We start from the raw sequence: 230,686 nt of genomic DNA on the forward strand, positions 1-230,686 counted from the left end.
GCCTAAGGTGGCCATTGCGGTGGGGCCCACCCCTTTCCATACCGAACAGGGAAGTTAAGCCCACCAGCGCCGATGGTACTGCTACACCAAGTGGAAGAGTAGGTCGCCGCCTTTCTTTGAAACCCCCGACTAACGTTGGGGGTTTTTTTATGGGCCAATATTACAAAAGGTCTTTCCCTCAGAAATATTCCAAACAAAGGTGTAAGTCTAAACACGCTTTATCGTCTTATCGCAGATAGAACAAGATGATTTATGAAGTTTGCTTTTTTTCTGACCCCTTTACTAATGTTGTTTTCTTATAGCAATAATCTATAATTTATGACACCTTAAAAAGGCTAGTGGGTTGAGTTAAATCCGTAATTATTACGCGGAACAATTTTTAATGCCTGTCATTGTAGCAAAACACAACATACTTTAGTCGAGCCCAATAACTTACAAGTATATAATAAATGGTAGTAATAAGCCATAAAAAAACCTTCCCGAGGGAAGGCTTTTAAATACAACGCCATTATTTTTTTTAGTACAAACCGATATTATCCCTTAAAATGGCCTGTTTTACATCGGCAACATAACTTCGGCCTATGGGGTACCGAATGGCACCTATTTCCACACTATTCCCTTCTACCGTTTCCACTTTATCCATAGCAATGGTAAATGATCTATGAATTCGTATAAATTTATCGGAAGGCAAACTATCGGTAAAGCTACCTAGGGTTTGGTGTATGATATGTTTGTCGTTTTCGGTGTTGATCTTGATATAATCCTTTAAACTCTCCACAACAAGAATTTCATCTAAATACACCTTCTTAAGTTTCTTTTTGTCAACTTTCACAAAAATATAGGCCCTTTCATTGTGTTCATGGGTATTCTGAAACTGAAGATTCTTTAATTTAAAAACCCGATTGGTGGCCATTATAAAACGGGGTAACGAAATGGGTTTAACCAAATAATCCAGTACTTCCAGCTCATAACTTTCTACCGCAAATTCTTCATGGGCCGTAGTTATTACAACTAAGGGTTTGTTATCTAAACTTCGCAGTAGGCTAAGGCCGTCCAACACCGCCATATTAATATCCAAAAACAACAAATCGGGTTGATTTTGTCGCAAATAATCAAGGGCTTTTAGGGCATTATTAAAGGTTTCGACAACCTCTAGGCCCTCTATTTGCTCAGAATAATTCTTAAGCACATTAACCGCTAAGGGTTCGTCATCTACGATTACACATTTAATCCGGTTCATCTTATACTTTTAATTTAAGCTCAACCACATATAGCTGACCTTCATCCTTTATGGATAATTCGTACTCATCTTCTTCGTAGCCCAAAGCCAATCTTTTCTTTGCATTTGGGATCCCAATACCACCGATTTCCTTTTTGATTTTCTTCTTACTTGTATCGGAAGGAATAGGGTTGGAAACCCTAAAGTAAAGAAAATCTTCAATAATCTTAAACTCTATATTAATTTCTATATCCTCAACGTTTTTGTCGGCTCCGTGCTTAAATGCATTTTCTATAAAGGATAACAATAACATAGGTGCAATCGATTTATTTCGTATATCTCCAGATATATCCATATTTACAACCAAAGAATCGCCATAACGAATCCGTTCCAAGTCAAGATAATTCTGTATACAAACAACTTCATTCACCAACGACTGTCGTTTTTCTTTGGTTTGATACAACAAATACCGCATTAACTCGGACAATTTTAAAATGGTTTTCGGTGCCTTGGGCGATTTTTCAAGCGCCAAAGAATAAATGTTGTTTAACGTATTGAAGAAAAAATGTGGTGAAACTTGGGTACGTAAGAACCTTAATTCTGTTTCTAGTTGTAATTTTTCTAAATCCGCCAAACGTTTGTTCTCTTTAATCCAGTCGAAGGTAAGTTTTATGGCTGTTGCAAAGGTTATCACATACAATTCCCCAATCATCATATCCATGGCATAATTGAAAGTGATAGATTCGATTACCTCTGGCCCTTCTGGCCATACGTTGGTGTTTACCAAATAATAATACAAGAAATACTTAACATAGAGCATTACAATTAAACTGGTAATCACCAAAAATGTATACGTCCAATATTTGCGCTTATACACAAAAAGTGGCATTAACACATAAATATTCAGGTAACATAACGTCATATGAATAGGAAATCCAATCAAATTACTTTTAAAAGAATACACGTAATCATGGAAATAACTACCCCATCTCAAGGTGTTAAAAAGGAAATAGATGCTCCAGAATATGATATGATGTTTTAATGTAATACCACTTTGATATTCTGAAGTTAGTGATAATCTATTTTTTGTGTCGTTCATAGGCTATTCTCGACCCACATTCATTTAGCATTCAAAAGCAGCTGTTGGTCTAATTTTGTTAGCAAAGACTCCAAAAATATAAATATTCATTCTTCCAAACCATATTTAACCGACCAACACTACTAAATCCGATTAATGTCAGAACGCTTTAATTATATCTTATTTGGGCTGTTTTTAGTCTTACTAGGCTGTTCTCCAAATAAAAATGACCAAAACACTACCAAAGGTTCTTTGCAAACCGATGTTATGTCTTGGGTAGATCCGTTTATCGGTACCGGAGGGCATGGTCATACCTACCCAGGGGCCACAGTTCCGTTTGGTATGATCCAATTAAGTCCGGATAATGGAACGGCGGCATGGGATTGGTGTTCTGGTTATCATTTTACAGACTCAATAATTGCAGGTTTTAGTCATTTGCATTTAAGCGGAACCGGTATTGGTGATTTATACGATATTCGAATATCTCCGGTAAACCGAAATGTAGATTTATCGAATCTGGCAAACAATCGGGATAGTTTGGATTACGTGTCTAGGTTTTCCCATGAGACCGAGCAGGCAAGTCCGGGCTATTACAAGGTACGTTTGGAAGATTTCGGTATAGACGTTGAACTTACCGCAGGTAAACGAACCGGTCTACATAAATACACCTTTACCGAAGATCAAATGCAGTCCGTTGTAATGGATCTTGGTTTCTCCATCAATTGGGATAGCCCGACCTCGACAAAAATCAGATTAAAGGATAAGTATACCGTAGTAGGCCATAGACATTCTACAGGTTGGGCCAAAAACCAAAAATTGTTCTATGCCATTAAGTTTTCCAAATCCATTGCGGGATATGACTTATGGAACGAGGGCAAAATGCTCGAAGGGGTTTCTGAAACGATGGGGAACCATACCGCGGTACAATTGTTTTTCAACAGTTTAAAGAAAAGACAATTGAAGGTTAGGGTAGCGGTATCTTCGGTTAGTGAGGCCAATGCCTTGGCCAATTTGGCCAGCGAATCCAATAATTTCAATTTCAAGGCCACTAAAAATGCGGCTATTGGGAATTGGAACGATCATTTGGAACAGATACAATTGGAAAGCGAATCGGAAGATGATAAAACCATCTTTTATTCGGCACTTTACCATTCACATTTGGCTCCCACTTTATTTTCCGATGTAAATTCAGAATTCCGCTTAGAAAACGACACCATTACCAAGGCCCATTGGGGAAATGCGTATTCGACACTTTCTTTATGGGATACCTTTAGGGCTGAAAAACCGTTATTGGGTCTTTTGCACCCAAAAAGGTTAGCCGACATTGCCAACTCTATGTTGGCCTATTACCAAGTGAATAAGACTTTACCGGTTTGGACCCTATATGGTAACGAGACCAATACGATGACCGGTTATCACGGGGTTCCTGTAATAGCGGAGGCCATTTTAAAGGATGTCGAAGGCATTGATGCCGAATTAGCCTATGAGGCCATGAAAAATACCATGACAGGAACCGCCAGGGGTTTAGGACCTTATGACGAGTACGGCTACATTCCATTCGAGTCTATGGACGAGTCGGTTACCATTACTTTGGAATTGGCCTATGACGATTGGTGTTTTGCCCAGGTCGCTAAAAAATTAGGAAAAACTGAAGACGCCGCATATTTTGGCAACCGGGCACAAGCCTACCAAAAATTGTTCGATACGAAAACTGGTTTTATGCGGGCCAAATCTCTAGATGGAAAAACTTGGCGTATTCCATTCGACCCAAAATTTTCGGCCCATAGGGTACATGCCGATTATACCGAAGGTAATGCCTGGCAGCATAGTTGGTTCGTACCACATGATGTGGAAAACTTAATTTCACTACATGGTGGTCCGGAGATGTTTACGAATAAACTGGAACAACTATTTACCGAAGACTCCGAAATAACTGGTGATAATGTATCCGTTGATATTTCGGGACTGATTGGGCAATATGCCCATGGAAACGAACCCAGTCACCATATTGCTTATATGTTCAATAAAGCGGGAAAACCTTGGCGAACGCAATACTGGGTAAATCAAATCTTAAGAAGCCAATACCAAAATACCCCCGATGGGCTAAGCGGTAATGAAGACTGTGGTCAAATGTCGGCTTGGTATATTTTTAGTGCCCTAGGCATATATCCGCTTAACCCTTCCTCTACGACTTATGAAATCGGAAGTCCCTTGTTCCCAGTAGCCAAGGTCAAGGTAGGCGATAAAAACTATTTTGAAATAAGGGCCAATGATGTAAATAATGACAATATTTACATTCAATCGGCAAAACTAAATGGAAAACCATTAAATCGTACCTATATTACCCACCAAGAAGTTGTGAATGGAGGGGAATTGGTTTTTCAAATGGGCCCCAAACCTAATAGAGATTGGGGCAATAACGCTTTATAACAAATACTACAAATGCACAGTATAGATATAGCCATAATTGCCATTTATGTTATTTTAACCCTCGCCGTAGGGATTTGGGTTTCCAAAAAAGCTTCAAAAGGATTAAAATCTTATTTCTTGGGAGGGAATGACATCAAATGGTATTTCTTGGGATTGAGCAACGGTTCCGGAATGTTCGATGTATCTGGTACGGCATGGATGGTGGCCCTGTTGTTTTTGTATGGTGTAAAGAGTTTTATGTGGATGTGGATGTGGCCGATATGGAACCAGATTTTCATCATGATCTTTTTGGCTGTTTGGATAAGAAGGTCAAACATTATGACCGGTTCCGAATGGATAACCACCCGTTTTGGCGACGATAGGGCAGGAAGGGCCTCCCATTTGATCGTAGCCATTTTTGCGGTGGTTTCAGTAATTGGGTTCATTGCGTATTTCTTTGAAGGCGTAGGAAAGTTTATGACCATAATCTTACCATGGGATTTTACTTTCGCAATTGGGGAGGCTACCATATTTACCTCCGAGCAATCCTATGCCCTCTTATTGATTCTTTTGACCACCATCTATACCATTAAAGGAGGTATGTTCTCTGTGGTGGCCACTGAAGTTTTACAATACGGTATCATGGTTATTGCAGGGATTTTGGTCGCCGGGTATACCTTTATCCATATTTCCGATATCCAAATAGAGCAAGTGATTTCCGATGAGTGGAAAAACCTCTTTTTTAGTTGGGAGCTCAACACCCATTGGGAAGGGAAATATGACGCCTTCAACAAACTAATAGACGAACAGGGTTACAAAATGTTCGGGGCCTTGATCGGTATGTCTTTGTTCAAAGGTTTTTTCGCCAGTGTGGCCGGTCCTACACCTAGTTATGACCTGCAACGGATCCTTTCCACCAAATCGGTTAAGGAAGCGGCCTATATGAGTGGCTTTACGAATTTGATATTGTTCATACCGCGTTATTTATTGATAGGCGGAATCGTGGTACTTGGTTTGGTGTATTTGGCCCCTCAATTAAATTCCTATGAAGGCCTAGATTTCAGTTACCTCGAAACCTTATTGGCCCAAGTAATCAATTTTCATGTTCCTGTAGGTGTCAAAGGTTTGTTGCTTGCTGGATTATTGGCTGCATTCATGTCCACCTTTTCTGCTTTTGTTAACTCAGGACCCGCCTATATCGTTAACGATATCTATAAAAAATATTATAAACCGAAAGCCGAACCTAAACATTATATTAAAGCTAGCCATATCGCTTCGTTTGCGGTAGTGTTCCTCGGGGTGGTCATGGGCTTTTTTACCGATTCGATCAACACCATTACCCTTTGGATAACAAGTTCCTTAATGGGAGGCTATGTAGCGGCCAATTTCTTAAAATGGGTATGGTGGCGCTTTAATGGATGGGGCTATTTCTGGGGTATGTTAGCCGGATTGATTGTGGCAACATTGCAATTTATTATGGACAGTAATAAGTCTAGTTTTGAGCCCGATACTTGGTTGTATGAGCTATCGCACATCCATGCGATTTATCTTTTCCCTATCATTTTTGGGGTTTCCATGTTGGGCTCTATTTTGGGCACCTATTTGAGTAAACCCACTGACATGGGGGTATTAAAGGAGTTTTACGGGAGCGTAAGGCCTTGGGGCTTCTGGAAACCCGTGGCCCAGGCCCTTAGGGCGGAAAACCCTGATTTTACCGAAAACAAAGGGTTCTGGAACGATATGATGAATTGTGGTATTGGTATGATCTGGCAATCTAGTATGATCGTACTACCTATTTACTTACTTATCCGGGATTACCCCAAAATGTGGATATCGTTAACGGTATTCCTGATAACCACCATTATTTTAAAATATACATGGTTGGATAAGACCAGAAAGATTACGGATTAAAATTTAAGTTCCAAATACGAAGATGAAGCAAGATTCCATGAAAACCGACATTCCATGGCAAGATAGGCCAGAAGGAAACCATGATATAATGTGGCGATTCGATCAAAACCCCATAATCGGTCGTTACGACATTCCCACGTCCAACAGCATTTTCAATAGTGCTGTTGTTCCTTTTAAAGACGGATATGCGGGAGTATTCCGCTGCGATAATAAAGCGGTGCAAATGAATATTTTTGCCGGCTTTAGTAAAGATGCCGTGCATTGGGATATTGAACACAATCCCATTGCCATGCAAGCCGGTAACACCCAAATGATCCACTCGGATTATAAATACGACCCCAGGGTGGTTTTTATAGAGGACCGATACTGGATTACCTGGTGTAATGGCTATCATGGCCCATCGATTGGAATCGGATACACCTACGATTTCCAAGAGTTTTTTCAATGTGAAAATGCGTTCTTACCATTCAACAGGAATGGGGTATTGTTCCCTCGAAAAATTAACGGCAAATATGCCATGCTAAGCCGTCCCAGTGATAATGGGCACACCCCTTTCGGGGATATTTGGGTAAGCTATAGCCCAGATATGAAATATTGGGGCGAACACCGTTGTGTGATGAAACCTTCACCCTTCGAAGATAGTGCCTGGCAATGTACCAAAATAGGTGCAGGCCCAATCCCTATAGAGACCGAAGAAGGCTGGTTAATGATCTATCATGGCGTAATAAACACTTGTAATGGCTTCCGCTATGCCATGGGATCCGCTTTATTGGATTTAGTAAATCCGGATAAAGTGTTATTTAGGACCCAACCTTATTTATTAGGTCCTGCGGTAGATTACGAGATGATTGGCGATGTACCTAATGTGGTATTCCCATGTGCAGCCTTACACGATTTTGAAAAAGATCGTATTGCCGTGTATTACGGGGCCGCAGACACCTCGGTAGCTTTGGCATTTGGCCATATCTCAGAGATTATCGCATTCACCAAACAAAACAGCCTTTAAGATGAAATGGACTTGGATCCTCTTCTTTGCCGTTCTAATAGGTGCCCAGGCACAAGAACCCCCGCGTACCCATATTGCCTATTATACCAAAACCCCGATTGTTGTTGATGGTATGGACAACGACCGGGCTTGGGGCAAGGTAGATTGGTCGGACTCTTTTATCGATATTGAAGGCGTTAAAACCCCTACCTACGACACCAAGGTTAAAATGCTGTGGGACGATAACTACTATTACATTTTTGCCAAGATTGAAGAACCTCATGTTTGGGCTACATTAAAAGATCATGACGCCATCATGTTCCATAACAACGACTTTGAGGTGTTTATTGACCCTAATGGAAATACCCATGGCTACTATGAGCTTGAGTTCAATGCTTTGAACACCCTTTGGGACCTTTTTGTGGTTAAACCCTATAGGGACCAAGGCAACGAAACACTCAACGAATGGGAAGCATTAGGCATAAAATCTGCCGTGAATGTTGAAGGTACACTGAATAACCCAAAAGATAAAGATACCGGTTGGACCATCGAAATCGCTATCCCCTTTAAGTCATTACGCACCAACTATTTCCATCTCGACCCACCTAAAGACCGCTTTTGGCGCGTAAACTTTTCTAGGGTCAATTGGGATTTTGATTTAGATGATAATAGATATGCTCGCAAGAAGGGTGACGATGGAAACCTATTACATGAATACAACTGGGTTTGGTCTCCCCAAGGGGTAATCAGTATGCATCAGCCTGAAACGTGGGGCTATGTATATTTCTCCTCCAAAAAAGCGGGGCAGAAAGCCAGTTTTGTGATTCCGCAAGACGATTGGATCAAATGGAAAATGTATGCCGTTTACCGTGCCCAGCGCGATCATTTCAAAAAGAACAGGGAGTGGCTAACTAAAGAGGTAGCCTTGCCTGAAAGCGAAATGGAAATAAACGGGAACAAGGTTAAATTTTCAATAGAATACCACCAAACCGGTTGGAATCTTTCGACGATAAGCCCATTTACAAATAGGGCACTGATATTAACCCATACCGGTAAGTTTATAAAAAGGTAATTCAGTTCAAAATAGCATGCGCCTATGTGGCATAGAAGTAAAAAAATATGGCTTCATTCCTTTTTTACCCTAGTAAAGGGTGGTGCGTTGCTCATATACCTTTTCCTGTTCTCATGTAACGAAAAAACATCAAAACCGCAAGGGCATAGGGAAAAGCGAACTTCCTATGTAAACACCTTTATCGGTACCGATGGGCCAGGTAATACCTATCCCGGGGCTACCGTGCCTTTTGGTATGGTGCAATTAAGCCCAGATATTGGTATTCCGGGCTGGGATCGCATTGCCGGCTATTATTATCCCGATAGCATCATCAGTGGTTTTTCACATACCCATTTAACAGGTACCGGAGCAGGAGATTTATATGATATCTTGGTAATGCCACTGAATTCAAAATCGAATAAAAGGATTACCGAAAATAATGGTTTACCGTATTCGCGTTATTTACATGAGCAAGAAAGTGCCTCCCCGGGCTATTACCAAGTAAAGCTACTCGATTTCGACATCAATGCCGAAATGACTGCTACGGATAGGGTAGGCGTACATCGTTACACTTTTCCAAAAGATAGCTTATCACAGATTCGGATTGACTTGGGTTATGCCTTAAACTGGGACAAGGCTACCGATACCCATATCAAAGTGGTAGATAACCAAACCTTGGAAGGCTATCGAATGTCTACAGGTTGGGCCAAAGACCAACGTGTCTATTTCGTAATGCGTTTTTCAGAACCCTTCAGCTCCTATACCCTTATGGAAAATGGAGACCAAGTTACGGAATCAGCCAAGGGTACTGCAACAAACATGGTCTTAAACTATCCGAATTACGAAGGGGAATTGGTCATAAAGACCGCCTTGGCCACTTCGAACATTGCTGGGGCCCGTAAGGCTATGGAAAATGAAGCCCCACATTTTAATTTTGACGATTATCGCACCCAAGCCGACTCAAAATGGGAAATGGAATTGGATAAAATCCATATCGTAGATAGTAACCTGACCAACAAACGTATTTTCTATAGCATGCTATACCAAAGTATGCTGGCACCTACCTTATTGAGTGATACGGAGGGCCATTACAAGGGCGCCAATGGAAAGGTCGAAAAAGCGGAAGGTTTTGATCGATACGATACTTTTTCATTATGGGATACCTATCGTGCGGCCCATCCACTTTATACTTTAACCCAAACGGACCGTGTACCTGATTTTATCAACTCATTGCTTGCCCATTACAAAGAAACCGGTTTACTGCCTGTATGGTCCATGCAGGGCAACGAGACCAATATGATGATTGGTTACCATAGTGTACCTGTTATTATCGACGCTTATTTTAAAGGAATACAAGGGGTTGATTATAACCTAGCTTTTGAAGCTTGCAAAGCTTCCGCCATGGTACAAGAACGGCAAATAGACAGCTACATGGAATTGGGTTTTATTCCGGTTGATGAACACCACGAAAACTGGTCGGTTTCCAAAACCTTGGAATATTCCTATGACGATTGGTGTATCGCCCAATTGGCCCAGGCCTTGGGAAAAAACGAAGATTATAACTATTTCATCTCCCGGTCTGAAAATTGGAGAAATCTATACGACCCAGAGACGGGATTTTTTAGACCGAAAGACCCTAAGGGTGTATTCATTGAAGCTTTCGACCCTTTCGAATACACTCCCTATTTCTGTGAAAGTAATGCGTGGCAATATTTCTTTTCGGTTCAGCACGATATTGAAGGCTTACGGAAACAAATGGGCGGACCTAAAGAGCTGGAACGTCAACTGGATGCCATGTTCACTACCGAACCCAGACCGGGCGATAAACTACCCATTTTTAGCACGGGTATGTATGGCCAATACGCCCACGGTAATGAACCCAGTCATCACGTAGCCTATTTGTATAATTTTACCGATGCGCCCTGGAAGACCCAAAAATGGGTGCGTACTATTTTGAAAGATCAATACAAAGATGCACCCAATGGCCATTGTGGTAACGAAGATTGTGGTCAAATGTCTTCTTGGTATATTTTTAGTGCTTTAGGGTTTTATCCGGTTAATCCGGCCCAAGGTGTCTATGCCATTGGAAGCCCATTGTTTAAAGAAGCATCCTTGAAATTGTCCAACGGTAAAATATTTAAGATAACCGTCTTGAACAATAGTGATAAAGCCCCCTACATCCAATCGATACGATTAAACGGCCAGCCTTTGAAAAGGCTGTATTTAACCCATAATGAAATCGTTAAAGGTGGCGAACTTGAGTTTATTATGGGTGAAAAACCCAATACCACTGTTAAATGGGAAACCATGTATAGTACCAACCAACCTGTTAAAAAACCCTAACCAATGAAAAAAGTTTTTATTCTTATATCCCTTATAGTCTCCGGCATTCTGATTATTTCCTGTGCCGGTGATAACAACAAGACTTTTACTACAGCTGACATCAACATAATTCCCATGCCCAATCAAATCGATATGGGGCAAGGAAGTTTTTCCTTATCCAAGGGCAATATTATAGCCGTTTCCGATGCCTCATTGAATCAGTTGGCCCAAAATATGGCGCAAAAACTTAAAGAACTTACAGCGCTTGAATTTAAATCTGGAAGTAACCAAAACGATGTCGGTATTCAGTTGGTTTTAGACGAAACCTTAAATTCGGAAGAAGGATACGATCTTCAAGTCAGTCAACAAGGGATTAGTATAAAGGCCAAGAGCACGGCAGGAATCCAACATGCTGCCCAGACCCTATACCAATTATTACATCCGATAAAAGATGGGAATCAGATAAAATGGGTCGTACCCTCGGTAACCATATCAGATGCCCCACGCTTTGAATATCGGGGCCTAATGCTTGACGTTTCAAGGCATTTTTTCGACAAGGCCTTCGTATTGAAAACCTTGGACGCCATGGCCATGCACAAATTGAACACCTTGCATTTACACCTGATCGATGATCAAGGGTGGCGTATCGAGATTAAAAAATACCCAAAACTCACTGAAGTAGGCGCTTGGCGAAACAATCGGGAAGACCGGCATTGGAATGATAGGAAAGAAGCCACCACCGATAACGAAAAAAAATATGGCGGATATTATACCCAGGAAGATTTAAAAGAAATAGTAGCCCATGCCCGATCATTGAATATTGAGGTTATTCCCGAAATTGAGATGCCGGCACATGTTATGAGCGCCATTGCCTCATATCCCGAACTGTCCTGTAAAGGCAATGCCATTGTTGTACCTTCGGGTGGGGTTTGGCCCATTACCGATATCTATTGTGCAGGAAAAGAAAACACCTTTGAGTTTTTGGAAGACGTTTTGGATGAAGTCGTCGCCATTTTCCCTTCCAAATATATCCATATCGGTGGTGACGAGGCTACCAAGACCAACTGGGAAAGCTGTCCACATTGTAAAAAACGTATGCGGGACGAAAATCTACATGATGTAGAAGAACTCCAAAGTTATTTTGTAAAACGCATGGAGCGTTATATCAATGCAAAAGGTAAAAAACTGATCGGCTGGGACGAAATCCTTGAAGGGGGCCTGGCCCCGGACGCTACGGTTATGAGCTGGCGAGGTACCAAGGGTGGGGTAGAGGCGGCCAAACAAGGCCACGATGTGATCATGACCCCGACCGGGCATTGTTATTTCGATTATTACCAAGGTCCACAAGAATTGGAACCCCTGGCCATTGGGGGTTATTTACCATTGAGTAAAGTATATACCTTTAATCCGGTCGTCGAGGGAATGAGCGAAGAAGAAGCGGCCCACGTATTAGGGGGGCAAGCGAATTTATGGACTGAATATATCCCAACACCTTCGCATGCCGAGTATATGTTGTTTCCCAGGTTGGCCGCTTTATCGGAAGCCGTATGGACTCAACCTTCCCGAAAAGACTGGGCTAGTTTTTCCAATCGTTTACCGAATATGTTTACCCGTTACGAATCGGCCGGGCTTAACTATGCCAAGAGCAGTCAATTGGTTCGAATGGGAAGTACGATAGATTTGGACTCCAAAGCACTCCAAATTACTCTGGAAACCGAATTCCCAAATTCCAATATCCGCTATGCCTTGAATAATGGGGATATCGAAAATGAGGGTAAACCTTATAACGGACCTTTGAACATTACCGAAAGCGCGAAAATTAAGGCCGCTGTATTCCAAGATGGTAAACCTGTTTACAAAGTCACTGAAAAGGACGTGGTTTTCCATAAGGCCGTGGGAAAAACGGTAAACTATATCATCCCTAATCACGAAAAATATGGCGGAAGTGGGGAAACGACCCTAACCGATGTAATTCGTGGTAGCGCTAATTTTGGCGATGGCAAGTGGCAGGCGTGGCTAGACCAAGATATGGAAGTGGTCATTGATTTAGGTGAGGTAACGGAACTCAAAAGTATTAGTGTGGGCTGTCTAGAAAACCAGGGTCCGGACATCTATTTTCCGATTAAAGTCGAAGCCCAGCTGTCTTCTGATGGAAAACATTACGATAGGGTAGGTACTATAAGTAGGCCATTCGAAAGAAATGCGGAAATCAATAGGCGAGATTTCAACATAGATTTTACCCCAACGCAAGGAAGATACATTAAGGTTAAGGCCTTTAATATGAAACAAAATCCACGTCCTGGTCGTGGGGTATGGTTGTTTGTTGATGAAATACAAGTAAATTAATCGGTTATGAAGTATTTGTGGCTAGTAGTGGCAATAATGTTGGTGGGTTGTCAAAATCAATCCGGCACATCCGTAATGCCAGTTGAAAATGAGGTGGTGCAAAATCCAGTGGCCCTGGTAAATACCTTAATGGGTACCGACTCCGAATTCAGCCTTTCCAATGGTAACACCTATCCGGCCATTGCCATGCCCTGGGGAATGAATTTCTGGACCCCTATGACTTCGAAAATGGGCGACGGTTGGACCTATAAATATGATGAAAATAAGATTCGTGGTATTAAGCAGACCCATCAACCTAGTCCATGGCTGAACGATTATGCCGCATTTTCGCTTATGGCAACGACCGGAACCGACAAGTTTCAAGAAGACGAAAGAGCCTCATGGTTCTCGCATAAAGCCGAAGTGGCCAAACCGCATTATTACAGGGTCTATCTGGCCGATTACGATGTGACCGCCGAAGTAACCCCTACCGAAAGGGCTGCCCAGTTTCGTTTTACTTTTCCGCAATCCGAAGATGCCCAAATTCTTATCGACGGATTCAATAAGGGCTCCATGGTAAAAGTACTCCCTGAAAAACGTCAGGTAATCGGATATAACAGGAACAACCATGGTGGGGTACCGGAAAATTTCCACAACTATTTCGTCATTCAATTCGATACCGATTTTGACCAAATCGACACCTGGGGCGACAATTGGAAACTTTTACCGGGCCAAAAGGAAAGTAAAGGTGACCATGTGGGAGCCATTCTTGGATTTAAGACCAAGGAAAATCAGCAAATTACGGCCAAAGTGGCTTCGTCTTTCATCAGTATGGAACAGGCCCAACGTAATTTGGACAATGAAATTGGAACCGACAGTTTTGATCAAACCAAAACAAAAGCCCAAGAAGCTTGGAACAAAGAATTGGGTCGTATTGAGGTATTTGGTAAAAACCAAGACGATATCAAAACCTTTTATTCCTGCCTATATCGTGTTTTATTGTTTCCCCGAATGTTCTATGAATTCGATGCCGAAGGGAAACCTATCCACTATAGCCCCTACAATGGCGAAGTACTGCCGGGTTATATGTTCACCGATAACGGTTTTTGGGACACTTTTAGGGCTGTTTTTCCATTTTTCAATATGATGTATCCCGAATTGAACGAAAAGATTATGGAAGGCTTGGCAAACACTTATCTCGAATCGGGTTGGTTGCCAGAATGGGCCAGTCCAGGGCATAGGAATGTTATGGTAGGCTCCAATTCAGCTATTAACATAGCGGATGCTTATCTGAAAGGAAATGCCGATACCCACGCCGAGGTGCTCTGGGAAGCCGTTATGAAAAATGCGGATGTGGAAGCGGGCAGACCCGAAGCTTCCGTTGGCAGGGAAGGTTTAGATTACTACAACAAACTGGGTTATGTGCCCTATGATGTAAAAATCAACGAAAATGCCGCCCGTTCTTTGGAATATGCCTTCGCCGATTTCAACTTGGCCAAAATGGCTAAAAAAATGGGTAAACCAGAGGCCGCTAAGCGTTTCTACGAACAATCGTTGAATTATAAAAAGCTGTTTGACCCCGAAACCGGCTGGATGCGGGGTAAAAATGAAGATGGTACTTTTCAATCACCCTTTAATCCTCTAAAATGGGGCGATGCCTTTACCGAAGGGAATAGTATGCACTACACTTGGTCTGTTTTCCACGATATCCAAGGGCTTATCAATTTAATGGGAGGGAAAGAAAACTTTGTGTCCAAACTGGACGAAGTCTTCGAAATGCCGCCCAAATTCGACGATTCATATTATGGTTTTACCATTCATGAAATACGTGAAATGCAGATTGTGGATATGGGGAACTATGCCCACGGAAACCAACCCATTCAGCATATGCTCTATCTCTATAACTATGCAGGGGCATCGCATAAAACCCAAAAGCGGGTAAGGGAGGTTTTACGGAAGTTATATCAACCCACTCCCGATGGGTATTGCGGCGACGAAGATAATGGCCAAACCTCGGCTTGGTATGTCTTTAGCGCCCTTGGATTCTATCCGGTTACCCCTGGCGTTGATCAGTATGTAATAGGCAGCCCTTTGTTCGATAAGGCCAAGATTCACCTGTCCAATGGTAATCTATTTGAAATAAATGCTGCCAGTAACAGCGATGAAAATCCCTATATACTACAAGCCCAATTGAACGGAGCTGATTACGGCAAAACTTATTTGGAATTCGAGACCCTCCAAAACGGTGGTAAACTAGAATTTACCATGGGCAACGAACCCAATACGGCATTCGGGACAAATGAGACCGATGTACCGTATTCCTTAACAAACGAAAAAAGAGACTGATGCGAAAAACTATTGTCATCACCCTAATATTCCTTCAGACCATCTTCCTTTTGGCCCAGGAAAAATCGCTGACCGAGTATGTGAATCCGTTTATTGGTACATCTAATTTCGGGACTACCAATCCGGGGGCCATTGCACCTAGGGGCATGGTCAGTGTAACTCCTTTTAACACGGCGGGTAAGGTAAATGGCGAATTGGAAAAAGACAGTCGGTGGTTGTCTACCCCATATGTAGCGGAGAACACTTTTTTAACCGGTTTCTCACAAGTTAACCTAAGTGGTGTGGGCTGTCCGGAACTGGGGGTTATTTTGGCCATGCCTACCACGGGAGAGCTAGAAACCGACTATTTGAAATACGGCAGTACCTATTCGGACGAAAAGGCGCATCCGAGTTATTATAGTGTAGAACTCGATAAACACAACGTTAGGGTAGAGGCCACGGCTACCACACGTACCGGTGTAAGTAAATACCATTTTCCGGCAGGTCAAGCTAATGTATTGATCAATCTAGGTCTTGGTTTGACCAACGAAGAAGGTGCTTTAGTAAAAATCGTTTCCGACACCGAAATCGAAGGGATTAGAAACGTAGGTACCTTTTGTTACTACAAACCCGAAGAATCGTATCCGGTATATTTTGTGGCCCGTTTCAACAAACCCGCCAAACGAACCGGAATTTGGAAACGCCCAAGGAAATACGAAGGGGTAGAAGCCCAATGGATGGGCTATAACGGCAAGGAAAGACGCTACGAAGGGTATCGCAAGGAAATAATCGGGGACTCAATAGGTACGTATTTTTCCTATGATTTTGATGAACCCACCACGGTAGAAATGAAAATCGGGGTTTCATATGTCAGTATTGAAAACGCCCGGGAAAATTTAGAGCGGGAGACCAGTACGGCGAGTTTTGACCAAATCCGTAAGACGAATGACCAAGAGTGGAACCGACTTTTAGGTAAAATACAAGTTGAAGGCGGAAGCGAAGAAGACAAAACCATATTCTACACTGCACTTTACCATACCCTGATCCATCCGAATACCTTGAATGATGGTAATGGCGAATATCCGTCCATGGCCCAACGGAAAACCATGAAGACCGATGGTACCCGCTATACCACCTTTTCGTTTTGGGACACCTATCGGAATCTACATTCCCTGATGTCTTTGGTCTATCCGGAACAGCAATCGAATATGGTCAAAAGCATGCTGGACATATACAAGGAAAGTGGATGGTTACCTAAATGGGAACTCAATGCCACCGAAACTACGACCATGGTGGGCGATCCGGCCGGAATCGTTCTGACCGATACCTACCTAAGGGGCATTACCGATTTCGATGCTGAATTGGCATATAAGGCCATGCTTAAAAGTGCCGAGACCATAGAAAACAATCCGTTACGGCCGGGTATCGAAGATTATTTATCCAAAGGCTATTTAACCACTAAAACTACTAATAGCGGCTCTGTTTCCACCACTCAAGAATACAATATAACCGACTATGCGATTGCCCAAATGGCTAAAGAGTTAGGTAAAAAGGACGATTTTAAACGATACAGCAAACGATCCGTTTCCTATAGAAAATTGTTCGATCCGAAATTGAATTTATTACGACCCAAAAATGACGATGGAAGCTGGAACGAACCTTTTGACCCTGGCTTCGGTAATGACTTTGTTAAAAACCTGGGTTTTATAGAGGGTAACTCCTGGCAGTATACCTTTATGGTAAGCCACGATGCTAAACAGTTCATAAAAATGATGGGGGGCGGAAAAGCCTATGTCAATCAATTGAACAAAGTCTTTGAACAAGACCAGTTCGATATGGCCAATGAACCCGACATCGCTTACCCATACCTCTACAATTTTGTTAAGGGTAACGAATGGCGTACCCAGGATAAGGTCAAGGAATTGGTGCGAAAATATTTTACGAATGCCCCGGCAGGACTACCCGGAAACGATGATACGGGAACCATGTCGGCCTGGCTCATTTACTCCATGATGGGCATTTATCCTGTGGTACCGGCCGACCCAAGTTATACCTTAAGCACACCATTTTTCGATAAAATCACCATTCAATTAAACCCTAAATATTATCAAGCCAAAACTTTGGTCATTGAAAAAAATGGGGAAGGGAAGCATATTAAAAACATAAAAGTAGGAGGGAAACCCCATAAAGGTTATTTCGTAGATCATTCGGAATTAACCGAAACCGGTCATCTCGAAATTATAATGGATTAGTCATGGAAATCAAGGTATTTAAGAACATGGTTTTAGCTTTAGTCGCAGTAGTTTTTTTAACCAGCTGTGATTCCAAGACCATGGTGTTGGCCGATAACGGGAAAACGGATTACAAAATCGTTTATTCAGACGATACCTTGAAACCTACCGCAGCTATTCTGGCCCAATACTTAAATACCACTACCAAGGCAGATTTTGCATTAGCCGACAAAACTTCTGGGAAAGATATCCAGCTGAGTATAGATGCTTCCTTGCCGGAACAGGCTTTTGAAATTAAGGCAGATGGTCAATCTCTACAGATTAGGGCTGCTTCTACAAAAGCCATAGATCAGGCCCTGTTTAGTTTTTTGGAAAAAGAATTGGGTTGTAGATGGTATGCTCCTGATGCGGATTTGATACCGATCCATGAGAAATTAACCTTGCCAAAAGACTACGCATATGTCTACAAACCAGAAATAAAAGTAAGGACAGTCCATTCAAAACTATTCTATGACAACCCTGATTTTGCTCAAAAACAAAAGGTGACCACAGAAGCTTTTCCGTCTTATGTGCCATCGGCCCGTGTGCATACTTTTCATAAATTCTTGCCTGAAGAGGCCTTCTATGTGCCCCATCCGGAATACTACGCACTTCGAAATGGAAAACGATTGCCAACTCAATTATGCCTTACCAATACTGATGTCCTAAAAAAAGTAATTGATTCAGTAGGCGCTTATTTTAAAAGGCATCCGGAAGCTACCGTACTTTCGGTAAGCCAAGACGACAACCAACAGTATTGCACATGTGATAACTGCTCAAAAATTGATATGGAAGAAGGCAGCCAATCGGGTACCATGATCCGTTTTGTAAATCAAGTGGCCCAAGCCTTCCCGGACAAAACCATATCTACGTTAGCTTATCAACACACCCGAAAGCCCTGTAAAACCAAGCCAGCCGACAATGTTTTAATTACCCTTTGCTCCATAGAATGCGACCGTAGTGGACCCATTGAAGAAAAATGTGAAGATTTTGCTTCCGATTTAAAGGGTTGGGGAAAATTGACCAAGAACATTCGGATTTGGGATTACACCACCCAGTTTACCAATTTTTTGGCCCCATTCCCAAACATCCATACCCTTCAACCCAATATCAAATTCTTTAGGGACCAAGGTGCCAAATGGGTTTTTGAACAACACAGTGGTAATCCGTCAGAGCTATTTGAATTACGCTCTTACTTAACGGCCAAATTACTTTGGAATCCAGACTTGGACCAAGAAGCATTGATTACAGATTTCACCGATGGCTATTATGGCCTGGCCGGAAGGCATATACGTCAATATATCGATTTAATTCACCAACGGATAAAAAACGACCCGGAATTCTTTTTGTTCCTCTATGGTGATCCCTCCGAAGCCTTTACATCTTATCTGTCTCCTAAGTATTTGATGGAGTATGTTAATGTTTTTGATACGGCTGAAACTATGGTCGAATCGGACCCTGTACTACTAAATCGGGTTAGAAAGGCACGCTTAAGTACAGATTATGCTGTTTTGGAAGCAGCCAAAAAAGGGCTATCAGATACCCTTAGGCTCACCCAGACAACTTCAGGTGAAATTCAACCGAATCCGTTTATTGAAAAGGTGCTCAAAAGGTTTTCTAAAACCATTAGCGACAATGCGATTCCCTTAATGAACGAAATGGGTTATAAACCAGAAGCCTATATTTCTAATTATCAGAAACTATTCCAGGTCGCGGCTAAACCGAATAAAGCCAAAGGTGCTAAAGTAACCCTGCTGACAAAGCCCAAAAAATATGCCAACAAAGACCCACAAACCCTAACCGATGGCGCATTAGGCGGTAATGGATTTTATGCAAATTGGCTCGGTTTTGAAGGTAACGACCTTGAAGCTATAATCGATTTAGGCCAGGTTCAGGAAATCTCTGAAATTTCTACGGCCTTTTTAAAGGTGACCAACCATGTTGTCTTCTATCCGGAATCAGTAACCGTTTGGTTATCTACAGATGGTAACGCTTACGAAAAAGTGGTTTTTCAAAAAAACCCGGAACCCTTGACCAAAAAGACAAAAAAGAATGAAATACAATATTTCGATTGGCAATTCCCAACTACTTCGGCCCGCTTTATAAAAGTTAAAGCTAACAATATGGGCACCCCGCCATACTGGCATCATGCTGCTGGTCAACCCGCCTGGATCTTTATGGATGAGTTGATGGCCAATTAGTAGCATTTTTAACTTATTTGCGATTTTTTCAACTTTTTAACGCATTTGTGTTACAAATAACAATTTGTGTGCGATACCGCTGTTTTTTATTGCCTAAAATATTGTTAAAAACTTCCGTTGTTTAGCCCGTGGTGATCGTTATTGGTCGAAAAACGTTTAGAAACCTTAACCATATTATAACATTTATAATCTGGAAATTCCCTGTGGGACTTCCAGGAAAATTTACTTAAACCAAATAATTGATTAACCTAAAAGAGACATTATGATTAAAAAACTGCTGTCATTTTTGGTTTTTGTTTCTATGCTTTCCGTAAGTACGGGATATGCACAGAGCAAAAATGTGTCGGGAACCGTTTCCGACGAATCCGGGGTGCCTCTTCCCGGGGTAAGTGTTGTCGTTAAAGGACAAGCTAGGGGTGCTTCTACAGATTTCGATGGAAACTTTTCTATTGATAATGTAGCCTCAACAGATGTATTGGTGTTTTCCTTTATTGGATTCGCCGATCAAGAAGTAACCGTGGGATCACAATCCTCCTTCACCATCACCTTGGCCGAAAGTGCCGAAGCTTTGGATGAAGTTGTGCTAACGGCCTTAGGTATCGAAAAGCAAGCCAAATCTATTGGTTACGCCCAAGAGACCGTAAAGGGTGAAGAATTGGCTGGTCGCCAAGAAAACAATGTTATCGATGCTTTAAAAGGTAGGGTAGCAGGTGTTCAAATTACAAATAATGATGCCGGTGGTGGTGGATCGGTAAACATCGTTATTCGTGGTGGTACGAACATTCTTCCTGGTCGTTCAGATCAGCCTTTGATCGTTGTTGATGGGGTTCCGATTCAGAATGACGATACCGATCAGGATCGTGGAAGTCGTCGTGACTGGGGTTCTGGTATCAATGCTGTAAACCCAGCTGATATCGAAAGCATGGAAGTACTTAAGGGTGCTAACGCAGCTGCACTTTATGGTTCTCGTGGTGCGAACGGTGTAATTTTGATTACAACCAAAAAAGGTCGTGACAATGGTGGTATTGGTATCACCTACGACTTTAATGCAAGATTTGAGGATATCGCTACAACCAGAGACGTGCAGAACGTATACGGTATTGGTTACAATGGCTGGGACAAAGCCAATCCATTCCCAACAAACGACAACGGAAACTTGGCTATGCCAGGTGTAAGTTACTGGGGTTCTGGTGCTTCATGGGGTCCAGAAATGGATGGAACTCCTGTTGAGTACTATGACGGCGTGGTTCGTCCATTTAGCCCTCAGCCCAATAACCTAAAAGAACCTTATGGTATAGGTGAAACCTATGTACACTCGGTTTCTATGCAAGGTGCTAATGAAAAAGGTAGTTTCCGTGCTTCTTTTACAGATAACAAATCTGAAAGAATGGAGCCTAACAACCATTACGACAGGTTTAACGCCAGTTTTAACGCTGATTATAACCTATCGAGTAAGGTTACTGCCGGTCTTACTTTCAACTATGCGAATATCGACAACCTAAACCCAAGGGTTTTAGGTGATAACGATCAAGGTTGGGGTAAAGCCTTATTATACAACTGGGCCCGTTCTGAAAGAGTTCAGTTACGTATGGATAATTACTTGACTCCTGAAGGAACTTTAGATCCAGATTATCGTTATGGACGTAGTGGCGGTATCGTTTGGAACCTTCTTCAGCGAAAGGAAATGAGGGAAATTGACCGTTATTTTGGTGCATTTACCCTGAACTGGCAATTTACCGATTGGTTGAACTTAATGGTACGTACTGGTATTGATAATGCCAACGAACAAAGAACCATGAAGCAGCCGCCTCAGAATCCTGATGGGTTGGATTTAAAGTATTCTACAGGTCTTAGTAAAGACAACTCAAGAAACTCTGAATTCCTATTAACCGGTAATCATCAGTTAACTGATGACTTAGGTCTGACCGCCAACTTTGGTGGGTCGCAGTATTACCGTAAAAAATACGGTCTGTACTCAAGAGACGATAGATACTGGAATAATCCAAATCTATATGCTTTAGATAATGCCCAACAATTTGTAAATGGCGACCGAAACAGAGCTATTAACAGAATTCCGAATGAAGAATTTTGGGAAAAGAAAATCAATTCCTTATACGGAACCTTAGATTTCAATTTCAAGGATTATTTATTCCTTCAGGTAACCGGACGTAATGACTGGTCTTCAACCTTACCGGACGATGCAAATAGTTATTTCTATCCATCTTTTAACTCATCATTTGTATTTACCGATGCTTTCCAAGATGCTTTCGCTGGAATGGAATGGTTAAATTATGGTAAAGTACGTGGTACTTGGGCCCAAGGTGCGGTAGATGATTCTCCATACCAAACTGTACCTACCTATAACATTGGGTCAAGGTTTGGAGAGCCTGCTTCTTTTGTACCTGGCGAAATACCAGCAACTAACCTTAAACCACAGAAGACCGATACTTGGGAAGCTGGTTTGGATTTAGGAATGTTCAACAACCGTGTAAACTTTAATTTTACTTACTATAATAAGTTATCTGAAAACCAAATTATGAGCGGTCCTTTGGCTTGGTCAACTGGTTTTAATAGTAGAAGGTTTAACACGGGTAGTATGCGAAACAGTGGAGTAGAAATCACTGTAGATGCTACTCCAATTTCAACCAATGATTTTAACTGGAACGTGTTGTTCAGTTTCTCCAAAAACAAGAATGAAGTAGTTAACCTAGATGATTCTGGTGCTATCGAAACCCTACGTATCACTGGTTTATGGGGATCTAACGGACCATCAATTGAAGCCCAGCCAGGCCAACCTTATGGTCAAATAATGGGTTGGGACTTTATCTATGACGATGCCACTGGTAAACCATTGGTAGATGAAGATGGATATTTGTATACCACTAATACTCGTGTTGCTTTGGGTAACGTAACCCCAGATTTCTTAAGTGGTCTTATTAATACTTTCACTTACAAAGATTTCACCTTTAATATGATTATGGATGCCAAAATTGGTGGTGACACATATTTCTCTTCTAAAGGTGTTGCCGATGGATTTGGACAATCTGCAGAATCACTACGTGGTAGGGATACCCAGTACGGTGGTTTAAGCTGGACAGATGGTAATGGGAATGCTCGTACCGATGGTATGATCGAAGATGCCATCGTTTCTCCAGATGCTCCTGTATACAACCCAGAGACAGACTCTTATGATTTCTCTACTTCTGGAGAGAACACATCAATCATTCCTGCTCGTCATTATTGGGCTGTAAGATCTTCAGGTTGGGGTGCAGGTGCACCAACGACCCATTCCGTTCATGAGAATTCTTGGATTCGTCTTACGGAATTGAGCTTAGGATACAATGTGCCAAGAAAATTCTTGGAATCATTCTTTATCCAGAACCTTTCGTTCAATGTATTTGCTAGAAATGTGGGCTATCTTTACAAGACTGCGCCTGACAACTTAAATCCGCATAGTACTATTAACGGAGGTAAACTTTCAGGTATTGAATTTGGTGGTTCACCAATTACCAGAACCATTGGTTTCGGAGCAAAAGTATCTTTCTAATCGAAAAAGTGTATAGACTATGAAAAAATCATATATAAGAATTTTTCTTTCTGCCTGTGTTTTAGGAGCTACTTTGGTTTCCTGTGAAGAAGGGTTTGAAGAAATGAACCAACATCCGGAAAAACCGACGCAAACGGTTCCAGACCATTTGTATACAGGTATCTTGGATAAATTGAACTATAGAGGTAACGCTTGTTTGTATACCTACTTACCTCAAACAAGTATTGCGGTTAGGCACTCAACCTCTACACCATTACAAAATCTAGATCTTCTTGAAAACCGAAGTGGTATAGATGATCTTTGGAAATTGTATTATGAGAAACTAAGGGACATGAATCGCCTTAAGGAAGAAATGGACAAATCCGCCTACCTTCCTGAGCAACATCGTAACCAAAAAGCTATGTTGGAAATTCTTGAGGCACAATTTGCCTTAATGGTAGCCGATGCTTTTGGTGACATGCCGTATACAGAAGCTGGACAAGGTTTAAGCGATGACGTTTATCGTCCTGTATATGACAGCCAAGCTGATGTGTATAAAATGGCTTTAGACAAAGTAAAGGCCGCTGTAGCCAGTCTTGCCCTTACTACTGAAACACCTGATGGCGACGCTTATTTGGATTTCAATAGCAACAAACTATTGACAGGTTCTTCAGACGCATTAACCAATTTTACTTTCTTCAAAAAGTTCGGTAATGCCATGTTGATCAAGCACGGTCTACGTCTTTCTAAATTGGATGCCACTGCTGCGCAAGATTACATTTCTACAGGTATGGCCGGCCCATTGATGGAGGCAAGTACTGAGAATGCAGGTTTCACTAACGAGCGTGCAAGAGGAAGCGGAGATTGGTCTTGGGCCCGTTATTATGGACCTACTTATCAGCCATCCGAATTCCTAGCCGATCAAATGGTTGATGATGCTGCCGATATGTCGAACATTATGGACGCCGAAGTTTATGACCCTCGTTTTTATGCGGTTTTCTATCCGAATAAAGATGGAGAATTCAGGATTTTACCAAACTCCCCAGATGCCGTAGCTGCTGAATCGCCTTATTTAGCACAGGCCGGATTATACCCTGGAGGAAGCAATGGTAATTTACCTGAAGCTCCGGGTTATGCCGAATACGAGGCTACCCACAGTATCTGGAACCGTTTCTATATTAGCAGTAACGAGATGCCCTATATCATGATTTCATATGCAGAGCAGCAATTGATTATCGCTGAGGCCATTGCCAGTGGTTATGCTACAGGAGATGCGCAAATGTATTATGAATCGGGAGTTCGTGCTTCTGTAGAAGAGTTTCTGAATTTGGAACACGCCCAAAACCCAGATGCCAATCCAGACCGTATTATTACTTTAGAAGCTGCTGATATCGATGCCATGTTGGCTCACCCAGAAGTAGCTTATAATGCTGCTAGTGCATTGGATTTGATTCGTACCCAGCGTTGGATCGACTACATTAATAGACCTAACGAAGCTTGGGCAATGATGCGTAGAACCAATCATTTTAATGTAGATAATGATGTGCCTATCACCAATAACGGCGATGCTTTCTCTATGGTTTATCGTTTAATGTACCCTGCGAATGAAGCAGATTACAACACCGATAACTATGTACAGCAATTGTCAAAAATGGGTGGTACAGATAACGTTCGTTACGTACCGGATATTTTCAAATAATAGTATTTGATATTACTGAAAACCACCGTATTTTACGGTGGTTTTCTTGTTTAAAACCGAAATTAACTTTACATAAAATCAATGAAATATTTTCTAAGTATAATAGCTCTAATTGCCTTTGGTGTTCAGACCAATGCGCAATGTAAAGTACTCAAACAAGAAATTTCAGAATCCTATGAAGGAGACTGTAAAAAAGGGAAGGCCCATGGTCAAGGGGTGGCCAAAGGAACCGACTCATATGAAGGAGAGTTTTCCAAAGGTCAACCCAACGGACAAGGCACCTATACCTTTGCCAATGGTGATGTATATATTGGCCAATTTAAAAAAGGAAAAAAACATGGAGAAGGAACAATGACCAAGGCCGACAAACTTACCGTAAAAGGATATTGGGATAATGACGCATATATCGGTACTGAAAAAACACCATATAAGATTATCCGAAAAAGTAGATTTGTTGGTAATGTCAATTTTTCTAGGAAAGAGGGTGCCGACCAAATAATCGTTACCGTACAAATTGGTGGAAGAATACAAAACGCTAATTTAAATATTACTCCATTGGAAGGTAGTCATGGCGTTGTCATGAACAATTCACAACGCACTACAATTCAGTCGGTAATATTTCCGTACCGGGCTAAAGTAAGCTTTAATCTTAATGGTGAAAACCACGATGTAGAGTTCCGTATTTCCCATGGGGGAACCTGGAACCTTAAGATTCCTGTAAATCCGTAAATCCTAGCCCCTTGCCCTCTTCCACACAGGGCAAGGGATTTATATTTTAATAAAAACAAGCCCAAATCTACTTTCAAAGAAGCATCGCGATTATGATAAAAAATATTTCACGCAAATCTTTATTGATCCTTTTTACCATTATTATAATCAGTTGCAATTCTAATGTAAAATCGCCCCTAAGTGGTCCGGTCTTTACTTCCTTGGATGCGACTCAGACCAACATAGATTTCGTCAATTCGATTAAAGACGAACGTAATGCAAACATTCTTATTTATGAGAGTTTTTATAATGGAGGCGGTGTTGCCATAGGTGATATAAATAATGACGGCCTACAAGACCTCTATTTTGCCGGAAACCAGGTTGGGGACAAATTATACCTAAACCAAGGCGATTTTGTTTTTAAGGATATTACTGATTCGGCGGGAATTCTAAACAAAGGTGGGTGGTCTAGTGGTGTTACCATGGTAGACATAAACAATGACGGTCATTTGGATATTTATGTATGTAAGACCCTTTACGACGAATCTCCTGATTTACGAAAAAACGAACTGTATATAAATAACGGCAATGGCACTTTTACCGAAAATGCCGCAAAATGGGGTTTAGATGACGTATGGCGTACTATGGATTCCGTTTTCCTTGACTATGACAACGACGGGCTTCAAGATGTTTTTATTGTAAATCAACCCCCAAACCCAGGTTTTTTATCACCATTACGAGGTCAAAATTGGCTACAACCACAATTTAGTTGTCGCTTATTAAAAAATAAGGGAAATGTTTTTGAAGATGTATCCGAACAAGCTGGCGTACTACAAAAGGGATATGGTTTAAGTGCCACCGCATCCGATTTTAACAACGACGGCCACATAGATATTTATGTTGCCAATGACTACGACACCCCTGATTTTCTATACATTAACCAAGGTGACGGTACCTTTACCAATGAAATTAATGAGAGTATGGGCCATATCTCTTATTTCAGTATGGGAACCGATGCAGGAGATATCAACAACGATGGATTGAGTGACTTGGTAACCCTTGATATGGTTGCCTCAGACAACTACCGGCTCAAGGCTAACATGAGTGGTATGAATCCTGACAAGTTTTGGTCTATTGTAAACGCGGGAGGACATTACCAATATATGTTCAATACCCTGCAACTCAATCATGGCCTAGATTCCGATGGTCAGTTAAAGTTTGGCGATATCGCCCAAATGTCAGACATTTCACGTACCGATTGGAGTTGGTCTCCACTTATAGCCGATTTTGACAATGACGGACACAAAGACATTTTTATTACCAATGGTATCAAAAAAGATCTACGTAATAACGATGCGGTAAAAAAGTCCGAAAAATTCTTCCACAAAAAAATCCAGGAATTCGCTCAGAAAAATCCGGATACAAGAATAAGGGATTACCTCGAAGTAGTAGACTACAACGAATTAATAGATATACTGCCTTCCAAAAAATTGAGCAACTTTCTTTTTCATAATACCGCTGATTTAACCTTCACGCAAAAACAAGAAGAATGGGGCTTGGCCACACCTTCCTTTTCAAGTGGCGCAGCCTATGGTGATTTGGATAACGACGGCGATTTAGATTTAATAGTTAGCAATGTAGACGCACCACCTTTTATATACAAAAACAATAGTTCAGGACATGAGGGTGGAAATTTTATAAAAATCAAAACTGAAAATGAAAAAGGTCTTAATCTTAATGGTGTAAAAGTAACCCTAGAATACAACGGGAAAAAGCAATTTGCAGAATCTCGTTCTAGTCGAGGGTTCTATTCTTCAAGTGACAATACCGTTCATTTCGGCACCAACGATGTTACTAATATTGAGAAGATTCTTGTAGATTGGCCCAATGGCAAACAAACCATTTTAAACAATGTAAAAGTCAACCAAACCCTTGTCGTAAATATTAAAGAAGGTATTGAGCCTGTACCGAATTCCAGTTCCGAACCAATTTTCGTTGCAGATAATAACAATGGTATAGATTTTAGCCATCAAGAGAATTCCTATGACGATTACGCCAAAGAACTATTGTTACCCCACAAAATGTCAACCCAAGGTGGGGGCAGTGCAGTAGGGGATATTAATAATGATGGTATAGATGATATCTACTTTAGCGGGGCCAAAGACCAGGCAGGTGCCTTATATGTCTCCGGCCCATCAGGTAAATATACCCGCTTCAATCAAAATGATTTTGAAAGAGATAAATCATACGAAGATATGGGTGCCCTGTTTTTTGATGCTGATAACGATAAAGACCTTGATTTATATGTAGCTTCTGGAGGTAATGAGTCGGAAGACCTTAAATATTACCAAGATCGCCTGTATATAAACGATGGTAACGGCAATTTTTCTAATAAAACTCAAAAGCATTTACCACAAATAACCATCTCCGGGTCTAAGGTTAGGCAAAATGACATTGATGGTGATGGGGATCTAGACCTTTTGATTTGTGGCAGACAGAATCCTGGGAATTATCCCTTGCCTACCTCAAGCCTTATATTGATAAACGAAGGCGGGCAATTTGTTGACAAAACTTCTGAAATAGCCCCGGAATTATTAGATCTAGGAATGGTAACAGATGCCATTTGGAGCGATTTTGATAAGGATGGTATTAAGGACCTAATTGTAGTAGGAGAGTGGATGCCACTAACCTTTTTAGCAAACGAAAACGGAAAATTGGTTGATAAAACATCCGGTTTAGGCATGCAAGATAAAACCGGTTGGTGGTTTGCCATTGAAGAAGGTGATTTTGATAATGATGGCGATATGGACTATTTGATCGGAAACTTAGGTCTTAATTATAAATATAAAGCCAGTCCAGAGGAACCATTTGAGGTATATGCCAAAGATTTTGATGAAAATGGCTCGTTGGACATTGTATTGAGTTATTATGAGAACGGAATATCGTATCCGGTTCGGGGTAGACAATGTTCTTCTGAACAAATGCCATTTATAAAAGACAAGTTTAAAGATTATGACGCCTTTGCCAGTTCTAGTTTAACTGAAGTATACCAATCAACCGGTCTAAATGATGCCTTCAATCTAAAGGCCAATAGTTTTGCATCAGTTCTTATTGAAAATGTTGAGGGCAAATCATTTGTTCCCCATACACTGCCCAACTACACACAAATATCCTCGATTAACGATTTCTTGGTCCAAGATTTTAACAACGATGGCTTCCTCGATTTTCTTTATGGTGGCAACCTATTTAATGCAGAAGTGGAAACAGCCAAAAACGATGCCGGAGTAGGTGGTTTAATGCTTGGAAACGGTAAACTACAATTTAATATCTATCCAAAGGAAAAAAGCGGATTTTTATCTGATAAGGAGATTAAAGAAATTTTAAATCTTAATAACAAGGAAGGGCAAAAAATTATTCTGAACGCCAATAATGCACCAGTTCAAACTTTTATTTTCTAGTTAAAGGTTAAAACCCTGCAATTTTATTGCAGTTACTTTCAGTTTCTATAAATGTTATAGTTTTATGGGATGTCAGACTATCGTAAGAATTCACATTCCATAACTGGTTTAAGTTGTCACTTGGTTTGGGCGACGAAATATCGTTACTCGGTATTAAAGGGTGATGTTCAGACTCGATGTCGTGATGTATTGGTTCAAGTATGCGATTCAGAGGATGTTCGGATATTAAAAGGTGTTGTGAGCAAAGATCATGTGCATATGCATATTGAGTATCCTCCCTCGCTAAGTATAAGTGTACTTGTGAAGAAATTGAAAGGTCGTTCGTCCCGGCTTTTGCAACGAGAGTTTCCTGTTCTTGCCAAGAAATATTGGGGTCGTCACTTTTGGGCAGTCGGATATGGTGCATGGAGCACGGGAAAGATAACCGATGAGATGGTACAGGAATATCTTGAACACCATAAAGGAAAGCCCAATTCAAAGAAGGGAAATTGGATACTGGAATAAGGCAAAGAAAGAATTTCATTCTTTAGTTCAAAAACTATGGATTTTGTAATCCATAGTGGTTTATTTATTAATTTATAGTAAATATCAATAAGCCCTGTCTTTACATTATATTAACCTACAAAATTTGGGTTACCCCTTGAATTTCATACATCGCAAGAATTTAAGAATCAAACAACTAAGCTTTCTACTGAAGTTTTCATAAAAGCATGTTTTAAGATTTACATGCGATTCAAACCTCTGATATTAAGCGATTTAAATTCATAAGAAATTAATTTTATTCCAATTTTTGTTGTTATATTTTAATGGTATTGTTTTAAAATAAGTTAACTTTTGTAAAAATGTTAAATTTGGTTGTTGAGCATCGCCCATGATACATTGGTCGAAATTCGTTTCAAAACCTTTACGTAATTTTAACTTTTATAACTTGATTTTACTCAGATCAAGTATGTCAAAATTTACTAACACAATTAATTGATTCACAAAAAAAGACATTATGATTAAAAAATTGTTGTCGTTTTTAGTGTTTGTGTCAATGCTTTCCTCCGGAACAGCATTTGCACAAAACAAAACCGTATCGGGAACCGTTTCCGATGAATCCGGGATGCCCCTTCCCGGTGTAAGTATTGTCGTTAAAGGACAAACCAAGGGAACTTCTACTGATTTTGATGGTAACTTTACCTTAGAAGATGTGGCCAGTTCCGATGTTTTAGTATTCTCTTTTATCGGTTTTGCTGATAAAGAAGTCGCCGTAGGTGGCCAGAGTAACATTAATGTTACCTTAAGTGAGGATGCCGAAGCACTGGATGAAGTTGTAGTAACCGCTTTAGGTGTTCGTAAGGAAACCAAAGCCTTGGGTTACTCATTAACTGAAGTGGGAGGAGAGGAAATCGCCACAGTTAAACAAACCAATGCCATCAACTCCCTTCAAGGTAAGATTGCCGGTGTTAATATCACCCAAAACTCTACGGGTGCCGCTGGTTCTAGTAGGGTGATTATTCGTGGTGCTAGTTCGTTTGGTAACAACCAACCTCTTTACGTTATCGATGGTATTCCTATGGGTAACGATACCAATGGATCTGCCGGAATGTGGGGTGGTTCTGATGGAGGTGATGGTATTTCCAGTTTAAACCCAGATGACATTGAATCTATCAGTGTTCTAAAAGGTGGTGCTGCAACCGCCCTTTATGGTTCTCGTGGAGGTAATGGTGTAATCGTAGTTACTACTAAAAGTGGTAAGGACAAACAAGGTTTCGGTGTAGAATTCAGTAGTTCGGTTACCTTCGATATGATTGACAATTCTATTCAAGATTTCCAAACTGAATATGGTCAAGGTAGAAGGGGAGCTGTTCCAGCAAACCAAGAAGATGCCTTAGATATCGGAACTTCTGCCTGGGGACCTCGTTTAGATGGGTCTAATGTTATTCAATATGATGGACAATCACGTCCTTATTCATATACAGGTAACAATTTGGATAAATTCTATCGTACGGGTACTACTTTCATTAACTCTTTGGCTTTTTCAAACGCAGGAGAGAATTCTACTTTAAGGTTTTCTGCCTCTGATTTGACCAATGAAGATATTGTGCCGAACGCCGGTTTAAATAGAAAATCCTTCTCTTTGAATTCATCCCACAAAATGATGGACAAACTTACCTTGGACATCAATGCCAAATATATCAGGGAAGATGTAAAAAACCGTCCAAGACTTTCGGATTCACCTGGTAATGCGAATTTCTCTGTGGCCCTTTTACCTCCAAACGTAGATGTTAGGGACCTTCAACCTGGTGCTGATGAAGATGGTATGGAAAGAGGATTCTCAAACAACATCTATTCTACCAATCCTTACTTTGCGGCTTATAATTTTAGAAACCAAGATTATACTAATAGAATTATTACATCCGCTGCACTACGTTATGACATCAATGATTGGCTTTATTTGTTTGGTAGGGCCGGTATCGATCATTCCACTCGAAAGTCTACAAGCGTAACTCCATATGGTACCGCTTATCAACGCGAAGGTAGTATGAACGAGAACGAAAGACGTTATACCCAAGTAGATGCTGATATTATGTTCGGAGTTACCCGAGATTTGACCGATAAATTGGCTGTAGATGCTTTCTTCGGTGCCAACAAGAACAGCATTGAATCTGAAAACCTAAATTTAAGTGGTGGTCGTTTTATCGTTCCTGGGTTAGAGGACATTTCAAACACAAGAGATCAAGGACGTTCTAGAAGCTATAGTAAACGTAAAATTGGATCACTTTATGGTTCTGTTGAACTTTCTTGGGACCGTTGGGCTTATTTGACCATTACTGGTCGTAATGACTGGTTCTCTACGCTTTCTTACCCTGGTAAGGAAACTCCGAACGATGATTTTTATCCTTCTGTGAGTGGTAGTGTGGTTCTTTCTGAAGTAGTAGATTTACCTGAAACTATTAATTTCTTGAAATTACGTGGAGGTTATTCCCAAGTGGCAGGTGGTGCTGACCAAGCCTACCAATTAGCCTTGAATTATACTATTTTTGGTCAAGGACATTTAGGTCAATCTTTGGGTAGGATCGATAACGGTTCTATACCAAATGCCAACCTTGTCGCTTGGAACAAAGATGAATTTGAAATTGGTTTGGATCTACGTATGCTGAATAATCGCTTATCTTTTGATTTGGCCTACTACAACAACGAAAGTTCTAACCAGATTGTAAATGTAGCGGCTTCCCCAACTTCAGGTTACGGCGGAGCTACAGCCAACATAGGTGTAATTGCCAATAATGGTTTCGAATGGTTGATTTCCGCAACACCTATCCGAAACGAAAACTTCAGTTGGACCACCAGCATTAATGGGTCATATAACAATAGTGAGATTAAGTCTACGAATGATGTGGATGGCGAGATTGGTTTAGGCCAGGCTCGTACCAGAAACGTAGAAATCAAGCAAATCGTTGGTGAGTCGTTTGGTGTCATTAAAGGTCGTGCTTTCCAAAGGGATGGTCAAGGAAGAATCGTTTACGAAATTGATGGCGATGGGGTTCCATTGGCCCAAGAAGCAGATGAATGGCAAATTTTAGGTGAAGGAGTACCTCCATTGAATATGGGATGGACCAACACTTTTAATTACAAAGATTTCAGCCTGAGCTTTTTGATTGACGGAAAATTTGGAGGCCAGATTTTTGCTGGTACCAATGCCATTACTTACGGAAACGGTCTGCATAAAGAAACCTTGAATGGTCGTGAAGGTGGATTACAAGTAACGGGTGTTACTGCCGATGGTGCTGAATTCACTACTACTGTTGCCCCTGAAGATCTTCAAACGTACTATGGCCGAATCAATGATTTTGCCGAGCCTTTCGTAGAAGATGCCGATTTTATCAAGTTCCGTCAATTTACTTTAGGGTATAACGTACCTTCTCGTTACTTAGAGAATATTTTCTTGAAGAGCGTAAATGTTTCCGTTATAGGTCAGAATCTTTTCTATCTAATGAGAAAAGTAGATAACATTAATCCAGAAGCCGCTTATAACAACGGTAATGCTCAAGGATTGGAGTACTTTGGTGTACCACCAACAAGGAATTTCGGTTTTGCACTTAACGTTAAATTCTAGTCGATAGTCTTATGAAAAAGTATATAAGTTTAATTTTAGTAGCGCTACTATTTGTAGCCTGTGATGAGGGATTCGAGGAATTGAACGTAAATCCTACGAAACCAAGTCAAGTTTCACCCCAAAGTAAATTAACAGCTATTCAGCTGTTCACCTCTGGAGGTCGATACGAAAACTGGAGAGCCAATTTAATTTATAGCTCTACCATGATGCAACATTTATCGGCTACCGCCGGTTATTGGACTGGAGACAAGTACACCCGTAATGAAGGTTATGCCTCTTCTTTATTCGATAGGTACTATAGCGACCCTGTAAAGAACATTGTTGATCTACAACAACAGTTGGAAACAGAGGAAGCTCCGGAAGAAATGAAGGCTATTACCCGTATCATGAAGGTGTTCATCTTCCATAGGTTAACTGACCTTTATGGTGATATTCCTTATTCTGAAGCTGGTAAAGGATATATTGAGGGGGTTTTAAAACCCAAGTACGATCGCCAAAGCGAGATTTATGCCGACATGTTAAAGGAATTGGAAGAATCCGTGGCAGCCTTGGGTAGTGGCACATCAGATTATGGTGATGCCGATATTATGTTCAAAGGAGACATGGAAAAATGGAAGAAATTCGGAAATTCCTTGATGCTTCGTTTAGGACTTCGTTTAATCAAAGTCGATGCGGCTGGCGCTCAAGCTTGGGCAACAAAGGCGATTAATGGTGGGGTAATGACCTCTAACGACGACATCGCTTATATTGAGCATACAAACGGCCCTGATGGCATAAACAAAAACGGTAATGGTGAAGTGTTTACCGCCGATGGAAACCCACGTATGAGCAAAACTTTCATAGATATTCTTGCTGGCGATCCCCGTTTACCTATTTTGGCTCAACGTCGAGGTGACCAAAGTACTAATCCGGCTGATTTGGTAGGTTTACCTAATGGTCTTGATGCAAGTACTTATGAAGATGCCACCGGTATGACTTCATTAGATGATTTTGCCGAACCAAACCGTAATATTATTACTGGTGAGGATGCTCCGATGTTCTTTCAAACCTATGCTGAAGTCGCATTCATGTTGGCAGAAGCAAATGTTAGATGGGGTATAGGTGGCGATGCAGCTACCAATTACAATAATGGGGTTGAAGCCGCCATGCAAATGTTATCTCTTTACGGAGATGCCGCTGTTATCGACCAAGCCGATATCGATGCATATTTGGCAGCTAACCCGTACAATGCCGGTACTGCAATGGAGCAAATTGCCACTCAATATTGGATTGCGACCTTCTTGAATGAATATGAAACATTCGCTAACTGGAGAAGGATTGAAATGCCTGTATTGACCCCGGTTAACTACCCTGGAAACGTAACCAATGGTACTATTCCAAGAAGACTAATCTACAACCAAGGTGAAAAAACCAATAATGCCGATAACTATAATGAGGCAGTTTCAAACCAAGGCGCAGATGAATTTACCACTAGGGTTTGGTGGGACAACTAATGTCCAGAAACGCCAAATTTTAGGCAAAATTTATAATAAAGGGGGAATCAGTAAGGTTCCCCTTTTTTTTATTTTTACACTATGCAAAAGAAATTAAAAAATGGTCTTTGGGCCATCGGATTTTTGGCAATTACCGGTTGTGGTCAAAACCAAAATGATAATGAAATCCAGCCCTCGATTAAACCGCTTTTCACCAAAGTAAACCAAGTGGATAGTGGTATTGATTTTCAAAATAAAATAGATGACACCAAAGAACATAACATATTGTTATATTCTAATTATTATGGTGGCGGGGGTGTAGGCATAGGTGATTTTAATGGCGATGGACTAAAAGATGTCTATTTTGCCGGGAATTTGGTACCGGACAGATTATATATAAATAAAGGTAATATGCAATTTGAAGATGCTACCGAAGCATCTGGTATTACTTATCATAATGGCTGGTCCACCGGTGTTTCTATTGCCGATGTAAATAATGATGGTGCAATAGATATATACGTAACCCGGGAACTTTATGACCATGAACCGGAAAGACGTAAAAACCTTCTATATGTTAACAATGGCGATGGTACTTTTACCGAAAAAGCCACTGAATATGGAATCGCTGACCCTGCCCGATCCCGACACGCTACTTTTTTTGACTATGACAACGATGGTTTCCTAGATCTATTTGTCCTTAACCAACCCCCAAACCCAGGAAGTTATTCCGAATTTTTTGGCACTCCATTATTACAAAACAAATACAGTTCAAAGTTATATCGCAATATAAAAGGGGCTTATTTTGAAGATGTAACCGAAAAAGCTGGTTTATTAAGACCAGGCTTTCCCAACGCAGCAAGTACCAGCGATTTTAATGGGGACGGTTGGGCCGATATTTACGTAGCAAACGATTTCTATGCTCCAGATGCCTTATATATTAATAATCAAGATGGAACATTTACCAATACTATACACGAATCCTTCAACCATATATCTTATTTCAGTATGGGAGTAGATGCGGCTGACCTAAACAACGATGGTCTTCTTGATCTGCATGTACTTGATATGGCCGCGGAAGATAACTATCGTTCTAAATCGAATATGAGCGGCATGGATATTTCCCAATTCTGGAGAATTGTAAACCGAGGTGGGCATTATCAATATATGTTTAATAATGTACATTTAAACAACGGCAATAACACCTTTAGTGAGATTGCCCAACTCACTAATATGGCGACTACAGACTGGAGCTGGGCCAACCTAATTGCCGATTTTGACAACGATGGTTATAAAGATGTTTTTATTACCAATGGCCTATTAAGGGACATACGTAACACAGATTCGGACAAGGCTGTCGCAAATCATGTAAATCAAGTGGCCGATACCTGGGTGAAAAATAATCCAAACGGTGGTGAAATTTCCATTTGGGAAATATTAGACCTACAAGAAACCTTGTCTTTGGTACCCTCTGAAAAACTGGTGAACTATATGTACCAAAACCAGGGTGATTACCAATTTGAAAATGTTATTGAAAAATGGGGGCTTAACGACCCCTCATTCTCAAACGGAGCAGCCTATGCCGACCTGGATAACGATGGCGATCTTGACCTAATCGTTAATAACATCAACGAACCGGCTTTTGTTTATCGTAATAACAGCACCAACAATTTCGTAAGATTTTCTTTGAAAAGTAAATCCAACCAGCCTGTACTGAACTCCAAAATAACACTCTACCTAAAAGAACAACAACAATTCGTAGAATTAACCAATACAAGAGGTATATATTCAACAAGTGAACAACATTCGGCCCATTTCGGTTTAGGGGAAAACTCAAGAATAGACAGTGTTCGTATACAATGGCCAAACGGAAAAAGCACAATTTTTGCGCAACCCAAGTCTAATAAAGAACATGTACTGTACCTTGAAGATGCCATAGAAGTTTCTAGGATCAATCAACATAAGGCTAAATCACTTATGAAGGAATCGAATTTTCTACTAACAGATTCCGAACATAAAGAGAACGTATTTGACGACTTTTCAAAACAAATCCTATTACCACATAAAATGTCACAATTTGGACCAGCCATGGCCATTGGAGATGTTAATGGTGATGGTCTTGACGATGTATTTCTTGGCGCCTCGGTCGGTGAAACATCCCAGTTGTGGATCCAGGGAAAAAACACCAAGTTCAAAACTAAATTCAACCAAAGTTTTTCACGTTCCAAATTCCAAGAAGATATCGATGCAGCCTTCGTAGATATTGACAATGATAATGACCTTGATCTTTATGTGGTCAGTGGCGGAAATGAATTTATCGCTGGAAATGCCAATTATACCGACAGACTCTATCTCAATGATGGTAAAGGTAATTTTAAAGCTACGGGAGTAGCTCCAGAATCCAAGCAAATCAGTGGTAGTGTCGTCCGTTTTGAAGATTTCGATGGTAATGGTTTTTTAGATGCTTTTGTAGGAGGAAGACATACTCCTCAACAATATCCTGTTCCAACTGACTCTAAAATATATAGGAACAATGGCGGTAAGCTTAGTGATGTAACTGCGGAGGTTGCGCCAGAATTAGTTAATCTCGGTATGGTTACAGACGCGCTGTGGACAGACTACGACAATGACGGAGATAAAGACCTTATGGTAGTAGGGGAGTGGATGCCCATAACCATACTGGAAAATACGAACGGGAAATTCAAAAAAGTAGCCCTATCAAACTTAAAAGATACTGCCGGATGGTGGTTTAGTATAGAACAAGGCGATTTTGACAAAGATGGCGACATGGATTACGTTGTCGGTAACCTCGGATTAAACTATAAGTACAAAACATCGCCCGAAGAGCCTTTTGATGTACATTACTACGACTTTGATAATAGCGGACAAAAGGATATCGTTTTAGGCTATTACAATTACGGGGAACATTATCCGTTACGAGGTTTTTCTTGTTCATCGGAACAGGTTCCGGAATTAAAATCAAAATTCAAGAAATACGATGTTTTCGCCTCTCTTAACCTAGAGGAAGTTTATGGTCAAGACAAACTTTCAAATGCCCTTCATTATCAAGCCCACACCTTTGCCTCATTATTTGTGGAGAATTTAGGTAATGGCAATTTTAGGGTGCATGAACTTCCTAGACTGGCTCAGCTTTCAAATATCAACGATTTTATTGTTGATGATTTTGATAATGACGGTAATTTAGATGTTCTAGCCGCAGGAAACCTGTATGTATCGGAAATCGAAACAACTAGAAATGATGCGGGTAGGGGAGTACTTCTATTTGGCGATGGTAAAAACAACTTTAGTCCAGTATCACATCTAACTAGTGGTTTTTTCGCTAACAAGGATGTTCGAAAGCTAAAACCCATCCAACTCGCTAACGGCAAAAAGGCTGTTGTAGTAGCCAACAACAATGGACCACTACAGTTTTTTGAATTTAATGCCCCGGAGAAATAAAACTATTTTGATGAGGGTCCAAAAAGGGCCCTCATAATGGTTTTTACACTGTAAAACCCCATACCAATCGCGATTATAGCTATTAGGACACCAATAATACAAACGGGCCAAAACCATTCATGACCTTGGTTTTTAAAGGCTTGGTTCAAAATTATAGGAGCTAAAAACATACAAAAGGCAGTTATCCCAAAATACTTTAGGCTTTTTACTAATAAGGGCTTATCTGTCGCCATATTACAGGGTTTAATTTACTACCTCTTGAGACAAAGTTATCGATTTACTATACGCCTCCGATACGGCAAAATAACCTAAAGGATAATGTGTAGGGTTGGTGGTATTGATAATGTTTCCCCTTAAAGTTGCCGGAGGGGCATCAAAAGGTGGTCCGCCACCTTCTTGACCACTTTGTTCAATTAGCTGTCGCATATAGTCATAAAATTGTTTATCAATACCTATAATAGACACATTCGCCGTTCTACCTTCTTCAATATTCTCATAGAAATACGAAAAAGTAAACTGTTGTCCTTGATAATAAGTGTCTTCGGAGGTTAGAAAGAGATTAAAATCCAAATCGAAAAGATAATAATCTTCCCGTGAACCATCGTCGGTAAAACTGATGATTATTTCCGTTTCATCGCCAAACAATTCCCCATCGCCTTGCTCAATGGTATCTATAGGTACCGACGGTACAAAAGTTGTACTGGCCCAATAAGTCTCACCTTCTGCGATTACAGTCAATTCCAAGACGTCATTTGGCAAGGGTTGTTCCGTAACCAAATCGAAATCTATGGGGAGGTAGACTCCAGAGTCGTTAAATTCCGTAAATCGTATTACATCGCCATTTCGGGTATTGGTTATTTGAACTTCCGCTCCATTAACTGGAAAGGGATCCTTCTCAAAAAAATTGCGTGTTTTAGACAAGATTACCGCACCTTCGGCCCTAGGCTCATCTGCATTAACATATAAAGAGAAACTAGCATCGATAACCAGTCGTTCTGGGCCGGTTTGGGTTTCTATGTCGACCACCTCCTCACAACTAATAAAACCAGCCATCAAAAGAAAAACGAAAAGATTATACTTGGCTTTCATTAGAAACTGAAATTATAGGTTATCGCTGGAACTATTCCAAAAATAGAAGTTTTTACAGCTTCGTTAACACCGTTATCGGTGTTTTTACTGAAGCTGATCGTAAAAGCATTATCCCTATTGTATACATTATATAGTCCAAATACCCATTGAGATTGGTAATGCCTGTCGGCATTCTTTTTGGGCCGCAAGGTTGCAGAAAGATCTAACCGATGATAAGCCGGTAATCGGTCTACATTTCTATCGCCATATATAGGAACCGTCAGATTTTTGAATTCGAACTGTCCGATCGGAAAATTGGAAGGTTGTCCGGTCTGGTATAAAAAATTACAGGCAAACCGCCATTTTTCATTCCAGTTATAACCCGCACTTACAGAAACATCGTGGGTTTTGTCAAAAGGGGTGTTATACCATTTCCCGGAATTTATCCCCGGTTCATTGGAATTCCTCCCTGGCGTTCGCTGTTCCGATTTGGACAATGTATACCCCAACCAGCCATTAAAGGCGCCTATTTCCTTTTTTATTAGCACTTCCCAACCGTAAGCCCGTGCCCTACCAGGCAACACTACTTGTTCAATGGCATCGTTAGCAACAAGATTGGCGCCGTCTATATAATCTAACCGGTTCTTTATATTCTTATAAAACACTTCAGTTTCCAAGGAAAAACCGACTTTATTAAAATATTTAGCATATCCAGCACTCCATATATCGGCCCGTTGTGGATCTATATAGGGCCCACTTGGCGCCCATATATCCAAAGGGGTAGGGGAGTTTGTATTGGAAATTAGGTGCAGGTATTGGGTCATACGGGCATAACTGGCCTTAATAGCTTCTTGTTCATTTAGGTTGTAGGACAAGGCGGCGCGTGGTTCCCAAGCATTGAAAGTGGCTATATTATCATTCTTGTTTGGGGAAATACTTCCGGTAGGTTCGGCTTTTTGATAAATTTGGAACTGTTGATTAAAGTGAACTGGCCCATTTGAATCATAAGTAAACAACTCATCTTGTCCTTTTCTGTTGAAATGACTGTAGCGCAAACCCAATCGAAAATCCCATTTCGGCCCTGGTTTAAAAGAAGCATCTATATAGCTGGCCCATTCCCAAGCAAATTTTTCGGTCAATTGATCTGGGTTAATCCCGGAATCGGGTCCTGTAGGAGCAATGGTCCCTGGATTAAAGGCATAATATATCGAATTAAGACCATATTCCAAGGTTAAGGCATTCGATAGATAATGTTTAAAGTCGTATTTCAGATTGATGTTGTTTATACCCGATTTCCAATCCAGACCCACAAAATCCAAATCCAACCCATAAAAATAATCGGAATAGATCAAAGAGAGGTTGCCGAATAACTTATCGGTATATAAATGATTCCACCGCAAATTCACCAACATATTCCCATAGGTGTTTACAAAGCGTTCGGAAATCTTAAAGACATCACGCCCAAAATAACCCGACAGAAAGAGTTTATCACGTTTTCCCAAACGATGGCTTACTTTGGCATTAACATCATAAAAATAGGCCGAGTTATCGTTATCGGTCAGTTTTAAGAATAAATGCGCATAGGAAGACCGAGCCCCGACCAAGAATGACCCCTTGTCTTTTACCAAAGGCCCTTCAGCCAATAGTCTGCTTGAGACCACCCCAATACCTCCACTCATAGAAAATCGGTTATTATTACCTTCTTTTTGATAGATATCAAGTACGGAAGAAAGTCTACCACCATATTTGGCCGGTATGTCGCCCTTATAAAGACTAAGGTCTTTTATGGCATCCGGATTAAAAACCGAAAAGAATCCGAATAAATGCGATGAATTGAAGAGTGTAGCCTCATCGAGTAAAATCAGATTCTGATCAGCGGCACCACCTCGAACATTAAAACCCGAGGAACCTTCCCCCGCATTGGACACCCCAGGTAACATGACCAGGGCGTTCAACACATCGGGCTCGCCCAGTACTACAGGAATATTCTTAATACCCTTAGCACTAAGTTCATGAACACCCAAACGGGCCTCAGTAACCGGTTTTGTGGCGGTGGTTTCTGTTAAAACGACTTCTTCTAAGCGTTGGGCTTGTGGTTTTAATTTAAAATCGAATTGGGTATTTTGCTGTAATTCCAGGGTTTCCTGCAAGGTGGCATAACCCAATAGATTAATAATTATACGGTGCGCACCTTTTTCCAATTCTACCGAGAAAAAACCATAAGCATTGGTAGTCGTCCATATTTCCGAATCAGGGAAAAACAAAGTGACCCCTACCAAAGTTTCCCCACTATCGGCATCGGTAATAGTCCCGCTCAAGGTAGAATTCTGGCAAAGTACGGCAAGAGGAAAAACAAACAGGAATAAAAAGACCGAAGCACGGCGAAAGGACATGGTCACGATTTTCTCAAATTTAAATAGAAATTATGTGATTTTATCCAGCTAATCAAAAAGTTAAGATGACTATAACACCAGCTAGGTTAAGGTTAAAAAAAAGGGGAACACAAAAGCGTTCCCCAGTATATTTTACCAAAAAGCAGTTTAGATGCTTTCCAATATCGAATTAAAAGCTTCGCAAGGCCTCATCGCCTGGGATGCCTTAGCCTCATTAGGTTTGTAATATCCGCCGATATCCTGCGAATTCCCTTGAACCTGATTCAATTCGGCAATAATGTCTTCGGCTTTATTCTCCATGGCTTGGGCCACCGGAGCAAATTGTGCCTTAAGTTCGGCATCGGTATCTTGGGCGGCCAATGCTTGAGCCCAATACATACTCAAATAGAAATGACTACCTCGGTTATCCATTTCACCCACCTTACGTGAAGGGGAGCGGTCATTGTCCAAGAATTTCTCGGTGGCATCGTCTAAAGTTGCCCCAAGGACCCTTGCTTTGGCATTATCGTTCTTTTCACCAAAGAAATCCAAGGAAACGGCCAAGGCCAAGAATTCACCCAAAGAATCCCAACGTAGGTGATTCTCTTCCATAAATTGTTCTACGTGCTTAGGGGCCGATCCACCAGCACCGGTCTCAAAAAGACCACCACCATTCATTAGCGGCACTATGGAAAGCATTTTAGCACTGGTCCCCACTTCCAAAATAGGGAAGAGGTCAGTTAAATAATCCCTTAAAACGTTTCCGGTAACCGAAATGGTATCCTCTCCATTCTTTATACGAGCTAAAGTAAATAGGGTAGCCTCGTATGGCGAAAGGATCTTGATTTCCAAGCCTTCGGTATTATGATTCGGTAAATAGGCATTCACTTTCTTGATCAATTCGGCATCATGCGGCCTATTCGCGTCCAACCAGAAAACAATAGGGGTTTGGGTAGCGCGAGCACGCCCCACGGCCAATTTCACCCAATCTTGGATCGGGGCATCTTTTACCTGGCACATTCTCCAGATATCGCCCTGCTCCACTTTATGGCTTATCAATACCTCACCAGAAGCATCAACGACCTGTACGGTACCCGCAGCAGGAATCTCAAAGGTTTTGTCGTGAGAACCATATTCTTCGGCTTTTTGGGCCATAAGTCCTACATTAGGCACGGTACCCATGGTTTGCGGGTCAAAGGCACCATGTTCCTTACAGAAATCAATAGTAGCTTGGTAAATCCCAGCATAGCTACTATCGGGTATAACAGCTTTAGTATCTTGTGACTTACCATCTTTGTTCCACATTTGACCCGAATTACGAATCATAGCAGGCATAGAGGCATCTATAATCACATCGCTGGGTACATGTAAGTTGGTAATGCCTTTATCGGAATTAACCATGGCTAGATCTGGACCGTTGGCAATGGCCTGGGCTATATCTTGTTCAATGGCATCCCTTTCTGCTCCTTCCAAAGTAGCCACCTTATCCAAAATCGTTTCCAGCCCATTATTCGGGTTGGCACCAATCTTACTCAAGGCATTGGCATGTTTTTCGAAAACATCTGAAAAATAGGCTTTGACAACATGTCCGAAAATAATGGGGTCAGACACCTTCATCATGGTAGCTTTCATATGTACCGAGAATAAAACACCCTGTTCTTTGGCGTCTTTAACCTGTTCGGTCAAAAAGTCGACCAAGGCATTCTTTGACATTGCCGTGGCATCGATTACCTCGCCGGCCAAAAGGCTTACTTTATCTTTAAGTACTTGTAGGCTACCGTCAGTCTTTTCCAATTGAATCTTCACCTCAGTGGCCTTAGCAAGGGTCAAGGAAACTTCATTTGATTTGAAATCGCCTGAACCCATTGTAGCTACATGCGACTTGGACTCCGAAGACCAAGCCCCCATGCTATGTGGGTTCTTTTTTGCGTAGTTTTTAATGGCTTTGGGTGCCCTACGGTCGGAATTACCCTCGCGCAACACCGGATTTACGGCACTACCTTTAATTATATCGTAACGCCCTTTAATATCCTTTTCAGCATCATTACTCGGCTGATCTGGATAGTCAGGCAGGGCATAACCCTGTTTTTGCAATTCTTCTATAGCCTCCTTTAACTGTGGAATGGAAGCGGAGATATTCGGTAATTTAATAATGTTTGCCTCTGGCTTTTTGGCCAAATCACCTAGTTCGGCCAAATCATCGGAAATACGCTGATCTTCATTAAGGAATTCCGGAAAATTAGCGATGATCCTACCTGACAAAGAAATATCCTTGGTCTGGATTTCGATACCACTACTTTTGGTAAACGCCTTAACAATGGGTAAAAAAGATTGGGTGGCCAAAGCTGGAGCTTCGTCCGTTTGGGTATAGATGATTTTTGGCATTTGTATAAGTATTTAAAAAGCTGCGCTAATATACGATATAAACACGGTTTACACGAGCTAAAAAGCAGCTCGTCACGCTTTTGAACAATGCTTGTTCAATTAAGATTTCATTGCGGATTCGGCAAAAAAAAACATCTGCCATTGACAGATGTTTTAAATATGATGAAGGATGGATTATCCCCTGATTTCTTTGATACGGGCTTTTTTACCCCTAAGCTCTCTAAAGTAGTAGATTCTAGCCCTACGAACTTTACCTTTTTTGTTTACCTCTATTTTTTGAAGGGCAGGCATATTCACAGGGAAGATACGCTCTACACCAACAGTACCAGACATTTTACGGATGGTAAAGGTTTCCGTGGCACCGCTTCCTTTACGTTGGATTACCACACCTTTAAAAAACTGGGTACGCGTTTTTTCACCTTCCTTGATTTCGTAATACACAGTAATGGTATCACCGGCAGAGAAATTTGGAAATTCTTTCTTACTTACGAATTCGTCTTGTACAAATTTTACTAAATCCATTGTTTTTTAGATTTGTTTTAAAACCAACGTTCACGCATCTCGTCAGAGGTTGATTTTATTCTGGCTGCAAAATTACATATTTAACGTAGAACGACAAATAATTGTTGCACTAATTTAATACGACCCTTTAAACATAGTTTTAAGTTGGGTAGAACAAAGAGGAAAGGTAGGTGTAAATGTGTGCCCTCCTACTATTTTACCTTATTTTGAACAAAGCCAGAATCTCCATTAGATACTCAGACACTAATCATCAAGTAGATCGGGCCTAAGGGCTTTGGTGCGTTCCAAGGCTTTTTCTTCTCGCCATTTTTCGATTTTCGGAAAGTTTCCCGACAACAATATTTCCGGTACGGCATGTTCTTTATAAACGGCCGGACGCGTATACACAGGTGGGGCCAAGAGATTATCTTGAAAACTATCGGTTAGGGCAGAGGTTTCATCGTTCAGTACCCCCGGAATCAACCGGATTATGGCATCACATAAAATCAATGCACCTAATTCGCCTCCACTCAACACATAATCGCCCACCGAAATTTCTTTGGTGATGAACATATCACGAACGCGCTGGTCCACACCTTTATAATGTCCGCAAAGGATAATTATATTTTCTTCCAAGGACAAGGTATTGGCCATGCCTTGGTTTAAGGTGTCGCCATCGGGGGTCATATAAATAATTTCGCCATACTCCCGTTCTGACTTTAGTTGACTAATACATTTATCGATAGGCTCCACCAACATAACCATACCGGCACCACCCCCATACTGGTAATCGTCTACGGTGCGGTAGTTATCGTTCGTATAATCGCGCAAATTATGTACATGCACTTCCACCAGGCCCTTTTCAATGGAACGTTTGAGTATAGAAGCCTCGAACGGACTGGTAAAAATATCGGGTACCACCGTAATTATATCTATGCGCATAGTCTAAAAAGAAAAAAAGGGTAACCTATTTTTTTTGCCTATTGATCTCGTCTTGCAGTTTGCGACTAATTTTTTGCTCACGCTCTAGAGCACGTCTTCTGTGGTCTTCGTACTCGCTTTCCAATTCGGCCAAAGCGGTCTTGGCCTCTTGGGTAAGTACATTGCTCCGCTTGAATTTAAATACGAACAATAAGAACAACACCAATAAACCAATGATAACAGACCACATCAAAACATTATATCCCCCTTTAGACATTTGGGCCCCGAAAAACGACATACTATCTTTTTCTGCGGTAACCTCGGCCAATTGTCCAGTGGTGTCCTCAAGTTTCGAATTCAGATTGGTAACGGTTTCCTTTTGGCTGTCAATGGTTTTGTTCAACTCGGTAATCGTAGCACGAAAACCTTTCAAACTATCCAATACATTACCCTTTAGCTTGTCGAGATGTATGGCGCGCACCACTTCATAACGCTTACCATTGGCATTATAGTTCCCAGATTTTTTGGTGATAAACTCAAATTGGGTCTCAATACTGCCCTTATCCAAGGATAATTCTTGTTCCGAATCGGCATTGTTTTGGGCTGTAGCCATAACTCCCCATAGCAAGGGAAGAATGTATAATAGGGGTCGAAAAACTTTCATTGGTAGGTAAATGGAGTGTTACTTTTAAAAAAGGGCGAATTTACAGAATATTATCACAATATAAACAAAAAAATAATTTCCCCAGCGCACTTTAGCCCATAAAAAAAGCGGGCCAAAGACCCGCTTTACAGTTGATTATAAACTTTTAATAATAAGTAAAGCGTCTGACTTTAGAAATATATTTAGCCAAACGAATTACCTGATGCGAATACCCATATTCGTTATCGTACCAAATGTATAAGACGGCACTTTTATTGTCGTTGCCGACTAAGGTAGCATGGCTATCAAAAATCGATGGGGCAGAAGAGCCCATGATATCCGAGGAAACCAATTCATTATTGATAGAATATTTGATCTGTTCTACCAAACCACCTTCCAAAGCGTATTTTTTAACTAGTGCATTAATCGCATCAACCGTCACTTCCTTTTTGAAATTCAAATTCAAAATGGCCAATGAACCATTGGGCACCGGAACACGAATGGCATTGGAAGTTAATTTACCGGCCAAGCTTGGCAGGGCTTTGGCAACGGCTTTACCGGCACCGGTCTCGGTAATGACCATATTCAAGGCAGCCGCGCGTCCGCGACGGTATTTGCTATGCATATTGTCTACCAAATTTTGGTCATTGGTATAGGCATGTATGGTTTCCAAGTGCCCGCCTTCAACCCCCAAGGTGTCTTCCATGACCTTTAACACCGGTGTAATGGCGTTGGTGGTACAAGAGGCGGCCGACCAAATGTTTACGATATCGGGGTTAAAATCGGTATGATTTACCCCATGAACGATGTTCGGAACCCCTTTTCCTGGTGCGGTAAGTAAAACCTTAGCAGCACCCTTAGATTTTAAATGACGACCCAAAGCCACTTCATCGCGAAAGGCCCCGGTATTATCAATGATCAAAGCATCTTGGATACCATATTGGGTATAATCGATGTCCTCGGGTTGGGCGGCCGATATAATATGTACCGTTGTACCATTGATGATCAAAGCTTTTTTATCCGCATTGATCTCTACCGTACCTGAAAAATCGCGGTGCACCGAATCTATTTTCAATAAACTGGCCCTTTTTTCCAACACTTCTTGAGTAACCGCCCCACGGACCACAATAGCCCGTAAACGCAATTGGTTCCCTTTTCCGGTTTTGGTCAAAAGTTCCCGGGCCAAAAGGCGACCGATCCTACCAAAACCATATAGCACCACATCTTTAGGTTTAATCTCCTTGGCTGAACGGGCATCTTTTAAGCGATCGATCACAAAGGCTTTCACGTTATCGTGACCATGTCCTTCGCTAATATATTCGTAGGTAAGCTTCCCTATATCCAATTTGGAAGGCGGCAGGTTGATATCGTTAATCGCCCTTACCATTTCAACCGAGTCGAATACGGAAATCGGTTTTTCTACAAAGCGCCCCGCATATTCGTGCAGGTTCAGGATATCACTGACGTTCTTATCGATCAGTTGATTTTTGAAGAGCACCACCTCAATAGCCCTGTCGTACCAAAGGTCACTGACCAGTTTAATAAATTCGGTGGTAGCTTTTCTACGATCGGCCTGAAAGGCCAACTCCTTTTCGTAATCGCTATTCATACCCATGTTATACGGATTGTTTTTAAAAATTGTGGCAAAATTACTGTATTCAAACGTTTTCGTAAACAATTTCGTATAAAAAAAACGCCCCGCATGGCAGGGCGTAATATTGTTTAGTTTTTAAAGCTTATTGAAATATCAATTTCTCCCTTTCACCATTCTCATTCAGCATGGTTATCACCGTTTTCCCATAGCGCGAAATGGCACCAAAAAGGTTTCGGGCATCTTGAATGTTTTTGATTTCTTTGCCGTCTATGGCTACCAGAATTTTATCCTCTAAGCCATAACCACGATAGACCTCAGGAACACCGGTTACCTTTACACCGGTATCGGTTTTATATTTTTTCTTTTCGGCCTCGGTTAAATTCTTCACTTCGAGCCCCATAACCGGCACCATAAGTCGTTGCCTTTGTTTTAAGATCACCTCGAACTCCATAGGCTCTCCTTCACGCTCTACCAAAAGGTTCACCGTATCGCCAGGGCTCTTACTATTGATATAATCTATAAGTTCGGAAAAATTTCGAATCGTGTTCCGGTCAATTTTTTTAATAATATCCCCTTTGGTTACCCCTGCATCTGCGGCACCACTATCTTCTTCTACCGTTTCTACATACACCCCTTCAATTTCGTTGAGACCATTTTCAATAGCATACCTCGTATTGGCACGAGGGGCACTAATACCCAATATTCCTTTTTGGACATTACCATACTCCATGATATCATCTACCACTTTACGGGCAATATTGGATGGTACCGCAAAAGAATAACCTACATAAGACCCGGTTTGGGAGGTAATCGCCGTATTAATACCGATAAGATCCCCTTTGATATTTACCAAGGCGCCACCACTATTCCCAGGATTAACGGCCGCATCGGTCTGAATAAAGGTCTGATTTCTAGATTGACCTAAATTTCGGGCCTTGGCACTGATTATACCCGCCGTAACCGTAGAGGTCAGGTTAAAGGGATTACCCACGGCCAATACCCATTCTCCCACCTTGGAATCGTCAGAATCGCCAAAAGCCAAATAGGGTAGGGCTACATCGGGTTCTATTTTGATCAAGGCTATATCGAAATTGGGATCGGTGCCAATCAGTTTCGCTTCATAGGTGCTGTTATTGTTCAGGGTAACCTGCAATTGCTGAGAATTGGCAATCACATGGTTATTCGTTACAATATACCCATCGGCAGAAATAATGACCCCCGAACCTGTTCCTACCTGAGGCGTACCCCCGCGACCCGAACCATAGAACCATTCATATGAACGCGAAGGTTTACTCACCGAAAGATTGGTTACGTGCACCACCGCATTAACTGTTTTTTCTGCGGCTACCGTAAAATCAACCCCTTCCATATTCCCTAGAAAAGAAGTATTCGTCGCCGAAGTGGTGACTAATGGCGTACGGGGTTCCGCTACTATATAATTCGATTTTTGAAAGAAAAGTACATAGCCCGCCAAGGTTAATGCACCCGCCATAAAGGCTATAAATAAAGAACCTGCTAATTTTTTCATTTATACTACATTAATGTTAAATGCACCTTAGAAAGCTCAGATAATTAGGAAAACACCCTAACAAAATCCCAGCCTACTTCCAGTACTGTGTCAATTTGTTACCACTTTAACAATTACCATGTAAAATTATGCCAAAATACACAGCTGCCCCATGCTTTAACGCGCTTTTAACTGTAAAAATTCCCTTAAAATAGCGTTATCTTTGCTGGCGCTGTTTCCATCTAAAGCGGCGCAACCCATACAAGTACAAGAAACCCAATGAATCAGGAATTTTACAAATACCAAGGCACCGGGAACGATTTTATAATGATTGATAATAGGGAAGGATTATTTCCTAAAGATAATATTGCCTTGATTGCCCATCTATGTCATCGTAGATTAGGCATTGGGGCCGACGGTTTGATCCTGATTGAAAATGAAACCGATCACGATTTCAGGATGGTTTATTATAATGCCGACGGAAGCTGCGATACCATGTGTGGCAACGGTGGGCGTTGCGCGGTAGCCTTTGCCAAGGCATTGGGCATCATAGAAAACAAAACCACTTTTACCGCAGTAGGACATGTGTACGAAGCCTCTATAGACCCCGAAAATGTGGTGAGTCTCCATATGATGGATGTAAGCCAGTTGGAGAACAGAAAAGATAGCGTCTTTCTCAACACCGGCTCCCCGCACCATGTACAATTGGTAGATGATCTTGAAGAAATGGATGTTAACCAAGAGGGCGCCAAATTGCGTTACGGACTTTACGGGCAAACCGGAAGCAACATCAATTTCGTTCACCAAGAAGATCCCAGTACCTTTAAAGTGCGTACCTATGAAAGGGGAGTAGAGGCCGAAACCCTGAGTTGCGGAACCGGCGTATGTGCCGTGGCCTTGGCCATGCACCATAAAGGGCATACCCAAGCTCAAGATATTACCATTAACACCAAAGGCGGGCAACTTGGGGTTCGTTTTCAATACCAGGACGACACCTATTCCCAAGTATATCTATCTGGGCCCACGGTTCAAGTTTTCAAAGGACAAATCCCATGTTAAAACTGCCAGGTAAATCGATTTATTTAAGGGCCTTGGAAGCTACCGACCTAGATTTTCTATATCAAATAGAAAACGAACCCCAATTATGGGAAATCAGTGGGACTACGACCCCGTACTCGCGGTTTGTCCTAAAATCCTATCTGGAAAACAGTCACAAAGACATCTATGAGGCCAAACAATTACGTTTGGCCATCTGTTCCCAAATAGATTCGGAAGTCATTGGGCTTATAGACCTTTTTGATTTTGAACCCAAACACCGTAGAGCCGGTATCGGTATTGTTATAAACGGCCCATACCGAACCAAAGGTTACGGCTCCGACACCCTAAAGACCATTTGTGATTACGGCTTCCGCACTTTAGAACTACATCAACTCTATGCCAATGTGCTGAGTGACAACCCTGCCAGTTTACAATTGTTCGAAAAAATCGGTTTTACCCAAGTAGGTATTAAAAAAGATTGGGTCTTGAACCACGGTAAATTCAAAAACGAGATTTTACTCCAAAAAATAAACCCTCATGTATCTTAAAAAAATAGTTTGGGCCATAGCCATTATCGGTGTATTGATCGGTGGTTTTTTCGCCTATACCATTTACAGTGCCATTTTTAATCCGAATACCGCCTTTGATTCAGACAAGGTTACGCTTTATATTCCATCTGATAGCGAACCCGCCTATATTAAATCGGTAATGGATACGCTTTTGACCGATCCGGAGGCCTTTATGTCCTTGGCTAAACGTAAAGGATACTTAAGTAATATCAAAGCCGGAAAGTTCAGCCTCACCAAAGACATGAACAATAACGATATTGTTAACCGCCTACGTTCGGGCAATGAACCTGTTAGGGTGTCTTTCAACAATCAAGAAAGCATCGCGAAACTAGCCGGCAGGATTGCAACGCAAATAGAAGCCGATAGCATAGATTTGGTCAAACAACTATCTGCTCTAGATTTTTACAAAAACAACAACATCCCCGAAGCAGGTATTTTAGGCATGTACCTGCCGAATAGCTACGAATTCTACTGGAATACAAGTGCCGAACAGTTTCAAGAACGCATGCTTAAGGAATACCAAAAATTTTGGTCAGGCGACCGCAAGGAAAAAGCCGAGCAATTAGGTATGAGTCCGCATGAAGTAAGCACGCTGGCCTCGGTAGTGCATAAAGAATCGGCCAAAGTAGACGAAAGGCCCCGAATTGCCGGGGTGTACTTGAATCGATTAAAACAAGGAATCGCTCTTCAGGCAGATCCCACCGTAATTTTCGCCATTAAAAAACATACAGGAAACTACGACACCATAGTAAAACGCGTGCTTTATAGGGATCTTGAAATCGACTCACCTTACAACACCTATAAATATGCCGGTTTACCTCCCGGACCCATCACCATGCCCGATATTTCTGCCATAGACGGCGTATTGAACCCAGAAAAGCATGACTATTTGTTTTTTGTGGCCGATGTCTCCAATTTTGGCTACCATAAGTTTGCCAAAACCCTGAGGCAGCATAACGAGAATAAGAAACAATATATCGCTTGGTTACGAAAACAAAAGATCAAAAGATAGTCCTTCATCCGGGTTTTCATACCCCTCGCCTAAAAACCAAGCTTTTAGGAAAAAATTAAGGAACCCAAATTCTGGGTATTATCAAACCGTCGTATCTTTGCAACGAGAACGTTAAGCAGTGCCTTGTGTTTTCATTTTTATGAAACGCACATAAGTCTTAAGAAAACAACTATATGAGAAAATGGATTCGATTTGGAACCCCATTTATTTTAATTTTTATTCTAACAAGCTTCCGATACAATGGCAGTCCGGAGCTGCGTGTTCCAAAATCATTACAGGTTAACGACCTAAAAGAGGTAGACCTACCACAACAAAAAACCATTCTCGTCCCAACTTTTATCGTACCGCCTTTTGTAGGTAGCACATTTATCGGATTCAAAGAGGCCCTTGCCTTTAAGGAATCGAGAGGGAACTATTTTGTAACCAATACATTTGGTTATATGGGCAAATACCAATTTGGTAAAGGCACCTTGGATTTGATAGGGGTAAAGGACGGAAAAGATGGTTTTCTTAAAAACCCAGCCTTACAGGAAAAAGCCTTTCGTACCAATCTAAGCCGTAACAAATGGATCTTAAGACGAGATATTAAACGTTTCGTTGGTAAGCGAATAAACGGTATCGAGATTACAGAATCCGGTATTCTGGCAGCAGCCCATTTGGCAGGGGCAGGTAATGTGAAAAAATACCTAAGATCTTACGGTGATCACGATTTTGAGGACGGATTCGGCACTACCATTTCATATTACCTGAAAAAATTCGCCGGCTATGACCTAACTGGAATCGACCCGATAAAAAACCCAACCATTTAGAAAACTATTAAATGGTAGATGATAAAAAAAAGGCCCAATTCGGGGCTTTTTTTGTGCTTTGTGTTTGACGAAATCAGGCCAAAAACAGGAAAATTGCAGGTCTTTTATGCAGCTCTACCTTTTCATTTTTCCATTCGTTAACGGTCATGGTCTTAATATATTCGGTGGGTAGACTAATATCACAAGCCACACACAAACGCGTATGACCTCCCAACATTTTGGTCAGATCTGTTAACAGGTTATCGTTTCGATAAGGCGTTTCGATAAATATTTGGGTCTGTTCCAAATCCCTAGAAACGCGTTCCATGGCCTTTAATTTCTTTTTTCGATCTACCTTATCTATCGGCAAATACCCAGAAAAAGCGAATTGCTGTCCGTTAAGACCACTAGCCATAAGTGCCAATAAAATAGACGAGGGGCCTACCAAGGGCACAACTTGAATCCCTTTTTCATGAGCCAAGGCCACCACTTCGGCACCGGGATCGGCCACCCCTGGGCACCCTGCCTCCGAAATCACCCCCATATCTAAACCTTGTAAACAGGGCTCTAAAAAGGAAGGCAACAATGATGGGTCGGTAAATTTATTGAGGAGCTCTATTTTGAGATTGGGCTGCGATTTACCCGAGCTGATCTTTTTAATAAAATGGCGCGCCGTTTTTTCGTTTTCGACGATATAATGATCAATACGCTCAATTGCCTTCTTTATAGCCAAAGGCATAACCTCTAGGGGCGGGGTATCGCCCAAGGTGTTCGGTATTAAATACAATTTACCTTTTTCCATAAAAACAGATTACAACCAATCGTTATCCGAAGCGATTCTATGGCAAGCATCCAGCACTAAACCGTACACATAATCGAAACCCGAATCTCCTCCATAATAAGGGTCAGGGACCTCGGTTACCTCTTGACCACCCGCCACCAACAGCAACTCCAATTTGCTTCGCTTGGCATCGGTATCGGCTAAAGCCAAAGCATCTTGATAATTGCTTTGATCCATAACATAGATATGATCGAAATGCTCAAAATCGACAGCCCTAAGTTTCCGGCAGCGCTGATTGGTGATATCCAAGCCATTTTTTTGTGCTACTGCAATTGAACGCGGATCTGGTAAACTACCAACATGGTAACCAGCTGTTCCGGCTGAATCTATATAGACCTTGCTCGAATCCACCAAACTAGACATAATTCCCTCAGCCAATGGAGAGCGGCAAATATTACCCAAACATACCATTAAAACCTTAGTGGCCATAATAACTACGTTAGTTTACGAAAACTTCTTGGAAAGATCGTCGATATACTTTCGGAACTGCTTATCGGTTTCAGCAAGATTATCTACCGTTTTACAGGCATGTAAAACCGTGGCATGGTCTCTTTTACCAATCTGTGAACCTATACTCGCCAAAGAGGCTTTGGTATATTTCTTGGCAAAAAACATAGCCAACTGTCTTGCTTGTACAATATGACGTTTCCGGGTTTTGGACTGTAGGGTAGCCACATCCATTTCGAAATAGTCCGAAACTACTTTTTGGATATAATCTATGGAAACCTCACGTTTGGTGTTCTTAACGAATTTCTCAACAACCTGCTGTGCCAATTCCAAGGTAACCTCCTTTTTATTGAAAGAAGACTGCGCAATCAAAGAGATAATAGCACCTTCCAATTCACGGATATTCGTCTTGATATTCTTGGCGATATAATCGATAATGGGTTCTGGCATTTCTACACCATCCCTATAAATCTTATTCTTTAGAATAGAAACCCTAGTTTCGTAATCTGGGGATTGTAACTCAGCCGAAAGCCCCCATTTAAAACGGGACAATAGACGTTGCTCTATATCCTGCATATCAACCGGTGCCTTATCGGAAGTAAGGATAACCTGTTTGCCATTTTGGTGCAAATGGTTGAAAATATGGAAGAACACATCTTGAGTTCCCGATTTACCGGAAAGAAACTGTACGTCGTCTATAATCAACACATCGATCAATTGATAGAAGTGGATAAAATCGTTACGGGTATTCTTCTTTACAGATTCTATATACTGTTGCGTAAACTTTTCGGCAGAAATATATAAAACGGTACGTTCGGGATACTTGTCCTTAATCTCAACCCCAATGGCATGGGCCAAGTGGGTCTTACCCAGACCAACCCCGCCAAAAACCAAAAGCGGATTAAAAGAGGTGCCTCCTGGTTTGTTCGCGACGGCCATACCGGCAGAACGTGCCAATCGGTTAGAATCACCTTCGAGAAAATTCTCAAAGTTATAATTCGGATTCAGCTGACTTTCGATTTTTATATTTCGAATGCCGGGGATAACGAAGGGGTTTTTTAGCTCAGGATTTTTGGATTTAATAGGTACATCCAATTCCTGGGGTACCATACCAACACGGTTCGAACTCGGAATCTTTTCAGTAAAAGGCTCTTTATTACCATAGGTGTTCTCCATTTTAATAATGTAGACCAACTTGGCATTGGGCCCCAATTCCTTGGTGAGGGCTACTTTCAAAAGCTTGATATAGTGTTCCTCTAACCACTCATAAAAGAATTTACTTGGCACTTGAATACTCAAGGCGTTCTCAGTGAGTTTAATAGGTTTAATGGGTTCGAACCAAGTCTTGAAAGCTTGTGGTTGAATATTATCCTTAATAAACGCTAAACAGTTGTCCCATACAGAGTTAGCAGTAATATTCATGTGTAGACTTGTGTTCTTTTGCTGGTTAGTTATTCAAATAAGACTTGGCCTCTTAAGTGTCTCTGGTAATGTTCAAGGCTGGACAAATATGTGAACAAATATTCTAAAAAAAAAATGCCCTACTCTTGAATTTTTCCTTTTTTTTGCTAAGTATTTTTTCTTAAAACTAGCGTCTCTAAATATATACTTTTTTTTAAAAAATGTGGCAATCTAAAACTTCTTTTCGCATAAGATATTCAGAAACAGACCAAATGGGTGTGGTCTATCACGGAAACTACCCACAATTCTTGGAGATTGGTAGGGTAGAATGGTTGCGAAATTTCGGGGTGTCGTATAAGGTTATGGAAGACGAAGGAATAATCCTACCGGTAGTTTCAATTGCCATTGACTATAAAAAATCGGCACTTTATGACGACGAAATAACCGTTACAACCAATTTAAAGAAGCTTCCAACGGTTAAAATTATGTTCGATTACGAAATACATAACCAACATGGCGAACTTTTGGTTGAAGCCCGCACCACTTTGGCTTTTTTAGATAAAACCACCAAACGCCCACAAAGATGCCCACAATATCTATTAGATAAGCTAGGGGAGTAGCCTTACCCCATAAGTTTCTTTAAAAAGAGCTATTACTTGTTTCGATTTAGATTTTCGTATTTCTAAGGTGTAAACACAAGTATCTGTCATTTCTTGGTTTACGATTACCAAACCGTGCTGGTTTACCAAACGCATCACTTTGGTCATATCGGCATAAGTAAAACCAATCTTAAACTGCTCACTTACCGTTTTTTCGACAATATCGGCCTGCTTCAAAGCTAATTGGGCAGCACCTTTGTAGGCTTGTATCAATCCGCCTACCCCTAATTTGGTACCTCCATAAATACGGGGTACGGCCACTAAAACATTGGTTAAACCAAAAGCTTTAATTTGACCGTAAATAGGCATACCGGCCGAATTGTTCGGCTCGCCATCGTCATTGGCTCTATAACGCAGTGTTGCACCCACACCTAATTGCCAAGCATAACACACATGACAGGCCGTATGGTAGCGTTTCCACAAATCGTCTAACAACGGCCTTACCTCTTCTTCGGTGGTAACTGGAAAAGCATAACCAAAAAATTTACTCTTTCGGTCTTTTAACAAAACCACATCCGTAGGCTTCGCCAAAGTATTAAAAACATCTTCCATATTAGATTTAAAAATAGGCCACCATTACAATGCTGATAACGGCCATGCTAATACCAATCCAGTTTTTCGTACTCAATTTTTCTTGGAACAATACAATTCCCAATAAGGTAGTCACCATTACGATAGCCACATTGTTAACGGTAAACACTACCGAGGTTTCTTCAAATCCACCCAAGGCCTTCAACAAGAAAAATATAGAGAAGAAATTGGGCACACCCAAAGCGAGTCCGCCCAATCCATCTTTTACCTTGGGCAAGGTTGCATTCCGGAAGAGCTTATACCCCATAATCAACAAACCCGTACAACCGGCCGCACCAAAAATGGTTGCGGAAAACACAGGCAGATCCGTTTTTGCCACCATATTGTTCTCAAAGTACTGTAAACTGGCATCTATAGCCCCAGAACCTAAAAACACCAATACCGGCCAAACCAACATTTTATAAGAGAACCCGCTTTTAGACTCTTTGATAGAGGCAAAATAGACCGCGGCCAAGGCCAACAAAATACCCGTAAAACGGAGTATGCCCATTTGCTCTTTATACAACCACACGGCAAGCACGACCGGAATTACCAAGGACATTTTAGTAGCCACCGAGGCCACCGAAACCCCTACGGTCTGTGAGGTTTTGGCCATTAGGTTGAAAATTGAAATAAACAAAACTCCCAAGGCCAAGGTATACGGAAACCACGGCATAGAAAATACCTCGGTAAAACCAAGTTCCCCATTATAATAATACCAACCCACCGCAAAAGCCACCCAATAATTGGTGACAATGGCATAAAAAGTATTGACTTTATATACAGGATACAGTTTAAACACCAGAAAAATAAAGGTGGAACAGGCCACACTTAGCAACAAATGCCACATTAGATCCTTTGATTTAAATCGATTACATCTTCCACACCTACCTGTAGGTGCCAAACCCCGATTCCCAATTGCGCAGCGGCATCGGTATTTACTTGGGTATCGTCTATAAAAAACGTTTCCGAAGCCTGTATTTCATTATCCTTTAGGACGAACTCGTAAATATCGACATCAGGTTTTCTAAAATGAATCTCATGGCTGAGATAAAATTTTTCGAAACAAAGCTGGAACCTTTGATAGCGATCCAGTCCCATATTTTCTTTTACCTTTTCGATATGAAGGGCATTCGTATTACTCAACAAGAACAATCTATGTTTGTTTTGGGCGGCCAACTTTTCAATAAACTCCAATCGATATTCCGGAAAATCGAGGATAATGGCATTCCAGGCCCTCGCAATTTCAGCTTGTGAAACCTCGGGTAGTTCCTTTTGGATCGCCTGGAGGAAGTCCTCGGTAGTTACTTCTCCTTTTTCATATGCCATAGAAACTTCCCACATGGCCATACTGGGCGAAGACACCCCCAAATCGGCCAAAGCCTTAAAAGTAGCCTGTTTATCGAGATTGATAAAGACATCCCCGAAATCGAATATTAAATTCTTATACATTATAATATAGGGTTAAGCGATCCGCACCGCTTTTAGATTCCAAAACTATCTTATCCTGGGGCAGGCTAGGGGCTGTTACCCCTTTTTCAAAAGCCCGGGTTCCCGTAAATATACGCGCCTCATCCCATAGACCTCGATCAATGAATTGCTGCAGCGTATAGGCTCCACCTTCTATTATGATGCTATTAATCTGCTTTTCATACAGTATACCACAAAGTTGGGGCAGCAATTCCATATTCCTATTGATACCCGTAAAGGATGTCCGGCCAAAATCTTGAGGCTGTTTATCCATAGCTACCAAAACCAAAGTATCGGCAACATCGGAAAAAACCGAAGCATGCTTAGGCAGCTTATGCTCCACATCGATTACCACGCGTAACGGGTGCTTGCCCACCGCGTGACGTACTGTCAACGAAGGATCATCGTCCATTACCGTTCGGGTCCCAACTAATATAGCCATTTCTTGGGCACGCCATTGGTGTACGAGGCGTTGCGATGCCGGAGAAGATATCCAGTAAGGTGCATCGGCCTTTCTTAAACTTGGATCCGGCGCCAAGAAACCATCGCTACTTTGTGCCCATTTCAAAATAATATAAGGGCGCTTTTTTTCCTGAAAACATAAAAACCTTTTAAAATGATCCCTACATTCGGTCTCCAAGACCCCAACGAAAACCTCGCATCCGGCCTCCCGTAAACGTGCAATACCCTTACCGGCCACCTTACTATGTGGATCTTTAATACCAACGACTACCCGAGTAATGCCTTCCCTAACGATCAAATCGGCACAAGGTGGGGTTTTTCCATAGTGTGAACAAGGCTCCAAAGCGACATACAATGTAGATTCGGCCAATAAACTCTTATCGGTTACCGAAGCGATTGCATTCACTTCGGCATGCGCACCACCAAACGGACTGGTAGCCCCTTCACCGATTATTCTACCCTGATGTACTACAACCGCACCCACCATAGGATTGGGAGCCGTATTCCCCAACCCATTTTTCCCCAATTGCAAGCATCGGGACATCATTTTTTCGTGTATCTTCACCTTACAAATGTAAAACATTAACCCCGCTTTGGACACCTATGGAAAAAGTGAATATTAGGCCGATTGAAGCCAAAGACAATGCAGCTATAAGAAAGATCATTAGAACCGTTCTCGAAGAATACGGACTTGACCGGGAAGGTACTGCCTATAACGACCCTTCCTTGAACGATATGACGGCCTTTTACCAAGCGGATGGGCATCTGTATTTGATTGCTGAAATTGAAAACAAGGTTCTTGGTGGTGGGGGTATTGGCCCGTTACCCAATAGCGATGGCGCCATTTGCGAACTACAGAAAATGTACTTTTCAACAGATGCCCGGGGCAAAGGTTTGGGCACCCAAATGATCACCGCTTGCCTAAACGCTGCAAAATCGATGGGATATACGCAGTGTTATTTAGAAACCGACCCCGACATGACCGTAGCCCAAAAAATGTACCTGAAGCACGGGTTTCGCTATTTGGATAAAGCGGTAGGATGCACAGGCCATAGTGCCTGCGAGGTATGGATGATTAAAGACCTATAAAATGAAGGCCACCGAACTTAGGCAATTTTACCATAAAGAACTAGATCCCATTTACGGCAAAGAGGAAGCATCCCATTTTTTTAAACTTTCCATGGAAAAGTATTGCGACATAGTGCCCATTGACCTGGCCTTGCAACCCGACATCGCCATTACCAAAACACAGGAAGGGAAAATGTTCGCCGCTTTATCGCGCCTACTGAAACATGAACCCATTCAATACATATTAGGTAGCGCCCATTTTATGGATATGGACTTTAAAGTAGCACCTGGTGTACTTATTCCGCGACCGGAAACGGAGGAATTGGTACGTATGATCATTGAGGAGCATCAAGACCGAGAAAAGTTAAAGGTCTTAGATATAGGTACAGGATCCGGATGCATCGCCATAGGCTTGTCCAAAAACCTGAACCAAGCCCATGTTACCGCTTGGGATGTTTCGGAGGAAGCCCTACAAATCGCCAACCAAAACAATGACCGATTACAAAGCAAGGTCAATTTTGAAGAACGCGATGTACTTACATTCAAAAACAAATCCGAAGCAACTTTCGATATTATAGTATCGAATCCGCCCTATGTCAGGGAATTGGAAAAATCCGAAATAAAGGATAACGTAAAGTTACATGAACCCGAACTGGCCCTGTTTGTGCCCGATCACGACCCCCTGGTTTTCTATAGGGCCATTGGTCAATTGGCCAAACAAAGCTTAAAAGCAAACGGCAGCCTTTATTTCGAGATCAATCAGTATCTTGGAGCGGAGACCAAAACCTTGTTAAAGGACGAATTAGGCTTCACAACCGTAATACTAATACCGGATATGTTCGGCAACGACCGATTTCTCAAAGCATATATATGAGCGAGATTAAGAATAAAATAGACACACTTCGGAAAGCACTTCGTCAATATAACCACGAATACTATATACTCGATACCCCGTCGATATCCGATTACGATTTCGATATGCAGCTCAAGGAATTGGAGGCTTTGGAAAAAGCCCATCCTGAGTTTGCAGACCCCAATTCACCTACACAAAGGGTAGGGGGCGGGGTTACCAAGAACTTCAACACGATCAAGCACGAGCAACGCATGTATTCCCTGGATAATTCCTATTCCCAAGACGATCTACAAGATTGGGAAAAACGCATCCAAAAAATACTAGGCGAAGAATCGATTGAATATACCTGTGAATTAAAATACGATGGTGCCTCCATTAGTTTAACATACGAAAATGGCGCCCTCACCCAAGCGGTAACCCGAGGCGATGGGTTTCAGGGTGACGAGGTAACCACCAATATACGCACCATTAAGACCGTACCGCTAAAATTAACAGGCGATTTTCCGCCTAAATTCCATATTCGTGGCGAAATCATTTTAACCCTGGACGGTTTTGCCCAAATGAACAAAGAGCGGCTAGCCGCAGGAGAAGACCCTTACATGAATCCTAGGAACACGGCTTCGGGAAGCCTTAAACTACAAGATTCCTCCTTGGTCTCGCAACGCCCTTTGGAATGTTTGTTGTATAGTTTGGTCGGGGAGGACCTGCCTATTGAAACCCAATATCAAAGTTTGGAAAAAGCCAGGGAATGGGGTTTTAAGGTGCCACCGATTTCTGCCCATTGTAAAAATCTGGACGAGGTCATGGCCTTTGTACAGCACTGGGATACCCATAGGCACGACCTTCCTTACGAAACAGATGGTGTGGTTGTTAAGGTAAATAGCCTGCGACAGCAGGAAGAATTGGGGCATACGGCCAAAGCCCCACGATGGGCCATTGCTTACAAATTCAAGGCCGAACAAGGCTATACCCAGCTAAACGAAATCACTTACCAGGTAGGGCGGACTGGTGCCATTACCCCCGTAGCCAATCTGGCACCCGTTTTATTGGCGGGCACAACGGTAAAAAGAGCCTCGTTGCACAATGCCGACCAAATTGCAAAATTGGACATTCGCGAAGGCGATTGGGTCTATGTAGAAAAAGGTGGCGAGATCATTCCGAAAATTACCGGGGTCGATTTCTCAAAAAGGGAAGGAACGGGTGAACCCACCCAATACATAAGCGAATGCCCCGAATGTGGTACTGCCCTGACCCGTGAGGCCGGGGAAGCCCAGCATTACTGCCCCAACGCCTACGGTTGCCCGCCACAAATTACGGGACGTATCCAGCACTTCATTTCTAGAAAAGCCATGGATATTGAAGGTTTGGGCAGCGAGACCGTAGAACAGCTTTTTCAAGAAGGACTGATACGGGATTATGCCGACCTATATACCTTAACAAAAGAACAGATCCTGCCCTTGGAGCGTATGGCGGAAAAATCGGCCGACAACCTGATCCAGGGTGTGGCCAAGTCCAAAGAGATTCCTTTTGAACGGGTCTTATACGCCATGGGCATCCGTTATGTGGGCGAAACCGTAGCCAAGAAATTGACCAAGGCCTATCCGAATATCGACGCTTTGGCCCAGGCCGGCCCTGAAGACTTGGTCGCAGTTGATGAAATCGGGGAACGTATTGCCGAAAGTGTGGTCGCGTTTTTTAAGGATGCAGGGAACCAAGAAATCATAGCGCGATTAAAAGGCTACGGATTACAACTGGAACGTTCTGCCGAAAGCCTTGAGGGACAAACCGATAAGTTAAAAGGAAAATCGTTCGTGGTCTCCGGTGTATTTGAAAAAGTTAGTCGCAACGAACTTAAAAAATTGATAGAGGATAACGGCGGTAAGGTAGCTTCTTCAATCAGTAGCAAAACCAGTTATGTGGTAGCCGGCGACAAAATGGGACCTAGTAAAAGGGAAAAGGCCGAGAAGCTAGGGGTATCTATGATTACTGAAGATGAATTTCTAATTATGATCAAATAACGGACACTAGGCATGATTATTGATAGCTAAACCATGTAATTCAACACTTTAGAAGCATGAGAAACCTAATCCAACATTTCGTTTTAATTTGTTTTACCTTATCGACATTAACCGTAATAGGACAAAAGGAAAGCCCTCAAACACGAACCATTAAAGGAAAGGTGACCCTAATGGAGGTGGTCGAGCCTTATGCGGAAATAGGCAATACCAGAACCGATATCGTCACTAAGCCAAACAAAGACGGAAGCTATGAAATTAAGGCAAAAACCGGTGATATACTGGTATTCTCAGCACCTAATGGCCTTACACAAGAAATAATCGTAGAAGATGTCACCCGTTATTTAAATATAGACCTGAAGCCAAAATACAATGAGCTGGATAATGTAACCGTTGAAAGCTCCAAACGAAAAAAGAACCTTCAACTAGAGCTCTTAAAACAGTATCAAACCGATAAGGGTATTATTAAAAGCGCCTTTGGTTTTATACACAAAGACCGCAGTGGTTATGCTATGTATATGACGGACGATAGTCAATTTTCGGCGGCGGAATTTGACCTGTTAACTATTATAAACGGTCGTTTTCCTGGTATGAGAACCGTTCGAGACCCATACAATATACTCAATGCCCAGGTATTTATGCGAAGCACGGGGCGTTTGGCACCCGACCCTGCCATATGGGATGTAGACGGCATGATTTTTACCGAATACCCCTCTTGGGTAAACCCATTGACCGTAAAACGTGTTGCCGCCCTACCCGGTTTCGGTGCCGTTGGAAGCTATGGAAGCATTGCTAGGGGAGGGGTGATTATCGTAAATACTGAAAATCTGGTTTTGAATGTAAATCCGTATACAGGCAAAAAAGATTTGGCCTATGCCACCGATAACTATGTTCAAGAGAAATCCGTTAATTTCAATCATTTAAAAAGGGAACTCCCAACCTACCTAAAACCATTGGAATCGGCATCAAGCTTACATGAAGCACAAAAAATCTATTCGGTTGAAGCCAAGAAAAACAGAGGGAATCCTTTTTTTGCCATCGATGCCTACCAATACTTTGAAATGCGTTGGGGGTCTACTTTTGTATGGAAGGAAATCCTAAAAGAAAACCACCCTTTGTTAAATCATCCGGTTCACCTGAAAGCCATAAGTTTCTTGGCCGAATCGTTTCATAGGGACAGTTTGGCCTTGGCACTCAATCAACGCGTTTTCAAACTGCGCCCAAAATACATACAATCGTATATTAGCCTGGCCCAAGCCCATTTTAACAACGAAGACAGAGACCGGGGCATGGCACTTTTGGGCCAGCTACGCTACTTAGAAGCCAATGAATCCCTACCTAATTTTAACGACGGATTGAATGAGCCAATCCGTAACCAAATCCTATTTGAAAACGGTCCAAATCAAAAAACAAAACCACAGATAGCACAAATCCATAATATCACAGAGTCTTTAGGTCCGGGTACGGCCCGATTAAATTTTGAGTGGAACGATTCTGAAGCGGAATTTGAAATCCAATTTGTAAACCCCAGAGGGCAATTCGTGAATTGGGAACATAGTTTAAATGCCAATCCGGATATAATTGAACAAGAAAAAAAACTTGGATATAGCTCCAAAGATTTTATACTAGAAGATTTTCTTGATGGGCAATGGCAAGTGAACATTAAATATCTTGGCAACAAAAGTGCCACTCCATCTTACATGAGACTAACTTATGACCAAGGGAATAACGAAAGTAAAACCGTAGTTTTTAAATTGGAAGGTAAGTCGGTAAAACGGGAAAATGTTTTATTAATCGACCCTTACCGAGGTATCGTCACTAATTAAGACTACCTTAAACGGCAAGGGAAACACCGATTGATGCCGTTTCGGAACCCAAATAGAAATCGATACGTCCTAAACGTAGACCATAGCAGCCTACCTGGTTTACTAAAATGGTTTTTCCGGCCCGGTTTTCTACCTCGGTCGGTTTATCCAAAAAAGTATGGGTATGTCCGCCAATGATCAAATCGGTAAAGGAGGTATGTTTTGCCAATTCTAAATCGTGCGGCAGATTTACCCCTTTGGCATAGGCATAGCCTATATGCGACAAGCAGACGATTAAATCGCAGCGCTCAACCTCTTTCAAATGCCTTTCGGTATCCTGGGCCACCCCATAGGGATCTTGGTATCGGGTTTCCCCATATAGTTTTTTATGCACCAAACCGGCCAATTCAATACCTAGGCCATACACCCCAATCTTTACCCCATCGACCAAAAAAGTCTTAAAGGGCTTGACCTGTCCTTCCATAAGGGTATCCTTAAAATCGTAATTGGCGGACAACATTTCAAAGGAAGCATGGGGCATTTGGGCGGCAAGGCCATCGAGACCGTTATCGAAATCGTGGTTACCGATGGTTGCTGCGTCGTATTTAAGCATACTCATGAGCTTAAACTCCAATTCGCCTCCATAAAAATTAAAATAGGGAGTGCCTTGGAAGATATCGCCCGCATCGAACAATAGGGTATTGGGGTTCTCTTTACGTATTTGTTCTACCAGTGTCGCCCTACGTGCCAGACCACCTAAATTGGCAAAACGGCTATGGTCACTCGGGAAAGCATCGATATGGCTATGTACATCATTGGTATGTAATATGGTAATATGCCGCGTTTTATTTTGGGCACAAGATTGAAGCCCCAAGCCCCCTAAACCAACCAGGGTGGAAGCCGCAGCCGACCGTTGTATGAATTTCCTTCTTTTCATTGGGGTTCTACTTTTTAATTATACGATCATCAACCGCGGAGACAATACTATCGTGGGCCATAAAATCATCGATGATGGCGTTACGTAACAAATAATCCAATTCGGTAACCGAAAGGGCTTTTTTAAAGAAATCCATGCGGTCGCCACCGCTCAGCAGATAATCCGAAGTCCCTACATAATAGGTTCTGTTGTCTTCCAAAGGGGTACCATTTACTATAAATGACAGCGGTTTTTTGTTTTTATCAAATACGATTTGGGCATTCGCAATAGGATGCGCCCTAACATCTTCACTTAAATAGGTCAATAACTCCCTCATTGCGGTACCATCAAGTTCGGCCACCACCATTTGGTTTTCAAAGGGCATCAACTGGTAAGCCGTACGTCGGGAGACCCTACCCTCGGAAACTATCGAACGAATACCTCCATGGTTCAACAATACCATATCGATGTTTTTACCGGTACGTGACTTAAAAATGGGTTGGGCCCTTCGGTAGAACATATCGGCCATATAGTTACCTAAAGAGGTGTTTAAAGGATCATCATCTAAAAGCAAAGACCTTGGTGCCATGGCCAAACTGGAATCCAATACCGTATTAATACGATTTCGATAGGGTTCAACAAAGCCTTCTAAGGAATCTATCGCCGTTAGGGTAGAGTCAATGGCCACAAATTCACCTTCGACTTGCTGTAAATGCCAAGGTTTTTCCGAACAAGAAAAGAGAAAAACAGAAAGTGTTACAGATAACACAAATTGTTTTATATTTAAACTTAAGTTCCTTTTTATCTTTGTCATAGAAATGCAGGTATAATATTTACCTTTGTAGAAAAGGTAAAATTAAATGTTTTTAAAAGCTATACAGGCAAAACTGAAGGAGAAATCCGGAATTAAGTTCCTAAAGCAAGAATTGGGTAAGCCCCAAACTGCTGTGGATAGGCCTAATGGCATACGTTCTGTAGGATGTATCGTTGATTTGGATAATTTCGATACTTCTGAAGTGTTTTACGAATTATTGGAAGATTTTTCATTACGGCCCAATGCGGTAAAAATTATCGGCTATAAAAGCCTTCATGATAAAAACTCACCCTACGCAACACCCATTTTCAGTGACAAGGACTTGGGCTGGAACGGACAGATTGCCAATAGTTATGCCTTGGAGTTTTTAAGCAGGGAATACGATTTGTTGCTCAACTATTACAACGAGAACAAATTAATGCCCCAGCTTATGAGTCTTAAAAGCAAAGCACGGATCCGGGTCGGATTCGAAACCGTAGATCATGCTTTGAACGACATTATGGTAATGACCCCAATTTCCGATTTCAGGAAATTTAAGTCGGAACTACACAAGTACCTTCGCATTCTTAATGAAGTTAAATAAACGCTTCCCTGAAAAGGGTTATTTGGAATGAAAATTTTAACGGGAACGGGCGTGGCATTGACCACACCTTTTACAGCTAACCACGAAGTCGATGCCCTGGCATTGACCGCTTTGGTAAACCATTGTATAGATGGCTCTATCGATTATTTAGTGGTACATGGTACTACGGCAGAACCCTCTTCATTGACCTCTGATGAAAAACAATGGGTTACCGATACCGTGATTTCGGCAAATGCCGGAAGGTTACCCTTGGTCTTAGGTGTAGGTGGTAACAATACGGCCGAAGTGGTTAAAAGTCTCCGTGAAGTAGATGTCAATACGTTTTCAGCCATTCTTTCCGTTTCACCGTATTACAACAAACCCACCCAAGAAGGTATTTATAGGCATTTTCGCGAAATAGCTTTAAACAGTCCCTTACCCATAATCGTATATAATGTTCCAGGACGTACCAGTAGCAATATAGAGCCGGAAACATTGGTCCGCTTGGCCGAGGAATTCCCGAATATCGTTGCCGTCAAAGAGGCTTCAGGCAATTTGGTACAGGTTATGGAAATAATCGCTAAAAAACCAAAACGTTTTCATGTTATCTCGGGTGATGATATTACGGCCCTACCGACCGTGTTGGCTGGTGGAAGCGGTGTTATCTCAGTTTTGGGCCAGGCCGTGCCCCAACTGTTTTCAAAAATGATTCATCTCGGTTTATCAGGGGAAAACAAAGAGGCCTTCCATATACACTATAAACTCCAAGACCTAATGGGCTTGATTTTTGAGGAAGGCAATCCCGCTGGCATCAAGGCCATGCTTCAAGAATTGGGTATAGGTACCGCAGAAGTGCGTTTGCCCCTTGTGGAGTGCTCTAAAGGTCTACGTGAGAAAATCCATGGGGCCATGCACCCGCTACATTTGCAACAAGCTGTAAAAGTATAGAAACACCCACGTTTCCAAATTTCCATTCGAACACTTATGTTAAAGCTGCGCTAAATGATTAGTCGTTTCTGTATAGCTTAGGGTATATTAGCCAAGAACTCCTCTACTTAATAGGGAAATACTGGGAGTTGTTGATTATTTTCTTAATTTTGCAAAATATTTGTCCAGAAATGAAGCGATTCTTGGTGCTTATTGGGGCTGTAGCCCTTTTTACTTCCTGTAACGAATATCAGAAAGTCTTGAAAAACCCTTCCGTAAAGCCAAAATACGACATGGCTTTAAAATATTATGAGGAGGGCGATTTTAAAAGGGCCAATCGTTTATTGGAACAAATCGCGCCAAAATATGTTGGCAAACCCCAAGGGGAGCGTATCATCTTTTTCTTTGCAGACTCGTACTATAAGATAAAAGATTACAATTTTGCCAGTTATCAATTCGATCGTTTCGTTAAATCGTATCCGGAAAGTGATAAATTGATAGAGGCTTCCTTTTTGGCGGCCAAAAGTACGTTTATGCTTTCGCCTAAATATTCTTTGGATCAAACGGAAACAGACAAAGCATTGAACAAACTTCAGGTTTTCATCAATAGTTATCCGAATTCAGAGTTTACTGCAGAAGCGAATGCCATGGCTCAGGAACTTTCGGGTAAAAAAGAAAAGAAAGCCTTGGAGATTGCCAAACAGTATAATAAAATTGGGGCTTTTGATTACCCTCGCTTAAAATCGGCCATTACCGCATTCGACAATTTCTTGTCCGATTATTCAGGATCCGTACACCGCGAAGAGGCCTTGTACTATCGCTTTGAGGCTTCGTGCCGCTTGGCCATGAACAGTACACTTTTAAAGCGAAAAGAACGTTTAGAGAATGCCAAGGAGCACTACGCTGCCTTGATTAAATATTTTCCAGAGTCCACCTACAAGAAAGATGCGGACGTTTGGCTGGAAACCATCGACAAAGATTATAATAACCTTGTGAACAAATACTACGGCAATAATGAAAGCAAATGACCTTAAAAATGTAAAGGCCCCGGTCAGTACTACGACGATCAACCGTAACGAGTTCGATCAAAAGACCGAGAACATTTACGAAGCCATCTCAATCGTATCTAAAAGAGCGATTCAGATCAATGCCGAGATCAAAAAAGAGCTCTTGGAAAAACTAGAGGAGTTCGCCACCTATAACGATAGTTTGGATGAGGTTTTCGAAAACAAAGAGCAGATCGAAGTTTCTAAGTTTTACGAAAAACTACCAAAACCTCACGCTATGGCGGTAATTGAGTGGTTAGAAGATAAAATCTACCACAGAAATACCGAAAAAGACGGAGAATAACATGGTTTTAGGCGGCAAAAAAATAGTTCTTGGCATTACCGGGGGCATAGCCGCTTACAAAACAACTTTCTTGGTGCGCCTGCTTGTAAAAGCGGGCGCTCATGTTAAAGTGGTCATGAGTCCGAGTGCGGTCGATTTCGTGTCGCCACTCACCTTGGCCACCCTTTCCAAAAACCCTGTCGTTACCTCTTTTATTAAAGAAGAAGACAACACCACCTCTTGGAACAACCATGTTTCCCTTGGTCTATGGGCAGACCTTATGCTTGTGGCACCCGCTACGGCAAACACGCTTTCTAAAATGGCCCATGGTAGTTGCGACAACCTATTGCTTGCCGTTTACCTTTCCGCCAAATGTCCTGTTTATTTTGCCCCGGCGATGGATTTGGATATGTACAAACACCCTTCGACAAAGCAGAATTTTGACACTTTAACATCATTCGGAAACATCATGATTCCGGCCGAAAGTGGGGAACTGGCCAGCGGACTGGAAGGTGAGGGACGTATGGCCGAACCTGAGAACATCGTTCAATTCATAACCGATCATTTAAGCACCCAACTGCCCTTAAAAGGCAAAAAAGTTCTTATCACAGCTGGTCCAACTTATGAAGCTATAGACCCGGTTCGTTTTATTGGCAACCACTCTTCTGGTTTAATGGGTTTTGAATTGGCCCACCAAGCGGCGACTATGGGCGCCCAAGTAGCCTTGGTCAGCGGTCCCAGTAAATATGAAACCAAACATCCGAATGTAGTTTTACATCGAGTGGTTAGTGCCCAAGAGATGTTCGATAAGACCACGGCTTTGTACAACGATACGCATATAGCCATTTGCGCTGCCGCCGTTGCCGATTATCGACCTGAAAAACCAGCTACACATAAGATTAAAAAAGATAGTGACTCTTTACGGATCGATTTGGTAAAGAACCCGGACATCTTAAAAACTCTTGGAGAGCGTAAAACCAATCAGTTTTTGGTAGGTTTTGCCCTCGAGACCCAAAATGAGGAAGCCAATGCCAAGGGAAAACTGGAACGCAAGCATTTAGATGCCATTGTTCTTAACTCTATGCAAGACGCAGGTGCCGGCTTTGGCACCCCCACCAATAAAATAAAGTTCATAGACAAGAATCTGACGATTACAGCGTTTGAATTAAAGACCAAAGCCGATGTGGCCTTGGATATCTTAAACGAAATCATCAAGAGAATATATGCGTCTTAGACTCGCTTTGATTATTTGTTGTTTCCTTGGCCTATTTACCCAGGCCCAAGAACTAAACTGTACCGTAACGGTTAACTCCGAGCAGGTAGGACAAACCAACCAACAGATTTTCAAGACCTTGGAGCGTTCCTTGAATGAATTCATGAACAAGTCGAAATGGACCAATCGGGTCTATGGTGAGCGTGAAAAGGTGAATGCCCAAATGTTTATTACGGTTTCGGAATACGAATCTGACCGTTTTAAGGCTACTATTCAAATACAATCTTCCCGACCGGTTTTTAATACGGCTTACGACAGTCCGGTTTTTAACTATAAAGACAATAGCTTTAATTTTCAATACCTCGAATTCCAGCCCTTGGTATACAATCCCAACAGTTTCGATTCTAACCTAATCGGGGTAATGTCCTATTATGCCTACATCATCCTAGGTATGGATGCCGATACATTTGCCCAAGAGGGAGGCACCGATTATTATAAGGAGGCCCAAAAAATCGTCACCCAGGCCCAAGGCACCAATTATGCAGGCTGGAAACAATTGGGCGGGGAACGCAATCGCTTTGAATTGGTAGATAACCTGCTGTCTAATACCTATAGGGAATATCGGGTAGCCATGTATAATTACCACCGAAAGGGACTTGATATTTTAGCGGACAACAACAGCACCGGAAAACAAGTAATCGCCGGTACCATGCGACTCTTCGAAACCCTAATCAAACGGAGGCCGAATGCCTTCTTGATCCAAACCTTTTTCGATGCCAAATCGGAAGAGATACTCAATGTATTCTCCGATGGGCCTAAGGTAGATGTCGTAAAACTTAAGGCGACCCTGAATAGGGTAGCGCCTTTTTATTCCTCTATCTGGAACGATATCGAATATTAAAGTCGATTATGGCAAATGTATTGGCTTTTCGATTGGTCTAGAAACTTTATCTTTACCGGCAAATCCAATCTGGTTTGCTTTCAAATCTTTCCATTCGCAATTACGCTTTAATAGAGAAACTCGACATGGGTTTCGACAATGGTTTTACCGTTATAACAGGTGAGACTGGGGCCGGAAAGTCCATTTTATTGGGCGGGCTTTCATTGGTCTTGGGTAAACGGGCCGACTTATCGGTTTTGAATGACCCCGAGAAAAAGTGTGTTATCGAAACCGAATTTCGAATCGGTTCTTATGGCTTGCAATCTTTTTTTGAAACGGAAGATTTGGATTATGAAGACAACACCATTATAAGAAGGGAGATATTGCCCAGCGGAAAATCAAGAGCCTTTATAAACGATACGCCTGTAAACTTAAGCGTACTACAAGAACTCGGCGCCCGCTTAATGGACATCCATTCGCAACACCAAACCTTGGAACTTACCCAAAACACCTTTCAGTTAAGGTTGATCGATGCTCTGGCAAAAACCCAAAACGAACTACTTGCCTACCGCAAAGCCCTTAAGGTCTGGCGTAGTTTGGAAAAAGAGCTGCAAGAGTTATTGGATTTTCAGGCCACGGCCACCCAAGAATTCGAATACCATAGCCATTTATTGGAAGAATTGCTTCCCTTAGATCTAAAGGATGGGGTAGTAGCCGACTTGGAAAGTAGGCAGGAGCAATTGGCCAATGTAGAGACCATACAACAAAATTTGGCCGAAGCCGACCATCTAATCAATCAAGAACAAATCGGCCTATTGGATGCTTTGACACAATTGCGTCAAAACTGCCAAAAACTAGCGGGTTATGGCGGGCCTTTTTCCGGTTTAGACGAGCGGGTAAACGCCCTAAGCATAGAACTAGACGATATTGAAAAGGAATTGACCAGGGCAAGGGATGGGGTAGAGACCGACCCTAGGGCACTTCAGGAAACCGAGGACAAACTGACCCAATTGTACGCCTTACTCAAAAAACACAACTGTGCCGACGAGTCCGAATTATTAGCTACCCGTAATGCCCTAGAGGAAAAAGTAGCCAAAGTGGCCAATATACAAGACACCATTGCCGAAAAGCAAGGACAATGTGACCTGCAAAAAGAGAAGGTGTTGAAAATTTCCGAAAAGATATCGAAGGCCAGAGCCAAAACCATCAAGCCTTTAACCAAGCAATTGGAAGCTATTTTATCGAATTTAGGCATGCCCCAAGCCCGTTTCCAAATCGGGTTAACCCCCTCAGACCACTGTACAGAAACGGGCACCGACATCCTTTCATTTCTTTTCTCTGCCAATGCCGGCGGACAATTCGGGGAACTAAAAAAAATGGCTTCCGGCGGGGAGTTAAGCCGGATTATGTTGGCCATAAAATCGATTTTGGCCCAACATGAAAATCTGCCTACCATAATGTTCGATGAGATCGATACCGGGGTTTCCGGACATATCGCGACGCAAATGGCCTTGATTATGCAGCAAATGGGCCAGCATATGCAGGTTTTCTCCATTACCCATTTACCCCAAGTGGCCGCCAAGGGTAAAACACACTATATGGTAAAGAAACAAGTCAAACACGGCAAGACATTAACAGAATTGACCCTGTTGGACCCCGAAGAACGCGTAATACAATTAGGCCAAATGCTAGACGGTAAAGAACCTTCGGAATCGGCCCTGACACACGCCCGCCAGCTTTTACAATAGGTTTTTTCCACAGGGACACCTTCCTGCATAATTCCCTAGGTTTCGCTATGGATTATTTGGGTTGACGTATATTTGCGGCACGTTCAATCTAAAGTAATCTATCAACATGTATAATCTACTAAAAGGAAAAAAAGGAATCATTTTTGGTGCCTTGGACGAAAACTCCATTGCCTGGAAAACAGCCGAAAGGGTACACCAAGAAGGTGGTAGTTTTGTCTTGACCAATGCGCCCATTGCCATGCGCATGGGAAATTTAAACGACTTGGCCGAAAAAACTGGGGCAGAGATCATTCCGGCCGATGCTACGAATGAAGAAGATTTGGCCAACCTGGTATCGAAATCCATGGAGATTTTAGGCGGTAAAATCGATTTTGTGTTGCATTCCATTGGCATGTCGGTAAACGTTAGAAAAGGCAGGCACTATACCGATGAAAAATATGATTTTACAGCCAAAGGTTGGGACGTTTCCGCTTTGTCTTTCCATAAGGTAATGCAAAGCCTGTATAAGGCCGATGCCATGAACGAATGGGGCAGTATAGTTGCCCTGACCTATATGGCGGCTCAGCGTACTTTTCCCGATTATAACGACATGGCTGACAATAAAGCCTATTTGGAATCGGTAGCCCGTAGTTTTGGCTATTTCTTTGGCACCGAAAAGAAGGTGCGGGTAAATACCATTTCGCAATCACCCACACCAACCACGGCTGGTACCGGGGTAAAAGGATTTGATTCGTTTATCAATTATGCAGAAAAAATGTCTCCCTTAGGTAATGCCAGTGCCCAAGACTGTGCCGACTATACCGTGAGTTTGTTCTCAGACCTTACCCGTAAAGTAACCATGCAGAACTTATTCCACGATGGCGGGTTTTCAAATGTAGGGGTTAGTCAAGAAATTATTGACCAGTTTTAATATCGCACAAACAAACGGCCAAGGGTAAATCTTGGCCGTTTACTATATCGCATTCATGTCGCCCTATTTTTCGCTGATCATTCCCGTTTATAATCGCCCTGTTGAAGTACAGGAACTTTTGGAGAGTCTTCAAAAGCAGACCTATTCCAAACCTTACGAAATTGTTTTGGTGGAAGACGGCTCTACTGAGCGTTGTGAAGCGGTAATCGAAACCTATGGAAAGGGGCTTCAGGTATCCTACTACTACAAGGCCAATTCAGGTCCGGGAGACTCCCGTAATTACGGTATGGCCCGGGCCAAGGGCAACTATTTTATCGTATTGGACTCTGACTGCATCTTGCCCCCGCATTATTTAGAAGCCGCAGAAACGGCCTTAGAGAATGACTTCGTACATTGTTTCGGTGGGCCCGATGCGGCTCATGAAAGTTTTTCCGATGTGCAAAAGGCCATAAATTATGTAATGACCTCCTTTTTGACCACTGGTGGTATTCGGGGCGGCAAAACCCAATTGGATAAATTCCAGCCCCGTAGTTTTAATATGGGCATCTCCAAGGAGGCCTTTGAAGCTACAGGTGGGTTTGGCAATATACATCCGGGAGAAGACCCCGACTTAAGCTTCCGCATCTGGAAGAAAGGGTACGATTCCAAACTGTTCCGCGAGGTTTTTGTGTATCATAAACGCCGTATCGACTGGGCCAAATTTGAAGTCCAGGTAAAGAAGTTCGGCATGGTCCGTCCCATTTTAAACCGATGGCATCCAAGTACGGCCAAGATTACCTATTGGTTCCCTTCGGTGTTCATCATAGGGCTTTTCATTGCGATTATCGCGGCCTTTTTCGGTTTTTGGTTTGTATTGGCAGGCTACACCCTATACTTTTTATTACTTTTTATAGACGCGCTTTTAAAAACAAATAGCCCCAAAATAGCCAGCATGGCCCTCTTTGCCACTTGGGTTCAGTTTTATGGTTACGGCACAGGTTTCTTAAAATCCAATTTCTTGCTTACATTTAGTAAACAAGAGCCAGAAGTTCTGTTTCCCAAGCTTTTTTTTAAATAATAGAAAAGTATGCAGGCAGCATTCGAACACCAAAGAAAACAACGTAGGATAAAAGTATTCCTATTCTTTTTGTCGTTGTCTTTGCTTTCTTGGTTCGTAAACAAACTATCAGGGAGTTATATCGGAAAATTAGAGGTACCCGTAACCTATACCCAGCTGGCCGACACCTTATTATTGACCCAACCCTTACCTGAGAAAATACAGCTAAGCCTTAATAGCGGCGGGTTTTACCTACTGGGTCAGCAAATACATACCAATGCCAAAGAAATCAGCTTAAACCGATTGCAAAAGAACCCTAAAGGTCATTACATAACCCGTCAAGAGCTAAAAAGACAATTAGCATTGCAATTACCCAACGATACCGGTCTAAGGGAACTTTTTCTGAACGATACACTTTATGTACAAGTCTCGCCTTTGGCGGTAAAAGAGGTTCCGGTCGTATTAGACTTAAACTTAGAACTGGGCAGTGACTTTATGCTTCAAGATTCAGTAACCATTTCACCTGCTCAAATACGGGTTGTTGGGCCCATTAGCTCGTTGGACACCATACGACAAATAGCTTCGGAACCCCTTGAACTGAAACAGATTCAAAAAGGTTTCGATCTAGAGGCCTCATTGATTTTGCCCAAATTATTGAATACCCAATACGACCCAATGCAAGTTAGGGTTAGGGGGGAAGTTATACGCTTTTCGGAAAAGATCATTCAAGTTCCAGTAACCATTACCCAATTGCCGCCAGATATCCAAATACGTACCTTTCCGGAAACCGTTTCCATTCTATGCCGAGATCGTATCGATAAGATCCGGGATTTGACGGCCAGCGATTTTTTGGTCAGTGCCCCATTTCCCGAAGGGGATGAAAAAAACACCTTGGCCCTGCAGATCGGCAAAAAACCGACGGACATACATACCGTACTGCTGTTGGAAGAGGAAGTCCACTATATAATCAGAAAAGAATGAAACGTATAGGCCTTACAGGTGGTATTGGAAGTGGAAAAAGTACGGTAGCCGGGTTCTTTAAAGAGTTAGGTGTGCCCATCTATAATTCGGACGAACAGGCCAAGCGGCTGATGATAGAAGACACTACCCTAATTCAAGGAATAAAAGACCTAATCGGCACCGAAGCCTACCAAGAAGGCCAACTGAACCGCGGCTTTATCGCCCAAAGGATCTTTAATGACGAAGCCCTACTACAGGCCATGAACGATCTGGTGCATCCGGCAGTACGCCAAGATTTTTTGAACTGGGCCGAAAAACAGGAATCGCCCTATGTTATTCAAGAAACGGCCTTGATTTTCGAGAATGGTATGCAAGATTTCTATGATGCCACTATTTTGGTAACCGCCCCCATCCACATTCGAATCGAAAGGGTTTTGGCACGTGATAAATCCAACAAGGTAGCCATCCAACAGCGTATGGCCAATCAACTACCCGATACGAAGAAGGAAATGCTGGCCGATCATATAATTGTAAACCTCGAACTGGAACAGACTGAAAAACAAGTTGAAAGACTGCACCAACAACTATTATCGGCTAAATAATCAGAGGCATTTTAACATTTTTGTTAAGGTAAGGTTAAACGTCCCAGCGGCTAAATGTTAAATTTTTAATTTTGACCCAATGAACAAGCGATTATTTGTTCTTCTGGTAGTATTGATGAGCCTATCGTTGATCGGGATTATTTTCGTTCAGGGATATTGGATCCGGAAGACGGTTGAGGATAAGGAGGAACAATTTTCTAGTACGGTTAACGCCGTACTGAACAAGGTGGCCGATAAGATTGAAGATCGGGAGATATCACAATACTTCGATGATGCTGCCGGTATTAAGGATAGCGTTGGATCATTAAAAAGTTCGCATCTAAAAAAATTCCTTTTTATAGATGAAGACCTGAACTCTAACGAAATCCGCTTGTACAGCCATGGTATTTTGGAAGAACAATACGAAGTACCATCAACGTTCTTTGATAACACTGACGGCATAATTAATAGCGGTACCGGAGTTGACCCGAATACCATTTCCAATTTTACCAGTAAACGTACCACTGAAATTTTTAAGTCGGACATTGGTTTGGATGGCCGGCCTGTTCAAATTTCCCCCATTAAGGAAAAATTGGAAAAAATCGGGGGCTTACAACAGATTGACAAGGCTGTGTTTGAAGATGTATACCGAACCATGGCCAATACGGTACCCATACATAAAAGGGTGAGTAAACAAGAAATTGAATTGTTGTTGGATCAATACCTAAAAAACCGTAATCTAAAGCTCGATTTTGAATATGGGGTGTATAGCGGAGGCTTGCCGACCAAGGTAAAGTCGAAAGGTTTTGAGTTTGGCTTATCCTCGGTTTATGAATCCCCGATATTTAAGGATAGTGAGGGTAATAGCGATTTTTCTTTGTTGATTACGTTTCCGACCAAGAAAAAATTCTTGATCAGCTCAATTTTGGGCATGGCCATTTTATCTGGCCTGTTTACCTTGGTTATCGTAGTGGCCTTTTCGAGCGCCATTTACCATTTGAATCGCCAAAAACAGATCTCGCAGATCAAGTCGGATTTTATAAACAATATGACCCACGAGTTCAAAACGCCCATTGCCACCATCAATTTGGCCGTTGAGGCCATTAAGAATCCGGCAACTTTGGCTGAGACCGAAAAGGTAATGCGTTATTTGAACATGATCAAAGACGAGAATAAACGTATGCATGCCCAGGTAGAAAATGTATTACGGATCTCGAAACTGGAAAAAAATCAACTGGACATTAGTAAGGACAGGACTGATGCCCACGACATTATAGAAGATGCCGTTACCCATGTAGAATTGATCGTAGCCGATAGAGGGGGGTATATCAATACGCATTTAGATGCGGACCGTTCTGAGGTACTGGCCAACGATGTACATTTCACCAATGTCATCGTGAATATGTTGGATAATGCCATAAAATACTCACCCGAGTCGCCAAAAATTGATGTGTTTACCGAGGTGGCGAAAAACTGGATTATAATCAAAGTCCAGGATCAAGGTGCCGGTATGAGCAAAGCAGTGTTAAAAAAAGTATTTGAAAAGTTCTATAGGGAACACACCGGAAATATACATAACGTAAAAGGTCATGGCTTAGGTCTGGCCTACGTAAAACGAATAATTGAAGATCACCAAGGGGAAGTGTACGCAGAAAGCGAAAAGGGAAAAGGCAGTACCTTCTTCATTAAACTACCCTTAATATAAGTCTATGGAAACAGCGAACAAAAAAATACTGTTGGTAGAAGACGATCCAAATTTTGGTATCGTACTTAAAGATTACCTTTCTATGAACCAATTTGATGTGGTTCTGGCCAAAAATGGGATGGAAGGGTTTGAAAAATTCAAAAAAGACAATTTCGACATCTGCATACTCGATGTAATGATGCCGTACAAAGATGGGTTTACCTTAGCTAAGGAAATCCGGGAAAAGAACGAAAACGTACCTATCGTCTTCCTTACGGCCAAGACCATGAAGGAAGACGTACTTAAAGGCTATAAAGCCGGTGCGGACGACTATTTGAACAAACCTTTCGATTCGGAAGTTTTGTTGATGAAGCTAAAAGCCATTCTACAACGTAAGGCTGCCAGCACCTTGGCCGATTCCAAAAAATTCGAGTTCCAAATCGGTAACTTCCATTTGAATTCCAAGTTGCGTTTCTTGAAATTCAAAGATGAGGAAGCTACCAAATTATCGCCCAAGGAAAACGAGCTATTACGTTTGTTGGCCTTACATGAAAACGACCTTATGCCACGGGAACTGGCCTTGACCAAGATTTGGCGCGACGACAACTATTTTACCTCACGTAGTATGGATGTATATATTGCCAAACTGCGTAAATACCTAAAGCGTGATGATACCGTAGAGATTTTGAACATTCACGGTGAAGGTTTCCGTTTGGTGATCAAAACCGAGGAATCTTAAGCAAATCGAATAACGATATAAAAAAAGCACCTTTCGGGGTGCTTTTTTTATTGCAAATGGTTTAGTGCCATTTCTAAGGCATTATCAAATTCCACCCAATGGATGGCCTCATTTTTCCGCAACCAGGTCAATTGGCGTTTGGCATATCTACGGGAATTCTTTTTGATTTCAGCTATAGCGAATTCCAAGGTCCATTTTCCTTCAAAATAATTGAACAATTCTTGATAACCCACGGTCTGAAGCGCATTTAAGGCTTTATGGGCGAACAAGCCTTCGGCTTCCTTTAGTTGTCCCATCTCCATCATAAGGTCTACCCGTCGATTGATTCGATCATAAATCAATTCCCTATCGGCCGTAATTCCGATATACTGGGTTTTAAAAGAACGTTGGGGCTTCGGTTTCCCCAAAAAGGAGGAGAAGGTTTTACCGGTTGCCCTGCATATTTCCAAGGCTCGGATAACCCGATGCGGATTGTCCATATCGGCCACTGCGGCGTATTTGGGATCCACTTTTCTTAGTTCGTCTTGCAAAGGGGCTAAACCACTGGTACTCAACTCATCGTTCAAAGTCTCCCTATATTGTGCATCAACCTCGGGAAAAGCATCTAAACCCTCTACAACGGCTTTTATATACAAACCACTGCCACCGGCCATAATGACTACATCCTGTTTTTGAAACAAGTTATCCAAAAGAGATAAGGCATCCGATTCAAAATCGCCTACGGAATACGGTTCAAAAATAGTTGTATGCTGAATGAAATGATGTGGTGCAGCCTCTAGTTCTTCAGCGCTTGGTACTGCGGTACCAATAGTCATTTCCTTAAAAAACTGTCGGGAATCAGCCGAGATAATCTCGGTTTGATAATGTTGGGCCAAATCGATGGCCAACTTGGTCTTGCCAATGCCAGTAGGCCCAACCACCACGATAAGTGTTTTTGTTTTTTCTTTTTCCAAAGGATTTACATCGTTTAAAGCTAACATTCAATAGGATTTCCTACCTCAATTATTAATTGACATTAGCATTTGAACTATACATTTCTTTAACGTCTTCGACTTTGCTCAGACTGACAGTTTATTCAGAAAAACAATTCAAGTTTTCGGCTCTAAAGATTGGAACCACAGTTGTAGCAATGAATGGCATCGTCTCTATGGCCCTCCGCAGAACAGGTATGGCAGGCTTGGGTATTTACATGTACATCGGCCTTACCGTGTTTGTCTTTGGCCAATTCGGTGGTTACTATTCCCGTAGGCACGGCAATTACACCATAACCCATAATCATTATAATGGTTGCTATTAATTGTCCCAATGGCGTCTGGGGGGCTATATCGCCATAACCTACCGTGGTCAGGGTTACTATGGCCCAATACACACTTCGAGGTATACTGGTAAAGCCGGCATCGGCACCTTCTACCATATACATAACCGAACCCATGATAACCGACATAATCAGTACAAAGTAGATAAATACGGCAATCTTGGCCCTACTGGCCCGAATGGCACGTCCTAATTGCGAGGCTTCACCGATAAACTGTACCAATTTTAGAATACGGAAAACCCTTAGTAGACGAAGTACCCTAACGGCCAATAATACCTGGGTACCCGTTACGAATAAAGAGACATATAACGGAATGGTAGAGATAAAATCGATAATACCGTAAAAGCTGAAAATGTACTTTAAAGGTTTCCGGATCGAGATAATACGCGCAATATATTCTACAGAGAAGAAAATGGTGATGATCCACTCCATGATCAACAATTGATCGTGAAAGCGCTTATCGATATGGCCCACACTTTCCAACATTACCAGAATAACACTGATAATGATCAGCACAAAAAGCATGATATCGAAACCTTTGCCCAGAGGGGTATCGGCCTCATAGATTATCTCATGGATCTTGCCGCGCCAACCCATTTTATTACGTTCCCGTTTCAAAACTATGGTATTTCAATTCGTTTCGGCCTTCTTTTTTTACGTAAATACGCTTCAATAATCTGCTTGTATGCCAGATTGGATTCTACTTGGGTAAGTACGGTTTTAAGAATACCTATTTGGTTAATTTGGTGGTTTAAAGCTACAAAACCAAATCCACTCAAACTACCATTTTCAATCAAAAACGCGCTTTTTTCACCCGTATTTCGGCCTTTTTCGAGCAAAACAAAGCTTTTTCCATTAATACTAAAGCGATCTAGGGTTTTTGATAAGAGGGGCGTATCTACCTGCTCCAAAATCTCGGGCAATACCCCGTTGGTCCCCTCCGGTTCCAAACCTAACCATTGGGGCTGCAGTTTGTATTCGCGCGCCAGTTTTCCCAAGCTGGCCTGGGCCCCTCTAAAAGAAGAGAAAACCAAGGTAGGTTCGTCTACAGGGCGGTCGTCTAATTTTGCCAACTCCAAACCGGCCCCTAGGTCTTCATCAACTTTAGGAAACAGCCCATAGTTTGGGCTACTCTTTCTAAAACGGGGTATATATTTAGGTTTTTGACCGGCATAGGCCCTTTGTTCCCATATAGATGCCATAAGCTCGTTTCCGCTTAGGTCGAACACCACCTTATCGGTCTGTTTACGCAACTTTTCAGAAAGCTTGTCCGATTTGCTAAAATGTTGGCTAACGCTCCGCTTTATATTTTTACTTTTCGATAGGAACAATAAGCTCCCATGACTGTCGTACATATAATATACCCCGGTTTCGGAAGGTAATTCGTCTACGATTTTTTTAAGATCGCCCTCGTATTTGGGGCCTTCATCTTTTTTGATCAAGGATGTCAATATCTTCTTTTCGGTATCCTTGGCCAATAGCAACTGAAACAGCTTTAAGGTAACTATGGCATCGCCATCGGCCCTATGCCGATCGCTTACGGGAATACCAATGGCCTTGGCCAATTTACCCAAACTGTATGATTCCATATCCGGAATCAGTTCTTGGGCCAAGGAAACCGTACATAGGCTTTCCCTTTCAAAAGGATAGCCCAACCGTTCAAATTCGGTGCGCAGTATACGATAGTCGAAAAGGGCATTATGGGCTACGATAACACTATCTTGGGTAATCTCCACAATACGTTTGGCCAGTTCATGGAATTTTGGTGCGGTACGTACCATTTTATCACTGATACCCGTCAATTTTACCACGAAAGGCTGAATGGGTTTGCCCGGGTTTACCAAACTGACCAATTTATCGACCACCTGTTGCCCATCGAAACGATAAATAGCAATATCGGTAATACCTTCTTCATTGTATTTACCTCCGGTGGTTTCTATGTCGATGATGGAATATATCAAACTGGATAGTTTCTGGCACCAAAGATACTACTCCCGATCCGTACCATAGTGCTTCCTTCGTCAATGGCCAGTTTATAATCACCACTCATCCCCATGGAAAGGGTATCCATATCCGGGAGTATTTCCTTTAGATTTTCAAAATGAAGCTTTAAGCTACGGAATTCGGTACTAACCTGGGCTTCATTTGTAGTAAAGGTAGCCATACCCATCAAACCTTTAATTTTGATATTGGGAAAACCGCCAGATTTTACCTTTTGGGCCAAAGCCATCAACTCATTGGCATCCAAACCGAACTTGGTCTGTTCTTGTCCTATGTGCACCTGAAGCAAACATGAAATGATGCGATCATGTTTTTGGGCCTGTTTATCGATTTCCAGTAATAAACGTTCACTGTCTACCCCATGCACCAAGGCCACGAAGGGGGCCATATATTTTACTTTGTTCCGCTGTAAATGCCCAATCATATGCCATTCGATATCTTGGGGCAATTGTTCCCATTTCGAAACCATTTCCTGTACCTTATTCTCACCAAAAATGCGCTGTCCGGCATTATAGGCTTCCAGAATATCGCTTTGGGGTTTGGTTTTGGAAACCGCCACCAAGGTGACATCATCGGGTAGTGCTGATTTTACCCGGGCTAAATTATCGGCTATAGACATATTAAAATTCGTAAATGGTGAGGCCGCTTCTCAATTTGGGCTCAATATACGTGCTTTTCGGGGGCATCACCAAATCGTTATCGGCAATACGTTTGAGCTCTTCCATTTGTACGGCCCTTAAATGAAATCCTATGGCATAGCCGCCCTGATCTACTTTTGATTTCATTTGGATGGCCGCATGTGGGCTATAATCGTAATCGATGCGGTCGTCGTTTCTCAGATCTTCGATACCCAGAAGTGGACGCAAAACTTTGTTGTATAAAATATGGGCATCGAGGCTTTCCAAGGGGTCATTGTTATCATAAGCGGTATTTCGCAAAACCAGGGAATAAAAATCCCCGTCGAGATACATACTAAAATGATGCTTCAAGGCCGGAAGGTAGGGCTCGGAACCTCGATTATCGATCATAAAAAGGCTATCCAACTTGAACAATAAGGCTTCTTTGTCCCAGCCGTTCAAATCTTTTACCAGTCGGGAGAAACCACTTATCCGAACTTGCGATTCCGGAATAAGGTAACTCATAAAAAAGTTATAGGGTTCTTCTCCGGTATGCTTCGGGTTTTCGGCTTTTTTACCTTCTGCCAAGAGTAGGGAAGAGGCCGATCGGTGATGGCCGTCTGCAATATACAGATGGGGTATGTCGCCAAACGCAGCTACCAAATCCGAGATGGTTTCGGGATCATTTACTTGCCATAAACGATGTGTAACCCGATCCGGACTGGTAAAAAACAAATCGGGATGCTGCTGGGTAATACCCTTGATCAAAACTGTGACCCGGTCATCGTCTGGGTAGGTCATTAAAACCGGCTCAACATTAAACCCAACATGATCTAGGTAAGAGGCGAAAAGTTGTTCGCGACTGGCAATCGTATTCTCGTGTTTTTTTATCCGATTTTGGGCATAATCGGCCGAATCGGTGGCACAAAAAATACCCGTACACGAAAAGCCCTCCTTTTCTAGGGCATAAACATACAAGGCCGGCTCGGGATCCCGTACCAATATTCCTGCTTCCAAAAACTCCAAATACCGATTACGGACCAAGCCAAAACGTTCGGAACCCGATATTTCTTTATGGTATCTATAACCCGGGTTTACGATATGTAAAAAGGAAAACGGATTGTACCTCAGAATGGCCTCACGTTCTAGATTGGAATAATCTTCATAAGAACGTGAAGCCACAAAAGGTACTTTATCTTTGGCCGGACGTATGGCCGTAAAAGGTTTTATCCGGGCCATGATCAGCTAAATTGAGCGGAAACTTTTTCCGCCTTACGCGATTCGGAATAATCATAAAAACCTTCCCCGGATTTCACCCCAAATTTACCTGCCCTTACCATATTTACCAATAAGGGACATGGGGCATATTTGGGGTTTTTAAATCCATCGTACATGACCTCGAGAATGGAAAGGCAAACATCCAGCCCAATAAAATCGGCCAACTGCAGTGGGCCCATGGGGTGTGCCATACCCAATTTCATTACCGTATCGATTTCGGATACCCCGGCAACACCGTTGTATAAGGTTTCAATGGCCTCATTGATCATGGGCATTAGAATGCGATTGGCTACAAACCCCGGATAATCGTTTACCTCTGTAGGCACTTTACCTAGATCTTTAGACAAGGCCATGGTGGCCTGGGTAACGGCATCGCTGGTATTATAACCGCGGATCACCTCTACCAATTTCATTATAGGCACCGGATTCATAAAATGCATCCCGATTACCTGTTCTGGTCGTTGAGTAACCGCAGCTATCTCGGTTATCGAAATAGACGAGGTATTGGTAGCCAGAATGGCATGGGCCGGGGCATGGGCATCCATTTTTTCGAAAATGCCCAGTTTTATCTTGGCGTTTTCGGTGGCGGCCTCAACTACCAAATCAGCTTTCGATACCGCCTTTTCCAAATCGGTCTGTACGCTGATCCGTGCCAAGGTTTCGGTCTTATCGGTTTCCGAAATCCTTTCTTTGGCGATCATGCGATCTAGATTCCGGGTAATGGTGGCGACACCCTTGTCCAAGGCTTCTTGGGCCAAATCCATGAGTACGACCTCATAGCCACTTTGTGCAAAAACATGGGCAATACCATTACCCATGGTACCGGCCCCGATTACGGTGATATGCTTGAATTCCATCATTTCTTAAAAGATTCTATTATCATTAAAGCGACTTCCAAGGCCTGGGTGCCTTGTTTTAGGGAAACGATAGGGGTGGTGTTCCCGTTAATCGCATCGGCAAAAGTCTCTAGTTCGTCCAATATGGCATTGTTGGCCTCTATATCCGGATTTTCAAAATAAATCTGTTTTTTCTCGCCTTCGGCATTTTGCAGGATCATATCGAAATCCCCAGGTTGTTCTGGGGCATCCTTCATCTTAACCACCTCTACTTTTTTCTCTAGGAAATCGACCGAGATATAGGCGTCTTTTTGAAAGAAACGCGACTTGCGCATATTCTTCAACGAAATCCTACTGGCGGTTAAATTGGCCACGCATCCATTTTCAAATTCAATCCGGGCATTGGCAATATCTGGCGATTTACTGATTACCGATACGCCACTGGCATTGACCTGTTTTACCGGTGAATTCACGATACTTAAGATCACATCGATATCGTGGATCATAAGATCGAGAACAACGGGCACATCGGTCCCCCTAGGGTTAAACTCCGCCAGGCGATGGGTTTCAATAAACATGGGTTCACTGATTTTTTCACGCACCGCCATAAAAGCCGGGTTAAAACGCTCAACGTGCCCTACCTGGCCTATCACCCCATATTTACGCTCAAATCCCAATAAAGCTTTGGCCTCATCTAAGGTATTGGTTATGGGTTTTTCTATAAAAACATGCTTGCCTTTTTCCATGGCCTTTTCGGCACATTCAAAGTGCGATAGGGTTGGGGTTACGATATCTACCACATCTACGGCCTCAATCAGTGTATTGATATTGTCAAAATAGGTATACCCAAACTCATCGGCCACTTTTTTCCCATTAATGGCATCTGGATCATAAAAACCTACCAATTCATATTTTTCGGATTGGTTGAGCAAACGCAAATGGATTTTTCCCAAATGACCGGCCCCTAAAACACCTGCTTTTAGCATAATGATCGAATTTTTCCCAAAAATAGGCATATACCGACTTTTACCCATAAAAAATCCCCAATAAAAGCTGCTGTGGATTAACGAAACCATAGTATTGGAAGGTTCGGGAAAAACCCCTTATTTTAGTGGCCGGATAACCAAAACGGACTACGTTGAAAGACACCCTGAAACATAAAGGCTTACGAAACCAACTCGCCCAATTGTTGGCAGAAAAAGGTATTAAAGACCCTAAAGTATTGGATGCCATACGGGCCATACCCCGCCATTTGTTTTTAGATAGTAGTTTTGAAGACCATGCCTACCAAGACAAAGCATTTCCCATTGGTGCCGAACAGACCATTTCGCAACCCTATACCGTGGCCTACCAATCGGAACTTTTGGAGGTTTCGCCCGGACAAAAAGTATTGGAAATAGGCACCGGAAGTGGCTACCAAACCGCTGTTTTATTGGAAATGGGGGTAAAAGTGTTTACCATAGAAAGGCAATTAGAGCTTTTTAAAAGTACCAAGATCTTCTTTTCAAAAATGGGATACCGCCCCAAGAAATTAATATTTGGTGATGGTTATAAAGGTTTGCCGGAAGAAGCCCCCTTCGATGGTATTATCGTTACCGCTGGGGCCCCATACGTACCCAAACCTTTATTGTCCCAATTGAAAATAGGGGGTAGGTTGGTCATACCGGTTGGCGAAAAGGAACAGACCATGATGCTATTTATCCGTAAATCGGCTACGGAATTCGAGAAAAAGGAATTGGGCAGTTTTAGGTTCGTACCTATGTTGGAAGACAAGAACTAATTATTAAAGCTCTTTTTGATCCGATCCAAGTTCCGTTTGTTATCGCGGTCTTTAATGGTCTCCCGTTTGTCATAAAGTTTTTTACCCTTGGCCAAGGCAATTTCCATTTTGGCCAAACCACGATTGTTTACAAATACCCGAAGCGGTACAATGGTATAGCCGGAAACCTTAACTTGTCTATGCCATTTTTTCAACTCCCTGCGGTTTAACAATAACTTACGCTCGGCCCGAGGCCTATGGTTGTAATACGAACCATGGCTGTATTCGTCTATATGCATATTTACCACGAACAATTCCCCCTTGGTATTGAACTCACAAAAGCTTTCGGCAATGGAGGCCTTTCCCAAACGTATCGATTTTATCTCCGTTCCCGATAATACGATTCCGGCCGTGTAGGTATCCAATAACTCATATTCGAACCGGGCCCGCTTGTTTTTTATGTTGACGGTATTCTGCATACCGGCAAAAATAGCAACTTCCCTGTTAATGTTATATTAATCCCATACCCGTATTCAGGCAATTTGTAATGTTCTTGCCTACATTCGTACCAATATGCAAAAGACTTATTAGTTCCCCATGAGTATGCTATTACGTTATTCAGTTGTTTTATTATTTGTTTTGGCCTTTACTTCCTGTAAAGAAAAACCCAATGCACCCAATGCCCAAGAAATTGTAGACAAAGCCATTAAAGCCTGTGGTGGCGATGGGTATACGTCCAACCGCTTCGATTTCGAATTCAGAGACCGCCAATATGGTTTAAGTCGCGATACACACGGTAGGAAGATCATGACCCGAAGCTGGAAAGAAAATGACAGTACTTTGGTCTTGGATAGTCTGTACCGTTCAAAAATGAACCGGCATATAAACGGCAAACCGGAAGTCTTGGCCGACAGTATGGCTTTCAAATATGCCAATTCCATAAATTCGGTACATTATTTCGCCTATTTGCCTTATGGTCTAAACGATGCGGCCGTACATAAATCCTATTTGGGATCCAGTCAGATAAAAGGAAAAGAGTATCACAAGATTAAAATCACCTTCAGTCCCGAAAATGGCGGAAAAGATTTTGAGGACACCTTTGTGTATTGGATAAACCAAGAAAGCTATTATGTAGATTACCTGGCGTACGATTATATAACCGACGGAGGTGGGGTACGGTTTCGAGTTGCCTACAACGAAAGAATGGTCAATGGGGTTCGTTTTGTAGATTATGAAAACTACAAACCCAAAGATAAAGCCACTGCCAAAGTAGCCACCATGGACTCGCTATACCTGAACCAAGGTTTGGAACTACTATCTAAAATAGCATTGGAAAAAGTTACGGTATCTCCGCTACCTTAAGGAAGATCTACCCGCAGACGAATATCGGTAACCGTATCACCATTTACGCTAACGATAAACAAGGTACTATTATCCAAGTCGTCGATATCGCCATATTTGGCCTCACCTAAAAACTTGTTCACCAATTCGGGCGTGGTATTACTGTGCCCAACGATCAAAACATGTTTACCATAATGTTGGGCCTTGAGCGTTGCTAAATCCAAAGATCCGGGTTCATAGATATTTTCGGTCAACCCTTTTTTCACCACAGTTGGAGCGGCTGTCATACGGGTACGCTCATAATCGGTAGTATACACAGCATCTAGTTCGACCGCTTCGAAAACCTCTGCCCAACGTACCGAACGCCCTAAGCCATCTTGATTCAATTCAGGATCCGGATTATCGGGATTGGAACGATCTTTTTCTGCATGCCTAATCAGGTAAAAGGTTGTAGTTTCTTGAGATACCACCTCTTGGGGCACGGGTTTTGGATCTTCTTTACAGGAAACCAAAAAAACAAATAGAAAAAGAATAGGTAAAAAACGTCTCATAGTATAATACTTCCGTATATAAACGAAAAAAAAGTTCCTTTACGTATATAGGCTAAGGAATAATAAATATTTTAGCGAACAGAACACTTCTTTATGCAGACCAAAATAACCTCCATCTTATTCATTTTCACAACCTTATTCACCTATAGCCAAGAGCTACCTTTGCCTTGGGACCTACGCCAGCACAACCTCTCCGTCGTCAACCCATATTTATGGAATCCGGCGATGGGATTACAGCAGCAAAAAGAACACCGACTAAGCAATTGGACCCGTTGGCAATGGCAAGAAGTAGACGGCGACCCGACCACCATCTTTGCCAATTACAGCTATCGCTTTTCGCAAAACGATGTGGCAGGTGCCGGATATTTTCAGAACAACACCCCAATATTTCAGCATAAAGGCGGGGTTTTTAATTATGCTCATCGCTTTGTTACCGACCAAGATCTTTCCTTATCGGTCGGAATGAACATCTTTGCTTTCAACAGACAATCTTTACAAAGCCCCATTCTACCTCCGGATATCGATTTACCAGGACTGAGCCAAACCGATGAATTCGTTGTCCATTTAGCCCCTGGGATTTACTTCCAGGCCAAAAACTGGGGTATAGGCCTAGCCTCGGAAAATTTATTGGAGTTTGTTTCCGGGGGTGACGATAAGAGTGAACACGATGTATCTTATTTTGGTTCGGTAGATTACACCCTTCCCTTGACCCTTTTTGGCACCCAAGAGAGCACCTATCTACAACCTAGGGCTTATATTAAAACTTTACCAGGTTATGATGCCCAACTAGGCTTGGTCGCCTTGTTGAACACTTCCAAGTTTTGGGCCCAAGGTGGTTTCAATAACTATTACGGTATCTCGGGTGGAGCTGGAATCCATTTGTTCGAGACCATTTCAATTGGGGCTCTAATCGAAAGTGGTACGGACGCCCCAGCCGATTCGGAAGATCCTTCCTTTGAATTATACGCAGCCATACAGTTGGGTAAAAAACATCAAAAACCTAGCCCCGAATTGGAAGAAGAGGTTATCTTGAATCCGGAAATAAAAGAAGATGAAAAAGTCGTTGCGACCAAAGTAGAGACTCCGAAGCCTGAAACCATAGAAGAAGAGACCAAACCGGAAAACGTAGTGGTTAAAACCGAGCCCAAAAACAATCCTCAATTAAAATTGGAGCAGGTAACGCCCCAACCTAAACCCAAAACCCAACCTAAACCACAGCCTAAACCAACCGTTGTCGAGAAGCCCGTAGTGGAAACCGCAGTGGCCACAACCATACAGGATTTGGATAAGAAACCAAAGAACATACATTTTGAGGAAGCTAAAATCGCAGGGGAGAAGCCCGGTTATTATATAATAGCCAATGTATTCGGCACCCAAAAATACCTGAAGTTGTTTAAAGAGGATATGCGTAAAAAAGGTTTCGATGCCCAAAGTTTTTATAGACCGGCACGAAAGCTTAATTATGTCTACCTAGAATATCATACCAGTTTGGAAGCCGCCGAAAAAGCCGTGCGAAGCAAACTGAACGGCAAATACAGTCAAAAACTTTGGATCTATAGGATTAACCCATAAGTAGAGAACAAAATACAAACCATAAAAAAAGCCTAGGAAAATGAACACCTAGGCTTTTTTAGTTAATTATGCGAATCAAGGGTTAATGTAATCTATTGAAAATCAGATGCAGTTTCTCAGTGTAACCCTGCGTATTCTAGGCGTGCCTCAGTGTAACTTGAGCCTTATTTGTTGTTCCACGGAATAACACAGAGGACCACAGAGAGTTCCACTTTTGATTCACGTTAAGTAATATATATGATACCCTAAACTATTTCTTAATCTCTTTGGCCACCAATTGATCTAAATAGGCCATAGTATTGGTCAGGTATTTACGATCGCCAGTTACCGTGGTCATGGTTACCCCACCTTGAATCATGGTAAAAAACTGTTTCGCGAATTGAAGCGGGGGTACAGGCAGGTGTAATTCCCCATTTTTCACGCCCTTATCCAATACCGATGCGATACGCTGCTCTACTTTTTTGACCAAGTTAGTACAGGCTTTTTGAAGTTTTTCATTATTGCCATTGGCATCCACTCCTATATTCACGATAGGGCAACCGCCCCAAGGGGCCGATGTTTCGTGATAATGGCTATAAAAATCCGTTATGGCCGAGAGTTTTTGGGTTACCGAACCCGGAAAATCCAATTTGTTATCCAATGCCTCGAGTAATAATTGTGCGTTATAATTAAAAGCGGCCATGGCCAAAGCTTCCTTATTGGCGAAATTACCGTATAAGGCTCCTTTGGTGAGATTGGTCGCCTTGGTAAGGTCACTTAGGCTGGTACCCAAATACCCATGTTTGTTAAAAATAGGGGCAATGGTCTTGGTAATATAGGCAGTAGTTCTAGCGGCTTTTCCAGGCATAATGGTCGTATTCTCGGTAAACAATTCCCTTCAACAGACAGGCCAAAACCCAGTCCTTTAAGGGCTTCTTACGAAAATAGGAAAAAAATATACTAGTTGGTTTAAGAGACTGTTTTAAAACATGTCAATCGTTTTATTATGCCCCTTTTTGCGCCCTATTTCGTTAAAATTTTGAACCGTAGCTATGCTATGCTTAAAAATTTTATCTCTTATGGCATCCCTGCCTGCCGGCAGGCGGGAAAAATGATCTATAATGATAACCAACCACATATTTCAATACAGTCTCTAAGAAACGGAAAAAGCGTCCCGAAAGACGCCTTTTCCAATTTATTTATTAAAGGTTTTATTCCTCCAACACCAATTGTTGGTTTCTAAAAACCAGTTCGTCATCGAAGCAATCGATCAAAACCATACCATCTGTTTTAATAGTACCCGCCAAAATTTCTTTGGACAAGGTATTCAGCACCTCTTTTTGGATTACCCTTTTTATGGGGCGGGCACCGAACTCGGGCACAAAGCCTTTTTTAGCCAAATAGCTTATGGCTTCTGGCGTAGCATCGATGGTTATCTGTTGTTGGGCCAATAACCTTTTAACCCCTTGTAACTGCAACGCTACAATTTCGGCAATATGCTCTTGGTTCAATGGGGTAAACATAATTACATCGTCAATTCGGTTCAAGAATTCGGGCCGTACTGACTTTTTCAACAACCGCAAAACTTCTGTTCGGGCCGCTTCGGTGGCCGTATCCATATCGGGAATGGCCTCAAATTTTTCTTGAATGATATGACTCCCGATATTACTGGTCATAATGATAATGGTATTCTTAAAATCGGCCACTCGCCCTTTGTTATCGGTAAGCCTGCCTTCGTCCAAGACCTGCAATAGTATATTGAAAGTATCAGGGTGTGCCTTTTCAATCTCATCCAGCAACACTACCGAATAGGGCTTTCTTCGTACGGCCTCGGTCAATTGCCCCCCTTCGTCATAACCCACGTAACCCGGAGGGGCACCTACCAAACGGCTTACCGCATGGCGTTCTTGGTACTCACTCATATCGATCCGGGTCAAGGCCGATTCGTCGTCGAAAAGGTACTCGGCCAAGGTTTTGGCCAATTCGGTCTTACCTACACCTGTCGTACCCAAAAACAAGAAGGAACCTATGGGGCGTTTGCTATCCTGCAAACCGGCCCTACTGCGCCTAATGGCATCGGAGACCGCTTCGATGGCCTCGTCTTGCCCCACCACTCTTTTGTGGAGCACGCCTTCTAAGGCCAATAATTTTTCGCGTTCGCCCTGCATCATTTTGGTTACCGGAATTCCGGTCCATTTGGCGACCACTTCGGCGATATCTTCATAATCAACCTCTTCCTTGATTAGGGTATCGCCCTCTTGTTGGGCCTCCAATTCTTTTTGTAGTTGGTTCAAGCGTTCATGGGCCACCTCAATCTTTCCGTAACGTAATTCGGCCACCTTACCGTAATCACCATTACGTTCGGCCCTTTCCGATTCTTGTTTGTATTCCTCAATTTCCTGCTTGGTGCGCTGAATTTCGTCAACTACATTCTTCTCGGCTTCCCATTGGGCAAAGATTCCGGTTCTTTCTTCTTTGATATTGGCCAGCTCGGCATGTAAAGACTTTAATTTGTCTTTGTCGTTTTCCCTTTTAATGGCCTCGATCTCAATTTCTAATTGCATGATCTTACGATCCAATACATCGAGCTCCTCGGGTTTGGAATTGATCTCCATCCGTAATTTAGATGCGGCTTCATCCATAAGATCGATAGCCTTGTCGGGTAAAAAACGGTTGGTAATATACCGTTCGGACAAGGTTACGGCCCCAATTACGGCCTCGTCTTTAATACGTACCTTATGATGGGCTTCGTATTTTTCCTTGATTCCTCGAAGAATGGAAATGGCACTTTCGGTATCGGGCTCTTCGACCACCACCTTCTGGAAACGGCGTTCTAGGGCCTTGTCTTTTTCAAAGTACTTTTGATACTCATCTAGGGTAGTAGCCCCAATGGCACGCAGTTCGCCCCGGGCCAAAGCAGGTTTCAGGATATTAGCGGCATCCATAGCCCCTTGTCCACCACCGGCTCCAACTAAGGTGTGGATCTCATCAATAAACAAGACAATATCGCCCTCGGCACCAGTAACTTCTTTAATAACCGATTTTAAACGCTCTTCGAACTCCCCTTTATATTTCGCCCCCGCAATCAAAGCACCCATATCTAAGGAATAGACCGTTTTATCTTTTAGATTTTCGGGCACATCGCCCTGAACTACCCTGTGGGCCAAACCTTCGGCAATGGCGGTTTTACCCACACCGGGTTCACCCACCAACATAGGGTTATTCTTCGTACGGCGCGAAAGTATTTGCAACACCCTTCGGATTTCTTCATCGCGCCCGATAACAGGATCTAACTTACCATTATCGGCCAACTGATTCAGGTTTTTAGCGTATTTGGATAACGCATTATAGGTATCCTCGGCATTCTGCGAAGTAACCTTGTCGCCCTTACGCAATTCGGCTATTGCCGCCTCAAGCCCCTTTTTATTGACCCCTTGATCCTTTAACATTTGTGCGATTTGGCTCTTGCTTTCGAAAATGGCCAATACCAAATGTTCGATTGAAACAAATTCGTCCTGCATTTTTTGGGCCACGATGGCCGCCTGGTTCAAGGTTTTTCCTGCTTCACGGGAAAGCCCCATCTCACCACCTTCAACCTTGGGAAAGGCATCGATCTCCTTCTCCAACATCTGGGTAACCAATGCGGTATTGACCCCTAACTTTTTAAAGAGAAACGGGGTCACGTTATCGTCTACCTCAAAAATGGCCTTCATGAGGTGTTCGTTCTCTAATATCTGATGCCCTTTGGCCTGAACTAACTGCTGGGCCATTTGGAGCACCTCCTGTGATTTTATTGTAAATTTATCGCTGTTCATAGTTGCATTTTTTGATTCGATGAAGGAAGGACAAACAACATACCAACACCCGCTTCGTGACAAAATGCCAGTGAATCTGCTGATTTATAAGCCATTTTGGCATTTTGTAAGCAAAAAGTATTTACATACGACCAAAAACAGAAAAAAATGGGATTTTTCAATTCACTCTTTGGATCTACATCCGGAAGCCAAACACCTAACAAGAATAATATCAACTGGATTCCTTTGGTGCAGGCCGATCAACTCACTGAATTGATCAATAGATCTTCTGAAAAACCCCAGTTGATTTTTAAGCATTCGACCAGTTGTGGAATCAGTTCCATGGTCATTCGTATGTTCGAATCGAATTACCCCTTCACTGCCGACCAGGCAGACGCCTACTATTTAGATCTGCTTAGCTATAGAAGCATTAGCAATCTAGTAGCCGATACCTTTGGCGTTCGCCATCAAAGCCCACAACTACTGGTTATTACCAACGGAAAAGTGGTAGCCCATGATTCACATGGTGCCATTACGGATTTGGACCTATCGCAATGGATTAAAACCGATGCCGTTTAATAATCGATTTTAAGCGCTGTTTAATGTCCTCTCCAGAATCGTAGACCATTTGTTCGTTAGAAGGAAACGGGATTTCGCGAGCTCGGGTCAGATCGAAAAGCTCGGTTTCCAAAGCTTTGGTATTGCCCTCGTAAGTGGCATAGGCATGCTCAAATACAAAGCCCGAGTCTACCGGATAAGAGCGGATTACTTGATCGGTATTCAAATCGCGATAATATACCTTGGCCGCAACATGGGCTTCCTTAAACTGGGTAAATTGATACAGGGTACAGTTTACCTTACGTAGCACCGGAATACGGATCTTATTACCCAAACTATCTTTTTGGATGTTCCCCCTTGTATCGCGGGCATAGGTATACCCATCTTCGATTTCCTTTTCACGAACAATCTCTTTTTCACGTACCCGTTCCGGACTAATGGAAATATTCTCGAAGCGGATATCCATTTGGTAATCGTATTGCTGACCTTTCCGATATTGGGCATCGTAACGTGTCCAGAAATTATCGAGACCATAGGTATCAAAGTTCAAAAGATCTTCTTCTAAACGTTTGGGAATAATCTGTTCGGTATCGTTTAGCAAGCGTACTTGCACATAATCGATTCCTTTTTGATGGGCCTCATTCATTAAAATCAAAGCCTGATCACGCCCGGGATCTATATCGTTCATATATTTAAGATCATCATAGGCCATGCGATAATCTTCCTTGGTATGGGCCTTTTTCATTTTCTCTTGGGCGGTTGCATAGAGGTGATCGGACAACTGATTTCTCGAATCGATCAAACGGTCGTCATAATCTTCAAAGGTAAAGGTGGCAAAACGCCCTTCTTCGTTAATACGCAAAGGCAATAAGGGCCGAATACGGTCTTGAATCCCTTTTAAATCTTGATAGGAAGTATAGATTTTTTCATAATCGGCGGCATTCCCCCCTTTTTCTATAAAAGCGATATGATCGAGCTCTCTTTGGGTGTATTTCTCAAAAGCCTCCTCAAGCAAAACCACATAAGGTTGATTGCCTTTTTTGGACTTATTTTCGGCCAGGTTTTTTAGAGACCTATCTATGGCTTTACGGTAGTTACCCGTGTTCAGGGCTTCCTGGGTTTTCTTCACCCCACTGCATCCTACCAAAATCACTACACAAAAAATAGGGAGTAAAAATCTATTCATAACACTAAATCTATAATTCAAAAAAGGCATTTTCAAGAGTCGTGCCAAAAGCACGTATCCTAAAAACGCCTTTACTTTATAAATCTTATTTTAAAAATGGCATATTTGGAAATACCTCGCCTTCTTAATGCTCGAAGGGAGGTAAAAGTTTGGTACGCACCTCGCCAAAGCCGATCCGTACACTATCATTTTTACAGTATCCCGTCAGTATAACGGTATCATGATCATTTATAAACTTACGGGTCTCGCCATTGGCCAAGGTCAATGGGTTTTCGCCCCGCCAAGTAAGTTCGAGCATAGAGCCATAAGAATCTTTGGTGGGCCCTGAAATAGTTCCGCTACCCATCATATCGCCACTATTCACCTTACAGCCATTTACGGTATGGTGCGCCAATTGTTGGGCCATACTCCAATACATATATTTAAAATTGCTCTTGGCCACAGTAGTCGCATCACTGTTTTCCGGAGCAATGGCCACCTCTAGGTTAATATCGAAAGACTTTTGTCCTTCTTGCGCTAAATAGGGCAGGGGGGCAGGGTCTTGCACGGGTCCCTCAACACGGAAAGGCTCCAAAGCATCCATGGTAACGATCCACGCACTAATAGAGGAAGCAAAATTCTTGGCCAAAAACGGACCTAAAGGTACATACTCCCATTTTTGGATATCTCGGGCACTCCAATCGTTAAACAAGACCAAACCAAAGATATAATCCTCGGCATCGGCCACAGAAATAGGCTCGCCCAATAGATTGGCATCGGTGGTGATAAAGGCCATTTCCAATTCAAAATCGACCAACTTCGAGGGACCAAAAACAGGTTTATCGGCACCAGCTGGCATGGTTTGGCCCATAGGTCTATGTACCGGAACATTTGAAGTTACAATTGAGGAGCTACGCCCATGATAGGCCACGGGCAAATGTTTCCAATTAGGCATAAGGGCATTTTCCGGATCTCGGAACATGGTGCCCACATTGGTGGCATGTTCCTTACTGGAATAGAAATCGGTATAATCGCCAATTTGCACCGGCAGCTGCATTTCAATCTCATCGAGGGTGAAGAGCACGATACTTCTATGCTCGTCGTTATCGCGTAATTTGGCATTGTTTTCTTCAAAAATCTCGCTGATTCTATTGCGCACCAAACGCCAAGTTTTCTTTCCGTCGGAAATAAAATCGTTCAGGGTATCTTGCAGAAAGATATCATCGGTCAACGGAATGCCTTCAAAGTACCCCAACTGGTGCAAGGCCCCAAGATCTATGGCATAATCGCCGATACGGGTACCGATAGTAACGATATCGTCTCGGGTCAAAAACACCCCAAAGGGAATGTTCTGGATCGGAAAGTCGGAATCGGCAGGTACTTTAAGCCAGGTCTTACGTAAAGGATCATTTGTTTTTACAGGCATAATACTTCTGTTAATATTCGTGATAAAACTGTTCAAATATAATTGATTTTCGAGCATCAAAATACGGGCTGATTCGTATTTTTGACACTTTTATTGAGTGATTCAAACTATGGCAACAAGAGATAATGCGATCTTCGATTTGATCGGAGCGGAAAAAGAAAGACAACTTAAGGGATTGGAGCTCATAGCTTCAGAGAACTTTACAAGCCCCCAAGTTATGGAGGCTTCGGGTTCAGTATTGACCAACAAATACGCCGAGGGGTACCCGGGTAAACGGTATTACGGTGGCTGTGAGGTGGTAGACCAAATAGAACAATTGGCCATTGACCGAGCCAAGGAACTCTTCGGGGCCGCCTATGCCAATGTACAACCCCATTCGGGTTCACAAGCGAATGCCTCGGTATACCATGCCTTTTTAAAACCTGGCGATAAGATTCTTGGTTTCGACCTTAGCCATGGTGGGCATTTGACCCATGGATCTCCGGTTAATTTTTCCGGTAGGTTATATAACCCCGTATTTTATGGGGTTGACCAAGAAACCGGTATGCTCGATTATGATAAAATTCAAGAAATTGCCGAACAGGAAAAGCCTCAAATGATCATTGCCGGGGCTTCTGCCTATTCACGCGATATAGACTTTGCCCGTTTCCGTGAGATAGCCGATAGCGTAAATGCCATTTTATTGGCCGATATTTCGCATCCGGCCGGATTAATTGCCAAAGGTATTTTAAACGATCCCATTCCGCACTGCCATGTAGTGACTACCACGACCCATAAAACCTTAAGAGGACCTAGGGGTGGATTGATTATGATGGGGGAAGATTTCGAAAACACCTTGGGGGTGCGGTTGAAAAACGGAAATCTGAGAAAAATGTCCGGTTTGGTAGATTTGGCCGTTTTCCCAGGTAATCAAGGAGGACCCTTGGAGCATATTATCGCTGCCAAAGCCGTAGCCTTTGGTGAGGCCTTGACCGACGATTACCTACACTATATGATTCAAGTGAAGAAAAACGCCGCTGCCATGGCCAAAGCCTTCGTTGACCGCGATTACCAAGTAATTTCTGGCGGTACCGACAACCATATGATGCTGATCGATCTACGCAATAAAAACATTACCGGTAAGGAGGCCGAGGCAGCCCTAGTGGCCGCCGATATTACTGCCAATAAAAATATGGTACCCTTTGACGATAAATCGCCATTCGTAACATCGGGTATTCGATTTGGTACAGCGGCCATTACCACTAGAGGTTTGGTAGAAAAAGATATGGAAACGGTGGTAGATTTAATTGACAAAGTAATCGTTGCACCTGAAAACGAAAACGGCATTGCCGAAGTTCGTACACAAGTAAACCAAATGATGGAAGGCCTACCGCTTTACAAATAATACAGGTTTACCTAAAAACTAAAAAACCCCGCCAAAAGCGGGGTTTTTGCATAGGTTGTTAGGTGGTTACTCATTTAGCATGAATTGGTTACCAGGAATAATTCGTTTATGATTGAGATCATAGATCATAGCTTCGTCTTGGCCTTCAAAATAGAGTCCCCAATACCCAAAATAATCACAACCTTCACAAGATTTCTGGTTCTGAAAGGGCTCAAATTCCGTCCCATTTTGAAATTTGGCTTCCTCAAAAACGGGTAAGTATATTTCATAGGGCATTTGACTATACCCTTGGGTTAAAAACACCTGATGCTTCATTAGGGCGGCAAAAATACCATAGAGGTTACGCGAAATACTTTGTCTATGAATCCTATGTATGGTAATCGAAGTATCTTTTAAAAAAAGGGTCAATTCCTCAATATCAATTTCACGTTCTAATTGAGTGCCTATATGCAACAAAGATGACTCTAAGGAAAAATCGTCGCTCAATTCTCCAAATTTCAGATGCTCTTGCCAATATTGTTGATTGAAAAAGGATAGTAATTCAGCCAACCTATAATTGCAATGCATTTCTATACTGAGGTCTAAAGATGTCCCCTGATCTGCAAACGGAACTAAATTTACATCGGCAAAGAAATCGCGCTCCAATTTTCTCTTGAACCCGTTTAAATCGGAAATTTGGATTGGATTTCGATGTAAAGAATGCATTATTTTCGATTGCCTAGAATTGTCTGAATTCGGTATCATACCCCTAGAATTTTACTTACAATCCAAAATTAGGGGTTACAAATCAAACGTAAAGCATGAAAACCATAAAAAAACTAAGGTTTTTACGGTTATTCCTTAAATGAACACGTTTTTTCCTGTTTTTTACACGAATAATCCATATTAAATGAAGCCGCGACGCCTCGCTTCAGCAATCAAAGCCTGATCATTTTGTTTCTCGATATCAAAGATTCTCTTCAGCTGTCTTTTCCTATTTTCTATCCCAGCAAGGGACAAAGTGACAAAATTCACTAGGTCTTTAGTCTTCGTACCCACAGATAAATGATAAAGTATCTTTTTGTCGTTTTCGTCTAAAGGAAGATCGTTTGCCATTCGCCTTCGAATCGCGTTAAGGGCGGTTCTCGAATAATAGGGTATACTATTACTAACACTTTCTACCATTTGACGCAAGTTGGATTGATCTATTTCCGATTTCACCATATAGCCATCCGGATCAACGTTGTTCAATAAACTATTGATCCTATAATTATCGCTATACGTAGATAAGAAAACCAATTTGGCCTCTGGAAGGAGTTCTTTGGCCAGCTTGCCTAAATCTTCACCGGTATATAAATTTTCAGAATCGGCCAACTTTAACTGAAGATCAAACAGCAAAATATCATAGGCCACCGATTTAGATGCAATTTCAATTTTATTTTTCCCCTGTTCATAGTTTGAGGCGATGTCTACCCTTACCTTTCGACCTTGACATTCAAACTCTTCTAAAATATACTTGTAACCTACCAGGGTCATTTGATGATCATCTACGGCTAGTATTCGGAAAGGGTCGGTTTGGGACATGATTGGGGTCAATTGTTAATTTCAACAGGAACAGTTCGTGATGCCCCTAAGCGATTATCGGTTAATTCTAATTCAACTGAAATATAGGTACCTTTCCCCAACTTACTCTCCACTTTCCATTGACCACCTAGTTTCTTTACCCGAGACTCAATATTCTTCAGGCCAATTCCTTTACGTTGTTTATCAAAAGAAAAGCCCTGTCCATTATCAGCAACAACCAATTGCAAGACCCTGTCTTCTGTTTTCAGTACTACATCCACAAAATCGGCTTGCGAATGCTTTATACTATTATGAAGGCATTCTTGGATAATACGGTAAAGATTAATTTTGAATTCACCATGAAGTGAATCCCAATCAATTCCTTCAGTATAATCGAAACGGTAGGCCATATCCTCGGTTGCCAAAGAAACCTCCAATAATTCTTCAATTGAGAAAATGAAATTATAAACCTTTTGATAGGAAGCATGGCTAAGTTCATGCGACATTAACCTTAATTCTTCCTCAACCTCTTGCATTTTATCGAGAACTTTTTCCCTTTCTTTAATTATAGCCTCTCCTGATTTATCGTTCAAACTTGACAATATCAATCGTATACCCAATAATTGCCCTAAAATACCATCGTGCAATTCTTCCGATATGCGTTTTTGTGCCATTTGTTTTCCTTCTAAAAGTTTTTCTTTTTGGCCCAGCATCGCCTCAAAAATACGTTGATTATGTTCTTGCTCTTGCTGCCTAAACTTTAACTTTTGGTTTTTGAGATACTGTTGAAGTAAAACGGAAAGGGTCAATATCAAAAGAAACAATCCAACGGCAATCCCAACCCATAAACGTTTTTGGTTTATAACCTCGAAACCGTCAGAGTTGGTAAATTGTTTAGAAACAACAATTTCCTCAATATTTAAACCAGACCTATCTAAAGTGAAAAATTCTTTGGAAAGTTTAGTGGCCAAAGCAGGGATTCTCGCACCGTAATCGTGTAAAAGCCAATCTTGCGACATCTTACCAACTACATTTTCGCTTCCACATAAAAACAGTATCAAAACAATAATGATTATGGAGAACTTATGTCTAACCAATAGTTGTTTTTATACAATTTTATTCTAAAAAATGAAGTCCCTGATTGCGTATTGGACTTCCATCAGGGTTAAGTTAACGATATTTATGAAAACAACAAACTAAAGCTTGAACAAGCTCGAGATAACTTCAGGAACTTTTTTGGGGCGTAGGGTAGTGGCGTCTAATAAACACCACTCGGTAACGGCATCGATTAACAGGGCATCAGTAGTTTTCAAATACATCTGTACAACCCGTTTACTCAGATACCCCCGGTTTTCTGCTATATAGGTACGAACCCGTACCGTTTGACCTAGAACCGCGGCCTTTTTGTACGTAATATTATGGTTTCTGACCACCCAAATCATATTTTTTCTCAAATCTACGGGAACAACGGAGTTCCAATGCGCTTTGGCCACATCTTGCATCCATTGTACATATTGTACATTGTTCACATGGTCGAGGTCATCTAAATGGGCCGGTAATACCTCAATTTCCGATTCGTAGGTTTCCATTACTTCTTGAAAATTTTCACTTCGAACATTTTATCCCAGTTTTTACCAGTAACGAAGAAGGTTTCCCTTTCTTTATGGTAGGCGATACCGTTGAGTACATCGAGCTGTTGGTGCTGTTCCACTTTGTTCTTTAGCCCTCCAAAATTGATTACACCCACGATGGCTCCTGTTTTGGCATCAATGATCATCATGCTTTCTTTTTGATATACATTAGCATAGATAAAGCCATTTACATACTCAAGCTCGTTGGTTTCTTTATACATAGATTTATGGGTAACCAACTCTATATAATCTTCTTCGATCAAGGTTTCGGGGTTTAAGCGCCAAACACGTTCAGAGCCATCGCTCTTATACAACTTTTCCCCGTCGTTGCATAGGCCCCAACCTTCTTTACTTTGGCCGTATTTAAAAGAACCTGTTTTTTCTAAGGTATTTAAATCGTAAACAAAGCCAATTCCTTTTTGCCAGGTAAGTTGATATATCTTATTATTTAATATGGTAAGGCCCTCCCCGAAATAAATATCATCTAAAGCAATATTCTTAAGAACCTTTCCAGTCTTAAAATCTACCTTTCGCAAGCTAGACTGACCATTTCTTCCCGTACTTTCATAGAGGGTATCCCCAACGAATTCCAAGCCTTGTGTATATGCCGTTTTATCGTGCGGATACTCGGCCAAAACTTCATAAGTATACACATCCGGGGCTTTGGCCGCGAAAACTTTAAGGCTTTTCTCAACAACACTTTCACCTTCTTCGTGTGTTATGCTTGCTTTTAAAGTTTTATTGCCTAAGCGCTCTACATTCAACGCAAGTGAACCATTGGTAAACTTTTGTTCAACCCCATCTATGGTGTACAATACCGACTTAATTTCAACCCCTTCTTTATTCTTTAGCTGTAGGACAATATCGGAACCATTTCGAAACCCCTTGTTTTTTTCGGTTATCTGAATTTCGAACATCTGTGAAGCGGTTTTACCACCACCACAAGACAATAATAGCAAAAAGGCGAAAAGGGTAAGTCCGTATTTTATGGCGTTCATAATAGTGGTTTTGGTAGGCCAAGTTATCCATTTCCGTCAAGACCAAGAAATTTAGTAAAACTCTTTAACTAGCATATTGCCTTTTTGCGCAACCGATATAGCACATACTCAATACAATGTAAAATTCTTGAGGTAATCTTTATTATTTACTCTATAAACTAATTGTAAATCTAGCATTATGTAGTATATTTGCAGTCGGCAAGTCCTACACGACCAGCTCCTGTAGAATCCCCCAGGGCGGGAACGCAGCAAGGGTATACGGTTGTAGCGGTGCGATGTAGGTCGCTTGCCGATTTTTTTTGCCCTAAACTTTCCCACAGCCCACATTTTTCTTCGTTTCTTTGCTACTTATTCTACAACAGCTATGCGTAAAAAGGTAGTTTTGATTACTGGAGGCTCTTCCGGAATCGGTAAGGCCATTGGTCAATTTCTAACCCAAAAAGGATATGAGGTTTTCGGTACGACGAGAAACTTGGCAAAAAACCAAGGTTTTTCCGATTTTCAATTGTTGGAAATGGACGTACACAATGCCCAATCGGTAGCCACGGCCGTTTCGCAGGTTATTACCCAAAGCGGTCGCATCGATGTTTTGATCAATAATGCCGGGGTTGGCATCACCGGACCCATTGAAGAAACCCCTGATACCGAGATACATCATGCCTTTGAAACCAATCTTTACGGCCCCATACGGGTTATGAAATCGGTTTTGCCCCATATGCGGGAACAGGGTAGTGGTTTTATTATTAATATTACCTCGATTGCCGGCTATATGGGCCTACCTTACCGGGGTATCTATTCAGCTACCAAGGGTGCCTTGGAATTAGTAACCGAAAGCATACGCATGGAGGTAAAAGGATTCGGGGTACAGGTAACCAATTTGGCCCCTGGGGATTTTGCTACCAATATCGCATCGGGCAGGTACCACAGCCCTGTATTAGAAGATTCGCCCTATAAAGAACCTTACGGGTTTAGCCTAGAGACAATGAACGCCCATGTAGACGAAGGCCAAGAGCCTACAGTGGTAGCGGAAAAGGTGTATCGTTTAATTCAAAAAAAACAGCCTAAAGTACACTATTTGGTAGGTAGTTTTATGCAGCGTTTTTCAATAGTGCTAAAAAAACTATTACCCGATAGAATGTACGAACGTATGCTACTCAATCACTATAAATTGTAGTTTTGCACCATATTATTTTAAGAACACCATAAACCTATAGAATGAAGTTTTTTATAGACACGGCCAATCTAGGTCAAATTAAGGAAGCCCAAGATCTTGGGGTATTGGATGGGGTTACCACAAACCCTTCATTAATGGCCAAAGAAGGTATTACCGGCAAGGAGAACATCTTAAAGCATTATGTAGACATTTGCGAAATTGTTGAAGGTGATGTTTCTGCCGAGGTTATTGCTACGGAATACGAGGCCATGATCGCCGAAGGGGAGGAGCTTGCCAAACTACACGACCAGATCGTAGTTAAAGTTCCGATGATCAAAGATGGGGTTAAAGCAATCCGTTACTTTTCTGAAAAAGGTATCCGTACCAATTGTACCTTGGTATTCTCTGCGGGACAAGCCCTATTGGCCGCCAAAGCCGGTGCTACCTATGTATCGCCATTTATCGGAAGGTTAGACGATATCTCTACAGACGGATTAGGCCTAATCGAAGAAATTCGTTTAATCTACGACAACTACGGCTTTGAGACCCAAATATTGGCTGCCTCAGTACGCCATACCATGCATGTTTTGGAATGTGCCAAAATCGGTGCCGATGTCATGACTGGGCCGTTATCTTCTATCGAAGGTTTATTAAAGCACCCATTAACAGATATCGGATTGGCTAAATTTTTGGCCGACTATAAAAAAGGAAATTAATACTTCTGGCCTTTAAAAGGCTGATGAATACTGGCAAAGGCATTGTCAATACGGCCATCGCGAACCACGATGCCTTTGTCTAGTTTATCGATTATAAGTGTACTTACCGCCTTCTTATAATCCAGGGAACGGAAATTACGTTTGGCATCTAATCCGTAAGATTCTACATTTCTTTTGTATTGATCCGATTCGGTTCGAATACTAATCCCAACGAATTCAAAATCCGGGTAGGCCTCGGATAGTTGGGCAATTTTGCGACTTATATTACCCAAATGTCTGGGTTGGGTGGCTGTCCAAAAATAAAATACCACATCTTTTTTACCCGCAATATTAGACAAGGCTACTTGTTTGCCTTCAAAATTCTCCACCATTAAATCGGGTACCGGATTACCAGGTTGCATATTTTGAAGTGCCATAAAGAGATCGGCCACTTCTTTTTTATGGTTTCCATTAGCCGATAAGGCCTGAAAACGCTCTAAAAAGTCATAACTATGTGCGTCTACCCCTTTACCATTAATATAATATTGGGTAGCCACACTACGGAAAAGGTTATCACGTAAATCGCCATCGACCACCAAACTATCTACCAAATTCAACTTGTGCACATTAAAATGGTAGTGTTCGTATTTAAAATTCGAATCGTCGCTGCATCCTTTTAGACAAGAAGCATAAGAGAGGTTATCGATATAGTATTTTACAAAATCGTAATAGGGTTTATAATAGGTAAGGTCATGGTTGTCGAAGGCCAAACTCTTCCTATGGGCGTAAAAATCCTTAGGTAAAGAATCCCAAACATTCTCACCTGTATACTTTTTATGTTTATGCGGGTATTTTTCCTTGTAAAGATTCAAAGGATAATCGATACTGGCCAATCCCAATTTTAGGGCACCTTCTTTCATTTCAGCATCCTTTACCATTTCGTTGAAATGATCGATTTTAGGTCTACGAATGGAATCCATACATTTTTCGAAGGCATCTACGTCCTTCCTAAATGAAGCTCCAACAAAGGGTAACTCTCGTTCGTGCTCCAAGAACATATCCAACAAAAAGTTATTGATCTGTTTGCCGGATCCATCGAACACCAAAGACTCGTCAAAATCCTTGGTATTTAAACGTAAGACCAAGCTATCGCCGTCTACCAAATAGACATATTGATATTCTGGCGCATGCTCAAAACTATATAACCCATCGGAAAGGGTATCGAATTTGAATTGAAAACGGTTATCGGAATCAAGTTTACAGGAATCAACGGCTTTCTCGTCTTTATACAGAATTACATAGTCGGAAGTAGGGTTGACAATCTCACCCCCGAAAAAGGTATAATTCTCTTTATTTTGGGGACCACATCCAGTAAAGAGCGGAATGGTGGCCAAAGCAAGTAATAGTTTGTTCATATAGGGACTTAGCAACTACACCTAACAAATCTAAGTAACCCCTAGGCTCTAGCTTGTTAACAGGGCGTTAAAAATTCGTTTAAAAGGGTTAAAACCAGTTTGAAAAACAAGCTACACACCTATATTTTTTTGCTACTTTTGCAGCGCAAATTCAAAAACCAGATATATGTTATCCGTTTCCAATTTATCCGTACAATTCGGAAAAAGGGTATTGTTCGACGAAGTAAACGTAAGCTTTACCCAAGGAAATTGCTATGGGATAATCGGTGCCAATGGGGCCGGAAAATCTACATTCCTTAAAATTCTTTCGGGTCAGCAAGATTCCACTTCGGGGCATGTTCACCTAGAACCGGGAAAACGTATGTCTATCCTTGAACAAAACCACAATGCCTACGACGAATTCCCGGTATTGGAATCGGTAATCATGGGTAACAAGCCTTTGTTCCAGATCAAAAAGGAAATCGACGCCCTCTATGCCGATTATAACGATGCCAATGCCGATCGCATTGGTGAACTACAGGTGCAATTTGAGGAAATGAACGGCTGGAACGCCGATAGTGATGCAGCGGCCATGTTATCGAACCTGGGTATTTCAGAAGATCTGCATTATACCCAAATGCGTGATTTGGACTCTAAACTAAAGGTGCGGGTATTGTTGGCCCAAGCCCTTTTCGGAAACCCCGATGTGTTGATTATGGATGAGCCTACCAACGATTTGGATTACGAGACCATCTCTTGGTTAGAACATTTTTTGGCCAACTACGACAATACGGTTATCGTGGTATCGCACGACCGTCACTTTTTAGATGCCGTTTGTACCCATATCGCCGATATCGATTTTGCCAAGATCAATCTGTTCTCGGGTAACTATACTTTCTGGTACGAAAGTAGCCAATTGGCGGCCAGACAAAGGGCCCAACAAAACAAAAAGGCCGAGGAAAAAGCTAAGGAACTACAAGAATTCATACAACGTTTCAGTGCCAACGTAGCCAAGAGTAAACAGGCTACTTCACGTAAGAAAATGTTGGATAAATTAAAGGTAGAGGATATTAAACCCTCTAGTAGGCGCTATCCAGCGATTATTTTTGAGCGCGAACGCGAAGCTGGTGATCAAATCTTGAATATCGAAGACCTATCGGCTTATTCGGAGGACGGTGACCTGCTTTTCGAAAAAGTAAACGTTAACCTAGCCAAAGGCGATAAGGTGGCCATAATCTCTAAAGACTCTAGGGCCACATCTGCTTTTTACGAAATTTTAAACAACAACAAAGAGGCCAAAACCGGAGCGTTTCAATGGGGGGTAACCACCAACCAATCGTATTTACCGGCCGACAATGCCACATTCTTTCAAGATCCCATCAATTTGGTCGATTGGTTGCGCCAATATGCCAAAACCGAAGAAGAAAAGGAAGAGGTGAACATCAGAGGCTTTTTGGGCCGCATGTTGTTTAGTGGGGAAGAGGCCTTAAAACAATGTACCGTACTTTCGGGAGGTGAAAAGGTACGCTGTATGTTAAGCCGTATGATGCTACAACGTGCCAATGTTTTAATGCTAGACGAACCGACCGGACACTTGGACCTAGAGAGTATCACCACCTTTAACAACTCCTTGAAGAATTTTAAAGGTACCGTACTGTTTACTACCCACGATCACGAATTTGCACAGACCGTGGCCAATCGCATTATAGAATTGACGCCATCGGGTACTATTGACCGTTATTTAACGTTTGATGAATATATGTCTGACCCTAATATTCGTGAGCAGCGTTTAAAAATGTACGCGCAAAAAGCATAACATATACTGGGGTTTGCCATTAAAACCCCAGTCTTATGAAAACCTACCAATTACTACTCGGCCTATTAATATTAATGTTTATTGGCGGATGCTCCGAAGGGGGCACTGGCGAATCGGGCGAACCCGTTGACGCAGGTGTGCCAGTTTCCTATTACCTCACTGAAGCTTCTGGGAGCGACATTGTTTTCAATGGTCTACAAGGCGACAAGAGCCAAACTAAAAGTGTTCCCACATTTTTGAGCGGTATCACGGACCTACCGAATACCTTAACCCATAAACGGGCGAATCGCTGGCTTAGCTTTGGCCAAACCGATTGTCAAGCCACCCTAACCCTTATCGATTTTGCCGACCAAACTACCAACCAATTGGAAATACCTGTTGGTTTTGTTGACTTTTGTGAGGCCGAGATTATTTCCATTGCCCAAAACAGCACCCATATATTCGTGGCTTACCAACAAAATGGCTCCGGATTTATCTTCTCGATAAGTAATGATCTTAGCGCCACCCAAGCCCTGGAAAAAGTCACCCTCGACCAGGTTCCTGAACAAATATTGGCCAGTGAACAGCGGGTTTTTGTTAAAATCAAAGAACAAGACGAGCTTCAGTTACTAAATCTGAACGACCTTGATCTCCGCAGCTCGATACAGATTACCCCGGATTCCAAAAAACTATTGGAAACCCCTAAAGACAACATTATCATCCTATACGACAACCAACATGTTGTACTATCGGGTACTGGGGTAGAAATTAACCGCACCCTGTATCAGGCGGGTAGTCAACCCAACTTTGATCTGAACATGCCCTTAGGTTTTTTCAATGACAAAGTGGCCTATCATAGAACGGACGGTCAATTAGGAAACGGGCCGGCCCTATACGACTTCCCATCGAAAACGGTGGTTTTGTTCCTACTCACCAATTTTATGTCGGAACAAGACCTTGACGTCAAATACGATTTCTCAAAAATCACCGCCATTGGTATGGATTCAGACAATGGATTACTTTTGATTGGTTATCAAAAAAAGGAAGCCGGAAAAGGGGGATTGTTTAGAATATCTACCCAAGGAAAACCAAAACTACTGGACAATAATGACTTAGGCTTCGTACCAAAGGACATTTGGTCGTTCCCAAAAACGGAATAATGTTAAAATTCGATTAAATGTTAACAAAAGATGCATTTCGTCGATGATATATGATATTTAATCGTATTTTCAAAGCCCGGAAAATCAACCCTATCCGGTCTTTTGAAAATGAGAATACACCTGCTAAGCCTAGTATTAACCATCTTTTTATTCGGAAATGTTCGTGCCCAAGACGAATCTGTTCATGCCATGGCAACCCGTCTGGAGCGCTTAGATAATTTTAAGGTTACGGAGACCCGTGGCTGTTTTAGCTATACCGAAGCCCTCCGCTATCTGGAATTGGAAGAACTTATTGATCACAGTGGCCCATTTACCGTTTTTATACCCAAAACGGAAGCTTTCGATCAGGCTTCGGTAGGGCACGCCTTGGATAAAAAATCGTTGTATGCTTTAACCACCTATCATTTGGTAGCAGGTAAGATTACTGCCGCCAAAATGTTACAAATGATCAATAGGAGTGGGGGCAAGGCCACCTTGACCACCGTAGAAGGCAGTAAATTACAACTAGCTTTTGCAGGCCTTGATATTGTAATTACCGATAGTGCGGGCAACACGACCATTATTACGGAAGCCGACCAAAATCAAGGTAAAGGCATAAGCCATACCATAAGCGGCGTTTTACTACCGCAGTCTTTAAAATAAGGAAAGAATTGGGTATAAAAAAGCCCGGAATGCATCCAGGCTATTTTATAAAAATTTGATTAATTTCTATAACTACCGCAATTCCGCGCCCAATTTAGTCTCAAAGGTTTTACGCAACTTATCCATGATCTTATCGATCTGCTTATCCTTTAAGGTTGCTTTTTCGTCTTGTAAGGTAAAACTAACCGCATACGATTTTTTCCCTTTGGGTAATTTATCCCCAGTGTACACATCGAAAAGTTCTACCTGCTTTAAAAGCTTGCGTTCACTTTGTAAGGCCAGCTGATTAATTTCAGTAAAGGCCACACCTTCATCCAACAACAGGGCAAAATCCCTTTTTACGGCAGGGAATTTGGGCAAATCTACAAAACCGATCTTGGTCCTTGAGGCCCAAAGTAATAGTTTTGACCAGTCTAAATCGGCATAGAGCACCTCTTGTTTTATTCCAAATTGTTTTAAGACACTCGATTTAACCACACCAAATGCACCTACTTTATCCTTGGCGATCCTAAGACTTAAGCTTTCTGAAAACAGGGGATGTTCTTGCGCTTTAAAACTAAAATTGGAAATACCTAGGCGTTGAAGCACCCCTTCCAACTGCGATTTCAGATAAAAGAAACTGGCCGGATTACCTGTAGAATTCCAAGAGGCCGTCTCGCGTTTGCCCGTTACCCACAACGCCAAATGCTTTTCTTCTTCACGTGTTTCGGCATATTGGTGATAGGTTTTGCCGTATTCAAAGAAGCACAACGAATCGTTCTTTCTATTAATATTATGGGCTATGGATTCCAATCCGCCAAAAAGCATTTGTTGGCGCATAACCGAAAGATCGGAACTTAGCGGATTCAATAAGGTTACTGGGGTATTGGGTAAGCCATCTACTTCGTCATATGCGGGTTTGGTTAAGCTATTGGTCAAAATCTCGTAAAAACCATTAGAAGCGAGATAACCACCCACTACATTTTGCAACCTATGATCATCATATTTATCGGTAGGGGCAATGGAGGCATTTAACTTGGTACTGAAATCGACCTGGTTATAACCATACACACGCAATATCTCTTCTATAACATCTACTTCACGCTCCACATCTACCCTATAGGCAGGTATTTCAAGACCCAGACCAGATTCAGAAACGTTCTTCACCTTAATCTCTAAAGAGGTTAAAATGGATTTTATGGTCTCGGCCGGAATCTCTTGTCCGATCAACCCATGGATTTTTTTATAAGTCAAGAACACCTGTTTGGGTTCCACCTTTTTCGGATAAAGATCTTCGATATCGGAAGTAAGATCACCACCGGCCACTTCTTGGATCAGAAGGGCGGCACGCTTTAAGGCATACTCAACGGTATTAATATCAATGCCCCGTTCGAACCTAAAGGAAGCGTCGGTGTTTAGTGCGTGTCTTTTGGCCGTTTTTCGAATGGACACCGGATCAAAATAGGCACTTTCTAAGAAAATGGAAGTCGTATTTTCGGTAACCCCCGAATCAAAACCCCCAAAAACCCCAGCAATACACATAGGGTTATCTTCCCCATCGCATATCATGAGATCTGCGGCGTTCAATTTCCGCTCTTCCCCATCTAAACTAACAAAGGGCGTATCTTGGGGCAAGGTCTTAACTCGAATGGTATTCCCTTTTACCTTAGCGGCATCAAAGGCATGCAAGGGCTGCCCCAATTCGTGCAGTACATAATTGGTAATATCGACCACATTATTGATTGGGTTCAAACCAATGCTTTTCAATCTATTCTTTAACCAGTCCGGTGAATCTTGTACAAGAAGATTGTTAATGGTTAGACCACAGTAACGCGGCGCCAATTCAGGGTTCTCTACTTCGACATCGAAACGCAACGAACGGTTTTCTACATTAAAATTACTAACCGAGGGCGTTATCAATTCTTTGGATATCTCTTGTTGTTTTAAACCGGCCCTTAGATCACGGGCTACGCCAAAATGACTCATGGCATCGGCCCGGTTCGGGGTGAGTCCGATTTCAAAAACCTGATCGTTTTCCAGTTCAAAGACCTGGGCTAGGGGAGTACCCGGTTCTAAAGCGTTGTCCAAAACCATAATGCCATCATGGCTTTGACCTAGACCCAATTCGTCTTCGGCACAGATCATACCATGACTTTCTTCGCCACGAATCTTGCCTTTCTTTATTTTCCAAGCCTTGCCTTCGGCATCAAAAAGTTCGGTACCCACAGTAGCCACCGGAACTTTTTGACCTGCGGCGACATTTGGGGCACCACATACGATTTGAACAGGAGAACCATTTCCTAAATCTACCTGGGTAAGCCTTAAACGATCGGCATTCGGATGGGGAACACATTCAACTACATGCCCAATAACCACACCTTTTAAACCACCTTTAACAGATTCATATTCCGATATTCCTTCTACTTCCAGCCCCAGGTCGGTTAATAAGGCACCCGTTTTTTCGACATCCCAGTCAACTTCGACAAACTGTTTTAACCAATTGTAAGAAATTTTCATTCCGGTTCTCTTAAACTATAGATTTTATCTTCCTTATCACAAGCACATAGTAGCTTTACTCCAGAAGATTTTATTATTTCCTCAAAAATGATTTAATTAGGATAAGATTCCTTGGAGACCCCGCATAAATCCAATCGGTAAAGATAAGATAAAGGCGAAAGACATTCAAAACCTGCTTACATAATTTAGATTTGTAAGGAGTTGGTGCCAGGGCGTACTAATACCAGACATATGACCAAATTTCTACTTCCCGTAATAATGGTGGCATTTTTGTTATCCTGTGGCCCCGCTGTTGATGAAAAATTACAACTTGGGCATTGGCACGCGCAAATGGAGGTAATGGACGGAAAGACCTTGCCCCTGGATATGAAGGTAAGTCAGGTTGACTCTGGCGCTTACCACATAGAGTTTCACAATTCAGACGAGCGCTTCGAGGTCGATGAACTTGAGTTTAATGGGGATACCATTACCATCCGTATGCCGGTTTTTGAAGGCTATATCCAAGGGGTTTTCGATAATCACAGCATCAAGGGCCATTTTATAAAGGAAAGTTTGGACCGCCATGTACATTTTCAGGCCGACTTTGGTAAAATCCCACGATTCAGGGTATCCGAATTGCCCGCAGTAAACGTATCGGGGGTATGGGAGATGGCTTTTTCTGAAAACACGGAGGAAGCCTATGTGGCCCAAGGGGTATTTGCCCAAAAAGATGAAATCGTAACCGGAACCATACGAACACCTACAGGCGATTACCGCTATTTAGAAGGTGTGGTAGAAGGCGATTCCTTAAAACTGTCTACCTTCGATGGCGCCCATGTTTTCCTCTTCTTGGGAAAGATCAAAAAAGGTAGGTTAGATGGTACTTTTTATTCAGGAAACCATTTTAAAGAACCCTTTACAGCCAAGCGAAATGATGCCTTTGAACTACCCGATGAAGAATCGTTGACCTATTTAAAGGAGGGATACGAACGATTAGAATTCAGTTTCCCCGATACCAATGGTAAAATGGTTTCACTGACCGATCCTTATTTTACCAATAAAGTAACCATAGTACAACTTATGGGTACTTGGTGCCCCAATTGTTTGGACGAAAGTACCTTTTTGGCCAATTATGTAAAGGAGCACCCCGAACAAGACATCAAAGTGGTCGCCCTGGCCTTTGAATATGCCAAAACGGAAGAAAAAGCTTTTAAGGGTATACAGCGATTACGAGAGCGTTTGAACATCGATTACCCCATTTTATTGGCCCAATTTGGTACGGAAGATAAAAAAATGGCCCATGAGAAACTGCCCATGTTAAACCATGTAATCAGTTACCCCACGACGATCTTTATCGATAAAATAGGGGATGTACGTAAAATACAGACCGGATTCAATGGCCCGGCCACTGGGGCCAAATATGAAGCCTATACCGAAAATTTCGGCCGTTATGTAAGTAGCTTATTGGCAGAATAAGTAAGTTGATAGCACCAACCAAAAAGAAAAAGACCGATACGGGCCATGCCATATCGGTCTTTTTTATTGAAGTATCCGGTTTTAGATAATCGTCGACTTGCCGGCTTCGATATTTTCATCGTTAAAGCTGATATGCTCGTGTATATCTACAATGCTATGCGCGATAAAATCGCCTACCTGATCGGTTCCGTAATTGCCATCCGGATTCAGGTCGGGAGTAACCACGTTTTTCTCAATAGCCTTATCGACAGCGGCACGTACCGTCGCTGCTTCCTCAGCCAAACCAACATGATCCAACAACATGGATGCCGATAGGATAGAGGCTATAGGGTTGGCGATATTCTTACCGGCCCCTTCTGGGAAAGAACCATGGATAGGTTCGAACATGGCATGGCCATCGCCTACCGAAGCCGAGGCCAATAGCCCGATAGAACCACCGATCACACTGGCCTCATCTGAAATGATGTCTCCGAACATATTCTCGGTAAGGATCACATCGAACTGTTTTGGATTAAGGATCATTTGCATGGCGGCGTTGTCCACAAAAAGGAAATCGAGTGCCACTTCGGGATAGCTTTCCCCAATACGCGTAACCACTTTACGCCACAAGCGGGAAGTTTCCAATACATTGGCCTTATCGATCAAGGTCAGTTTTTTATTTCGGGCCTTGGCGGCCTTAAAGGCCATGTGTGCGATACGCCCGATTTCTTTTTCAGAATATTCACAAAGATCGGATGCTACGGTGCCGTCATCACTCAAGGTCTTTTTACCGAAATAGATGCCACCGGTAAGTTCCCTGTATATGGTAAAGTCGCAGCCAGCCACCTTTTCGGGTCTCAAAGGCGAACGATCGACCAAAGAGGGGTATACTTTTAAAGGCCTGATATTGGTAAACAAGCCTAACTCTTTGCGCAATTTGAGCAAGCCTTGTTCCGGGCGTACCTTGGCCGAAGGATCATTATCGTATTTAGGATCGCCAATGGCACCGAACAATACCACCTTAGACTCTTTACACACTTGTAAAGTGGCTTCAGGTAGGGGGTCGCCCGTATGATCTATGGCAATGGCACCGGCATGGGCCTCGGTAAATACAAAATGATGATTAAACGCCTCCTCTACGGCATGCAGGCATTTTACGGCCTGTTCGGTTACTTCTGGGCCAATACCATCTCCGGGTAATAATGCAATCTTTAACTCCATGGAATATTATTAGTTAGTGCGCTGTTTTTCAAAAATTTCAATAGCCTCTTTCTTACTCAAAAGAAAATCAATATCATCATATCCGTTCAAGAGGCACATTTTTTTATATTCATTGATCTCAAAACTTTCCTTGAGGCCAATGGCATCTAGGCTCAATTCTTGTTTTTCCAAATCTACCACCAGTTCCGTTTCCGGATTTTCACTGATCTTATTCAAAATAGCTTCTAAGGTGGCCTCACTTACTTGAATGGGCAATAAGCCGTTGTTCAAGGCATTTCCCTTAAAAATATCGGCAAAGAAGCTAGAGATTATCACACGAAAACCGTAATCTTCCAGGGCCCATGCAGCGTGTTCCCTACTTGATCCACAACCGAAGTTATCGCCAGCTACCAAAATCTTACCGGTATAGGTCTCCGAATTTAATACAAAATCGGTATTGGGGTTGCCATCTTTATGAAAGCGCCAATCGCGAAACAGATTCTCGCCAAAGCCCGCTTTATCGGTGGCCTTTAAAAATCGGGCTGGAATTATTTGATCGGTATCTATGTCTTTTATGGGCATGGGAATGGCCCTAGATGTCAGTTTAGTGAATTTTTCCATCTTCCTTAAGCGTTTAGGGCGGTTGCTACATCGGTTATCTTTCCTTCTACGGCGGTAATGGCCGCTACCAACGGACTCGCCAATAGGGTTCTAGCGCCTTGACCTTGGCGACCTTCAAAATTTCGGTTGGAGGTAGATACACAATACTCTCCGGCCGGAATTTTATCTTCGTTCATACCCAAACAGGCCGAACAGCCCGCTTGACGCAATTGGAAACCTGCTTCTTCAAAAACTGTTTTTAAACCCTCGGCTTCAATTTGCTTGGCCACTTGTTGTGAACCCGGAACGATCAATGCCGTAACATTATCGGCCTTTTGCTTGCCTTTGATAAAAGAAGCCGCCACACGAAAATCTTCGATTCGGGCATTGGTACAGCTTCCGATAAAAATATAGTTTACGGGTTTGCCCAACAGGCTTTCGCCCCGTTCAAAGCCCATATAACGCAAAGACTTCTCAAAAGAGGCATCTTCCGTAGTAGGTACGTTTTCAGTGATTTTGATACCCATACCCGGATTGGTTCCGAAGGTAATCATAGGGGCGATATCGGCCGCATCGAATTGATATTCTTGATCAAATTCGGCACCTTCATCGGTAGGCAAAGTTTTCCAATAAGCTACTTTCTTATCGAAAGCTTCGTCTTGTGGGGCGAATTCACGCCCTTTTACATAATCGAAAGTCGTTTGGTCCGGAGCGATCATTCCCCCACGGGCACCCATTTCAATACTCATATTACACACGGTCATACGACCTTCCATACTCATATTCTCGAACACGTCGCCGGCATATTCTACAAAATAACCGGTACCCGAATTGGTACCCAACTGGGCGATAATGTATAGAATAACATCTTTAGGCAACACCCCAGGAGCCAAATCACCATTAACGGTAATTCGCATACTCTTGGGTTTCTGTAAGAGGAGGCATTGACTGGCAAAAACCTGGGCTACCTGACTGGTACCGATTCCGAAGGCAATGGTACCGAACGCCCCGTGGGTAGAGGTATGGCTGTCGCCACAAACCATGGTCATACCCGGCTGGGTCACCCCAAGTTCCGGAGCCATTACATGTACGATTCCCTGATACGGATGCCCTAAACCATATAATTCTACCCCAAATTCTTCACAATTTTTGGAGAGCATTTCCACCTGTTTTTTAGACAGGGCATCGGTAATGGGCAAATGCTGGTTTAACGTAGGTACATTATGATCGGCCGTCGCTACTACTTGATCCTTTCTAAACAAAGGAATATTACGTTGTCTTAACTCTGAAAACGCCTGAGGACTGGTTACCTCATGAATCAAGTGTTTATCTATATACAATATTTGGGGACCGTTGGGTACGGTATCTACCACATGGGCATCCCAAACCTTATCAAAAAGTGTTTTTTTCATCGTTTCAATTAGGAAAATAGCGTTTAGGCTAAATTTTCAATCTCAAGTTTACTCAACTCCATAATCAAATGGATGTCGTTATCGGCAACTTCTTTCTTTCTATCGGCAAATTTGAGGAACTCCACATAAACTACATCCAATTGCCTTTTAGACAGTTCGTAGCCCACCTTTTTCGCCCTATAGGCCAATGCGGCACGGCCACTACGGGCGGTAAGAACAATTGAAGATTCATCTACCCCCACATCGGCAGGATCGATAATCTCATAGGTTTCCCTGTTTTTGATTACCCCATCTTGGTGTATACCCGAACTGTGGGCAAAGGCATTCGATCCAACAATGGCTTTGTTCGGCTGTACGATCATGCCCATTTTTTCAGATACCATGCGGCTCATTTCGTTCAGTAAACGACTATTGATGTTGGTATCTAAGTTCAAATCTGGGTGTTGGCGCAAGATCATGACCACCTCTTCCAAAGAAGTGTTTCCGGCACGTTCGCCAATACCGTTAATGGTACATTCTATTTGGCGGGCACCATGCTGTACGCCTGCAATGGAATTGGCCGTGGCCAAGCCCAAATCGTTATGGCAGTGGCAAGACAATATCGCCTTATCGATGCCTTTTACGTTCTCACGCAGGTATTTCATTTTGGCACCATATTCCTCCGGAAGGCAATAACCGGTAGTATCCGGAATATTCAAGACCGTAGCCCCGGCCTTGATCACTTCCTCACAGACCTTGGCCAAAAATTCATTATCGGTTCGACCGGCATCCTCTGCATAGAACTCAACATCTTCCACAAAAGACTTCGCATATTTAACGGCCTCAACGGCACGTTCGATGATCTTATCCTTGGTGGTGTTAAACTTATAACGGATATGGGAATCGGAAGTACCGATACCCGTATGGATCCTAGGGCGTTTGGCATGCACCAAAGCTTGGGCCGCCACTTCGATATCTTTTTTAACCGCACGGGTAAGACCACAGACCGTAGCCTCTTTAACTACCTTGGCGATTTCTGAGACAGAGGTAAAGTCACCCGGGCTCGAAATAGGAAAACCAGCCTCGATCACATCTACCCCCAGCAGGTCGAGGCGTTCGGCGATGATCAGTTTCTGTTGGGTATCCAATTTACAGCCGGGCACCTGCTCCCCATCCCTTAGGGTAGTGTCAAAAATGTGTACTTTCTCTTTACTCATTATATTTACCTATTTTTAGATAACATTACGAAAATATGCGTAGTCCGTTTCCCTGAACAAAACCTCAGCACACTTTTACAATGTTAACTGTCGCAAGACACAACCTAAACAGCTAAATTACAGTTAGTTGAATATTATTTTTTTACGATGACAAATACGCCCAAGGATAGTCTCTTCATTTTGGTAAAATCCTTATCCAAGTCCGAAAAACGGCAATTCAAATTGTATGTGGGTAGGCTAGGTGTAAATTCTGACGCCAAGTTTTTGGCCCTGTTCAACCTTTTGGACAAACTGAAAGACTATGACGAAAAGGCCATCTTGGACGGCGGAATCGTAAAAAAATCGCAGTTATCGAACCTAAAAGCGCATTTATACAAACAGATATTGATCAGTCTGCGCTTAAATCCGGTAAACCAAAGTATTCGCGTACAAATACGGGAACAGCTCGATTTTGCCACCATACTGTACCAAAAGGGACTATACAAACAAAGTTTGAAGTTATTGGACAAGGCCAAGGTGATTGCCGTAGATAACGAGGAAAAGAACATTGCCTACGAAATCGTGGAGCTTGAAAAAATTATCGAAACCCAATACATTACCCGAAGCACCCGTGATCGGGCAGATACCCTAGCCATACAGGCCAAAGAGCTTTCGGCCCTTAATGTGATAACCAGTAAACTCTCCAACCTCTCGTTACAGTTGTACGGGGTTATGCTAAAGCTCGGTTATGTTCGTAACAACAAAGACCTAGAGATGGTCACCGAGTATTTTAAGGCCAAGTTACCCGCCTACGATATTACCAAACTGGGTTTCCGTGAAAAATTGTGGTTGTATAAGGCCCATTTATGGCATAGCCTATTGACCCAAGATTTTTTATCGGCCTACCGCTATTCCAAAAAATGGGTGGCCCTGTTCGATGAGTACCCCGATATGGTGGCTTTAAACCCAGTATTCTATCTTAAAGGCAACCATTATTTATTGGAGTCGCTCTATTTTTTGAAATACGGCACCCAATTCAAAGACACCTTGGAGGCCATGGAGGAAAAACTAAGTGATAAGAACTTTCCGAAAAACGACAATATCACCGCCTTGGGTTTTTTGTACCTCAACTCCAACAAACTGAGCCTTCATTTTATGGAAGGCACCTTTTCAAAAGGATTGTATTTGGTGAATATTATTGAATATGGCATCAAAAAACATAAGGATAAGATAGACCCGCATCATATTATGCTGCTGTATTACAAAATCGGTAGTCTTTATTTTGGTATGGGCGATCATAAAAACTGCATACAGTACCTAAACCGTATCGTGGAGAATAAAAACCTGACCATGCGGGAAGATTTGATGTGTTTTGCCCGGGTATTGAATCTCGTAGCCCATTACGAGGCCGGCATGGATTACCACTTGGAGATACAGTTAAAAAGCACCTATAAGTTCTTACTGAAAATGAACGACCTGCATGCCGTGCAGCGTGAGATGATCAAATTCTTACGAAAACTGGGCAACATTTATCCGTCTGAACTACGTGGGGAATTCGAGAAACTCTACCACGAACTGAAAAAGTACGAAGATCACCCTTACGAAAAACGGGCCTTTTTATACCTCGACATCCTTTCTTGGCTCGAAAGCCATTTACAGAACCGACCCGTGGGCGAGATTATAAGGGAAAAAGCGGTAAAATTGATGCGCTAGGCTTTTTGCGCCATATACTTTTTGAGCATGGCCCTGGTTTTACTTTGTAGTTTCTGCTTAAAGTAAGCTGACCAGCCCAACACGAACCCCATTGGTCCCAAGGCTTGGCGCGACCATTTCCAAAGATCGAAACGATCGACATGGTGAACGATCAAACCTCCTTCGAGCCAAAAATGGGCTTGTATTTTGTTATGTACCTTTCGTTTTTTGGGGCCGTATGCATAATACGCATTCCAATTAGCGGTTACGGTTTGCCCATTATCTTTCACATCGGAGAAATCTATACTTAAATCGGTTCCCCGAGATAGCAACATGGCCCACATCTGTTTGGCGGCATCGCCATGTAGCGTACCAAAAGCGGGGTCGGTAAATACGACATCATCGGCATAACAGGCCTGCATTCCGGCAACATCCTTATTCTGGAAGGCGGTATAAAACCGTGCCACCAAAAGTTCATTTTCATTTTGCGCCATTATGGTAGGTTTTTTCGAACACATCGATCAAGGTAGCGATATCTTCTGTGGTATTGAACATATTCAAGGCAATTCGTATAAACTCTCCCCGTTGGGAAAGAAAAACATGGGCCTCTTCCAAATTACTTTTAAAAACTGTTGCGGAAAGTTCTTTGGGTAATTTAATACCGAACAAATGACTGGAAAAATAGGGCAGGGGTTCTATAGGGACCGTTTTTTCTTTAAAATAGCCCAACAAAGGCAACACCAATTGACCGGTATATTCTTGAATACCCATGGGCGACCATGCCAGGATCTGATCCAGGGCGGCTTCCATCATGGGCATTAAAATAAAATGACTCATTTCGCCTACGTTATATCGGCCCGCCCCTTCGGCATATTCCACAGAATAATTGGTTAGATCGCCAAAATTCCGGGCGTTTTTCCTGTTCATCCAAGATTCTTCCAAAGGTATTCCGGCATGGAATTTCCCAGCAATATACCCCAAAGCTATACCATAGGGTCCCATTAGCCATTTGTATCCGGCACAGATCAAGGCATCGATTTGGCATTTCTTTACATCGATGGGCAGCGCACCAACCGATTGGGTACCATCTACCAAAAAAGCAGCGCCCACGCTGGCACATTTCCCACCAATGGCCTCAAGCTGAAAACGTAAACCTGTCATCCAATGTACCGAGGGCACCAATACTACGGCCGTATCCTTATCTATGGCCTCAAGTAGTCTTGCATTCCAGTCCGCGCCGGGCAGTTCCAAACTCCGGTCTACTTCAACCACCTCCAATGCGGCCCCATTTTCGGTACACCATCGTTGTAGGGAAAAATACCCACTCGGAAAGGCATCGGAAACCGTAATCGCTTTTTTGTGTCCGCCCATTGCGGAAATATTGTTCAATACCGAAGCAAAACCATAAGAAGTTGCCGGTAAACTCACTACCTCATCGGCATGGGCACCGACCAGTTGGGCAAATTTGTTACGTACCCGTGCCTGTCCGTCGAAAAAATCATCGGAACTGATGGTATAGGGCTGCATACTTTTTTGCATAGCGCTTTGTCCAGCTTCGGCAACAGATCTGAGCATGGGTGCCTTATAGGAACAATTCAAATAATGGACTTTGGGGTCTAAGGCAAATAAAGATTTTTGATCTTTCATAAGGTACTTTTTAAGGTCTGGGCCATTTTCAAAACTCCAAAGGATTTACCGGTCTGCCTTCGAGATAATCCTTAAGACGATCCATAAAAAAATGCCAGCCGTTCAGGCCGCTTTCCCGCGTAAACTCAGGAATTTCGGTCGGAAATGGTTCCAAAACCCTATTCCGAACCGCTACCTCCACATTCCCATCAACTTCCTTTATGGTAAAAGACACCTCCGCTAGGCCTTCATATTCCGTATAATGCCATAAATAGGCGATCTGCCCATAAGGAACAACCGCAAAGACTTTCCAGACATGGGTAAATGTACGCGCACTGGGTTTGATCACAAATTGTGTTTGAAACCCCAATTTTGGCTTAAAATCAGGTATACTGCTAAAAAACCAAGCCAGCATACTTTCCTTTTCGGTAAGGGCCCTCCAGGCATCCTGTTTATTGGCCCGTATTAAACGTTCGACCACAATATCGGCTGGTACATCCATGGTGTTTACATTAATTGATCCCATAAATATATCCAAATAGATACACATCGGCATGGGCGAAACCCTACAGACTTACCCTTGGGTTGTTATAGACTAAAGTTATAGGTTTCAAGCCCGTGTAAAATCGTATATTTAAACATAAAAACCACAAAACATGCAAAAACTAATCATGCTCGCATTGATCTTGTGTGCGGGCCAAGTAATAAGCGCACAGGACAAAGAGGACAAAAAAGCGGCCAAGGCCAGCCAACACCAACAAGAATACGAAGCCACGAAAACCTTGATAGAATCAGGTGCCTATACCTTTACCGCCGACTGGGTCTCTACCCAAAAAGGTAGGCGTATTAACATTCAGGGCGATAACAATACCGTAAGTATAGCTTCTAAAAATTGTGTCGCCTATCTGCCTTTTTTCGGTACGGCCCATGTAGGAAAAATCGGGGGCAACGGTGGCTTTGAAGTAGATGGTCCGGTAGAAAATTACAAAGTAGAGTATAACGATGCCAAACAGCGTATTAAGATCAGTTTTGATGCCGATGGGAAGTCGGAGCGTTTGGGCTTTGTACTTTCGATTGGTAGAAAAGGCGGTGCCGATCTTAACGTGAACAGCAATATACGCGACAGTAACCGTTACGATGGTAAGGTTGGGCCCAAACTGTAGCTTGGTACGTTTGGGTTGGCAATACTGTCATTTGACATCCCGATTTAGCCGATTGACCTTGGACCAATAACCTTTATAGGATAGGCGCGCCTATTTTTGTTTTCAAAAAAAACATGAATATCCGTGCCCTATACTTACTAGGCCTTCTTCTTATTTCGACAACCATAACCATGGCCCAACACAGCAGTTTGGGCTTCCGTTTTGGTGGGGGCTTGGCGACCTTTAATGCCATGGATTCCGGATCTGGATCCTATCGATTTTCCCCAACATTCGGACTTGCGGCTAAATTTTCGAATTCACTTAGGGAGACCGTTTCCGTTCAGACCGAGTTGAACTATATCATGAAAGGCACCTTGGCCAGTTATGGCCTGAACAATGTCTATTTAGGCGATATCCGTTTTAACCTACACTACCTTGAGGTACCCCTGATGCTCAATTTGAAAATGGGACATGCCTTCCATTTTACGGTGGGCGGTTATGGGGCTATTTTGCTGGCAGCCGATTACGATTATAGGGGTACTTTTTCGGGCGGATGGGGCCCACTACAGCGCGGGGATTTCCAAGATTTTGACTTTGGTTCGGTTTTGGGGTTCGGTTTCGGTATTCCCCGGGGCAGCATTCAATTTTTATGGAAACAAGGGCTTCAAGATATTTCCGGAACCCAAACTGCCGATACCTTCTTGGCCGGTGCCCGAAATTCTGTTTTCATGGTATCCTTTACCCGATATTTCAAACCTAGAAGACGCCCGTCTTTGTAAATAGATCTACCACATTTTATTTAACTTCCTTAGTATGCGTTTTCTACTCATAACATTATGTTTCCTTTTTTATACCCAGGTCGAGGCCCAACGTACCGTGGTCGTAAAACGCCCAGGGCGTACGGTAGTACGTACTACCGGCCCCAAGGTAATCTATCGTAGACCAGTAGCCCGGGTCCGCGTTGTACATACCCTGCCCCGTGGTACCGTAGTGGTAAGCCATGGACCTTATAGCTATCACTATATCGGGGGCATCTATTACAGACCCTACAATGGCGTTTATAGGATCGTACCAGCACCCATAGGCTTACGGGTTACCGTATTGCCCTTAGGCTACCGAATAATTCGCGTGGCAGGCGTCAGTTATTATTTTTACCATGGGACATTCTATAAGAAAAAAGCGGAAACATACGTGGTTGTAAATGCCCCATTGCATGCCGTGGTAACAACCTTACCTGATGAAACCGACACCATTGAAATAGATGGAAAAACCTATTTTGAATTCAACAATGTGCTATATATATCTATAGAAACGCCCGACGGTCAGGCATATAAAGTGACCGGTACCTTAGAAACTGATTAAAAATGAAATCCATGAAAAAACATCTAATCCTAGTACTCGTTCTATCTATTTCCGTATTCGGACTGGCCCAAGACAAACTAAAACCCAAACAAAAAGAGGCCGCCAAGGAAAACCTAAAGCAGTTTATGTCAGATTTAAACCTATCTGAAGACCAAAAAGAATCGTATTTGGCCATAAGCAAGAAATATGGAGAGCAATTGAAATCCTTAAAAGATTCAGATGCCCCAAAACAAGAAAAACTAAAAGAGGCCCAACACATTAAAACAGCGAAAGATACTGAAATGAAAAACCTTTTGTCCGACGCCCAATACCAGACCTATCTAAAACATAAAGAAGATATGCGGGAAGTCTTGAAGGAAATGGGGGATGGCCCCATGGCCAAGTATCTAGATGAGATGAACCTTAGTGCCGAACAGGAGGAAAAATTCATGGAAATCAGTAAACGCTATGGCGAGCAGATGAAAGCTTTAAAAAATAGTTCGGATAGCAAATGGAAAAAATATAAGGCCCTGAAAGAAATCAGAAAAAACAAAGATGCCGAAATGAAGGCTTTGCTCAGCAAAGATCAATTTAAGGTGTACGAAAAAATGCAGGCTGAGGCCAAAAAGAAATTCAAGGAGCAGCGAAACAAGAATTGATCGTTGCCTAAATGAGCACGAAAAAGGGAAGGAGCGATCTTTCCCTTTTTTTATAATGGCACCATTCGATGCAGTTCAAAAGAAAACGTAACTTATACCCAATGTCAAAACCCATTTTTTATAAAGCGATCCGTATAGCCCTATTCACCTCCATATTGGTGAACCTACCCCGGATCTTGGGGGTTTTAGCCCAGACCAAAGAAACATTGATTCCGGTTTCGGCACCCGATACCGCATTAAGGTTGGTGTTCGTGTTTCTTTTTAGTTTGGTCGTTCTTGGGGTACATCTAAGACCCATGCTTCAACTGAATAAGCCCTCCATACAATTTAAAAACGTGGCGGTAACGATCTTGGTCATGATATTTTTCGTAATCGGGTTCCGAATAACCGAAAAGTGGGTCAATGACGGAACCATGACCCTCTTTCCCCGATTTACCAACTATGTCTATTTATTACTTTTGGTCTGTCTCACCATTATGGCCCGGGCCATGGTCTTGGAAGAAAGACGAAAGATCACCGCCTTTGAAACCGAACGTTTAAAGCGAAAAGCCATATTGGCCGAATTGGAAAGTCTAAAAAACCAAACCAACCCCCATTTTTTATTCAATGCCCTGAACTCCTTGACCCATTTGGTAAAGCAAGACCAAAACACGGCGATCATGTTCATTGAACAACTATCGCAGACCTACCGCTATATCTTAAAAGCAAAGGACCAACATGTGGTTACCCTTTCGGAAGAACTTGAATTTTTACGACACTACCTTTTCTTGATACAACAGCGTTTTGGCGACAAGCTACAGCTAAGCTTGGATCTTCCAACTAGCGTACATCAGCACCAATTACCCGTATTGGCACTACAGCCCTTGGTAGAGAACGCCATAAAACACAATGAGGTCTCGAAGGCTTTTCCGCTTCGGATAAAAATCGAAATGCATAAGGACACCCTTTGGGTCAGTAATCCCATTAAACCCAAAATAGGGTCATCGGAAAGTTTTGGTATCGGTCTGGACAATTTAAACGAGCGATTCCATTTACTCTTGGGCGAAAATATTGAAATCGTAAATGAAGACGGACATTTTAAGGTAGGTCTACCCCTAAAACCCACAATAATATGAAAGTAGCCATAGTAGAAGACGAAGCCCTGGCGGCGCAAAGGTTACAAGCCTTACTTCTTGAAGCAGACCCTAATATTGAGGTTAGTACCACCCTCGATACCGTTCGTGCGGCGGTTTCCTATTTTTCTACCAAGCCCGATCTAGATTTGATCTTTATGGATATCCAACTGGCCGATGGGTTGGCCTTTTCCATCTTTGACCAAGTCCAAATCGATATCCCTATTGTTTTCTTGACCGCATATGACCAATATGCCCTGAAGGCCTTTGAAGTGAATAGCATCCATTATCTTCTTAAACCCATTACCATGGAAGCTTTGGAAAGGGCCTTACAAAAACGGGAAGACCATCATCAATCTAGAAATACTCCCTTGTTAAGGCAGTTGGCCGAACAGCTACAGAACCCACGAAAATTCAAGGAAACCTTTTTAGTCAATCATCGCGACCGGCTGCTCCCCATTTCCATTGATAAAATCGCCTATTTCCTCATTAAGGAACAGGTTGTGTTCTTATTTGAAAAATCAGGAAAAAACTACAAAACAGACCAAAAACTCGAAGAACTGGAACAGGAATTGGATCCACGTTGGTTTTTTAGGGCGAACAGACAGTGTATCGTACACAAAGATGCCATCCATAGCCTTCAACATTACTTTAACGGGAAGCTCATTCTCAATACGGATCCCCCTTGTCCGCAACGTTTGGTCATAAGTAAAAGCAAGGCCCCTTTAATAAAAAGTTGGCTCACCCAAAGTTGAAAACCGACGCTTCACCACCCTTTTCGGTCACTTGGCACAACTAGGCCCAAAACTTACCGACTGCCCATAGTAGTTTTACCGAAAAACAACTATGGAAACCAGCATTGCCAGCATTTTATTCTATGTATTCGTGGGCTTGATCGCCTTGGAGGTATTGTGGGCCTTCCTCTCGAAAAAAAACAGCTATAACCTAAAAGACTCTTTGACCAATCTGTTTATTATCGCCATAGGCAAATTGATCAAACCCTTATCGCTTTTATGGGCCCTTTGGTTATTTGAATGGGCAGAGATCTATCGTATTTATGAGCTACCGACCAATGAATTGGTATTGTGCCTCACCTTTCTAATGGTAGAGCTGGTTTATTATTGGTACCATCGGTTAAGCCACGAAATACCTTTTCTCTGGTCTATCCACCATACCCATCATTCCAGCATGTGGTTCAACCTTACGGCAGCGGGAAGACTAAACTGGTTCGGCAAGTTCATCTCTATGTTGTTTTATGTACCCTTGGTATTATTGGGCTTCGACCCTGTTTTGATCTCGTTGAGCTTGGCCATTAGCCTATTTTATCAATTTCTTTTACATACCGAGGCCATAGGTAAACTGGGCGTCTTGGAGGGTATCTTCCTGAACACCCCTTCGGCCCATAGGGTACACCACGGATCCAACCCCGATTATCTCGATAAAAACTATGGCGGAATGTTGATTCTATGGGATCGGATTTTCGACACCTACGTTCCCGAAACGGAAAAAGTGAATTATGGTGTCACTACCGGTTTTATAGGCCATAACCCCTTAATCATAGTATTCAAACCCATGGTCGATTACCTAAAAAGGACTTGGCAAGTTTTCGAGACCGACACTATAACCAAAACCAAAAAGTAACCCCCGGGCACTTCAGATAGGTATTCGCTTAAGCCAATATACTTGTTAGCATAGGAAAGGTATACTTCGTAAAAGTAAATGCAACGCCCCAACCTATTTACCTACTGGATCTGCCCAAATAGGCCCTCGAACCCGGGGGCCTATATAATCCCTTGATCAATGAAGTACAAACTATTGTTTTGGGTGTTGACCACGCCTTTGTTTTTATGGTCCCAAAATCAAATCAGTGGTATCGTCAAAGACGATGCCAACGGGGAAACCATACCTTTTGCTACCGTTATGGTAAAAGATACCGATACGGGAACCATGGGTAACTCCGACGGATACTTTAGTCTTTTCAATGTCCCCGAAGGTAGTACCCAGCTCCAAATAAGCCATGTAGGCTATAAGACACTTTATTATACCCTAGACGAAGCGACTGCGATGCCCATTGAGGTCCGTTTGACCGCCTTGGCCACGGAACTGGGTGAAGTGGTGCTTACCCACCATCAGAACAAAATACTAAATGTAGAGCAGGGGGTTAGCAAGGTAGTTATGGCCACCAACCAGCTCAAACTTTTGCCCAATGTGGGCGAGGTTGATGTATTTCGATCATTACAGCTACTCCCGGGGGTCAGTGCCACCAACGAAAATAGCTCGGGCCTTTTCGTTAGAGGGGGGACCCCAGACCAAAACCTGGTCCTTCTAGATGGTATGACCGTGTACAAAGTAGACCATTTCTTCGGGTTCTTTTCCGCCTTCAACACCAATGCCATCAAAGAAATACAATTATACAAAGGGGCATTTCCCGCCAAATATGGAGGTCGTACCTCTAGTGTCGTCGATCTTATGGGCAAGACCGGAAGCTTTGAAAAAATCGGCGGTCAATTCGGCATCAATCTATTAAGTGCCAATGGATTTCTCGAAATTCCCTTACACGACAAATGGTCGATCTCCATGGCCGGTAGGCGGTCGTATACCGACATCATGGAAAGCCCTTTGTTCAATTCCATTTCCGACAACCTTTTGGACAGTGACGCCCCCGCCACCTTGACCAATGCCGAAATACAACAAGTAGAACCTGATTTTTATTTCTATGATTGGAATACCAAACTATCGTACCGACCGAGTTCCAAAGATTTGATCAGTTTAAGCACCTATAGCGGAAAGGATTATTTGGATGAATCAAGAATCCTGAACCGGATCATTACCCCTCCCCAAACGGCTGCGATTACCATAGCAGGGGCCATCGATGAATTTACCAATTGGGGCAATAACGGGGCGTCATTGAAATGGTCACGTCAATGGGATTCAAAATGGTATACATCTCTATTGATGGCCGGTTCGGAATACTTTAGCAATTATGATCGTCAAATCGGTTTTTTGGTAACCCGCGATGGGGAGCCCGAGCCCATACAAGATTTCAATACCCAGATTATTGAAGACAACAAAGTCGAAGAACTAAAGGCTTCCATAGACACCGAATATGCATACAACGGCAAACATAAAATCGGTTTTGGGGCCTCATACACCCAAAACCATATCGATTATAGTAATGTTAGGGACGAAGACACCATTATTTTAGAGCGCTCGCAGCAGGCCCATTATCTAGCGGCCTACCTCTCCGATACTTGGGTACCGACCGAAAAACTGAATATTGAGATGGGACTTAGGGCCAGTTACTACAACCTGACCAACGACTTTTTACTGGCCCCACGTTTTTCGATGCGTTATCAACTAAGCCCTAAAACCCAATTAAAGGCAGCCTATGGTAAGCATTATCAATTCACCAACAGGATCATAAACGACAATATTACCGAAGGCTCCCGGGATTTCTGGATGTTGGCCGAAACCGACATTATCCCCATCAGTGAGGCCGATCTTTATGTTCTTGGGATTTCCTATGAGACCCAGGGCTGGCTGTTCGACATCGAAGGCTATTACAAATACCTATCGGGTCTTTCGGAATTCTCACAGCAGTTCCGAAGGACCAATGGCAATGGCGAGGCCCAACTTTTCTTCTTTGGGACCGGTATAACCAAAGGGCTCGAATTTCTGATCCAGAAAAAAAGCGGTGCCTATACCGGATGGATCTCTTATACCTTGGCCCAGGTGCGCAATACCTTTCCCGAACTAAATTACGGCGCTTCTTTTCCGGCCTTGCACGACCAGCTCCACGAACTGAAATGGGTTCAGAATTACGAACTGGGTCGGTGGAATTTTTCGTCGACTTTTACCTATGGTTCCGGTAAACCCTACTCAGAGCCCCAAGGGCAATACAGTATTGACCTGCTAAATGGCGACGGTCTCGGGTTCGTTGATGTTGGTTCTAAAAACGGATCGCGTTTGCCTGCATACCATAGGTTAGATGTGGCCGCCATGTATCGTTTTCCCCTGGGTAAACGTATTCAATCGGAAGTTGCCCTATCCGTTTTCAACCTTTATAACCGCAAAAACGTTTGGTATTACGAGTACGATTTTAACCAAAGTCCGGTATTGGTAACCCAAATCAATTATCTGGGTACCACCCCGAACCTATCCTTCAATCTAAAATTTTGACCATGAAAAGATTCATATTCCTACTCTATTGCTTGCCTTTTTTTGGCTGTACGGAAGATAACTCCCTAAACGATATCGACAATTTTATCGTAGAAGGCTACCTCACCAATTTAGAGGGAATAAAACAGCTTCGGGTTAAGGAGGTTTTCGATTTGAATGCCACATCGGACCCCATGCAAGACATAACGGATGCCCAGATCGAACTGGTTAAGGCCGGTGAGGTCTTTACGTTGTATTATGACGAAAACCTAGCAGGCTACACCAACCCGAATGTGTATGTGGACAGTGGCGATATTTTTGGGATTTCGGTCGAAAGAAATGGGCGTACGGCATCTGCAACTACCCAGGTTCCCATGCCCACCAAAGACTTGGGCATTACCCCTGAGACCATCGAAATTCCTGAAATAAAATTGGAAATAGGGATTCAGGAAACCTTACAACAATTAATGCAGAACGCCAGGTTTACCGTAAACTGGAGCAATCCGGATCAATTGCCCCATATACTGATTTTTGAACTGATACAAGGTGAAGGCCCCATCTTTCCCGAAAATTTTCCCTTACCGGAAAATATCGAATCGCTTTTAAGAGGTTTTTCATTGGTATCCAACCCTATTATAACCGATACGTACACGGTTCCTGCACTAAGTTTTCCAGAATATGGTGAATACCGCGTATATGTGTACCGGGTAAACCAAGAATACGTAGATCTTTTCGACACCCAAAAGCAAGATTCGCGTGAATTGATCGTAGCCCCAAGCAATGTAGTGAATGGTTTAGGCATTTTTACGGCCATGTCGGGTGAGGTAGTAACCTTTCGTCTCTCTAAACCCCTCCCATAAAGAAAGCCCCAATTACGGGGCTTTTAAGATAAATTCTTGCGTTCGAATCTACATACGGTTAAGGTGCTCCAACACACTTTTGTTCAAGATTTCACTCCATTCCAAATGTTTGGCATATTGAGCACTACTCAAGATTTTCTTAACTTCTTTGTTTTGCTTCTTTTGCAATTTCAGGTATTCGCTATACACCTTGTCCTTACTTAAACCTTTATCCTTATCGTTCAGGCGTTTCATCTTAACCACATAATACAGCACCACTGAGTAATACTCATCCCGTATCTCTTGTTCCGGAATGGCACTTTTGGTTTCATTGTAAAACCAAATCTGAAGGTTATCGCGTTCTTCATCGGTAAAAATCTCAACCTTGTTATCTTCCTTGTCCGATTGGGCCGTCTGCGCCTGAACACTTTCCGTACCCAAAACAAATAATATTAGGGCCGGGAATAAAACTAAAAACTTCATAAAGTTCATCATCTGAATTAGGATAGTAAAACGCAAGAAAACAGGCTTTAGTCTGCCCAATCTTTTACTTTTTTCCATATTCTGTAACCTCTCGTTGGTAAAACCGTCAAACCCTAATTGATCAAAGGCCAAATCTTGGCCAGATTAGAATCGACCAAAAATGAAAAGCATGAAACCAGTATTACGAATTTTAAGCGTATTTGTATTAAGCGGAATGGCCTACGCCCAGGAACCCAGTTTGGAAAACACCATTCAAAAATTGGATAGTTTGCTATTTGAGGCCGGTTTTAACCAATGCCATATACAAACCATGGCCCAATTAATTGCAGAAGACTTGGAGTTTTACCACGACGAAGGCGGTGTTTCCCATGGGAAGGACGTCTTTTTAAAGATCACGGAACAGAATATCTGTGGTAATCCGGATAAAAAGCCATTACGGGAATTGGATAAGGCCAGTCATAAAATATACCCTTTATACGATCAAGGTAAACTCTATGGGGCCGTACAATACGGTATACACCGATTTTATATCAAAGAGCCCCAAAAGGACAAATACTTGACCAGTACGGCTCAATTTACACACCTCTGGTTAAAAAGAGGAAACCAATGGGTGTTAAAACGGGTACTGAGTTACGACCACAAAGCACCACAGTAAATCCGATTTTTCCCCTGCAACGTTGCGGGAAATCTCAAATTTTACAAAGTAAAGTATATTTTACTATTTTATCTGTATATTTGACATATAATCAAATATACTTATTATGACATCATCAAAATTTCACGAACAGGAAAGACGTCGTTTCGACCGAATGACACGTTGGCAATTGCCCTACAGTTACAAAAACATTGGGTTGGCCCTCACCGCCATGGCCATTTTGGCCCTTATAGGCACTAAAATCTTTTGGGACGAACGCCCCGAGGGTCTAAAACTCGCCCTCAATATCGTATTGGTGTTGGGTATGCTCATCATTTCCTTGGCCAAGGAAAAAGTAGAGGACGAACTTATGCAAAGCCTCCGTACCCAAAGTTACCGTTGGGCCTTTGTTACCGGAGTGGTATACGCTTTGGTACAACCTTGGATCACCGTTGGTGTTAGCTCATTATTGGGCAGTAGTGAACATGCTACCGAAATGGGCGCTTTTCAGCTGCTGTTTTTTATGCTCTTCGTTCAACTCTTGTCGTTTTGGAACCTAAAACGAACGGCCTAAAACCTGTCCCATGAAAAACCGTTTAAAAGTTGAACGGGCCATCTTGGACCTTACCCAAGAAGAATTGGCCCAAAAAATTGGGGTATCTCGCCAAACCATAAGTTCCATAGAGAAAAACCGTTATGTGCCCTCTACGGTGCTGGCCTTAAAACTATCACGATTGTTCGAAAAACCGGTCAACGATTTCTTTGAGTTGGAACCTAGTGACCTCGAATAGGGGAATAGGCCGTGAATAACACTATCTTTGCGGCATAAAGCTTACTATGTCCGATTTTAAATCTTTGGGGGTTACACCACATTTCGTAAAATCCCTTGCCGAAATAGATATCAAGCGTCCGACCCAGATACAGGAAAAGACGGTTCCGTTTTTGTTGAACGAAATCCGTGATTTCGTAGGTCAGGCCCCAACAGGCACAGGAAAAACAGCCGCCTTTGGCTTGCCCTTATTACATCAGATAGATCCTGATAAAGCGGTGGTACAAGGCTTGATCTTGGCGCCCACCAGAGAGTTGGCCCAACAGATCAAAAAACAATTGTTCAAGTTCACCAAATACGCCCCTAAGAAGATATTCGTAGAGGCCGTTTTCGGTGGAGCCAAGATAGAACCTCAAATAAAGGCCCTAAACCGTACCACCCATATCGTTGTAGCCACCCCGGGTAGGTTGTTGGAATTGGTAGAAAAAGGGGTACTCGACATACAACAAGTAAAGACTTTGGTCTTGGACGAGGCCGATGAAATGCTCAGCTTAGGTTTTAAGCAAGATCTGAACCGTATTCTAAAATATGCGGCCGGCCAACGTAAAACTTGGTTATTCTCAGCCACCATGCCCGAAGACATCAAAAAGATCATTCGTAACTATATGGCCTCAGATGCCATGCATATCCGTTTGGAGGAAGGCGGCAAATTGAATCCGAATATAGAACACCGTTTTATTCAACTCCCGGTCAAGGAAAAATTCAGGGTGCTGACCATTTTTCTAAGACGCAATCGCGATGCCCATGGGGTAATTTTCTGTAAGACCAAGGCCGAAGTTCGCAACCTATTCGAATCTTTGAACGAACAAGGTTTTCAAGTAGCCGCTTTGGAGGGCGATATGACCCAAAAAGATCGCGATAAAGTCATGCGGGCCTTTAAAGGCAAAAAACTAAAAGTATTGATCTCTACCGATATTGCCGCTCGCGGAATCGATGTACGGGATTTGGCCTATGTGATCCATTACCGTTTGCCCGAACAATTGGAATATTATACCCACCGGAGTGGCCGTACGGCTAGGGCAGGTAAAAGTGGAGTGTCCCTCGCCTTTATCGTAAACGAGGAAATGCCCCTAATGCGCCGCATTGAAAATGAATTGGATATTAGATTTAAGAAACTGGAAATATAATGGCACTTACCAATAACGACATATTTAAAAAACTACGTGTTGCCCTAAAACTACGCGACGACGAAATCGTAGACATTTGTGCCCTGGCCGATTTTAAAGTGAGTAAAAGTGAGATCGGCGCCATTTTCAGAAACGAAAACCATCCTAAGTATATGGAGTGTGGTGATCAGTTCCTTCGGAATTTCCTCAACGGATTAATCATTTACAAAAGAGGCCCCATGCCGGCCAAAAAGGAAAAAACACCTCAGGATAAACGTGCGTAGATCAGTTGGGCCAAAACCGTAGCGGCCTCTGGTCGATGACGGAACCACAGCTCAGGCTCTACCAATTCCACTTCAGACAACACCCAGCAGCCTTCGTTTTCCCAAATAAGGTCTACCCGGGCATATAACGGCATTTCGGGACAAGCCTGTAAAACGGTTTCCCCTAAAGGGATTACCGCCTTGTCGGGATCGTATTCGGCCACCGAACCCCCAAAATCGTCCTGTACTCGAAAATCACCCGCTTTGGCTTTTTTGATTACCGCATGGGAGTATTGGCCCCCAAAATACATCAGCGAGATTTCACCATGACTCAGAATATGCTGCTGAAAAGGTTGCAATAAAAAGTCCTCCTGGGCCGAAAGTTCTAGAAACAAGGACGCATATCGATCTATCTCCTCAGCTGTTATTCGATAGGTATGTCGCCCCCCGGCCGAAATACATGGTTTTAGCACGAATTCATCCCATTGGTGCTTCAAAATCCATTCCTGTAAGGGTTTTTGGTTCCCCTGGGGTACCAATACAGAGGGACAAACCGGCACGCCCTTTTTTTCTAAATCGAAGAGGTAGCGCTTGTCGGTATTCCAACCCACGATTTCCCGCGAATTAAAAAGCTGCACGCTTATGGGCAATTGTGCCAACCACTTGGTAAACTCCTCAAAGCGATCCATATAGTCCCAAGTACTTCGAATGACCAGGCCTTGGCATTGGCCCCAATCGAAATCGGGGTCACTCCACGATTTTCGGGTCACTTGTAACCCAAGAGCTTCCAAAGCCTGTGCCAAGAGCCCGTCTTCTTGCAGTACATTGGCCAAAAGCCCGGTGGCATCGGTAGTAGTAAGATGAGCGTCGTCGGTAAGAATGCAGATGTGATACATGGGTGAAGCGCTATATTTTCTTCAAAAATATCGCAAATGTATCTAAGCAACCTACAGTAAAGATTCTATTATTTGAAATCACAACTTTAATAGGGCACCTTTCCGGGATGAAAATTGACAAAGATAACTTACCGGACGCTTTAGCCTGAACTCTATCAATTGTATTCCCCCCAGTTTAGAGTTGTATAATGGGGTAAAGGGCCTTTATAAGATTAGTGACACTATGACATATTATCCGTTATGGAATAGTATTCGTAGATTATGTGTTAAATTATTAATTGTATGACAAACATTGAAGATGACATAACGCTAAAGATGCAAGACAAGACGATTGCTAAAGTTAGGAGGAACATTGAAGAAAACACCACTAAAAGCTTTAGAGAAAAAGCCCTAAGGATTTTAACTGATTCCGAAATACTAAATGACTTACATAGAATTAACAGCTAATTATAACGCTATATAGATTCTGAGTTTCTTCCCTTCTAATGCCAAAATATGCCTTTGTAACGGTCAGAGCTTTTTCTTTGGTTTTACTATCTATAATTGGTATTGGGCTTGAATGAACTATAATAGCATAAATATTCAGTTAGTACCGGACATCCAGTCTTTTCAACAAATACGGTTGATAAGTCCTAAACCATGTTTTTATATACGACCGACACATCGTTTATTTTTGATATGCAACCATAATCAATAATAATGACCGCCGTACCGTTACCTACTGATAACTTATACAAATTCATCGCCTTGTCTGGGGTTACCATTTTTATTTTTGGGTTTTACACCATTAATAACGAATCAAAAAGCGTAAACACTCTTGCTGAAGAAATTACAAATTATTCAATTAAGGATAGCATTTGGTTGGTGAACTTCGATTTCGAGCTTGAATTGGCGAAAATGCATTTGACTGATAGTACACTCAAAATTCACAGGAAGAAGAAGTTAATGAAAACTATTGATTCATTATCAAAGGAATTACAAGATTTCAATAGAAGAAGTGCTAAGTATAAATCTGATAAGTTTCAAGCCGAAAGACTAAAAGACAGAATTGAAATGGGATGGAAAGTAGTTTATGGAGGGATACTCCTAATGTCATTTGGGTTCGTGACGTGGTATCAAAAACATCAAAAGTATCTTGATTATGAAAGAAAACTAATTGGTTTAAAGGCAGAACAAAAGCTAAGAAAAGTTGATAATAAAGAAAAGTCCAAAAACTAAAGGGCCCAATCCTACCTTACGAACCCAAAAAAATTCATCGTTGCTACCACGCGCATGCTCGAATAGGTTGGCGAAGTATGAAAAACATTATCCCATACTAGTATTCCCTGCCCCTTTCAACACCCCATTCTTAAAATCCATAGAATAACTGATGCCCTGTTCCTCAAACTCGATTTCAAAGGTTGAGCTATAAGCCGTATCCCCAGTAGGGAACCAATCTTTGATGTGCTTGTTTATACCAATGAACAATCCGTTTTCATCACCCATGGCACAAAAACGTTCAAAACTACCATCGTAAATAGGCAGATCTACCGTGGATCGCAGGCTTTTATAGGTTTGGGCAATATCGGTAACCGGGACACCGATTTCTGAAATATTAAGCAAAGCGGACTCATCAAAAGGCCGTTGACTCTCGTTCCTAAGGTTTCTACGGGCAATACATTCCACGATATTCCCATCGGCATCATAAAAATAAATGGCTTGGGCATTCCATTTTTGGAAATCCTGTATTTCATGGGGACCATCTTTTAAAATAGGCAGCCTGCCTGCCAGCCACCTGTGGGCTTCCTTTGCTTTATTCGCCGGAATATTGATGGCAAAATGATAGGGGGTAAACCCAGCGGAACGTATCAATCGCAAGCGCGAATCCCCTATATCAAAAACCACCGAATCTTCTTGCTGCTCAACCAAGGACAAGCCTAGAGTTGTGGTATAAAAATGGGTCTGTCCCGGTAAATCGGCACAATACAAGGTCAAGGCTTTGATTTTCATAACATCCGGTTTTTTCGATGGGGTACCCCATACATTAGCTGCCATTCAAAGTTCGAGACAAAAAGTAGCGCCACCAATCAATTTTTAAAATGAAAAATGATAGCCCTATCACAAAAAGCTATAGGAAAGGAAATCGCACTAATAATGAATCCGCTAATTTTACTTTACCATATTAAAAATCCATGGCAAAAAACGACCCCTACGCCGCATTGCGTTTTCCTGAATTCAACCGCTTTTTAATGATGCGGTTCGCTATGGTCTTTGCCTGGTCTATGCAGTTCGTGGTCATAGAATGGGAGGTGTACCGCCTTACCAAAGATCCGCTATCACTAGGAATTATAGGGCTTATGGAGGTGATTCCGGCCGTTTCTTTGGCCCTTTTTGCGGGCCATATCGTAGATCAACGCGAAAAGCGCCGCTTACTGTTATGGTGTATAGCAGCCTTTATGGCTATAAGTGCAGGCTTGTTCATGCTGACCCTCCCCACATCTTTGGCGCAGCTGGGCACCCAATATAGTCTATACGGCATTTATGCCTTGGTATTCGTAGGCGGTATTATAAGGGCTTTTGTGGGACCGGGTATATTTTCATTATTAGCTTTGATCGTACCCAAACAAGCCTATCCGAATGCCGCCACCTGGAGTAGCTCGGTTTGGCAAATGGCCGTGGTATTAGGCCCTGCCTTGGCGGGGTTTGGCATACATTGGTTAGGCGTACCCGCTGCCATGGCGGTTATCGTGGCCTTTGCGCTATTGGCCTTTGTTTGCTTGTATAGCATTCCCGAAAAACCGGTGTTGAACACCAAAATAGGCGAGCCCGTTTTTCAAAGTTTAAAGGCCGGGTTGACCTTTGTCTATTCCAACAAAGCCATTTTAGGGGCATTGACCTTGGATATGATCGCCGTTTTGTTCGGTGGGGCCATAGCGCTGCTCCCCATTTTCGCTACCGATATTTTGGGGGTAGGGGCCAAAGGTTTTGGTATTTTACGTGCCGCCCCGGCCGTTGGAGCCTTGATTACTATGTTTAGCTCGGCCTATTTTCCGGTAAGCAAACGGGCCGGACTCAAACTTTTGGGGGCTGTTTTTGGTTTTGGGCTCTCCATCATACTTTTCGGGTTATCGACCTCATTTTGGCTTTCGGCCTTTGCGCTTTTCTTAAGCGGACTCACCGATGGGGTATCCATGGTAATCCGGCAGACTATTTTACAGCTCAAGACCCCAGATGCCATGCGGGGTAGGGTAGCGGCCGTAAACTCTATGTTCGTAGGTTCTTCGAACGAACTTGGGGCCTTTGAAAGCGGGCTAACCGCCAAATGGATGGGTACGGTTACCGCTGTGGTATTTGGTGGTAGCATGACCTTGATCACCGTAATTATCACTACTTTGGCTTCACCGAAATTTAGAAAATTAGATTTAACAAAAGATATAAAGAGACTGGATACCTAATATGGCTACACGTTCGAACAATCTTATGGTAATCTTGGCCTTTTTGGCCATCTACATCATATGGGGCTCTACCTATATGCTGAATAAAATCGCCGTAGCCGAAATTGCCCCCTTCCTTTTGGCCGGCATCCGGTTTACTATAGCGGGTCTCCTTATTTTTGTTTTGGCGAAATTGATGGGGCATTCCCTAAAAATCACCAAAAAGCAATTGGTGAATACCATAATCGCCGGGTTCTTATTTCTCACCTTTGGAAACGGACTGGCCGTTTGGGCCCTGCAATATGTAGATAGTAGTTTTGTGGCGTTGGAAATATCGGCCCAGCCTTTGATCGTGCTTTTAATGATGTGGGCCCTACAAGGTAAAAAGATATCGTCTATGTCGTTAATCGGCATCGCTTTGGGCATCGCCGGAATATTTATTCTAGCCTCCCAAAATGAGCTGGTCACCTCTGAAGGGGCCCTAATCGGCTTTTTCGTGGTTCTGTTGGCCATGCTCAGTTGGGCCTATGGCAGCCTTTTTGTTGGCAAAGCCGATTTGCCCCAGAACTATTTTATCAATACCGGATATCAGATGTTGGTTGGCGGATTGATGCTTTTTATAGCCAGTTTCGCCCTGCAAGAACCGATTTCTGCCCCAGAAAACTGGAGTGGTAAAGTGGTATTCTCTGTAGTGGCCTTGATTATTTTTGGAAGTATTATCGCCTTTACTTCCTTCAATTTCCTCTTAACCAAGGTATCCCCTGAAAAAGTGGCTACCAACACCTACATCAACCCCATTGTGGCTATTATCCTTGGTTGGTATTTTCTAGATGAAAAGATAACCGGAACCACCATAATCGCAGCCATCGTATTGCTTACGGGGGTATTTTTTATCAATAGTGGGAAGACCTTGAAACTGCCTAAAAAAAGCCGCAGACGTTGGGTATAAAACTTTTGTGTTTGACACTCATTTAGAAAGGGTAGGGGAGTAAAATGTATTGCTGGTTTTACTTACAGTAAGCTAAAAATGCTTCCTTAAATTTTCTACCTATGGGCAAGGTAACCGAACCAATTTGTATGGTTTTGGTAGAATAATTAGAAACTTTGTCTATAGATACTATAAAGGACTTATGGACCCTACAAAATCTATGTTGCGGCAAATTATCTAATATGCCTTTCATGCTTTGTTGGGTAAGGTAAAAACGTGAGGAGGTATAAATTTTCACATAATTATCCATGGCCTGTATATACAGAATATCATCATGGAAAATCTTAACGTTTTTATATTCAACCTTAATCTGAATCGCTTCCCTATTTGTTTGCAAAGACGGCAATTTAGTTAGGGCAATATGTTTTCGAACTTTAACAATCGCCTGATTAAACCGCTCCAAATCGAAAGGTTTTAAGAGATAGTCTACCGCAGATATATTGTAGCTTTCAACGGCAAAGCCACTGTGGGCAGTAGTAAAGATTATTGGCGGTATATCTGGAAACATTTTCACTAATTGTATTCCATTTATATCAGGCATATTAATGTCCATGAGTATAAAATCCGGCGGATCATTTTTAATATAGTGAATTGCCTCTAGCGGGTTTGCGAAACTATACTTCAACCCGACATTAGGAATTTTATCACAATAAGATTTTAATATTTCTAAGGCAAAAGGTTCGTCATCTACAGCCATGCCGTAGATTGTTTTATTATTCAATATCATATCAACCAAGGCTAGTATTTAGATCGATCGCCAATTTCACCTCATAGAAACCTTGAGTTGTTTTTATATCCAAAACATGGGCATCAGGATAAACAAGTTCTAACCGACGGGCTACATTTTTAATGCCAATATTCACCCCATCGGTTTTCTCTATTTTTGGAATAATTTGATTTCTAACGAGAAATTTTAAACGATTGGCATTAGCGGTAAATTGAATAAAAATTTGGGAAGATTGAATGGTACTCACCCCATATTTAAAGGCATTTTCTACAAATGGGATCAATAACATTGGAGCCACCTGTAAAGATTCGTTTTCTACATCTATTACTACATCTACAACTGTATGATTGGGAATTCTAAGCTTTTGTAAACTAATATATTTCTCTATATAGTTTATCTCATTACCAAGGGGGACCAAGTCTGACCCGGGTTCGGTTAAAACATATCGCATCATATCAGACAAGGCCATTAATGCTTTTGGTGCCCGGTCGTCTTTAGTAGAGGTTAAAAAGTAAATGCTGTTTAACGAGTTAAACAAAAAATGGGGATTGACTTGAGATTTAAGAAGGCCTAATTCAGCTTTTGTTTTTTCAGCCTCTAAGCGCGCCTTCGATTTTTGCACATCTGCCAAGCTACTCAAAATACTCGAACCCAAGACCAAAGCCAAATACATTAACAAAGCAAACCTAATCTTTGCTTGTCGGTACAGGTCTTGTTCTAAAAAAGATATGGTAAAGGGCGTGTCAGGAAAAAGCGAACAGATTAATATTGGCAGATAAAGATACACTATGGTAATAAATCCCACAGCGAGCAAATAGTAAAAAACACTGCCTTTTAGAAGTAATTGCGGTGTTAACTTAAAATAAAAAAGATGATAAAAAACAACCAGCAAAATACAGGAGATAATATAGTGTAATGGTACGTAGCCATAAAGGCGTTGAATATCGTCAAAAACCAATGTGGCACCCGACATTAATACAACAAGTAATACCGATCTAATTATCAATTTTATATTCGCCTTTCTAAACATTAGCTTCCCTTGCTTTAAAATGCTTCCATTTCGGTTTCCTTACGCTCTATTTTTTCATAATTATTGAACCTATAGCTTAGATTTAAGGAAAGTACGGGCCCAATTGAAAATTGTTTTGAAGAATTATACAAAGTTGGGGTTTGTACAACGGAGGCCCTTGTTCCTGTGGCAAACACATCGCGTAACTGAAATGTAGCAGATAATCTACGATTGAAAAAATCATTCCTTACCCCCATATTTATAGTATAAAACTCTTTTTCTTCACCTTGAACTGAAACGGAAGGGGAGTAGTAACTACCATCTAATTGTAGTTTACAGTTTAAACCCAGGTAAAAAATATTACTAAACCTTAAGTTCCAATTAAAAGAGTTATCGCCAAGATTGCCCGATTCCTCTATCTCGCGTTTAATTCTATAATCGAATAGGTTACCACTAAGGTTGGCCTCCCACCATTTGATGACTTTTATGTTGTACATGGCTTCAAGACCAAGGGCAAAGTCAGTACCTATATTATCGGGTTTTGCTAAAATAACCCCTTCTTGATAGACTGAGCTTATACGATCGATTTTATTATGGGTTATGCGGTAATAGGTTTCCAACGAAAGTCGACTGTTTTTCCAGTTTCTAATGTAATTTACCTCAAAAGCGTCGATATACTCGGGCAAAAGATCCGGATTACCTTGACGCACGTTAAAAAGATCGGACCAAGTAACAAAGGGCTCTAAATACCAACTTCTAGGCCTATTTATACGTCTGGTATAATTGGTCATTAACTGATTGTCGTCGTTTACATTCAGGGACAAATGTAGTGTTGGGAAAAAATCCAAGCGATCTACATTAAAGGTTGCAGGATCGGTCGAAGCCTTTATTTCCCTATAAGTATATTCTGAGCGCAATCCTAATTGATAGCCCCATTGCTCTTGTTGCCCCTTATATACCCCATATACCCCATAAATGTCTCTTGAATAATCTATATCGTTACTTTTATCGGGTTGAATGGCGAATGCATTAGTATCTAAATCGTACTCATATATCCTAATATCATCAGTAATCTTTCTGAGTCTAATATGGCTTCCAGCTTCAAGTAGCGATTCATTGCGTAAGGGCAAGGTATAATCTAAACGAATTTCCCAGCCCCCACTTGGGCCCATCTCAGAATTTGAGAACCCACTTTCAATTTCCTTGGTATTTCCATTTCTTAAAAAAGTCGTATTTTCTTCATCATTATCACCAATACCATAGTTTACCTGAACCATTAATTTCTCATTTTCCCTACTAAAATTATGGACGAAATTTCCAGTAAAATTGGTGTATATGCCCCCTCTTTTCCAATGACCGTCCGATAGCTCTATAAGCTGTGGTAACGCAGAATTTTGCGATGTAATATATTCTGCATTGGAATGGCCCAATGACCTTCTATACCCAATTCTACCCTCTAAAGAAAACGTATTATTGGCATTTAAGGTATAGTCCCATCCTCCTCTAAAACTCCACCCTTTACTTGTACGTTCTCCTAATCCGGAAGAAGCGATAGTAGTTTCGGTACCATTATCAGTTGTGCGCCTAAGGGCTTGTGATTCATTGGGGCTATTCCTTTCCCTGACTTCTGCACCTAAGAAGAAGTTAGATTTTTCTTTATTGTAATTGAGTAGAAAATCGCCACCGAAAGAGCCAAAAGACCCGGCACGTGCATTGATTAACCCAGATGTACCTTTGATTTTATTCTTCTTCAAGATCACGTTAACTATACCACCACTACCATCGGGTTGGTATTTAGAAGAAGGATTGGTTATTATCTCTATGTTTTGAATATTGGAAGCCGGAATTTGTTGGAGCACCTCACTGGGTTCTAAAACAGTAGGCTTTCCATCGATCAAGACTACAAAACTACTACTACCCCGTAACAAAACATTACCTTCTAAATCTACTCGAATAGAGGGAACGTTCTCTAAAACTTCTACGGCGGTTAAAGAAGACGATGTGAGCTCTTTGGTTACCGAGACAACTTTTTTGTCAATTTTGTATTCTACCTCATTCGTTTGTGATAATACAACAACCTCATCCAATTGTTCCCTATCTTCTTCTAAGAATATGGTTCCCAGGTCAATCGAATCGGAATTAATTTGAACATCTTTCAATAGTTTATGTGCAAAACCAATAAATTCAATTTTAACATCATAGCTTCCATTTTCCAAGCCTCGCAGACTAAAATTACCATTGGTATCGCTTATAGTGCCTGTTAAAAACCCTGGATCATCCTTTTTGGTTAGGCTTATAGTCGCATATTCTATAGGGGTCTGGGTTAGTTTGTCTTTAACATTACCCTTTATTTCACCTTTTCCGGCATTATCTGAACCTGTGGCCTTAAAGGTTCCTAAAACCAATAAACATATAACGGCCCAAAACTTAATCAATTCCATCTAATCAAACATTTCAGGCAAATTTGTAGCGCAATCTAATGTACGCCAAAAGATAATGGTCAATGACATGGTTGTATGGGTGTACGATAATGTCCTAAGAATAAGTTTCAGCAGCCAGGCCTAAGGTTCTTAACAATTTATGGCAGCCTCACCAACGAATAAACACTGTTACTAGCCACTAAAACGGTGGTAAGCGTAGTGCATACACAACTACAATATTGTAGTTCACCATTTTAGTTTTGTATTTCACAGAACCTGTGGCAATTTTAAAAAGTATAGGCCAGGTCATTACCGATTTTATTAAGATCCGATCACAGATTTAATAACGGAATAGGCATATGGCCAAGACATTCCCTCAAAAACAAACATATGTTTCATTTTACGATATTCATAGTTTTGATATTTGGAATAACCTACTTGTCATTTAGGCTAATATTACCCTTAAGGTTATCTAAGCAATTCGAGACGGCCGCATTATCCATTACCCTATTGCTGGGGTTATCTTACCCAGCTTACCAACAACTGGAATATTTAGACTACGCTTGGTTTAAACCTGTTGAAAAATGGAGTTATTTCTCGTTGGGTTTTATATCGCTATTATTTTGCATTACACTTTTAAAAGACCTAGCGTGGCTCTTGATCAAAATTTTTAAAAAGAAATTGATTTCAGAAAAATGGAAAAAAGGGCTTCTATTTTCTGTACCGATTATTTCTTTGGCACTATCGATACTTGGGTATTCGGCAGCCTTAACGCCCTACATTATAGAAATTCAAATACCTATTTCTGCCAACAACTTTAAAGACTTAACCATAGTACAATTATCCGACATTCATTTGTCTAGGGCCAAAAACCGAAACTGGTTTCCAAAAGTGGTTGAAACCGTAAACCGCCAAAAAGCTGACATTATCGTTATTACTGGGGATTTTGCGGATATGGTGCTACCAGACGAAGATAATATTTTGGATGATTTTGGTAGGTTAAAGGCCAAATATGGCGTCTTCGGTGTTTTAGGAAATCATGAATATTATGGGGGACAGGTTAAAGAATGGTCCGAAAAGCTCAATGCGCTGGGAGTGTCGATGCTAGAAAACGAGCATAAGATCATAGATCATAAAGGAAGCCAAGTTTTATTGGCGGGTGTTACCGATTATATTGCGGAAAGCAGGGATTTACCAATTCCCGATATTACCAAAGCCCTTTCATGTGAATCGCCGGCTTCTATTAAAATACTTTTATCCCACCAAGCTAAAAACCTAGAGTTTGCTTCAATGTCTGGGGTAGACCTACAATTATCTGGCCTTACACATGCCGGCCAATTTTTCCCATTTAACCTCTTAATTGGCTTCGCACATAAATATGTTAAAGGGCTATATAAAATAAATAATATGTACCTCTATATAAACCAAGGTACTGGTTATTGGGATATTCCCAACCGTTTGGGCACCCAATCGGAAATCACCTTATTCACTTTAAAATCAAATAATTAACACAAAACCATAATCTATAAGAATACACTTTTAATTTTCTTTTACAAACAACTAAGCAATTAATAGAAACACATAAAATAAAACGATGAAAAAAACAGTACTTACCCTAGTAACCCTAGTAATGGCCATATATCTGGGTGTGGCCCAAAAAGGCCCGACACTAAAATTCTCTAAAGCCACCATTCCCGGAAAATGGAAGGTTGAATCGTGTAAAAAAGAGAGTGGCGAGACGAATTATGCAAAGGACAGTATTCTTTGGACTTTTGGACAAAACGGAGTTGCCGAAATTGAAGGTGCCGGTTTACCCCAAATGAACGATTATTACGACGTTAGCTATATGATGTTTAATCGTGACATGATTATTATTTTAATGAGGGAACTAAAAACCGTAGCTAAATTTACCTGGCAAAAATTTGTGGTACGGGAGATCTCGGAAGATGGGAATACATTATTTCTGGGAAATGTTAGTGATACATTTCTATACAAACTAAAACGGGTATCCGATAAGAATGAAACAGTAGAGGTAAAAAAAGATATGACTAGAAAAGATAGTAAGTATACCAAATACAAAAAAGGTAGTTAAATGGCTATGAAACCATCATCCGTATTAATCCAAAACACACTTCTTTTTTTAACGATTCTTTTTCTAACCATAGGAATTATCGCATTTTTAATACTGCTTGTCCAGTTTGGTAAAGGCGGGGTTTACACCTCTCCTGAAATTACTTTTTTTGAATTCATCGTATCGCTAACTGCATTGGTTATAAACCTAGTATTTGGAGGTATTTGTTTTGGACACTATACCCTATTGGCCAAAAAGCATCAATTTCAATATAAAGTACAGGAGTTTTTAAAATATCTTGGAATAGTTACATTTTTATTAGCCATTGGCATAACCTATTTTATTGGAGATTTATTCTGGGGAAAACCTTTAATAACAATAAGGATTTTAGCCGCCTTCTTATTTACCGCTGTATTCGCCATACTATGTTTTTCCTTAAGTAAACAAATTGAAAATGAATACATGACTTAAAAAACACTGGCGAAACTACAAAACGAAACAACAAAAGCTGTCTGGTATTACTTTATAAGGCATAATCCGTCGAGGACCAATATCTCTGAAAACAAAGGAAATGTATACCTCTTAGGAAAACGGAATCCCATAGTCCGAAATTTCCGGGCTGGGCCTATTCCCCAAAGGTGCCAAAGGCATTCCCGTGGCTTCCGGTGAAGGGGCTACCCATTGGCTTTTGGTACCCTGAAGCTCCATTTTCCCTCGGGGATCTAATCGTACAAAAGCGAACAAAGCATCTTGGTAGGTGGCCATTTGCGATAAATATTTATGCTTTTCATATAGAGCCTTCGGAAAACGTTCGGTATTCTTATAGGCCGGGGCCATCCAATGGTACGAGGCACTGTTCACTTCAATATAATCGATACCATTCAGTTGATGATGGAAATCGATATGGTTATGTCCGTTTAAACAACAGACGATCTTTTCGGAATGTGCCTCCAAGAGTTGTTGTACCTGCAGCCTGTTTTTAACCCCCCATTCATAATGCCATAGACTTTGATGCGAAAACACCAATGTAGGTAATTCGTTTTGCGCAAGATCTTGGGCCAGCCACTTCAACTGGGCCTCGTCGATAAAAGTGCGGTATTTACCATCGATATAAAAATTGGCCTTTTCGTAATCTATATAGGTACCATCCTTATAAAGAAAATTGGCATCGAGCACGATAAAATGGAAGCCGTTTTGGTCAAAAGAATAATAAGGTTGGGGCATTTGCCAATAGGCCAACATTTCGGTTTTGGAGTGGGCATCCATATCATGGTTGCCCAAAACATGGTACTTAGGCCCTTTGAATTGGTTCCAAATGGCCATAAACCCATCATTCTCAGGCTTGGCCATACAAAAATCCCCCAATTGGATTATAAAATCAACCTCCCGTGCCTGGGCCTCTTTTATAAAACTTGCCAAACGGGCATCGGCATCGGGCATAAGGTCTTTATGCACATCGGTGATAATACCGAATTGCAGGTCCCGGGCCCCTGTTTGGGACTTCGGCGTAAAAGAAAGTTGGGTAGTGGGTAATAACATAGCGCCGATTCCCTTACTCACAGTGGTGGAAAATTTCCTTCTATCCATTTCTTATTTCATTGTTTGATACTCCATTTATTCCTTGAAACCAGTTAACTATTCCACCCTAAAATGGGTCAAAACCGCACCATGATCAGAAGGGAACAACGGAAATCGTTGGGTGTTATCTTGAAAATGTCGGGTAATGGTTCGTGATTCCATAACCTGTATTTTGGTGCCGGTGGCAAAAATATAGTCGATACGCGTATACGGGTTTTGATATTCGGGCGATGGGTGTTCGGCCACGGGCATAAAACCTTCCCCGGACACATAGGTATAGTCGGTACCCACGGTGGTCCAGGTATAACCCAAATTATCTTCATTAATCACTGGGTGAACCGACCTATACGTATCCCTAAAACCTAGATCGGCCATGGCCATGGAAGTTTCGGCCTCTAAAATCCTACCATAATTCAGCTTTCGTTTCCGGGTGGCTTCGGTATAATCTAAATGGGAAACACAATTAAAATCGCCTGCGACGATCAATGGAACCATATCTCTTCGCTGCCAATCTTCTTTAAACTCTTTATGGTCCAACAACTGCTTCAAATGGTGGTAACGTACCGTATCGCCAGCATTAAATACCGAGTCGGACACCTTTTTATTCTTAATCTCCACAATATGTCTGCCTTCACTGGTAAGCCAAATATTGTACACCCGAACCTTGCTCCCGTTAGGTAAATTTACCGAAGCAGCGATAAAGGAAAAGGGGGATAGCCCATGAAGTGTTCCGAAATCTACGAGTTCGTAACGGCTAAAAATACATAGGTTGGCATCCGGTTTTGGGGTGTAATAATAAAACCCCAGGCTTTTGGCAATGTCGGCTGCCGAACCATAAGCCTCGGTCATGGTAACGATATCGGCCCCACTGTGTTTAATAATATCGATTACGCGTTGCCTGGCACTAACACCTTCAATTTCATATTTAGGTTCCAAATTCAGTTTACCCCAGATATTCCAGGTCATCACTTTAAGCTCAACAGCCTGTTTCTGTTGGGATTGGGCAGAAATATGCGTGTAATCTGGCCATCCTATAAGAAATCCAATAGTCAATAGTAGCTGTATACAGAGTGTATTTTTATTAAAAGTCAAAGTTTTCATTAGTTGGGTTGGCCCCTGTTTTCTAAAGCCCTCAAGATAGCATTTAAAGTGTTATGGGTATAGTCTAAAATGGAATGGTTATACTATTTTTGAAGTAGCTATCCGATTTTTACGTTAAACGTTACAAGACCTTTTAATTATGCATTTTTCGTGGAAGGAATTTTTGCGGTTTCTCTGGCAATCAGTACTCTTTTGGACCTTTGCGTACTTGTTTTTCGAAATGATGCAACTCAATGGCCCCGAGGTATATGGTAGCCAAAACCGGGTGGCTGCAAAACTGACTTGGTGGGATCGTTTAAAGATCAGTGTCTTGGCCGGAGGCACCATGGGATCTCTTTATGCTATAATCGAATATGGCTTTCAGTTGTATTTGGTACAGCGTTTTCCCCTGTGGAAACTTACCTTGAGTAAAATTCTGGTGTATTTTGTCGTTTTGGTCATTTTTTTCTCAGGCTTTCTTTCCCTGATGGATGACTATATAAACATGCCCATAGAGATAAAGATCGGTTGGTGGCGCCAAAGCGAAGTGTTTTGGGTGGGCATTCTATTCTTTATGGTGGCCTCCTTCGTTTTTGAACTCATCCGGATCATCAACAACAAATTTGGGCCCGGGGTCTTTTACAAATTGATGATGGGGAGTTACCGTACCCCCAAGGAGACCAAACGGATCTTTTTGTTCATCGACCTTAAATCATCCACGGAAATCGCGGAACGCCTAGGGCATTACAAATACAGTAGGTTTATTCAAGATTGTTTTCTTGACCTGAATGCGGTCTATCAGAAATTCGATGCGGATATCTATCAATATGTTGGCGACGAGGCCGTATTGACTTGGGCCTACGACTCCGGTCTAAAGGATAATAATTGTGTGGCCTTATTTTTTGCCTTTAGGGAACAAATCGAAACTCGAACCAACTATTACCAAAAAAAATATGGGACCATCCCAGTATTTAAAGCAGGCCTACATGGTGGCACCTTGATTGCGGCAGAGGTAGGGGGTACCAAAAGGGACCTGGCCTATCATGGCGATGTAATCAATACTACAGCCCGTATACAGGCCAGTTGCAATGGTCTTGGAGTCTCTTTTTTAATTTCTGATGAAATGCTGGCCCATTTAGCTTTGGGTCCGGAGTTCAAAATCGAATCCCTAGGAAGTCAATCGCTTCGGGGGAAGCAGAAAAATATGGACCTCTCGGCCTTATCGCTACAGTAATAATAGCAGTTGGAAGAAAGCTTATACTTCGCCTTCCTTGAATAATTCTATAGTTCGGGCGATTACCGAATCGAACTTTTCCCAAGTGGCTTCGTCACTTAAATCGGTATTGATAAAGTATTTGTTGAACTTGGAAAGCAGGGTAAAATAGACATAACCCCCTATCATTAGGTTCAGGGCTTGGGTCAAAGAGGTATCTTTCCCGTTCATGGGAAAAGCTTTGCCGATTTGGGCATTGGTAAATTTAAAGAGGTCTTTGGTATGTTCGTTATTCTCTAAGAGTTGCCATCTTAGAATTTCTTGGCTAAGGGCATTTTCTCGCAATTCCTTGGTACCTTTTTGGGTAAAGATCTTTAGGGCATCGAGGCTACCTTCCTGTTCTTGATCTATATCTAAAATAGTTTTGAAAAAATCCCCTTTTTGGGCGTATTGCAACAACAGGCCTTTGAGTCCGCCAAAGTAACGGTATATCAACTCTTTCGATACCCCAGCCGTTTTAGCGATGGCATTGATACCCACCCCTTGTGGTCCGCGTTCTTCCAAGACTTTTAAAAAAGCCTGATAAATCTTCTCTTCCGTTGCCGCCCTATCTTTTTTCATACAAAATGCTCCCTACTTAGTTATGCTCAATCCCATGATTTCGGACAAAATCAAAGCCTTGACAAGTCCAAAACTTCTCCCAATGTTACGTTATTTTTTTTGATCGGGGGGTAATATTTTTGCAATAGTTCCAGCATAAACGCTAAAGGAACCGTATCAAAAGCCCCATAATCTTCCATATATTCCATAAAGGCCCTTTCGCCTTTTACATCATACTCCTGAAAAAGGGAGTCGTTGGTACCATCGAATTCCAAGGGGTGTACCCCCAACATATCGCAAAGCCCTTTATTGAAGGCCGGGGTGGCTTTAACCCATTTCCCTTCCAACCAAATCTCTATATACCCATGGGGAACCAAAACATCGTTTCCAAACTTTTCCACAATCTGTTCCACCGCAATATGGTTACGTACTTTGGCCAAGCCCAAGCGCGCCGGAATCTTATGGGCCCGTAATAAGGCGATCATGATGATTACCTTATCGATACAGTGCCCTTGTTTGCGAACCACTAAATTGGAGGCCATCCAATCTTTTTCAATGAAACTGAATCGGTAGGGGTAATAGGCCCAATGGTCGCGTACGAAATAATAAATGGCCACGGCCTTTTCTCTATCGGTCATACCCGTATCAACCTCCAATTCATTTAAAACCCGGGCCACTTCTGGGTGTGAATAGTCAAAAAAGCGCGCTTCGCATATATATTGATTATCTTTCATTGGTTCCTTTAAAGTCTATATTTCGTAATCGTAGATGGAATCCATAAAACCAATCTTAAAATGACACCTTAAATTTTGTCAAATCCGTAAAATTGATTTTATTTGTAACCACTCGGTCACAAAAATAAGAAAAATTCCAGAAAACTATGGATGCATACATATACGATTCCGTAAGAACCCCAAGGGGAATCGGAAAAAAAACAGGTAGTCTGGCGCAAGTCAGTCCGGTACAGTTAGCGACCCAACTTTTGACTGCCCTAAAAAAAAGGAACGATTTAAACACCCAACTGGTAGAGGATGTAGTGTTGGGCTGTGTAACCCAAGCTGGGGAACAAGGCGGTAATGTAGCCAAAGTTGCCGCACAGATGGCCGACTACGGAGACCATTTAGCAGCAGTTTCCTTAAACCGCTATTGCGCTTCCGGACTAGAGGCCGTAAACCAAGCGGCCGCCCGGGTACGATCCGGCTGGAGCGATTTGATCATCGCCGGTGGGGTAGAATCTATGTCACGGGTTCCCATGGGCATCGATGGGTCGGCCTGGGTAATGGAACCTGACGCGGCCTTTGGAAAATTCGTACCCCAAGGAATCTCTGCAGATTTGATCGCTACCAAATATGGCTATAGCCGAAACGATTTGGATCAATTCGCCCTAAGTTCACAACAAAGGGCCACCGCCGCTAGGGAAGCAGGCCTGTTCAATAACAGTTTAATTCCCGTAATAGACGTTAACGGCATGCCCCATTTGTCGGAAGACGAATATATTCGTCCGAATACCACTTTGGAAGCCTTAGGCGCCTTACCGCCTGCATTTGCCAAAATGGGTCATATGTTATTTGACCAAACTGCTCTGGATACCTACCCTGAAATAGAGGCCATAGACCATGTACACCATGCCGGTAACTCTTCCGGAATCGTAGATGGGGCCGCCATGATGCTGATCGGTAATAAGGAAGTTGGCGAAAAGTTAGGCCTGAAACCTAGAGCCCGCATTAAAATGGGAAGCATTATAGGTTCTGAGCCTTTGATTATGCTCGAAGGTCCGACCCCGGCGACCAAAAAAGCCTTGAACAAGGCCGGAATGCAAGCCAGTGATATCGATCTATGGGAAATCAACGAAGCCTTTGCCGTAGTGCCCATGCGCCTTATGGAAAACCTAAAGGTAGATCACAGTATCGTTAATGTAAACGGGGGCGCCATAGCCATGGGCCATCCGCTTGGGGCCACGGGTTGTATGATTTTGGGTACCGCTCTAGACGAACTGGAACGACGCGACCAAAACACTGCCTTGGCCTCCCTTTGTGTTGGCGGGGGCATGGGAATCGCCACTATTATTGAACGCATCTAACCGAAAACTAGCATGGAACACATTAAATACAACATAGACCCCCAAGGAATAGCCACCATAATCTGGGATGTGGCCGGTTCACCCGTAAATATCATGAACGCCCATACCATGGCCGAATTCTTTTCTGTTATGGACCAAGCCTTGGGCGATGCTGCCGTAAAAGGCATAGTAGTAGGCTCGGCCAAATCGGATTTTATCGCCGGGGGCGACCTTAAATGGTTTTTGAACTACGACCAAAGCAAAGCCGACTGTTTTGAGATGCTTATGGATACCCACAAGGCCATGCGCCGTATGGAAACTGGGGGCAAACCTATTGTTGCCGCCATGAACGGCTTGGCCCTGGGTGGAGGGGTAGAGATCGCTTTAGCCTGTCACCATCGCATAATGACCGACCACCCCAAGAACAAAATGGGCTTGGTAGAATGCTCGATCGGACTTTTCCCCGGCGCCGGTGGAACCCAAAGGTTTTTACGGATGATCGGGGTACAAAAAAGCATCCAATACATTACCCAATCGAAGAAACTGACGGCCCAACAGGCCCTAAAGGACGGCCTTATCGATGCCGTTTGTGCCCCAGATGAAGATATTATCGCCAAAGCCAAAAACTGGATCTTGGCCCAAACCGAAGCCGTAGTACAGCCCTGGGACGTAAAGCGATACCAAATTCCGGGTACGCCCGTTGGGGTCGGACAGGTTTCGGGTATCACCGAATTTTATAGTGTATCCAATGCCATGGCCTATAAAAACACCCATGGGAATATGCTACATATCAAAAATGTGCTCAGTGCGCTATACCATGGTGCCGGCTGTGCCATTGACAATGCCTTGGAGCTGGAAGCCCGTTACTTTGTAGACACCCTTTTTACCAAAGAGACCAAGAACATTATCCGTTCTTCTTTCATCTTTATCGGCGATGCGGCCAAGGGTAAAGGCAAGCCCAAAGGTTTTGAAAAAGCCGAATACCGTAAAGTCGGGGTGCTGGGTGCCGGTATGATGGGTGCCGGAATCGCCTATGTTTCCGCCAAGGCCGGATTAGAAGTAGTACTTAAGGATACCGCCTTGGAAAATGCCGAAAAAGGTAAAGGATACTCCCAAATGATCGAAGCCAAAAAACTGGAGAAAAAGCGGACCACCCCCGAAAAAATGGAAGCCTTATTGGGCAATATCCAACCCACCGATAAGGTGGCCGATTTGGCCGATTGTGACCTGATCATAGAAGCCGTCTTCGAGAATGAAAAATTAAAGAACACGGTAACCCAAGAGACCGAAGCGGTAATCGGAAAAGAAGTGATCTACGCTTCCAATACCTCTACCATTCCCATTACCACCTTGGCGAAAGCATCATCGAAGCCCGATAAATACATCGGACTACATTTCTTTTCACCGGTAGACAAAATGCCACTGGTGGAAATAATCGTCGGCGAACAAACCTCAGATGCCACCTTGGCCGCGGCCATAGATTATGTTATCAAAATACGTAAGGTACCCATCGTTGTTAAAGACGGCCGAGGTTTCTTTACTTCTAGGGTCTTTGGCAAGTTCGTTAATGAGGGCATCAGTATGCTATCCGAAGGTATTCCGCCAGCGGTCATTGAAAATGTGGCCAAGAAAATTGGTATGCCCGTAGGCCCCCTGGCCATTTCAGACGAGGTGAACCTAAAACTGATGCTCGATATCATGGGCGAAGACCCCAACCTTACGGCCCATGAGAAACAGCTCGAAAAGACCATCGCCAAGATCGTATCGCACTATGGCCGTACGGGTAAAAAAGAAGGTCAAGGCTTTTACGAATACCCCAAAGGTGGTAAAAAGTACCTATGGCCACAATGGGCAGAGATTTTCCCAAGGGTCAGTGATTATGACGAAGCCGAAATTGGCCACAGATTATTGTTCGCCATGGTAATCGATGCCTACAAATGTTTGGATTCCGGCGTATTGCAGGCCCCCAAAGATGCCGATGTCGGTTCCATTCTAGGGCTCGGTTTCCCGATCCACACCGGAGGTGTCATGGGATATGTCGATTATATTGGAGGGGAGGCCTTTGCCGCCACGGCCCATGACTTGGCCCTAAAACACGGGGAACGTTTCGACTTGCCCGAAAGTTTAAAAGAACGCATCAAATCCGCTGGCGAAGCCCGCGTATTCTATAAAAATTAAAAAGCCCACCTTATGTTACAAAATGTATTGATGGAACGTAGCATCTATGCCTCGGAAGAGCATAAAATGATGCAGGAAATGATCCAAGATTTTATTAAGACCGATATCGAACCCCACGTAGACCAGTGGGAAAAGGATCAAATGGTAAGCCGTGAAGTATGGGAACGTGCCGGGGAATTGGGCCTGTTGTGTATCGATATGCCCGAACAATACGGTGGGGGCGGACTCCATTTTAGTTTCAGCGCCCTTTTGATCGAGGAAATGGCGAAAAAAGGCATCAGTGGACCCGGTTTCTCACTGCATTCCGATATCATTGCCCCTTACATCTTAAAATGGGGTAACCAGGCACAAAAGGAGAAATACCTACCCATAATGGCTACCGGAAAAATGATTACTGCCATTGGTATGACCGAGCCCAATTGCGGATCGGATCTACAAGCCATTCGAACCACGGCCGTAGATAAGGGCGACCACTATCTGGTAAACGGACAAAAGACCTTTATTACCAACGGCTATATGTGCGACATGGCCATTGTGGCCGTAAAGACCCATCCGGGTACGGAGCAGGAAGGCGTTTCCCTGTTGATTATGGAAAGTGCTTGGGAAGGCTTTGAAAAAGGCGTTCCTTTCAAGAAGATAGGCATGAAATCCCAGGATACCTGTGAGCTATTCTTCGATAATGTAAAAGTCCCCAAAGAAAACCTTTTGGGCGAAGAGGGGGCTGGCTTTAAGATCATGATGACCGAATTGGCCCGCGAACGCCTTTCGGTAGCTATTGCCGCTATCGGTGGGGCAGAGGGTGCCATTACCGACACCTTAGAGTACACCAGTACCCGTACCGCCTTTAAACAACCCATCGCGGCTTTTCAAAATACCCAATTCAAATTGGCCGAGTGCGCAACCCAATTACAGTTGCACCAAGCCTTTGTAGATCGATGTATCTTGGCCATGCACGAGCATACCCTCACCGCCGAAAGTGCTTCCATGGCCAAGTTCTCGGCCAGTGATATGCACGGCAAGGTGGTAGACGAATGCCTGCAATTGTTCGGGGGCTATGGTTATATGTGGGAATATCCTATTGCCCGTATGTATGCCGATAATAGGGTAGCCCGTATTTATGCCGGTACCAATGAGATTATGAAACTACTGATCGCCCGGGGCCTTTTCAAGGAGCTTTTCCAACAAATGAAGGGCGCTCGCAAAAGAAAATGATATGACCATAAACGACTTTAAGGTAAAGACTACCATTCAGGTACAATGGGGCGAAATGGACGCCTACCGCCATGTAAACAACGTATCCTACGTGCGCTGGGGCGAAACCGCCCGTATCGATTATTTTCTGGCCTTGGGTTATTTTACCAACGATCCCGAACAAATGGCCCATGCGCCCATCCTCGGCTTCCAGTCGGTAAAATATATTGCCCCCTTGGAGTATCCGGACACCATACATATCGGTACCCGTACCGAAGAGATCCGCGAAGATCGGGTGGTTTTCCGTTCGTACTATTTCAGTGAGAAAAAAGAGCGTTTGGTCGCCATTAAACCCATGAAGTCGCCATTTTCGATTATAAAACGAATAAAAAGGTCAATGTTCCGGCCGATCTGATCGAAGACATCAAAATACTGGAACATTTCCCAAACCACCTATAGCCCATGCAAGAGATAGCCCCTTTGGAAGGCCTACGTATATTGGATTTCAGCCGTTTGTTACCCGGCCCTTTGGGTACCCATTTTTTGAGTGATATGGGGGCCGAAGTGGTTAAAGTGGAACATCCGCAACGTATGGATTATACCCGTTATTACGAACCCAAACGGGAAGGCAATTCCGTTATGTTCCATTTGATGAATCATAACAAGGAATCGCTGATAGTGGATTATACCACCAAAGCGGGAAAGGATACGATTATGGACGAGATAAAAAAGGCCGACGTACTCATAGAGCAATTCCGCCCAGGGGCAATGGCGCGTTTCGGGTTTTCCTTTGAAGAGGTCAAGCGTATCAACCCCAAGATCGTTTACATTTCCATCACGGGTTACGGTCAACAAGGTAAAAAGGCCGATAAAGCCGGACATGATATCAACTATATGGCCACGGCAGGCTTGTTGGACCTAAACCGCGATGAAAAGGGCAAGCCGGTAATACCCGGGTTTCAGGTGGCCGATATTGCCGGGGGCTCCTATATGCTCTTGGCGGCCTGTACATCGGGGGTATTGGCCCAGCAGCGGCATCAAAAAGCCCAGTTCATTGATCTGGCCTTGGCCGATGCCACTTTACCCTTGGCCTCCATAGCCCAAGGCATGCAACAAGGCGGCATTCCCTATGCCAAAATGCCTTTGTTAAGTGGGCTTTTGGTCAATTATAATGTATACGAATGTGCCGATAACAAATGGATTGCCCTAGGCGCCTTGGAACTTAAATTTTGGAATGCCTTTTGCGAATTGGTGGGCCAACCCGATTGGAAGGCCAAAAGTGACCAAGAGCTTATCGTTGGGGTGTTCGATAAAAGCAAGGTCACCGCCCTGTTCCGTACCAAAACCCAGGCCGAATGGGTGGCATTGACCGAAGCGCACGACGTATGTTTGTCACCCATACTCACCCAAGCCGAAGTTATCGCCTACCAAGACCGAATGGAACGTGATTCTTTTGCGGAAATCAGTGTTGGGCCTCACAAAATGCATCCGTATAAAATCCCTTTCAAGACCTATATGGCCGAAGATTCGTAATTTGTACGGATACCAAACCAAAAACCCTATGGAACAACCCACCCGATTATTCGATCTGCCGTATTACCAGTTGGCGCAATATCCGCAGCAAAAGGCATTCAATACCAAATTAAACGGTGAATGGGAATCCGTTACCATTGCCGAGTATATTGATCGCGCCAATCAGGTCAGTCGGGCCCTATTACATCTAGGTGTAGGTCCGGACGACAAGATTGCCGTAATCACCAAGGTAAATCGAATCGAATGGCATCAGCTCGATATGGGCATGTCGCAATTGGGTGCCGTTAACGTGCCCTTGTATGCCACCTTAAGTGCCAAGGACTATGCCTATATACTCAACCATTCCGATGCCCAATACTGTTTTGTGTCCGACCAAGAATTGTTGGATAAAGTCCGTTCGGTACAACATGAAACCCAGCTAAAAGGCATATATACCTTTGATACCGATACCGATGGTGACACTTGGGAAAGCTTTATGGCCTTAGGAAGCGAAAATGGAAACCAAGAACAAGTAGATACATTAAAAACCCAAGTAAAGGCCGATGATTTGGCGTCGATAATCTATACTTCCGGTACAACGGGCACCCCAAAAGGAGTAATGATGAGCCATGCCAATTTAGTGTATACCGCAACACTCTGTAAAGACATTTTGGCTTTGGACGGTCCTGGAAAAAGGGTGTTGAGCTATTTACCCATCAGCCATATTTTCGAGCGTTTGACCACCTACTACTACGCCTATATGGGCTTTGAGATTTATTTTGCCGAATCCATCGAAAAACTGGCCGATAACCTTAAGGAAGTCCAGCCCCATTTTATTCCCATAGTACCCCGATTATTGGAAAAGGTATACGATAAGATTTTAGCCAAAGGGCAGGAGTTAAAGGGCTTAAAAAAGAAACTCTTCTTTTGGGCCGTGGATCTGGCCGAACGCTTCGAACCCAACCAAAACCAAGGTGCTTGGTATAATTGGCAACTCAAAAAGGCCGACAAGCTCATTTTTAGTAAATGGCGTGCCGTGTTCGGTGGACAGATCGAGTTTATGGTTTCGGGCAGTGCGCCTTTACAAGATCGTTTGATCAAAGCCTTTACCGCTGCCGGCCTGCCCATAATGGAAGGCTATGGTATGACGGAATCAGCCGGGGTCATTTCCATAAACGATGCCCGTGGCGGAAACCTACGCTTAAAAACTGTGGGTAAGACCGTAAAGGGGGTAACCGTTAGTTTAGCCGATGATGGGGAGATATTGATCCAAGGCCCCAATGTACTGCAAGGCTATTATAAAAACCCGAAAAAGACCGCCGAAGCCATTCAAAATGGGTTTTTCCATACCGGTGATATCGGGGAATTCGATGATGATGGTTTTTTACAAATCACCGACCGCAAAAAAGAAATCTTTAAAACCTCTGGAGGAAAATATATTGCCCCGGCCATGATAGAGAACTTGTTGAAACAGTCCGGTTTTATAGAGCAGGTCGTGGTGATAGGGGAGAACCGAAGAATGCCCGCCGCCCTGATCCAACCCAATCATGAATTCATTCAGGAATGGGCCCAAAAGCATGACTATACCTTAGAAAGTTTACATACCGACAGTAGGGTAATCGAACGTACACAGGAAGAAATAGACCGCTACAATGAAAGTTTGGGCAAATGGGAAAAAATCAAACGTTTTGAACTTACCGAAGATGTTTGGTCTATTGAAGCCGGACATCTGACCCCTACTTTAAAACCTAAACGCAAGGTAATCAAGGAAAAATACGCCCATTTATATCAAAAGATCTATGGGGAGAAGTTGTAATCCACTTAATACGGCCCTATAATAAACTCATCGATACCCAACTCCGGTTTTAACTCACGAAAAAGGGCAAAGGTCGATTTTAAAACCCTATATATTTCAGGCTCATAATATTTATCCGGATTATGAACACTGAGCTCAAATGTATCGCCTGTTGGATCTAGTATAGAAACTGAAATTGACCGCCCATCCAAGATTATTCGCGTATCCGGAATTATTTTTCCAAATGTAGAGCGCTTGACCAAGGCATCAATCGCATTGCCATATTCCAAACTTTCAGATAAGTTGAAATCCAAACTATCCTTTCGGTAGATTTCGAACTGCCTTTTGTACTTTCTGAATTCAGAAACCACCAATCTTTTTTGCTCCTGCGAAATATCCTTTTGCATAAAAGTGGCCAAACGTTCTGTTCTGGAATCCAAGGCTTTTTCTTCATCACTATCCAAAACCCTATCCGCTTCCTTCACCTCCATAGCAACCCGGATTTTAGTCGTCGATTTATTGATATAGATGCTAAAACTCCCCAAGGGCCCGTACGAATCCAAAGTTATATGGATATCTTCTTGTGCAGTAACACCAACACATCCTAGTAAAAACGAAAACAGTAGAAGTCGAAGTTTTGTCATAATCTGTAAATCCGGCTTAAAATACACCACCTAAGTTAACCATAGTCTGGCCCAAACCAAGTACCTAAAAACAAGATATGGTGCCATTTAGAAGTATATAACAAAACTGGATAGATAACCGTACTTTTGTCGCAAATAAAGCGACTATGGCTTCTTTTGAAGATTTCGGACTGGTAAAACAATTGGGCTATGCCTTGGACGATTTGGGTTTTAGCCAACCTACCCCCATCCAAGAACAGGCTTTTTCGCCCATACGATCCGGACAAGATGTGGTGGGCATCGCCCAAACCGGTACCGGTAAGACCTTGGCCTATATGTTGCCTTTGCTACAGGATCTTAAATTCTCAAAACAACTGAATCCCCGAATATTGATCTTGGTACCCACGCGGGAACTAGTGCTTCAGGTGGTTAAGCAGATCGAGAGTTATACCGCCTATCAGAACGTACGGATCCAAGGCGTTTATGGGGGCACCAATATCAATACCCAAAAGGCCAGCTTGGCCCAGGGTTGTGATATTGTGGTGGGTACCCCGGGCCGATTGTATGATTTGGCCCTCAGCCGGGCCTTGGCCTTGAAATCGATTAAAAAGGTAGTCATAGACGAGGTCGATGTGATGTTGGATTTGGGTTTCCGTTTTCAATTGGTAAACATTTTTGAGTTACTGCCCGAAAGACGGCAGCATATTATGTTCTCGGCCACCATGACGGAAGATGTCGATCAATTGATCCAAGATTATTTTATTCAACCCAAACAAGTGGCCATTGCCTTAAGCGGAACACCTTTAGATAATATAGCCCAAAGCTGTTATAAAGCCCCAAACTTTTTGTCTAAGGCCAGTTTATTGGCGCACCTATTAAGTGACCGGGAAGCTTTTTCCAAAGTACTGGTATTTGTGCCCAACAAACGTCATGCCGACCGTTTACACGGCCTATTGGAGGAATCTTTTGGTAGTACGGTAGATGTGATCCACTCCAACAAGACCCAAAATTATAGGATCAATGCCATTGAAGGTTTCGAAGAAGGCCAAACCCGTATTTTAGTCAGTACCGATGTAATGGCCCGTGGTTTGGACCTGGACAGTATTTCGCATGTAATTAATTTTGATGTCCCCAAGTACCCCGAAAACTATATGCACCGTATCGGTAGAACAGGTAGGGCCGAACACCGCGGACAGTCTATATTGTTTTATACCAAAAAAGAGGAAGACGGCAAAAATGCCATCGAAGATCTTATGGACATGCAAATCGAGGAACTGACCTGGCCCGAAGAAGCCGAAATAACCAACGAATTACTGCCCGAGGAACGCGATACCCCAAGAGAACACCATAACCCCTTAAAACGCGATGAGCAGGGGGGAAGTGCCTTTCACGAGAAAAAGGAAAAGAACCAAAAAACCAATCAGGGGGGCAAATACCGACGGGAAATAGCCAAGAAGTATAAAAAGCCAAAAACCCGCGGCGATAAAAACTACAACAAACGGAAACGACGTTAAAATTCCCTAAAAACTTTGTTGCCTTATCCTTTAATCGTAATATTGCAATATATAATTGAACAATGGGACTTACCAAAACGGAAATATTTACGGAAGAGCAGAACCAAATCGCCCAATGGGCCAAGGTTTTGGGGCATCCGGCCCGTATTGCCATATTGCAACATCTGTTTAAAACCGATGCCTGTATCTGTGGCGATTTGGTAGATGTTATCGGTTTGGCCCAACCTACCATATCCCAACACTTAAAAGAATTGAAGAAAGTAGGTATTATACAAGGTACCATTGAAGGCACCAGTGTTTGTTACTGCATCAACCAAAAGGGTTGGCATCAAATGCAAACGGCCCTTAGTGGTTTTATGGACTTAACCCAAGGTCCAAAGGATTGCTGTTAAAAAAATTTAGAACAATTAATCGTAATATAACAATGAAAGTTTCAGAGATAAAAAAACAACTAGGCCAATTGGAGCAGATCGCTTTCCAATTGCCCAATGGCGATTTGGTTCCCAGACATTTCCACGTGACCGAAGTCGGGGAGGTACAGAAAAAATTCATTGATTGTGGGGGCACCGTTCGCGAAGAGAAACGCGTGAATTTCCAATTGTGGGAAGCCAACGACTATGACCACAGACTACACCCAGAAAAACTGGTCAAGATCATTGAACTGTCTGAACAAGTCTTGGGCTTGGGCGACCATGAAATCGAAGTGGAATACCAAGGCGAGACCATAGGTAAATACGACCTCGATTTCAATGGAACCCATTTTTTATTGATGGCCAAGGCCACCGATTGTTTGGCACAGGATAAATGTGGTATTCCGGAAGACAAGCTCAAAGTACGCCTGGCAGACCTACAAGAACAAACCGATTGTTGTACCCCAGGCTCCGGCTGTTGCTAAATCCAAACCCTATGTACCCGACCATTACCCAGCATCTAAACCAATTAGCAGCCGTACCCGAAGACCGTAAAGCCGTGTTGCAACCCTTAATAGAACAACTACAATCCAAAAAGGACAAGGGCGAGGCCATTCGTTTGAATTTTATCTGTACGCACAATTCCAGGCGTAGCCATCTATCACAGATATGGGCCCAAGTTGCCGCCCATAAATACGGTCTTGATAAGGTAGTTACCTATTCCGGGGGTACCGAAGCCACGGCCATGTTTCCCAAAGTAGCCGAAACCTTGATCGATCAAGGCTTTACCATAGATACCCTATCCCAAGGCGATAATCCGGTGTATATGGTACGCTTCGATGAAAACGAAGCCCCCATTATCGGTTTTTCGAAACGGTTCGATTATACCTTTAATCCGCAAAGTGGTTTTACGGCCATTATGACCTGTTCCCAGGCCGATGAAGGCTGTCCGTTTATAGCCGGTGCCGAAAAACGGGTCCCGATTACCTATGAAGACCCAAAGGTCTCGGATGGTACCCCGGAACAAGCGGTGGTATATGCCGAGCGCAGTTTACAGATAGCTAGCGAAATGGATTATGTGTTTTCGCAAGTGGTCTAATTAAAGATTTATTTTGGTATGGTTCACCACCAGGCGACCATAGCCTGCTAATGAAAGCAATGTTTTGAGCGCGGTCTGTATCCAATTAGGAATTTTGGTACATCGTTTAGACCGCGCTCTTTATGATTTCGAATTACAACGAAGATTCAAAATCGCTAATCAGCTTTTGCAATTTGGCCACGATCTTAGGGTTTTCTGCAGCCACATTATTGGACTCCGCGATATCGGCCTCCAAATTGTAAAGGGCTAGGGTAAAGGCACCTTGTTTTTTAACATCCCAACCCCGGGTCTTGGCGCGGTGTAGTTTCCATTTGCCCAAGCGAACGGCTTCCAACTCTCCGGCCCGGCCGTAGAAGAAATAGGGCCGTTCGGGTAGTTTTTTCAGTTTCCCCTTTTTAATTTTTCGGCTCAGGTCTAGGCCATCTATTTTCAAATCTTTGGGCATATCACTTTCTGATATTGAGGCTAGGGTAGGAAAAAAATCCATGGCATTCACATAGCCCCCATGTATCTGTCCACCTTTGATTCCGGCCGGCCAGCTCAATATAGCGGGTACCCTATGACCGCCATCCCAGGTTTCAGCTTTTTTTCCGCGTAGGGGTTCGGCCGAACCTAAACGAGGCCCATTGTCCGAGGTAAAAAGAATGAGGGTGTTCTCATACAATCCTTCTTCCTTGAGTGCTTTTACGATTTCGCCCATACTCCAATCGAGCTCCATAATGACATCGGCATATTTTCCCTGGCCACTTTTACCCTCAAAAGCAGGCGAAACGTGTATTGGGGTATGCGGCATATTATGGGCCACATACATAAAAAAGGGTTTATCCGATTTGGATTTTATCTGTTTTACCGCGGCTTCGGTATAGCGTTTGGTCAGGTAACGTTGATCGGGACCGTTTTCAATGACCTCTTGGTTACTATAAAAGGGGAGGGGTGGTGACTGAAAATCGTTGTGGGCGTAATAATGACTATCCATATCGTTGGAATAGGGTACCCCGTAAAACTGCTGAAAGCCTTGGTTCCATGGCATAAACTCGGCCTTATGCCCTAAGTGCCATTTTCCCACCAAGCTGGTACTATACCCATTATCGCCCAAAAGTTCGGCCAAGGTGTATTCGCTTGTAGGCATGCCCCCTTCGGAAAATGGGAACAATACCGCCTCGTGCAATCCATAACGAACCGGATAGCGTCCGGTTAACAATGCGGCCCTAGAAGGGGTACACACATTGGCGGAGACATAAAAATCGGTAAAACGGATGCCTTCTTTTGCCAGTTTATCCAAATGCGGTGTCGTTACATTTCCGCCATAGCAACCCACATCGGCATAACCTTGATCATCGGTAAAGAAAATGATGATGTTCGGTCGGTCGGAATTTTTCTGTGCCCTAAGTCCAGTAACGGAAAACTGGAACAATAGGAGGAACAAAATCCATGTTTTGGGAAAAAAGGCCATACGCTAATTTTTGGTGAATGTAGTCCTTATCTTCAAATTTGACTCCACAAATCGCCCAATGCATACAAAAGTAACATGAACAATAATTATCGTGGGTTTTCGTGCCAAATAGCATCACTACGACATCTTTCCCATTAAAACCTAATAAAAAAATGGCCCTGAAACCGAAGTCCCAGGGCCACTGCAATCAACATAAACCAAATCAAAGATCAACCCTTGTTGAACTTATATATCAAACCAACTTTAACATCTTGTAAACCGGCACCGAATTCTGTTTTCTTAGTAACGGGCGCACCGCTATAATCAGGCTTGGAACGTTCGAAAGACAAAACACCCAAAGAAGCCTCCAAGGCAAAATTCTTCGACATCCAAAAGGTCATACCCCCAGAAAGTGCCGTAGCAAAACCTTTGGCATTAATTTCATTACCTCCTTGTTTCTCCTTTTTACGTACATAATCCAATTCACCTTGGACAAATAGGGTAAATCGTTTTTTAGGGGTAAAATAATACCGCCCAAAAACGCCGGCAGAGAAATTGTTTAATTTAATATCGGCCTCGTCGGCCACTTCTTTTTTCAAATTTCCCACCTTAAAACCGGCACCTAGTGCCACATGGTCACTGATCATAAGTCCTAACGAGGGCGAGAATTCGAATTGATCGGTTTTAAGATCACCCACCTTATCGGCTCCAAAGGCAAAGTTACCGGAAACGGCTACGTCCCCTTTTTGAAGTCCGAAATCTTGCGCATATCCAAGGCTACTTATAAAGGCAAGTACTAGCGTAAATACAATTGTTTTTTTCATGACTTAAGAATTATTCCCGCAGCACGGGATGATTAAAAATGATGGTACAAAGTTGTTGCTGAAAACCCTTTTCGGCTTTGACCTAAATCAAATTTGGCTGAAGTGTTATGGTATTTTGACCTAGGTCAAAAAAACGGGTCAGCCTTCGATTTTGACCTAGGACAAAAGAATATTTACATAAGTGGATGAACTTTGTACCCACGTTTAACCCCAAAATGTTTTGTTATGAAAGTCTATTTGATAAAAGCCTCTGCAGGCTCTGACTATTCAAAGTATAAAGCGGAAACGGGTGGGCCTCCACAGAACATATTCTCTACCGCTGCCGCAACACCGAATTGGGTGGAGTTGGAAATGACCGACGAAACCATAGGACAGAAAGCCAATCTAAAAAGTGAGGCTGAATTGGTGGCCATTTTCATGTCTACCCCCGATGCTTGGCGAGCCTATGAATTGGCCGAGCATTACCACAACCAAGGCAAGACCATAGTTTTGGGCGGATTACATACCAAATTCATGCCCGACGAGGCCCAAGAAAATGCCGATGCCCTTTTGATCGGGGAATCGGAAGGGGTTTGGGAAGAATTATTGGTAGATTATTACAAAGATGAACTCAAACCAAGATATCAGCGTACCGAACCGGTAGACCTGGCCCAACTGAATCCGTATCCAACGCATTTGATCGAACCCAGGGTGTATAACTACACCTGGTCGGTATTGGTTTCCCGGGGCTGCCCCAATAAATGCCAGTTCTGTTTAGTGCATAAGTTTTTCCCGAAGTTCCAGACCCGCCCCATTGAAAACATAGTCGAAGAGGTTCGGCATTTAAAGGGACTAGGCGTGGAATGGGTCGAACTACACTCCGATAATCTCACCCAAGACAAAGCCTATGCTATAGCCTTGTTCAAGGCCCTTAAACCCTTGAATATGAAATTCTATGGCGAAACGACGATTCTTATCGCTAGAGATCCAGAATTGTTAAATGCGGCCCGAGAAGCAGGGGTACGAAGTTTATTATTCGGTATAGAAACCCCTTCGGAAGAAGCCTTGAAAGCCCAGGGAAAGGCCTTTGTAAAACCCCATAAAATAAAGGAATACGTACAAATCGTTAAAGACCACGGCATAGAAGTTTGGGGCGACATTTTATTTGGATTCGAAGAGCATACCGAGAAAATATTCAAGCAAACCTGGGATTTTATCCGCGACATAAAATTGGACCGGACCATTCCGCATTTGGTCATCCCATTCCCAGGTTCCGGAACTTTTGAAAATTTAGAGAAAGAAGGCAGAATTTTAACCCACGATTGGTCTAAGTACGATGGTTCACATGTGGTGTACCAACCCAAACATATGTCGGCCACAACCTTGGAATATGGAGTAACCGATTTTTTCAACAAGTTGAACAACCCCATCAGAAGATGGTTAAATATTTAATAGCATGGATTTGAATTTTATTATAGGTGGTGGACTCCTATTGTGGGTATTGTACGATTTTTTTCAAGGTACCACATGGACCTACCGAAAAATCTATCGGGCCTATGAACCGGTTTTGTACTGGATTGTATTCTTGATTTGGCTTGGCATTGCTTTGGCTACCCTTTGGTCGAGTTCGTTTGTTTGGGATTAAAATAGTTAATTACATATGTTATAATGACTTAGCATTTTATTCCTAAATGAAATAGGCAGTATCACTCATAAATACTGGATTATCAGGAATAAATCTGAAAAAGGTCGCCCAGAATGGGTATTCTAGACGACCTCAACTTAAACCAAGGGAATTATCCCCTTTTTCACCAATTTAAACTGCTGTCATTAGTGAAATACTGGAAAACGCCTAGGTTGAAAAAATGGGTTGTTCATCAATTGCGATACCCACTATTAGGGTTTCGCAATCACAGAAGGCTTGCGCAAAAAAAGATTCAGCAATAACAGATTAGTGTTACAACAGTCGGACTCATTTTGAGAATTGGTTTCTGTCATTTAAAAAACTCCAGTTAACCCGTTGGTCCATGAGATTATTGGTATGGTATTAAACCAAGTAAAGCGCTTAATTCTAAAGACCTTAATATTGCCTTAATATTTTTTTAGCCTCACGAATACCACTTAAATAGGCGCCATGCACAGTACCTCTATAATCGACAATGGTGTGCTCTCCAGCGAAGAAAATTTTATTGTCCACAGGTTCTTCGAATACTTCGAAGTCAGCTGCCGTAGTGCCTTTTGTAGCAAAAGAGTATGAGCCAAAAGTATAGGAATCTATATTCCATTTGGTACGTAGCATATGCGTAGGCTCTGGAATATCTTGGCCATAAATGATTTTTAAATGCCCCATGATTTCATGGGTAATCGCAGCATCTGACATGCTTTCGGTGGCTTTGGAATAATCCCCAAAAGCAAACGTCATTAAAGCATGAGCGTTAGTAAACTTACTTACATTCAGAAAGTAATTGAATTTACCCTTTTGTTCAGGCGTATACCCAATATACTGTAGCTGGTTATCCCAAAACGGGGCATCCCAGGTTAAAAGGAATTTGTTCACGGATCCCATTTCCAAGCCGTTGATAGCATTTTGCGTAGGTTTTGGCAAACTTGGGTTGAATGTAATAACACCTTGCTTTAAAACCCCTAAAGGAACAGTAACCAATACATAGTCGGCTTCAAACTGGCCTTGGCTCGTGCTTATAATCGTTTTTTCTTGGGAATAGTCAATTTTTTGAACCTTAGTATTCAACCTTACATCGATTCCCTTTGCAAGAAAATCAGTAACTCTATCAAATCCATTGGTAATTATAACGTCATCCCCTCTAAATGCTTCATCATCGTAGAAATAGGTAGATGAGAGTTTGTTTATATCACCACCCGTATCAAATTCAAGAAAGGCAGACAACATATAGGTCCATAAGCGATCATTGCGCAGTTGGGGATGCTGCCCATAAAATGCATCTCCAAAACTTTGGTGGGTATTGCCATTTAGACGGTTTAGATTTTTTCTGTATTGGGCCTCTGCCTTATCAAGTACAGATTCAGCATAGGGCGTTCCGTTAAAATCGTAAACCTTGACGAGATCGTCTCTAGTTAAAAAAGTATTCGCCCCAGATTCGGTGGCCAAAGATGTTATTGGGTTACCTTTGGGACCATGGATCCAGCTTGCGCCTTCATCGAAGGCAATACCCAAACTTCGATCGGTTCTCAATCTGCCGCCAATTTTATCACTGGCCTCTAATACTATGGGGTTTACCCCTTTATCCTTAAAATAATTGGCAGCGGCCAAGCCTGATATACCTGCGCCCACGATGACGACTTTTTTTGAGGAATCGCTCGGATCGTTATTTATGCTTTCGGAATTATTACAGGAACCGATAGATGTTAGTAGAAAACAAGTTGCGATTAAGAAGTTCATATTTTGAAATTTCAATGGTGTGTTTTTTATAGTATTCACTTTAATGGGTACGTTTAAGTTAACGAAATATTTGCAAATTGCTACCCCTCAGATGTTTACCGAAGTAACTTATTTACTTTTTGAGCGGTTATGTAACCACTTAAAATGGCCCCATCGACCACGGCGTATTTCATATAGTCGCCCGTCAAGAAAATGGTTTTGTTCAATGAGGAGTCGTTTTCAAGTTTTTGCAAGAGGGAATAGTACCCCAACCCAAATACGGGATAGGCATAATTGAAGCGTTGAACATCGAAACCCAAAACAGATTTAGAAATCCCAGGAAAATAATGTTCCATGTCTTTTAGTGTTTTTTGTAAGACATCTTCATCCGATTGAAGTATAAACGTTTTATCCTTGGCCGTCGTACTGGGTATGTAGGCACTAATAATGCTCTTTCCATTATAATCCTCCGTGGTTTGTGTTCGTGTTACATCATAAATAGAGGTGAAATAGTTATCTAGACAGGAGACGGTCCAAGCTTCTTTTAACCACCTCTTTTCGGTGAAAATATTTATGGTTATATACTGGCCGTAATCCACTTTACCCAATTGCTCCAGTGCTCGGGTCGAAATACTATTGGCCAAAATCTTTTTGGCAATAGGAGCAGGTGTAGTACAAATTACCTTTTTGGCTTTATACACCTTTTTTTCACCTTGGGATCGGGCTATTACCTGCATGCTACCATCGGGTTGTTGGTTAACCGATATTACTTCTGTGCCGTACTTTATCTTGGCTTCCAGTTTTTCAGATAGGGCATTACTTAAATCTACCATACCGTTTTCAAACGTGAATACCTCGCTCTCCCAAAAATCTTTGGGACTGGGTAGGTTGTAAGCCATTTCATTAGCATTGTACAAAATGGAGAGCTCTTCATTGTTGGCACTGAAAAGGCCAAGGTTCTCGATTTCGATATACCGTTGAATAAGAGGGTGGATCTGGTTTTCGCTTAACCATTGCGCAACCGACACATCATCTAGGGTGCTATATGTATCTATATCTTCACCCTCCCAGAGCACCCCTTCGGTAGCTTTGTCCAATTTTGATAGTTTACGCTGTAATGCCTTAAATTGGTTCCTGTCTTTTTTGGTGGGCAAAAAATCAAGGATTCCCGCTTTGGTATAAATTGTGCCTTTATAACCTATACCATCGGTAGGCGGGGGAATCTGGATTACATCTAAATCCAAGTCGGTTATCAGTTGTTTTAAAACACCTTCGGGTTTGCCCATGTATTCGGTCCCTTTTGGGTAATGGAAACCGTTCCATTGCCCATCGATTATCCTACCTCCGGCCTGGGCCTTTCTTTCAAGTATCAGCACATTGTTGGTCTTCAAATAATATGCTGAGGTAAGTCCAGATAAACCGGCCCCAATGATAATAACCTCATGGGTTTTTTCTTGGCCATTGACCGATACATTAAGTATTACCGAAAGTAGCAACCCTAATAAACTTGCTTTTCTCATGTTCTAGGATTTAATTAATTATGATTTAGTAAAGGAGCCTTTGGCGGTCCGTTTAAGTTTTAAAAGAAACCTCTCGAAATGTCCGTTCCGAGCTTCGCAATAGTCCCAGCCATGATTCAGTTCTTCGAACAGTCGTTTTATATCCAACATACGATTATAGATATTGATTGATGACTGCAAAGGAAGTGTGAATCTGGCGAATTTTTGTTTTGACTCCTAAATCAGGACAATTAAGAATGTCCTGTTTTCCTTAATCGGGACGTTTTAAAAGAGTAGCTACAAATGCTGGGTAAGTTCTCTTCTATAAGGGTTTAGGCTTAAAGACCCTCCTAGCAATACTGTCTTAAGCTTGTAGGAGGTTATCATTTTTGTGGAAAAAGTTAAGAAACAATATAAAAGCTGTCACTCTTGAAATTGAGTAATAGGTGCGCTTCTTTAAAGTTTGGAAGGGGTTGTGTTATTTATCTTCTTAAAAGCATTATAAAAAGCAGACCTCGAATTAAAACCTACCTCAAAGGCTATAGCTTCATATGTATAGTTCTGGTAATTTGGATCTTTCAAGATTTTCATGGCTTCCTTGATCCTATAACCGTTTATGAATTCATAAAAATTCTGTTCGAACGATTCGTTCAATACCTGAGATAAATGATGTGTCGGAATTCCTGTAGCATCCGAAAGTTCTTTGATACGAAGCTGCGGTTGTAAATACGGTCGATGATCTTCCATATAACGAATCAAACGAGATCTAATCTCTTCTGAAGATTCTTTAGTAAGTCCAGAACTGGCGTATTTCTCATTTTCTTTTTTAACTGGGAGAAGGGTTGGTGTTAATTGGTTACGTATAATATAACGATGCGACAAAATCGCATCTACACTAACGAACATTAAGACTATACCACTTAACAGATTTATATAAAGATAGGTCCTATGGTAATAAGGAAAGCCGTAATAAGTGAAATAGACAAAAAGTAATTCAATTAAATACAGCACCAGACATACTTTTACCAACACCAATGTAGGGTGCAGGTTAGATTTGGCGATGTTAGAGAGTTGTTCTTTTAACTTTGTATCATACTTCCTTAATTCACGGATGGTGCGAAGAAGAAAGTACATGTTTACAGTTAAATAAAAAATCCATTCCCAAATGTAGGTGCCAACATCGAACAACGTATTGCCTTCATTACGTAACCGGGTCAATTTATTCTCTGGGGTCTGAATTAAATCAGGTATATAAACGAAGAGCGCCAAAACAAAAGGAATCAAGGCCAATATGTCACTTTTTTTTAAAAGGAACCGTTGGTGCGCCTGATTTCTGGCATAGAGAAACAGCAGCGGCCCATACAACATAAAAAAAGGTTCGTTTAGGTCAATTAAATGCGGAAAGTCTGCTATACCACCTGTTTCCACCAATACCAATATTGCCATCTCGAACACCATGAGAAGGGTAAAAAATAACAACGGTAGATAAATCTTGGTTTTACGGGTTAAATGAATCAAAAAAAGAAAAAGAATGAAAGCGAACAAACCTTCCAAAGAAAGTAACACGCTATACATTGTAAATCGATCTAACATATTGATTCTTTTCTAATAATAATTAAAGCGATAATACCTCAATTTCTTTATCGCTCTCGGATTCGCCCACCGATCTAATCAGATTTACTTTCGTTTTAGTCGATTAACGACCAAAGGCATACTTGTACAAAGGTAATTATAGTCGTAACGTTATTAAACGCGGAAAGATCCGATGACTTTTATTACCCATACTCCTTTAGGTATTAACCAAAGTTAAAAACAAACTATTCAACTAGTCTTCAACAATGTTTCTAAAATTGCTTGAGCTGAATTTAATCCAACTTTTGTTGTCCTGAATTAACAGTTAACACAAAATAGAGTTTTAAATACGCTTCCTTTGGTTGCCTACACGGGGAGAGCCAAATCTTAGGAGCATCACTTGTTTGTATTGGCTTAATCTTGTTTGACTATTTGTTTTTCTTTAAACTCTAAAGAATCCCTACGCCCTCTTAAACCAGTAATAAATCACTAAAAACCCAATACCTTGAAAAAACTATTCATCTTTCTAATTACGTTTTACTTGATTTCCCCTTGCCAATCCCAGTCAAAATACAACGATATTCCAAATAGGTATCATTCGTTACTGGATTCTTCTTTAATTAAGGCTGGTTCGAATACACAGGAAATTTTAAAAGCTCTGAACAATGTTCCAAAACTTCAAAAAGAAGGCATGGCTTTTTTAATCAGTTATATGCCCAAAAGGGATTTAACGACTTTATCGGCCGAATTCATTCTTGAAAATGTCGAATATGCATACAAAGCAAGGGAAAAATACCCTTGGTGCAAAGCACTGCCCGATTCCATTTTTTTTAATGAGGTATTACCATATTCCAATGTTACCGAAACGCGTGATCCTTGGCGAAAAGACTTTTATGAACGCTTTGCGAAATACGTGGAAAATGAGACCAACTTAAAAGATGCCATCTTCGCTATCGCCAACCCTATAAATAAAGAAGTGAATGTTGAATACAATGTTGAACGCTCTATAGTAGATGCCAGCCCTAAAGAGGCCATGGAAGAGCAAATGGCCACTTGCACAGGCTTATCCATCCTTTTAACAGATGCATTCCGCGCCGTGGGAATTCCTTCTAGATTGGCTGGAACGCCCATGTGGACAAATATGAGAGGTAACCATACTTGGACCGAGGTATGGATCGATAATGAGTGGAAGTTTATTGAATATTACCCTAAAGATCTTAACAAATCTTGGTTTTTGGCCGATGCCGGAAAAGCGGACCCCAACAACCCTATACATTGGATCTATGCCGTTTCTTACAAGCCAACCGGTCAATATTACCATGCAAGCAAATACGGTTTTATACACCTATACGACGAACTAGGTCCTGATGGTATACCCAAAGAATTCCAAGAATATATTGAATGGGAAAAAGAGAATTCAGAGATAGATGAACCATACATTCATGGTGTAAATGTAACCCAGCGCTACATAGACCTCTACAGGAAATCTTTGGATAACAAAAAACTAAATGATGATGAGATGTTGGCAGGTTTTGTCATTTTTAAAGATAATGATCTAACAAATAGCAGTTCAAGAATGGATTGCCGTGTTGATGTATTTAAAGGGGACAAAAAATTAATTTTGGATTCTCGCCCAGTGCCACCGACGATATGAATATGTTGCTGAAAATAAAACTTAAAAAGAATACCGATTATGAAGTTCGTGTAAGTCATTCGAAAAAGGACATAGGGCAAACGTTTTCCATTACTACAGGTAGTACCCCGGATCAAGAATTTAAATTGGTTTTAGAATAAAAAAAATAGCCTTGTACTTGAATTAGGATGCACCATGTTTTACGGAAAGAGAAACTCTAAATGATTTCCTTTTTCTAAAACGATGTACTCATTGCACCTTTCTACCCTAAACTAGATACTTAATCACACGCCCTCCATGAATTAAACCCAAATACATGGATTTACGAAATGTCCGCTCTACAATTAAAAGAATCATTTATTAACAATTCAAAAGATCGAAGAGCGGGATAAACTAAATACCAATGGAGTATTTATGATCTCAAAATTAAAATTGCCTCTACTATTATTACTGACCATATTTAGTAATCCTTTATTTTGCCAACAGTCAAAAAAAATAAAAAATGTATTGTTGATTACGGTCGATGATATGAATTATAACTCTGTAGGCGTTTATGGGGCAAGCGTTCCAGATATAACCCCGAACATTGATAAATTGGCAGCCCAAGGCATGCGTTTTGAAAATGCACATGTAAACATTGCCGTATGTGCCCCTTCTAGAGGGGTATTGGCCACGGGTATGTATCCACATAAGAGTGGAATCGAAGGATTTTTTAAGACCGATAAAAATGTGACCTCTATTGTTGAGGTATTAAAGGATGAAAATTTCCTGACGGGAGTACTAAGTAAAGAAGAGCATTCTTCCCCTGAGGAAGATACACCATGGGACGTTAAGCGTTCCAGAGCCAAACATTTAGGTAATGGCAGGGACGCCAACAAATATTATAATGAGGTAGTTTCCTTTATAAAAAGGGCGAAGCGTGAGAACAAACCTTTTTACCTTATGGCCAATGCCAATGACCCACATCGGCCCTTTTCTGGTAGCGATCAAGAGCAGCGGGCATGGAAAAATCAAAGCATTGCACCCCCTTCCAAAATATACTTGCCAAATGAGGTAGAGGTACCGGCATTTTTACCCGATATACCAAAGGTAAGGCAAGAAATTGCGGAGTACTATACCTCTGTACGCAGGGCGGACGACGTGGTCGGAGCTATCTTAAAAGCCTTGGACGAAAGTGGGAAAGCCGATAACACCTTAGTCATGTTTCTGTCAGATCATGGTATGGCCTTACCCTTTGCCAAGACCAACTGCTATTTAAACAGTACCAAAACCCCTTGGATCGTTCGTTGGCCGGAAGTCGTAAAGCCTAAGTCCGTTGACAATACCCATTTTATATCGGGAATAGATTTTATGCCAACCGTATTGGATATTTTGAATATTGAAACACCCAAAGAAATCGACGGGCGTTCTTTCAAAAAATTACTTTTAGGCGGAAAACAAGAAGGAAGAACCTATGTATATACCCAATTTCATGAAACATCGGCCCGTGAACGCTACCCCATGCGTGCCATTCAAGATAATCGATATTTATACATTTTTAGCCCATGGGCAGATGGTAAAAGGAAATTTCGAAACGAATCGCAGAACGGGCGCACCTTTAAGGCTATGCGTGAAGCGGCCTTTACCAATGAAGCTATCGCCAATAGGGTGGATCTGTTCGTAAATCGGGTAACGGAAGAATTCTATGATCTTGAAAAAGACCCGGATGCCTTACATAATCTCATACATAACCCTAGCTATAAGAAAAGAATTGAGGCATATACGGCCAAACTTCGAAAATGGATGATTGATACGGAAGATTTGGCCCTAGAGGCTTTTGACAATCGCTATTCCAAAGAGTTTTTGGCCCTTTATATGAATAAGGATCAAGCAAGGAACAGAAAATAGTAGTTTGAATACCCCTGAATTCATACATGAATCCTAAAAAGAATTCCCCGCCACATAAAAAGAAAGCCAAAACTGTAACAGTAGTAAGGTTTTGTAATCTGTTAATCAGATGTTTTGAAACATATGGATCAAAGGGTTAATGAAATTTCCTCCATACTTATTGATCACCGAAAAGGATAAAACGGAAAACCCATATCGTTTCAATGCCTGTATTTAAACTCATTGTTACTATGAAATACAAGCTGTTCTTTGTTTTTGCCCTTGTGATGGCAAACCATAGTTTTGCGCAATCCCCGATTATCGAATTCATCGATTCGCTGGCCCTGAATAAAATGAAAAATTTTCAGGTACCCGGTCTGGCCATCGGTATCATACAAAACGACACGGTTTTATATGCCAAAGGGCTAGGGGTAAAATCGATTAACGACCCAGAGCCATTAACCCAAGAATCGCTTTTTCATATGGCTTCGGTCAGCAAGCCGTTTACAGCTACAGCCCTGATGCAATTGGAAAGCCAAGGAAAATTGGAGCTAAAAGATAAACTCTTCGATTGGCTTCCCGAATTTAAAATGCGGGATCCCGAGTACAAACTGATCAGCCTAAAACATATATTGACCCATACCTCCGGAATTCCCGATGTTGTCGATTATCAATGGGATAAGGCTGAATACGATTCGGGATCCGCCTTCCGTTATGTCCGATCTTTTTCCGAAAGTGAATTGGACTTTACCCCAGGTACTGGTTTTAATTATAGTAACGCCGCATTCGATCTCTTGGCGGCGGTAATCCAAAAAGCAAGCGGACAAACTTTTGAAGATTATTTGCAAGATCATATTCTTGGGCCTACTCGCATGGTTAATAGTACATTCCTGAAAAAGGAAGTACCCCCAGCTTTGGCGACCAGTCCGCATGTTTTCGACGATAAAATGCGTCTAATTAAAAGTCCGGTTTACCCATACAACCGTAGGCATGCCCCTAGTTCTACCTTACACTCCAACATAGATGACATACTGCAATGGGCCAGGTTACAGCTTCAAGAAGGCAATTTTGACGGAAAGCAAATCATTTCGCAAAGCGCCTTTAAGGCCCTTACCAAAATACAAAAACCATTGGGAGAAGATCGTGGCATTTGCTTGGGTTGGTTTCAGGATAAAATAAACGATGAGGTAATCATTAAACATTCCGGTGGAGATGAAGGTTACAGTGCATTCTTTGGCTTTCTACCAGAAAAAAAATTGGCAATTACGATTATGGCCAATAATGACCTGATCATTACCGAACATTTGGCCACGGTGATTCTTCATAAAATACTTAACGGCAAATCGTTGAACTATAAAACACCGATACATATTGCTTTAGGCCATCTCATTTATGAAAAGGACATAACAACTTTCAAAGAGACCTATTATGCCTACAAAAATCAGCATGCCGATGCCTTCGGTTTCGGTAATGGGTATTTAGATGGTTTGGGTTATCAGTTATTGGATGATGGCATGTATGAAAAAGCGGTAGACATCTTTAAACTTCAAGTATCGGAACATCCGGAAGAACCTGGTTTCTATGATAGCGTAGGGGATGGCTACCGGGCTTGGGAAAGGCAGAAAATCGCCTTAAACTGGTATCTCAAAGCCAATCAAAAAGACCCTGAAGGTAAAATGTCCAAGGAGAAAATTGACGAAATCAAAATCGCCCTCATTAAGGAATAATTGAGAGTTCCTTATGGTAAATCAATCAAAGGTTTGCATAATTACTTAACGTTAAATTAAAGTTTAGGTAAAGATAATTTATCTTTGCCCGCATGAGTATTAGCAGGTATACCAGACGGACATGGATAGGAGCAGCAGTATTATGTATCAGCTACCTGTCTCAAGCACAACAAGATAGCACAAACAACAAAAAAGTTAATATTAGCTATACCGACAAAGGTTTTCAGTTTAAGACCCAAGATGGAAAACATAGTCTTCATATAGAATCTAGGTTACAATTCCGTTTTGCGACCCCGGGTGACCAAAACCCTTTGGATTTTGAGGAACTCTACGATTCGGAACAATCGGTTTTCAAGATCAATCGGGCCCGTTTAAAGGTTGGGGGCAATGCCTTTCAACCCTATTTAAAATACTATTTCGAATACGAGCTTAGTCAAGGCAACCTATTGGATTTTCGGGTAATGTTCGAAAAGTGGGAAGCCTTTAAAATTAAAATAGGGCAGTGGAAAACCTATTATGGTCGCGAGCGTGTCATTTCTTCCGGAAAACAACAATTGGTAGATCGTTCGATTATTAACCGTCCCTTTACTTTAGATCGTCAACAGGGCATAGAATTCTATGGTAGGCTATTCCCGGGTAGTTTGGCCGACCTTAGCTATCATGCCTCGGTACTCACCGGAAATGGCCGTGGGGCGACCATTAACGACGATGATCATTTAATGTATGCCGGAAGGTTACAATGGAATTTCTTGGGCAGGGAACTTAAAATGAATGGTTCCGATTTGGGGCTGTCCCAAAAACCTATAGGTCTAATTGCCATAGCCGGGGCCACCAACCGGAGTCCGTATACCCGTTTTTCCCAGGCCGGTGGGGGACAATTAGAAGGTTTCGAAGAAGGTGTTGCCGGGCAATACCGGGTAAACCAGGCCATGTTGGAGACCGCTTTTAACTACAAAGGTTTTTCTTGGCAAAACGAATGGCATACCAAAACCATTGACGATACGGTAAACAACACCCAAACCACCATGGTCGGGACCTATTTTCAAGCGGGTTATTTTTTGGGGCAAAGCTTCGATTTTATACCTAAACCCTTAGAGTTGGCGGCCCGTTATGCCTATTACGAACCCAATACCGATATGTCCGACGATCAAGAATCGGAAACCTCGATCGCTTTGAATTGGTTCTTTAAAAAACATAGGAACAAACTGACCATGGAAGTGACCAACTTTAAATTCGAGGAGCCCAATGGCGACCAAGATAACGGCCTACGGTTTCGAGTGCAGTGGGATATTTCTTTTTAAATTCCAACAAATTACGAGGTATTCACAGTTAATTTTAACTCTGTTTACCGGGGTAATCAAGATTACCCTATCGTAGAAAATATTCCTATCTTGTTGATTAGAAATTCTATATTATGCCTGATCAACAACCTACTTTTCATTTGGGAATAACTATGGCCGGCGCGGTTTCAGCCGGTTGTTATACCGCTGGGGTCATGGACTACCTATTCGAAGTACTTGACCTTTGGGAACGTGCCAAAAATGGGGATATAGCGGAAATTGATGCCAAATCAATTCCACAACACCAAGTATGTATAGAAGCTATGGGGGGTACCTCGGCCGGAGGTATGGCCACCATAATGTCTGCCCTATATGCTTTGGATGGCACTATAAATCCGGTGACCGAAGTACCTAAAAATCCGTTGGAATCTTATAATGTACTCTACGACAGTTGGGTACATTTAGACGATGATGAAAACGGGGATACCTTTTCTAAAATGTGGGAAACGGAAGATTTGGAATCCGGTTTTCGATCCGTGTTGAACACCCAACCCATAGACCAAATTGCCCAAAAGGTTTTTGATAGGTATCCCCCAACCGATTTAAAATCTCATATCGAACATAAGTTACCTGGCTTCATTTCAAAAGATTTGGAGGTTTTGTTGGCCCATGCACTTTTAAGAGGAGTACCCTTAGCTGTCGATTTTAAGACCGAGATCGCCCGGAAACTAAAAACCTCGCCTAAGCATAATACCTTTGAGCACTTTATGATGTCCCATTTTAAACTGAACCATGGGGCAGGGGTAGACCCCAAGCAAGCCTTATGGCTGAACCCATTCGAAAAAGAGCATGCCCAACGGATGAAACTTTCTACCTTGGCTACCGGTGCCTTTCCGATTGGATTGGCCTATCGAAAGTTTGATCAGTCCCATTTTAACGACGACTATATCAAACACACGGTAAAGAAAATAGTACATGGCGATTTTGGAATGGAGAAACCCGATGTTTCGGAACAGATCGACTTTCACAATTTCCCGGAGCAATTCGAGACCATTTCTGTAGATGGGGGCGCCATTAACAATGAACCCTATAGGGAAGTGGAAAGTATTTTGAAAAGAAAGTTTGAAAAGGAGGAAGCCACCTACCAAAACTTTGGTATGGTCATGATCGATCCATTCCCCGATAACGACGATATCAAAAGAACCTATACCGAACCATCTGATCTTGTAGGTCTGGTCCCGCATTTAATTAAAACCCTCTGGAATCAATCACGGGTAAAACGCAAGGAAATGTTGGAACAGTATAACACCAATTATTTCAGAGGGGTAATCTATCCGCGTAAACATATTACAGACGCCCAGGGAAACTATAGGTTTCGCGACAAAAATCCTTTGGCTTCTGCGGCTTTTGGGGCCTTCGGCGGATTTTTGGACATCAATTTCAGGGTACACGATTTTTTCTTGGGACGCAACAATGCGAAAAACTTCATTCGTTTTTTTGGGAGCTTTCCCTATGAGCCCGAAAAAGATAATGTACATCCGATCCATAGAGATTGGACTACCGACATGATCAACACCTTTTCCATAAAACGGCCTGGGGATCCTAGGATTTTCCTACCCATAATCCCTGATATGAATATCCTATTAAGAGATGGTGGTACAGGCGATACCCGTTACGAATACGATATGCCCAAAAAGCCGAAATTAGATCCCACAGCACTTATTGCATTGGGCCCAAAAATCAAAAATCGTATTCGTATGATTTTAGATTTACTGGTCCATCGAAAAAATACCTCTAAAAAAGAAAATGGAAGGCATAATGCCGAACAATGGTTGCAAACTATCGAGAAAAATGGTTGGTGGTCTCGGTTAAAAGGAAGCATAGGACGTTTATTGTTTAGGTGGGCGAAAAAACCGGCCTTAAAGAGTATTTCAAATAAATCGACTGAACTTTTCTATCAAACCATTTTTGAAGAACTTGACGCCCTCGAACAATTACAAGCGCGGGAAAAGAAGAAATAAAATGGACGCAGTAAGATCAATCACATATGTTTTTATATGGTCACGTTAGGCCGATTTCTTTAGCCCTCCTACACTAAGCAGGCCAAGACACTGACAAATGAAGGAAAAATCATTGTGCCCCATAAACCTATACCTTCAAAACACTCTAAAACTTGCTAAAAATACCTAGTAATGGGTATTTTTTGATATTAAAATTTTAACTACTTTAAGGGAAAGCTTTCCTCCTAACACCAAGCTCCCAATATTTATAAGGGGAATAGGGGGTAAATCTAATTAACGAACAAACTCAGTATAATACGGCCGTAATCATCGGCAAAGGTATTCGCATGGCTAATTGTCTGCCCATACGGACAAAGTTCAAATAACCAAGTATTCCAATAGGATAATTGGGAATTATATATAAAATATTTAACCCCCTCACAGCAATCAACATGAGTTGTAAATGCCAAACCCAAAATTCCGTCACTTCACTAATTGAACACCAACTACCCTTGTTTTACCTTAAACAAGAGCTTATGATATCGCCCGAAACAGGCGATTTCACCTTAAATCGAATCAAGCATCCCGGAAACCTATTACACGACGAATTTTTAATGGAATTGGTACGTCTGGCCCCAGAAATGGTATATCCGCATGATCAATTGGAAAGGTTCAGACTGGAATATGCCCGTAAGGGTATGGATCATCATCAATCCGAACTAAAGATTTTTAGACAATGCTGTAATTTCTTTTTGTCCAAAAAACCGCCACATGCCCTTTTTTCAGAACTGGTTTTAAAAGCCCTGATGAAAGGCTATTTCAACGGTAAACCATTTCTTTATAAAAACCCGGTCCAACAGGGAACTTACCTAAACAAAGAACAAATCCAGGGAATACAAATCGCAGAGGACCATGCCCAGAACCTGTATCAGATCTATATCTCTGAAAGTCATGCCTCGGAGCAAATATTACCAGACGCCATTCAAATGGCTTTAGATAGTAACATCAGGTTACTTTACCATGTCTTGGAAGAAAGACGGGCCTTATTAACCCACGAATCGTATTTATTGGATTACCATAATTTTCTTTTCGATGCATGGGCCCGTAATCCCAATGAAGGTTTTGCACTGAACTTGGTCAACGTAATCTCATATAAAGATGCCGGTTGTGATTGTGATATACATAAAGCCATACAAAGTAGTACCATAGCCAACCAAAACCGATTAAATTCCGTTTTAGGCCCATCATCCATCAGTTTGAACCAACATTTTATCTTATTCCCTATGGAAGATTTGGACTGGATCATACATGATTTATGTAACCGCCTACTTATTTGATTTCGGCGCCATAGTAGTATCTTCGGGAAAAAACAAGGCATGAGTCCGATTACCAAGGAAAGACTGGAGACCATACACCTACGTATGCTACCCTTTGTACATAACACCCCTATACTAACTTCAGCTACAATTAACCGTATCTGCGATGCCCAAGTCTATTTTAAATGTGAGAACTTCCAGAAAATGGGAGCCTTTAAAATGCGTGGGGCCTTAAATGCGATTCTATCATTACCCGAATCTGAAAGAAAAAACGGCGTAGTGACCCATTCTTCAGGAAATTTTGCCCAAGCCGTATCCTTGGCGGCCAAAAATTTGCAAGTTCCGGCATATATCGTAATGCCGGAAACGGCCCCTATAGTAAAAAAGGAAGCCGTATTGGGTTATGGCGGACAGATAACCGAATGTACGCCCACCTTGGAGGCCCGAGAGCAAACCAGTAAAACCATAATGGATCGAACGGGTGCCACGTTTATCCATCCCAGTAATGATATGGATGTGATTTTAGGCAACGCTACGGCCGCTATGGAGTTGATAGAAGTCCATCCGGATCTGGATTGGGTCTTATGCCCGGTAGGTGGGGGTGGGCTAATAGCCGGAACCGCACTGGCCGTAAATACCTTTACCGATTCTTGTAAAACCTGGGGAGGCGAACCCCTAAATGCCGACGACGCCTATAGGTCGATGATATCAGGAAAAATTGAGACCAATACCAATCCACAAACCATAGCAGACGGCCTAAAAACGCAATTGGGACACCTCAATTTCCCCATAATACAAGAATATGTCAGTGGCATAACCCGGGTAAGCGAGACCGAAATCAAAAACGCCATGCGTTTGCTTTGGGAGCGTATGAAAATAGTTGTTGAACCCTCTAGTGCCGTGGCTTTGGCCGCCATTTTAAAGGAAACCGATGCCATTAAGGGTAAAAAAGTAGGCATCATACTTTCTGGCGGTAATGTTGATTTGGGAAAATTACCTTTCCAATAATTGATCGTCACACTCCTTTTATTCGTCTAAATATTTGGTTTTCATTGGTCTATTTTCATATTTTAAGAGAGAACCAAAAAAGACCGAAATGGCCAACCCGAAAATCTATGTACCCCTAAATCGTTTTTTTTATCTGCTTTTGCTAAGTTGGTCCTGTACCCAACTGAGGGCGCAAGCTTTACAAGAAAACCAATCAATAGCAGGTAAGGGTCCGGAAAAAATCTATCTACAAATTCCGACAACCATGGTGGCCAACGACCAAACCCTATGGTTTAAAGCCTTGGTAAGTTATGCCGAATCCCATTGGCCCACTACCCAAAGTGGTATACTCTATGTAGATTTGGTAAACCCTTATGGAAAAGTGGTCTCCCACAAAATCGTAAAGTTAGAACATGGCGTAGGGCAGGGGGGCTTCGAGCTGGACAAAGACCATTTTCCCGGGCGTTATCAGCTTAGGGCCTATACCCAATGGAACCGCAATTTTGGTGATGATTTCCTTTTTACGGAATATGTACAAATCGTAAGCCTAGGGAGGAACGACCACTTGGCGATTGAACAGGGCAGATGGGAAGAAAACCCAGAGGGCGGCTATACCCTAAAACTAACCCTTAACCCCAGCCAACTAGATAAATACAAACAAAAGAAAAAGCTCTGGTTGTATTTCGATAACGGTCAAACCAGAGATAGTGTTGCCTTAAAAAATAAAGGGGAACCCATAGCTTGGGAACGGCATTTTGAACAACGTCCCGATTGGCTAACCCTTACCCTAGACTCGGGTATGGGACAAAAATTCAGCAAGACCTTATACGCCAGTACCCCGGCACCCGACCTACAATTCTTCCCGGAGAGCGGTTCTTTAGTCACCGGTATCATGACCAAAATCGGGTTCAAATCCGTGGGTATCGATGGTAAAGGGGCCACCGTTACAGGTGTAATATATGACCGCGATGGTAATCAAGTCATTGACTTTAAGTCTAATGAACTAGGCATGGGCTATTTTTCATTTGTACCCGAGTTCGATAAAGGTTATTATGCCAAGGTAGAATTAGAATCCGGCATCAACTCTTTGGAATATGCATTACCCCAAGTAGCACAACATGGCTATGTTATGAATATTTTTAAGCTGGGCGATCATATACGGGCGATGGTAAACACCAAAAATGTTCCGGATAAAAATCTATCGATATATGTCTCGGGCCGGGGCCGTAATCTATACACCTTGGACGGACATATAAAAAAGGGGCGTTTCCATGCTCAAATACCTTATTCGGAACTCCCAGAGGGAATTTTGATTTTTACCTTAAAAGACCAAAATGGACAAGCTGTTGCTGAAAGACTCTTTTTTAATACTATTCCAGGCGAGGACTTAGTAAACATAGATACGGACAACTATCAGTTGCGGAAACGGAAAAAATCGACCCTTTCCTTGGCCCTTAATAGCAAAGATAGACAACTACCCGTTGAAAGTTCGGTATTAATAATGAATAAATCGGAACGCATACCTCCTGCACATATTCGCTCTTTTATGCTGTTGCAGTCCGAACTAAAGGGTACCATTGAGACCCCCAATTTTTATTTCCAAGAAAATAGTATTCGAAAAAACGATTTAGATGCCTTATTACTAACCCAAGGTTGGCGTAACTATAAATATCCGGCTAAGCGGGTGGGTAACTCCTATTTCTGGCCACAAAAAAACTTAGCGGTCAAAGGTAAGGTACTATCCAAGGGCCTTCGCAAAAATCCACTGGCCGGGGCCCAGTTAACCTTAGCAGCCTTAGGAAACCCCTTTCTTTTCGAAAACCAAACTTTAGATAGTCTGGGGCAATTTCAATTCAATCTGGCCGAAACATACGGAATCGCCCAAAAACTTTGGCTGCAGACCAAACACCCCAAGACCAAGGGACAAGGTTATAAAATAGTTTTGGACAGTTTTCAACCCCCAAAAGTCGTTTACGAACATAGCCCTATACCTGCCGAGCGCATACAAACCAAAACCTTGGCCATTAAACAAGCCCAAACCGATCGGGCCCGGGTAGAAATGGTTTTCGACTCCCTTTTCGGGGTTACCCAATTGGATGAGGTAATACTCGAAGATTTTCATCTTACCCCCGAAAAAAAGGCCTTTTATAAAAAATATGGAGAACCCGATGTTATCATAGAAGGGGAGGCTATAAAGGCCAAAGAAAAGGATTGGTCGTATGGCCTGTACAGTATTTTGTTGTTCAACTATGGCCATATCGTAAAAATTGAACAATTCCCAGATGGTTTTATGCTAGCCCATGTACACGGGGCCGGGCCCACCCTGATCATGGTCGATGGACGTTTGATCGAAAAATATGAATATGAATGGTTGCCCCATATGGATCCCGACATAGTCGAAAAAATCGAGATTATTCGTCCGGCCAAATTTTTCAGGTCCAGATTTTTGGAGGTTTTTCCAGAAACCCACCCCCTTGAGGCGCCCAGTATCGGTAATATCATTGCTGTGGAAACCAAAAACAAAGTCGGGGTATATGCCAATTATAGACCGACCCCCGGAACCACCACCGCCTTAGTGCCGTCGTTTTCACCAATTAAGGAGTTTTATGAACCAAAATTTGCCGAGATGAAAACGAACCAACCCGACCTACGGACCATTTTACAATGGATACCCCAAGTGGAATGGGATGCTTCCGGTCATGCCCAAATTCCTTTTTACTCTAGTGACCAAGCCGGAAAATATACTATTGTTGTAGAAAGCTATACCCCTAATGGCCAAGTGGAATATTTGGAAAAAGAAATTGAGGTATTGGATGAGGTCTCCCCGAACCCCAATTATTGAGACCATACTTGTACTTATGAATTAATATAAGCAAACCGCCATTTGTATTCAAGCTTCCGCCCTATGTATACATTTGAAGAGGGTAGTGCTCTGTAATTTTGCGTTATAAATTCTGAAATCATGAAAAACGTTGCATTAATTACAGGAGCTTCTAGTGGTTTAGGTACCGAATTCGCTCGTATTCATGCCCAAAATGGCGGCGATATGTATATCGTGGCCCGAAGGGTTGAAAAACTCGAGTCCCTTAAAGCTGAATTGGAACAACAATATGGGGTAGAGGTACGGGTTTTGGCCAAAGACTTAGGCTTACCAGACGGTCCGAAAGAGATTTATGACCAAGTAAAACAAGACGGAGTAACTATTGATTACTTAATCAATAATGCCGGTTTTGGGGGTCGTGGAAAGTTTCATGAACGCGATTGGGACCAAGACCGTGGCATGATCCAATTAAATGTTATGGCCCTAACGGCCCTTACCCGCTATTTCTTACCCCATATGGTCGAGCGTAACCAAGGTAAAATACTGAATGTGAGCTCTACGGCCAGTTTTATGCCCGGTCCGTTACAAGCCGTATATTTTGCCACCAAGGCCTATGTAACCTTTTTCAGTAATGCCCTTGCCGAAGAATTACACGACACAGCCGTTACCGTAACCAACTTAATGCCCGGTGCCACCGAAACGGAATTTGCCAGTACTTCAGGTATGGACAAAACCGACCTATTCGACAAGACGGCAACCGCGCTTTCAGTGGCCCAAGATGGCTACCAAGGTATGCTTCGGGGAAAACTCGATGTGGTATCCGGTCTTACCTTTTCCCAAAAACTGATGATGGGTATGATTCCGTTTACCCCTAAGAAAATAATGCTAAAACAGATACGTCAAATGCAGGAAGTGTAAGGGTAATACCTACATTCATTTTAAGCAGGACGCTAAAAAAGTAGGGCTACTATTTCCTATCGGAAAATTGGTTTAGGTCATATTCCGTATTTTAAACAAAAAGTATTGAAATGAAATCGATTGAAAGTATTTTCGAGGTACATAGCCTAATGGGGTTAGCCCCTCCTTCACATCCCTTGGTTTCAGTTATTCCGGTACGGGATCTGCCCCGTGAAATGGTACAAGACGAACGCATTCGTTTCGATCTCTTTTTTGTTTCCTTGAAGGATGGGATTACGGGTTCTATGGGGTATGGCCGTAATTCCTATGATTACGAAGATGGCACCATGATCTTTAGCAAGGCCGGACAGGTATTGCAGCCCCAGCACGAGATTATCTCAGACGATGCCAAAGGGTGGGTGCTTTTGTTCCATCCGGATCTGATAAGACGTTCGGATTTGGGCCGTAGTATTGGCCAATATACCTTTTTCGATTACGAAACCCATGAGGCCCTCCACCTTTCGGAAAAAGAACAGCAAACCGTAACCGAAATCGTAGCTAAGATCCGTGATGAATACGAAAGACCGATTGATAAACACAGTCAAAAACTGATCGTTTCCAATATTACCTTATTACTCGATTATTGCACCCGCTATTATGATCGGCAGTTTATTATACGTACCGATCTTAACCAAGACCTAATGGCTGATTTTGAGGTCTTACTAAGGGACTATTTTGAATCGGAAAACCCGAAGGAATTAGGATTACCTACGGTAAAGTTTTGCGGCCAGCAATTGGGCCTATCGCCCAAATACCTCAGTGACCTACTAAAAAAGGAAAGTGGTAAAAGTGCCAAGGAACATATTGATGCCTTTGTGATCAACCGGGCCAAAAACCAATTATTGGGCAGTTCGCATAGTATTGGGGAAATCGCTTTTGACCTAGGTTTTGAATACTCCCAACACTTTAGCAAACTGTTTAAAAAACGTACTGGTATGAGTCCGAAAACATATCGGCAACTCAATTAATTGGCAAGAAACCGTTTTAATTGAAAATTATACTTCCAAAATCAGGGTCAAGCTTCGAACTTAATCGATTACCAAACGCTGTCCTATGCGCAGGGTAGAGGTACTTTTAATATGGTTGGCTTTACAGATGGCCGAGATACGGGTTTGGTTCTTTTGGGCAATTCGCGAAAGGGTATCGCCCCGTTTTACGATATAGATTTTCTTTTGGGCCTTAATACCCGCCAGAGCCTCGGGTTCGGTGGTATATAAATCCAATTTTGGTTTACGACGGCTACTATAGCGGTAGGCTTGGGTCCATTTTTTGGTCACCCAAATGGTTTTGGCCCTTACGGCACGGCTATCGTCAAAAGTAAACAGGTATTCGGGGTGAATGGGTACCCCTTTATATTTGGCCTCTAAATGTAAATGGCTCCCACGGGCATTGCCCGAACGCCCGCCATAGCCTAAAAAAGCCCCTTTGCTTATACTGTCGTTGGCTTTTACAGTGCCATATTTGGACATATGGGCATAGGTAGTTTCCAAACCATTGTAATGCCGTACTACCACGGTACGTCCATGACCCGAACTATAGCCCACAAAACGCACCACACCATCGAACAGACTATAAATGGAGTCGCCACTGATCAAATCGATATCTATACCATTGTGGTTCCTTCGCCAACGCCAACCATAGCGGGAGGTAACCACCATCTTCTTTCCGATAGGATTGTGATAGGTTGAATCTTGGAATTCGATTTTAAACGGAAAATCGACTTTTACATTTTTATGCGCCCTAACCTGGGTGGTATCCCAATACTGGGCGGTAATATCAGGTGCTTGATTCGTTGGGGTCGAATCGATTTCTTTTTGACCTTGGGGCAAATAAGCCTCCAAAGCCTCTAGATCGAATTCAGGCTTAATGATATCGGTGCCCGGAATCTGGCGCGAATCGACTCTTTTTGTTTGGCCATAGGCCATATAAATACTGGCCAGTAGACAAACTACCAGGGTTTTATTTATCCGTTTCATATAGTGTTCTCGTGCTTTTTGGGCCATGGCCCTAAACTGCTAAAAGCAGGGCAAAATACTGATTTTGTAACAACTGGGCCAAATCAAACCCCCAGTTGTTGGTTATTCCTTTTTATTCCAGATAATCCAAGGGATCTACACGTTCCCCGTTACGTTTAATTTCAAAGTGTAGATGCGGACCTGTGGCCAATCCGGTTTCCCCTGCCTTTCCAATGCGCTCACCTTGACTTACAGACTGTCCGTTTTTAATATCAAAGGCATCTAAATGGGCGTACCAGGTTTCAAAGCCGTTGGCATGGCTGATAATGATCAACTTACCCCAATTGCCTTGCTCGACAGCTTTGATAACGATTCCATCGGCCGCCGCAACCACCGGGCTACCCAACTTGGCCCTTATATCGATACCGCCATGAAATCCATTTTTATGGACATGCCGTTTAGATTTTACCCCGAAAGTGCTACTGATCTGATCACGATTGGCCCCTAATAAGGGAAACGAAAAAGGCGGTAAGGGATCTACCGATTCCGGAATCACCACCATAGGGGAGACATATACCGGGCTTTTAAAACCTAAAAGACAAACCAATACTACTAGGGCAGGCAATAGATAGCGCCATTTGTGATTTGGGTTCGACGGTGTTTTGCACAACATACGTACCCGCTGTAACATTACCGGTTGACTAAAATAACTCAGGCCCGTTTGCGGACGAAAATCTTGCGAGACTCCCATCAACAACTCCAAATACTCGGGCAACACTTGAGTATCACCGGCCACCAAAGCATCGGCCTGGAATTCTTGTACCGATTTTAAACTTTTACGGTACCCCATCAGTAGGGGATTCCACCAGAAAAACAGCTGATACATTTCAAATAAGACCAGATCATAACTATGCCTTAGGCGAATATGTGCCTTTTCATGGGCCAAAACCAAGGGGTCTATAACCGCATCCTCAGGTATATAAATGGTATTGAAATAGGCAAAAACCCTATCTATAGGAGCCCGATAAACCTTATGGTCATAAGTATCAGAACTTTTAATCGTAGATCTAAGCCGCCAAAGCCGATGGTGTTCTAAAACCAACATCAACACCCTCCAAATAAAGCCGCAGGTAAAAGCTAGGAAAAGTAGCATTCCAAATCTGCCCGCATTTTGTGATGAAATTGGGCTTTGAACCGTCACACTTTCGTGTAGCCCCACCATAGGCTCCCACAGTTCTGGTAAGCTGGGTGTACTTATCCAACCTATCGCTGGTAAAAAAGGAAAAACCAAGGAAATTGGGATCATCGCCAACAAAATGGCCCGGTTCCAAGAATAAAAAGTCAATTGGGCCAAACCTATACGATACACCAAAAAGAGGATGCTAAAAACCACCCCAGCCTCCAATAGATACGCGAAGAAACTAATCATGCTGCTTTAATTGTTTGATTTTGGCCTCAATAAGGGCCTTCATTTCTTCCAACTCGTTTAATTTCAAGCTTTCATTTTCGGCAAAATACAAGGCAAAACGGCTCGAGGAACCATCAAAGAAGTTTCCGATCATATGTTTTAATTGTCCCCCATAATACTGTTCTTTGGTCAGGGTAGGGGCATAGCGCCTCACTTTTCCAAAACTTTCGAAGTTTAAAAACCCCTTACGAACTAAAACCCTAACCACGGTAGAAATGGTGGTATAGGCAGGTTTGGGGTCGGGGTATTCGGCTACAATATCTTTTAGATACGCCTGTTTTAGCTGCCAAACATACTGCATCAGTTGTTCTTCGGCTTTGGTGAGTTGTTCCTTCATGCCGACAAATATACAGCAAAGAACCAAAGTATAACTATATTTATAGTAATATTATGATTTATATAGTACAATCCCTTTTGGATAGCATCTTTTTAAAACTCAAAAATTGAAAAACAATCCCAAAAAGAAGTCAACTTTATTTAATGCTTATTTTCTTTCTCCACATTATTCCGATACGTCTGATCTACCATGGGCCCTAATGTAATGCCCCCCAAAAGATGCATATGGATATGAAATACCGATTGACCGGAATCTTCATTGGTATTGAAAGCCAATCGATATCCTGTTTCGGCAATACCTTTTTCACGGGCCAATTGGGCCGCTACTAGATGCATTTTACCAATAAGTGAGGCATCTGCTGCGGCTATATCGTTTATAGTATGGATTTCCTTTTTGGGAACGATCAACAAATGTACCGGGGCTTGCGGACGCAGAGGAACAAAGGAAATGATCTCATCGTCTTCATAAACGATAGTGGCCGGAAGCTCCCGATTGATAATTTTGGTAAATACCGAACCTTTGGCGATTTTTTCGGCCTTTTTTTCTTGATAGGCCTCCGACTGGCCAAAAGTGTAGCTACAAAAAACAAACAGCAACAACGCGTACTTCCAATTTCTTTCCATAACCTAAAGTTAGGGAATATCACCCTGAATTCAGAATTCAGAACTCAGAACTCAGAACTCAACCCTAAACCCTACGTATAGAGAATCAAAAACACCCCGATTAGGATACCCGTAAGGGGAATCAGTTTTTTGCGTTTGTTCTTCTCTTTAAAGATGAGTCCGCCCACCACCACGGCTATAATCAATTGGCTCCGTTTAATGGCCGAGAGTAACATGATCAAAGCTTCGGGATCTTCCAGTGCCTTGAGATAGAAATAATCGGCCCCGAGCAAGAGAAAACCCACGGCCGGAATAGACCAGCGCCATACAAAGGCCTTACGTTTGGCGGGGTAAGGGAACCAGGTGGCCGCCAGTATCAGCAATAAAATAAGTACCGTATAAAAGCAAAACCAAAACAACAAAGTCTGCGGATTTAGGTCTACATACTGCACTAAAAACTTATCGTATAAGCCGCTAGAGGCCCCTAAAAAGGTAGCGCCGATAATGGCAAAAACCCATTTGTTACGCCCAAAATGGATGCCTTCTTTTTTCCCGATACGGGAATACCCGATTACCGATAACAAAATCAAAAAGAATCCTACCCACTGCCAAGGCCCTGGTTTTTCTTGATAGATCAACAAAGCCCCGATAAAGGTAAAAAAGGGTCCGGCCGAGCGTATCGGAGTTACCAAGGTTATCGGCAAATGCTTTAAGGCCTGATAGGCCAACAACCACGAGGCCGCCATGATCATGGACTTTATAAAAATAAAACCATGGGAGGCCCAGGGTAGGGGGGTAATATAAAACCCTTGGGTTTGGGCCATTTCCGGCGACACCACCGAAATACCATACAAGGGCAAAAAAAGTAAAAAGGCCGTACCAATAGTACCCAAAAGTACCGGAAACACCTCGTTACCTTGTACCGCATGCTTCTTGCACAAGTTGTGAAATCCTAAAAACAAGGCCGCCAAGAGCCCTAGATACATCCACATGGGTTAGTGATTTAGTGAGCTAGTAATTAGTGAAATAGTGGGTTAGTGGGTTAGTGGGTTAGTGGAGTGTAATACTAGCATACTAAATCACTAGTCCACTGGAAATACCATTTCAATTTTGAGATTCAACCAATAAAAAAGCAGGGATTTTTTCTTTGGGCGAAAAAGAAAATCAAAGTATAGCCTAAGCTACGGTTTTATTTTATTTTGATGACCAAAGGTAAAAAGAACCATTTTTTAGGTGGTATTTCAATATTGAAATGGTATAACTACTCTACCAGGCTATCTTCCATTTCCAAGGCTTCGTTTACGCCGTTGGTATGGCCTACGGAGTTTTTCAATTCGGTAAAGCGATTGATACGTTCTAAATCGTCTTCCTCGCCTGAGAAATAAGGGAAAACATCCATTATTGGCGATTCGGCCACGGCTGGTATGCTAAATTCACCCATAGTATCTTTCATGGCTACCATGGTATTTTCATAGGCTTCTTTTACATCGTTGGCCTGAACCAAAAGGTATTGGTTGCTTTTACGCTCTTTGCCGCTTTCCTCGTCAAAGGCGATTAGCGACACTTTACTTTTAAACCAGCGGTCGGAGTTTTCAAAAGGGTGTATTTCGGCAAAGTTGGCCACTTTGATATTGGTGATCTTGATCTCTTCGCTATCCAACAGATAGGCTTGCATTTCTTCGGTAATGCGGCGTTCGGCCTCAGTATACGATACCGCATCTACCAAAAAGGGTTCCGTTTTGGCTTTGAGTTGGCCGGTTGCCTCATCCATTTTACGATATTTTACCTTGCATTCGAACCAAATTGCGCTCATAGTTATGGTGTTTAATAGAAGGGCGCAAATATAAGTTTCCCAAAAAGGTAAAAAAGGGGGCGGGGCGGTAACTTATCCACAATCGATTGGCGGTGGTTCTAGTGGACTAAAAATCAGCAGAAAAAGTCCGCTAGGTTTTGGCCAAATCGTCGAGGGCTTTACATACCAAAACCTTATAGGTGGTGCTAATGGGCACTTCATTATCCGCGATCTGCAAACTGCCCTTGGTGGCCTTATCCACCCTATGGAGGTTGGCGATATACGATTTATGGGTACGCTGAAAGTTATCGGGCAGTTGCCCACTTATACGCGTCAGGGTCTCGGAAACCAAGTACATGCGCATATCGGTAAAGATCTTGATATAATTCCCGAAACTTTTGATATACTGAATGGAACGAAACGGAATATTCACCGGAATACCATCATGTTTTATCTGCAATTCTTGGCTGTCACTCTCCTTTTTACGCGGTGCCCAATCGGAAGGCGAAACCTTATTGATGGCCTTAAGAAATCGGTCTATTTTTATGGGTTTCAACAAATAATCGACCACGCCGTATTCGTAGCTCGCCAAGGCATACTCTGAATAGGCCGTGGTTAAGATCACCTTAGGCGGATTTTTTAAGGCGCCCAATATCTCCAACCCATTAAGTTCGGGCATTTCGATATCCAAAAAAATCAAATCCAAGGGGTTGCCCTGAATAAAATTGATGAACTCCAACGGATTGCCCGTATTCAAGACCACCTCAAAATGGTCAATTTTGGCACAGTAATCGGCCATGACCTTTCGGGCCAGTTCTTCGTCATCTATGATTCCTACCTGTATCATATACTCGATTTTTTAAGGTCAACGGTCAAATCTATCCGAAATTCCCTTTCGGAATCCTCGAGCTGTAAACGGTGTGCTTGCGGGTACACCAATTGCAGTCGTCTTTTTACATTCTCCAATCCCGTACCCGGTCCGGCCGAGGCTGCCCCTTGGCTAGGTTTGCTGTTGTGCACATTAAAATGAAGCCTTCCCTCATGAATGGTGGCCGAAACTTCTATGTTACTGGCTTCATTGGTACTTTGGGCGCCGTGTTTTACGGCATTTTCCACAAAGGGGATCAACAACATGGGCGCAATGGTATATTCTAAAGGTGAACCGGAAATCGAAAACTCGACCGTACAGCGTTTACTCAGCCTTTTTTCTTCGAGCAATAGATAGTTTTCAATAAATTCCAATTCTTCGCGAAGTAATACGGCATCTTTTTTACTACTTTCCAATTGATAGCGCATCAATTCCGATAACTGCATCACAACAGTAGAGGTTTCCGGCGATTGTTCCCGCGAAAGGGCATAGATACTATTGAGGGCATTGAACAAAAAATGCGGATTCACCTGCTGCTTCAAATAGTTGAGGGCCATCTCTTTCTGAAGTTTTTCCTTTTCATCATTCTCCCGTTGGATCTGTTGGTTACGCCTCAATAAAAAAACCGCCATCCCCGTACCGGTGGAATAGATCAGAAAGAAGAACATTTTAGAGACCGACACCCATCCGTTCGCATAACCCTGAATAAAGGAAACCAAAAATATAGTAGCAAGCAGGGATAGAGCATAGTTTACATATTTGCGCTTGTCGTAAATAAAGGGAATAAGCAGAAAATGGTTCAACCAGATCACGATCATGATCACCACGGCAAACTTAATCCCGTGTAAATAATAAGCCAGATCGGTCTCAAACTTATGTTTGGCGTTCCAGATGCTTAAAATCTCCCAAAGGGCGACCAAAACAAAGGCAGCCAGATTGACCAGAAGAATATATTTCCATGATTTTTTTTGCATCAACCCAAGTGCTATAAAGTATAAAGGTAGCATTATTGGTGGGGGCCCGGTCGTATTTCTGACAAAAAAGGCATAGCTATGACGAAACGGTTTCATCATTTTATAGCGGCGTTGGTAAACCTATTTAGAAAGCAAGCCCCTTTCCGAACTATTTTTATGGAGTTAATCAGCAACAGTGTCCCGTTTTTAAAGAAGGTACGCTGTCATCCATCAAAAAACGAACAGCATGAAAATTGTACGATCACTTGTAATCCTGCTCTGCATCACGGCAGGCTTCGCCCAAAATGGTACCCAGTCCAAAGGCAAATCATTGACCTATCCGAAAGTCAGTGTGTTTCCTATTACCGACACCACACTGGATAGGGAATATGAACTGTATATAAAACTGCCGGAAGACTATGCTACGGATACAGACACCACATATCCCGTGCTCTATTATACCGATGCCGATTGGCATGTAGAAATGGTTTCGCCCGCCACTGAGTATATGCTTAAAGGCGTAATCTTGGTCGGCATCTCTTGGCAAAGGAATATAGCACCGGAAATGTTTGAAAAAGTAGGCCCCCATTACAGCCGAATCCGGGATTTTAGCCTAAAACCTGCTGAAAAACCGGAAATTCAAAAAAAATACCAAATGGGGCAGGCCCCCAAGCATCTCGCCTTTATCAAAAAACAGGTGATTCCTTTTATAGATCAACATTACCGTACCGACACCCGCAGTCGCACCTATTTGGGTTATTCCATGGGCGGTGAGTTTGGGGCTTATGCCCTAATGACCCAACCCGATACCTTTGATAATTATATTTTGGGCAGTCCCTCTATAAAAAACGAAATCCCCGAGCTTACCCGACTCAACGCAGCCTATTTGGCCCAAAACCCGGTAAAGACCCATGGGGTACATGCCAATGTATTTGTGACCTATGGTACCCAAGAAACAGAAGTAACCGGCCCTATAGATGCTTTTGTAAAGCTACTTAATGACCGTAGGGACAATTACCTTTCGGTACAAAAAGAGGTTATTGAGGGCGACCACACCACGGCAGCTCCACAAACCATACTACAAAGCGTGGCTTGGTTGGGCCGCATTCTAGATTATGAATCGGGTCGTAACGCGCCCTCTTATATTTTCGATGTCTCCCTGTTAAACCGACCCTTTATAAGCACCAGTCCTGCCAAAAGAAACGATGGGCTAGGGGTAGGGGTTTTGGGCCCCGATGGTGGCGACCCCAAAGCCATACACCAACTGGCCCAAGAAATAGCCAGCGGAAAGCACGGTGTATACGACAGTTTTCTGGTCTACCAGAAAGACAAACTGCTATTTGAATCGTATTACAACCGGGGTCGCCTAGATCTTGCGCACCCCCAAGCCTCGGCCACCAAGGTGTATACCGCCTTTGCCCTGGGCAGGGCCATACAATTGGGATATTTAGATATGGAAGACCTGCACAAACCCATAGCCAGTTTTCTACCCGAATTAACACCCGAAAAATTTGTGTCCGGTACCGAATTGGTCACCCTACACCAAGCCCTGACCATGCGATCCGGTATACGTATACCCGAGGAACAATATGATGCCATGCGCGAGAATCCGGGCAACATTCAGGGACAACAACAGGTACAGGCCATTTTTGAACAAAGTGCCCCGATAACAGAGGCCAGCCAATCTTTTAACTACGGTATGGACCCCATTTTGGTAATGCAGGTCATAGAAGCCGTGGTACCCGGTGGGGCGGCAAATTTTATCAAAACCGAATTGCTCGACAAACTTGGAATCAGCAACTACGAATGGAAAACATCGCCAAGCGGGCTACCCTATGCCCCGTATAGAAGCAGTTTTCGATCGCGCGATATGCTAAAATGGGGGCAATTGGCCGCCAACCAAGGCCAGTGGGAAGGGGAGCAGCTGATACCCAAAGCCTATTTAGAAAAAGCCATGGACCGCCAATTTTTAACCGGGGACGACGATATATTCGGGGGCGGACCCAGCGTATCTAAACAAGGCTATGGCTACTATTGGTGGACGGCCGACCTAAAAGTGGGGGACAACACCTACTATTGCCAATCGGCCCAAGGCGGTGGCGGGCAATATGTGATCAACATCAAAGAGCTAGATTTGATCATCGTGGTTACCGGTACCGACAATACCAATAAAACCCTACAGTTGATTGCCGACTTTGTATTGCCCGGATTTGCCCGATAATCGGGCGATTAGAAACACAGCCCCTAGATACATGTCATTCCGAACGAGGTAACGAGGAGGAATCCTATCATAATTGGAGCTAGTTTACCTTAGCTAAAAGAAACACACCCAACGGCTATCCTTTAAATAGGATTATTGTTGGGTGTTTTGTTTTAGGATACTTTATGGATAGGGGATTGGCGGTTTCAATAGTAAGCGAGTAGGGGAGTTGGCCAATTCTACTGGGTACCTGATTAAATGGTTAACATAGTACATTGTACAAGGGGAAAGAAAAAACTAAGCCCATAGTTATTATAAGGATAAAAAAACACAATGTACCTATGATTTTACGGAAAAGCGTTAGGTGGTCTAGTTGTTAAGTACTAAATTTAAACTACCTATCCAACAGTTTTACTCCATGAAAAATTCGGCTAACTCCCCTTCATTAGTTGATTTACTTTCTTCAAGGCCTGATATCCAAAAGCGGAAAGAGACATTCATATTAGAAATAAAGGCAAAAATATGCTCGGAATCAATGTCAATTTCTAATTGAATTACTCAATGAACAAACTATGAAATTAAAAAATCCATCGGCACAATTAATTAAAAGTATTGAATTGCCAAATGCGTTAATTGATTCTTTTAAACAAGAAAATGTGGTTTTATTTGTTGGGAGCGGCTTATCTATTGATTTGGGTTTACCAAATTGGAATCAATTAGTGATTGAAATTATATCTCATATAGAATCACGAACGAATTCAGATAATTTAGGCTTGTTTAAACAATTGTTGGAAACAAGTAACATGGATGCCCTTGATGTTCTTACTCAAATTGAAAAAAAAGGTCATAAAAAATTAGCCCAAGACTATATAGGAAATAGATTGAGACTTAAAGACAACTGTAACCTTACATTACAAAAAAGAATATTTGCTAAATGCTCAAGAATAATAACTACTAACTATGATCATGCCTTTGAAAAAGCTTTAGGAGATTCTGTACATAAGGTAAGTTTCAATAGTATCCACAGTATTTCAAACTTATCAAGTAAAGATGAATATATTTTTAAAATTCATGGAGACGTAGACGAACCTGACAACTGTATTTTGTTTGAATCTGATTACAAAAAATTGTACGAACAAAATGGTGAAAGGGAAGAATTGTTAATTAATCAAATTAAAAATCTAATTCTTAATAAAACACTAGTCTTTATAGGATTCAGCTTTAGTGATCCATACATTAAAGAAATCATGGATCATATATTTAATATTACTAAGGGAACAATGAGTAATCATTTTTTGTTTACTACTAGCAAAGACTTCAACATCCCTTATATTCAACCTATTGTTTTAGAACAATATTCTGATATAGATTATGTCTTGAAGCAAATACCTTTACCAACTGAAACAGACTCGGAACCAAAAATTAAAGAAGATATTGAAGTAGAAACTATTGAAGCCAATCACGAGTCAACCATTCCAATAATCAATCTACTTTTCTCTGAACCTATAGACAAAGGTTACAATTATAATGTTGATTTATTTTCTAGGGTATTAAGCAAATATGAATTGCGATTGAATATTACATATTTGAATCTTGAACAACTAAGAAACATTGAAAATGGTTTGGTTATTATTTTTTCAAAAACCATAAAAAATAAACTCATTATTGAAGATGAGTATCTACAATCAAGACAAATATCGCATTCCGAATTGGTAGAGAATTTATCTGCCGAAATAAATGGAATTTTTATTGTGTCTAATGATTATCCTCAATTTAATGTAGAAAATGCCAAGTCTCCTCCGTGCTACTACATTATTGATGAAAATCCATCAAAAATTAAACGGAAATTAGACACAATTCTATTTAAACTATTAAAAAAAAGAAATGATTTTCATTCCACAATAGACAAAAAAATTGGAACAGAAAACTTGATACCTTTTAGTTTTAAAAAAGGTAAAGCAATTATAATAAATCAAAACACAAACATTTCCAGGTACTTGGATAAAAAACTTCTTGCAAATTTTGTAGGACGTAAAACTGATGTAGAGAACATAATCAGAAAAATAATAGACCTTGAATATGAGAGTAAAATTTTGACCATTAAGGGGTCTGGTGGAATTGGCAAGACCACGATAATCATAAAATCTGTTTTAGAGTTAGCTCAAAGACAAATATATGACTCAGTCCAATATGTTTCTTGTCAATCAATTACGTCTTACGATAATTTCGAGTATCAGATGGCTAATTGCGTTAATCTAGATCCGACAGGTGATGTAATTGAGCAAATTCGAACAAATCACTTTACTAAAAACACGGTTATTATACTTGATAATTTTGAAACTTTACTGCAACTAAACGATAAAGCAGGGATTTTGAATTTAGTTTCAATCGCTTGTGATTATTTCATTATAATTACAACCAGTAGACAGCTTTTAGACCTCGATTTCGAAGAAGTTTATGAATTAAGAAATCTTACAACTGATGAGGGATTAGAGCTTTTTAAAAAATACTATAAAGGGAATGTAGAAACTAAAGAAGATGAAGAAGTTTTACGATATGAAATAATCGAAAATCTCTTGAATAATAATCCCTTGGCAATTAAAATTATTTCAAAAGGTATTCCAAAATCAAAAAATTTAGAACTCTTAAAGAATGAACTAAAGGACAATATTTTTCAAAATGAGAACATCAATAAAATTTTTGAAAAGCCTGAAGACATAAATATTGAAAAATCAAGCTCGTTGTTCTATTCAATAAAATATGGCTTTGATAAACTGAATGAAAAAGAAAGATTTGCCTTTGAGCTACTCTCGTTGTTTCCCGACGGGATACATATAGAAAATCTTAAAAAGTTTGCTAAGCAGAAAAAAGATGCCACAAAAATTACCGATAAAGAAATCAAAGCCTTAGATGACAAATCATTACTTGAAAATAGTAGAGGATTCTTAAAACTACAATCTATATTAAATAGATTTTCAAGTTATCAATTCGACCGGAGGTTGGAGAAAGACAAGAAAAAATACTATACTCTCTGTTTTGAGTATAATTCATTTTTCCTAAATGTTTTGGATCAAATCTTGACTACTTCCGATTCCTTACAAATTCACGATGATAACATTAACAATTATTTAAAGTGTATTGACTTTATTGAATTTGTTGATAAACCGAATTCTGAAAAATTAGATTATATAGATTCCTTAGCGTACTTCTTTAGACATATTAACCAATTTGAGGAATTTCTTGAAATAATTGGACAAGACAAAATAGAAAGATTATTTAATCGGAATGAAAAGGAAGCTAAACTATATAGACTTATAATTCTACAATTAATTTATTGGTGTAAAGATTTCAGCGTTGTAGACGAAATTCTTGAGATTTACAATAAAGAAGAATTAATAAATTTAAATTTTAACGATAAAATTGAGCGCTTATCATATGTAAAGGTTCTAAATATATTAACGTGTGAAGGTGAATCACTATTTTCACTTAAAGATAGAATTGATAGGTGGTACTTGAAAAACACTATAATTGATGATTTATTTAGGGTTGGTTTGGTTAGTGTTGCCTTAGATTTAGTTGAATATGAACCGGACAAAACCTTTATAGAATATGATATTCTTCTTGAAACAGGGAAGTTAAACTTGGCAGACCTGGAAAATTACATTTCCAAACTTTATGATAAAGAAAGCTTGGAATTGATTCAAATAAGCTATGTGAAGTTGAAATACGACCCTGATACTAAAATAGATACCACTCGATTTATAATCACTAATCCCTATACTAAGGGAATGATTTATTTAATTAAAGCAATAACATCTAGAGATGAAGGATCAACACATCTTTTTTTCAAAACAGCATTAAAAAACCTTAAACATATTAAATACTATTACGTTGAAGCAATTTATCAATACTGTATTTTCCTCAAGAAACATAAGGGAGAGAAATATAATTATTATGTAAAAAAAGGAATACAAGTATCAGTAGAGTTGAATTTCTGGTACTTAAATTTCAAATTTGAAAGACTCTCAAACGAAACACTTATTTATAATGAATCTTTGATTTTCAACAAACTTGTAGGGATAGAAAGGACTACATTTGATTTGTTTATTGAGCAATACAAAAATGAACACAAAGCGAATAGAAAGAAAAAGTAAATAGGTGAAAAAACTCCAAAAAATAGGTATCAGATGAACTACGTCGCCTATATTATTAGGTGTGTCTCATAATTTACATTATGTAAAATAGAAATTTTAACCCATACCCTTTACCGTTGTATATCCAATCTCCATAACCATACAACCACCTTCCTATAATTCGCGTATTTGAAAATTTTCTTGGCTAATGGCCGAATATGAAAATTTAGAAGATAGACCGCTTCGCTTTTAGATGATAGAAAATAGACGGAGATCATTTAAAACTCAAATTAATTGCTGACCAATAATTCAGGTATTTGAAAAATTTTCCTGTCCGACGGCCGAATATTTGAATCTCTAGGTAATCCCGATAGTCCCCGCACAGCAGTCGGGACGGCACGCTAATAGATAATAAAAAATAGATGCACCCCCACAAAATTCAAATATCTTACTGACCCATAATTTCCGTATTTGAAAAACTTTCACCCCTTTTCATCAAATACGCCATTTATCATTTAACTAAAAACTTAGTTTGAATATTCTAACCTCCGGCTATTTAGACCTTTTCGGCTTGTAGCCTTGCATATGCCTTTCTATAGGCTTGCGGGGTATGTTGGGTTTGGGCCTTAAAGGCCGTATAAAACGAGGCTGTACTGCTAAAACCTACTGCTTTGGCAATCACCTCAATTTTGGCATTGGTTTCCAAATCTTCCAATTGGGTCTTTACCTCTTGTACCCGATACCCATTAACAAAGGCGTTAAATTGTAGGCCCTTATGTTCCTTTATGGCCTGGGACACTAAATACACCGGATAATCGAGTTCCTTTGCCAAATCGGCCAGGGTTAGCCCTTTTTTACGGTATAACCGCTCCCCTTCCATTAAAAGGGTTATCTTTTGGTAAATCGTATCCAATTCGATTGTCGGGCCCTTTTTATATTTCCCATGGGTCTGCAGCAGTTTACGATCTGTTAACAGCATAAAATTTATGGCATATAACACGATCAACGTCAATACCGTACCTACCGTATAACCCTGTATCGTAGCCAAAAAGGCCTGAAAGATAAAAATGAGCGCTACCACGGCCATACTGCCACCAAAGAGTAAAAAGCGCTTGCGATTGCCCTGCCAATTCCCATAGAAAAACAAGCCAAAGCTTACGGCTACATAGGCCGCCAAAACCAAGGCCCCTACCTTATATAATGGTACCACCTGCCAATCGGGGTCTGCTATAAAACTACTCAACAACAGCAGTACCGCCGGACCAAAATGTAGGTAGTCGGCTTTCCGTAGATTACTAGGTCTACCACTTAAGGTATACAACCAAAAGGAAGGTCCTATGGTCCATAATCCGGCCAAGGCTACCATAACCGCCCAAAAGGGAACGTTGTCGAACAAATAGTAGTAATACGACTTGGAGATACGTAATGTCAGGCCCAGGAGCATCATGCCCAAAAATATCGCGGGCGTAAACTTTTTGACACTTTTTACCATGATAAACACGCACAGAAAAAGTCCTTGGCAAATGGCTATACCACAGACTACGGCAATTAAAATGTTCCAAAAATCCATAACTATCGCTTCTGTCCAACCCCTTCAAAAATTTATTTCAGATTCTTGAAATCCGAAAAAACTAGTCCGGTTCAAAAAAACCTTTGGGCCGCTAATACCTTTACTTTGTAGGGAACCTTGGTTATCGGGCTGTGGGTTCAATATAAACCATCAATCATACACCTTCAATCACTACCTCAGTTTTTATGAAAAATTTAATGATTAATGGGGAGCTCTACCAAGTAGATGCCCCAGACCAAATGCCCTTGCTTTGGGCCCTACGTGACCTGCTCGATATGACCGGCACCAAATACAGTTGTGGCAAAGGGCTTTGTGGGGCCTGTACCGTACATGTAAATGGTGATGCCGTACGTTCTTGTCGGGTATCCATTGGTAGTTTGGAAGGTAGAACAATCACCACCATAGAGGGCGCGGCTACCCATCCCATCTTACAGACGGTACAAGAGGCCTGGTACCAAACCGATGTACCCCAATGTGGATATTGCCAATCTGGACAAATCATGAGTGCCACGGCCCTACTCGCCCAAAACCCCAACCCTAGTTTGGAAGAGATACACACCGCCATGCAAGCTAACCTCTGCCGATGCGGTACTTATGTACGGATACGAAAAGCCATACAGACCGCAGCAGAACAATTGAACGCAAACCAGAACTAAGCCGACCCCATATGGAAAGGAGACATTTTTTTAAGATTAGCACATGGGCCGGTGGTGGCCTATTGTTGGGTACCTACCTCCCACTGGCCTGTAGCCGTGACCAGACCCCCAAATTGGATTGGGAGCCCAATTTCTTTATCCGCATTACTTCAGACAATACCGTTACCTTTATCTGTAGCCAATCGGAATTGGGGCAAGGTACCTCTACCGGTCTGGCCATGGTTGCCGCCGATGAACTCGGCGTGTCCATTGATCAATTACAGATTGAATTCGCCCAAGCCAGTACCGAACGGTTTGGCGATTTACAAGATACCGGAGGCAGTAACGGTCTACGTATCGTATGGCCCGAATTACGCGAGGCCATGGCCACGACCCGGGCCCTTTTGATTGTTGCCGCCGCCCAAAAATGGCAGATAGCCCCAGAAGATTGTTATTGTGAAGACAGCCATATTTACCGCAAAGACCAACCCGAACAAAAATGGGCCTTTGGCGAGGTATTGGATATTGCCGCTACCCTACCCGCCCCTCGGGATATACAACTAAAAGACCCCAGTACATTTAAATATATTGGTAAACCCGTAATAGGGCGTAAAACCAAAACCGCCATAAGTGGTACGACCCCCTATTCCATCAACAAGAAATTACCCAACATGCTTTATGCCGGCATCGCGCGATGTCCGGTTTGGGAAGGTTCCCTTGTTTCATTCGATGCTAACGAAGCATTAAAAATCCCCGGGGTGGTCGAAGTACTTGAAATAGCCCCCACCGAAATACAGTCCACCGACTATAAGGGCGGTGTACGACCCGGGGTCGCGGTATTGGCCCAAAATACCTGGGCCGCTTTCGAAGGTAAAAAAGCCCTAAAAATTACATGGGACACTGGCAAAAATGGCACCAAATCCAGTGCCGACATCATACATGAATTGGCAGAAGACTATGCCACCGAAAGTAAAGTAAACGTAGACCTCGACAAGGCCACGAGTCTATTCCGTTCCAACAATAAGGTATTCTCGGCCATGTATGATGCCCCTTTTCAGGCCAACGCCTGTATGGAACCCTTGAATGCGACGGCTTACCATCGCGGACATAAGGTTGAGATATGGGCCGGTACCCAAGCCCCTAAACTGACCCGCGACCGCATTGCCGAACTTACGGGCCTGCCCTTAGCTGCGGTAACCGTAAACAATCCGCCCTCGGGGGGAGGTTTTGGACGGCGGTACTTTTGCGATTTTATAGAGGAAGCCGTTATACTATCCGAAAAATTAAGACAGCCGGTTAAGGTAACCTGGAGCCGGGAAGATACGTTTTTGACTTCCAAATACCATCCGATTACACGGGATTATTGGCAAGCTTCCCTTGACGAGAACAACTACCCTACCGCCATAAAATATAGGGGAACCGTAAGTAGGCCCAGTGGGTTCCGTTGCTACCCATATAGCATTCCCATGGCCTTTTATCCCTTTTTAAAATACAAGGAAAGCTGGTTATTGCCCCGAGCTTCTTGGCGCAGCGTTTACGCGCATCCGTGGGGATTGGGTCTGGAAAGTTTTATGGATGAGTTGGCCCATAAAGCCCAGGAAGACCCCATACAATTCCGTATCAAAATGTTGAAGAAAGCCCCCATTCGGGAACAAAAGGCCCTTCCTTGGGTCGGCGATGATCTGTATCCGGCCAAATTAAAGCACACTTTAGAACTGGTTGCGGAAAAATCGAACTGGGGACAAACGGAAAACGGCATTTTCCAAGGCGTGTCCGCCATGAGCTACAATACCAGTTATATCGCCATGGTCGCCGATGTTTCGGTAAACGATAATCAAGTGAAAGTACACCAAGTTACTGCCGTCATCGATTGTGGCTTGGCTGTTAACCCGAGCCAGGTTAAGGCCCAGATAGAAGGTAGTATTATTTGGGGATTGACGGCCACACTCAAAGATGCCATAACCGTGGAGCAAGGTCATGTTCAACAAAGTAATTATGATAGCTACGACCTCTTGCGTATACAGGAAGCCCCTCATATCGATATACATATCGTAACCAGTAACGACAGTCCGAGTGGAACGGGCGAAGTCGGAGTGCCCGGTGTGGCCCCGGCCGTATTGAACGCCGTTTTTGCAGCCACCGGCAAACGCATTAGACAAATTCCGATAAGGCCGGAATTATTGGAGAATACCGAAATCTAAGCCACATTTAATCCCTAATCGAATATTTATTAATTAGAAGTAATCCCGATAACTCCCATACAGCTGTCGGAAAGGGACACTTCGTATATAGATGGTAGGAATAAATCGTCTTATTCCAACCTTTAATTCACTTACCACTTTCGGTAATTGAAAATTTTCTTGACTAGGGCTCAATTAATTGATTTCAGAAGATAGACTACTGTACTCTTAGATCTAAACGTAGCGCATCCTTGGATACAATAGATGCAAGAAAAATAAATTGATTTTCTACAGAACATTACACTTCAACTAGTATTTCAGTTTTAATGACATAACCACAAAGCTTAAATCCCCTTTCATAAAAAGACATTGTTTCTTAGGCAGAAATAAAGTACTTTAACCTAGTATTTGAAATGCCCAAAACCAACATGTCCAACCACATTACCTACCACTACCCCAATCCCTCTTCCCTGGTATCGAAAAAGAGCGGAGACGAATTTTTATTGGCCCAGTACAATGAAGTAATTCCCAATACGGCACCCTGTTTTTTCTGGGGTCGCTTAACGAATCCTTTTATTACGGCACGTTGTCTTATTACACTTTCCCATATTGTGCAATCGAGTTTTAACCTCTCCCCTTTTCAATGGGCCCAACTCAAGGACCCCATAGTAACGGCGGGAAATGATAAAATCCGGTTTGAAGGGTTTTCACACTGTGCCGGTGTGTATGCCCGTGTAGATGTCTTACCAGACGGACACGATGGGGAATTTCTGGAGAACGGCACCACCAATGTCGACTTCAATACCCCAATGATCGGGGCCTTAGGTCGCGTTGGCAAACAAAGCCAAGTAACCCTTTCAGTAGGTCAAAAAGAAGTCAGTTTAAGCCATGCCGGCCAAAAAGTGGTAGAACGTAAGGTACCCTTGCCCACCAAATGGATAAAAGGGCTAAGCACGGTACAATTGTATTTGGCCGATAGCGAACCCCAGCTTAAACTAAGTAAAATCCAGGCCTTACAGCTTTTTAGGGCCATACCCAAGGGAAAGACCAAAAACGATTATTTTTTGTTTATGCGTGGCAATCAGCCTATACTTTCCCCAACCCGGCAACAACAAGCGATTTGTATAGGGGGCATACACCGATTACGGCTATTGGAGCCCTTGATTCCGCATATCGATTACGCCACCGTTTACGCCCATACCGATAACCAAGCTACGACTTGGCAATTGTATTTTGGCCCGGTACGTTTTACCTTTTCACTTTCCCGGGATGCTTGGCGTGGATTTTCGGGCGAAGGGGCCGGCCTCGAAGCCCTGATTGCCGATGTGCCCGAGGCCCTGGTACAACGTTTCGACAATTTTAGCTACGCCAATCAAGAATTCAACCCAACCCTTTTGGCCGTGGAACAAGGCATAGATTTCGGTACCATGGGAAACCTGTCCGCTAGGCTCTCGGCCATGGGTATGTTAGGGTATGATGTAGATGAAAACCACTTTTTCTATAGGCGGCTACCCTTTAAATTAAACCGGATAATGGGTTTGAATCCGCGGATGAAAAATGCAGAAAAACTATTGGCCGAAGGCAAAGTGGAAATTGTAGACCGTAAACCCGAACGTATAGAGGCCAAAGTATTGGGCAGCGGCATTTACCATACCGTGGTATTGGAAGCGGAACGCCATCGCTGTACCTGCACTTGGTACGCAAAAAACCAAGGGGAACGCGGGCTTTGCAAACATGTTTTGGCCGTTAAAAAATTGATTGGTTAGCACATGGAAAACAACTTTGACCAACAACTCGAATTACTGGTAAAGCAAAAGGACCTAAAAGGAATCTATCCCTTTTTGGAACAATTGAACAAAAGTGACAAAAAGGCCCTACGCCCGCGTATCAAAGAATTGATAAAACACTATTTCGAGTTTAGCCAACAAGGAAATACCTGGGGCCGGTTGGGCACCCACGAACAGATTCAAATCTTAAGTTTGGCCGGATTCTGCTGCCTTACCAAAGGAGAATTCCAAAAATCGAGTCTACAGTGGGTAGCACGCGAAAACTTGGAAGGAATACTTAGTTTTTACACCCCAACATGGTTTTCCGATTATGTAAACCAACAGCTTGAAAAACGAGCCATCGTACCCTTTCGGATGGACTATGAATGGATGATGGATTTGGCAAACAAAGGATCCTTAACCCCAAGTATTACCCTAATAAGCCAGCTGCTGCCCGAATTTCTCTATGATGAAGAACGTGACGAGAAGGATTACCCCGTTCGCTATACCCGAAACGACTCCAAGTTATTCCGATATCCGGAAACCTTACAAGTACACATCTGGTACCTTTTCGAGCGGGAAACCAACCTACATTGGCGCGATCAATATCCAGACCCAAAGGACAAGGCAAAACAACAATTGTCTTGGAAAAACACTTTCAAATTCTTGGTAGATCATGGCCATCTAGATAGAAAACGGGTATTGGCTTCTGCGCTAGACGCTACCTTAATGAATTTTAATAAAGCCCTGAGCAACTGGTTCGTAGACCTGTTTGAATTCCTAGAACCATCGCCCGCCGAAATACTGGAACTGCAAGACAACACCATGGCCCTCTTGAACAGCCCGAATACCAAACCCATTAACCGGGTGTTGCAATGGTATAAAAAACTCTGTTTGGAAAAGGAGTTCCGTACCGATGCCTTTATGGCCGAGGTGCCTATGTTATTGGTCAGCGAAACCAAAAGTATTGTGACCAGCAGTCTTATGATATTGGATAAACTGGCCAAAACCCATGAGTCCCGTAGAAATGATATTGTTTTTTGCGCCACCGAAACCTTTGTCAGTAACGATTCGGCCATCCAGACCCGAACCGCCAAATTATGTGTAAAATATGCCGATGTTGAAGATGAAACCTTTACAACACATCTAAACGCTTACCGAGACCTCCTTTTACCTGATACACTACAACTTTTAGACCCTTTTTTAGCAAATCAGACCGAGGGCATACCTGAAGATATTGAGACCACTGATACCGAATTACCCCATGTTGTTTCGCCGGAGAATGAGATCCTTATTCCCCAAACGATAGACGATCTAATGTTTTTGGCCAGTTCTTGTTTCGACCATAACAACCAACATGATTTTGAAAAGCTACCCGCTGCCTTGATCCAATTACAAGCCCAGCTTAATGCGACAAACGTAACACGTTTTGAACCTGCCCTAATGCGGGCCTATTCATTGGCCATGGGCGATTGGCGTTCGGGTATAGGTGTTTTAGATCATTTATTGGCCCATTTCTTTATCGCCTATAGCGAAGATTTGATCATAAAGTTTCCAGAGGGTACCAAAAAATTGAATCAATTGGCACTGGCCTTTCGCACCCAAGATCGCAAAAATGCCCGCGAATGGCGAGACGGTAAACGGGCCATTTACCCATTTGAGGAATGGAAAAATTCCACCGATTCCGACATCTACATTCCTTTTTATCAAAAATTGAAGGGCATTCTAAAACGCCTGCGTTTGGGGAATAACCTACCCGTACTTTCCATGCCTACCCATGCCCCATTTTGGATAGCCCCGGAAACCCTAATAGCGAGGGTACACCAATGGCAAGAAGCCGGCATACCTTTAGATCATGTAGACTTTCAGCTGGCCATGAGCCGGGTCTATTTGCCAGGGGCAGAAAACCACTTGGCTATCTTGGATACCCAATTAAAAGGGGAAGTACAAGGCCTACTTCGTTATCTATTTACACCAAAGGCCAAACCTCAAGGTCCTTTTGACAATGTTGCCCATTGGTTTACGGCTGGCCTTACCAAAAATGACGAACAACCCATAGCCGCTTTTAAAAATTTTATATATAGTAATCGTTCGCCAGCACACTATATTAGCCCTTATGCTTGGCAGGTGGGCAATCAGGCTTTTACCAATTCCAGATGGGATTACAAATCCAAAAAAATGGTCGATTTTATCGATCATAGAAAAATGATGACCTTACGAATCCCACCCGCCCACAAAAAGGTCAACGCCCTAAAGGACTTTTTCAGTTTTAAGAAATCGCCAAAAATGGGACAGGAATTGATGGTATACGATTACATTCATTTAAAATTTAGGATGTACGAGTCTTTTGAGCACGATATAAAGCGATTCATAAGCCTTACCCCAAACCACCTAGAACCCCTTTATGCCACTATATGTTCCAAATCGTTAAAATATCCAGTTTTTGATGGGGAAGGCAGTAAAGGCCAACTGATAAAAACCTTGGAACTCATGTTGGAAAGTCCGACCGCTATGGGTCCTATGGCCCATTTACTTTTGGCAGGTGGTTTGTTCTGTTCCGATAAAACCGCCCGGACCTTAGCCGCGGAAGTCTGGGTACAAGCCATTTCAAACTATCTTGTAGACCCTTCGGAAATGGGCCGGATAATGGGTAAACACTTTGCTGCGGAATTTGCTCCCTTAAAACGCTTTACGGACTTGGTTCAAGATCAAATGCTCCGTATTTCTACGGCACATGATCTAGCCCTATTCACCATGTTCAATGCCCTATTGCTAGAACTGAAGTCCGGAAAAATACGTGGTTTAAAAAAACTATTGGAACTGTATAAAATGCTATGGGTTCGAACCCAAACCAGTCTTGAACCGAAAATCGTAAATCATATCGCTGGGTGGAAAGTACCCAAGTCGATGGAAAAGTTAGTCTTGGGCATCACCAAAAAATAGATTGTATATCTAATGGAAACCCACAAAAAAACCGCCAAGAACCCAGTTCATGGCGGTTACTAAATTTTCTGGTGAAGTATTACTTCAACATACCCAATAGTCCGCCTAATTCGGCTAGATCTAGACCGGCGCTTTTATCGGTATCCAAGGCATCGAAATTCTCGGCTACCTTACCTACGGCCTCATCTTTGGCAACTGATTTGTCGCCATTGGTGTCCATGGCAGCGAATAATTTGGCGATATCGGCGGCTGTACTGTTCGGGCTGATTTGCTCTACCAAGGCAGCGGCCGTACCGGCATGTTTGGTAATATCTTCGGTTTTGATCGCTTTGGATCCCCCACAACTGGCCATAAGGGCAGCTACGGCCAACAAGGGTAAAAATGCTTTTTTCATAGTGAATGTGTGTTTGAATTAGGTTTTAAAGCGCATCAAAAATAAGGGATTTGTAGTAGAAATACTTCGGCTTTGGATGAAAAAGGGTTAAAAAATTCAGTATTACCCTAAAATACTGACTACCCGACACCTACAGCTTTAAGCAGATTACCACCCTAGTTCAACCCTTCATACGATTCACTCATCCATCTAAAAACCACAACGGTCTAAAACATGATTTTTATCGGTTCGCTTCCCGAATTTTGTTTGTAACTTTACTTTATATTAATACTAGCGAAATATACTTCCTATGGATATCAACTTTGAATATGACGGCGTAACGGCCAGTGATCGATTAGAGATCATGATGGCCGAGAAATTGGACAAATTGAGCAACAAGTACGAGTTTATGATTCGTGCCGATGTGTTCTTTACCACGGAGAACACCTCTGATCCCGAAACGGGAATGATCTGTAAGATCAAGGCGAGCATGCCTGGTCCCCTACTCTTTGCGGAATCGAGCCATAAGAATTTTGAAACGGCCATTGCGGAATCCGTAAACGATTTGGAACGTCAGTTACGTAAGAAGAAAACCAAGATGCAATCGCACCATTAAAAATGGATTTTGTATAAAATATAGAAAGCCTCCGGAAACGGGGGCTTTTTTCTTTTATTACAATACCAATTGCCCACTCGCTTTTTCAGGTTCACACTACTAAAGGCAAACCAAATACAAGCCCCCTTTACACCTCCTCTTTGGTATTCCAAGTTCCAAAAACTTCTATCCCCATCCACAAATCCGTAGAATCGTATACAACCGTCCGTCAATAATATACCTTCTCAAGTCTCCGCACTTCCGATCTTTGCCTAAAAAGCAAGTTACCGATGAAACAACTAGGTATCATAGCGCTTATCCTATGCGCACAAACCTTAGGGTTCGCCCAAAGTAAGGCCTATGACATTCTTGGAAAATGGGAGACCGAGGCCCGGGATGGTAAAATGGAAATTTATCGTTGTGGCGACCATTACTGTGGCACCCTTCTAGAAGGTAAAAACATTATTAATGCCGATGGCTCTTCTAAAAAAGATGTCAAAAATCCGGACGCCAACCTACGTTCCCGTGACCTGGTTGGCATGACGATATTAAGCGGACTCGACTTTGATGGCGAACAATACCAGCAAGGACGTATCTATAATGCCGATAATGGTAAGACCTACAAATGTTACGTTTGGTTAGAAGCCGATATACTTCACTTACGGGGCTATTTGGGGTTAAAGGCGTTTGGTCAAACCTCAAAATGGCATCGTATTCAATAATTGGAAAATATGCACTATCTACATCAAAATCTTAGCGGAAAAATTATTGTATTCACCGGCGGTACCGATGGTATGGGTAAGGTGGCCGTACAGAAACTAGCGGCTATGGGGGCCAAGATCTTACTATTCGGAAGAATTGCGGCCAAAACCAATCTAGCCATATCCGAAATAAAAAGTAGTTCGGGAAATACCGACATACATTATATTCCCTGCGATCTAGCCTCGCAACAAAGCATTCGCATGGCCGCGGAAAGGGTTACCGAACAATGCCCTAAAATAGATCTTTTGATCAATTGTGTCGGTATGAACGCGGGCGAACGCATTTTGACCGAAGATCAAATGGAAACGTCTTGGGCGGTAAACCATCTGGCCCCTTCTATTAAACCACTTACTTTTAAGGCCTTTACGAGCCGCGGGATCGGCCCGTATCGTTAACCTGTCTTCGGCAACGGAAAAATATGGCCGGATCCGTTTGAACGACATACACTTAGAAAAAGGATGGAGTACCTTTAAATCGTATACCCAAGCCAAACTAGCTATGAATATGACCACCCGGAAAATGGCCAAGGAATGGGCCGAATACGGTATTACCATAAACGCTTTAAACCCAGGTTTCATCAAAACCAATCTATTACGCCAAATCAAAGGTTGGGAACGGTGGATCGGGGTTCCCTATATGTATTTCTGCGCTTCAAAACCAGAAAAGGGGGCCGATAGGATACTCCGACTGGCCCTTTCGAAGGAGTACGAAAACATAAGCGGAAAATTTGTGTACGAAGATGCCATTCGCGAGCCCAACCCCTTGGATTTAGACGATAGCTTGGTGGAGCAAGTATGGGCCCTATCAAAAAAACAAGTAGGACTTTAAAACAAACCAGCTATGGAATTTATCCAACATTCGCTCAATTGGGTAAAGGGCGAGATAACCGAAGCCTGGATCATGGCCTTTTTCGGGGCCCTGCTCATCTGTTGTAGTGCCCTTTTGTGGCGTTATGGCCAAACCCCTTATACCAAGGCCTTGGTTATCCCCCTTCTTTTAGTAGGGCTATTACCTTGCCTTATGGGCATTTATGGGGCCCTAAACAATCAAAAGAATATCGCCAACTACGAAAAGAGGTGGCAAGACAATAAACAGCAGTTTGTATTAGAGGAGCGGGAACGGGTACAAGGTTTTGATGAGATTTTTAAGTACTCTTATCCCGCTGCCTTTTTACTAACCATTGGTGGCGCCATATTATTTTTCGTTCTGGGCACGGCTAACGGAAAAGCCATAAGTCTGGCATTGATGATCTTGGGGGTAATGGCTTACCTAATCGATTATTTTGCGGCGGAACGTGCAGCCATCTATTTAGAACATATCCATAGTGCGCTACAGCTAACGATTTCTTAATTTTAGGGGATTGCCCAAAAATCTAGTTTGGAGCACGCATCCAAAATAAGCCATGAACTCATTCTTTACCTTGAACTCCCTCTCTGTGATGCTACGCTTTATAGGGCTTCCGGCACCAAGGCATCCGTCTATTTGTATCCTGGATTATGAGAAAAGCCCGGTACAATTGGAACTGCCCAATCAAAAGGTAATCTGCGATTTTTATCAAATCTCGTTTAAGGGGGATAGCCAGGGGCAAATGAAGTACGGTAGGCAACAATACGATTATCAAGAAGGATCTTTGGTCTATCTCTCACCCGGACAGGTCATAGAGTATTCGGATAATAACCAGGTAAATGCCCAAAGCGGTTGGACCCTCTTTTTCCATAAGGATCTGATCCGTCGTTTTCCTTTGGAGCAAAAAATGAAATCGTATGCCTTCTTCGATTATCAATCGAACGAGGCCCTGCATATTTCGGAACAGGAAAAAGAAATCATAGCATCCATATTAGGAAAAATCGAAATTGAGCTGAACTCACATATCGATGATTTTAGTGAGGAGGTTATCGTTACCAACCTAGAATTGTTACTCAATTATTCCAAGCGTTTTTACAATAGGCAATTCATTACCCGGAAACGTTTCGATTCAGATGTAGTGCTTAAATTTCAGCGGCTTTTGACCGATTATTTTGAACAAGGCCTACAACGGGAGCAGGGCCTGCCCAACGTAGCCTATTTTGCGGGTAAACTTAACTACTCCCCCAATTATTTAAATGAACTGATCAAAAAGTCCACCGATAAAAACATTTTGGAGCAAGTACACGCCCAAATAGTGGAAATGGCCAAAAGCCAACTGCTGCAAACCGATAAAAGCGTTTCGGAAATCGCCTTTGACCTCGGTTTTGACTATTCACAATATTTTAACCGTTTCTTTAAAAAGAAAACCGGTGTTACCCCCGGAGCCTATCGTAAGAGCGGTTAAGATGTAGGGTATAATAGATCAATCCAAACCATCAGCTAGCTGCCCTAATAACCAAAAAAACCAGCCCGAAGGCTGGTCTTTTCGTTAACACCCTGAGATATCCACCCAGGGTCCTTAAACCAAAATATTAATTTTTTCGGGCTTCTTCTTGGGCTTGTTGTTTTAGTTCGTCGTTGGCTACGATGGCAAACTCTACCCTACGGTTTTGGGCACGGCCTTCCTCGGTGGCATTGTCGCCTTTGGGCTGCGCCTCGCCATAACCTTTAGTGGTAAAGCGCGATTTGGCAATACCATGACCCACCAAATAATCGGTTACGGCCTGGGCCCGTTTTTTGGACAATTGCAGGTTATAATCGTCGTTTCCGGTACTATCGGTATGCCCTTCGATCAAAATATTCGATTGGGGATATTCTTTAAAAACACCTACCAATTTATCTAGAGTGGCCCCGGCTTCCGGTGAAATATTCGATTTATTGGTGGCAAAGAATACACCACTTTCCTCACCGAAAACTACATTGATACCTTCACCTACACGGGTAACTTCGGCCCCTGGAATCTCGGTTTCGATCATTTCGGCCTGGCGGTCCATCTTATTTCCGATAATTCCGCCAGCGGCCCCACCGACCACGGCACCGATAATGGCGCCCAAAGCGGTATTCCCACTGCCTACGTTATTACCGATGATACCACCGATTACGGCACCACCGGCCGCCCCGATACCGGCACCTTTTTGGGTATTGTTCGCATTTTTAACGGCATCGCAGCTTAGCAATAAACCGAGGGTCATGATCATGGCCATGCCCTTTTTTAATTTGGAATGTATTTTCATGGTTTTGTTTTTTCAAGTTGAATACGTCACGTTTTCCTTCCTTAGGAAACAGGAAAAGGAAGTGGCTTGTTTATTTATTTTCAGATTCTTTGGAGAATTCCAATACCACGGTAACCCGTTGGCCGTTTACGCTAGACGGTGTTTTGAGTACCATGTTGGCTGGGCCAAGCTCGGCAATGTTCAACCGATAGCCATAACCACCGGAAATATCCTTATTATCGGCATCAATGAACTTAAACTGCATTTGGCTACCACCGGCAGCGGGCTCTTGCACCGACCAACGGATATAACGATCGCCACCTTCACAAAGACTACCTTGTTTTAGGGTATATCTACCGGTACTATTGTTATCGCGGAAAAACCAATTACTGCCTTCAAAACATAGAATATTGGCATCGCTAAAAAGAATGGCCTCCAAAGCTTCGGAGCTATTTTCATACCGGGCATTGTCCAGATTCCAGGTACCACTGATCAGGTTGCGTTGCTCACGGGCCGCTTTGGACACCGAACACGAACTGGCCACCAACGCTAGGGCCAAAACGATAAATAGGGATTTTCTCATGTATGTGGATTAAGAGGGTTATGCATTATCCGAATTCGGGAAACACCCGAAAAACGAAAACTCGCTTCCGTTACCAACCCATTAGACACGGTTAAACCCCAAAGGTCACCCTATTAATACGCCAATAACTCCTGCATGGTTTCCGCAAATCGATCCACCGGCAAATAGTTCTTCTCCAAAGGCTTGGCAAAAGGTATGGGGGTATCTAAACTGGCTACCCTTCGTACTGGGGCATCGAGGTATTCGAAACAGTCTTCCATAACCTGGGCCGCCAAATCACTTCCTACACCACCAAAGCGGGAATCTTCTTGCAAAATAATCATTTTTCCCGTCTTTTTAACCGAATCGTATACCTTTTCGATATCCAACGGTTGCAAACATCGCAGATCGATTAAATCGGCTTGAATCGATGGATTTTCCTTAAGATAGTCCAATGCCCAATGTACCCCGGCACCATAGGTAACGATACTGATATCTTCCCCTTCGTGCAACAGGCTGGCCACACCTAACGGCAGTGTATAATAATCTGTCGGCACCTCTTGTCTTACACTGCGATACAGGGCCTTATGTTCGAAGAACAAGACCGGATTGGGGTCTTCGATGGCCGTGGCCAACAAACCTTTGGCATCGTATGGAAAGGCAGGATAAACCACTTTTAAACCTGGGGTCTTGGTAAACCAGGCCTCATTGGTCTGGGAATGGAAGGGTCCGGCCCCCACCCCTGCCCCACAGGGCATACGTACCACCACATCGGCATTTTCGTTCCAACGGTAATGTACTTTGGCCAAATAGTTTACGATGGGGTTAAAACCACTACTTACAAAATCGGCAAACTGCATTTCCATTACCGCCTTCATTCCGTTTATGGACAAGCCCATGGCCGTGGTAACAACGGCCGATTCGCATATAGGTGTATTGCGTACACGGGCCTTGCCGAAACGGTCGATAAAGCCTTCGGTTATCTTGAATACGCCCCCGTATTCGGCAATATCTTGTCCCATGATCACCAGATCGTCGTGTTTTTCCATGCTTTGGTACAGGCCTTGACTTATGGCATCTACCAAACGGAGTTCTTCTGTTTCGGTATTCGGAAGGATTTCTATGGTCGTATACTCAAAATCACGGTAAACCGCACCCATTTCGGTCTGGGTATCGGCTGTTACCGCAGGTTCATCAAAGGCAATTTTCAAATTGGTCTCGATCTCTTCTTTGATCCCGGACTGGATATCATCGATTTGGGCCTGGTTTAAAACCCCTTTGGCCAATAAATAGGTTTCGTAATTGGTAATGGGGTCTTTATGTGCCCAAGTATCCATCAATTCCTGGGGTACGTATTTGGTACCACTGGCCTCTTCGTGTCCCCGCATCCTAAACGTTTTGAACTCGAGTAAAACGGGACGCGGATTTTTCTTGATATCGGCTCTAATCTTTTCAACGGTATGGTATACCTCGAGAATATTGTTGCCGTCAACAATATGGGCCTCCATACCGTAACCGATCCCTTTATCGGCTATATGTTCGCATTTAAACTGCTCGGCCGAAGGCGTCGAGAGTCCGTACCCATTGTTCTCTACACAGAATATGACCGGTAATTCCCATACGGCCGCAATATTCATCGCTTCATGGAAATCGCCTTCACTGGTTGCCCCTTCCCCGGTAAACACGGCCGTAACCGCATTGTCCTTTTTGAGTTTACTGGCCAAGGCTATACCATCGGCCACGCCCAATTGTGGGCCTAAATGCGAGATCATACCCACGATCTTATAATCTTGGGTACCGAAGTGAAAGCTTCGATCTCGCCCTTGGGTAAACCCATTGGCCTTACCTTGCCATTGCGAAAACAGGCGGTACAAGGGAATGTTGCGGGTCGTAAACACCCCAAGGTTGCGATGCATGGGCAAAATGTATTCCATTTGCGACATAGCCGTAGTAACCCCAACGGAAATAGCCTCTTGGCCAATACCACTGAACCATTTACTGATCTTACCCTGGCGTAGGAGCTTGAGCATCTTCTCCTCGATCAGCCGGGGTTTCATCATATTTTTATATAAAGTAAGCTGTGTTTCAGCACTGATATTGTGGGAATCGTAATTCATGCCCCAAAGATAGATAGAGTTCGCAATTTAAACCCTCAAAAAAAACAAAAAAGATAAGCCCCCGTCCACCCTACCATATAGTGTAGTGGTATTTTTGGTACCTTTGTGGTTACACTAATTTTTATATGACATGAGTGCTATTCCGAGTGTAGACCTGCGGGAATTTTTATCAGACGATGCGCAACAGAAACAAAAGTTCGTCAAAGAAATAGGTGCGGCTTTTGAGAATATTGGTTTCGTGGCCCTTTCTGGGCATTTTTTAGACGACCAACTGGTAGGTGAACTATATGCCGAGGTTAAGCGGTTTTTCGATTTGCCCGAAGCGGTAAAGGCCCAATATGAAGTGGAAGGCCTAGGCGGACAACGCGGGTATACCTCCTTCGGAAAAGAACATGCCAAGGGCCGTACCGAGGGTGATTTAAAGGAATTCTGGCATTTTGGACAGTATTTAAGTGAAAATCCGGATATACGGGAAAGCTACCCGGAGAACCTAACCGTTAGTGAAATACCTAAATTCAATGAAGTAGGGAAACAGACTTATAAAATGTTGGAAAAGACAGCCCAATATGTTTTGCGAGCCCTAGCCCTACATTTAGATCTTGAAGAAACCTATTTTGACGATTGGATCAAGGATGGGAACTCTATACTGCGTCCGATTCATTACCCACCAATCACCTCGGAACCTAAAGATGCCGTTCGTGCGGCAGCCCATGGCGATATAAACCTGATTACCCTATTGATGGGCGCCCATGGTAAAGGCTTACAGGTACAGGACCATGAAGGCAACTGGATAGATGCCATAGCACGCCCAGATCAATTGATGATCAATGTGGGCGATATGCTATCGCGTTTATCGAACAACAAATTAAAATCTACGATTCACCAAGTGGTGAACCCACCCAGGGAACTATGGGGTAGCTCGCGCTATTCTATCCCTTTCTTTATGCACCCCAAAAGCCATATGCCCCTAAATTGTCTGGAACACTGTGTTACGGAAGAAAACCCGAAACAGTTCGAAGACTGTACGGCTGGCGAATACCTACATGAGCGTTTGGTAGAACTGGGACTGATCAAAGGCTGATATGGATTTACAAGACCAGTTGAAAAACCTGTTTCCTGAGCATGTACCGGAAGAAAACCCGGAAACCCAGGAAACCGAAAAGGGCCTCTGGATGCAAGAGGCACCCATTTTATGTAAGTATGAGAAACGGAAGGGAAAGCCGGTGACCATACTAGATGGGTATACCGGGGCCGATGACGATTTTAAAATCTTGGCCAAGGAGTTAAAAAAACAACTGAATGTTGGCGGAAGCATTAAGGGCGAAACCATTATTATACAAGGCGATTACCGCGACCGTATAATGAAAATCTTACAAGACAAGGGCTTCAAAACGAAGCGTGTAGGAGGTTAATTTATCGGGAAAAATTTGGTTTTTTTCGATTAAGTGCTACTTTTATCAGTCCAACTAAACCTTTTTACACCTATGAATTCCGTACTCCACATTACCAATGGCGACAGCTTTACCCAAAGGCTGAAGTCTTTGGACCTAAAGGGGGACATTATTACATGGCGCGAGATGCTCTGCGAGGGGAAAACGTTGAGCAGCGTTGGTAGTGAATCCTTTTGGAAAACACGTTTCGACTTTTTTAGCAAGAACTATAAGGTAACCAAGGCCAAGTTCATTGAACTTACCTTAAAGGAATACCGATCGCTCTGTAACCATAAATCGCAAGATCAGATCGTACTATGGTTCGAGTACGATTTGTTTTGTCAGATTAATATGATCGGTGTCATCAGCTGGTTAAAGACCCACCGCCCCTATGCCGATGTACATTTGGTTTGTAGTGGCAAAGAAGATAGTTCCGATACCTTAAAAGGCCTTTGTGAACTGAGTGTAGACGAATTGAGGAAGCTGTATGACAATAAAGTTTGGCTGACCCGAGACGATATTGAATACGCCGATTATATCTGGCAACTGTATTGTAGTGATAACCCGATCCGTTTGGAAAACGTAAAAGATTTCGGCAACTATCAATTCAGTTATCTAGGTGAGGCCATTCAATCGCATTTGATGCGTTTTCCGAGCATTAAGAACGGCCTGAACGCCATGGAAAACAAAGTGCTTGATATTGCCTTGAACGACAAGCCGAAATCGAAAAGAGCCTTGATGGGGTCTATATTGACCAATCAAGGTTTTTATGGTTTTGGGGATACGCAATACGAGCGTATGGTCCAAAAATTAAAACCTTTGTTTACTTCTTTTAACCCCGTACGGCTGTCACAGCACGGAAAGGATATTTTTGCAGGAAACAGCAACTATTATCAAGACTTACGGGATAACGAATCGTATTTAGGAGGTGCTTTAAAGTATAACTTTTTATACAACACCCAAACCGATCGCATCTTAAAACTATAACCCCTTTTGAAAATAAATCTCAACAACTTAGGTTTTAAACCTGTTGAGACTAAAAAATTATGATAGCCGTCATTCACAATTGCCTGTGAATGGCGGCAAAATAGTTTTTTCAATTCATCCGACCTAGCTTATCTTTTATACCAACTTAACCAACATCCAAAAATGAAAAACTGGATAATTTCTCAAACAGAAGAAATAGATACGTATTTAATTGCAACAGAAAAAGCAATATGGATATCTAATCAACCCAAAGGAGTCGACATTCAAGAACTAATCGACGGGAAAAGTTTAGGGAACCTCAAGAGCATACGATATGCCGAATTAAAAGAAATTGTTTTCATCGAATCTGATTTTACCATCAGTTTAAATTATATCGATGATAACGAAACAGACCAAGAGATAGATCTAAAGGCAAACGAATTTACTGAAATACGGGCCTTTTTTAAAAATTACCTAAAGGGTACCGAATTAAAAAGTTATTCAATTCTTAAACAGGTAAGCTCTCAACTAATCGTTCTTGGAGTAACGATAACCCTAACAGCCCTAACTTATTATTCGGCCCAAGAAATCGAAAACGGGGGTACCGTAAGAACCTCAGGTAGAATGGCTTGGTTAAAGAAAATTTTGGCCACCATCGCTGAATTATTGGGAACCACTGGTACCTTAATAGTTGGCGGTATTATAATAGGCATCTTATCTTATTTTCTAGTCAAGAAAATTCAAAATCCTAAAAAAGGTGAAATCCTTAAAATTACTAGCTCTCCTAAACTAAGCTTACAATTCAATAATTGGAATTGAAGAGTAGGTGAAAATGTATGAGGCCGCATTTCTATTTTTTTCCCTCGCCGCCTCCATTATTGTCGGGGCCAATAAATCCTTTATTTACCATCTTCACCACATTAGTGTTTCCTTTTACTTCGTATATTAAATACCAAACTGCAGGTGGGCACATATACGGTTTTTTCAGGGTTTAAGTTTAGCTGAACGTCTAGGCCCAGACCTAAAAAATGAAACGGATTAATGGTCAATCCTGTCTTTGCAATCAATCCGACCGTTAAGAATTTCTTATGATCATACATCCGATTTTCTATTAGATCGGTTCTTTTCAACCCCCAGAAAGGTCCCACCCCGCCTTGCAGAAGAAACTGAAGCAGACCTTCGCCAAAGTGTTTTCCGATCATGAACCCGATTTGGTTATTATATTCGATAGGTGATGGTGAGAAAAACCCCGTATCCAATTCAGTTAAATGCAAATAATCGAGCGCATAAAACAGCGTGTTTTTGTTGTATTTAAACTCCATGCCCACCGCAAGACCCCCATCGCTCCAGTTGTAAAATCCAACTTTTGGGATAACAGAAAAATGATGCACCGTCTTATCGTCATTTAAGTTTTGAGCATACAATGCGATTGGAAATAGAATAACAAGTATGGATAGTAAGCGAATTTTAGGCATGGTGACAGGGCGCAATAGGTAATTAACTCTTGCTTATAAAAATAGAAAATCAGAACCATGATTTTGGTTTAAAACAAGGCGTTAGGCTTCACAAAGCACTTAATTGCAAATATCGGCTCATTATTAGTTAAATACTTCTAGATAATCTTCGATACTGGAATACATCCTTTTTAACCATTTAAAAATCATTGATTCGTTTATTAATAATAGGAATCAAGGGTTTAGGTAATTCGCCCTCCCCCTCTTCTTCCAATCAACATGGCCAAAAACACCCGGTACAACATCCCAAACACTAAACATTTTAAAGCCTACCATTAAGGAGTGGTGCCAATTATATTGCGTATTTTCGTTCTAGGAAACTATGCTTAATTCTAAATTCGAATCCATGTCGCTTGCCGCTTCCGAATTGATCCTAAATCCGGATCAAAGTATTTACCATTTAAACCTATTACCCGAAGATATTGCCGATACCATAATTATCGTGGGCGATCCGAATCGGGTACCCCAGGTATCTGCTTTTTTCGACACCATTGAATTAAAAAAGGAAAAACGGGAATTCCACACACATACCGGTACGTATAAAGGCAAACGCATCACGGCCCTTTCTACGGGGATCGGCACCGACAATATCGATATTGTTTTTAATGAATTGGATGCCTTGGCCAATGTCGATTTCAAGACCCGAACCATAAAGGAAAAGAAAAAGGTTTTGGAAATAATACGGGTCGGTACTTCGGGATCTATACAGCCCGAAATTCCGGTAGATAGTTTTGTACTGAGCGAATTTGCCATTGGTTTCGATAACTTGATTCATTTTTACCAAAGCAAACTGGTAGAACACCCAAAGATACAAAGAGCCTTTATGGAGCATACCCAATGGAACCCCCGGAATTCGGACCCTTATGTGGTGTCTTGTGACGAACATTTGGCCGATCGTTTAAGTTCTGACCAAGTAATCAAAGGCTTTACAGGCACCAATGTGGGCTTTTATGGTCCACAGGGGCGGCAAATACGGTTAACCCCTTTTGATGCCGACCTCAATGAAAAAATGGCCAACTTTAATTTTAAAGGTTTAAAAATTACCAATCTAGAAATGGAAACCTCGGCCATTTACGGCCTTGGCGGACTATTAGGACACAAAACCCTGAGTATGAACTGCATTTTGGCCAATAGGCCCAACGGTACATTTTCTACCCAAGGTCGAAAGTCTATCGATGCCTTGATCAAATACACCCTAGATAAACTGGCCGAATAATGGAGACCGTTAAGATCATAGGGGTACCCGAGCATTTTAATCTGCCTTGGCATATGGCCCTAGAGGATGGTCTATTTGCTGATCGGGGTATAGATTTGGTCTGGGAAGACATTCCGGAAGGAACCGGGCGTATGTGTAATATGCTGGAGAACCAAGAAACCGACCTGGCCATTATACTTACCGAAGGTTTGGTTAAAAGTATTACCGAAGGCAACCCCAGTAAAATAGTGCAGCAATATATTGCCAGTCCGCTGCAATGGGGCATTCATGTTGGGGCCCAAAGCGATTTACATGCGATAAGTGACCTTAAAGACAAACGTATTGCCATTAGTCGTTTTGGAAGTGGCAGCCACCTAATGGCCTATGTGCATGCGCAACAACAAGGCTGGAACGTTGATGAACTTCGTTTTGAGGTAATCGACAATCTAGATGGGGCCGTAAAAGCCTTGACCGAAGGCACGGCCGACTATTTCCTTTGGGAACATTTTACCACCAAACCCATTGTTGATGCCGGTATTTTTAGGCGTTTGGGCGACTGCCCCACTCCATGGCCTTGTTTTGTAATAGCTGCGACACAAAAATTTATTGATGAAAAAAATGGGTTACTTTCCCATATTTTAGAGGTCATAAACCAATATACCCAAGAGTTTAAACAAATTCCTTCAATCGACCGCACTTTGGCCAACCGCTACGAACAACAGTTAGTAGATATACAAAGTTGGTTAGGCATGACCCAATGGAGCCAAAACCAATTATCGCTTACGGATTTGGAAAAAGTACAGTCCCAGTTATTGGCCTTGGGCCGTATCTCCATTAGAAAAGGATCCGGGCATTTTTTGATTTAGCCCTTTAGCCATATAACCACCCCTATAAAATTGACAAATAGACTTTTAGACACAAGTCAAATTGGTTATATTCGCATAATACCTATTCGACAGAATGGTAAAACATAACCTAAACCAACAACAACAATGTCTAAAGATTCGACCATCGTCTTGGGCGCTGTACTCCTATTAGCGTCCGTGCTCTTTAACCTGTACCAATACAATACTTGTAAAAAATGTCAGCATGACGATTTGGTACACGAGCAAAAAAAGCAAATCGAAGATTTAAAGTGGGAACTGGAAAAATCGGAAATCTTGCGCATGTCCCAATCGCAATCGTTACGCCCCATGTAAACTGGTCGCTAATAGCCTATTTTTTTCCTTAAACTACTATCTTTACCACTCTGATAGTAAGATTTTACATAGAATACCTCTTCTAAAAAGGGTGCTCATTATGAGTAAACCGTTTTCGGCTGTTTAGTCGGGAATTTTGGTATGCCCTATTTCCAAAGTGCCATCGCGCCATTTCAATTAAAGGGAATTCTCCCGAAACCGTAGTGGATCCAATACTGAAACCGGATTCCTACCCGCTATTTTAATACTTTATGAAAACAACTGATAACAAAATCCTTATCGGGGATTTTTATACCAAAATCTTAAAACATGGAGATCAATCACTGGCTAAAAAAATTATCCATGAAAACTACATCCAACATAGTCCGACCGTAAAAACGGGCCGAGCTGGCTTTATGGAGTTCCTCGATTTTCTTTCGAAACTTCCGCAAGAACCCCATGCGCCTGAACCCTTTTTTAGAATAATAGGTGAAGGGGATTTTGTAGCTGTACATCTAAGTATCACTTTTATGGGCCATCAACATGCCGTTGTAGATCTTTTTCGAATCGGGAATGGCCAATTGATGGAACATTGGGATGCATCGGAACCTTTTGTTACAACTGATTTGGAGCATCACCCTGTGACAGGCCCCATTGAAATCTCCGACTTAGAAAAAACCAAGCCAAACAAAGCACTGGTTGAAGCCCTTTTCAATAATCCTTTAGATAAAAAGATATGGCTAAAAACCATATCAAAAAACCTAATTCAACACCAAGTGGGACTGGATGATGGCCCGGTAGATTTTATGACCTTTATTCAGTCTATAAGGCAGCTACAAGTGCATAGAATCATAGGAGAAGGGAATTTTGTACTTACCCAATGTAGTGGTTTGCTCAAAGGAAGCCCCTATGTTTTCTATGATCATTTTAGATTGGCCCACGGGAAAATCGTGGAGCATTGGCAGGTAAAACAAGCCATTCCAAATCAAATGGCGCATGCTAACGGTATGCTTTAAACATGGTCTGCCAAAATTAGATTCAATACAAAAAACCCTTGTTTCATTTCTGGAACAAGGGTTTAAACCAAATAAAATCCTAAAAAAGTGGCCCCCATTTTACAATGGAGGCCAAAAGTTGTTTGCCTATTTCCTCAGCATAGTCAATCCCTTTCTCATTAGGCGCTGCAAATATAGCTACAACAAGCTAAATGGTAACGGTTTTTTAACACAAAACCATTATATTTTAACTTTGTTTCAATAATAACAAATTGTTTTCAATATAAACAAAACACGCAAACCCCTGTAAATATGTCAGTTATCAAAAAACAGGCACAACAGTTGCGTATAAATCACCATGACTATAGTTAAAACCCTTTTTGAGGCTAAATTTCACAAAATCATTAAACTAAAATTCATTTCGGCTACTAAACCAACTGATTTAATGGAAATTTCTATTTCAGAAAATCTTTTTGAACAAGCCTTAATTTCGCAAGATCAAATGAAAAGAATGATTAAAAACCATTACAATTACCATAATCCCTCAACTGGTAAATAGATCTAATAACCCCATTAATAGGCATGCTTCCCCTTAAGGAACATACCAAAACGCGCTTTACCCACTTCAGGGGAGAATTCTCCGTTTTGCCAAGCGATGTTTCCGTTGACCATAACCAGTTTTACAGCATCATCACTTCGGTTTACAAAGCGTAGGGCTGCACCAAGAAAATCGGCCTCGTGCCATTCATGTACTTTGGCATTGAGTCCGTCTGGATCAATCAAAACCAAATCGGCCCGTTTGCCTTCGGCCAAGTGGCCCGCATCGAGATTAAAGAAATCGGCATTTTCTTTGGTTAGGCGCCAAATGGCCTTTTCTATGGTCATTAGGGGTTTACCGTTGGCAATGGAATCTTTAACATAGGTAAGTACCCGAATCGGGAAATTGAAGAAAGCCATATTGTTGCCATGGGCTCCGGAGTCGGCAAAACCGAAAATACCATTTTCGTTATTGTACAGACTTTTATATTGTTCGGGATCTACATTTCCGATGACGGTTTCCCAATGGATGTTTTTATCGTTTTCTACCACCAGATCCAAAAAGGTATCTACCGGATGTTGATGGCGTTCGGTAGAAATTTGGGTAAACGATTTTCCAATCAAACTTTTATCGGGAGCCTCCAAAACATAGGCATCGCCAAAATCTTTTTGCCACACCTTTGGCATCAGTTTGTTTTTGTATTCTTTTTTGAACTGCTTCCGGTATTCGGGATCGTCCAAGGTACGGTCACGTTTTTCCATATCCTTGATCAAATGCCGGGCCAACTCCCCGGTTGGGAATTCCTCAAAAATGACCAAATCCATACCTTGCGCCTTCACCTTAAACGGAATCGGAAAGGTCTGCATACGAAAATCAGCCCCCAGTATTTTATTGAAAAAAGCACTGAGTCCGCCAATGATTTTGTGGATATACGGATCCCCTTTTAAGATCATCATGGCTACCATTGAGGTTTTCAAGCGTTTCCGAAGGCCAAAGAACGAGGCACTTTCGAACATATAGTATAGGGCCGCCACCCGGCTAACCAGGTTTGGGATACCCTGTAAATGCGCCCCACGTTTTCGTAACACCTTGGTCAATCGACGTCTTTCGGAAAGCGTGGCATAGGCTGCAGGTAGTTTTTTACTCCAATAACGGTCGCCATCTACCTTATCCCAAGGATTGTGCTGCATGGAAAGCCCTAAAAAGCCAGCATCGAGACATTCGGTAACCATGGCCTCCATACGATCTAATTCTTCGGGTGTTGGCTTCTGTCCTTGCTCCAAAGACCTACCAAAACCCATAACCGCTGCCCGTATATCGGAATGCCCGATAAATGAGGCTACATTTGGGCCTAAAGCCGCCTGGTCCATATAGGCAATCCAGCCCTTGGGATCGTTCCAAGTCTTCTTTTCTAAAATCAAGGGTAAGATCACCTCCCGGGGCATGGCCTCGGTTCGGGTAAACATATCGGAACAATCTTCAGGATCGGCATAGATACACGATAAGGAACAGCCCCCAATAACAATTGTCGTTACCCCATGTCGCAGTGATTCGCCCAATTCGGGCTTTATCAAAAGCTCGCCATCGTAATGGGTGTGGTTATCGATAAAACCTGGAGTTACCCACTGTCCCTTGGCGTCGAGCACCTCATGTCCGGCGGTACTAATATCTGTGGCCATCTTGGCGATTATGCCATTTTCTACCAGTACATCCAATTGCTTTGGTGGGGTGTTGGTACCATCGAATACCAATCCGTTTTTGATAAGGGTTCCCATTTGCATAAAGTTTGGTCAACCCCTAAATATACATAAAAGCACAATACGTGACTACCTGGTCAAAAATTTGGCCATTGCATGATATAGCTACTTTAAAGTTCCTCAAAGGCCCTGTTATTAATCCGCCTCTCCTATCTTTGCTCCATGTCCACAAAGCAAAAAAGCACCCTAAAAAGTAGGTTACACCCCAGAAACCTGAACCGGGAACGTTATGATCTAAAGGCCCTATTGCAAACAGAACCAAGTCTGGCTGATTTTGTAATACCCAATCGGAATGGGGAAGATTCCATCGATTTTGCCCAACCCAAGGCCGTAAAGACCCTGAACAGAGCTTTATTGAAACATTATTACGGTTTGGAATTCTGGGATTTCCCAGACGAGAACCTTTGTCCGCCCATACCCGGCCGGGCCGATTACCTGCATTATATGGCCGATCTGTTATCGCAAAATAACTTTGGGCGCATTCCCAAAGGCGACCAAATCATAGGGCTGGATATTGGTGTGGGGGCCAGTGCCATCTACCCTATTCTCGGGGTTCGTTCGTATGACTGGCAGTTTATTGGTTCGGACATTGACCCTAAATCTATTGCCTCTGCACAAAAGATCATCGAGGCAAATTCGGTACTGCATTCGAAAATAGCCTGTCGTTTACAGCAAAACCCGAAAGATGTGTTATTCGGTATCTTGGACAAATCGGAAAAAGTGGATTTTACCTTATGTAACCCGCCCTTCCATGCTTCCGTGGCCGAGGCCCAAGAGTCCGCCCGAAGGAAAGTAAAAAACCTATCCGGGAAAAAAGAGCAAAACCCTACCCTGAACTTTGCCGGGGTACATCACGAACTGATCTATGAAGGGGGCGAATACAAATTTATTCGTAATCTAGTTCGGGAGAGTAGCAAATTTGCACAAAATTGCCTCTGGTTCTCTACTTTGGTCTCCAAACAATCGAATGTAAAAGGGGTCACCAAATATATGGATAAGTTTAAGGTTAGTTCAGTTAAGGTCATTCCCATGGGTACGGGCAATAAGGCCACCCGAATCGTAGCGTGGAGTTTTTTAACGGAAGCCCAGCAAAAAGACTGGCAAAAATCGCGTTGGAAATAAAAGTAACAAAACGTATTACCAAACTATGGGCGATTTCCCTATTTGCTGCAGAATGGAATTGGTTTGCGAAAAATGACGGTTCCCGAACCAATAGCCACGGTTGGCACTCAAAGGCGACGGGTGTCCGCTGGTAAGTATATGGTGTTTTTGGGCATCGATCAACTTGGCTTTTTTCTTGGCGAATCCGCCCCAGAGTAAAAACACTACCCCTTCTTTTTGTTCCGAGACCGTTTTGATTACCGCATCGGTAAAGGTTTCCCAACCCTGTTTTTGGTGGCTTCCGGCTTGGTGTGCCCGAACGGTAAGGGTAGCATTGAGCAAAAGTACCCCTTGATCGGCCCAAGCCTCAAGATTACCACTTTCGGGATAGGGTTTGTTAAGATCGTTTTGCTGTTCTTTAAAAATGTTGATTAGGGAGGGTGGGTGGGGCACTCCGTCGGCTACCGAAAAACAGAGCCCGTTGGCTTGGCCCTGACCATGGTAAGGATCCTGACCCAAAATAACCACCTTTACATCATCTAAGGTACAGCGGTCGAAGGCCGCAAATATCCGAGCTCCAGGCGGATAACAAGTCCCCGTGGCATATTCTTCTTTTACAAACTGGGTCAACCCCTTAAAATAGGTAGATTCGAATTCGGCCGACAAGGCCAGTTTCCAACTCGGATGAATATTCACCTTCATATAAAAAAGCTATTTTTGTCCCGCTAAATTTAGGGCGATTACGGCTAATTATGGGCAAAATACACTCCAAAACCCTCCAAGATCTCGAATTTCCGACCGTACTGGAACAGCTTACGGGTTTCTGCGTTACCGAAATGGGTAAAACCGCGGCCCTTAAGATATTGCCGTTCCGTACCGAAGAAGAGATTCTCAATGCCTTGGGAAAAACCTCGGAGTATTTGGCCTCTTTTGAAAATGAAAACCGGATACCCAACCACGGATTCGAATCTATTTCAGAGTACTTAAAATTGCTTAAAATTGAGAACACCACCTTAGAGGTTTCGGCCTTTAAACGTATCAACGCCTTGTGTTCCCTGATCCAAGAGCATCACCTCTTTTTTAAGAAATTCCAGGAATACTATCCCCTTATGGCCGAAAGGGCCTTATGGGAAGAACCCAATACCGAAATACCCAAGACTTTAGGTAAGGTTTTGGATCGTTTCGGGGAAATTAAGGACAAGGCCTCCCCTGCCCTTTGGAGTATACGCCAACAAATACAAGAAGTGCGGGTAAAGATCAACCAGAGTTTTGCCATGGCCCTGGGACAATGCCAATCACAGGATCTTTTAGATGAAATACGGGAATCGGTCATAGACAACCGTAGGGTTTTGGCCGTAAAGGCCATGTACCGCAAACGGGTCAAAGGTACTGCTATGGGCACCTCTAAGACCGGAAGTATCGTCTATATTGAACCAGAGGCCTGTAGACAACAGACCAGTCGTCTCTCCAATCTGGAATTCGATGAGCGGGAAGAAATACGAAGGATCCTAAAAGAATTGACTGATTTCGTTAGGCCCTTTGGTGCTCAATTACAGGCCTATCAAGTCTATTTTACCGAAACCGATCTTACGGCGGCCAAGGCTAAATATGGTATGGAGATGAATGCCCTATTGCCTAAGATCAACAAACAAAAAGAGCTATATCTGCGTGATGCCTATCACCCCTTACTCTATTTATCGAATAAAAGAAAACGGGAAAAAACTTACCCGCAAACCATAGAATTACATCCGGAAAACCGGATTATCGTTATCTCGGGGCCTAATGCCGGTGGTAAAAGTATTACCTTAAAAACCATTGGTCTATTACAGGTAATGCTGCAAAGTGGTATGCTTATTCCCGTTCATGAACGTAGCTCGGTTTGCCTTTTCGGCAAGGTTATGACCGATATCGGGGATAACCAGTCCATTGAAAACCATCTGAGTACCTACAGCTACCGCCTAAAGAACATGAATTATTTTCTTAGGCAATGCGATAAAAACACACTGTTTTTGATCGATGAATTCGGCACCGGTTCCGATCCGGAATTGGGTGGGGCCTTGGCCGAAACCTTTTTAGAGATGTTTTACGACAAACAGGCCTATGGGGTAATTACCACCCACTACAGCAATTTAAAAATGCTGGCCGATGAGTTACCTTTTGCCACCAATGCCAATATGATTTTCGATAGCCGCACCTTGGAACCTACTTTTCAGTTGGTACTAGGACAGGCGGGTAGTTCCTTTACCTTTGAGGTGGCCCAAAAGAACGGCATTCCCTATAGTTTGATCAACAAGGCCAAAAAGAAGATCGAACGGGGCAAAGTTCGTTTCGATGCTACCATAGCCAAATTGCAAAAGGAACGTTCCAAAATGGAAAAGACGGGCAAAACCCTGCAGCAAGAAGAGGTAAAAGCCCGTGAGGAAGCCCAAAAGCTTGAAAAACTGAACGACCGCATTAAAACAAAACTTGAGAATTACCAAGAATTATACGATACCAACCAACGTATGATCTATTTGGGTACCAAGCTGAACGATGCGGCCGAGAAGTACTTTCTCGACAAGAAAAAACGCCCCTTGATCTCAGAATTATTGCGAATTGTAGAAGTAGAGAACAGCAAACGCAAAAAAACGACGGCCAAGGAGGTGCGTCAAAAAAAGGCCAAAAAAGAGGTGGTTAACCAAGAAGTACTCAAAGAGATAAAAGTAGTAAGGGAAAAGAAAAAGGAAGCCAAGAAAAAGGCCGTTATCCAAGAAAAGAACAAACCCAAACCCATTTTAAGAATAGGTGATCGCGTACGCCTCACTGACGGAAAAGCAGTGGGCACCTTGGAAAAAATCGAAAAGAACAAAGCCCTGATCAACTACGGACTCTTTACTACCTCTGCCCCCTTAGACCAATTGGAGTTGGTACAGGCTATGAAAGGGAAATCCTAAAAGGTATATTCCCTAAAAAAGTCCCAGAGAATAGTACTACAAAGACTCAAAATAATCAAAGGCATCGATCAAGTCTAAATACACCCCATCGAAACCCGCATTTAAAATTTTGGATAAGTAGGCCTCGTTTCCATCCAAAATAACATCCTGCCAAGAGTTTTCCCAATACTTAACTTTAAAATTACCAGGCCAATTCTGGTTCTCTTCGGCCAACCAATCCGGGGGATTATCATCCCATTCATTTTTCCAATAAAACCGATAATTTTCGGCTTCACCAATAGACATATAAGCAATAATGATACGGCTACCCCCATTCGATTTTTCTTTTAGGGCATCCAGTTCCGTGGCGGTAAACAAACTCCCATCATTAAAAAAAGCATCCATAATCAACAAATCATAATTTGTAGATACAACAGCGTTTATGAATTCTGATTTTGAGGAGAATTCCTGACCGTTTATGAGATAGAGAAAGTTTTTCACATCATTTAAAGAGGTTACATCCCCATCATTTTCATTGACCAATGTCCCAGGATAAATAGGAATTTGCGATAATGCCTTGTTAGGTGCTGCAAAGCCGATATAGCCGGTTTCTGAATGCCTATTTATAGCATCGTCTACCAATCCGGTTTCATTACAATAATCCGTCCCCAGAATTTGTTTCCCTTCATTCTTGGAACGATCCAAAAACGCTTTTAAATAGTTAACCCGCTGGTTCGCTGTCATTTGGTTCACTCCCCCTTGACCATAAAACAAATCTTCTTGTCCATGGGCATCAATGGCATCTAAATATGGCGTATTCAATACCCCATTGGCCATTCCGTTTTCACTGATCAATTCTATCCCATTTTGAGGAATGACCAAAAAGTTCGATTTAACACCAACAGCTTCATC

The 230,686-nt window shown here is 42.3% G+C and carries 196 protein-coding genes, 1 rRNA gene and 1 other RNA gene (1 of these 198 cut by a window edge); 118 read left to right on the forward strand and 80 right to left on the reverse strand.

Annotation, left to right across the window (positions count from 1 at the left end; genetic code table 11):
• The first annotated feature begins 3 nt into the window (after nucleotides 1–3).
• A 5S ribosomal RNA gene (gene rrf, locus B7P33_RS12345) occupies nucleotides 4–115 on the forward strand.
• Nucleotides 116–517: 402 nt separating this feature from the next.
• Here rrf and B7P33_RS12350 read toward each other — a convergent pair.
• Nucleotides 518–1,240, reverse strand: a complete 723-nt coding sequence (locus B7P33_RS12350) for a LytR/AlgR family response regulator transcription factor (protein WP_097442337.1) — start codon at nucleotides 1,238–1,240, stop codon at nucleotides 518–520.
• 1 nt (nucleotide 1,241) lies between these two features.
• A complete protein-coding gene (locus B7P33_RS12355; RefSeq protein WP_245871788.1) occupies nucleotides 1,242–2,141 on the reverse strand; it encodes a sensor histidine kinase in 900 nt (299 codons plus the stop codon).
• Between the two features lie 312 nt (nucleotides 2,142–2,453).
• Between B7P33_RS12355 and B7P33_RS12360 the strand changes: the two genes are divergently transcribed.
• The 17 genes from B7P33_RS12360 to B7P33_RS12440 all read left to right on the forward strand — a co-directional run bounded on the left by B7P33_RS12360 (nucleotide 2,454) and on the right by B7P33_RS12440 (nucleotide 38,517).
• A complete protein-coding gene (locus B7P33_RS12360) occupies nucleotides 2,454–4,727 on the forward strand; it encodes a GH92 family glycosyl hydrolase (protein WP_097442339.1) in 2,274 nt (757 codons plus the stop codon).
• Nucleotides 4,728–4,739: 12 nt separating this feature from the next.
• Nucleotides 4,740–6,617 (forward strand): sodium:solute symporter family protein, encoded by a 1,878-nt coding sequence (locus B7P33_RS12365; protein ID WP_097442340.1) that lies wholly within the window; start codon nucleotides 4,740–4,742, stop codon nucleotides 6,615–6,617.
• 37 nt (nucleotides 6,618–6,654) lie between these two features.
• Entirely contained in the window at nucleotides 6,655–7,623 is a 969-nt protein-coding gene (locus B7P33_RS12370; RefSeq protein WP_097442952.1) for a glycoside hydrolase family 130 protein, read from the forward strand.
• A 1-nt stretch (nucleotide 7,624) separates the two neighbouring features.
• Nucleotides 7,625–8,674, forward strand: a complete 1,050-nt coding sequence (locus B7P33_RS12375; RefSeq protein ID WP_097442341.1) for a carbohydrate-binding family 9-like protein — start codon at nucleotides 7,625–7,627, stop codon at nucleotides 8,672–8,674.
• A gap of 24 nt (nucleotides 8,675–8,698) precedes the next feature.
• Nucleotides 8,699–10,996, forward strand: a complete 2,298-nt coding sequence (locus tag B7P33_RS12380) for a GH92 family glycosyl hydrolase (protein WP_097442342.1) — start codon at nucleotides 8,699–8,701, stop codon at nucleotides 10,994–10,996.
• A 3-nt stretch (nucleotides 10,997–10,999) separates the two neighbouring features.
• Nucleotides 11,000–13,321, forward strand: coding sequence for a glycoside hydrolase family 20 protein (locus tag B7P33_RS12385; RefSeq protein WP_097442343.1), 2,322 nt, complete (start codon nucleotides 11,000–11,002; stop codon nucleotides 13,319–13,321).
• Nucleotides 13,322–13,327: 6 nt separating this feature from the next.
• On the forward strand, nucleotides 13,328–15,646 hold the full coding sequence (locus B7P33_RS12390; RefSeq protein WP_097442344.1) for a GH92 family glycosyl hydrolase: 2,319 nt from the start codon (nucleotides 13,328–13,330) through the stop codon (nucleotides 15,644–15,646).
• Complete coding sequence (locus tag B7P33_RS12395; protein WP_097442345.1) at nucleotides 15,646–17,877, forward strand: GH92 family glycosyl hydrolase; 2,232 nt, start codon at nucleotides 15,646–15,648, stop codon at nucleotides 17,875–17,877. Before B7P33_RS12390 ends, B7P33_RS12395 begins: the two co-directional genes overlap by 1 nt.
• A 2-nt stretch (nucleotides 17,878–17,879) precedes the next feature.
• A complete protein-coding gene (locus tag B7P33_RS12400; RefSeq protein WP_097442346.1) occupies nucleotides 17,880–20,096 on the forward strand; it encodes a DUF4838 domain-containing protein in 2,217 nt (738 codons plus the stop codon).
• 262 nt (nucleotides 20,097–20,358) lie between these two features.
• Complete coding sequence (locus tag B7P33_RS12405) at nucleotides 20,359–23,643, forward strand: SusC/RagA family TonB-linked outer membrane protein (protein ID WP_097442347.1); 3,285 nt, start codon at nucleotides 20,359–20,361, stop codon at nucleotides 23,641–23,643.
• A 19-nt stretch (nucleotides 23,644–23,662) separates the two neighbouring features.
• Nucleotides 23,663–25,321 (forward strand): SusD/RagB family nutrient-binding outer membrane lipoprotein, encoded by a 1,659-nt coding sequence (locus tag B7P33_RS12410; protein ID WP_097442348.1) that lies wholly within the window; start codon nucleotides 23,663–23,665, stop codon nucleotides 25,319–25,321.
• An 81-nt stretch (nucleotides 25,322–25,402) separates the two neighbouring features.
• Nucleotides 25,403–26,050, forward strand: coding sequence for an MORN repeat-containing protein (locus B7P33_RS12415; RefSeq protein WP_097442349.1), 648 nt, complete (start codon nucleotides 25,403–25,405; stop codon nucleotides 26,048–26,050).
• A gap of 92 nt (nucleotides 26,051–26,142) precedes the next feature.
• Nucleotides 26,143–29,487, forward strand: coding sequence for a VCBS repeat-containing protein (locus tag B7P33_RS12420; protein WP_097442350.1), 3,345 nt, complete (start codon nucleotides 26,143–26,145; stop codon nucleotides 29,485–29,487).
• A 69-nt stretch (nucleotides 29,488–29,556) separates the two neighbouring features.
• Nucleotides 29,557–29,991, forward strand: coding sequence for an IS200/IS605 family transposase (gene tnpA, locus B7P33_RS12425; RefSeq protein ID WP_097442351.1), 435 nt, complete (start codon nucleotides 29,557–29,559; stop codon nucleotides 29,989–29,991).
• Nucleotides 29,992–30,484: 493 nt separating this feature from the next.
• Nucleotides 30,485–33,589 (forward strand): SusC/RagA family TonB-linked outer membrane protein, encoded by a 3,105-nt coding sequence (locus tag B7P33_RS12430; RefSeq protein ID WP_097442352.1) that lies wholly within the window; start codon nucleotides 30,485–30,487, stop codon nucleotides 33,587–33,589.
• 11 nt (nucleotides 33,590–33,600) lie between these two features.
• Nucleotides 33,601–35,082: a SusD/RagB family nutrient-binding outer membrane lipoprotein gene (locus B7P33_RS12435; RefSeq protein WP_097442353.1), complete on the forward strand. Its 1,482-nt coding sequence runs from the start codon at nucleotides 33,601–33,603 to the stop codon at nucleotides 35,080–35,082.
• A gap of 81 nt (nucleotides 35,083–35,163) precedes the next feature.
• Entirely contained in the window at nucleotides 35,164–38,517 is a 3,354-nt protein-coding gene (locus tag B7P33_RS12440; protein WP_097442354.1) for a CRTAC1 family protein, read from the forward strand.
• Between the two features lie 2 nt (nucleotides 38,518–38,519).
• Here B7P33_RS12440 and B7P33_RS19670 read toward each other — a convergent pair whose 3' ends face one another.
• From B7P33_RS19670 to B7P33_RS12485, 9 genes are all read right to left on the reverse strand, one after another.
• On the reverse strand, nucleotides 38,520–38,750 hold the full coding sequence (locus tag B7P33_RS19670; protein WP_097442355.1) for a DUF6095 family protein: 231 nt from the start codon (nucleotides 38,748–38,750) through the stop codon (nucleotides 38,520–38,522).
• A gap of 10 nt (nucleotides 38,751–38,760) precedes the next feature.
• A complete protein-coding gene (locus tag B7P33_RS12450; RefSeq protein ID WP_097442356.1) occupies nucleotides 38,761–39,606 on the reverse strand; it encodes a DUF4249 family protein in 846 nt (281 codons plus the stop codon).
• Nucleotides 39,606–41,978, reverse strand: coding sequence for a TonB-dependent receptor (locus B7P33_RS12455; protein ID WP_097442357.1), 2,373 nt, complete (start codon nucleotides 41,976–41,978; stop codon nucleotides 39,606–39,608). Before B7P33_RS12455 ends, B7P33_RS12450 begins: the two co-directional genes overlap by 1 nt.
• 147 nt (nucleotides 41,979–42,125) lie before the next feature.
• Nucleotides 42,126–44,342 (reverse strand): NADP-dependent isocitrate dehydrogenase, encoded by a 2,217-nt coding sequence (locus B7P33_RS12460; protein ID WP_097442358.1) that lies wholly within the window; start codon nucleotides 44,340–44,342, stop codon nucleotides 42,126–42,128.
• 174 nt (nucleotides 44,343–44,516) lie between these two features.
• Entirely contained in the window at nucleotides 44,517–44,864 is a 348-nt protein-coding gene (rplS, locus tag B7P33_RS12465; protein ID WP_097442359.1) for a 50S ribosomal protein L19, read from the reverse strand.
• A gap of 243 nt (nucleotides 44,865–45,107) precedes the next feature.
• Nucleotides 45,108–45,785 (reverse strand): tRNA (guanosine(37)-N1)-methyltransferase TrmD, encoded by a 678-nt coding sequence (gene trmD / locus B7P33_RS12470; protein WP_097442360.1) that lies wholly within the window; start codon nucleotides 45,783–45,785, stop codon nucleotides 45,108–45,110.
• A gap of 25 nt (nucleotides 45,786–45,810) precedes the next feature.
• Nucleotides 45,811–46,377, reverse strand: a complete 567-nt coding sequence (locus tag B7P33_RS12475) for a tRNA (guanine-N1)-methyltransferase (protein WP_245871789.1) — start codon at nucleotides 46,375–46,377, stop codon at nucleotides 45,811–45,813.
• Nucleotides 46,378–46,573: 196 nt separating this feature from the next.
• Complete coding sequence (locus tag B7P33_RS12480) at nucleotides 46,574–48,022, reverse strand: glyceraldehyde-3-phosphate dehydrogenase (protein WP_097442362.1); 1,449 nt, start codon at nucleotides 48,020–48,022, stop codon at nucleotides 46,574–46,576.
• A gap of 121 nt (nucleotides 48,023–48,143) precedes the next feature.
• The gene (locus B7P33_RS12485) at nucleotides 48,144–49,529 is read right to left on the reverse strand and encodes a S1C family serine protease (protein WP_097442363.1); all 1,386 of its coding nucleotides are present in this window, start codon (nucleotides 49,527–49,529) and stop codon (nucleotides 48,144–48,146) included.
• A gap of 258 nt (nucleotides 49,530–49,787) precedes the next feature.
• Between B7P33_RS12485 and dapF the strand changes: the two genes are divergently transcribed.
• The 4 genes from dapF (at nucleotide 49,788) to B7P33_RS12505 (ending at nucleotide 52,936) form a co-directional block, all read left to right on the forward strand.
• Nucleotides 49,788–50,567, forward strand: coding sequence for a diaminopimelate epimerase (gene dapF / locus B7P33_RS12490; RefSeq protein WP_097442364.1), 780 nt, complete (start codon nucleotides 49,788–49,790; stop codon nucleotides 50,565–50,567).
• Nucleotides 50,561–51,094, forward strand: coding sequence for a GNAT family N-acetyltransferase (locus B7P33_RS12495; protein ID WP_097442365.1), 534 nt, complete (start codon nucleotides 50,561–50,563; stop codon nucleotides 51,092–51,094). The genes dapF and B7P33_RS12495 overlap by 7 nt, the downstream gene beginning before the upstream one ends.
• Entirely contained in the window at nucleotides 51,084–52,127 is a 1,044-nt protein-coding gene (gene mltG / locus B7P33_RS12500; protein WP_097442366.1) for an endolytic transglycosylase MltG, read from the forward strand. Before B7P33_RS12495 ends, mltG begins: the two co-directional genes overlap by 11 nt.
• 173 nt (nucleotides 52,128–52,300) lie before the next feature.
• Nucleotides 52,301–52,936: a hypothetical protein gene (locus B7P33_RS12505; RefSeq protein ID WP_097442367.1), complete on the forward strand. Its 636-nt coding sequence runs from the start codon at nucleotides 52,301–52,303 to the stop codon at nucleotides 52,934–52,936.
• 73 nt (nucleotides 52,937–53,009) lie between these two features.
• Here the strand turns inward: B7P33_RS12505 and B7P33_RS12510 are convergent, their stop codons facing one another.
• The 3 genes from B7P33_RS12510 to dnaA are packed head-to-tail and all read right to left on the reverse strand — an operon-like array spanning nucleotide 53,010 to nucleotide 55,625.
• A complete protein-coding gene (locus B7P33_RS12510) occupies nucleotides 53,010–53,717 on the reverse strand; it encodes an SAM-dependent methyltransferase (protein ID WP_097442368.1) in 708 nt (235 codons plus the stop codon).
• Between the two features lie 9 nt (nucleotides 53,718–53,726).
• The gene (locus B7P33_RS12515; RefSeq protein ID WP_097442369.1) at nucleotides 53,727–54,185 is read right to left on the reverse strand and encodes a low molecular weight protein-tyrosine-phosphatase; all 459 of its coding nucleotides are present in this window, start codon (nucleotides 54,183–54,185) and stop codon (nucleotides 53,727–53,729) included.
• A gap of 15 nt (nucleotides 54,186–54,200) precedes the next feature.
• Nucleotides 54,201–55,625 (reverse strand): chromosomal replication initiator protein DnaA, encoded by a 1,425-nt coding sequence (gene dnaA / locus B7P33_RS12520; protein ID WP_097442370.1) that lies wholly within the window; start codon nucleotides 55,623–55,625, stop codon nucleotides 54,201–54,203.
• 200 nt (nucleotides 55,626–55,825) lie between these two features.
• On the opposite strand from dnaA, the gene B7P33_RS12525 reads away from it, so the two are divergent.
• Nucleotides 55,826–56,224 (forward strand): acyl-CoA thioesterase, encoded by a 399-nt coding sequence (locus tag B7P33_RS12525; RefSeq protein ID WP_097442371.1) that lies wholly within the window; start codon nucleotides 55,826–55,828, stop codon nucleotides 56,222–56,224.
• Here the strand turns inward: B7P33_RS12525 and B7P33_RS12530 are convergent.
• The 4 genes from B7P33_RS12530 to ribD are packed head-to-tail and all read right to left on the reverse strand — an operon-like array spanning nucleotide 56,213 to nucleotide 59,348.
• Nucleotides 56,213–56,815: an IMPACT family protein gene (locus tag B7P33_RS12530; protein WP_097442372.1), complete on the reverse strand. Its 603-nt coding sequence runs from the start codon at nucleotides 56,813–56,815 to the stop codon at nucleotides 56,213–56,215. The two genes, B7P33_RS12525 and B7P33_RS12530, sit on opposite strands and share 12 nt — an antisense overlap.
• 7 nt (nucleotides 56,816–56,822) lie before the next feature.
• Entirely contained in the window at nucleotides 56,823–57,683 is an 861-nt protein-coding gene (locus B7P33_RS12535) for a hypothetical protein (protein ID WP_097442373.1), read from the reverse strand.
• A complete protein-coding gene (locus B7P33_RS12540; protein WP_097442374.1) occupies nucleotides 57,683–58,285 on the reverse strand; it encodes an HAD family hydrolase in 603 nt (200 codons plus the stop codon). The genes B7P33_RS12535 and B7P33_RS12540 overlap by 1 nt, the downstream gene beginning before the upstream one ends.
• Nucleotides 58,278–59,348 carry a bifunctional diaminohydroxyphosphoribosylaminopyrimidine deaminase/5-amino-6-(5-phosphoribosylamino)uracil reductase RibD gene (ribD, locus tag B7P33_RS12545; RefSeq protein WP_097442375.1) on the reverse strand — a complete coding sequence of 357 codons (1,071 nt, stop codon included), beginning with the start codon at nucleotides 59,346–59,348 and terminating at the stop codon, nucleotides 58,278–58,280. Before ribD ends, B7P33_RS12540 begins: the two co-directional genes overlap by 8 nt.
• 20 nt (nucleotides 59,349–59,368) lie before the next feature.
• Between ribD and B7P33_RS12550 the strand changes: the two genes are divergently transcribed.
• Genes B7P33_RS12550 through B7P33_RS12565 form a run of 4 tightly spaced genes read left to right on the forward strand, consistent with a single transcriptional unit; the run spans nucleotide 59,369 to nucleotide 64,527 of the window.
• Nucleotides 59,369–59,854, forward strand: a complete 486-nt coding sequence (locus tag B7P33_RS12550; protein ID WP_097442376.1) for a GNAT family N-acetyltransferase — start codon at nucleotides 59,369–59,371, stop codon at nucleotides 59,852–59,854.
• Between the two features lies 1 nt (nucleotide 59,855).
• Complete coding sequence (prmC, locus tag B7P33_RS12555) at nucleotides 59,856–60,707, forward strand: peptide chain release factor N(5)-glutamine methyltransferase (protein ID WP_097442377.1); 852 nt, start codon at nucleotides 59,856–59,858, stop codon at nucleotides 60,705–60,707.
• The gene (gene ligA / locus B7P33_RS12560; protein WP_097442378.1) at nucleotides 60,704–62,704 is read left to right on the forward strand and encodes an NAD-dependent DNA ligase LigA; all 2,001 of its coding nucleotides are present in this window, start codon (nucleotides 60,704–60,706) and stop codon (nucleotides 62,702–62,704) included. The genes prmC and ligA overlap by 4 nt, the downstream gene beginning before the upstream one ends.
• 56 nt (nucleotides 62,705–62,760) lie before the next feature.
• Nucleotides 62,761–64,527, forward strand: coding sequence for a YfaP family protein (locus B7P33_RS12565; protein WP_097442379.1), 1,767 nt, complete (start codon nucleotides 62,761–62,763; stop codon nucleotides 64,525–64,527).
• Nucleotides 64,528–64,534: 7 nt separating this feature from the next.
• Here B7P33_RS12565 and B7P33_RS12570 read toward each other — a convergent pair whose 3' ends face one another.
• Both B7P33_RS12570 and B7P33_RS12575 read right to left on the reverse strand, forming a co-directional pair.
• Nucleotides 64,535–65,443, reverse strand: coding sequence for a bifunctional metallophosphatase/5'-nucleotidase (locus B7P33_RS12570; RefSeq protein WP_097442380.1), 909 nt, complete (start codon nucleotides 65,441–65,443; stop codon nucleotides 64,535–64,537).
• Between the two features lie 7 nt (nucleotides 65,444–65,450).
• Nucleotides 65,451–66,236: a 5'-nucleotidase C-terminal domain-containing protein gene (locus B7P33_RS12575; RefSeq protein ID WP_097442381.1), complete on the reverse strand. Its 786-nt coding sequence runs from the start codon at nucleotides 66,234–66,236 to the stop codon at nucleotides 65,451–65,453.
• Nucleotides 66,237–66,282: 46 nt separating this feature from the next.
• On the opposite strand from B7P33_RS12575, the gene B7P33_RS12580 reads away from it, so the two are divergent.
• From B7P33_RS12580 to B7P33_RS12640, 13 genes are all read left to right on the forward strand, one after another.
• Nucleotides 66,283–66,819 carry a DUF6913 domain-containing protein gene (locus tag B7P33_RS12580; protein WP_097442382.1) on the forward strand — a complete coding sequence of 179 codons (537 nt, stop codon included), beginning with the start codon at nucleotides 66,283–66,285 and terminating at the stop codon, nucleotides 66,817–66,819.
• A 27-nt stretch (nucleotides 66,820–66,846) separates the two neighbouring features.
• A complete protein-coding gene (gene dapA, locus B7P33_RS12585) occupies nucleotides 66,847–67,746 on the forward strand; it encodes a 4-hydroxy-tetrahydrodipicolinate synthase (protein WP_097442383.1) in 900 nt (299 codons plus the stop codon).
• Nucleotides 67,747–67,916: 170 nt separating this feature from the next.
• Nucleotides 67,917–68,753, forward strand: a complete 837-nt coding sequence (locus tag B7P33_RS12590) for an outer membrane protein assembly factor BamD (protein WP_097442384.1) — start codon at nucleotides 67,917–67,919, stop codon at nucleotides 68,751–68,753.
• On the forward strand, nucleotides 68,740–69,075 hold the full coding sequence (locus B7P33_RS12595; RefSeq protein ID WP_097442385.1) for a DNA-directed RNA polymerase subunit omega: 336 nt from the start codon (nucleotides 68,740–68,742) through the stop codon (nucleotides 69,073–69,075). The genes B7P33_RS12590 and B7P33_RS12595 overlap by 14 nt, the downstream gene beginning before the upstream one ends.
• 1 nt (nucleotide 69,076) lies before the next feature.
• Nucleotides 69,077–70,288 (forward strand): bifunctional phosphopantothenoylcysteine decarboxylase/phosphopantothenate--cysteine ligase CoaBC, encoded by a 1,212-nt coding sequence (gene coaBC / locus B7P33_RS12600; protein WP_097442386.1) that lies wholly within the window; start codon nucleotides 69,077–69,079, stop codon nucleotides 70,286–70,288.
• Nucleotides 70,278–71,168 carry a type IX secretion system protein PorD gene (porD, locus tag B7P33_RS12605; RefSeq protein ID WP_097442387.1) on the forward strand — a complete coding sequence of 297 codons (891 nt, stop codon included), beginning with the start codon at nucleotides 70,278–70,280 and terminating at the stop codon, nucleotides 71,166–71,168. The genes coaBC and porD overlap by 11 nt, the downstream gene beginning before the upstream one ends.
• A gap of 74 nt (nucleotides 71,169–71,242) precedes the next feature.
• A complete protein-coding gene (gene recN / locus B7P33_RS12610; RefSeq protein ID WP_097442388.1) occupies nucleotides 71,243–72,895 on the forward strand; it encodes a DNA repair protein RecN in 1,653 nt (550 codons plus the stop codon).
• Between the two features lie 106 nt (nucleotides 72,896–73,001).
• Nucleotides 73,002–73,805 carry an enoyl-ACP reductase FabI gene (locus B7P33_RS12615; RefSeq protein WP_097442389.1) on the forward strand — a complete coding sequence of 268 codons (804 nt, stop codon included), beginning with the start codon at nucleotides 73,002–73,004 and terminating at the stop codon, nucleotides 73,803–73,805.
• A gap of 55 nt (nucleotides 73,806–73,860) precedes the next feature.
• Complete coding sequence (locus tag B7P33_RS12620) at nucleotides 73,861–74,862, forward strand: glycosyltransferase family 2 protein (RefSeq protein WP_097442390.1); 1,002 nt, start codon at nucleotides 73,861–73,863, stop codon at nucleotides 74,860–74,862.
• Nucleotides 74,863–74,871: 9 nt separating this feature from the next.
• Complete coding sequence (locus B7P33_RS12625) at nucleotides 74,872–75,822, forward strand: YbbR-like domain-containing protein (RefSeq protein ID WP_097442391.1); 951 nt, start codon at nucleotides 74,872–74,874, stop codon at nucleotides 75,820–75,822.
• A complete protein-coding gene (gene coaE / locus B7P33_RS12630) occupies nucleotides 75,819–76,403 on the forward strand; it encodes a dephospho-CoA kinase (RefSeq protein ID WP_097442392.1) in 585 nt (194 codons plus the stop codon). The genes B7P33_RS12625 and coaE overlap by 4 nt, the downstream gene beginning before the upstream one ends.
• Nucleotides 76,404–76,482: 79 nt before the next feature.
• Nucleotides 76,483–78,087, forward strand: a complete 1,605-nt coding sequence (locus B7P33_RS12635) for a sensor histidine kinase (RefSeq protein WP_097442393.1) — start codon at nucleotides 76,483–76,485, stop codon at nucleotides 78,085–78,087.
• A 4-nt stretch (nucleotides 78,088–78,091) separates the two neighbouring features.
• Nucleotides 78,092–78,805 (forward strand): response regulator transcription factor, encoded by a 714-nt coding sequence (locus B7P33_RS12640; RefSeq protein WP_097442394.1) that lies wholly within the window; start codon nucleotides 78,092–78,094, stop codon nucleotides 78,803–78,805.
• A gap of 47 nt (nucleotides 78,806–78,852) precedes the next feature.
• Here B7P33_RS12640 and miaA read toward each other — a convergent pair whose 3' ends face one another.
• The 7 genes from miaA to B7P33_RS12675 all read right to left on the reverse strand — a co-directional run bounded on the left by miaA (nucleotide 78,853) and on the right by B7P33_RS12675 (nucleotide 85,838).
• Entirely contained in the window at nucleotides 78,853–79,785 is a 933-nt protein-coding gene (gene miaA, locus B7P33_RS12645; protein WP_097442395.1) for a tRNA (adenosine(37)-N6)-dimethylallyltransferase MiaA, read from the reverse strand.
• A gap of 122 nt (nucleotides 79,786–79,907) precedes the next feature.
• A complete protein-coding gene (locus tag B7P33_RS12650) occupies nucleotides 79,908–80,717 on the reverse strand; it encodes an ion transporter (RefSeq protein ID WP_097442396.1) in 810 nt (269 codons plus the stop codon).
• 23 nt (nucleotides 80,718–80,740) lie between these two features.
• Nucleotides 80,741–82,081, reverse strand: coding sequence for an exonuclease domain-containing protein (locus B7P33_RS12655; protein WP_245871791.1), 1,341 nt, complete (start codon nucleotides 82,079–82,081; stop codon nucleotides 80,741–80,743).
• Nucleotides 82,078–82,740 carry a YggS family pyridoxal phosphate-dependent enzyme gene (locus B7P33_RS12660; protein WP_097442397.1) on the reverse strand — a complete coding sequence of 221 codons (663 nt, stop codon included), beginning with the start codon at nucleotides 82,738–82,740 and terminating at the stop codon, nucleotides 82,078–82,080. The genes B7P33_RS12655 and B7P33_RS12660 overlap by 4 nt, the downstream gene beginning before the upstream one ends.
• 1 nt (nucleotide 82,741) lies before the next feature.
• Nucleotides 82,742–83,977 (reverse strand): DUF1015 domain-containing protein, encoded by a 1,236-nt coding sequence (locus B7P33_RS12665; RefSeq protein ID WP_097442398.1) that lies wholly within the window; start codon nucleotides 83,975–83,977, stop codon nucleotides 82,742–82,744.
• A gap of 2 nt (nucleotides 83,978–83,979) precedes the next feature.
• A complete protein-coding gene (locus B7P33_RS12670; RefSeq protein WP_245871792.1) occupies nucleotides 83,980–84,876 on the reverse strand; it encodes a 3-hydroxybutyryl-CoA dehydrogenase in 897 nt (298 codons plus the stop codon).
• A complete protein-coding gene (locus B7P33_RS12675) occupies nucleotides 84,873–85,838 on the reverse strand; it encodes a Gfo/Idh/MocA family protein (RefSeq protein WP_097442958.1) in 966 nt (321 codons plus the stop codon). Before B7P33_RS12675 ends, B7P33_RS12670 begins: the two co-directional genes overlap by 4 nt.
• A 152-nt stretch (nucleotides 85,839–85,990) precedes the next feature.
• Between B7P33_RS12675 and B7P33_RS12680 the strand changes: the two genes are divergently transcribed.
• A complete protein-coding gene (locus B7P33_RS12680; RefSeq protein WP_097442399.1) occupies nucleotides 85,991–86,632 on the forward strand; it encodes a protein-L-isoaspartate(D-aspartate) O-methyltransferase in 642 nt (213 codons plus the stop codon).
• Here B7P33_RS12680 and smpB read toward each other — a convergent pair.
• Nucleotides 86,629–87,090, reverse strand: a complete 462-nt coding sequence (smpB, locus tag B7P33_RS12685; RefSeq protein ID WP_097442400.1) for an SsrA-binding protein SmpB — start codon at nucleotides 87,088–87,090, stop codon at nucleotides 86,629–86,631. The genes B7P33_RS12680 and smpB overlap by 4 nt on opposite strands.
• A 118-nt stretch (nucleotides 87,091–87,208) precedes the next feature.
• Between smpB and B7P33_RS12690 the strand changes: the two genes are divergently transcribed.
• A complete protein-coding gene (locus tag B7P33_RS12690; protein WP_245871793.1) occupies nucleotides 87,209–87,973 on the forward strand; it encodes a DUF6503 family protein in 765 nt (254 codons plus the stop codon).
• Here the strand turns inward: B7P33_RS12690 and B7P33_RS12695 are convergent.
• Entirely contained in the window at nucleotides 87,970–88,503 is a 534-nt protein-coding gene (locus tag B7P33_RS12695) for a SixA phosphatase family protein (RefSeq protein ID WP_097442402.1), read from the reverse strand. The two genes, B7P33_RS12690 and B7P33_RS12695, sit on opposite strands and share 4 nt — an antisense overlap.
• A 93-nt stretch (nucleotides 88,504–88,596) precedes the next feature.
• Here B7P33_RS12695 and B7P33_RS12700 point away from each other — a divergent pair, with 93 nt between their 5' ends.
• Nucleotides 88,597–90,075 carry a PorP/SprF family type IX secretion system membrane protein gene (locus B7P33_RS12700; protein WP_097442403.1) on the forward strand — a complete coding sequence of 493 codons (1,479 nt, stop codon included), beginning with the start codon at nucleotides 88,597–88,599 and terminating at the stop codon, nucleotides 90,073–90,075.
• Nucleotides 90,076–90,325: 250 nt separating this feature from the next.
• On the opposite strand, the gene B7P33_RS12705 is transcribed toward B7P33_RS12700, so the two are convergent.
• Both B7P33_RS12705 and clpB read right to left on the reverse strand, forming a co-directional pair.
• Complete coding sequence (locus tag B7P33_RS12705) at nucleotides 90,326–90,922, reverse strand: TetR/AcrR family transcriptional regulator (RefSeq protein WP_097442960.1); 597 nt, start codon at nucleotides 90,920–90,922, stop codon at nucleotides 90,326–90,328.
• Nucleotides 90,923–91,265: 343 nt separating this feature from the next.
• The gene (clpB, locus tag B7P33_RS12710) at nucleotides 91,266–93,869 is read right to left on the reverse strand and encodes an ATP-dependent chaperone ClpB (RefSeq protein ID WP_097442404.1); all 2,604 of its coding nucleotides are present in this window, start codon (nucleotides 93,867–93,869) and stop codon (nucleotides 91,266–91,268) included.
• Between the two features lie 147 nt (nucleotides 93,870–94,016).
• Between clpB and ytxJ the strand changes: the two genes are divergently transcribed.
• Nucleotides 94,017–94,427, forward strand: a complete 411-nt coding sequence (ytxJ, locus tag B7P33_RS12715) for a bacillithiol system redox-active protein YtxJ (RefSeq protein WP_097442962.1) — start codon at nucleotides 94,017–94,019, stop codon at nucleotides 94,425–94,427.
• Here the strand turns inward: ytxJ and B7P33_RS12720 are convergent.
• Entirely contained in the window at nucleotides 94,408–95,592 is a 1,185-nt protein-coding gene (locus B7P33_RS12720) for a hypothetical protein (protein WP_097442964.1), read from the reverse strand. The genes ytxJ and B7P33_RS12720 overlap by 20 nt on opposite strands.
• Nucleotides 95,593–95,716: 124 nt before the next feature.
• Nucleotides 95,717–96,997: a fumarylacetoacetase gene (gene fahA, locus B7P33_RS12725; protein WP_097442966.1), complete on the reverse strand. Its 1,281-nt coding sequence runs from the start codon at nucleotides 96,995–96,997 to the stop codon at nucleotides 95,717–95,719.
• Between the two features lie 109 nt (nucleotides 96,998–97,106).
• On the opposite strand from fahA, the gene glyA reads away from it, so the two are divergent.
• Nucleotides 97,107–98,381 (forward strand): serine hydroxymethyltransferase, encoded by a 1,275-nt coding sequence (gene glyA / locus B7P33_RS12730; RefSeq protein WP_097442405.1) that lies wholly within the window; start codon nucleotides 97,107–97,109, stop codon nucleotides 98,379–98,381.
• A gap of 66 nt (nucleotides 98,382–98,447) precedes the next feature.
• Here glyA and B7P33_RS12735 read toward each other — a convergent pair whose 3' ends face one another.
• From B7P33_RS12735 to B7P33_RS12755, 5 genes are all read right to left on the reverse strand, one after another.
• Complete coding sequence (locus B7P33_RS12735; protein WP_216359389.1) at nucleotides 98,448–99,086, reverse strand: hypothetical protein; 639 nt, start codon at nucleotides 99,084–99,086, stop codon at nucleotides 98,448–98,450.
• Between the two features lie 180 nt (nucleotides 99,087–99,266).
• On the reverse strand, nucleotides 99,267–99,944 hold the full coding sequence (locus B7P33_RS12740; RefSeq protein WP_097442968.1) for a response regulator: 678 nt from the start codon (nucleotides 99,942–99,944) through the stop codon (nucleotides 99,267–99,269).
• A gap of 8 nt (nucleotides 99,945–99,952) precedes the next feature.
• Nucleotides 99,953–100,942: a sensor histidine kinase gene (locus tag B7P33_RS12745; protein WP_097442407.1), complete on the reverse strand. Its 990-nt coding sequence runs from the start codon at nucleotides 100,940–100,942 to the stop codon at nucleotides 99,953–99,955.
• A 177-nt stretch (nucleotides 100,943–101,119) separates the two neighbouring features.
• Nucleotides 101,120–101,512: an acyl-CoA thioesterase gene (locus B7P33_RS12750; protein ID WP_097442408.1), complete on the reverse strand. Its 393-nt coding sequence runs from the start codon at nucleotides 101,510–101,512 to the stop codon at nucleotides 101,120–101,122.
• Entirely contained in the window at nucleotides 101,512–102,552 is a 1,041-nt protein-coding gene (locus B7P33_RS12755; RefSeq protein ID WP_097442409.1) for a glutaminyl-peptide cyclotransferase, read from the reverse strand. The genes B7P33_RS12750 and B7P33_RS12755 overlap by 1 nt, the downstream gene beginning before the upstream one ends.
• Nucleotides 102,553–102,748: 196 nt before the next feature.
• Here B7P33_RS12755 and ffs point away from each other — a divergent pair.
• From ffs to fsa, 3 genes are all read left to right on the forward strand, one after another.
• Nucleotides 102,749–102,847: signal recognition particle sRNA small type (ffs, locus tag B7P33_RS12760), an RNA gene on the forward strand.
• 69 nt (nucleotides 102,848–102,916) lie between these two features.
• Nucleotides 102,917–103,726 (forward strand): SDR family oxidoreductase, encoded by an 810-nt coding sequence (locus B7P33_RS12765; RefSeq protein ID WP_097442410.1) that lies wholly within the window; start codon nucleotides 102,917–102,919, stop codon nucleotides 103,724–103,726.
• 41 nt (nucleotides 103,727–103,767) lie between these two features.
• Nucleotides 103,768–104,421: a fructose-6-phosphate aldolase gene (fsa, locus tag B7P33_RS12770; protein ID WP_097442411.1), complete on the forward strand. Its 654-nt coding sequence runs from the start codon at nucleotides 103,768–103,770 to the stop codon at nucleotides 104,419–104,421.
• Here fsa and B7P33_RS12775 read toward each other — a convergent pair.
• Nucleotides 104,418–105,815 (reverse strand): TlpA family protein disulfide reductase, encoded by a 1,398-nt coding sequence (locus B7P33_RS12775; protein ID WP_097442412.1) that lies wholly within the window; start codon nucleotides 105,813–105,815, stop codon nucleotides 104,418–104,420. The two genes, fsa and B7P33_RS12775, sit on opposite strands and share 4 nt — an antisense overlap.
• A gap of 166 nt (nucleotides 105,816–105,981) precedes the next feature.
• Here B7P33_RS12775 and B7P33_RS12780 point away from each other — a divergent pair, with 166 nt between their 5' ends.
• The 3 genes from B7P33_RS12780 to B7P33_RS12790 all read left to right on the forward strand — a co-directional run bounded on the left by B7P33_RS12780 (nucleotide 105,982) and on the right by B7P33_RS12790 (nucleotide 109,391).
• Nucleotides 105,982–107,610 carry an ABC-F family ATP-binding cassette domain-containing protein gene (locus tag B7P33_RS12780; RefSeq protein WP_097442413.1) on the forward strand — a complete coding sequence of 543 codons (1,629 nt, stop codon included), beginning with the start codon at nucleotides 105,982–105,984 and terminating at the stop codon, nucleotides 107,608–107,610.
• A 35-nt stretch (nucleotides 107,611–107,645) separates the two neighbouring features.
• Entirely contained in the window at nucleotides 107,646–108,749 is a 1,104-nt protein-coding gene (locus B7P33_RS12785) for a hypothetical protein (protein ID WP_097442414.1), read from the forward strand.
• Between the two features lie 108 nt (nucleotides 108,750–108,857).
• The gene (locus tag B7P33_RS12790) at nucleotides 108,858–109,391 is read left to right on the forward strand and encodes a fasciclin domain-containing protein (RefSeq protein WP_097442415.1); all 534 of its coding nucleotides are present in this window, start codon (nucleotides 108,858–108,860) and stop codon (nucleotides 109,389–109,391) included.
• Nucleotides 109,392–109,463: 72 nt separating this feature from the next.
• Here the strand turns inward: B7P33_RS12790 and pheT are convergent, their stop codons facing one another.
• On the reverse strand, nucleotides 109,464–111,887 hold the full coding sequence (gene pheT, locus B7P33_RS12795) for a phenylalanine--tRNA ligase subunit beta (RefSeq protein ID WP_097442416.1): 2,424 nt from the start codon (nucleotides 111,885–111,887) through the stop codon (nucleotides 109,464–109,466).
• A gap of 231 nt (nucleotides 111,888–112,118) precedes the next feature.
• Here pheT and B7P33_RS12800 point away from each other — a divergent pair, with 231 nt between their 5' ends.
• Nucleotides 112,119–113,342: a peroxiredoxin family protein gene (locus tag B7P33_RS12800; protein WP_097442970.1), complete on the forward strand. Its 1,224-nt coding sequence runs from the start codon at nucleotides 112,119–112,121 to the stop codon at nucleotides 113,340–113,342.
• An 81-nt stretch (nucleotides 113,343–113,423) separates the two neighbouring features.
• Here the strand turns inward: B7P33_RS12800 and leuB are convergent, their stop codons facing one another.
• The 4 genes from leuB to B7P33_RS12820 are packed head-to-tail and all read right to left on the reverse strand — an operon-like array spanning nucleotide 113,424 to nucleotide 117,729.
• On the reverse strand, nucleotides 113,424–114,542 hold the full coding sequence (leuB, locus tag B7P33_RS12805) for a 3-isopropylmalate dehydrogenase (RefSeq protein ID WP_097442417.1): 1,119 nt from the start codon (nucleotides 114,540–114,542) through the stop codon (nucleotides 113,424–113,426).
• Between the two features lie 9 nt (nucleotides 114,543–114,551).
• Complete coding sequence (leuD, locus tag B7P33_RS12810) at nucleotides 114,552–115,142, reverse strand: 3-isopropylmalate dehydratase small subunit (protein ID WP_097442418.1); 591 nt, start codon at nucleotides 115,140–115,142, stop codon at nucleotides 114,552–114,554.
• Nucleotides 115,143–115,147: 5 nt separating this feature from the next.
• Nucleotides 115,148–116,533 (reverse strand): 3-isopropylmalate dehydratase large subunit, encoded by a 1,386-nt coding sequence (leuC, locus tag B7P33_RS12815; RefSeq protein ID WP_097442419.1) that lies wholly within the window; start codon nucleotides 116,531–116,533, stop codon nucleotides 115,148–115,150.
• 23 nt (nucleotides 116,534–116,556) lie between these two features.
• Entirely contained in the window at nucleotides 116,557–117,729 is a 1,173-nt protein-coding gene (locus B7P33_RS12820; protein WP_097442420.1) for a 2-isopropylmalate synthase, read from the reverse strand.
• A 147-nt stretch (nucleotides 117,730–117,876) separates the two neighbouring features.
• On the opposite strand from B7P33_RS12820, the gene B7P33_RS12825 reads away from it, so the two are divergent.
• Nucleotides 117,877–119,421 (forward strand): hypothetical protein, encoded by a 1,545-nt coding sequence (locus B7P33_RS12825; protein ID WP_097442421.1) that lies wholly within the window; start codon nucleotides 117,877–117,879, stop codon nucleotides 119,419–119,421.
• On the opposite strand, the gene B7P33_RS12830 is transcribed toward B7P33_RS12825, so the two are convergent.
• Genes B7P33_RS12830 through B7P33_RS12840 form a run of 3 tightly spaced genes read right to left on the reverse strand, consistent with a single transcriptional unit; the run spans nucleotide 119,418 to nucleotide 121,552 of the window.
• Nucleotides 119,418–119,894, reverse strand: coding sequence for a nuclear transport factor 2 family protein (locus tag B7P33_RS12830; protein WP_097442422.1), 477 nt, complete (start codon nucleotides 119,892–119,894; stop codon nucleotides 119,418–119,420). The genes B7P33_RS12825 and B7P33_RS12830 overlap by 4 nt on opposite strands.
• Nucleotides 119,881–121,047, reverse strand: a complete 1,167-nt coding sequence (locus tag B7P33_RS12835) for an aminotransferase class V-fold PLP-dependent enzyme (protein WP_097442423.1) — start codon at nucleotides 121,045–121,047, stop codon at nucleotides 119,881–119,883. The genes B7P33_RS12830 and B7P33_RS12835 overlap by 14 nt, the downstream gene beginning before the upstream one ends.
• 28 nt (nucleotides 121,048–121,075) lie before the next feature.
• Complete coding sequence (locus tag B7P33_RS12840) at nucleotides 121,076–121,552, reverse strand: SRPBCC family protein (RefSeq protein WP_172435937.1); 477 nt, start codon at nucleotides 121,550–121,552, stop codon at nucleotides 121,076–121,078.
• 130 nt (nucleotides 121,553–121,682) lie between these two features.
• On the opposite strand from B7P33_RS12840, the gene B7P33_RS12845 reads away from it, so the two are divergent.
• The 9 genes from B7P33_RS12845 (at nucleotide 121,683) to B7P33_RS12885 (ending at nucleotide 130,298) form a co-directional block, all read left to right on the forward strand.
• Nucleotides 121,683–122,189 carry a DUF4251 domain-containing protein gene (locus B7P33_RS12845; protein WP_097442425.1) on the forward strand — a complete coding sequence of 169 codons (507 nt, stop codon included), beginning with the start codon at nucleotides 121,683–121,685 and terminating at the stop codon, nucleotides 122,187–122,189.
• A gap of 170 nt (nucleotides 122,190–122,359) precedes the next feature.
• A complete protein-coding gene (locus B7P33_RS12850) occupies nucleotides 122,360–122,947 on the forward strand; it encodes a porin family protein (RefSeq protein WP_172435938.1) in 588 nt (195 codons plus the stop codon).
• A 34-nt stretch (nucleotides 122,948–122,981) separates the two neighbouring features.
• A complete protein-coding gene (locus tag B7P33_RS12855) occupies nucleotides 122,982–123,530 on the forward strand; it encodes a DUF6515 family protein (RefSeq protein WP_097442427.1) in 549 nt (182 codons plus the stop codon).
• Nucleotides 123,531–123,541: 11 nt separating this feature from the next.
• Nucleotides 123,542–124,168 (forward strand): hypothetical protein, encoded by a 627-nt coding sequence (locus B7P33_RS12860; RefSeq protein ID WP_141402474.1) that lies wholly within the window; start codon nucleotides 123,542–123,544, stop codon nucleotides 124,166–124,168.
• Between the two features lie 101 nt (nucleotides 124,169–124,269).
• Nucleotides 124,270–125,283 (forward strand): sensor histidine kinase, encoded by a 1,014-nt coding sequence (locus B7P33_RS12865; RefSeq protein ID WP_172435939.1) that lies wholly within the window; start codon nucleotides 124,270–124,272, stop codon nucleotides 125,281–125,283.
• Nucleotides 125,280–126,035 (forward strand): LytR/AlgR family response regulator transcription factor, encoded by a 756-nt coding sequence (locus B7P33_RS12870; RefSeq protein ID WP_097442430.1) that lies wholly within the window; start codon nucleotides 125,280–125,282, stop codon nucleotides 126,033–126,035. Before B7P33_RS12865 ends, B7P33_RS12870 begins: the two co-directional genes overlap by 4 nt.
• A 91-nt stretch (nucleotides 126,036–126,126) precedes the next feature.
• Nucleotides 126,127–126,921 (forward strand): sterol desaturase family protein, encoded by a 795-nt coding sequence (locus tag B7P33_RS12875; RefSeq protein WP_097442431.1) that lies wholly within the window; start codon nucleotides 126,127–126,129, stop codon nucleotides 126,919–126,921.
• Nucleotides 126,922–127,080: 159 nt separating this feature from the next.
• Nucleotides 127,081–129,459 (forward strand): TonB-dependent receptor, encoded by a 2,379-nt coding sequence (locus B7P33_RS12880; protein ID WP_097442432.1) that lies wholly within the window; start codon nucleotides 127,081–127,083, stop codon nucleotides 129,457–129,459.
• A gap of 2 nt (nucleotides 129,460–129,461) precedes the next feature.
• A complete protein-coding gene (locus B7P33_RS12885) occupies nucleotides 129,462–130,298 on the forward strand; it encodes a DUF4249 family protein (protein WP_097442433.1) in 837 nt (278 codons plus the stop codon).
• Between the two features lie 48 nt (nucleotides 130,299–130,346).
• Here the strand turns inward: B7P33_RS12885 and B7P33_RS12890 are convergent, their stop codons facing one another.
• On the reverse strand, nucleotides 130,347–130,760 hold the full coding sequence (locus tag B7P33_RS12890) for a hypothetical protein (RefSeq protein WP_141402475.1): 414 nt from the start codon (nucleotides 130,758–130,760) through the stop codon (nucleotides 130,347–130,349).
• Nucleotides 130,761–130,929: 169 nt separating this feature from the next.
• Between B7P33_RS12890 and B7P33_RS12895 the strand changes: the two genes are divergently transcribed.
• The 5 genes from B7P33_RS12895 to B7P33_RS12915 all read left to right on the forward strand — a co-directional run bounded on the left by B7P33_RS12895 (nucleotide 130,930) and on the right by B7P33_RS12915 (nucleotide 133,613).
• A complete protein-coding gene (locus B7P33_RS12895) occupies nucleotides 130,930–131,415 on the forward strand; it encodes a nuclear transport factor 2 family protein (RefSeq protein ID WP_172435940.1) in 486 nt (161 codons plus the stop codon).
• Nucleotides 131,416–131,521: 106 nt separating this feature from the next.
• Nucleotides 131,522–131,968, forward strand: a complete 447-nt coding sequence (locus B7P33_RS12900; RefSeq protein ID WP_141402476.1) for a hypothetical protein — start codon at nucleotides 131,522–131,524, stop codon at nucleotides 131,966–131,968.
• 10 nt (nucleotides 131,969–131,978) lie between these two features.
• Nucleotides 131,979–132,185: a helix-turn-helix transcriptional regulator gene (locus B7P33_RS12905; protein ID WP_097442437.1), complete on the forward strand. Its 207-nt coding sequence runs from the start codon at nucleotides 131,979–131,981 to the stop codon at nucleotides 132,183–132,185.
• Between the two features lie 46 nt (nucleotides 132,186–132,231).
• Nucleotides 132,232–133,350 (forward strand): DEAD/DEAH box helicase, encoded by a 1,119-nt coding sequence (locus B7P33_RS12910; RefSeq protein WP_097442438.1) that lies wholly within the window; start codon nucleotides 132,232–132,234, stop codon nucleotides 133,348–133,350.
• Nucleotides 133,350–133,613, forward strand: coding sequence for a DUF1456 family protein (locus tag B7P33_RS12915; RefSeq protein ID WP_097442439.1), 264 nt, complete (start codon nucleotides 133,350–133,352; stop codon nucleotides 133,611–133,613). The genes B7P33_RS12910 and B7P33_RS12915 overlap by 1 nt, the downstream gene beginning before the upstream one ends.
• Here B7P33_RS12915 and B7P33_RS12920 read toward each other — a convergent pair.
• On the reverse strand, nucleotides 133,595–134,488 hold the full coding sequence (locus tag B7P33_RS12920) for an ATP-grasp domain-containing protein (protein ID WP_097442440.1): 894 nt from the start codon (nucleotides 134,486–134,488) through the stop codon (nucleotides 133,595–133,597). The two genes, B7P33_RS12915 and B7P33_RS12920, sit on opposite strands and share 19 nt — an antisense overlap.
• Before the next feature lie 699 nt (nucleotides 134,489–135,187).
• Here B7P33_RS12920 and B7P33_RS12925 point away from each other — a divergent pair.
• Nucleotides 135,188–135,706, forward strand: coding sequence for a hypothetical protein (locus B7P33_RS12925; protein WP_097442441.1), 519 nt, complete (start codon nucleotides 135,188–135,190; stop codon nucleotides 135,704–135,706).
• Between the two features lie 87 nt (nucleotides 135,707–135,793).
• On the opposite strand, the gene B7P33_RS12930 is transcribed toward B7P33_RS12925, so the two are convergent.
• On the reverse strand, nucleotides 135,794–136,477 hold the full coding sequence (locus B7P33_RS12930) for a VOC family protein (protein WP_141402477.1): 684 nt from the start codon (nucleotides 136,475–136,477) through the stop codon (nucleotides 135,794–135,796).
• A gap of 182 nt (nucleotides 136,478–136,659) precedes the next feature.
• Here B7P33_RS12930 and B7P33_RS12935 point away from each other — a divergent pair, with 182 nt between their 5' ends.
• Together B7P33_RS12935 and B7P33_RS12940 are read left to right on the forward strand one after the other, a co-directional pair.
• Nucleotides 136,660–137,922, forward strand: coding sequence for an MFS transporter (locus B7P33_RS12935; RefSeq protein WP_097442443.1), 1,263 nt, complete (start codon nucleotides 136,660–136,662; stop codon nucleotides 137,920–137,922).
• 1 nt (nucleotide 137,923) lies between these two features.
• Nucleotides 137,924–138,850, forward strand: a complete 927-nt coding sequence (locus B7P33_RS12940) for an EamA family transporter (protein WP_097442444.1) — start codon at nucleotides 137,924–137,926, stop codon at nucleotides 138,848–138,850.
• Between the two features lie 58 nt (nucleotides 138,851–138,908).
• On the opposite strand, the gene B7P33_RS12945 is transcribed toward B7P33_RS12940, so the two are convergent.
• Genes B7P33_RS12945 through B7P33_RS12955 form a run of 3 tightly spaced genes read right to left on the reverse strand, consistent with a single transcriptional unit; the run spans nucleotide 138,909 to nucleotide 143,066 of the window.
• Entirely contained in the window at nucleotides 138,909–139,586 is a 678-nt protein-coding gene (locus B7P33_RS12945) for a LytR/AlgR family response regulator transcription factor (protein ID WP_172435941.1), read from the reverse strand.
• A gap of 31 nt (nucleotides 139,587–139,617) precedes the next feature.
• Entirely contained in the window at nucleotides 139,618–140,646 is a 1,029-nt protein-coding gene (locus B7P33_RS12950; protein ID WP_097442446.1) for a sensor histidine kinase, read from the reverse strand.
• Between the two features lie 14 nt (nucleotides 140,647–140,660).
• On the reverse strand, nucleotides 140,661–143,066 hold the full coding sequence (locus tag B7P33_RS12955; RefSeq protein ID WP_097442447.1) for a TonB-dependent receptor: 2,406 nt from the start codon (nucleotides 143,064–143,066) through the stop codon (nucleotides 140,661–140,663).
• A gap of 636 nt (nucleotides 143,067–143,702) precedes the next feature.
• Between B7P33_RS12955 and B7P33_RS12960 the strand changes: the two genes are divergently transcribed.
• The 3 genes from B7P33_RS12960 (at nucleotide 143,703) to B7P33_RS12970 (ending at nucleotide 145,587) form a co-directional block, all read left to right on the forward strand.
• The gene (locus B7P33_RS12960) at nucleotides 143,703–144,554 is read left to right on the forward strand and encodes a metallophosphoesterase (RefSeq protein ID WP_172435942.1); all 852 of its coding nucleotides are present in this window, start codon (nucleotides 143,703–143,705) and stop codon (nucleotides 144,552–144,554) included.
• An 85-nt stretch (nucleotides 144,555–144,639) separates the two neighbouring features.
• Complete coding sequence (locus B7P33_RS12965) at nucleotides 144,640–145,137, forward strand: hypothetical protein (RefSeq protein WP_097442449.1); 498 nt, start codon at nucleotides 144,640–144,642, stop codon at nucleotides 145,135–145,137.
• Nucleotides 145,138–145,587, forward strand: a complete 450-nt coding sequence (locus tag B7P33_RS12970) for a hypothetical protein (RefSeq protein ID WP_097442450.1) — start codon at nucleotides 145,138–145,140, stop codon at nucleotides 145,585–145,587.
• A 111-nt stretch (nucleotides 145,588–145,698) separates the two neighbouring features.
• Here the strand turns inward: B7P33_RS12970 and B7P33_RS12975 are convergent, their stop codons facing one another.
• Together B7P33_RS12975 and B7P33_RS12980 are read right to left on the reverse strand one after the other, a co-directional pair.
• Nucleotides 145,699–146,703: a metallophosphoesterase family protein gene (locus B7P33_RS12975; protein WP_097442451.1), complete on the reverse strand. Its 1,005-nt coding sequence runs from the start codon at nucleotides 146,701–146,703 to the stop codon at nucleotides 145,699–145,701.
• Nucleotides 146,704–146,751: 48 nt separating this feature from the next.
• Entirely contained in the window at nucleotides 146,752–147,795 is a 1,044-nt protein-coding gene (locus B7P33_RS12980) for an endonuclease/exonuclease/phosphatase family protein (RefSeq protein ID WP_097442452.1), read from the reverse strand.
• 139 nt (nucleotides 147,796–147,934) lie between these two features.
• Between B7P33_RS12980 and B7P33_RS12985 the strand changes: the two genes are divergently transcribed.
• Nucleotides 147,935–149,008 carry an adenylate/guanylate cyclase domain-containing protein gene (locus B7P33_RS12985; protein WP_097442453.1) on the forward strand — a complete coding sequence of 358 codons (1,074 nt, stop codon included), beginning with the start codon at nucleotides 147,935–147,937 and terminating at the stop codon, nucleotides 149,006–149,008.
• A 21-nt stretch (nucleotides 149,009–149,029) separates the two neighbouring features.
• Here B7P33_RS12985 and B7P33_RS12990 read toward each other — a convergent pair whose 3' ends face one another.
• Nucleotides 149,030–149,608, reverse strand: a complete 579-nt coding sequence (locus B7P33_RS12990) for a TetR/AcrR family transcriptional regulator (RefSeq protein ID WP_097442454.1) — start codon at nucleotides 149,606–149,608, stop codon at nucleotides 149,030–149,032.
• A 50-nt stretch (nucleotides 149,609–149,658) separates the two neighbouring features.
• Nucleotides 149,659–150,321 (reverse strand): transglutaminase-like domain-containing protein, encoded by a 663-nt coding sequence (locus B7P33_RS12995; protein ID WP_097442455.1) that lies wholly within the window; start codon nucleotides 150,319–150,321, stop codon nucleotides 149,659–149,661.
• Between the two features lie 146 nt (nucleotides 150,322–150,467).
• On the opposite strand from B7P33_RS12995, the gene B7P33_RS13000 reads away from it, so the two are divergent.
• Genes B7P33_RS13000 through B7P33_RS13025 form a run of 6 tightly spaced genes read left to right on the forward strand, consistent with a single transcriptional unit; the run spans nucleotide 150,468 to nucleotide 158,343 of the window.
• Nucleotides 150,468–151,667, forward strand: a complete 1,200-nt coding sequence (locus B7P33_RS13000) for an acetyl-CoA C-acetyltransferase (RefSeq protein ID WP_097442456.1) — start codon at nucleotides 150,468–150,470, stop codon at nucleotides 151,665–151,667.
• 12 nt (nucleotides 151,668–151,679) lie between these two features.
• Nucleotides 151,680–153,824 carry a 3-hydroxyacyl-CoA dehydrogenase NAD-binding domain-containing protein gene (locus B7P33_RS13005; protein WP_097442457.1) on the forward strand — a complete coding sequence of 715 codons (2,145 nt, stop codon included), beginning with the start codon at nucleotides 151,680–151,682 and terminating at the stop codon, nucleotides 153,822–153,824.
• A gap of 12 nt (nucleotides 153,825–153,836) precedes the next feature.
• Nucleotides 153,837–155,036, forward strand: a complete 1,200-nt coding sequence (locus tag B7P33_RS13010) for an acyl-CoA dehydrogenase family protein (protein ID WP_097442458.1) — start codon at nucleotides 153,837–153,839, stop codon at nucleotides 155,034–155,036.
• A gap of 1 nt (nucleotide 155,037) precedes the next feature.
• A complete protein-coding gene (locus B7P33_RS13015; RefSeq protein WP_245871794.1) occupies nucleotides 155,038–155,430 on the forward strand; it encodes an acyl-CoA thioesterase in 393 nt (130 codons plus the stop codon).
• A gap of 47 nt (nucleotides 155,431–155,477) precedes the next feature.
• Nucleotides 155,478–156,548 (forward strand): CaiB/BaiF CoA transferase family protein, encoded by a 1,071-nt coding sequence (locus B7P33_RS13020; RefSeq protein WP_097442459.1) that lies wholly within the window; start codon nucleotides 155,478–155,480, stop codon nucleotides 156,546–156,548.
• Nucleotides 156,549–156,576: 28 nt separating this feature from the next.
• Complete coding sequence (locus B7P33_RS13025) at nucleotides 156,577–158,343, forward strand: AMP-dependent synthetase/ligase (RefSeq protein ID WP_097442972.1); 1,767 nt, start codon at nucleotides 156,577–156,579, stop codon at nucleotides 158,341–158,343.
• Between the two features lie 5 nt (nucleotides 158,344–158,348).
• On the opposite strand, the gene B7P33_RS13030 is transcribed toward B7P33_RS13025, so the two are convergent.
• Complete coding sequence (locus B7P33_RS13030) at nucleotides 158,349–158,813, reverse strand: hypothetical protein (protein WP_141402479.1); 465 nt, start codon at nucleotides 158,811–158,813, stop codon at nucleotides 158,349–158,351.
• Between the two features lie 299 nt (nucleotides 158,814–159,112).
• Here B7P33_RS13030 and B7P33_RS13035 point away from each other — a divergent pair, with 299 nt between their 5' ends.
• From B7P33_RS13035 to B7P33_RS13050, 4 genes are all read left to right on the forward strand, one after another.
• On the forward strand, nucleotides 159,113–160,459 hold the full coding sequence (locus B7P33_RS13035; protein WP_097442461.1) for a DEAD/DEAH box helicase: 1,347 nt from the start codon (nucleotides 159,113–159,115) through the stop codon (nucleotides 160,457–160,459).
• Between the two features lie 62 nt (nucleotides 160,460–160,521).
• On the forward strand, nucleotides 160,522–160,851 hold the full coding sequence (locus B7P33_RS13040; protein ID WP_097442462.1) for an ArsR/SmtB family transcription factor: 330 nt from the start codon (nucleotides 160,522–160,524) through the stop codon (nucleotides 160,849–160,851).
• Between the two features lie 32 nt (nucleotides 160,852–160,883).
• Nucleotides 160,884–161,354 (forward strand): DUF6428 family protein, encoded by a 471-nt coding sequence (locus B7P33_RS13045; protein ID WP_097442463.1) that lies wholly within the window; start codon nucleotides 160,884–160,886, stop codon nucleotides 161,352–161,354.
• Nucleotides 161,355–161,365: 11 nt separating this feature from the next.
• A complete protein-coding gene (locus tag B7P33_RS13050) occupies nucleotides 161,366–161,968 on the forward strand; it encodes an arsenate-mycothiol transferase ArsC (protein ID WP_097442464.1) in 603 nt (200 codons plus the stop codon).
• A gap of 133 nt (nucleotides 161,969–162,101) precedes the next feature.
• On the opposite strand, the gene B7P33_RS13055 is transcribed toward B7P33_RS13050, so the two are convergent.
• Together B7P33_RS13055 and B7P33_RS13060 are read right to left on the reverse strand one after the other, a co-directional pair.
• Nucleotides 162,102–163,421, reverse strand: a complete 1,320-nt coding sequence (locus tag B7P33_RS13055; protein WP_097442465.1) for a sulfatase family protein — start codon at nucleotides 163,419–163,421, stop codon at nucleotides 162,102–162,104.
• A gap of 209 nt (nucleotides 163,422–163,630) precedes the next feature.
• Complete coding sequence (locus tag B7P33_RS13060; protein ID WP_097442466.1) at nucleotides 163,631–164,224, reverse strand: outer membrane beta-barrel protein; 594 nt, start codon at nucleotides 164,222–164,224, stop codon at nucleotides 163,631–163,633.
• Between the two features lie 225 nt (nucleotides 164,225–164,449).
• Between B7P33_RS13060 and B7P33_RS13065 the strand changes: the two genes are divergently transcribed.
• On the forward strand, nucleotides 164,450–165,655 hold the full coding sequence (locus tag B7P33_RS13065) for a B12-binding domain-containing radical SAM protein (protein WP_097442467.1): 1,206 nt from the start codon (nucleotides 164,450–164,452) through the stop codon (nucleotides 165,653–165,655).
• Nucleotides 165,656–166,283: 628 nt separating this feature from the next.
• Here B7P33_RS13065 and B7P33_RS13075 read toward each other — a convergent pair.
• The 3 genes from B7P33_RS13075 to B7P33_RS13085 all read right to left on the reverse strand — a co-directional run bounded on the left by B7P33_RS13075 (nucleotide 166,284) and on the right by B7P33_RS13085 (nucleotide 170,545).
• On the reverse strand, nucleotides 166,284–167,513 hold the full coding sequence (locus B7P33_RS13075) for a flavin monoamine oxidase family protein (protein ID WP_172435944.1): 1,230 nt from the start codon (nucleotides 167,511–167,513) through the stop codon (nucleotides 166,284–166,286).
• Between the two features lie 203 nt (nucleotides 167,514–167,716).
• Complete coding sequence (locus tag B7P33_RS13080; protein WP_097442470.1) at nucleotides 167,717–169,120, reverse strand: flavin monoamine oxidase family protein; 1,404 nt, start codon at nucleotides 169,118–169,120, stop codon at nucleotides 167,717–167,719.
• Between the two features lie 435 nt (nucleotides 169,121–169,555).
• Entirely contained in the window at nucleotides 169,556–170,545 is a 990-nt protein-coding gene (locus B7P33_RS13085; RefSeq protein ID WP_172435945.1) for a helix-turn-helix domain-containing protein, read from the reverse strand.
• Between the two features lie 631 nt (nucleotides 170,546–171,176).
• Here B7P33_RS13085 and B7P33_RS13090 point away from each other — a divergent pair.
• The 10 genes from B7P33_RS13090 to B7P33_RS13135 all read left to right on the forward strand — a co-directional run bounded on the left by B7P33_RS13090 (nucleotide 171,177) and on the right by B7P33_RS13135 (nucleotide 186,226).
• On the forward strand, nucleotides 171,177–172,325 hold the full coding sequence (locus tag B7P33_RS13090) for a transglutaminase-like domain-containing protein (RefSeq protein WP_141402480.1): 1,149 nt from the start codon (nucleotides 171,177–171,179) through the stop codon (nucleotides 172,323–172,325).
• Between the two features lie 393 nt (nucleotides 172,326–172,718).
• Nucleotides 172,719–174,191, forward strand: coding sequence for a sulfatase family protein (locus B7P33_RS13095; protein WP_097442473.1), 1,473 nt, complete (start codon nucleotides 172,719–172,721; stop codon nucleotides 174,189–174,191).
• Nucleotides 174,192–174,421: 230 nt separating this feature from the next.
• On the forward strand, nucleotides 174,422–175,897 hold the full coding sequence (locus B7P33_RS13100; protein WP_172435947.1) for a serine hydrolase domain-containing protein: 1,476 nt from the start codon (nucleotides 174,422–174,424) through the stop codon (nucleotides 175,895–175,897).
• A 92-nt stretch (nucleotides 175,898–175,989) separates the two neighbouring features.
• Nucleotides 175,990–177,198 (forward strand): OprO/OprP family phosphate-selective porin, encoded by a 1,209-nt coding sequence (locus B7P33_RS13105; protein ID WP_097442475.1) that lies wholly within the window; start codon nucleotides 175,990–175,992, stop codon nucleotides 177,196–177,198.
• A 113-nt stretch (nucleotides 177,199–177,311) separates the two neighbouring features.
• A complete protein-coding gene (locus tag B7P33_RS13110) occupies nucleotides 177,312–179,198 on the forward strand; it encodes a hypothetical protein (RefSeq protein ID WP_141402481.1) in 1,887 nt (628 codons plus the stop codon).
• Nucleotides 179,199–179,713: 515 nt separating this feature from the next.
• A complete protein-coding gene (locus B7P33_RS13115) occupies nucleotides 179,714–180,514 on the forward strand; it encodes a hypothetical protein (RefSeq protein ID WP_141402482.1) in 801 nt (266 codons plus the stop codon).
• A gap of 39 nt (nucleotides 180,515–180,553) precedes the next feature.
• Nucleotides 180,554–181,501, forward strand: coding sequence for a threonine/serine dehydratase (locus B7P33_RS13120; protein WP_097442478.1), 948 nt, complete (start codon nucleotides 180,554–180,556; stop codon nucleotides 181,499–181,501).
• A gap of 88 nt (nucleotides 181,502–181,589) precedes the next feature.
• Nucleotides 181,590–184,322: a hypothetical protein gene (locus tag B7P33_RS13125; RefSeq protein WP_141402483.1), complete on the forward strand. Its 2,733-nt coding sequence runs from the start codon at nucleotides 181,590–181,592 to the stop codon at nucleotides 184,320–184,322.
• 120 nt (nucleotides 184,323–184,442) lie between these two features.
• Nucleotides 184,443–185,219: an SDR family NAD(P)-dependent oxidoreductase gene (locus B7P33_RS13130; protein ID WP_097442480.1), complete on the forward strand. Its 777-nt coding sequence runs from the start codon at nucleotides 184,443–184,445 to the stop codon at nucleotides 185,217–185,219.
• Between the two features lie 110 nt (nucleotides 185,220–185,329).
• Nucleotides 185,330–186,226 carry a helix-turn-helix domain-containing protein gene (locus B7P33_RS13135; protein ID WP_097442481.1) on the forward strand — a complete coding sequence of 299 codons (897 nt, stop codon included), beginning with the start codon at nucleotides 185,330–185,332 and terminating at the stop codon, nucleotides 186,224–186,226.
• Nucleotides 186,227–186,286: 60 nt separating this feature from the next.
• Here B7P33_RS13135 and B7P33_RS13140 read toward each other — a convergent pair whose 3' ends face one another.
• The 8 genes from B7P33_RS13140 to B7P33_RS13175 all read right to left on the reverse strand — a co-directional run bounded on the left by B7P33_RS13140 (nucleotide 186,287) and on the right by B7P33_RS13175 (nucleotide 193,254).
• On the reverse strand, nucleotides 186,287–187,234 hold the full coding sequence (locus tag B7P33_RS13140) for a M23 family metallopeptidase (protein ID WP_097442973.1): 948 nt from the start codon (nucleotides 187,232–187,234) through the stop codon (nucleotides 186,287–186,289).
• Between the two features lie 112 nt (nucleotides 187,235–187,346).
• Nucleotides 187,347–188,642, reverse strand: a complete 1,296-nt coding sequence (locus B7P33_RS13145) for a peptidoglycan DD-metalloendopeptidase family protein (RefSeq protein WP_097442482.1) — start codon at nucleotides 188,640–188,642, stop codon at nucleotides 187,347–187,349.
• Complete coding sequence (locus B7P33_RS13150) at nucleotides 188,635–189,018, reverse strand: BlaI/MecI/CopY family transcriptional regulator (protein ID WP_097442483.1); 384 nt, start codon at nucleotides 189,016–189,018, stop codon at nucleotides 188,635–188,637. The genes B7P33_RS13145 and B7P33_RS13150 overlap by 8 nt, the downstream gene beginning before the upstream one ends.
• A gap of 140 nt (nucleotides 189,019–189,158) precedes the next feature.
• A complete protein-coding gene (locus B7P33_RS13155; RefSeq protein WP_097442484.1) occupies nucleotides 189,159–189,641 on the reverse strand; it encodes a histidine triad nucleotide-binding protein in 483 nt (160 codons plus the stop codon).
• 71 nt (nucleotides 189,642–189,712) lie between these two features.
• Nucleotides 189,713–190,612 carry a DMT family transporter gene (locus B7P33_RS13160; RefSeq protein WP_097442485.1) on the reverse strand — a complete coding sequence of 300 codons (900 nt, stop codon included), beginning with the start codon at nucleotides 190,610–190,612 and terminating at the stop codon, nucleotides 189,713–189,715.
• Nucleotides 190,613–190,881: 269 nt separating this feature from the next.
• Nucleotides 190,882–191,433 (reverse strand): DUF4494 domain-containing protein, encoded by a 552-nt coding sequence (locus B7P33_RS13165; protein ID WP_097442486.1) that lies wholly within the window; start codon nucleotides 191,431–191,433, stop codon nucleotides 190,882–190,884.
• A 130-nt stretch (nucleotides 191,434–191,563) separates the two neighbouring features.
• Entirely contained in the window at nucleotides 191,564–192,259 is a 696-nt protein-coding gene (locus B7P33_RS13170; protein ID WP_097442487.1) for a LytR/AlgR family response regulator transcription factor, read from the reverse strand.
• Entirely contained in the window at nucleotides 192,256–193,254 is a 999-nt protein-coding gene (locus B7P33_RS13175; RefSeq protein ID WP_172435948.1) for a sensor histidine kinase, read from the reverse strand. The genes B7P33_RS13170 and B7P33_RS13175 overlap by 4 nt, the downstream gene beginning before the upstream one ends.
• A 226-nt stretch (nucleotides 193,255–193,480) precedes the next feature.
• Between B7P33_RS13175 and B7P33_RS13180 the strand changes: the two genes are divergently transcribed.
• Both B7P33_RS13180 and B7P33_RS13185 read left to right on the forward strand, forming a co-directional pair.
• A complete protein-coding gene (locus tag B7P33_RS13180; protein ID WP_097442489.1) occupies nucleotides 193,481–195,454 on the forward strand; it encodes a serine hydrolase in 1,974 nt (657 codons plus the stop codon).
• Nucleotides 195,455–196,005: 551 nt separating this feature from the next.
• Nucleotides 196,006–199,587: an SIR2 family protein gene (locus tag B7P33_RS13185; RefSeq protein WP_097442490.1), complete on the forward strand. Its 3,582-nt coding sequence runs from the start codon at nucleotides 196,006–196,008 to the stop codon at nucleotides 199,585–199,587.
• 535 nt (nucleotides 199,588–200,122) lie between these two features.
• On the opposite strand, the gene B7P33_RS13190 is transcribed toward B7P33_RS13185, so the two are convergent.
• Entirely contained in the window at nucleotides 200,123–201,136 is a 1,014-nt protein-coding gene (locus tag B7P33_RS13190) for a helix-turn-helix domain-containing protein (protein ID WP_097442491.1), read from the reverse strand.
• A 185-nt stretch (nucleotides 201,137–201,321) separates the two neighbouring features.
• Here B7P33_RS13190 and B7P33_RS13195 point away from each other — a divergent pair, with 185 nt between their 5' ends.
• The 4 genes from B7P33_RS13195 (at nucleotide 201,322) to B7P33_RS13210 (ending at nucleotide 208,660) form a co-directional block, all read left to right on the forward strand.
• Nucleotides 201,322–201,792, forward strand: coding sequence for a (2Fe-2S)-binding protein (locus B7P33_RS13195; RefSeq protein WP_097442975.1), 471 nt, complete (start codon nucleotides 201,322–201,324; stop codon nucleotides 201,790–201,792).
• An 11-nt stretch (nucleotides 201,793–201,803) separates the two neighbouring features.
• Nucleotides 201,804–203,972 carry a xanthine dehydrogenase family protein molybdopterin-binding subunit gene (locus tag B7P33_RS13200; protein WP_172435949.1) on the forward strand — a complete coding sequence of 723 codons (2,169 nt, stop codon included), beginning with the start codon at nucleotides 201,804–201,806 and terminating at the stop codon, nucleotides 203,970–203,972.
• Between the two features lie 392 nt (nucleotides 203,973–204,364).
• A complete protein-coding gene (locus tag B7P33_RS13205; RefSeq protein ID WP_245871795.1) occupies nucleotides 204,365–205,717 on the forward strand; it encodes an SWIM zinc finger family protein in 1,353 nt (450 codons plus the stop codon).
• 3 nt (nucleotides 205,718–205,720) lie between these two features.
• The gene (locus tag B7P33_RS13210; protein ID WP_097442493.1) at nucleotides 205,721–208,660 is read left to right on the forward strand and encodes a DUF6493 family protein; all 2,940 of its coding nucleotides are present in this window, start codon (nucleotides 205,721–205,723) and stop codon (nucleotides 208,658–208,660) included.
• Nucleotides 208,661–208,739: 79 nt separating this feature from the next.
• Here the strand turns inward: B7P33_RS13210 and B7P33_RS13215 are convergent, their stop codons facing one another.
• Nucleotides 208,740–209,054, reverse strand: coding sequence for a hypothetical protein (locus tag B7P33_RS13215; protein ID WP_097442494.1), 315 nt, complete (start codon nucleotides 209,052–209,054; stop codon nucleotides 208,740–208,742).
• A gap of 289 nt (nucleotides 209,055–209,343) precedes the next feature.
• Here B7P33_RS13215 and hpf point away from each other — a divergent pair, with 289 nt between their 5' ends.
• From hpf to B7P33_RS13250, 6 genes are all read left to right on the forward strand, one after another.
• Nucleotides 209,344–209,649 (forward strand): ribosome hibernation-promoting factor, HPF/YfiA family, encoded by a 306-nt coding sequence (gene hpf, locus B7P33_RS13220; protein ID WP_097442495.1) that lies wholly within the window; start codon nucleotides 209,344–209,346, stop codon nucleotides 209,647–209,649.
• Nucleotides 209,650–209,918: 269 nt separating this feature from the next.
• Nucleotides 209,919–210,350, forward strand: coding sequence for a DUF2147 domain-containing protein (locus B7P33_RS13230; protein ID WP_097442497.1), 432 nt, complete (start codon nucleotides 209,919–209,921; stop codon nucleotides 210,348–210,350).
• A gap of 9 nt (nucleotides 210,351–210,359) precedes the next feature.
• Nucleotides 210,360–210,785 carry an SDR family NAD(P)-dependent oxidoreductase gene (locus B7P33_RS19740; RefSeq protein WP_141402484.1) on the forward strand — a complete coding sequence of 142 codons (426 nt, stop codon included), beginning with the start codon at nucleotides 210,360–210,362 and terminating at the stop codon, nucleotides 210,783–210,785.
• 1 nt (nucleotide 210,786) lies between these two features.
• Nucleotides 210,787–211,218 carry an SDR family oxidoreductase gene (locus B7P33_RS19745; RefSeq protein WP_262508038.1) on the forward strand — a complete coding sequence of 144 codons (432 nt, stop codon included), beginning with the start codon at nucleotides 210,787–210,789 and terminating at the stop codon, nucleotides 211,216–211,218.
• A 12-nt stretch (nucleotides 211,219–211,230) separates the two neighbouring features.
• Entirely contained in the window at nucleotides 211,231–211,740 is a 510-nt protein-coding gene (locus B7P33_RS13245) for a hypothetical protein (protein WP_097442500.1), read from the forward strand.
• Nucleotides 211,741–211,792: 52 nt separating this feature from the next.
• Nucleotides 211,793–212,701, forward strand: a complete 909-nt coding sequence (locus B7P33_RS13250; protein WP_097442501.1) for a helix-turn-helix domain-containing protein — start codon at nucleotides 211,793–211,795, stop codon at nucleotides 212,699–212,701.
• A gap of 127 nt (nucleotides 212,702–212,828) precedes the next feature.
• Here the strand turns inward: B7P33_RS13250 and B7P33_RS13255 are convergent, their stop codons facing one another.
• The 3 genes from B7P33_RS13255 to B7P33_RS13265 form a co-directional block, all read right to left on the reverse strand.
• A complete protein-coding gene (locus B7P33_RS13255; protein WP_097442502.1) occupies nucleotides 212,829–213,530 on the reverse strand; it encodes an OmpA family protein in 702 nt (233 codons plus the stop codon).
• A 70-nt stretch (nucleotides 213,531–213,600) separates the two neighbouring features.
• Nucleotides 213,601–214,092 (reverse strand): lipocalin-like domain-containing protein, encoded by a 492-nt coding sequence (locus B7P33_RS13260; RefSeq protein WP_097442503.1) that lies wholly within the window; start codon nucleotides 214,090–214,092, stop codon nucleotides 213,601–213,603.
• A 113-nt stretch (nucleotides 214,093–214,205) separates the two neighbouring features.
• The gene (locus tag B7P33_RS13265) at nucleotides 214,206–216,188 is read right to left on the reverse strand and encodes an alpha-ketoacid dehydrogenase subunit alpha/beta (protein WP_097442504.1); all 1,983 of its coding nucleotides are present in this window, start codon (nucleotides 216,186–216,188) and stop codon (nucleotides 214,206–214,208) included.
• A 130-nt stretch (nucleotides 216,189–216,318) separates the two neighbouring features.
• On the opposite strand from B7P33_RS13265, the gene B7P33_RS13270 reads away from it, so the two are divergent.
• From B7P33_RS13270 to B7P33_RS13285, 4 genes are all read left to right on the forward strand, one after another.
• On the forward strand, nucleotides 216,319–217,269 hold the full coding sequence (locus B7P33_RS13270; protein ID WP_097442505.1) for an isopenicillin N synthase family dioxygenase: 951 nt from the start codon (nucleotides 216,319–216,321) through the stop codon (nucleotides 217,267–217,269).
• Nucleotide 217,270: 1 nt separating this feature from the next.
• The gene (locus B7P33_RS13275) at nucleotides 217,271–217,600 is read left to right on the forward strand and encodes a translation initiation factor (RefSeq protein WP_097442506.1); all 330 of its coding nucleotides are present in this window, start codon (nucleotides 217,271–217,273) and stop codon (nucleotides 217,598–217,600) included.
• Between the two features lie 72 nt (nucleotides 217,601–217,672).
• Nucleotides 217,673–218,605 (forward strand): DUF1835 domain-containing protein, encoded by a 933-nt coding sequence (locus tag B7P33_RS13280; RefSeq protein WP_097442507.1) that lies wholly within the window; start codon nucleotides 217,673–217,675, stop codon nucleotides 218,603–218,605.
• A gap of 162 nt (nucleotides 218,606–218,767) precedes the next feature.
• Nucleotides 218,768–219,403, forward strand: coding sequence for a hypothetical protein (locus tag B7P33_RS13285; RefSeq protein ID WP_097442508.1), 636 nt, complete (start codon nucleotides 218,768–218,770; stop codon nucleotides 219,401–219,403).
• A 101-nt stretch (nucleotides 219,404–219,504) separates the two neighbouring features.
• On the opposite strand, the gene B7P33_RS13290 is transcribed toward B7P33_RS13285, so the two are convergent.
• Nucleotides 219,505–220,059, reverse strand: coding sequence for a hypothetical protein (locus B7P33_RS13290; RefSeq protein ID WP_097442509.1), 555 nt, complete (start codon nucleotides 220,057–220,059; stop codon nucleotides 219,505–219,507).
• A 385-nt stretch (nucleotides 220,060–220,444) separates the two neighbouring features.
• Between B7P33_RS13290 and B7P33_RS13295 the strand changes: the two genes are divergently transcribed.
• From B7P33_RS13295 to B7P33_RS19280, 5 genes are all read left to right on the forward strand, one after another.
• Nucleotides 220,445–221,314: a nucleoside phosphorylase gene (locus B7P33_RS13295; RefSeq protein WP_097442979.1), complete on the forward strand. Its 870-nt coding sequence runs from the start codon at nucleotides 220,445–220,447 to the stop codon at nucleotides 221,312–221,314.
• A complete protein-coding gene (locus tag B7P33_RS13300; RefSeq protein WP_097442510.1) occupies nucleotides 221,314–222,159 on the forward strand; it encodes a substrate-binding domain-containing protein in 846 nt (281 codons plus the stop codon). Before B7P33_RS13295 ends, B7P33_RS13300 begins: the two co-directional genes overlap by 1 nt.
• Nucleotides 222,160–222,285: 126 nt before the next feature.
• Nucleotides 222,286–222,492: a hypothetical protein gene (locus B7P33_RS19275; RefSeq protein WP_141402485.1), complete on the forward strand. Its 207-nt coding sequence runs from the start codon at nucleotides 222,286–222,288 to the stop codon at nucleotides 222,490–222,492.
• Between the two features lie 251 nt (nucleotides 222,493–222,743).
• Nucleotides 222,744–223,487: a nuclear transport factor 2 family protein gene (locus tag B7P33_RS13305; protein ID WP_097442511.1), complete on the forward strand. Its 744-nt coding sequence runs from the start codon at nucleotides 222,744–222,746 to the stop codon at nucleotides 223,485–223,487.
• Nucleotides 223,488–223,824: 337 nt separating this feature from the next.
• Complete coding sequence (locus tag B7P33_RS19280; RefSeq protein ID WP_141402486.1) at nucleotides 223,825–224,025, forward strand: hypothetical protein; 201 nt, start codon at nucleotides 223,825–223,827, stop codon at nucleotides 224,023–224,025.
• 14 nt (nucleotides 224,026–224,039) lie between these two features.
• Here the strand turns inward: B7P33_RS19280 and B7P33_RS13315 are convergent, their stop codons facing one another.
• Nucleotides 224,040–225,779 carry an N-acyl-D-amino-acid deacylase family protein gene (locus B7P33_RS13315; RefSeq protein ID WP_216359390.1) on the reverse strand — a complete coding sequence of 580 codons (1,740 nt, stop codon included), beginning with the start codon at nucleotides 225,777–225,779 and terminating at the stop codon, nucleotides 224,040–224,042.
• A 144-nt stretch (nucleotides 225,780–225,923) separates the two neighbouring features.
• Between B7P33_RS13315 and rlmF the strand changes: the two genes are divergently transcribed.
• Nucleotides 225,924–226,883, forward strand: a complete 960-nt coding sequence (gene rlmF / locus B7P33_RS13320) for a 23S rRNA (adenine(1618)-N(6))-methyltransferase RlmF (RefSeq protein WP_097442514.1) — start codon at nucleotides 225,924–225,926, stop codon at nucleotides 226,881–226,883.
• Between the two features lie 15 nt (nucleotides 226,884–226,898).
• On the opposite strand, the gene ung is transcribed toward rlmF, so the two are convergent.
• Nucleotides 226,899–227,564 carry a uracil-DNA glycosylase gene (gene ung / locus B7P33_RS13325; protein WP_097442515.1) on the reverse strand — a complete coding sequence of 222 codons (666 nt, stop codon included), beginning with the start codon at nucleotides 227,562–227,564 and terminating at the stop codon, nucleotides 226,899–226,901.
• Nucleotides 227,565–227,614: 50 nt separating this feature from the next.
• On the opposite strand from ung, the gene B7P33_RS13330 reads away from it, so the two are divergent.
• Entirely contained in the window at nucleotides 227,615–229,795 is a 2,181-nt protein-coding gene (locus tag B7P33_RS13330; RefSeq protein WP_097442516.1) for an endonuclease MutS2, read from the forward strand.
• 36 nt (nucleotides 229,796–229,831) lie between these two features.
• On the opposite strand, the gene B7P33_RS13335 is transcribed toward B7P33_RS13330, so the two are convergent.
• Nucleotides 229,832–230,686 carry the 3' portion of an endo alpha-1,4 polygalactosaminidase gene (locus tag B7P33_RS13335; RefSeq protein WP_172435950.1) on the reverse strand. The gene runs 138 nt beyond the window's last position, so only the last 855 of its 993 coding nucleotides appear in the window; its start codon lies beyond the right edge, outside the window — the gene reads right to left on this strand; it ends in the stop codon at nucleotides 229,832–229,834.

The organism is Sediminicola luteus, from assembly GCF_002514735.1.
Lineage (GTDB): Bacteria > Bacteroidota > Bacteroidia > Flavobacteriales > Flavobacteriaceae > HQA918.

Coding starts and splice junctions, on each gene's coding strand:
- B7P33_RS12350 (WP_097442337.1), bottom strand. CDS start 1,240: ATGAACCGGATTAAATGTGTAATCGTAGATGACGAACCCTTAGCGGTT.
- B7P33_RS12355 (WP_245871788.1), bottom strand. CDS start 2,141: ATGACGTTATGTTACCTGAATATTTATGTGTTAATGCCACTTTTTGTG.
- B7P33_RS12360 (WP_097442339.1), top strand. CDS start 2,454: ATGTCAGAACGCTTTAATTATATCTTATTTGGGCTGTTTTTAGTCTTA.
- B7P33_RS12365 (WP_097442340.1), top strand. CDS start 4,740: ATGCACAGTATAGATATAGCCATAATTGCCATTTATGTTATTTTAACC.
- B7P33_RS12370 (WP_097442952.1), top strand. CDS start 6,655: ATGAAAACCGACATTCCATGGCAAGATAGGCCAGAAGGAAACCATGAT.
- B7P33_RS12375 (WP_097442341.1), top strand. CDS start 7,625: ATGAAATGGACTTGGATCCTCTTCTTTGCCGTTCTAATAGGTGCCCAG.
- B7P33_RS12380 (WP_097442342.1), top strand. CDS start 8,699: ATGTGGCATAGAAGTAAAAAAATATGGCTTCATTCCTTTTTTACCCTA.
- B7P33_RS12385 (WP_097442343.1), top strand. CDS start 11,000: ATGAAAAAAGTTTTTATTCTTATATCCCTTATAGTCTCCGGCATTCTG.
- B7P33_RS12390 (WP_097442344.1), top strand. CDS start 13,328: ATGAAGTATTTGTGGCTAGTAGTGGCAATAATGTTGGTGGGTTGTCAA.
- B7P33_RS12395 (WP_097442345.1), top strand. CDS start 15,646: ATGCGAAAAACTATTGTCATCACCCTAATATTCCTTCAGACCATCTTC.
- B7P33_RS12400 (WP_097442346.1), top strand. CDS start 17,880: ATGGAAATCAAGGTATTTAAGAACATGGTTTTAGCTTTAGTCGCAGTA.
- B7P33_RS12405 (WP_097442347.1), top strand. CDS start 20,359: ATGATTAAAAAACTGCTGTCATTTTTGGTTTTTGTTTCTATGCTTTCC.
- B7P33_RS12410 (WP_097442348.1), top strand. CDS start 23,663: ATGAAAAAATCATATATAAGAATTTTTCTTTCTGCCTGTGTTTTAGGA.
- B7P33_RS12415 (WP_097442349.1), top strand. CDS start 25,403: ATGAAATATTTTCTAAGTATAATAGCTCTAATTGCCTTTGGTGTTCAG.
- B7P33_RS12420 (WP_097442350.1), top strand. CDS start 26,143: ATGATAAAAAATATTTCACGCAAATCTTTATTGATCCTTTTTACCATT.
- tnpA (WP_097442351.1), top strand. CDS start 29,557: ATGTCAGACTATCGTAAGAATTCACATTCCATAACTGGTTTAAGTTGT.
- B7P33_RS12430 (WP_097442352.1), top strand. CDS start 30,485: ATGATTAAAAAATTGTTGTCGTTTTTAGTGTTTGTGTCAATGCTTTCC.
- B7P33_RS12435 (WP_097442353.1), top strand. CDS start 33,601: ATGAAAAAGTATATAAGTTTAATTTTAGTAGCGCTACTATTTGTAGCC.
- B7P33_RS12440 (WP_097442354.1), top strand. CDS start 35,164: ATGCAAAAGAAATTAAAAAATGGTCTTTGGGCCATCGGATTTTTGGCA.
- B7P33_RS19670 (WP_097442355.1), bottom strand. CDS start 38,750: ATGGCGACAGATAAGCCCTTATTAGTAAAAAGCCTAAAGTATTTTGGG.
- B7P33_RS12450 (WP_097442356.1), bottom strand. CDS start 39,606: ATGAAAGCCAAGTATAATCTTTTCGTTTTTCTTTTGATGGCTGGTTTT.
- B7P33_RS12455 (WP_097442357.1), bottom strand. CDS start 41,978: ATGTCCTTTCGCCGTGCTTCGGTCTTTTTATTCCTGTTTGTTTTTCCT.
- B7P33_RS12460 (WP_097442358.1), bottom strand. CDS start 44,342: ATGCCAAAAATCATCTATACCCAAACGGACGAAGCTCCAGCTTTGGCC.
- rplS (WP_097442359.1), bottom strand. CDS start 44,864: ATGGATTTAGTAAAATTTGTACAAGACGAATTCGTAAGTAAGAAAGAA.
- trmD (WP_097442360.1), bottom strand. CDS start 45,785: ATGCGCATAGATATAATTACGGTGGTACCCGATATTTTTACCAGTCCG.
- B7P33_RS12475 (WP_245871789.1), bottom strand. CDS start 46,377: ATGGCTACAGCCCAAAACAATGCCGATTCGGAACAAGAATTATCCTTG.
- B7P33_RS12480 (WP_097442362.1), bottom strand. CDS start 48,022: ATGGGTATGAATAGCGATTACGAAAAGGAGTTGGCCTTTCAGGCCGAT.
- B7P33_RS12485 (WP_097442363.1), bottom strand. CDS start 49,529: ATGAAAAAATTAGCAGGTTCTTTATTTATAGCCTTTATGGCGGGTGCA.
- dapF (WP_097442364.1), top strand. CDS start 49,788: ATGAATCAGGAATTTTACAAATACCAAGGCACCGGGAACGATTTTATA.
- B7P33_RS12495 (WP_097442365.1), top strand. CDS start 50,561: ATGTTAAAACTGCCAGGTAAATCGATTTATTTAAGGGCCTTGGAAGCT.
- mltG (WP_097442366.1), top strand. CDS start 51,084: ATGTATCTTAAAAAAATAGTTTGGGCCATAGCCATTATCGGTGTATTG.
- B7P33_RS12505 (WP_097442367.1), top strand. CDS start 52,301: ATGAGAAAATGGATTCGATTTGGAACCCCATTTATTTTAATTTTTATT.
- B7P33_RS12510 (WP_097442368.1), bottom strand. CDS start 53,717: ATGGAAAAAGGTAAATTGTATTTAATACCGAACACCTTGGGCGATACC.
- B7P33_RS12515 (WP_097442369.1), bottom strand. CDS start 54,185: ATGGCCACTAAGGTTTTAATGGTATGTTTGGGTAATATTTGCCGCTCT.
- dnaA (WP_097442370.1), bottom strand. CDS start 55,625: ATGAATATTACTGCTAACTCTGTATGGGACAACTGTTTAGCGTTTATT.
- B7P33_RS12525 (WP_097442371.1), top strand. CDS start 55,826: ATGTGGCAATCTAAAACTTCTTTTCGCATAAGATATTCAGAAACAGAC.
- B7P33_RS12530 (WP_097442372.1), bottom strand. CDS start 56,815: ATGGAAGATGTTTTTAATACTTTGGCGAAGCCTACGGATGTGGTTTTG.
- B7P33_RS12535 (WP_097442373.1), bottom strand. CDS start 57,683: ATGTGGCATTTGTTGCTAAGTGTGGCCTGTTCCACCTTTATTTTTCTG.
- B7P33_RS12540 (WP_097442374.1), bottom strand. CDS start 58,285: ATGTATAAGAATTTAATATTCGATTTCGGGGATGTCTTTATCAATCTC.
- ribD (WP_097442375.1), bottom strand. CDS start 59,348: ATGTTTTACATTTGTAAGGTGAAGATACACGAAAAAATGATGTCCCGA.
- B7P33_RS12550 (WP_097442376.1), top strand. CDS start 59,369: ATGGAAAAAGTGAATATTAGGCCGATTGAAGCCAAAGACAATGCAGCT.
- prmC (WP_097442377.1), top strand. CDS start 59,856: ATGAAGGCCACCGAACTTAGGCAATTTTACCATAAAGAACTAGATCCC.
- ligA (WP_097442378.1), top strand. CDS start 60,704: ATGAGCGAGATTAAGAATAAAATAGACACACTTCGGAAAGCACTTCGT.
- B7P33_RS12565 (WP_097442379.1), top strand. CDS start 62,761: ATGAGAAACCTAATCCAACATTTCGTTTTAATTTGTTTTACCTTATCG.
- B7P33_RS12570 (WP_097442380.1), bottom strand. CDS start 65,443: ATGAAAAGAAGGAAATTCATACAACGGTCGGCTGCGGCTTCCACCCTG.
- B7P33_RS12575 (WP_097442381.1), bottom strand. CDS start 66,236: ATGACAAAGATAAAAAGGAACTTAAGTTTAAATATAAAACAATTTGTG.
- B7P33_RS12580 (WP_097442382.1), top strand. CDS start 66,283: ATGTTTTTAAAAGCTATACAGGCAAAACTGAAGGAGAAATCCGGAATT.
- dapA (WP_097442383.1), top strand. CDS start 66,847: ATGAAAATTTTAACGGGAACGGGCGTGGCATTGACCACACCTTTTACA.
- B7P33_RS12590 (WP_097442384.1), top strand. CDS start 67,917: ATGAAGCGATTCTTGGTGCTTATTGGGGCTGTAGCCCTTTTTACTTCC.
- B7P33_RS12595 (WP_097442385.1), top strand. CDS start 68,740: ATGAAAGCAAATGACCTTAAAAATGTAAAGGCCCCGGTCAGTACTACG.
- coaBC (WP_097442386.1), top strand. CDS start 69,077: ATGGTTTTAGGCGGCAAAAAAATAGTTCTTGGCATTACCGGGGGCATA.
- porD (WP_097442387.1), top strand. CDS start 70,278: ATGCGTCTTAGACTCGCTTTGATTATTTGTTGTTTCCTTGGCCTATTT.
- B7P33_RS12615 (WP_097442389.1), top strand. CDS start 73,002: ATGTATAATCTACTAAAAGGAAAAAAAGGAATCATTTTTGGTGCCTTG.
- B7P33_RS12620 (WP_097442390.1), top strand. CDS start 73,861: ATGTCGCCCTATTTTTCGCTGATCATTCCCGTTTATAATCGCCCTGTT.
- B7P33_RS12625 (WP_097442391.1), top strand. CDS start 74,872: ATGCAGGCAGCATTCGAACACCAAAGAAAACAACGTAGGATAAAAGTA.
- coaE (WP_097442392.1), top strand. CDS start 75,819: ATGAAACGTATAGGCCTTACAGGTGGTATTGGAAGTGGAAAAAGTACG.
- B7P33_RS12635 (WP_097442393.1), top strand. CDS start 76,483: ATGAACAAGCGATTATTTGTTCTTCTGGTAGTATTGATGAGCCTATCG.
- B7P33_RS12640 (WP_097442394.1), top strand. CDS start 78,092: ATGGAAACAGCGAACAAAAAAATACTGTTGGTAGAAGACGATCCAAAT.
- miaA (WP_097442395.1), bottom strand. CDS start 79,785: ATGTTAGCTTTAAACGATGTAAATCCTTTGGAAAAAGAAAAAACAAAA.
- B7P33_RS12650 (WP_097442396.1), bottom strand. CDS start 80,717: ATGGGTTGGCGCGGCAAGATCCATGAGATAATCTATGAGGCCGATACC.
- B7P33_RS12660 (WP_097442397.1), bottom strand. CDS start 82,740: ATGTCTATAGCCGATAATTTAGCCCGGGTAAAATCAGCACTACCCGAT.
- B7P33_RS12665 (WP_097442398.1), bottom strand. CDS start 83,977: ATGGCCCGGATAAAACCTTTTACGGCCATACGTCCGGCCAAAGATAAA.
- B7P33_RS12670 (WP_245871792.1), bottom strand. CDS start 84,876: ATGATGGAATTCAAGCATATCACCGTAATCGGGGCCGGTACCATGGGT.
- B7P33_RS12675 (WP_097442958.1), bottom strand. CDS start 85,838: ATGCTAAAAGCAGGTGTTTTAGGGGCCGGTCATTTGGGAAAAATCCAT.
- smpB (WP_097442400.1), bottom strand. CDS start 87,090: ATGCAGAATACCGTCAACATAAAAAACAAGCGGGCCCGGTTCGAATAT.
- B7P33_RS12690 (WP_245871793.1), top strand. CDS start 87,209: ATGAGTATGCTATTACGTTATTCAGTTGTTTTATTATTTGTTTTGGCC.
- B7P33_RS12695 (WP_097442402.1), bottom strand. CDS start 88,503: ATGAGACGTTTTTTACCTATTCTTTTTCTATTTGTTTTTTTGGTTTCC.
- B7P33_RS12700 (WP_097442403.1), top strand. CDS start 88,597: ATGCAGACCAAAATAACCTCCATCTTATTCATTTTCACAACCTTATTC.
- B7P33_RS12705 (WP_097442960.1), bottom strand. CDS start 90,922: ATGCCTGGAAAAGCCGCTAGAACTACTGCCTATATTACCAAGACCATT.
- clpB (WP_097442404.1), bottom strand. CDS start 93,869: ATGAACAGCGATAAATTTACAATAAAATCACAGGAGGTGCTCCAAATG.
- ytxJ (WP_097442962.1), top strand. CDS start 94,017: ATGGGATTTTTCAATTCACTCTTTGGATCTACATCCGGAAGCCAAACA.
- B7P33_RS12720 (WP_097442964.1), bottom strand. CDS start 95,592: ATGAATAGATTTTTACTCCCTATTTTTTGTGTAGTGATTTTGGTAGGA.
- fahA (WP_097442966.1), bottom strand. CDS start 96,997: ATGCCTGTAAAAACAAATGATCCTTTACGTAAGACCTGGCTTAAAGTA.
- glyA (WP_097442405.1), top strand. CDS start 97,107: ATGGCAACAAGAGATAATGCGATCTTCGATTTGATCGGAGCGGAAAAA.
- B7P33_RS12735 (WP_216359389.1), bottom strand. CDS start 99,086: ATGCATTCTTTACATCGAAATCCAATCCAAATTTCCGATTTAAACGGG.
- B7P33_RS12740 (WP_097442968.1), bottom strand. CDS start 99,944: ATGTCCCAAACCGACCCTTTCCGAATACTAGCCGTAGATGATCATCAA.
- B7P33_RS12745 (WP_097442407.1), bottom strand. CDS start 100,942: ATGTCGCAAGATTGGCTTTTACACGATTACGGTGCGAGAATCCCTGCT.
- B7P33_RS12750 (WP_097442408.1), bottom strand. CDS start 101,512: ATGGAAACCTACGAATCGGAAATTGAGGTATTACCGGCCCATTTAGAT.
- B7P33_RS12755 (WP_097442409.1), bottom strand. CDS start 102,552: ATGAACGCCATAAAATACGGACTTACCCTTTTCGCCTTTTTGCTATTA.
- B7P33_RS12765 (WP_097442410.1), top strand. CDS start 102,917: ATGCGTAAAAAGGTAGTTTTGATTACTGGAGGCTCTTCCGGAATCGGT.
- fsa (WP_097442411.1), top strand. CDS start 103,768: ATGAAGTTTTTTATAGACACGGCCAATCTAGGTCAAATTAAGGAAGCC.
- B7P33_RS12775 (WP_097442412.1), bottom strand. CDS start 105,815: ATGAACAAACTATTACTTGCTTTGGCCACCATTCCGCTCTTTACTGGA.
- B7P33_RS12780 (WP_097442413.1), top strand. CDS start 105,982: ATGTTATCCGTTTCCAATTTATCCGTACAATTCGGAAAAAGGGTATTG.
- B7P33_RS12785 (WP_097442414.1), top strand. CDS start 107,646: ATGAAAACCTACCAATTACTACTCGGCCTATTAATATTAATGTTTATT.
- B7P33_RS12790 (WP_097442415.1), top strand. CDS start 108,858: ATGAGAATACACCTGCTAAGCCTAGTATTAACCATCTTTTTATTCGGA.
- pheT (WP_097442416.1), bottom strand. CDS start 111,887: ATGAAAATTTCTTACAATTGGTTAAAACAGTTTGTCGAAGTTGACTGG.
- B7P33_RS12800 (WP_097442970.1), top strand. CDS start 112,119: ATGACCAAATTTCTACTTCCCGTAATAATGGTGGCATTTTTGTTATCC.
- leuB (WP_097442417.1), bottom strand. CDS start 114,542: ATGGAGTTAAAGATTGCATTATTACCCGGAGATGGTATTGGCCCAGAA.
- leuD (WP_097442418.1), bottom strand. CDS start 115,142: ATGGAAAAATTCACTAAACTGACATCTAGGGCCATTCCCATGCCCATA.
- leuC (WP_097442419.1), bottom strand. CDS start 116,533: ATGAAAAAAACACTTTTTGATAAGGTTTGGGATGCCCATGTGGTAGAT.
- B7P33_RS12820 (WP_097442420.1), bottom strand. CDS start 117,729: ATGAGTAAAGAGAAAGTACACATTTTTGACACTACCCTAAGGGATGGG.
- B7P33_RS12825 (WP_097442421.1), top strand. CDS start 117,877: ATGACAAATACGCCCAAGGATAGTCTCTTCATTTTGGTAAAATCCTTA.
- B7P33_RS12830 (WP_097442422.1), bottom strand. CDS start 119,894: ATGGCGCAAAATGAAAATGAACTTTTGGTGGCACGGTTTTATACCGCC.
- B7P33_RS12835 (WP_097442423.1), bottom strand. CDS start 121,047: ATGAAAGATCAAAAATCTTTATTTGCCTTAGACCCCAAAGTCCATTAT.
- B7P33_RS12840 (WP_172435937.1), bottom strand. CDS start 121,552: ATGGGATCAATTAATGTAAACACCATGGATGTACCAGCCGATATTGTG.
- B7P33_RS12845 (WP_097442425.1), top strand. CDS start 121,683: ATGCAAAAACTAATCATGCTCGCATTGATCTTGTGTGCGGGCCAAGTA.
- B7P33_RS12850 (WP_172435938.1), top strand. CDS start 122,360: ATGGCCCAACACAGCAGTTTGGGCTTCCGTTTTGGTGGGGGCTTGGCG.
- B7P33_RS12855 (WP_097442427.1), top strand. CDS start 122,982: ATGCGTTTTCTACTCATAACATTATGTTTCCTTTTTTATACCCAGGTC.
- B7P33_RS12860 (WP_141402474.1), top strand. CDS start 123,542: ATGAAAAAACATCTAATCCTAGTACTCGTTCTATCTATTTCCGTATTC.
- B7P33_RS12865 (WP_172435939.1), top strand. CDS start 124,270: ATGTCAAAACCCATTTTTTATAAAGCGATCCGTATAGCCCTATTCACC.
- B7P33_RS12870 (WP_097442430.1), top strand. CDS start 125,280: ATGAAAGTAGCCATAGTAGAAGACGAAGCCCTGGCGGCGCAAAGGTTA.
- B7P33_RS12875 (WP_097442431.1), top strand. CDS start 126,127: ATGGAAACCAGCATTGCCAGCATTTTATTCTATGTATTCGTGGGCTTG.
- B7P33_RS12880 (WP_097442432.1), top strand. CDS start 127,081: ATGAAGTACAAACTATTGTTTTGGGTGTTGACCACGCCTTTGTTTTTA.
- B7P33_RS12885 (WP_097442433.1), top strand. CDS start 129,462: ATGAAAAGATTCATATTCCTACTCTATTGCTTGCCTTTTTTTGGCTGT.
- B7P33_RS12890 (WP_141402475.1), bottom strand. CDS start 130,760: ATGAAGTTTTTAGTTTTATTCCCGGCCCTAATATTATTTGTTTTGGGT.
- B7P33_RS12895 (WP_172435940.1), top strand. CDS start 130,930: ATGAAACCAGTATTACGAATTTTAAGCGTATTTGTATTAAGCGGAATG.
- B7P33_RS12900 (WP_141402476.1), top strand. CDS start 131,522: ATGACATCATCAAAATTTCACGAACAGGAAAGACGTCGTTTCGACCGA.
- B7P33_RS12905 (WP_097442437.1), top strand. CDS start 131,979: ATGAAAAACCGTTTAAAAGTTGAACGGGCCATCTTGGACCTTACCCAA.
- B7P33_RS12910 (WP_097442438.1), top strand. CDS start 132,232: ATGTCCGATTTTAAATCTTTGGGGGTTACACCACATTTCGTAAAATCC.
- B7P33_RS12915 (WP_097442439.1), top strand. CDS start 133,350: ATGGCACTTACCAATAACGACATATTTAAAAAACTACGTGTTGCCCTA.
- B7P33_RS12920 (WP_097442440.1), bottom strand. CDS start 134,488: ATGTATCACATCTGCATTCTTACCGACGACGCTCATCTTACTACTACC.
- B7P33_RS12925 (WP_097442441.1), top strand. CDS start 135,188: ATGACCGCCGTACCGTTACCTACTGATAACTTATACAAATTCATCGCC.
- B7P33_RS12930 (WP_141402477.1), bottom strand. CDS start 136,477: ATGAAAATCAAAGCCTTGACCTTGTATTGTGCCGATTTACCGGGACAG.
- B7P33_RS12935 (WP_097442443.1), top strand. CDS start 136,660: ATGGCAAAAAACGACCCCTACGCCGCATTGCGTTTTCCTGAATTCAAC.
- B7P33_RS12940 (WP_097442444.1), top strand. CDS start 137,924: ATGGCTACACGTTCGAACAATCTTATGGTAATCTTGGCCTTTTTGGCC.
- B7P33_RS12945 (WP_172435941.1), bottom strand. CDS start 139,586: ATGGCTGTAGATGACGAACCTTTTGCCTTAGAAATATTAAAATCTTAT.
- B7P33_RS12950 (WP_097442446.1), bottom strand. CDS start 140,646: ATGTTTAGAAAGGCGAATATAAAATTGATAATTAGATCGGTATTACTT.
- B7P33_RS12955 (WP_097442447.1), bottom strand. CDS start 143,066: ATGGAATTGATTAAGTTTTGGGCCGTTATATGTTTATTGGTTTTAGGA.
- B7P33_RS12965 (WP_097442449.1), top strand. CDS start 144,640: ATGAAAAAAACAGTACTTACCCTAGTAACCCTAGTAATGGCCATATAT.
- B7P33_RS12970 (WP_097442450.1), top strand. CDS start 145,138: ATGGCTATGAAACCATCATCCGTATTAATCCAAAACACACTTCTTTTT.
- B7P33_RS12975 (WP_097442451.1), bottom strand. CDS start 146,703: ATGGATAGAAGGAAATTTTCCACCACTGTGAGTAAGGGAATCGGCGCT.
- B7P33_RS12980 (WP_097442452.1), bottom strand. CDS start 147,795: ATGAAAACTTTGACTTTTAATAAAAATACACTCTGTATACAGCTACTA.
- B7P33_RS12985 (WP_097442453.1), top strand. CDS start 147,935: ATGCATTTTTCGTGGAAGGAATTTTTGCGGTTTCTCTGGCAATCAGTA.
- B7P33_RS12990 (WP_097442454.1), bottom strand. CDS start 149,608: ATGAAAAAAGATAGGGCGGCAACGGAAGAGAAGATTTATCAGGCTTTT.
- B7P33_RS12995 (WP_097442455.1), bottom strand. CDS start 150,321: ATGAAAGATAATCAATATATATGCGAAGCGCGCTTTTTTGACTATTCA.
- B7P33_RS13000 (WP_097442456.1), top strand. CDS start 150,468: ATGGATGCATACATATACGATTCCGTAAGAACCCCAAGGGGAATCGGA.
- B7P33_RS13005 (WP_097442457.1), top strand. CDS start 151,680: ATGGAACACATTAAATACAACATAGACCCCCAAGGAATAGCCACCATA.
- B7P33_RS13010 (WP_097442458.1), top strand. CDS start 153,837: ATGTTACAAAATGTATTGATGGAACGTAGCATCTATGCCTCGGAAGAG.
- B7P33_RS13015 (WP_245871794.1), top strand. CDS start 155,038: ATGACCATAAACGACTTTAAGGTAAAGACTACCATTCAGGTACAATGG.
- B7P33_RS13020 (WP_097442459.1), top strand. CDS start 155,478: ATGCAAGAGATAGCCCCTTTGGAAGGCCTACGTATATTGGATTTCAGC.
- B7P33_RS13025 (WP_097442972.1), top strand. CDS start 156,577: ATGGAACAACCCACCCGATTATTCGATCTGCCGTATTACCAGTTGGCG.
- B7P33_RS13030 (WP_141402479.1), bottom strand. CDS start 158,813: ATGGAGGTGAAGGAAGCGGATAGGGTTTTGGATAGTGATGAAGAAAAA.
- B7P33_RS13035 (WP_097442461.1), top strand. CDS start 159,113: ATGGCTTCTTTTGAAGATTTCGGACTGGTAAAACAATTGGGCTATGCC.
- B7P33_RS13040 (WP_097442462.1), top strand. CDS start 160,522: ATGGGACTTACCAAAACGGAAATATTTACGGAAGAGCAGAACCAAATC.
- B7P33_RS13045 (WP_097442463.1), top strand. CDS start 160,884: ATGAAAGTTTCAGAGATAAAAAAACAACTAGGCCAATTGGAGCAGATC.
- B7P33_RS13050 (WP_097442464.1), top strand. CDS start 161,366: ATGTACCCGACCATTACCCAGCATCTAAACCAATTAGCAGCCGTACCC.
- B7P33_RS13055 (WP_097442465.1), bottom strand. CDS start 163,421: ATGGCCTTTTTTCCCAAAACATGGATTTTGTTCCTCCTATTGTTCCAG.
- B7P33_RS13060 (WP_097442466.1), bottom strand. CDS start 164,224: ATGAAAAAAACAATTGTATTTACGCTAGTACTTGCCTTTATAAGTAGC.
- B7P33_RS13065 (WP_097442467.1), top strand. CDS start 164,450: ATGAAAGTCTATTTGATAAAAGCCTCTGCAGGCTCTGACTATTCAAAG.
- B7P33_RS13080 (WP_097442470.1), bottom strand. CDS start 169,120: ATGAGAAAAGCAAGTTTATTAGGGTTGCTACTTTCGGTAATACTTAAT.
- B7P33_RS13085 (WP_172435945.1), bottom strand. CDS start 170,545: ATGGCAATATTGGTATTGGTGGAAACAGGTGGTATAGCAGACTTTCCG.
- B7P33_RS13095 (WP_097442473.1), top strand. CDS start 172,719: ATGATCTCAAAATTAAAATTGCCTCTACTATTATTACTGACCATATTT.
- B7P33_RS13100 (WP_172435947.1), top strand. CDS start 174,422: ATGAAATACAAGCTGTTCTTTGTTTTTGCCCTTGTGATGGCAAACCAT.
- B7P33_RS13105 (WP_097442475.1), top strand. CDS start 175,990: ATGAGTATTAGCAGGTATACCAGACGGACATGGATAGGAGCAGCAGTA.
- B7P33_RS13110 (WP_141402481.1), top strand. CDS start 177,312: ATGCCTGATCAACAACCTACTTTTCATTTGGGAATAACTATGGCCGGC.
- B7P33_RS13115 (WP_141402482.1), top strand. CDS start 179,714: ATGATATCGCCCGAAACAGGCGATTTCACCTTAAATCGAATCAAGCAT.
- B7P33_RS13120 (WP_097442478.1), top strand. CDS start 180,554: ATGAGTCCGATTACCAAGGAAAGACTGGAGACCATACACCTACGTATG.
- B7P33_RS13125 (WP_141402483.1), top strand. CDS start 181,590: ATGGCCAACCCGAAAATCTATGTACCCCTAAATCGTTTTTTTTATCTG.
- B7P33_RS13130 (WP_097442480.1), top strand. CDS start 184,443: ATGAAAAACGTTGCATTAATTACAGGAGCTTCTAGTGGTTTAGGTACC.
- B7P33_RS13135 (WP_097442481.1), top strand. CDS start 185,330: ATGAAATCGATTGAAAGTATTTTCGAGGTACATAGCCTAATGGGGTTA.
- B7P33_RS13140 (WP_097442973.1), bottom strand. CDS start 187,234: ATGAAACGGATAAATAAAACCCTGGTAGTTTGTCTACTGGCCAGTATT.
- B7P33_RS13145 (WP_097442482.1), bottom strand. CDS start 188,642: ATGATTAGTTTCTTCGCGTATCTATTGGAGGCTGGGGTGGTTTTTAGC.
- B7P33_RS13150 (WP_097442483.1), bottom strand. CDS start 189,018: ATGAAGGAACAACTCACCAAAGCCGAAGAACAACTGATGCAGTATGTT.
- B7P33_RS13155 (WP_097442484.1), bottom strand. CDS start 189,641: ATGGAAAGAAATTGGAAGTACGCGTTGTTGCTGTTTGTTTTTTGTAGC.
- B7P33_RS13160 (WP_097442485.1), bottom strand. CDS start 190,612: ATGTGGATGTATCTAGGGCTCTTGGCGGCCTTGTTTTTAGGATTTCAC.
- B7P33_RS13165 (WP_097442486.1), bottom strand. CDS start 191,433: ATGAGCGCAATTTGGTTCGAATGCAAGGTAAAATATCGTAAAATGGAT.
- B7P33_RS13170 (WP_097442487.1), bottom strand. CDS start 192,259: ATGATACAGGTAGGAATCATAGATGACGAAGAACTGGCCCGAAAGGTC.
- B7P33_RS13175 (WP_172435948.1), bottom strand. CDS start 193,254: ATGCAAAAAAAATCATGGAAATATATTCTTCTGGTCAATCTGGCTGCC.
- B7P33_RS13180 (WP_097442489.1), top strand. CDS start 193,481: ATGAAAATTGTACGATCACTTGTAATCCTGCTCTGCATCACGGCAGGC.
- B7P33_RS13185 (WP_097442490.1), top strand. CDS start 196,006: ATGAAATTAAAAAATCCATCGGCACAATTAATTAAAAGTATTGAATTG.
- B7P33_RS13190 (WP_097442491.1), bottom strand. CDS start 201,136: ATGGATTTTTGGAACATTTTAATTGCCGTAGTCTGTGGTATAGCCATT.
- B7P33_RS13195 (WP_097442975.1), top strand. CDS start 201,322: ATGAAAAATTTAATGATTAATGGGGAGCTCTACCAAGTAGATGCCCCA.
- B7P33_RS13200 (WP_172435949.1), top strand. CDS start 201,804: ATGGAAAGGAGACATTTTTTTAAGATTAGCACATGGGCCGGTGGTGGC.
- B7P33_RS13205 (WP_245871795.1), top strand. CDS start 204,365: ATGCCCAAAACCAACATGTCCAACCACATTACCTACCACTACCCCAAT.
- B7P33_RS13210 (WP_097442493.1), top strand. CDS start 205,721: ATGGAAAACAACTTTGACCAACAACTCGAATTACTGGTAAAGCAAAAG.
- B7P33_RS13215 (WP_097442494.1), bottom strand. CDS start 209,054: ATGAAAAAAGCATTTTTACCCTTGTTGGCCGTAGCTGCCCTTATGGCC.
- hpf (WP_097442495.1), top strand. CDS start 209,344: ATGGATATCAACTTTGAATATGACGGCGTAACGGCCAGTGATCGATTA.
- B7P33_RS13230 (WP_097442497.1), top strand. CDS start 209,919: ATGAAACAACTAGGTATCATAGCGCTTATCCTATGCGCACAAACCTTA.
- B7P33_RS19740 (WP_141402484.1), top strand. CDS start 210,360: ATGCACTATCTACATCAAAATCTTAGCGGAAAAATTATTGTATTCACC.
- B7P33_RS13245 (WP_097442500.1), top strand. CDS start 211,231: ATGGAATTTATCCAACATTCGCTCAATTGGGTAAAGGGCGAGATAACC.
- B7P33_RS13250 (WP_097442501.1), top strand. CDS start 211,793: ATGAACTCATTCTTTACCTTGAACTCCCTCTCTGTGATGCTACGCTTT.
- B7P33_RS13255 (WP_097442502.1), bottom strand. CDS start 213,530: ATGAAAATACATTCCAAATTAAAAAAGGGCATGGCCATGATCATGACC.
- B7P33_RS13260 (WP_097442503.1), bottom strand. CDS start 214,092: ATGAGAAAATCCCTATTTATCGTTTTGGCCCTAGCGTTGGTGGCCAGT.
- B7P33_RS13265 (WP_097442504.1), bottom strand. CDS start 216,188: ATGAATTACGATTCCCACAATATCAGTGCTGAAACACAGCTTACTTTA.
- B7P33_RS13270 (WP_097442505.1), top strand. CDS start 216,319: ATGAGTGCTATTCCGAGTGTAGACCTGCGGGAATTTTTATCAGACGAT.
- B7P33_RS13275 (WP_097442506.1), top strand. CDS start 217,271: ATGGATTTACAAGACCAGTTGAAAAACCTGTTTCCTGAGCATGTACCG.
- B7P33_RS13280 (WP_097442507.1), top strand. CDS start 217,673: ATGAATTCCGTACTCCACATTACCAATGGCGACAGCTTTACCCAAAGG.
- B7P33_RS13285 (WP_097442508.1), top strand. CDS start 218,768: ATGAAAAACTGGATAATTTCTCAAACAGAAGAAATAGATACGTATTTA.
- B7P33_RS13290 (WP_097442509.1), bottom strand. CDS start 220,059: ATGCCTAAAATTCGCTTACTATCCATACTTGTTATTCTATTTCCAATC.
- B7P33_RS13295 (WP_097442979.1), top strand. CDS start 220,445: ATGTCGCTTGCCGCTTCCGAATTGATCCTAAATCCGGATCAAAGTATT.
- B7P33_RS13300 (WP_097442510.1), top strand. CDS start 221,314: ATGGAGACCGTTAAGATCATAGGGGTACCCGAGCATTTTAATCTGCCT.
- B7P33_RS19275 (WP_141402485.1), top strand. CDS start 222,286: ATGTCTAAAGATTCGACCATCGTCTTGGGCGCTGTACTCCTATTAGCG.
- B7P33_RS13305 (WP_097442511.1), top strand. CDS start 222,744: ATGAAAACAACTGATAACAAAATCCTTATCGGGGATTTTTATACCAAA.
- B7P33_RS19280 (WP_141402486.1), top strand. CDS start 223,825: ATGACTATAGTTAAAACCCTTTTTGAGGCTAAATTTCACAAAATCATT.
- B7P33_RS13315 (WP_216359390.1), bottom strand. CDS start 225,779: ATGGGAACCCTTATCAAAAACGGATTGGTATTCGATGGTACCAACACC.
- rlmF (WP_097442514.1), top strand. CDS start 225,924: ATGTCCACAAAGCAAAAAAGCACCCTAAAAAGTAGGTTACACCCCAGA.
- ung (WP_097442515.1), bottom strand. CDS start 227,564: ATGAAGGTGAATATTCATCCGAGTTGGAAACTGGCCTTGTCGGCCGAA.
- B7P33_RS13330 (WP_097442516.1), top strand. CDS start 227,615: ATGGGCAAAATACACTCCAAAACCCTCCAAGATCTCGAATTTCCGACC.